Source organism: Corynebacterium sp. Marseille-Q2823, assembly GCF_903645345.1.
Classification (GTDB): domain Bacteria; phylum Actinomycetota; class Actinomycetes; order Mycobacteriales; family Mycobacteriaceae; genus Corynebacterium; species Corynebacterium hiratae.
In genome coordinates this window covers 1-230,686 of sequence record NZ_CAHJXS010000002.1, presented here as the reverse complement: position 1 = coordinate 230,686, position 230,686 = coordinate 1, and the positions used below count along the sequence as shown (strand labels likewise).

204 protein-coding genes, 9 tRNA genes, 3 rRNA genes and 3 pseudogenes (1 of these 219 cut by a window edge) are annotated in these 230,686 nt (G+C 59.8%); 142 read left to right on the top strand and 77 right to left on the bottom strand.

What is annotated here, in order from left to right:
• Window positions 1-428, top strand: the 3' portion of a protein-coding gene (gene recX, locus HWX44_RS03025; protein ID WP_046649358.1) for a recombination regulator RecX. Its footprint begins 166 nt before the window's first position; only the last 428 of its 594 coding nucleotides appear in the window; the start codon falls outside the window, past its left edge; its stop codon occupies window positions 426-428.
• 6 nt (window positions 429-434) lie between these two features.
• Here the strand turns inward: recX and HWX44_RS03020 are convergent, their stop codons facing one another.
• The 4 genes from HWX44_RS03020 to gluA form a co-directional block, all read right to left on the bottom strand.
• Window positions 435-1,373: an amino acid ABC transporter permease gene (locus HWX44_RS03020; RefSeq protein ID WP_046649359.1), complete on the bottom strand. Its 939-nt coding sequence runs from the start codon at window positions 1,371-1,373 to the stop codon at window positions 435-437.
• The gene (gene gluC, locus HWX44_RS03015; protein ID WP_175973110.1) at window positions 1,373-2,059 is read right to left on the bottom strand and encodes a glutamate ABC transporter permease GluC; all 687 of its coding nucleotides are present in this window, start codon (window positions 2,057-2,059) and stop codon (window positions 1,373-1,375) included. Before gluC ends, HWX44_RS03020 begins: the two co-directional genes overlap by 1 nt.
• Before the next feature lie 75 nt (window positions 2,060-2,134).
• Window positions 2,135-3,019, bottom strand: a complete 885-nt coding sequence (locus HWX44_RS03010; RefSeq protein ID WP_175973108.1) for a glutamate ABC transporter substrate-binding protein — start codon at window positions 3,017-3,019, stop codon at window positions 2,135-2,137.
• A 69-nt stretch (window positions 3,020-3,088) separates the two neighbouring features.
• Entirely contained in the window at window positions 3,089-3,817 is a 729-nt protein-coding gene (gluA, locus tag HWX44_RS03005) for a glutamate ABC transporter ATP-binding protein GluA (protein ID WP_175973260.1), read from the bottom strand.
• 138 nt (window positions 3,818-3,955) lie between these two features.
• Here gluA and miaB point away from each other — a divergent pair, with 138 nt between their 5' ends.
• The 3 genes and pseudogenes from miaB (at window position 3,956) to HWX44_RS02990 (ending at window position 7,289) form a co-directional block, all read left to right on the top strand.
• Window positions 3,956-5,518, top strand: coding sequence for a tRNA (N6-isopentenyl adenosine(37)-C2)-methylthiotransferase MiaB (miaB, locus tag HWX44_RS03000; protein WP_175973106.1), 1,563 nt, complete (start codon window positions 3,956-3,958; stop codon window positions 5,516-5,518).
• 20 nt (window positions 5,519-5,538) lie between these two features.
• Window positions 5,539-6,171 (top strand): Rv2732c family membrane protein, encoded by a 633-nt coding sequence (locus HWX44_RS02995; protein WP_175973104.1) that lies wholly within the window; start codon window positions 5,539-5,541, stop codon window positions 6,169-6,171.
• A gap of 28 nt (window positions 6,172-6,199) precedes the next feature.
• Window positions 6,200-7,289, top strand: a pseudogene (locus HWX44_RS02990) (alkene reductase).
• Here HWX44_RS02990 and HWX44_RS02985 read toward each other — a convergent pair.
• Window positions 7,262-8,347, bottom strand: coding sequence for a GNAT family N-acetyltransferase (locus tag HWX44_RS02985; RefSeq protein WP_071409754.1), 1,086 nt, complete (start codon window positions 8,345-8,347; stop codon window positions 7,262-7,264). The pseudogene HWX44_RS02990 and the gene HWX44_RS02985 sit on opposite strands and share 28 nt — an antisense overlap.
• Before the next feature lie 13 nt (window positions 8,348-8,360).
• Complete coding sequence (locus HWX44_RS02980; RefSeq protein WP_175973103.1) at window positions 8,361-9,677, bottom strand: DUF349 domain-containing protein; 1,317 nt, start codon at window positions 9,675-9,677, stop codon at window positions 8,361-8,363.
• Window positions 9,678-9,808: 131 nt separating this feature from the next.
• Between HWX44_RS02980 and HWX44_RS02975 the strand changes: the two genes are divergently transcribed.
• Genes HWX44_RS02975 through dapF form a run of 3 tightly spaced genes read left to right on the top strand, consistent with a single transcriptional unit; the run spans window position 9,809 to window position 12,215 of the window.
• Complete coding sequence (locus HWX44_RS02975; RefSeq protein ID WP_046648247.1) at window positions 9,809-10,441, top strand: hypothetical protein; 633 nt, start codon at window positions 9,809-9,811, stop codon at window positions 10,439-10,441.
• The gene (gene miaA, locus HWX44_RS02970) at window positions 10,441-11,367 is read left to right on the top strand and encodes a tRNA (adenosine(37)-N6)-dimethylallyltransferase MiaA (RefSeq protein ID WP_070700488.1); all 927 of its coding nucleotides are present in this window, start codon (window positions 10,441-10,443) and stop codon (window positions 11,365-11,367) included. Before HWX44_RS02975 ends, miaA begins: the two co-directional genes overlap by 1 nt.
• An 11-nt stretch (window positions 11,368-11,378) precedes the next feature.
• Window positions 11,379-12,215: a diaminopimelate epimerase gene (dapF, locus tag HWX44_RS02965; protein WP_046648245.1), complete on the top strand. Its 837-nt coding sequence runs from the start codon at window positions 11,379-11,381 to the stop codon at window positions 12,213-12,215.
• Window positions 12,216-12,232: 17 nt separating this feature from the next.
• Here dapF and HWX44_RS02960 read toward each other — a convergent pair whose 3' ends face one another.
• Together HWX44_RS02960 and HWX44_RS02955 are read right to left on the bottom strand one after the other, a co-directional pair.
• Window positions 12,233-12,766: a hypothetical protein gene (locus tag HWX44_RS02960; protein ID WP_046648243.1), complete on the bottom strand. Its 534-nt coding sequence runs from the start codon at window positions 12,764-12,766 to the stop codon at window positions 12,233-12,235.
• A 21-nt stretch (window positions 12,767-12,787) separates the two neighbouring features.
• Entirely contained in the window at window positions 12,788-13,570 is a 783-nt protein-coding gene (locus HWX44_RS02955) for a hypothetical protein (protein ID WP_046648241.1), read from the bottom strand.
• A 122-nt stretch (window positions 13,571-13,692) separates the two neighbouring features.
• On the opposite strand from HWX44_RS02955, the gene hflX reads away from it, so the two are divergent.
• Together hflX and HWX44_RS02945 are read left to right on the top strand one after the other, a co-directional pair.
• Window positions 13,693-15,171, top strand: a complete 1,479-nt coding sequence (gene hflX / locus HWX44_RS02950; RefSeq protein WP_175973100.1) for a GTPase HflX — start codon at window positions 13,693-13,695, stop codon at window positions 15,169-15,171.
• 34 nt (window positions 15,172-15,205) lie between these two features.
• Complete coding sequence (locus HWX44_RS02945; protein ID WP_012715094.1) at window positions 15,206-16,486, top strand: uracil-xanthine permease family protein; 1,281 nt, start codon at window positions 15,206-15,208, stop codon at window positions 16,484-16,486.
• A 364-nt stretch (window positions 16,487-16,850) separates the two neighbouring features.
• Here HWX44_RS02945 and HWX44_RS02940 read toward each other — a convergent pair whose 3' ends face one another.
• The 3 genes from HWX44_RS02940 to pfkB are packed head-to-tail and all read right to left on the bottom strand — an operon-like array spanning window position 16,851 to window position 20,267.
• A complete protein-coding gene (locus HWX44_RS02940) occupies window positions 16,851-17,120 on the bottom strand; it encodes an HPr family phosphocarrier protein (protein WP_010190265.1) in 270 nt (89 codons plus the stop codon).
• A 58-nt stretch (window positions 17,121-17,178) separates the two neighbouring features.
• Window positions 17,179-19,272: a PTS fructose transporter subunit IIABC gene (locus HWX44_RS02935; RefSeq protein ID WP_070513098.1), complete on the bottom strand. Its 2,094-nt coding sequence runs from the start codon at window positions 19,270-19,272 to the stop codon at window positions 17,179-17,181.
• Window positions 19,273-19,295: 23 nt separating this feature from the next.
• A complete protein-coding gene (gene pfkB, locus HWX44_RS02930; RefSeq protein ID WP_175973099.1) occupies window positions 19,296-20,267 on the bottom strand; it encodes a 1-phosphofructokinase in 972 nt (323 codons plus the stop codon).
• Between the two features lie 236 nt (window positions 20,268-20,503).
• On the opposite strand from pfkB, the gene ptsP reads away from it, so the two are divergent.
• Window positions 20,504-22,201, top strand: coding sequence for a phosphoenolpyruvate--protein phosphotransferase (gene ptsP, locus HWX44_RS02925; RefSeq protein ID WP_175973097.1), 1,698 nt, complete (start codon window positions 20,504-20,506; stop codon window positions 22,199-22,201).
• A gap of 102 nt (window positions 22,202-22,303) precedes the next feature.
• On the opposite strand, the gene HWX44_RS02920 is transcribed toward ptsP, so the two are convergent.
• Window positions 22,304-23,086: a DeoR/GlpR family DNA-binding transcription regulator gene (locus HWX44_RS02920; RefSeq protein ID WP_175973095.1), complete on the bottom strand. Its 783-nt coding sequence runs from the start codon at window positions 23,084-23,086 to the stop codon at window positions 22,304-22,306.
• 372 nt (window positions 23,087-23,458) lie between these two features.
• Window positions 23,459-24,181 carry a transcriptional repressor LexA gene (gene lexA, locus HWX44_RS02915; protein WP_175973092.1) on the bottom strand — a complete coding sequence of 241 codons (723 nt, stop codon included), beginning with the start codon at window positions 24,179-24,181 and terminating at the stop codon, window positions 23,459-23,461.
• Between the two features lie 777 nt (window positions 24,182-24,958).
• On the opposite strand from lexA, the gene nrdR reads away from it, so the two are divergent.
• A complete protein-coding gene (gene nrdR, locus HWX44_RS02910; protein ID WP_046648225.1) occupies window positions 24,959-25,417 on the top strand; it encodes a transcriptional regulator NrdR in 459 nt (152 codons plus the stop codon).
• Window positions 25,418-25,421: 4 nt separating this feature from the next.
• Here the strand turns inward: nrdR and hrpA are convergent, their stop codons facing one another.
• Complete coding sequence (hrpA, locus tag HWX44_RS02905) at window positions 25,422-29,297, bottom strand: ATP-dependent RNA helicase HrpA (protein WP_175973090.1); 3,876 nt, start codon at window positions 29,295-29,297, stop codon at window positions 25,422-25,424.
• A 110-nt stretch (window positions 29,298-29,407) separates the two neighbouring features.
• Here hrpA and HWX44_RS02900 point away from each other — a divergent pair, with 110 nt between their 5' ends.
• Window positions 29,408-30,490: a hypothetical protein gene (locus HWX44_RS02900; RefSeq protein WP_049157529.1), complete on the top strand. Its 1,083-nt coding sequence runs from the start codon at window positions 29,408-29,410 to the stop codon at window positions 30,488-30,490.
• A 164-nt stretch (window positions 30,491-30,654) separates the two neighbouring features.
• On the opposite strand, the gene HWX44_RS02895 is transcribed toward HWX44_RS02900, so the two are convergent.
• Window positions 30,655-31,614: a hydrogen peroxide-inducible genes activator gene (locus tag HWX44_RS02895; RefSeq protein ID WP_046648224.1), complete on the bottom strand. Its 960-nt coding sequence runs from the start codon at window positions 31,612-31,614 to the stop codon at window positions 30,655-30,657.
• Window positions 31,615-31,787: 173 nt separating this feature from the next.
• Between HWX44_RS02895 and HWX44_RS02890 the strand changes: the two genes are divergently transcribed.
• Window positions 31,788-32,381, top strand: coding sequence for a peroxiredoxin (locus HWX44_RS02890; protein WP_046648222.1), 594 nt, complete (start codon window positions 31,788-31,790; stop codon window positions 32,379-32,381).
• A gap of 44 nt (window positions 32,382-32,425) precedes the next feature.
• Complete coding sequence (locus tag HWX44_RS02885) at window positions 32,426-32,959, top strand: carboxymuconolactone decarboxylase family protein (protein ID WP_046648220.1); 534 nt, start codon at window positions 32,426-32,428, stop codon at window positions 32,957-32,959.
• A 137-nt stretch (window positions 32,960-33,096) separates the two neighbouring features.
• Here the strand turns inward: HWX44_RS02885 and HWX44_RS02880 are convergent, their stop codons facing one another.
• From HWX44_RS02880 to HWX44_RS02860, 5 genes are all read right to left on the bottom strand, one after another.
• A complete protein-coding gene (locus HWX44_RS02880; protein WP_046648218.1) occupies window positions 33,097-33,807 on the bottom strand; it encodes a VIT1/CCC1 transporter family protein in 711 nt (236 codons plus the stop codon).
• Between the two features lie 144 nt (window positions 33,808-33,951).
• Window positions 33,952-34,329 carry a hypothetical protein gene (locus HWX44_RS02875; RefSeq protein WP_046648216.1) on the bottom strand — a complete coding sequence of 126 codons (378 nt, stop codon included), beginning with the start codon at window positions 34,327-34,329 and terminating at the stop codon, window positions 33,952-33,954.
• 28 nt (window positions 34,330-34,357) lie between these two features.
• On the bottom strand, window positions 34,358-35,482 hold the full coding sequence (locus tag HWX44_RS02870; RefSeq protein ID WP_175973088.1) for a PTS sugar transporter subunit IIC: 1,125 nt from the start codon (window positions 35,480-35,482) through the stop codon (window positions 34,358-34,360).
• An 82-nt stretch (window positions 35,483-35,564) separates the two neighbouring features.
• Window positions 35,565-38,138 carry a DEAD/DEAH box helicase gene (locus HWX44_RS02865; protein ID WP_175973087.1) on the bottom strand — a complete coding sequence of 858 codons (2,574 nt, stop codon included), beginning with the start codon at window positions 38,136-38,138 and terminating at the stop codon, window positions 35,565-35,567.
• A 99-nt stretch (window positions 38,139-38,237) separates the two neighbouring features.
• A complete protein-coding gene (locus tag HWX44_RS02860; protein WP_070513116.1) occupies window positions 38,238-39,257 on the bottom strand; it encodes a PAC2 family protein in 1,020 nt (339 codons plus the stop codon).
• 335 nt (window positions 39,258-39,592) lie between these two features.
• Here HWX44_RS02860 and HWX44_RS02855 point away from each other — a divergent pair, with 335 nt between their 5' ends.
• Entirely contained in the window at window positions 39,593-40,741 is a 1,149-nt protein-coding gene (locus HWX44_RS02855; RefSeq protein ID WP_046648207.1) for a DUF4192 domain-containing protein, read from the top strand.
• On the opposite strand, the gene galE is transcribed toward HWX44_RS02855, so the two are convergent.
• The 6 genes from galE to HWX44_RS02825 all read right to left on the bottom strand — a co-directional run bounded on the left by galE (window position 40,698) and on the right by HWX44_RS02825 (window position 46,433).
• A complete protein-coding gene (gene galE, locus HWX44_RS02850; protein WP_046648205.1) occupies window positions 40,698-41,681 on the bottom strand; it encodes a UDP-glucose 4-epimerase GalE in 984 nt (327 codons plus the stop codon). The genes HWX44_RS02855 and galE overlap by 44 nt on opposite strands.
• A 4-nt stretch (window positions 41,682-41,685) precedes the next feature.
• Complete coding sequence (locus HWX44_RS02845) at window positions 41,686-42,366, bottom strand: metal-dependent transcriptional regulator (RefSeq protein ID WP_102234163.1); 681 nt, start codon at window positions 42,364-42,366, stop codon at window positions 41,686-41,688.
• Window positions 42,367-42,653: 287 nt separating this feature from the next.
• Entirely contained in the window at window positions 42,654-43,649 is a 996-nt protein-coding gene (locus tag HWX44_RS02840; protein WP_046648202.1) for a sigma-70 family RNA polymerase sigma factor, read from the bottom strand.
• Window positions 43,650-43,788: 139 nt separating this feature from the next.
• Entirely contained in the window at window positions 43,789-44,265 is a 477-nt protein-coding gene (gene dtd, locus HWX44_RS02835; protein WP_070753998.1) for a D-aminoacyl-tRNA deacylase, read from the bottom strand.
• A gap of 86 nt (window positions 44,266-44,351) precedes the next feature.
• Window positions 44,352-45,893, bottom strand: coding sequence for a DUF7782 domain-containing protein (locus tag HWX44_RS02830; protein ID WP_175973258.1), 1,542 nt, complete (start codon window positions 45,891-45,893; stop codon window positions 44,352-44,354).
• A gap of 78 nt (window positions 45,894-45,971) precedes the next feature.
• Window positions 45,972-46,433, bottom strand: coding sequence for a DUF3099 domain-containing protein (locus HWX44_RS02825; protein ID WP_102234161.1), 462 nt, complete (start codon window positions 46,431-46,433; stop codon window positions 45,972-45,974).
• A 48-nt stretch (window positions 46,434-46,481) separates the two neighbouring features.
• Here HWX44_RS02825 and HWX44_RS02820 point away from each other — a divergent pair, with 48 nt between their 5' ends.
• The 7 genes from HWX44_RS02820 to dhaM all read left to right on the top strand — a co-directional run bounded on the left by HWX44_RS02820 (window position 46,482) and on the right by dhaM (window position 53,382).
• On the top strand, window positions 46,482-46,733 hold the full coding sequence (locus HWX44_RS02820) for a DUF3039 domain-containing protein (RefSeq protein WP_046648196.1): 252 nt from the start codon (window positions 46,482-46,484) through the stop codon (window positions 46,731-46,733).
• A 102-nt stretch (window positions 46,734-46,835) separates the two neighbouring features.
• On the top strand, window positions 46,836-48,626 hold the full coding sequence (locus HWX44_RS02815; RefSeq protein WP_049157510.1) for a DEAD/DEAH box helicase: 1,791 nt from the start codon (window positions 46,836-46,838) through the stop codon (window positions 48,624-48,626).
• Between the two features lie 162 nt (window positions 48,627-48,788).
• Window positions 48,789-49,235: a DUF2871 domain-containing protein gene (locus tag HWX44_RS02810; protein WP_046648191.1), complete on the top strand. Its 447-nt coding sequence runs from the start codon at window positions 48,789-48,791 to the stop codon at window positions 49,233-49,235.
• A 2-nt stretch (window positions 49,236-49,237) separates the two neighbouring features.
• Window positions 49,238-50,866, top strand: a complete 1,629-nt coding sequence (locus tag HWX44_RS02805; RefSeq protein ID WP_175973085.1) for an MFS transporter — start codon at window positions 49,238-49,240, stop codon at window positions 50,864-50,866.
• Between the two features lie 124 nt (window positions 50,867-50,990).
• Window positions 50,991-51,992 carry a dihydroxyacetone kinase subunit DhaK gene (gene dhaK, locus HWX44_RS02800; protein ID WP_175973256.1) on the top strand — a complete coding sequence of 334 codons (1,002 nt, stop codon included), beginning with the start codon at window positions 50,991-50,993 and terminating at the stop codon, window positions 51,990-51,992.
• A gap of 10 nt (window positions 51,993-52,002) precedes the next feature.
• Window positions 52,003-52,668 carry a dihydroxyacetone kinase subunit DhaL gene (dhaL, locus tag HWX44_RS02795; protein WP_070513139.1) on the top strand — a complete coding sequence of 222 codons (666 nt, stop codon included), beginning with the start codon at window positions 52,003-52,005 and terminating at the stop codon, window positions 52,666-52,668.
• A 3-nt stretch (window positions 52,669-52,671) separates the two neighbouring features.
• Complete coding sequence (gene dhaM, locus HWX44_RS02790; protein ID WP_070679684.1) at window positions 52,672-53,382, top strand: dihydroxyacetone kinase phosphoryl donor subunit DhaM; 711 nt, start codon at window positions 52,672-52,674, stop codon at window positions 53,380-53,382.
• A gap of 146 nt (window positions 53,383-53,528) precedes the next feature.
• Here the strand turns inward: dhaM and HWX44_RS02785 are convergent, their stop codons facing one another.
• The 3 genes from HWX44_RS02785 to ppgK all read right to left on the bottom strand — a co-directional run bounded on the left by HWX44_RS02785 (window position 53,529) and on the right by ppgK (window position 56,447).
• On the bottom strand, window positions 53,529-53,855 hold the full coding sequence (locus HWX44_RS02785; protein WP_070821292.1) for a hypothetical protein: 327 nt from the start codon (window positions 53,853-53,855) through the stop codon (window positions 53,529-53,531).
• A 107-nt stretch (window positions 53,856-53,962) separates the two neighbouring features.
• A complete protein-coding gene (locus HWX44_RS02780) occupies window positions 53,963-55,447 on the bottom strand; it encodes an RNA polymerase sigma factor (RefSeq protein ID WP_175973083.1) in 1,485 nt (494 codons plus the stop codon).
• 202 nt (window positions 55,448-55,649) lie between these two features.
• Entirely contained in the window at window positions 55,650-56,447 is a 798-nt protein-coding gene (ppgK, locus tag HWX44_RS02775) for a polyphosphate--glucose phosphotransferase (protein WP_046648180.1), read from the bottom strand.
• 321 nt (window positions 56,448-56,768) lie between these two features.
• Between ppgK and HWX44_RS02770 the strand changes: the two genes are divergently transcribed.
• Complete coding sequence (locus HWX44_RS02770) at window positions 56,769-57,059, top strand: DUF4193 domain-containing protein (RefSeq protein ID WP_046648179.1); 291 nt, start codon at window positions 56,769-56,771, stop codon at window positions 57,057-57,059.
• Between the two features lie 44 nt (window positions 57,060-57,103).
• Here HWX44_RS02770 and HWX44_RS02765 read toward each other — a convergent pair whose 3' ends face one another.
• Window positions 57,104-57,640 (bottom strand): DUF3093 domain-containing protein, encoded by a 537-nt coding sequence (locus tag HWX44_RS02765; RefSeq protein ID WP_046648178.1) that lies wholly within the window; start codon window positions 57,638-57,640, stop codon window positions 57,104-57,106.
• A gap of 124 nt (window positions 57,641-57,764) precedes the next feature.
• Between HWX44_RS02765 and dut the strand changes: the two genes are divergently transcribed.
• The 5 genes from dut to dxs all read left to right on the top strand — a co-directional run bounded on the left by dut (window position 57,765) and on the right by dxs (window position 63,425).
• Window positions 57,765-58,241 carry a dUTP diphosphatase gene (gene dut, locus HWX44_RS02760; protein ID WP_175973081.1) on the top strand — a complete coding sequence of 159 codons (477 nt, stop codon included), beginning with the start codon at window positions 57,765-57,767 and terminating at the stop codon, window positions 58,239-58,241.
• A gap of 39 nt (window positions 58,242-58,280) precedes the next feature.
• Entirely contained in the window at window positions 58,281-59,198 is a 918-nt protein-coding gene (locus HWX44_RS02755) for a DUF3710 domain-containing protein (RefSeq protein WP_175973079.1), read from the top strand.
• Window positions 59,199-59,381: 183 nt separating this feature from the next.
• Window positions 59,382-60,080, top strand: coding sequence for a DUF3159 domain-containing protein (locus tag HWX44_RS02750; RefSeq protein ID WP_175973254.1), 699 nt, complete (start codon window positions 59,382-59,384; stop codon window positions 60,078-60,080).
• Window positions 60,067-61,383, top strand: a complete 1,317-nt coding sequence (locus HWX44_RS02745; RefSeq protein WP_175973077.1) for a class I SAM-dependent RNA methyltransferase — start codon at window positions 60,067-60,069, stop codon at window positions 61,381-61,383. The genes HWX44_RS02750 and HWX44_RS02745 overlap by 14 nt, the downstream gene beginning before the upstream one ends.
• Window positions 61,384-61,496: 113 nt before the next feature.
• A complete protein-coding gene (gene dxs, locus HWX44_RS02740) occupies window positions 61,497-63,425 on the top strand; it encodes a 1-deoxy-D-xylulose-5-phosphate synthase (protein WP_070516982.1) in 1,929 nt (642 codons plus the stop codon).
• Here the strand turns inward: dxs and HWX44_RS02735 are convergent.
• Together HWX44_RS02735 and HWX44_RS02730 are read right to left on the bottom strand one after the other, a co-directional pair.
• Window positions 63,406-64,653, bottom strand: a complete 1,248-nt coding sequence (locus tag HWX44_RS02735; protein WP_046648172.1) for an HRDC domain-containing protein — start codon at window positions 64,651-64,653, stop codon at window positions 63,406-63,408. The two genes, dxs and HWX44_RS02735, sit on opposite strands and share 20 nt — an antisense overlap.
• Window position 64,654: 1 nt before the next feature.
• Window positions 64,655-65,320, bottom strand: coding sequence for a DUF3000 domain-containing protein (locus HWX44_RS02730; RefSeq protein ID WP_175973075.1), 666 nt, complete (start codon window positions 65,318-65,320; stop codon window positions 64,655-64,657).
• Between the two features lie 125 nt (window positions 65,321-65,445).
• On the opposite strand from HWX44_RS02730, the gene hemQ reads away from it, so the two are divergent.
• Window positions 65,446-66,147, top strand: coding sequence for a hydrogen peroxide-dependent heme synthase (gene hemQ / locus HWX44_RS02725; RefSeq protein ID WP_046648171.1), 702 nt, complete (start codon window positions 65,446-65,448; stop codon window positions 66,145-66,147).
• Window positions 66,148-66,181: 34 nt separating this feature from the next.
• On the opposite strand, the gene msrB is transcribed toward hemQ, so the two are convergent.
• From msrB to HWX44_RS02700, 5 genes are all read right to left on the bottom strand, one after another.
• Window positions 66,182-66,595, bottom strand: a complete 414-nt coding sequence (gene msrB / locus HWX44_RS02720; protein ID WP_070547092.1) for a peptide-methionine (R)-S-oxide reductase MsrB — start codon at window positions 66,593-66,595, stop codon at window positions 66,182-66,184.
• Window positions 66,592-67,788 (bottom strand): glycosyltransferase family 87 protein, encoded by a 1,197-nt coding sequence (locus tag HWX44_RS02715; RefSeq protein ID WP_175973073.1) that lies wholly within the window; start codon window positions 67,786-67,788, stop codon window positions 66,592-66,594. The genes msrB and HWX44_RS02715 overlap by 4 nt, the downstream gene beginning before the upstream one ends.
• Window positions 67,789-67,799: 11 nt before the next feature.
• Window positions 67,800-68,450, bottom strand: a complete 651-nt coding sequence (locus HWX44_RS02710; RefSeq protein WP_144012932.1) for a dihydrofolate reductase family protein — start codon at window positions 68,448-68,450, stop codon at window positions 67,800-67,802.
• 57 nt (window positions 68,451-68,507) lie between these two features.
• A complete protein-coding gene (locus HWX44_RS02705) occupies window positions 68,508-69,395 on the bottom strand; it encodes a TDT family transporter (protein ID WP_102234151.1) in 888 nt (295 codons plus the stop codon).
• Between the two features lie 268 nt (window positions 69,396-69,663).
• A tRNA-Val gene (locus HWX44_RS02700) sits at window positions 69,664-69,738 on the bottom strand.
• A 287-nt stretch (window positions 69,739-70,025) separates the two neighbouring features.
• Here HWX44_RS02700 and HWX44_RS02695 point away from each other — a divergent pair.
• The 16 genes from HWX44_RS02695 (at window position 70,026) to HWX44_RS02620 (ending at window position 81,917) form a co-directional block, all read left to right on the top strand.
• Window positions 70,026-70,101: transfer RNA gene (locus HWX44_RS02695), tRNA-Gly, on the top strand.
• Window positions 70,102-70,162: 61 nt separating this feature from the next.
• Window positions 70,163-70,234: transfer RNA gene (locus tag HWX44_RS02690), tRNA-Val, on the top strand.
• A gap of 38 nt (window positions 70,235-70,272) precedes the next feature.
• A tRNA-Gly gene (locus tag HWX44_RS02685) sits at window positions 70,273-70,348 on the top strand.
• Window positions 70,349-70,379: 31 nt separating this feature from the next.
• A tRNA-Cys gene (locus tag HWX44_RS02680) sits at window positions 70,380-70,450 on the top strand.
• A gap of 31 nt (window positions 70,451-70,481) precedes the next feature.
• Window positions 70,482-70,553, top strand: a tRNA-Val gene (locus tag HWX44_RS02675).
• 44 nt (window positions 70,554-70,597) lie between these two features.
• Window positions 70,598-70,670 (top strand) — tRNA-Gly (locus HWX44_RS02670).
• A gap of 410 nt (window positions 70,671-71,080) precedes the next feature.
• Window positions 71,081-73,063 carry a vWA domain-containing protein gene (locus HWX44_RS02665; protein WP_254868090.1) on the top strand — a complete coding sequence of 661 codons (1,983 nt, stop codon included), beginning with the start codon at window positions 71,081-71,083 and terminating at the stop codon, window positions 73,061-73,063.
• A gap of 195 nt (window positions 73,064-73,258) precedes the next feature.
• Window positions 73,259-73,861 (top strand): copper resistance CopC family protein, encoded by a 603-nt coding sequence (locus tag HWX44_RS02660; protein WP_070821301.1) that lies wholly within the window; start codon window positions 73,259-73,261, stop codon window positions 73,859-73,861.
• Between the two features lie 77 nt (window positions 73,862-73,938).
• Window positions 73,939-74,625, top strand: a complete 687-nt coding sequence (locus HWX44_RS02655; protein ID WP_175973069.1) for a copper chaperone PCu(A)C — start codon at window positions 73,939-73,941, stop codon at window positions 74,623-74,625.
• A 66-nt stretch (window positions 74,626-74,691) separates the two neighbouring features.
• Complete coding sequence (locus tag HWX44_RS02650; RefSeq protein WP_175973067.1) at window positions 74,692-75,975, top strand: Dyp-type peroxidase; 1,284 nt, start codon at window positions 74,692-74,694, stop codon at window positions 75,973-75,975.
• Window positions 75,976-76,068: 93 nt separating this feature from the next.
• Window positions 76,069-78,132, top strand: a complete 2,064-nt coding sequence (gene thrS / locus HWX44_RS02645; RefSeq protein WP_070547078.1) for a threonine--tRNA ligase — start codon at window positions 76,069-76,071, stop codon at window positions 78,130-78,132.
• A 45-nt stretch (window positions 78,133-78,177) separates the two neighbouring features.
• Complete coding sequence (locus tag HWX44_RS02640) at window positions 78,178-78,756, top strand: HIT family protein (RefSeq protein ID WP_070547076.1); 579 nt, start codon at window positions 78,178-78,180, stop codon at window positions 78,754-78,756.
• Window positions 78,749-79,375 (top strand): phosphatidylinositol phosphate synthase, encoded by a 627-nt coding sequence (pgsA, locus tag HWX44_RS02635; protein WP_046648162.1) that lies wholly within the window; start codon window positions 78,749-78,751, stop codon window positions 79,373-79,375. Before HWX44_RS02640 ends, pgsA begins: the two co-directional genes overlap by 8 nt.
• Before the next feature lie 63 nt (window positions 79,376-79,438).
• Window positions 79,439-80,341, top strand: coding sequence for a phosphatidylinositol mannoside acyltransferase (locus HWX44_RS02630; RefSeq protein ID WP_102234144.1), 903 nt, complete (start codon window positions 79,439-79,441; stop codon window positions 80,339-80,341).
• Between the two features lie 16 nt (window positions 80,342-80,357).
• Window positions 80,358-81,458: a glycosyltransferase family 4 protein gene (locus HWX44_RS02625; RefSeq protein WP_102234143.1), complete on the top strand. Its 1,101-nt coding sequence runs from the start codon at window positions 80,358-80,360 to the stop codon at window positions 81,456-81,458.
• On the top strand, window positions 81,459-81,917 hold the full coding sequence (locus HWX44_RS02620; RefSeq protein ID WP_071409732.1) for a hypothetical protein: 459 nt from the start codon (window positions 81,459-81,461) through the stop codon (window positions 81,915-81,917).
• Here the strand turns inward: HWX44_RS02620 and HWX44_RS02615 are convergent.
• Window positions 81,902-83,011 carry a DUF2029 domain-containing protein gene (locus HWX44_RS02615; RefSeq protein WP_254868089.1) on the bottom strand — a complete coding sequence of 370 codons (1,110 nt, stop codon included), beginning with the start codon at window positions 83,009-83,011 and terminating at the stop codon, window positions 81,902-81,904. The genes HWX44_RS02620 and HWX44_RS02615 overlap by 16 nt on opposite strands.
• A 130-nt stretch (window positions 83,012-83,141) precedes the next feature.
• Window positions 83,142-83,624: a DUF3817 domain-containing protein gene (locus HWX44_RS02610; protein WP_102234141.1), complete on the bottom strand. Its 483-nt coding sequence runs from the start codon at window positions 83,622-83,624 to the stop codon at window positions 83,142-83,144.
• 118 nt (window positions 83,625-83,742) lie between these two features.
• Here HWX44_RS02610 and HWX44_RS02605 point away from each other — a divergent pair, with 118 nt between their 5' ends.
• Entirely contained in the window at window positions 83,743-84,606 is an 864-nt protein-coding gene (locus HWX44_RS02605; protein ID WP_102234140.1) for an acyl-CoA thioesterase, read from the top strand.
• Window positions 84,607-84,734: 128 nt separating this feature from the next.
• On the top strand, window positions 84,735-85,490 hold the full coding sequence (locus HWX44_RS02600) for a YebC/PmpR family DNA-binding transcriptional regulator (RefSeq protein ID WP_102234139.1): 756 nt from the start codon (window positions 84,735-84,737) through the stop codon (window positions 85,488-85,490).
• Between the two features lie 5 nt (window positions 85,491-85,495).
• On the opposite strand, the gene HWX44_RS02595 is transcribed toward HWX44_RS02600, so the two are convergent.
• The gene (locus HWX44_RS02595; protein WP_102234138.1) at window positions 85,496-86,191 is read right to left on the bottom strand and encodes a nitroreductase; all 696 of its coding nucleotides are present in this window, start codon (window positions 86,189-86,191) and stop codon (window positions 85,496-85,498) included.
• A 140-nt stretch (window positions 86,192-86,331) separates the two neighbouring features.
• Here HWX44_RS02595 and ruvC point away from each other — a divergent pair, with 140 nt between their 5' ends.
• The 11 genes from ruvC (at window position 86,332) to HWX44_RS02540 (ending at window position 99,770) form a co-directional block, all read left to right on the top strand.
• Window positions 86,332-86,943, top strand: coding sequence for a crossover junction endodeoxyribonuclease RuvC (ruvC, locus tag HWX44_RS02590; protein WP_175973063.1), 612 nt, complete (start codon window positions 86,332-86,334; stop codon window positions 86,941-86,943).
• Between the two features lie 39 nt (window positions 86,944-86,982).
• On the top strand, window positions 86,983-87,591 hold the full coding sequence (gene ruvA / locus HWX44_RS02585; RefSeq protein ID WP_046648151.1) for a Holliday junction branch migration protein RuvA: 609 nt from the start codon (window positions 86,983-86,985) through the stop codon (window positions 87,589-87,591).
• 15 nt (window positions 87,592-87,606) lie between these two features.
• Window positions 87,607-88,692: a Holliday junction branch migration DNA helicase RuvB gene (gene ruvB / locus HWX44_RS02580; protein ID WP_046648150.1), complete on the top strand. Its 1,086-nt coding sequence runs from the start codon at window positions 87,607-87,609 to the stop codon at window positions 88,690-88,692.
• Between the two features lie 51 nt (window positions 88,693-88,743).
• Window positions 88,744-89,076: a preprotein translocase subunit YajC gene (yajC, locus tag HWX44_RS02575; RefSeq protein WP_046648149.1), complete on the top strand. Its 333-nt coding sequence runs from the start codon at window positions 88,744-88,746 to the stop codon at window positions 89,074-89,076.
• A 246-nt stretch (window positions 89,077-89,322) separates the two neighbouring features.
• Window positions 89,323-91,119: a protein translocase subunit SecD gene (gene secD / locus HWX44_RS02570; RefSeq protein WP_175973252.1), complete on the top strand. Its 1,797-nt coding sequence runs from the start codon at window positions 89,323-89,325 to the stop codon at window positions 91,117-91,119.
• A 2-nt stretch (window positions 91,120-91,121) separates the two neighbouring features.
• The gene (gene secF, locus HWX44_RS02565; protein ID WP_175973062.1) at window positions 91,122-92,285 is read left to right on the top strand and encodes a protein translocase subunit SecF; all 1,164 of its coding nucleotides are present in this window, start codon (window positions 91,122-91,124) and stop codon (window positions 92,283-92,285) included.
• 3 nt (window positions 92,286-92,288) lie between these two features.
• The gene (locus tag HWX44_RS02560) at window positions 92,289-93,899 is read left to right on the top strand and encodes an ABC transporter substrate-binding protein (RefSeq protein WP_080975073.1); all 1,611 of its coding nucleotides are present in this window, start codon (window positions 92,289-92,291) and stop codon (window positions 93,897-93,899) included.
• Window positions 93,896-94,450: an adenine phosphoribosyltransferase gene (locus HWX44_RS02555; protein WP_046648146.1), complete on the top strand. Its 555-nt coding sequence runs from the start codon at window positions 93,896-93,898 to the stop codon at window positions 94,448-94,450. The genes HWX44_RS02560 and HWX44_RS02555 overlap by 4 nt, the downstream gene beginning before the upstream one ends.
• A gap of 34 nt (window positions 94,451-94,484) precedes the next feature.
• The gene (locus tag HWX44_RS02550; protein WP_049154885.1) at window positions 94,485-96,782 is read left to right on the top strand and encodes a RelA/SpoT family protein; all 2,298 of its coding nucleotides are present in this window, start codon (window positions 94,485-94,487) and stop codon (window positions 96,780-96,782) included.
• A gap of 193 nt (window positions 96,783-96,975) precedes the next feature.
• Window positions 96,976-99,111 (top strand): bifunctional metallophosphatase/5'-nucleotidase, encoded by a 2,136-nt coding sequence (locus HWX44_RS02545; RefSeq protein WP_175973060.1) that lies wholly within the window; start codon window positions 96,976-96,978, stop codon window positions 99,109-99,111.
• A gap of 44 nt (window positions 99,112-99,155) precedes the next feature.
• Entirely contained in the window at window positions 99,156-99,770 is a 615-nt protein-coding gene (locus tag HWX44_RS02540) for a DUF421 domain-containing protein (RefSeq protein ID WP_444843280.1), read from the top strand.
• Between the two features lie 299 nt (window positions 99,771-100,069).
• On the opposite strand, the gene HWX44_RS02535 is transcribed toward HWX44_RS02540, so the two are convergent.
• The 3 genes from HWX44_RS02535 to HWX44_RS02525 all read right to left on the bottom strand — a co-directional run bounded on the left by HWX44_RS02535 (window position 100,070) and on the right by HWX44_RS02525 (window position 101,920).
• On the bottom strand, window positions 100,070-100,321 hold the full coding sequence (locus tag HWX44_RS02535) for a hypothetical protein (RefSeq protein ID WP_046648585.1): 252 nt from the start codon (window positions 100,319-100,321) through the stop codon (window positions 100,070-100,072).
• A gap of 45 nt (window positions 100,322-100,366) precedes the next feature.
• On the bottom strand, window positions 100,367-100,771 hold the full coding sequence (locus tag HWX44_RS02530; protein ID WP_144012917.1) for a hypothetical protein: 405 nt from the start codon (window positions 100,769-100,771) through the stop codon (window positions 100,367-100,369).
• Between the two features lie 288 nt (window positions 100,772-101,059).
• Window positions 101,060-101,920, bottom strand: coding sequence for a peptidylprolyl isomerase (locus tag HWX44_RS02525; RefSeq protein ID WP_144012916.1), 861 nt, complete (start codon window positions 101,918-101,920; stop codon window positions 101,060-101,062).
• A gap of 106 nt (window positions 101,921-102,026) precedes the next feature.
• On the opposite strand from HWX44_RS02525, the gene tpx reads away from it, so the two are divergent.
• Genes tpx through hisS form a run of 3 tightly spaced genes read left to right on the top strand, consistent with a single transcriptional unit; the run spans window position 102,027 to window position 104,451 of the window.
• Window positions 102,027-102,524 carry a thiol peroxidase gene (gene tpx, locus HWX44_RS02520; RefSeq protein ID WP_175973058.1) on the top strand — a complete coding sequence of 166 codons (498 nt, stop codon included), beginning with the start codon at window positions 102,027-102,029 and terminating at the stop codon, window positions 102,522-102,524.
• On the top strand, window positions 102,524-103,168 hold the full coding sequence (locus HWX44_RS02515; RefSeq protein WP_175973056.1) for an MBL fold metallo-hydrolase: 645 nt from the start codon (window positions 102,524-102,526) through the stop codon (window positions 103,166-103,168). Before tpx ends, HWX44_RS02515 begins: the two co-directional genes overlap by 1 nt.
• A gap of 5 nt (window positions 103,169-103,173) precedes the next feature.
• Entirely contained in the window at window positions 103,174-104,451 is a 1,278-nt protein-coding gene (gene hisS / locus HWX44_RS02510; protein ID WP_175973054.1) for a histidine--tRNA ligase, read from the top strand.
• Here the strand turns inward: hisS and HWX44_RS02505 are convergent.
• The 6 genes from HWX44_RS02505 to ypfJ all read right to left on the bottom strand — a co-directional run bounded on the left by HWX44_RS02505 (window position 104,448) and on the right by ypfJ (window position 111,441).
• Window positions 104,448-105,857 carry an L-serine ammonia-lyase gene (locus HWX44_RS02505; RefSeq protein ID WP_175973052.1) on the bottom strand — a complete coding sequence of 470 codons (1,410 nt, stop codon included), beginning with the start codon at window positions 105,855-105,857 and terminating at the stop codon, window positions 104,448-104,450. The genes hisS and HWX44_RS02505 overlap by 4 nt on opposite strands.
• 72 nt (window positions 105,858-105,929) lie before the next feature.
• Entirely contained in the window at window positions 105,930-106,607 is a 678-nt protein-coding gene (locus tag HWX44_RS02500; RefSeq protein ID WP_070516932.1) for an FMN reductase, read from the bottom strand.
• Entirely contained in the window at window positions 106,608-107,714 is a 1,107-nt protein-coding gene (locus HWX44_RS02495; RefSeq protein WP_175973050.1) for an LLM class flavin-dependent oxidoreductase, read from the bottom strand.
• Between the two features lie 45 nt (window positions 107,715-107,759).
• A complete protein-coding gene (locus HWX44_RS02490) occupies window positions 107,760-108,482 on the bottom strand; it encodes a CBS domain-containing protein (protein WP_070545636.1) in 723 nt (240 codons plus the stop codon).
• A gap of 138 nt (window positions 108,483-108,620) precedes the next feature.
• A complete protein-coding gene (locus HWX44_RS02485) occupies window positions 108,621-110,210 on the bottom strand; it encodes an inorganic phosphate transporter (RefSeq protein WP_198525934.1) in 1,590 nt (529 codons plus the stop codon).
• A gap of 337 nt (window positions 110,211-110,547) precedes the next feature.
• On the bottom strand, window positions 110,548-111,441 hold the full coding sequence (ypfJ, locus tag HWX44_RS02480) for a KPN_02809 family neutral zinc metallopeptidase (RefSeq protein WP_049154573.1): 894 nt from the start codon (window positions 111,439-111,441) through the stop codon (window positions 110,548-110,550).
• Window positions 111,442-111,674: 233 nt separating this feature from the next.
• Here ypfJ and aspS point away from each other — a divergent pair, with 233 nt between their 5' ends.
• From aspS to nusB, 15 genes are all read left to right on the top strand, one after another.
• On the top strand, window positions 111,675-113,495 hold the full coding sequence (gene aspS / locus HWX44_RS02475; protein WP_049154574.1) for an aspartate--tRNA ligase: 1,821 nt from the start codon (window positions 111,675-111,677) through the stop codon (window positions 113,493-113,495).
• Window positions 113,496-113,559: 64 nt separating this feature from the next.
• Window positions 113,560-114,777, top strand: a complete 1,218-nt coding sequence (locus tag HWX44_RS02470; protein ID WP_175973248.1) for a phosphotransferase family protein — start codon at window positions 113,560-113,562, stop codon at window positions 114,775-114,777.
• Window positions 114,777-116,132, top strand: a complete 1,356-nt coding sequence (locus tag HWX44_RS02465; protein ID WP_175973048.1) for a replication-associated recombination protein A — start codon at window positions 114,777-114,779, stop codon at window positions 116,130-116,132. Before HWX44_RS02470 ends, HWX44_RS02465 begins: the two co-directional genes overlap by 1 nt.
• 67 nt (window positions 116,133-116,199) lie before the next feature.
• Window positions 116,200-118,887 carry an alanine--tRNA ligase gene (alaS, locus tag HWX44_RS02460; RefSeq protein WP_175973046.1) on the top strand — a complete coding sequence of 896 codons (2,688 nt, stop codon included), beginning with the start codon at window positions 116,200-116,202 and terminating at the stop codon, window positions 118,885-118,887.
• A 58-nt stretch (window positions 118,888-118,945) separates the two neighbouring features.
• A complete protein-coding gene (gene ruvX, locus HWX44_RS02455) occupies window positions 118,946-119,494 on the top strand; it encodes a Holliday junction resolvase RuvX (protein WP_175973044.1) in 549 nt (182 codons plus the stop codon).
• A gap of 22 nt (window positions 119,495-119,516) precedes the next feature.
• Window positions 119,517-120,692, top strand: a complete 1,176-nt coding sequence (gene mltG / locus HWX44_RS02450; RefSeq protein ID WP_070513327.1) for an endolytic transglycosylase MltG — start codon at window positions 119,517-119,519, stop codon at window positions 120,690-120,692.
• A gap of 4 nt (window positions 120,693-120,696) precedes the next feature.
• Window positions 120,697-121,503, top strand: coding sequence for a shikimate dehydrogenase (locus tag HWX44_RS02445; protein WP_175973042.1), 807 nt, complete (start codon window positions 120,697-120,699; stop codon window positions 121,501-121,503).
• A 45-nt stretch (window positions 121,504-121,548) separates the two neighbouring features.
• On the top strand, window positions 121,549-121,941 hold the full coding sequence (locus HWX44_RS02440) for a prepilin peptidase (protein ID WP_070513254.1): 393 nt from the start codon (window positions 121,549-121,551) through the stop codon (window positions 121,939-121,941).
• 51 nt (window positions 121,942-121,992) lie between these two features.
• Window positions 121,993-123,204: a chorismate synthase gene (gene aroC / locus HWX44_RS02435; protein ID WP_070513255.1), complete on the top strand. Its 1,212-nt coding sequence runs from the start codon at window positions 121,993-121,995 to the stop codon at window positions 123,202-123,204.
• A complete protein-coding gene (locus HWX44_RS02430; protein ID WP_049154582.1) occupies window positions 123,201-123,710 on the top strand; it encodes a shikimate kinase in 510 nt (169 codons plus the stop codon). The genes aroC and HWX44_RS02430 overlap by 4 nt, the downstream gene beginning before the upstream one ends.
• 77 nt (window positions 123,711-123,787) lie before the next feature.
• Window positions 123,788-124,858, top strand: coding sequence for a 3-dehydroquinate synthase (gene aroB, locus HWX44_RS02425; RefSeq protein WP_175973040.1), 1,071 nt, complete (start codon window positions 123,788-123,790; stop codon window positions 124,856-124,858).
• 39 nt (window positions 124,859-124,897) lie between these two features.
• On the top strand, window positions 124,898-125,323 hold the full coding sequence (gene aroQ, locus HWX44_RS02420) for a type II 3-dehydroquinate dehydratase (protein ID WP_070516954.1): 426 nt from the start codon (window positions 124,898-124,900) through the stop codon (window positions 125,321-125,323).
• Between the two features lie 43 nt (window positions 125,324-125,366).
• A complete protein-coding gene (locus HWX44_RS02415) occupies window positions 125,367-126,458 on the top strand; it encodes a M24 family metallopeptidase (protein WP_070516956.1) in 1,092 nt (363 codons plus the stop codon).
• A gap of 94 nt (window positions 126,459-126,552) precedes the next feature.
• Window positions 126,553-127,116 carry an elongation factor P gene (efp, locus tag HWX44_RS02410; protein WP_046648551.1) on the top strand — a complete coding sequence of 188 codons (564 nt, stop codon included), beginning with the start codon at window positions 126,553-126,555 and terminating at the stop codon, window positions 127,114-127,116.
• A 1-nt stretch (window position 127,117) separates the two neighbouring features.
• Window positions 127,118-127,648 carry a transcription antitermination factor NusB gene (gene nusB / locus HWX44_RS02405; RefSeq protein ID WP_049154585.1) on the top strand — a complete coding sequence of 177 codons (531 nt, stop codon included), beginning with the start codon at window positions 127,118-127,120 and terminating at the stop codon, window positions 127,646-127,648.
• A 230-nt stretch (window positions 127,649-127,878) separates the two neighbouring features.
• Here nusB and HWX44_RS02400 read toward each other — a convergent pair whose 3' ends face one another.
• The 6 genes from HWX44_RS02400 to HWX44_RS02375 form a co-directional block, all read right to left on the bottom strand.
• Window positions 127,879-128,643 (bottom strand): amino acid ABC transporter ATP-binding protein, encoded by a 765-nt coding sequence (locus tag HWX44_RS02400; protein WP_303049243.1) that lies wholly within the window; start codon window positions 128,641-128,643, stop codon window positions 127,879-127,881.
• On the bottom strand, window positions 128,643-129,596 hold the full coding sequence (locus HWX44_RS02395) for an amino acid ABC transporter permease (RefSeq protein WP_046648548.1): 954 nt from the start codon (window positions 129,594-129,596) through the stop codon (window positions 128,643-128,645). Before HWX44_RS02395 ends, HWX44_RS02400 begins: the two co-directional genes overlap by 1 nt.
• Complete coding sequence (locus HWX44_RS02390; protein ID WP_049154587.1) at window positions 129,589-130,473, bottom strand: ABC transporter substrate-binding protein; 885 nt, start codon at window positions 130,471-130,473, stop codon at window positions 129,589-129,591. The genes HWX44_RS02395 and HWX44_RS02390 overlap by 8 nt, the downstream gene beginning before the upstream one ends.
• Window positions 130,474-130,476: 3 nt before the next feature.
• Entirely contained in the window at window positions 130,477-131,292 is an 816-nt protein-coding gene (locus HWX44_RS02385) for a DUF368 domain-containing protein (protein ID WP_175973038.1), read from the bottom strand.
• A gap of 136 nt (window positions 131,293-131,428) precedes the next feature.
• A complete protein-coding gene (locus HWX44_RS02380) occupies window positions 131,429-131,704 on the bottom strand; it encodes a hypothetical protein (protein WP_046648545.1) in 276 nt (91 codons plus the stop codon).
• 67 nt (window positions 131,705-131,771) lie between these two features.
• Window positions 131,772-131,845: transfer RNA gene (locus HWX44_RS02375), tRNA-Leu, on the bottom strand.
• A 91-nt stretch (window positions 131,846-131,936) separates the two neighbouring features.
• Here HWX44_RS02375 and polA point away from each other — a divergent pair.
• Complete coding sequence (gene polA / locus HWX44_RS02370; RefSeq protein WP_070545655.1) at window positions 131,937-134,588, top strand: DNA polymerase I; 2,652 nt, start codon at window positions 131,937-131,939, stop codon at window positions 134,586-134,588.
• Between the two features lie 16 nt (window positions 134,589-134,604).
• On the opposite strand, the gene HWX44_RS02365 is transcribed toward polA, so the two are convergent.
• Both HWX44_RS02365 and HWX44_RS02360 read right to left on the bottom strand, forming a co-directional pair.
• A complete protein-coding gene (locus HWX44_RS02365; protein WP_175973036.1) occupies window positions 134,605-135,075 on the bottom strand; it encodes an RDD family protein in 471 nt (156 codons plus the stop codon).
• 60 nt (window positions 135,076-135,135) lie between these two features.
• Window positions 135,136-135,876 carry a class I SAM-dependent methyltransferase gene (locus HWX44_RS02360; protein ID WP_175973034.1) on the bottom strand — a complete coding sequence of 247 codons (741 nt, stop codon included), beginning with the start codon at window positions 135,874-135,876 and terminating at the stop codon, window positions 135,136-135,138.
• Between the two features lie 241 nt (window positions 135,877-136,117).
• Between HWX44_RS02360 and rpsA the strand changes: the two genes are divergently transcribed.
• A complete protein-coding gene (gene rpsA, locus HWX44_RS02355) occupies window positions 136,118-137,578 on the top strand; it encodes a 30S ribosomal protein S1 (protein WP_010190105.1) in 1,461 nt (486 codons plus the stop codon).
• Between the two features lie 73 nt (window positions 137,579-137,651).
• Window positions 137,652-138,266 (top strand): dephospho-CoA kinase, encoded by a 615-nt coding sequence (gene coaE, locus HWX44_RS02350; protein WP_049154593.1) that lies wholly within the window; start codon window positions 137,652-137,654, stop codon window positions 138,264-138,266.
• 14 nt (window positions 138,267-138,280) lie between these two features.
• Here the strand turns inward: coaE and HWX44_RS02345 are convergent, their stop codons facing one another.
• Window positions 138,281-139,645 carry a DUF4185 domain-containing protein gene (locus HWX44_RS02345; RefSeq protein ID WP_254868088.1) on the bottom strand — a complete coding sequence of 455 codons (1,365 nt, stop codon included), beginning with the start codon at window positions 139,643-139,645 and terminating at the stop codon, window positions 138,281-138,283.
• A gap of 24 nt (window positions 139,646-139,669) precedes the next feature.
• Here HWX44_RS02345 and HWX44_RS02340 point away from each other — a divergent pair, with 24 nt between their 5' ends.
• From HWX44_RS02340 to HWX44_RS02325, 4 genes are all read left to right on the top strand, one after another.
• On the top strand, window positions 139,670-140,032 hold the full coding sequence (locus tag HWX44_RS02340) for a DUF4259 domain-containing protein (protein ID WP_102234422.1): 363 nt from the start codon (window positions 139,670-139,672) through the stop codon (window positions 140,030-140,032).
• A 47-nt stretch (window positions 140,033-140,079) separates the two neighbouring features.
• Window positions 140,080-142,173, top strand: coding sequence for an excinuclease ABC subunit UvrB (uvrB, locus tag HWX44_RS02335; RefSeq protein WP_175973032.1), 2,094 nt, complete (start codon window positions 140,080-140,082; stop codon window positions 142,171-142,173).
• A gap of 110 nt (window positions 142,174-142,283) precedes the next feature.
• Window positions 142,284-142,730, top strand: coding sequence for a universal stress protein (locus HWX44_RS02330; protein ID WP_175973030.1), 447 nt, complete (start codon window positions 142,284-142,286; stop codon window positions 142,728-142,730).
• 140 nt (window positions 142,731-142,870) lie between these two features.
• Window positions 142,871-143,311: a universal stress protein gene (locus HWX44_RS02325; RefSeq protein ID WP_010190091.1), complete on the top strand. Its 441-nt coding sequence runs from the start codon at window positions 142,871-142,873 to the stop codon at window positions 143,309-143,311.
• A gap of 91 nt (window positions 143,312-143,402) precedes the next feature.
• Here the strand turns inward: HWX44_RS02325 and HWX44_RS02320 are convergent, their stop codons facing one another.
• The 4 genes from HWX44_RS02320 to HWX44_RS02305 all read right to left on the bottom strand — a co-directional run bounded on the left by HWX44_RS02320 (window position 143,403) and on the right by HWX44_RS02305 (window position 148,468).
• Window positions 143,403-144,419 carry an App1 family protein gene (locus tag HWX44_RS02320; RefSeq protein WP_175973028.1) on the bottom strand — a complete coding sequence of 339 codons (1,017 nt, stop codon included), beginning with the start codon at window positions 144,417-144,419 and terminating at the stop codon, window positions 143,403-143,405.
• 10 nt (window positions 144,420-144,429) lie between these two features.
• Window positions 144,430-146,670 (bottom strand): UvrD-helicase domain-containing protein, encoded by a 2,241-nt coding sequence (locus HWX44_RS02315; RefSeq protein WP_175973026.1) that lies wholly within the window; start codon window positions 146,668-146,670, stop codon window positions 144,430-144,432.
• Window positions 146,671-146,846: 176 nt separating this feature from the next.
• Entirely contained in the window at window positions 146,847-147,770 is a 924-nt protein-coding gene (locus HWX44_RS02310) for a DoxX family protein (RefSeq protein ID WP_046648534.1), read from the bottom strand.
• 95 nt (window positions 147,771-147,865) lie between these two features.
• On the bottom strand, window positions 147,866-148,468 hold the full coding sequence (locus tag HWX44_RS02305; RefSeq protein WP_046648533.1) for an MBL fold metallo-hydrolase: 603 nt from the start codon (window positions 148,466-148,468) through the stop codon (window positions 147,866-147,868).
• Between the two features lie 76 nt (window positions 148,469-148,544).
• Here HWX44_RS02305 and uvrA point away from each other — a divergent pair, with 76 nt between their 5' ends.
• From uvrA to HWX44_RS02160, 29 genes are all read left to right on the top strand, one after another.
• Window positions 148,545-151,382, top strand: coding sequence for an excinuclease ABC subunit UvrA (gene uvrA, locus HWX44_RS02300; RefSeq protein WP_175973024.1), 2,838 nt, complete (start codon window positions 148,545-148,547; stop codon window positions 151,380-151,382).
• The gene (locus tag HWX44_RS02295) at window positions 151,382-152,308 is read left to right on the top strand and encodes an S-adenosylmethionine synthetase (RefSeq protein ID WP_232745328.1); all 927 of its coding nucleotides are present in this window, start codon (window positions 151,382-151,384) and stop codon (window positions 152,306-152,308) included. Before uvrA ends, HWX44_RS02295 begins: the two co-directional genes overlap by 1 nt.
• Before the next feature lie 253 nt (window positions 152,309-152,561).
• On the top strand, window positions 152,562-153,083 hold the full coding sequence (gene infC / locus HWX44_RS02290) for a translation initiation factor IF-3 (RefSeq protein WP_080975058.1): 522 nt from the start codon (window positions 152,562-152,564) through the stop codon (window positions 153,081-153,083).
• A 36-nt stretch (window positions 153,084-153,119) separates the two neighbouring features.
• Complete coding sequence (rpmI, locus tag HWX44_RS02285; protein WP_010190075.1) at window positions 153,120-153,314, top strand: 50S ribosomal protein L35; 195 nt, start codon at window positions 153,120-153,122, stop codon at window positions 153,312-153,314.
• Between the two features lie 56 nt (window positions 153,315-153,370).
• Complete coding sequence (rplT, locus tag HWX44_RS02280; RefSeq protein ID WP_005323264.1) at window positions 153,371-153,754, top strand: 50S ribosomal protein L20; 384 nt, start codon at window positions 153,371-153,373, stop codon at window positions 153,752-153,754.
• A gap of 206 nt (window positions 153,755-153,960) precedes the next feature.
• Window positions 153,961-154,437: a TM2 domain-containing protein gene (locus HWX44_RS02275; protein WP_053089068.1), complete on the top strand. Its 477-nt coding sequence runs from the start codon at window positions 153,961-153,963 to the stop codon at window positions 154,435-154,437.
• 113 nt (window positions 154,438-154,550) lie between these two features.
• Complete coding sequence (locus HWX44_RS02270) at window positions 154,551-155,351, top strand: TrmH family RNA methyltransferase (protein WP_046648591.1); 801 nt, start codon at window positions 154,551-154,553, stop codon at window positions 155,349-155,351.
• 97 nt (window positions 155,352-155,448) lie between these two features.
• On the top strand, window positions 155,449-156,495 hold the full coding sequence (pheS, locus tag HWX44_RS02265; RefSeq protein WP_175973021.1) for a phenylalanine--tRNA ligase subunit alpha: 1,047 nt from the start codon (window positions 155,449-155,451) through the stop codon (window positions 156,493-156,495).
• 28 nt (window positions 156,496-156,523) lie between these two features.
• Window positions 156,524-159,037, top strand: a complete 2,514-nt coding sequence (gene pheT / locus HWX44_RS02260) for a phenylalanine--tRNA ligase subunit beta (RefSeq protein WP_175973020.1) — start codon at window positions 156,524-156,526, stop codon at window positions 159,035-159,037.
• 214 nt (window positions 159,038-159,251) lie between these two features.
• Window positions 159,252-159,704 carry a hypothetical protein gene (locus tag HWX44_RS02255; protein WP_102234428.1) on the top strand — a complete coding sequence of 151 codons (453 nt, stop codon included), beginning with the start codon at window positions 159,252-159,254 and terminating at the stop codon, window positions 159,702-159,704.
• A gap of 101 nt (window positions 159,705-159,805) precedes the next feature.
• The gene (gene argC, locus HWX44_RS02250; RefSeq protein ID WP_175973018.1) at window positions 159,806-160,849 is read left to right on the top strand and encodes an N-acetyl-gamma-glutamyl-phosphate reductase; all 1,044 of its coding nucleotides are present in this window, start codon (window positions 159,806-159,808) and stop codon (window positions 160,847-160,849) included.
• Window positions 160,850-160,925: 76 nt separating this feature from the next.
• Window positions 160,926-162,083 (top strand): bifunctional glutamate N-acetyltransferase/amino-acid acetyltransferase ArgJ, encoded by a 1,158-nt coding sequence (gene argJ / locus HWX44_RS02245; RefSeq protein WP_175973016.1) that lies wholly within the window; start codon window positions 160,926-160,928, stop codon window positions 162,081-162,083.
• Window positions 162,084-162,102: 19 nt separating this feature from the next.
• Window positions 162,103-163,038, top strand: coding sequence for an acetylglutamate kinase (gene argB, locus HWX44_RS02240; RefSeq protein WP_046648524.1), 936 nt, complete (start codon window positions 162,103-162,105; stop codon window positions 163,036-163,038).
• Complete coding sequence (locus HWX44_RS02235; protein WP_102234431.1) at window positions 163,035-164,213, top strand: acetylornithine transaminase; 1,179 nt, start codon at window positions 163,035-163,037, stop codon at window positions 164,211-164,213. The genes argB and HWX44_RS02235 overlap by 4 nt, the downstream gene beginning before the upstream one ends.
• Window positions 164,210-165,127 carry an ornithine carbamoyltransferase gene (argF, locus tag HWX44_RS02230; RefSeq protein WP_046648522.1) on the top strand — a complete coding sequence of 306 codons (918 nt, stop codon included), beginning with the start codon at window positions 164,210-164,212 and terminating at the stop codon, window positions 165,125-165,127. Before HWX44_RS02235 ends, argF begins: the two co-directional genes overlap by 4 nt.
• Before the next feature lie 4 nt (window positions 165,128-165,131).
• Entirely contained in the window at window positions 165,132-165,617 is a 486-nt protein-coding gene (locus HWX44_RS02225) for an arginine repressor (protein WP_046648521.1), read from the top strand.
• Window positions 165,618-165,693: 76 nt separating this feature from the next.
• Complete coding sequence (locus HWX44_RS02220; RefSeq protein ID WP_046648520.1) at window positions 165,694-166,908, top strand: argininosuccinate synthase; 1,215 nt, start codon at window positions 165,694-165,696, stop codon at window positions 166,906-166,908.
• A gap of 32 nt (window positions 166,909-166,940) precedes the next feature.
• Window positions 166,941-168,365 (top strand): argininosuccinate lyase, encoded by a 1,425-nt coding sequence (gene argH, locus HWX44_RS02215; protein ID WP_102234433.1) that lies wholly within the window; start codon window positions 166,941-166,943, stop codon window positions 168,363-168,365.
• A gap of 213 nt (window positions 168,366-168,578) precedes the next feature.
• Window positions 168,579-170,132 (top strand): amino acid permease, encoded by a 1,554-nt coding sequence (locus HWX44_RS02210; protein ID WP_071409707.1) that lies wholly within the window; start codon window positions 168,579-168,581, stop codon window positions 170,130-170,132.
• 14 nt (window positions 170,133-170,146) lie between these two features.
• Entirely contained in the window at window positions 170,147-171,184 is a 1,038-nt protein-coding gene (locus HWX44_RS02205; protein ID WP_049154619.1) for an ornithine cyclodeaminase, read from the top strand.
• A 90-nt stretch (window positions 171,185-171,274) separates the two neighbouring features.
• The gene (locus tag HWX44_RS02200; RefSeq protein WP_049154613.1) at window positions 171,275-172,399 is read left to right on the top strand and encodes a hypothetical protein; all 1,125 of its coding nucleotides are present in this window, start codon (window positions 171,275-171,277) and stop codon (window positions 172,397-172,399) included.
• Window positions 172,400-172,435: 36 nt separating this feature from the next.
• Window positions 172,436-174,001: a vWA domain-containing protein gene (locus HWX44_RS02195; RefSeq protein ID WP_049154614.1), complete on the top strand. Its 1,566-nt coding sequence runs from the start codon at window positions 172,436-172,438 to the stop codon at window positions 173,999-174,001.
• A gap of 35 nt (window positions 174,002-174,036) precedes the next feature.
• Window positions 174,037-174,630 (top strand): hypothetical protein, encoded by a 594-nt coding sequence (locus HWX44_RS02190; RefSeq protein WP_046648514.1) that lies wholly within the window; start codon window positions 174,037-174,039, stop codon window positions 174,628-174,630.
• Window positions 174,631-174,641: 11 nt separating this feature from the next.
• Entirely contained in the window at window positions 174,642-174,821 is a 180-nt protein-coding gene (locus HWX44_RS02185) for a Trm112 family protein (protein WP_049154615.1), read from the top strand.
• A 37-nt stretch (window positions 174,822-174,858) separates the two neighbouring features.
• A complete protein-coding gene (gene tyrS, locus HWX44_RS02180; RefSeq protein ID WP_175973013.1) occupies window positions 174,859-176,118 on the top strand; it encodes a tyrosine--tRNA ligase in 1,260 nt (419 codons plus the stop codon).
• Window positions 176,119-176,731: 613 nt separating this feature from the next.
• Window positions 176,732-178,250 (top strand): 16S ribosomal RNA (locus HWX44_RS02175).
• A 442-nt stretch (window positions 178,251-178,692) separates the two neighbouring features.
• Window positions 178,693-181,764 (top strand): 23S ribosomal RNA (locus tag HWX44_RS02170).
• Window positions 181,765-181,886: 122 nt separating this feature from the next.
• Window positions 181,887-182,004: ribosomal RNA gene (gene rrf / locus HWX44_RS02165) — 5S ribosomal RNA — on the top strand.
• The 16S, 23S and 5S rRNA genes sit together here, the layout of an rRNA operon.
• 398 nt (window positions 182,005-182,402) lie before the next feature.
• Entirely contained in the window at window positions 182,403-183,497 is a 1,095-nt protein-coding gene (locus HWX44_RS02160) for a hypothetical protein (protein ID WP_141761661.1), read from the top strand.
• A gap of 522 nt (window positions 183,498-184,019) precedes the next feature.
• Here the strand turns inward: HWX44_RS02160 and HWX44_RS02155 are convergent.
• Window positions 184,020-185,212 (bottom strand): IS3 family transposase gene (locus tag HWX44_RS02155; RefSeq protein ID WP_175973011.1). Its coding sequence is split into 2 segments (ribosomal slippage): window positions 184,020-184,933 and window positions 184,933-185,212, totalling 1,194 coding nucleotides; the frame shifts between segments, so codons are not numbered across the junction.
• A gap of 107 nt (window positions 185,213-185,319) precedes the next feature.
• Here HWX44_RS02155 and HWX44_RS02150 point away from each other — a divergent pair.
• The 19 genes and pseudogenes from HWX44_RS02150 (at window position 185,320) to der (ending at window position 203,783) form a co-directional block, all read left to right on the top strand.
• Window positions 185,320-186,536, top strand: a protein-coding gene (locus HWX44_RS02150) for an IS3 family transposase (protein WP_175973009.1) whose coding sequence is annotated in 2 segments (ribosomal slippage) — window positions 185,320-185,581 and window positions 185,581-186,536 — 1,218 coding nt in all. Because the reading frame shifts where the segments join, the coding sequence is not laid out codon by codon here.
• 137 nt (window positions 186,537-186,673) lie between these two features.
• Window positions 186,674-187,420 carry a hypothetical protein gene (locus HWX44_RS02145; RefSeq protein ID WP_232745247.1) on the top strand — a complete coding sequence of 249 codons (747 nt, stop codon included), beginning with the start codon at window positions 186,674-186,676 and terminating at the stop codon, window positions 187,418-187,420.
• Between the two features lie 129 nt (window positions 187,421-187,549).
• Entirely contained in the window at window positions 187,550-188,500 is a 951-nt protein-coding gene (locus HWX44_RS02140) for a tetratricopeptide repeat protein (protein WP_175973008.1), read from the top strand.
• Window positions 188,500-189,483: an HAD-IIA family hydrolase gene (locus HWX44_RS02135; RefSeq protein WP_046649226.1), complete on the top strand. Its 984-nt coding sequence runs from the start codon at window positions 188,500-188,502 to the stop codon at window positions 189,481-189,483. Before HWX44_RS02140 ends, HWX44_RS02135 begins: the two co-directional genes overlap by 1 nt.
• Complete coding sequence (locus HWX44_RS02130) at window positions 189,474-189,635, top strand: hypothetical protein (RefSeq protein ID WP_168163151.1); 162 nt, start codon at window positions 189,474-189,476, stop codon at window positions 189,633-189,635. Before HWX44_RS02135 ends, HWX44_RS02130 begins: the two co-directional genes overlap by 10 nt.
• A gap of 40 nt (window positions 189,636-189,675) precedes the next feature.
• Complete coding sequence (locus HWX44_RS02125) at window positions 189,676-190,485, top strand: TlyA family RNA methyltransferase (RefSeq protein WP_175973006.1); 810 nt, start codon at window positions 189,676-189,678, stop codon at window positions 190,483-190,485.
• 26 nt (window positions 190,486-190,511) lie between these two features.
• Window positions 190,512-191,393, top strand: coding sequence for an NAD kinase (locus tag HWX44_RS02120; protein WP_046649256.1), 882 nt, complete (start codon window positions 190,512-190,514; stop codon window positions 191,391-191,393).
• A 39-nt stretch (window positions 191,394-191,432) separates the two neighbouring features.
• Window positions 191,433-193,066: pseudogene (gene recN, locus HWX44_RS02115) on the top strand (DNA repair protein RecN).
• 26 nt (window positions 193,067-193,092) lie between these two features.
• Window positions 193,093-194,277: a putative cytokinetic ring protein SteA gene (gene steA, locus HWX44_RS02110; protein WP_070510794.1), complete on the top strand. Its 1,185-nt coding sequence runs from the start codon at window positions 193,093-193,095 to the stop codon at window positions 194,275-194,277.
• Window positions 194,277-195,236, top strand: a complete 960-nt coding sequence (locus HWX44_RS02105; protein ID WP_070510792.1) for a copper transporter — start codon at window positions 194,277-194,279, stop codon at window positions 195,234-195,236. Before steA ends, HWX44_RS02105 begins: the two co-directional genes overlap by 1 nt.
• Complete coding sequence (locus HWX44_RS02100) at window positions 195,237-195,875, top strand: NUDIX domain-containing protein (RefSeq protein ID WP_070510790.1); 639 nt, start codon at window positions 195,237-195,239, stop codon at window positions 195,873-195,875.
• Window positions 195,876-195,916: 41 nt separating this feature from the next.
• Complete coding sequence (xerD, locus tag HWX44_RS02095) at window positions 195,917-196,795, top strand: site-specific tyrosine recombinase XerD (protein ID WP_175973244.1); 879 nt, start codon at window positions 195,917-195,919, stop codon at window positions 196,793-196,795.
• A gap of 45 nt (window positions 196,796-196,840) precedes the next feature.
• A complete protein-coding gene (locus tag HWX44_RS02090; protein WP_175973004.1) occupies window positions 196,841-197,953 on the top strand; it encodes a hypothetical protein in 1,113 nt (370 codons plus the stop codon).
• A gap of 185 nt (window positions 197,954-198,138) precedes the next feature.
• Entirely contained in the window at window positions 198,139-199,011 is an 873-nt protein-coding gene (locus HWX44_RS02085) for a ParA family protein (RefSeq protein WP_046649257.1), read from the top strand.
• Window positions 199,012-199,020: 9 nt separating this feature from the next.
• Entirely contained in the window at window positions 199,021-199,818 is a 798-nt protein-coding gene (locus HWX44_RS02080; RefSeq protein WP_046649234.1) for a segregation and condensation protein A, read from the top strand.
• Between the two features lie 16 nt (window positions 199,819-199,834).
• Window positions 199,835-200,449 carry an SMC-Scp complex subunit ScpB gene (gene scpB, locus HWX44_RS02075; RefSeq protein WP_049154960.1) on the top strand — a complete coding sequence of 205 codons (615 nt, stop codon included), beginning with the start codon at window positions 199,835-199,837 and terminating at the stop codon, window positions 200,447-200,449.
• Between the two features lie 85 nt (window positions 200,450-200,534).
• Window positions 200,535-201,452: a pseudouridine synthase gene (locus tag HWX44_RS02070; protein ID WP_175973002.1), complete on the top strand. Its 918-nt coding sequence runs from the start codon at window positions 200,535-200,537 to the stop codon at window positions 201,450-201,452.
• Window positions 201,452-202,162, top strand: a complete 711-nt coding sequence (cmk, locus tag HWX44_RS02065; RefSeq protein ID WP_049154964.1) for a (d)CMP kinase — start codon at window positions 201,452-201,454, stop codon at window positions 202,160-202,162. Before HWX44_RS02070 ends, cmk begins: the two co-directional genes overlap by 1 nt.
• The gene (gene der / locus HWX44_RS02060) at window positions 202,155-203,783 is read left to right on the top strand and encodes a ribosome biogenesis GTPase Der (protein WP_049154965.1); all 1,629 of its coding nucleotides are present in this window, start codon (window positions 202,155-202,157) and stop codon (window positions 203,781-203,783) included. Before cmk ends, der begins: the two co-directional genes overlap by 8 nt.
• Window positions 203,784-203,811: 28 nt before the next feature.
• On the opposite strand, the gene HWX44_RS02055 is transcribed toward der, so the two are convergent.
• The 5 genes from HWX44_RS02055 to HWX44_RS02035 all read right to left on the bottom strand — a co-directional run bounded on the left by HWX44_RS02055 (window position 203,812) and on the right by HWX44_RS02035 (window position 208,207).
• Window positions 203,812-204,420 carry a response regulator transcription factor gene (locus HWX44_RS02055; protein WP_175973000.1) on the bottom strand — a complete coding sequence of 203 codons (609 nt, stop codon included), beginning with the start codon at window positions 204,418-204,420 and terminating at the stop codon, window positions 203,812-203,814.
• A 2-nt stretch (window positions 204,421-204,422) separates the two neighbouring features.
• Window positions 204,423-205,529, bottom strand: a complete 1,107-nt coding sequence (locus HWX44_RS02050; RefSeq protein WP_070754488.1) for a sensor histidine kinase — start codon at window positions 205,527-205,529, stop codon at window positions 204,423-204,425.
• Window positions 205,529-206,326, bottom strand: a complete 798-nt coding sequence (locus tag HWX44_RS02045; protein ID WP_070516231.1) for an ABC transporter permease — start codon at window positions 206,324-206,326, stop codon at window positions 205,529-205,531. The genes HWX44_RS02050 and HWX44_RS02045 overlap by 1 nt, the downstream gene beginning before the upstream one ends.
• A gap of 12 nt (window positions 206,327-206,338) precedes the next feature.
• The gene (locus HWX44_RS02040; RefSeq protein WP_175972998.1) at window positions 206,339-207,277 is read right to left on the bottom strand and encodes an ABC transporter ATP-binding protein; all 939 of its coding nucleotides are present in this window, start codon (window positions 207,275-207,277) and stop codon (window positions 206,339-206,341) included.
• Window positions 207,278-207,364: 87 nt separating this feature from the next.
• Window positions 207,365-208,207 (bottom strand): class I SAM-dependent methyltransferase, encoded by an 843-nt coding sequence (locus tag HWX44_RS02035; RefSeq protein ID WP_070510777.1) that lies wholly within the window; start codon window positions 208,205-208,207, stop codon window positions 207,365-207,367.
• Between the two features lie 316 nt (window positions 208,208-208,523).
• On the opposite strand from HWX44_RS02035, the gene HWX44_RS02030 reads away from it, so the two are divergent.
• A complete protein-coding gene (locus tag HWX44_RS02030) occupies window positions 208,524-209,306 on the top strand; it encodes an alpha/beta hydrolase family esterase (RefSeq protein WP_141756284.1) in 783 nt (260 codons plus the stop codon).
• A 10-nt stretch (window positions 209,307-209,316) separates the two neighbouring features.
• Here the strand turns inward: HWX44_RS02030 and HWX44_RS02025 are convergent, their stop codons facing one another.
• Window positions 209,317-210,435 carry a site-specific DNA-methyltransferase gene (locus HWX44_RS02025; RefSeq protein WP_232751623.1) on the bottom strand — a complete coding sequence of 373 codons (1,119 nt, stop codon included), beginning with the start codon at window positions 210,433-210,435 and terminating at the stop codon, window positions 209,317-209,319.
• A 663-nt stretch (window positions 210,436-211,098) separates the two neighbouring features.
• On the opposite strand from HWX44_RS02025, the gene HWX44_RS02020 reads away from it, so the two are divergent.
• From HWX44_RS02020 to HWX44_RS02010, 3 genes are all read left to right on the top strand, one after another.
• Window positions 211,099-211,305 carry an antitoxin gene (locus tag HWX44_RS02020; protein ID WP_070510775.1) on the top strand — a complete coding sequence of 69 codons (207 nt, stop codon included), beginning with the start codon at window positions 211,099-211,101 and terminating at the stop codon, window positions 211,303-211,305.
• Between the two features lie 268 nt (window positions 211,306-211,573).
• Window positions 211,574-212,965, top strand: a complete 1,392-nt coding sequence (locus HWX44_RS02015; protein ID WP_254868087.1) for a WHG domain-containing protein — start codon at window positions 211,574-211,576, stop codon at window positions 212,963-212,965.
• A gap of 367 nt (window positions 212,966-213,332) precedes the next feature.
• Window positions 213,333-214,835 (top strand): collagen-like protein, encoded by a 1,503-nt coding sequence (locus HWX44_RS02010; protein ID WP_175972994.1) that lies wholly within the window; start codon window positions 213,333-213,335, stop codon window positions 214,833-214,835.
• 78 nt (window positions 214,836-214,913) lie between these two features.
• Here the strand turns inward: HWX44_RS02010 and HWX44_RS02005 are convergent, their stop codons facing one another.
• Window positions 214,914-216,521, bottom strand: coding sequence for a cation:proton antiporter family protein (locus tag HWX44_RS02005; RefSeq protein ID WP_158395532.1), 1,608 nt, complete (start codon window positions 216,519-216,521; stop codon window positions 214,914-214,916).
• A 344-nt stretch (window positions 216,522-216,865) separates the two neighbouring features.
• Between HWX44_RS02005 and HWX44_RS02000 the strand changes: the two are divergent.
• Window positions 216,866-218,076 (top strand): annotated as a pseudogene (locus HWX44_RS02000) (IS1249 family transposase).
• A gap of 146 nt (window positions 218,077-218,222) precedes the next feature.
• Here HWX44_RS02000 and HWX44_RS01995 read toward each other — a convergent pair.
• From HWX44_RS01995 to HWX44_RS01985, 3 genes are all read right to left on the bottom strand, one after another.
• Window positions 218,223-218,296: transfer RNA gene (locus HWX44_RS01995), tRNA-Pro, on the bottom strand.
• An 88-nt stretch (window positions 218,297-218,384) separates the two neighbouring features.
• Entirely contained in the window at window positions 218,385-218,783 is a 399-nt protein-coding gene (locus HWX44_RS01990) for a YchJ family protein (protein WP_070681404.1), read from the bottom strand.
• A gap of 7 nt (window positions 218,784-218,790) precedes the next feature.
• Window positions 218,791-219,969, bottom strand: coding sequence for a bifunctional alpha/beta hydrolase/OsmC family protein (locus HWX44_RS01985; RefSeq protein WP_049154981.1), 1,179 nt, complete (start codon window positions 219,967-219,969; stop codon window positions 218,791-218,793).
• Window positions 219,970-220,065: 96 nt separating this feature from the next.
• Between HWX44_RS01985 and secA2 the strand changes: the two genes are divergently transcribed.
• From secA2 to HWX44_RS01960, 5 genes are all read left to right on the top strand, one after another.
• Window positions 220,066-222,357, top strand: coding sequence for an accessory Sec system translocase SecA2 (gene secA2 / locus HWX44_RS01980; RefSeq protein WP_175973243.1), 2,292 nt, complete (start codon window positions 220,066-220,068; stop codon window positions 222,355-222,357).
• An 86-nt stretch (window positions 222,358-222,443) separates the two neighbouring features.
• Window positions 222,444-222,875 (top strand): oxoglutarate dehydrogenase inhibitor Odhl, encoded by a 432-nt coding sequence (odhI, locus tag HWX44_RS01975; RefSeq protein WP_010186533.1) that lies wholly within the window; start codon window positions 222,444-222,446, stop codon window positions 222,873-222,875.
• Window positions 222,876-222,993: 118 nt separating this feature from the next.
• A complete protein-coding gene (gene ftsR, locus HWX44_RS01970) occupies window positions 222,994-223,740 on the top strand; it encodes a transcriptional regulator FtsR (RefSeq protein WP_046649387.1) in 747 nt (248 codons plus the stop codon).
• A gap of 61 nt (window positions 223,741-223,801) precedes the next feature.
• A complete protein-coding gene (locus HWX44_RS01965; protein WP_175972992.1) occupies window positions 223,802-224,398 on the top strand; it encodes a bifunctional nuclease domain-containing protein in 597 nt (198 codons plus the stop codon).
• A gap of 315 nt (window positions 224,399-224,713) precedes the next feature.
• Entirely contained in the window at window positions 224,714-225,274 is a 561-nt protein-coding gene (locus HWX44_RS01960; RefSeq protein ID WP_175973241.1) for a MerR family transcriptional regulator, read from the top strand.
• A gap of 127 nt (window positions 225,275-225,401) precedes the next feature.
• On the opposite strand, the gene HWX44_RS01955 is transcribed toward HWX44_RS01960, so the two are convergent.
• From HWX44_RS01955 to HWX44_RS01945, 3 genes are read right to left on the bottom strand one after another with little or no spacing between them, the layout of a single operon-like run.
• Window positions 225,402-226,238 (bottom strand): vWA domain-containing protein, encoded by an 837-nt coding sequence (locus tag HWX44_RS01955; protein WP_175972991.1) that lies wholly within the window; start codon window positions 226,236-226,238, stop codon window positions 225,402-225,404.
• A 56-nt stretch (window positions 226,239-226,294) separates the two neighbouring features.
• Window positions 226,295-227,149, bottom strand: coding sequence for a 3-methyladenine DNA glycosylase (locus HWX44_RS01950; protein WP_070702565.1), 855 nt, complete (start codon window positions 227,147-227,149; stop codon window positions 226,295-226,297).
• The gene (locus HWX44_RS01945; RefSeq protein WP_175972990.1) at window positions 227,146-228,459 is read right to left on the bottom strand and encodes a DEAD/DEAH box helicase; all 1,314 of its coding nucleotides are present in this window, start codon (window positions 228,457-228,459) and stop codon (window positions 227,146-227,148) included. Before HWX44_RS01945 ends, HWX44_RS01950 begins: the two co-directional genes overlap by 4 nt.
• A 125-nt stretch (window positions 228,460-228,584) precedes the next feature.
• Between HWX44_RS01945 and HWX44_RS01940 the strand changes: the two genes are divergently transcribed.
• Window positions 228,585-229,379: a hypothetical protein gene (locus HWX44_RS01940; protein ID WP_254868086.1), complete on the top strand. Its 795-nt coding sequence runs from the start codon at window positions 228,585-228,587 to the stop codon at window positions 229,377-229,379.
• 186 nt (window positions 229,380-229,565) lie between these two features.
• Here the strand turns inward: HWX44_RS01940 and HWX44_RS01935 are convergent, their stop codons facing one another.
• On the bottom strand, window positions 229,566-230,684 hold the full coding sequence (locus HWX44_RS01935; protein WP_254868085.1) for an HNH endonuclease signature motif containing protein: 1,119 nt from the start codon (window positions 230,682-230,684) through the stop codon (window positions 229,566-229,568).
• Window positions 230,685-230,686 lie beyond the last annotated feature (2 nt).

Genomic DNA, 230,686 nt, shown 5'->3' with positions numbered 1-230,686 from the left:
AGGAACTGCGTGACCGGCTTGTCGCGGCGGACTTTGAGCCCGATGTGGTCGAGGACGTGGTCGATGACCTTGCAGGGGTGGGGCTCGTTGATGATGAAACCTTCGCCAAGGAGTGGGTGCGGCAGCGCCACGCGCGGCGCGGTAAGTCGGCCCGTGCCCTCAATGTGGAACTCAAGGAGAAGGGTGTTGAGGCCGCCGATCGCGCAGCGGCCCTAGAGCAGATTACCGAGGAATCTGAGGAGGCCGTAGCGCGCCGCGTAGCGGAGAAAAAGGCGCGAACCTTGAAGAGTGTTCCCGCCGACCGCCATGAGAGGGACAAGTTCCTGCGTCGCATTGTAGGAACACTCGCGCGGCGCGGCTATCGCCAGGAGCTGGTGATGCGTATTTCCATCGAAGTGCTGGATGCGCGCATCGCCGAGCTCTCCTAGCTGTTTCTATTCGTCCGGGTTGCGGATTTCTGTATAGCTTTCTGAGTGCCAATCAACGTTGACCTGGTCTTTGGTGTCCAAGCCTTGGTCTGGTTGCTCCGGAACTTTAGCGATGATGTTCCGGCGCGCACGGCCCGCTCGAAGCTGACGTTCGATGCGTTCGGCCAGGAGGCCCAGCCCCCAGTTGATGAGGATCATGATGATCGCAACGACGATGAGCGAGGCCAGGTAATTCTTGTTGTAGGACGCCGATTGGATACCGGAGCGCACCACCTCGACATAGCCAATCTGGTAGCCCAAGGCAGAGTCCTTGAGCGCAATAACCATCTGGGCGATGAGGGCCGGAAGCATTGCGGCTACGGCCTGCGGGAGCAGAATGGTACGCATCGTTTGCCCATGCGAAAGACCCAGCGCTCGAGCGGCTTCAGTTTGCCCCTTGGGCAGCGACTTGATTCCGGAGCGCAGAATCTCTGCGACGACAGAGCCGTTGTAGAGGGTCAACGCGAAGACCACGGCGCTAAACGCCAGCTGCTTCGACGGAACTACGTTATAGATGGCGAAAAGCTGGTAGGCAAAAATCATGAGCAGCAGGACGGGGATGGCGCGGAAGAATTCCACGACCACACCACATACGCCGCGTACGATGACGTTCTCGCTCAATCGGCCTAGGCCGAAGATGACGCCGAACACGATGGCCAAGATGATGGATGCTACAGCGGAAAGGATCGTTCCGCGCAGGCCAGGGAGCAGGTACGTGGTCCACGTTTGGCTGTTAAGAAAAGGGGTCCATAACGCGGAGTCGAGTTGCCCGCGCTCACCCAATGTAGACAGCACCCAATACAGTGCAGCTAGCGAGAGAACGACGGTGATGACGGTATAGATGAGATTGCGCCGCTTGCCCTTGGGGCCGGGGGCGTCGTAAAGCACGGTTGCGCGTACAGCCATTATTTCTTCACCGCCACAGTTTCGGAGAGTTTGCCTAGGCCTAAGCCCATGGGCAAGGTCAGGATGATGAAGCCCAGCGCGAAGATAAAGAAGATGACAAAGAGCTGGCTCGCATGCATCTCAATGGTGGATTTCATCAGTAGGGAAGCTTCCGCCACACCGATTACGGAGGCGATCGTGGTGTTCTTCGTCAACGCGATGAGCGTGTTTCCCAGGGGGACGATTGCCGCACGTACTGCCTGAGGGAAGACGATCGTGCTAAAGGTCTGTGAGAAGCTCAAGCCCAGCGAGCGGGCTGCCTCGGCTTGGCCGAAGTCCACTGTGTTGATTCCCGAGCGCAAGGATTCCGCAACAAATGCCGAGGTGTACAAGATGAACCCGACGATGGCGAGGCGGAAGTTGTTATCCACTAGGAAGGTCGAAGAGTCCCGGCTAGCAAGCGTGAGCCCTAGGTTCTGGTACAGGCCAAAGGAACAAAACAGAATAATGAGAGTCAAGGGGGTATTGCGCACCGTCGTGATGTACGTCGTGGCAATCCACCGCAGGATTCTCACGGGGGAGACACGCATGGCAGTGAGGATGGTGCCGAGGATCATTGCGCCGATGGCAGACCAGAACGTCAGCTGGATGGTAAGCCAAAAGGCTGGCCATAGTTCGGGGCCTAGTGCGGCCCACATGGATTCCATAGAAATCTCCTACTAACGGGCCTGCGCCGAGGCGGTATGTCCTCGGCGCAGGCTAGGTGGGGGCTAATCGAGCGTTTAGGAGTTGAGGAAGGAGAGGTCACCGACGGTGGCCTCGTCGATGCCCTCGCCCTTGTCCAGGTTCTTGGCTACGAGCTGGTCGAATTCGCCGGAGGAATGCAGCTCTTCCAGGGCCTTGTTGACAGCGTCTGTCGCCTCTTGATCATCCTTCTTCAGACCCGCGCCGTAGTACTCATCGGTGAAGGGCTTGCCGTCCTTCTCCAACTCGACGACCTGGAACTTTCCGGGATTCTGGGCGGCGTAGCCGTTAAGGATCGTGGCGTCGGTAGTCATGGCGTCTACGTTGCCCTGACTCAGTGCCTCCACACAGGAGGAGTAAGTGTCGTACTCCTGCAGCTGCACGCTGGGCAGAGCCTCCTTCACCTTCTGCGCTGGGGTGGAGCCGGTGACAGAGCACAGGATCTTGCCGTCGAGGCCCTCGAGCCCAGTGATCTCCTTGTTATCAGCCTGGGTAAGAAGCGCTTGGTGGGTGATGAGGTATGGACCAGCGAAATTAACCTTTTCCGCGCGGGACGCGTTGATGGAGTACGTTGCGGTGATGAGGTCAACCTCGCCGTTTTCGATCAGAGTTTCACGCTGCGCGGACGGAGTCTCGCGCCACTCGATCTCCGGCTCCTCCCACCCCTTATCCTTGGCAATGTGGTTGACCACGTAGGTGGCAATGTCAACGTCGAGGCCGGTCATAGAACCATCGCCCTCGCGCAGGCCCAGACCCGGCTGGTCGAACTTGGTGCCTAGAGTGACAGAGCCAGACTCGATAGCGCCGAGAAGACCCTCGCCTCCGCTAGCGGAGTCGGACGAATCACCACACGCAACGAGCAGAGCGCTGGATGCGGCGATGACGGCGGCGGTGGCAGTAATGCGGTTGAAGGTGCGGGACATGAGATTCTCCTTGATGAGGTGAGTTGAAAATGAATGAAGGTAGAGAAAATAAGGTGAGCTGGTAGCTGTTTAGTGCTGCAGGATCTTGCCCAAGAAGTCCTTTGCTCGTTCTGATTGTGGGTTGGTGAAGAAGGATTCCGGGTCGGTGTCCTCGACGATGGACCCGTCAGCCATGAAGAGGATGCGGTCGGCCGCGCGCCTAGCAAAGCCCATCTCGTGGGTCACCACGACCATGGTCATGCCTTCCTTGGCTAGGTCTGTCATGACATCAAGCACCTCGTTGACCATCTCAGGGTCGAGAGCTGAGGTAGGTTCGTCGAAGAGCATCACCTTCGGCCGCATAGCCAGGGCACGCGCAATGGCGACACGCTGTTGCTGGCCGCCGGAGAGCTGTGCAGGGTACTTTTCTGACTGATTGGCAATTCCAACGCGGTCAAGCAGTTGCATTGCACGCTCTTCGGCCTCGGACCTCTTCATCTTGCGGACCTTGATAGGCCCCAGTGTGACGTTGTCCTTGATGGTCTTGTGCGGAAAGAGGTTGAATTGCTGGAACACCATGCCCACATCCGCACGCAGCTTGGCTAGCTCGCGTCCCTCTTCGGGAAGAGGAGTGCCGTCGATCGCGATAGAACCCTCGTCGATGGTTTCAAGCCGGTTGATGGTGCGGCACAGGGTGGACTTGCCGGAGCCGGACGGACCGAGAACAACGACGACATCGCCGCGGCCAATCTCCACGTTGATATCGCGGAGCGCGTGATAGTCACCGAAGTACTTATTGACTCCGTCCATCTTGATCATCGGGCCGGAATGGTCGGTCACATCACACCTCCTCATTTAGGGTGAGCTGAATCATATGTAGAAGAATAGGCGGGCGGTTAGGGGAGACGGGGAGGTTTGTGTAACAAATCCATAACTCTTATATGCGGTCGCGGCATTATGAGTAGTGGGGTGGGCCAGTTAGAATGTCCCCACGTGAGCTCCCCCGTAACTAATAACCAGCCCCGCACCTATGAGGTGCGGACCTTTGGCTGCCAGATGAACGTTCATGATTCCGAGCGCATTTCCGGCCTGCTCGAGGAGGCCGGCTACTCGGCTGTGCCTCAAGGCGACGAACCCGACCTCATCGTTTTCAACACCTGCGCCGTGCGCGAGAACGCCGACAAGCGCCTGTACGGCACCCTGGGTGCGCTGAAGAAGACGAAGGAAAACCATCCCGGCATGCAGATCGCGGTTGGCGGATGCTTGGCGCAGAAGGATAAGGACACCGTCTTGGACCACGCGCCGTGGGTAGACGCGGTTTTCGGAACCCATAACATGGCGGCCCTCCCGGCATTGCTTGAGCGTGCACGTCACAACAATGAAGCGCAGGTGGAGATCGTCGATGCCCTCGAGGCCTTCCCTTCCGTACTTCCGGCAAAGCGCGAATCCGCCTATGCCGGGTGGGTCTCGGTCTCCGTAGGCTGTAATAACACCTGTACTTTCTGCATCGTCCCTTCGCTGCGTGGTAAAGAGGAAGACCGCCGCCCCGGAGATATCATCGCAGAAGTTCAGGCCTTGGTGGATCAAGGCGTGTCCGAAGTAACTCTGTTAGGGCAGAACGTCAACGCCTATGGCGTCAACTTCGCAGACCCAGACCTGCCGCGTGATCGCTTCGCCTTTTCCAAGCTGCTGCGCGAGGTAGGCAAGATTGAGGGCCTCGAGCGCTTGCGTTTTACCTCGCCGCACCCGGCCGAGTTCACCTCCGACGTTATTGATGCCATGGCGGAGACGTCGGCTGTGTGCCCGCAGCTGCATATGCCGCTGCAGTCTGGATCTGACAAGGTCCTCAAGGACATGCGCCGTTCCTATCGCACGAAAAAGTTCTTGGGGATTCTCGACGAAGTTCGTGAGAAGATGCCCCACGCGGCAATTACCACCGACATCATCGTGGGCTTCCCGGGAGAAACCGAGGAGGACTTTGAGGCCACGATGGACGTGGTTCGCCGCGCCCGATTCGCCTCCGCTTTCACTTTCCAGTACTCGCCGCGCCCCGGCACCCCGGCCGCAGAGATGGATAACCAAATCCCCAAGGAAGTTGTGCAGGAGCGCTTCGAGCGCCTTGTCGCCCTCCAGGATTCCATTCAGGCAGAGGAAAACGCCAAGCTTGTCGGCACTGATGTAGAGCTGTTGGTGCAGGCGGAAGGCGGCCGCAAGGCCGCCGAGACCCACCGCCTCACCGGACGCGCGCGTGATGGTCGCCTTGTTCACTTCGCACCAGTCGATGCCGCGGGCAAGGACATCTCTGCGGAGATTCGCCCCGGTGATGTTGTGCACGCCACCGTGACGGATGCAGGCTCCTTTTTCCTGGTGGCTGATTCCGGAATCAGCGAGCACCGTCGCACGAAGGCCGGCGATATGTCGGCGTCGGGGCAGACGCCCACGACGGCACCGATTGGTGTGGGGCTGGGGTTGCCGGGCGTCGGCAAGCCCATTGCTCCTGCCGATTCATGCGGCTGCTAAAAGGGGGTAGGCTCCGTTTTATGAGTGATGACTTGAAGTCCGTTCACGACGCCGTCGCTGCTGAGAAGCGCGCAGCGCAGACTCTCGAATTGGGAAAGCACAAATATGCGCTCATCGTGTCTGTCCTGGCGTGGGCTGCTTACTTGGTTTTGCCCTATGCCGGTGATGCCCGCGGCTGGGAAGCTCTCTTCGTCGGTGGAACGGCCGAGGGCGTGCGTATCTCCCTCATGGAAACCGTCAGCGCATGGCTAGCGCTGGGTGGAGTGGGGATCTTAACCACCGCCACGATTATCACTCGCCGGACCAAGCTGGCCCTCGTAGCGTGGATGATGACGACGATTTCTTTCTTCGCTAATCTGTGGGGATTTTGGTACCGGGACAGCGCCGCGGATGGCGCGGCCATCGGTATGTACGTGGGCGTCTTCTCGACGTTGGTGGCCTTTCTTGTGTACTGCCAGGTAGCACTGCGCCGCAGCCCCGAGCAGTTGGCCGCCGCGGAACGCGTGCGTGAGGTCGCCGGTCATCTCGATCACGTGGGAGTCCTGCAGACCGAAGCCGCTACCGAGCTGCCGGCAGAACAGAATCCGCTGCTTATCGACGACCGCCGCTCCCGCGCGGCCTCCCGCCATCGGCGCCAGCAGGGCGAGGAATAAGCGTTACGAGATTCGTGTTGTGGAGTGCATGACTACACTCTTCGACTCACTTGAATTGGGACGACTAACCCTGCCAAACCGCGTGACCATGGCAGCGTTGACCCGCTCACGGGCAGGTCGCGATGGCGTCCCCACGCCCCTGCATGAGACGTACTATTCACAGCGTGCCTCCATGGGTCTTATCGTGACGGAGGGCGTATTTCCCACGGTGACAAGCCGCGCTTTCCCTGGCCGGCCCGGTATCGAAACTTCGGAACAGATTTCCGGCTGGCGGCGTGTGGCCGATTCCGTACACGAAGCCGGGGGACGCATTTTTCATGCAGGTGATGAACGGCGGGCGCCTGTCTCATGACAGCCTCCTCGAGGGGGCAGAACCGGTGGCACCTTCTGCGCTGGCGCCAGGCACTGCGGTACGGGATTTCGAATCCCGCAAGGAGTGCCCGGTGCCCCGCGCCCTCGACATCGAGGAGCTACCGCGCATTGTCGATGAGTTCCGCCAAGCTGCCCGCAATGCCATCGATGCGGGGATGGATGGCGTGGAGCTTCATGGTGCGAACGGTTATCTGCTGCACCGGTTCCTTTCTCCGAGCTCGAATCACCGAGAGGATGCCTACGGCGGAACCCCGGAGAAGCGCTACCGCCTGGTAGTAGAGATCCTGCGTGCCGTGGCGAAGGAGATCGGAGCCGACCGCGTAGCGCTGCGCCTGTCCCCGCAGCACAATATTCAGGGCATTGAGGAAACCGACGCTGCGGATGTGCGTGCCACCTATGGTAGGTTGCTGCGCGCTGTCGCAGACCTTGGTTTGGCCTACGTCTCCTTCCTGCATGCAGCGCCTACGGGTGAGCTCATTACTGAGCTGAGCGCCGAAGCGCGTGCTAACGGGCGTACCCGTGTCATCCTGAATTCGGGGTTTGGACAGGTGACCCAGCGCGCGGAAGCCGAGGAACTAGTACACCACGGTGATGCCGTGGCCGTGGGCCGGTTGGCCATCTCCAACCCAGATCTCGTTCGCCGCTGGCAGGAAGAGCTTCCTGTCACTGCGCCGGATGAGACCACGTTCTATACGGGTGGAGCGCACGGCTACACCGACTATCCGTTCTCCACGGTCAACTCGTAGGCGCTGCTCGCCGAGATGACGTGCGCGCCGAGGCGCTTGTAGAGCGCATTCATCGCCGGATCCGCCTGGGCAACTGAGCAGTAAGCCCGGCGGACGTCGGGCCAGTGGTGCGCCACCGCATACTGGGCATGCTGCTTGGCACGTGTAGCCAGGCCACGGCGGCGCTGTTCGCGGTCTGTCACGGTAAGAGTCCACTCGCATACCTCAGGGTCCGCATCGCCGTGGCGGGAGAGCTCGGTGAGTGCGACGACGCGTCCCTGTTCAACAATGCCGACGAGGAGCGTATGCGCTTTGCGCGAGCGCAGCCGTGCGTGCGCTTCATTCAGGCGCTGTCGTGTCCACACGATGGGCTCGACGCTTAAGTCACCGTAGACCGCGTCGGTGGAGGCTAGGGTGAGCAGGCGCAGGACATCATCAAGCAGCTCTTCCGGGATGTCGTAGTCGGGCCACACCTGCGCTCCAACCACCGGAGGAGTGGGGGCTATTTCGACGAACATTTGGCGCTCGGCATGCTTGCGACGAAACCCGAGCTCAAGGTAGGCCTGCGACATTGGGTCATAGGTATGGTCCGCGTCTGGCGGGTACAGTATGCCAACCTGGGCAGTCGTGCGGCCCAGCTGGCGGGTAATCCGGAGTGCCTCGCGGGCGAGGGCTCGCGTCACGTCGAGAGCCTCTGGCTCTAGATCCTCCCCAGGCAAGGGCAGGAGATCCGCGGCGAGGACGCATTCGATATCGGCGTTCTCTGTTTCCTCCAAGAGTGGAAGAGAGATGTGGATGAAGCCATCGAAATCGACTTCGGGGCTGGGCTCTGCCGCTGAGATAACGGGTAGACCTAGTTCACCAGCCGGCCCCAAGGCGGAGTCAGTCAACCCGAAGAGATAGGTGCGAGACTCTGTGGAGCCTTGCAGGCGCTGAAGCACACGGCGCGGGGAACCGCTGGCAGCGGGATCGCCGCTGGCCTCTTGGGCGGCTAGGTTGGCGTCGAAAACGAAGCTACGCAGGCAATCCGCCGGCTCAGCTGAGGCCGAACCCGGCGGCGCGACAATCTGAACGAACACTCAGACTAGGGTGCTACTTGTCGTTGACAGCAGCCGCTGCGGCATCGGCGAATTCCTGCCACTGTTTGGCCTGGGCACGCAGATCTTCCGCCTTCTTGGTGTTGCCCTTGGCCTCGGCAGCTTCTGCCTGCGCGGTGAAATCATCGACCTTGGACTGGAACTGGGCCACGCGGGCCTGGGCCTCTGGGTCCGTCCGGCGCCATTGTGAATCCTCGGCGTCACTCACGCGCTTTTCCAGCGCCGAGATCTTGGCCTCGTACTCGCGCACCTGGTTGCGCGGAACGAAACCGATCTCCTCCCACTTTTCCTGCAGCTCCCGCAGCTTGGCTTTCGCCGAGTCGATCGACTTGGTGGGATCAATCAGGGAGTCATATTCCGCAATGAGCGCATCCTTGGCGGCGGCGTTCTCTGCGAACTGCTTGTCCCGCTCGTCATTAACGGCGTTGCGGGCGTTGAAGAAGTGATCCTGGGCGGCGCGGAAACGGGCCCAGAGCTTGTCGTCGATCTCACGAGGGGCACGGCCCGCAGCCTTCCACTCCGTCATGAGATCACGGTACGTGCGCGCCGTTTCGCCCCAGTTGGTGGAGTCCTTAATGGCTTCTGCGCGCTCTACCAGCTCTTCCTTCTTGGCGCGGGCGGCCGCGCGGTTGCGATCCAGTTCGGCGAAGTGGGAGCCGCGGCGGCGGTTGAAGGAGTCACGGGCGCGAGAGTAGCGCTTCCACAGGGCATCATCCGTCTGGCGGTCGATGCCACGGATCTGCTTCCATTCCTCCAAGATGGCGCGGATACGGTCGCCGGCGGCCTTCCACTCCGTCGAGTTGGCGGCGATGTCCTCGGCCTCGGCAGCGAGCTTTTCCTTTTTGGCAATGGCTTCTTCGCGGCGACGAGCCTTGTCAGCCTGTGCTTGCTCACCGGCTTCCACGGAGTGTTCGATGATAGTGGCTAGGCGCTTGTCCAGTGCCGCGATATCACCAATTACTGCCTGTGTAGGTAGGGACTCTCGCAGTTCCGCAGCAGTCGCCTTGATCGACGCAGCATCGCCCGGATGGGCTGTGAGGCGGGATTCTAGCAGTTCGATCTCGGTGGACAGATCGTCATAGCGTGCACCAAAGTGCGCCAAGCCCTCTTCCGGGGTGCCGGCCTGCCACTCGCCGATTTTGCGTTCGCCTTCGGGGGCTTTGACGAATACCGATCCATCAGCATCAACGCGGCCCCACTGGGCCGGATCGTTTTTTGCGGGCTGCACGGGACGTGCTGCCGGGGCAGAGGAAGACGGGCCGGGACGAGCGCCCTTGCGAGGCATGGCTCCAGGGGAAGGAATAGCGGACATGCTAAGAAACCACCTTCGGTATTATCGCGCCGCGCGACACGGCTGCCAGAACTTATGTGACACAACACTACCGTTTCCGCCGCGCAGCCGCGTGTTAACCCCGAAAAACTAACCTTATAGGATGGGAGTTGATGCAAAATCTCATGGTTATGCCAGCCTCACCGGCCTTGGCGGAAGAACTGTCACCGAGCGATGACGCTTCGCGCGCGCTCCTTAGCGCCGCCTGCGAGCTCGCACGTGATGCCGCACGCGTCAACGGTAGGGCACCGCTTAAGGTCGACATCGTGGGATCGCGCGATGCGCGCTGGCGTACCGAGCGCACGGGAAGTTTGAGAGCGTGGGGCGCACCCCAGGTCGACGTCGGCGGCGGAAACTACCTGCCCGAAATCATGGCCCGCTACGTACTCACTAGCGCGCTCGGGGCAGAAAGCAGTCACCACGCCTTCACGGTGGAAGACTCCCGCGCCTCCCTAGGGGAAGTGCGTTCCGGACGGTTCACAATAGTGTGCGTTGATGGCTCTGCAGGCTTGACAGAGCGCGCGCCGCTCGCCCTCGTCGAGGGTGCGCGGGACACTCACCTGTGGTGCGAGAGCGTGCTGGCCGGCGCGGAGGAAGACTGTGACGAAGAGCTGCTCCATTCGACGGGAGTGCTCGAAACGGCACTGTGGGCGCAGCTAGCAGGCGTGCACCCGCATCATGCAGAACTCCGGGCTGCAGATTCGACGTTGGGCGTGGGCCGCTATGTGGCGGGGTGGCAGTGCTAATGCCAGAGACTCTCAGTAGCGGCCCAACCCCGATTGCCGTCGTAGGGCCGACGGCCTCCGGAAAATCAGCACTCGGAGTCGCCTTGGCGCACGAGCTTGACGGGGAAGTAGTCAACGTCGATTCGATGCAGCTTTACCGGGGCATGGACATCGGCACGGCCAAGCTGACGATGGAGGAGCGCGAAGGTATCCCGCACCACCAGCTCGATGTGTGGGACGTGACGGAAACGGCGTCAGTAGCCCGCTACCAGTCCTCCGCCATCGCGGATATAGACAGCATTCGTGGCCGTGGCAAAACCCCGATCCTCGTCGGTGGATCCATGCTCTACGTCCAATCGCTCGTGGACAACTGGCAATTCCCACCCACTGATGCGCAGGTGCGCGCTCGCTGGGAAGCCCGGCGTCAAGAGATCGGCACCGATGCCTTGCACGCAGAACTTGCCAGCGTGGACCCGGCAGCCGCAGCCATCATCGAAGACAAGGACCCACGCCGTACCGTGCGCGCGCTGGAGGTCATTGAGCTCACGGGCAAGCCGTTCAAGGCCAGCCAGCCGCCGAAGAACGCACCGCCCCGGTGGGGTACAAGAATCCTTGGGCTGCGCACGGACTCCAGTTGGCTGAATCCGCGAATCGAGCTGCGCAGTCGCCTCATGTTCGACAAGGGGTTGGTCGAAGAGGTCGAGAACCTTCAGGCGCACGGCCTGAAGGCTGACTCGACGGCGGGGCGGGCCATCGGTTATGCCCAAGTCCTCCAAGCCCAGTGTGGAGAGCTCACCTGGGAAGAAGCGGTGGAGCGTACCATCACTGGAACCCGTCGTTATGTGCGTCGCCAGCGTGCCTGGTTTAACCGTGATAAGCGCATCCACTGGCTGGATGCCGCGGCTGATACGACAACGCAGGCTTTGCGTGTCCTCGAAGAGAGTTAGACTCTACTCCTATGAAGTTTGCTAAAGGCCACGGAACGGAAAACGACTTCGTCATTGTGGAAGGAACCGAGTCGCTACCGCCGGAAAAGGTAGTGGCACTGTGTGATCGCCGCGCAGGGATCGGCGCCGACGGCGTCTTGCGCGTCATACGTGCAGGTGACTTGCTCGCCTCTGGAGAAATCGATGAGCTCGCGCCGGGTATTAACACCGATGACTGGTTCATGGACTACCGCAACGCGGACGGTTCGGTGGCGGAAATGTGCGGCAATGGTACCCGCGTTTTCGCGCATTGGGTGCGCTCCCGTGGGCTGGTGAACACCGATACTTTCACCGTCGGCACGCGCGCTGGGGCCAAGCAGGTCACCGTCCACTCCTTCAACGAGACTGAAGCCGAAGTCAGCGTGGAGATGGGACCTGCACAGGTGCTCGGTGTCTCCACCGCTTCGATGGCGGGGGAGAGCTTCGCCGGGCTCGGGGTAGATATGGGAAACCCTCACCTAGCGGCCGTTATCCCGGGACTGACCGCGGAGGATTTGGCGGCGAAGCGCCTTGAGCAGCCCGTCTTCGATACTGACTTCTTCCCGGCAGGCGTCAACGTGGAGCTGGTTACTCCGCTGCACGATGGCGTGATTCACATGCGCGTCTTCGAGCGCGGCTCAGGGGAGACACGTTCGTGCGGTACCGGAACGGTGGCCGCAGCGTGCGCCGCGCTTGCCGACGCCTCCCACACCACCGGCCGCGTCCGCGTCGTCGTCCCCGGCGGCGAGGTCCAGGTAGAAATCACTGAGGACGGATCTACGCTGACGGGGCCTTCGCGCATCGTAGCCACAGGCGAAACCTCACTATAGGGTTTTCGGGACGGCGTTTAGCGTCCGTCCCCCTTTTTGTAGTTGGTCCCTAGCGCCAAGGCGGCGCGGCGGGCAGCGAGCCACGACTCCTTGAGCTCGGCGGCCCGATCATCGGCCACCTTGAGCAAGGATTCGAGTTCGCTGGTGCCAGTATCTGGCGAGTTAACCCGCGCATCGAGGCGGCGCAAGAAACGCTGCGCGCCATGCATTTTATAGTGGAACGCTTCGATAGTGGGGTTCGTGCAGTCGACGTCGGCAAGCGCTGGGCGGTGGAGCGTGCGGTCCGCCAATGCTTCAGCGTCGTCGCTCGTAGCAAATGTGGCGTAGTCCTCGAGGACGCCCGTGATGTCTTCCACCGTGAGCGCAATGGAAGCCCGCAGCGCCGCATGTTCCGAGGCATCGGGGCGGGCGCCGACAAACAGCCATAGCGCCCCGCAGATAAAGATAGCGAGAATAACTCCCGGCAGCTTCAGCGTCAGAACCAGTACCGTAGCGGTAACCCCGGCAAGGAGCAGGGCAAAACCCTGACGCTGAGATGCGGAAAAACTCATGCTTACGACTCTACGGTATGCCTAGTGGCCGCCGCAGCCTCCAGAGCCGCAGGCGCAGCCGCCGTCGCTGCCACAGCCGCCGGTGGGTAGCGCGATAGAGGCGGTCAGCATCGCCGAACCCGCAAGCACGGAATCCTTCGGCGGCAGCTCGCCAAAGCTCTCCGGCAGACACAGATCGAAGGGGAAGGTGCCATCCATGACGAGGTGCATGAAGCGCTCACCGGTGAGCTGGTTGTGGCGCCACTCGGACTCCATAACCCGAGCGGAAAAAGTGCAGCCCGGGGTAGGGGATTCGGCGCCGGAACCGGCCGCAACAACTGCCGCACCGGTGGATTCAAACGTGGCTGGGTAGGTGCCCTTCTCGGCTTCGTAGGCATCTGCGTTGTCGAACGCGGTGACATCGAGACCCATCGCAGTAAGCTCTACCTGCTGCCACTGCTGGGTGTCCTCATCAGCCAAGAGCGGGCCCTGCGCCAAGTTCGCCGTCGCTTGCGCGAGAACGTTTCCGAAAGGATCGATGATGTCCAGGTAAGCCAAGACATCGTTGATCATAGAGACGTGGGCGAAGCCTTGGGTGACGCCCTCAAACCCAATGAAGGTGGCGAAAGGTTCGACGGCAAGGATATTGAGTTGCGCCCCGGAAGGATCCGAGAACTGAATGAGTTGTCCTCCGCGAACCTCCCCCGTGACTGCCAGCTGGTTGGTCGAAATGGCTGCTTCGACGGCGTCCTGCCAGCGCTCGTAGTTGAGGCCAATGGCCTGCATCTCTGGGTGAGTGGTCTCTTTGACGGTCATGCGGCCCATTGTATCTGGCGCCGCGATGACTCAAAAATGTTGTCGGTGAGCCTTGCCGCCGGGATCGGCACAAGGTCGTGTGCAACGGAGATTCCCTGTTAAGAGGCGTGACGTGCAAGAATAGAAAGCATATGACAAAAGAAACCCATGATGATCTCCTCGCGCAGGCTTTTGGTGAGCCCGCGCCCACCTCACCGGAGCCGACTACCGGTGATCTCGACCTAGCTGAGCGCAACGCCTTCCGCCGAGTAACCCGCGAGACCACCATTCGCGCAGAAGACACCACCGACGGCTACGAAGTGGAGTACCGCAAGCTGCGCCTTGAACAAGTAGTCCTCGTAGGAGTGTGGACTGAAGGCACCGTGGCCGAGGTTGAGGCCACGATGTCGGAGCTCGCGGCGCTCACGGAAACCGCGGGAGCCGAAGTAGTAGAAGCCCTGTATCAAAAGCGCGATAAGCCGGACCCGGGTACCTATATCGGCTCCGGCAAAGTGAACGAGCTCAAGGATATCGTGGCTGCCACTGGCGCGGATACCGTGGTGTGCGACGGCGAGCTAACCCCCGGCCAGCTCTCTGCCTTGGAACGCGCTCTCAACACCAAAGTTATCGACCGCACCATGCTCATCTTGGATATTTTTGCGCAGCACGCCAAGTCCAAGGAAGGCAAAGCCCAAGTCTCGCTCGCGCAGTTGGAATACCTCTATACGCATACCCGTGGTTGGGGCGGCAACCTCTCGCGCCAGGCGGGCGGCCGTGCTGGTTCCAACGGCGGCGTCGGTCTGCGCGGCCCCGGTGAAACCAAGATTGAGACGGACCGTCGGCGTATCCGCACGCAGATGGCGCTGCTGCGGAAGGAGCTTAAGGCGATGAAGACGGCGCGTGAGATTAAGCGCTCGCGCCGTGCGTCATCGACGATCCCGCAGATTGCGATCGCCGGCTACACCAACGCTGGTAAGTCTTCGCTCATCAACGCAATGACGGGCGCTGGCGTGCTGGTGGAGGATGCGCTGTTCGCTACCTTGGACCCCACCACCCGGCGCGCCGAGCTTGCTGATGGCCGCCAGGTCGTGTTCACCGATACCGTTGGTTTCGTCCGCCACCTTCCCACACAGTTGGTGGAGGCCTTCAAGTCCACCTTGGAGGAGGTCCTCGCAGCAGACTTGATGCTGCACGTCGTGGACGGCTCAGATCCTTTCCCGCTGAAGCAAATTGAGGCGGTTAATGCGGTCATCTATGACATCGTGAAGGAAACCGGCGAGGAGGCCCCGCCGGAGATCATCGTCATCAACAAGATAGACCAGGCCGATCCGCTGGTGCTGGCGGAGCTTCGCCACGCCCTCGACCGTGACAACGTGGTGTATGTCTCCGCCAAGACGGGGGAGGGCATCGAGGAGCTCACCACGCGCGTGGAGCTCTTCCTCAATTCTCAGGACGAGCATGTGCAGTTGCTCATTCCGTTTACTCGCGGGGACGTGGTCGATCGCATCCATACTCAGGGTACGGTGCGCGGCGAGGAGTACACGGGGGAGGGCACGCTTGTCGACGTCCGCCTGCCCGCCTCCATCGCCGCCGAACTCAGCGAATTTCGCGTGATTGGTGAGGACGCTTAGGTTTCGGTGCTCCCGTGAGCCATAATTATGGTTCGTGAGTAATTTTGGCTGGGCCGTCCACGGGGACGGAAAAACGATTAAGCCGGGCGCGGTTGTCGCACCCGAAGAACGATTGAGCTGGGGCCGCACTATCGGCATCGGCATGCAGCACGTGGTGGCCATGTTCGGCGCGACCCTGCTGGTGCCCACCCTGACCGGATTCCCGGTCAATACCACGCTGCTGTTTTCAGGCTTGGGAACAATCCTATTCCTCCTGATTACCCGCAACCGCCTGCCTTCCTACCTGGGCTCCTCCTTCGCGTTCATTGCACCGCTGAGCGCCTCCCAGCAGTATGGCATTGGCGCGCAGGCAGGTTCTGTCTTAGTAACTGGCCTGGTCTTGGTAGCCATTGGTTTCGCGGTGAAGGCAGCGGGCCGCAAGGTTCTTGACGCCGTCATGCCGCCGGCCGTAACCGGCGCCATTGTGGCACTGATCGGCCTTAACTTGGCACCCAATGCTGCCAGCAATTATTCGAGCCAGCCTCTAGTTGCCACGGTGACGCTGGCGGTCATCATCCTGGCCACCGTGGCCGGTCGCGGCATGGTTTCGCGTCTGTCGATTCTTATCGGTGTCGTCGTCGGCTGGGCTTTCGCGGCGGCCACGGGCAACCTGGGCGAGGGGGCCGTGGAGTCCATCCGCGAAGCAGCCTGGATTGGCTTCCCGCAGTTCCATGCGCCGGAGTTTCACGTCTCCGCCATCGCGGCAGCACTTCCAGTGCTGGTGGTGCTGATTGCGGAAAACGTCGGTCACGTTAAGGCAGTCTCTGAGATGACCAAGCGCGATCTCGATGATCTGGCCGGCGACGCCCTCATCGCCGACGGCCTCGCTACCTCCTTGGCTGGTGGTTTCGGCGGCTCCGGCACCACAACCTACGCGGAGAATATCGGCGTTATGGCCGCGACCCGCGTCTACTCCACGGCCGCCTACTGGGTCGCTGCTATCACCGCCATAGCTCTGGCCTTCATCCCGAAGTTCGGCGCGCTCATCTTCACCATTCCCACCGGCGTGCTGGGCGGCGCTTGCATCGTCCTCTACGGCCTCATCGGCATGCTCGGCGTGCGCATCTGGATGGACAACAAGGTCAACTTCAACAACCCGGTTAACCTCACGGCGGCGGCGGTGGCGCTCATCGCGGGTATTGGCAACCTCACTCTCGACGTCTTCGGCGTGACGCTGGAAGGTATTGCCTGGGGCTCTGTCGGCATCATCGTGCTCTACCCGGTGATGAAGAAGCTCTACGGCACCATTGGTGAGGGCCGCGGCGCGAAGTACTAGAGGCGCTTACGCCGACTAGCGAGGATAAGGGACCGGAGTAAAGGCACCATCTGGACGCGTATTTACGCAAACCCCAGGTGATTGCGTGCAGAAATCTGTATAAGGTGCGTTTGCTTCGGTCCCTCTGCGGCATGAAGACGCGCATACACATGGTTCCATTCAAACGGTTTGGGTCAGAAGGTTCTCCTGAGGTCAAATGAACCTTCTAGGCACCTCTATATGGTTTCCTTGCCCCCAACAGAACCGTTTGAGTAGAGCCTGATGACTAGAACCTTGTGCTAGACAACCAAGCAACAGAAAGCTCCCGCTACCCTCAGTACAAGAGGGAAGCGGGAGCTCTGCCGTTCTATAAACGGAAAGTGCTTTAGGAAGCGTCGAGGTCCTGCTCGATGAGACCGGCGATCTTCTCCACAGCGGCCTCGTTCTCGGAGGTCACGGTGACTTCGTCGCCCTGCTCGGCGCCGAGAGCCATGATCATGAGGGAAGAAGCGGCATCGGTCTCATCCTCGTCCTCATCGCCAACGAGGGTGAGGAAGATGTCCTCATCGAACTCAGCGGCGGCGTCAGCGATGATGGAGGCCGGACGTGCGTGCAGTCCGACGGAGGAGCCAACCTTGACGGTCTTAGAAGCCATGATGATAATCCTTTCGAATTACGGTATTTCGTGCTTACAAGTGTACGCGGCTTAAGCGCTAGGCGGCAGCCTTGGCTTTGTCTGCCTTCGCAGCAGCTTCTTCAGCAGCCTTGTTCGGCCAGAATTGCTTCATCGCGATGACTGCAATGGCGGAGACGATGACGCCGGCAAGGATAGCCACAAAGTAGGCCCACGCAGGTTCGATAGCGAAGATAACGAAGATTCCGCCGTGCGGGGCGCGAGACATGACGTCCAGGGACATCGACAGCGCACCAGTTACTGCGCCACCGAGCATCATCGAAGGGATGACGCGCAGCGGGTCGGCAGCAGCGAACGGGATAGCGCCCTCGGAAACGAAGGACAGACCCAGCAGCCAGGCCGACTTGCCGTTCTCCTGCTCCGCGGGCGTGAACAGGTTCTTGCGTACGAAGGTAGCGATGGACAGCGCAATCGGCGGAACCATGCCGGAGGCCATAACGGCGGCCATGATTTTCATGGAAGCCTCATCACCCGTGGACAGGCCAGCAGTAGCGAAGAGGTAAGCAGCCTTGTTGACTGGGCCACCCAGGTCGGAGCACATCATGAGACCGAGGATGATGCCCAGAAGCACTGCTGAGGAGCCAGACATGGAGGCCAGCCAGTTCTGCAGACCGTTCATGATGGCGGCCAGCGGGGCACCGAGAAGCAGATACATGAGCAGGCCAGTAATCATCGTGGCGAGCAGCGGGATGATGACCACAGGCATGAGGGAGCCGATCCAGCGCGGGACCTTCCACTTGCCAATCCACATCGCAACGAAGCCAGCGATGAGACCGGTGACCAGACCACCGATGAAGCCGGCGCCCAAGGTAACAGCAATAGCACCGCCGGCGAAGCCCGGCGCGATGCCCGGGCGGCCTGCCAGTGCGAAGGCGATGTAGCCGGAGAGCGCTGCGACGATGAATCCCATCGATGCTTGACCAATCGCGAAGAGCACGGCGCCGATGTATAGGGCGAATCCTGCCTTCTGGAAGGTCATCATTTCGCCATCAACCATGACGTCATGGCCCGGCAGGTTGGTCAGGGAGTAATCAGTAGTGATGGCCTGCCATCCGTTGGCCATGTCGTAACCGCCGAAGAGGAAGCCCAAGGCCAAGAGGAGGCCGCCGGCGGCGACGAAGGGCACCATGTAGGACACGCCGGTCATGATGGCCTGCTGAATGCGCTTGCCCCAGCCCAGTCCTTCGCCTTCTTCCGCGGAACTAGAGGAGGCTGCGCCTGCCGTGCCTGCCACCTTGTGCGCATTGGGATTCTTCGACGCGGCGATGGCCTCATCGAGCATCACGCCCGGTTCGTTGATGGCGCGCTTAACGCCCGATTCGATGACGGGCTTGCCGGCGAAGCGCTCCCGGTCGCGAACGCCGACGTCGGTGGCGAAAATGACGGCGTCGGCAGCCGCGATGGTGTCTGCCGAAACAGCGGTGTTGTTGGAGGAACCCTGGGTCTCTACGGTGAGCTCGACATCGTCGCGCTCCTCGGCGGTCTGGGTGAGGGCGTCGGCCGCCATGTATGTGTGGGCAATGCCGGTCGGGCACGCGGTGACGGCGACGATGCGGGTCTTCTTTGAATCTGCAGCCTTGCTCGAAGCAGGAGCCGTAGCCGCTGCACTCGCACCTGCAGGGGATGCTGATTCGTTAGCCGCAGCCTTCTTCGGCTTTTCGGCGTTAACCACGTCGAGTACCAGGGAGACGATTTCCTCCTTGGTCTGCGCGGTGCGCAGAGCCTCCAGGAAGTCCTTCTTCACCAGCGCGCGGGCAAGCTTGGAGAGGATCTTCAGGTGTGCTTTACCGCCACCTTCCGGGGCAGCAATGAGGAATACCAGGTGGGCGTCACCATCGGGGCCGGAAAAGTCCACGCCGCGCGAGAGGCGGGCGAAGGCCAAGGTGGGTTCAGACACTGCGGCGGAGCGGCAGTGCGGGATGGCAACCCCGCCGGGAACACCGGTGCCGGCCTTGGCTTCACGCTCGATGGCGGGGCCGGCCAGCTCTTCGATGGAGGTGGCGCGGCCGGTGTCATGGACAAGCGTGGCCAGGTTGGTAATGACTGATTCGATGCTGCCACCGAAGTCGGCGTCGAGCGCCACAAGGTCGGTGGTGATGAGTTCTGATGACATCGGGTAAGTACTCCTCAGTACTGCTAAAGGTCGGTGACGGCCTGAACCGTCGTGTGTTCAATATCGAGTTCTTCAGGGGTTGGTATTTGGGTTCCTGGGAGCGCTGCGGCAGCCGAGCCGTAGGCCACGGCCTGGCGCAACGCTTCGGGGTAGGAGGCACCGCTGCGGCGGGCGAGGATATAGCCGGAGAGCGAAGAATCACCGGCACCCACGGTGGAGCGCAGGGTAATGGGCGGGGGAGTAGCGGCCCACGCTTCATCGGCGGTGACCAGGACTGCGCCAGCGCCACCTAGGGTGACGAGAACCTCGGGAATGCCGCGCTTGACGACGACCCTCGCGGCCTCGACCACACCGCTGAAATCACCGTTCTCTGCGGCAGCTTCGAGGGCCTGGCCATCAACGTTGGCTAGCTGGCCAAGCTCAAGGCCATTGGGCTTGATGAGATCGGGGCTGGCTACCTCGAGGTTCTCCCCGAGAGCCACCATAGGGGCATCGGAGGTGTCGACGGCTACACGGATGTTGGGGTTCGCCTCGCGAGCGACAGTGATGAGCTGCGTGTACCAGTCGGTGGGAACCCCCTTGGGCAGGGAGCCTGCCATGACGATCCACTCGGCGTTGGCGCAGTGTTCAGCAACGGCCTGTGCCACGTCTTGCTGAACTGACTCATCGAGCGTGGGGCCGGGACCGTTGAGTTTGGTCGTCCGGCCGTCTGGCTCGGTCAGAGTGGTATTGGTGCGCACCGCGCCGGCCGTGTGTACTGCATGTACGGGGATGGACGCGTCATCAGCAAGGGCCAAGAAAGGATCAGCGGGGGCGGCGGGGAGCAGCGCCAAGCTGTCGACGTTGGCGAGCGTTACGGCATGCGTAACGTTGACGCCTTTACCGCCAGCAACGCTGGAGACAGACTCGGCGCGGTGGACAGCACCGGGTTCGAGCGCCTCGTTCAGGCGCACTGTGGCGTCGATGCTCGGGTTGGGGGTCAAAGTAAGGATCATCGTGGACAATGTCCCCTTTCGCGGAGTGCGTATATTGGGGCAAAAGCGCCGCGGCGGCTCGAACAAGAACTTCGGTGCAGATTGCCCGTGGTCAGCGTGAAACTAATGTTGCTTAATGTTGATTATTGCCCGTATGTGTCCGAATGTCAACGGAATCACTGTGGTTTTCGTTGCATTTTTGACCGACTTGTGATGATCTGGATAGAGAAAACATCGTCTCCGTAAGGATATGTGTCATGGAAAACGCATCCCCATCCACCATTAAAGGCACCGGCGTCGTCGCCGGCGTTGCATACGCTGAGGCGGTGTGGGTCCGCCCACGCCCAGAACTGCCCACGGCGGGAGAAGCCGTGCCGGAGGAGCAGCGTGATGCTGAGTACGATCGCTTCCTCGAAGCGGCGGACATTGTTGCCAGCCGCCTTGAGCAGCGGGCAGCTGGGGCCGAAGGCCAGGCTGCTGAGGTTCTCGGTGCTACCGCCGGAATGGTGAAGGACCGAGGCTGGCACAAGGCTGTACGCAAGGGTATTCGTAGCGGCAAGAACGCTGAGTATGCGGTCGTTGGAGCAACGGACAGGTTCGTCACCATGTTTGAGGCCGCCGGCGGCGTGATGGCAGAGCGCACAACCGACCTTAAGGATGTGCGCGATCGCGTGATTGCACAGCTACGCGGTGAACAGGAACCGGGCCTGCCCATGGTCGAAGGCGAGGCGGTACTGCTGGCGGATGACCTCGCTCCAGCGGATACCGCTACCTTGGACATTGCGCATATCAAGGCACTGGTCACCGAGCTCGGCGGGCCGACGAGCCATACTGCAATCATCGCCCGCCAGCTGGACCTTCCGTGCATCGTCGCAGTTGGCGCTGATCTCCGCTCGATTGAAGCGGGAACCCAGATCTTCGTAGACGGTTCGATGGGCACCGTGGCGCTGGGCGCGGATCGCGCTACCTCCCTCAAGGCGGTAGAAGAATACCGCGAGAAGGCAGCGCGGGTGGCCGAGTGGCGTGGCCCTGCCCAGACCAAGGACGGTCATCGCGTGCAGCTGTTGGCCAACGTGGCCGACGGGAACGCGGCTCGCATCGCCTCGGATTCGCAGGCAGAGGGGATCGGCCTGTACCGCACGGAGCTTTCCTTCCTCTCTGCCAGCGAAGAACCGACAGTGGAGGAGCAGGCACGCATCTACGGCAAGGTATTCAACGCTTTCCCCGAATCCAAGGTCGTCGTTCGAACGCTCGACGCCGGATCGGATAAGCCGATTTCCTACGCCACGTTGGACTCTGAGGAGAACCCAGCCTTGGGTGTGCGCGGCCTGCGCATCGCCCGAAACAACGAGGCGCTTCTCACCCGTCAGCTCGACGCCATCGCACAGGCCGCCGAAAAGCGTGCTGATGGTGCTACCACTTGGGTCATGGCGCCCATGGTGGCCACGGCAGTAGAGGCGAAGTGGTTTGCCGAACTATGCCGTGAGCGTGGGCTCATCGCCGGCGCGATGATTGAGGTGCCTGCAGCGGCCCTGATGGCCGATACCATCATGCCGCACCTCGACTTTGTGTCCATCGGTACCAATGACTTGACTCAGTACACGATGGCCGCGGACCGCCTGTCACCGCAGCTGGCCTACCTGACCGATCCGTGGCAGCCGGCCGTGCTGCGTTTGATCCAGCACACGTGCGTGGTGGGTCGCGATAACAATGTGCCGGTTGGTGTCTGTGGTGAGGCCGCCGCCGATCCCATGCTCGCTTGCGTGCTGACTGGCCTTGGCGTCACCTCACTGTCCGCGGCGTCGACCGCAGTTGCGGGCGTTGGTGCACAACTGGCTGAGCTCACACTTGAGCAGTGCCAGAAGATGGCGGAGGCGGCTATCAACGCCGAAAGCCCAGCGGATGCGCGATCCGCAGTGATTGCGCTGCTGGAGGAATACCAGACTGCCTCGTAGCTCTAGCTTGGTTTAGGCTGCTGCTGAAACAGGGAGGTGTGGTTCCCCGAGAGGCCCCTCGGGGAACCACACCTCCCTTACGCGGTCTTGGGGTGAAACCGCCTACTTCTCCGAAGCGATAATCACGTCGATACCGTGCTCGCGCAGGGTTTCGACGTAGGCGGCTGGAGCAGCGGCGTCCGTAATGACGACATCAATCTCATCGAGCGAGGCAAAGCTGACCAGATAGTCGTTGCCGAGCTTCGACGAGTCACACAAGACGACGACGCGATGCGCGTTGGTAACAAAGGCCGACTTGATAGCTGCTTCCTGTGAGTCCGCCGTGGATAGCCCATGGTCGATGGTCAGGGCGTTAGTGCCGATGAAAGCAACATCTGCGCGCATCAGCGCCATGGTGCGAAGGGCGGTATCGCCGACGACGGCCTGGGTGATCGCGCGCACCGTGCCGCCTAGGAGCTGCACCTCGGAAACACCATTGCTGGCCAACGAGAGGGCGATCGGTAGGCTATTCGACACAATACTGAACTGGCCAGCAGAATAGCGCTGTCCGATGAGGTCAGCGAGGGCGTTGGTGGTAGTTCCAGCGTCGATGAAGATACTGCCTCCGTCGGGAAGCTGCTCTAGTGCGGCGCGGGCGATAGCCATTTTCGCGCCCGTGGCGGAACGCTGACGAGTGTCGAGTGTAAATTCTGCAGTCTGAAATGATTGGGAAGCAACTGCACCGCCATGAACGCGGTGGACAACTCCTTCCCGGTCCAAGACCGCGAGGTCTCGGCGAATCGTCTCAGCGGTAACATCGAAGCGTTCGGAAAGCTCAGTGACATTGACTCGGCCTTCGACGGCGGTCAATGACGCAATTTGTCGGCGACGCTCTTCTGCGTACATAGTTCCTCCCAGTGAAGTTTGCCTGTGGTAGTCGCTGCGCCCGGCGGTGATAATAAGTGGGGCCGGGGCATGTGAGCGAAGAGAGCAACGAATGTTGCGGCGATGCTTCTATTGTCCCACTGAATGCGAACAAAACGGAACCAAACAAATAAAAGCTCACATTGCTGGCGGCAAACGTGCGAGAAAAACAATGTTTATACTGCATGTTTGCAAATGTGTGATGTCGGACGCTTAAACGGCGCGATTCGGACATGTACACACACAAGGGGGTAAAAAGAAAAAATCCCTCCGTCCAGTTCGCCCGCACCGAGTGGAAATAAGCGGTGGCGTGGGCAACCGGTTGGGGGAGGGATAGCTGTGGCTTAGGGGTGCCTAAAGCTTGCGGAACACCGATACAACCTTGCCCATGATTTCGGCCTCATCGCCCTTGATGGGAGCGTAGGCGTCGTTGTGGGGGAGGAGCCACACTCCAGAAGAATCGCGGTGGAACTCCTTTACAGTTGCTTCTTCGCCTTCGAGGAGTGCAGCGACGAATTCGCCTTCTTCGGCGACGGACTGGGAGCGGATAATAACCCAATCGCCATTGAGGATTCCGGCGTCCTGCATAGAGTCGCCGATGACCTGCAGCATGTAAAGCTCGCCGCTTCCCAGGATCTCACCTGGCATGGGGAAGTAGCCGTCGATGTTTTCTTCGGCGGTGATAGGAGAGCCCGCGGCGATGCGGCCGACTACTGGGATGTAGTTCGGCGTTGCTGCATCCTCGGGGACGTCGGGAGTGGACTGCCCTGCTGCGGTGTTGGCCTGCCCGGCTTTGCGGCCTGGCTTCTTTGGATCGTCGGCGCCGGGGAAGTGGCGCACATCAACGGCGCGCGGCTTGTTTGGATCGCGGCGAAGAAAGCCCTTCTCCTCTAGTTGCTTCAACTGGTAGGCCACGGAAGACGTGGACTGTAGGCCTGTTGCATCGCCGATTTCACGAATGCTTGGCGGGTACCCGCGCAGCATGACAGCGTCATGGATGACTTCCAAGATGCGGCGCTGACGGGCGGAAAGTGAGTCGAGGGTAGGTTGGTCGCTTCGCTTCGGCTTGCGGGGCATTCTTACTCCTAGGGCTATCGGTGTGCGCAAAACAGCGCGTCGGGTTGAGGCGTGCAGGACGCTGGTGGGCATCGCGGTGACGTCTCGTTGGTTGCTCATCGTGGCGTGCGCCGTATTGGTGTTTCCGTTTCCTTTTTAGCACGTAAAGAAAAAATGTTCGACTAACGCCGCCTGAATATGGACAAACTTTCGAGCGCCTGCTATAAATCGAACATACAGACCAAATCGAACGGTTGGTCGATGGAAGTGTTCGACGATGTCGAACCTCGCTCTTACACTTCAGGCATCACCACAATGAAGAAGAAGTCCTGGAAAGGAACTGTCATGGCCATTGCACTTAATACCAGCTCTGCTCTGCATGGAGTAACTCCCGAGAAGTCCGGAAAGGGTCCTGTGCTCGTCCCGCCCGCGGCCGTGTGGGAACCTGAGCGGTGTCACTCGTTCGCGTTAACGCGTGAAAGTGGTATGTCGCGTGTTCGAACGCTCGAGCCGAGAGATAGAACACAGGGGCGCACAGATCGAATAGGGGATTCCTCAGTTCCATACCAGCGTGCTGCGTCCCTACCTCGCCGTAGCGGCTCGAACGTAGGTAACTATGTTCTTGGAGCAGTCTTCGGTGCAGCGGTATTTATCGGCACCGTGTGGGGTGGTCTTAGTATTGATGGTGAGGCCCCTAGCGCTAGCGGTGCATCAGCCACAGCGGTTGTTTCTTCGCGCTAGACTTCCCGAGGGGCCGGAAGGCGTCTGCGCAGCGGTCGAGAGGAAGGATACGGCACAGTGTATTGCCCGTTCTGTCACAACGAACAGTCACGAGTCATTGACTCTCGCGTGATCGACAGTGGAACGTCAATCCGCCGACGTCGCGAATGTGCGGCATGCCGAGGCCGGTTTACCACCATCGAGAAGGCTGTCTTGTCGGTGGTCAAACGTAATGGCTTGGCCGAGCCTTTCAGCCGGGACAAGCTAATCCGCGGCGTGAAGCGCGCGTGCCAGGGGCGGGATGTTAGCGATGATGCCTTGAAAAAGCTTGCGCAAGAGGTCGAGGAAACCGTGCGCAGTCACGGATCGTCACAAGTCAACGCCAACGATATCGGCCTCGCTATCTTGGAACCCCTGCGTGACCTCGATGAGGTGGCCTATCTTCGCTTCGCCTCGGTATACAAGTCTTTTGAGAGCGCCGACGACTTTGAATCCGAAATTCGCCTCATGCGCCGGCGCGACCGCGACAGCTTCTAACGTTTTAGCGCAGCTTGTCCGCGGCTTTTTGGATTCTCCGCACGGACACCGCATGCGCGGTACCCAGGCGTTGTGCGAAGAGCGATACGCGCAACTCCTCGATCATCCAGTAGATGTCCTTGACCTCACGGGTCTTCTCGCGGCCGGCGGGCAGCGTGCGCAAACGATTGTTTAGATATGCCTTCGCTTCGTCGACATCGGCTTGGCGGTCGGCATCCCGATCCGGGTCTAGATTCATGTCCTCGAGCCTGATGCGCGCGGCTTGGATATAACGCGGCAGGTGGCGAAGGTGCTGCATGCCGTGCATAGTGATCGCATTCGGGGGCAACAAGAACTTCAGCTGACCGCGAATATCATCGATTGCCGGCCCCTCCCACTGATTGAGCTCAGCGTTGAGGTTCGAATACTCTGCCAAGCCTGGGGCGATCGCGACCACCGCCTGGCGGACGCGGCCTGGCACCTCCGGTTTAACCGCGTTGAGAAGAGTGGTGAATTCACCAGGACTTCGTACCGGCCCGCCCTTCTCCATCATGATGTCGCGTACTGCGGCGACCCGAGCATCGTTGACGAGACCTTCGGCCCCGCCGTGCGGGTAGGCGTCGACAGCAACCCGCTGCTGCAGGGGCAGGCCCTTGACCATATGCTGCGTGTTTACGGAAATCTCTCGGAGTAGCAGCGTCAGGGTGGTGGTGATCATGGAGGCGTCGGCAGCCGCCTTGGTTGGATGCACCTTCAGCGCCACGCCCTCCTTCGTAGCGACAAGTGCAGGATAAGCGGTGACCTCATGCCCATCAACCACCGTGGTCACTTCCTCATCGATAGCGCCCAGCGTGTCTTCCGACCATTCCTTGACGGAAGCGGATTCGGCGGCGCGGCCGACGCGCGACACGGAGGACGAGATATGCCCGGCTTGGCGTTGCACGAGCGCCTTCAAATCGCGATCGGAATCGATGATCTTGCCCCGCTTGTCCACTGCGGCATAGTTCATGCGCAAATGGGGCGGGAGCTGATCAGGGCGGAAGTCAGCCGCGTTGATGCCCTGGCCGCCCATGTCCCGTAACACAGCTGCGAGCTGGTCGATGAGCGCTCCTTCATAGGGAAGGAGCTTGGGCAAGGCCCGCTCAGCGAACTCGGGGGCCGGAACCACAGTACGGCGCAGCGCTTTCGGTAGCGAGCGGATCAGCTCAGTGACAAGCTCTAGACGCAGGCCCGGCACGAGCCAGTCGAATCCCTCAGTATCCAATCCGGCCAGCAGTGGAACGGGAACCCTGAGCGTGACGCCGTCAAGCGGGTCACCTGGCTCGAACTTATAGGACAGGTCGTAATCGATGCTTCCCTTCAACCACCGATCCGGGAAGGCGTCCTCAGTGACATCGTGGTCATCCTCGAGGAGTGCTTCTGGGTCGAAGTCCAGAGAATGCTTGTTTTTCTGTTTCTTCCACCACGAGTCGAAGTGTCGGGCAGTGGTCACAGATTCCGGGATGCGCTGATCGTAGAAGTCGAAAAGCGTGTCCTCGTCTACAACGAGACCGCGGCGCCGTGCTTTTTCTTCGTATTCGGAAGCCTCGGCAAGCTTGCGCTTGTTGTCGTGGAAGAAGTTATGGTGGGTGGTCCAGTCGCCGTCGACAAGCGCATTGCGGATGAACATGTCACGTGCCGCAACGGGATCGACGCGATGGTAGGGAACGGTTCGATCGGCCACCACGGTGACTCCGTAGAGGGTCGAGCGCTGGGTGACTACCGCGGAGCCCCGCTTGCGCGACCACGTCGGGTCCGAATAGTTGTGCTTGAGCAGGTTCTTGGCCAGCTTTTCTACCCAAGCGGGGTCGATGGCCGCTACGTCGCGGGCCCACAAACGTGAGGTCTCCACCAGCTCAGCCGCCATGAGAAATTCTGGCGGTTTCTTTGCTAGTGCTGAACCGGGGAAGATGAGGAAGCGGGTATTTCGTGCGCCAATGAACTCCTTAGAGTTTCCATCGCGTGCGCCGATATTGGACAGCAAGCCAGACAGCAGGGACATGTGGATGTCATCCGCTCGGCGCTCGGTGCTCTCCTGGGCCGTCCAACCGAGCTGCTTAGCGACATCCCTGAGTTGTCGAACCAGATCAAACCACTCGCGGATGCGCATGTAATGCAAGAAGTCTGCCTTCATCCGCTTGCGGAAAGCATTGCCGCTCATCTCATCGCGAGCTTCTTGGACAAAGTCCCACAGGTTGAGCATCGCCATAAAGTCTGAGGACTTGTCCTTAAAGCGAGCATGGGCCTGGTCGGCTTGGGCCTGTTTGTCGATGGGGCGCTCGCGCACATCCTGGATTGTCATCGCGGCAACGATGACCATGACGTCGTGCAGGCATCCGGAGGTGTTGGCTTCAACGAGCATGCGAGCCATGCGCGGATCTACCGGGATGCGGGCAAGATCCCGCCCAATGCGTGTCAGCACCGGTAGCCCGTCTTTCTCCTTGCCCTCGAGTGCGCCCAGCTCGTGGAGGAGGAGCAGGCCGTCACGCACGGCTTTGGGCTCTGGGGCCTGGACGAAGGGGAAATCAGCGATGTCGCCGAGGCGCAGCGAAATCATTTGGAGAATAACGCTGGCTAGGTTAGTGCGCAGAATCTCAGGGTCGGTAAACTCCGGCCGGGAGAGGAAATCCTGCTCGCTATACAGACGGATAGCAATGCCATCGGCCACGCGACCACACCGGCCTGAGCGCTGGTTAGCGCTGGCTTGGGAAATCGGCTCGATGGGCAATCGCTGCACCTTAGTGCGGGTGGAGTAGCGCGAGATACGTGCGGTTCCGGTATCCACGACATAGCGAATGCCCGGCACCGTCAGGGAGGTTTCGGCGATGTTGGTGGAGAGCACGATGCGGCGCCCCTTGTGTGAGCGGAAAACGCGATGCTGCTCCTGGTTGGACAGGCGCCCAAAGAGCGGAGTGACTTCCACGTTGCGCCAATGACGCCCCTCAATCGCTTCCATTGCATCGCGGATATCGCGCTCGCCTGGGAAGAAGCACAGGATATCTCCTTCGCCTTCCGCCATGAGCTCCTCGATGGCTTCACACAGGGCGTCCAGTGGATCGAGGTCAATGGTCTTTCCCCCTGACTCGACTTCGAGGGGACGGTAGCGGATTTCTACCGGGTAGGTGCGCCCGGACACTTCGATGATCGGCGCGGGCTTCCCTTCAGCGTCAGCGAAGTGTTCGGCGAAACGCTCCGGATCGATCGTCGCGGAGGTGATAATGACCTTGAGATCCGGACGCTTGGGAAGCAGCCTCTTGAGATAGCCGAGGAGAAAATCGATATTGAGGGACCGCTCGTGGGCCTCATCAATAATGATCGTGTCGTAGGCGTTGAGGAAGCGGTCGCGTTGCATTTCCGCCAGCAGGATGCCGTCGGTCATGAGCTTCACGGCTGTGGTCGAGGAGACACGGTCATCGAACCTGATGGCGTAGCCAACGGAGTCCCCGATTGATTGGCCGAGTTCCTCCGCAATGCGCTCGGCGACGGTCCGTGCTGCGAGTCGTCGCGGCTGGGTATGGCCGATGAGACCCCGGCGTCCACGGCCGAGCTCTAGACAAATTTTGGGAATTTGAGTGGTCTTGCCCGAACCAGTCTCGCCGGCAATGATGACCACCTGATTATTCTCGATGGCCTCGGCGATATCGTCCCGCCGTCCGGTAACGGGAAGCTGCTCGGGGTAGGAAATCGACGGCACGTTTACGTCGATGGCGCTCACTTTTTCCTGGGCAGATGCAATATCAGCCCCGATAGCTGCAAGCGCTTTGGGGGAGCGAGCCTTGCGGAGGCGGCGGCGGAAAGCACGCTCATCACTCAAGGAAACTGTCGTGAGGGCGTTGTAGAGGTCTTCGCGAGTAGCAGTCATAGTCGACCTAGAAGTCTACTCGGAAGTGCTTTTCGCTCACAGGTCGAGGTGGAGAAATTGGTACTCTTGTGGTGACTGTGTGAAAAGAGATTACAGAAGGGCAGAAGTGTATGACCAATCCTTTTGATCCGAAACCGGATGACAACGGCTCCCACGGCGGGTTCGGCAACAATCCGGGAAACAACGCCAATAACTCCTCGGGAAACAATGGCGGCCTGCCGCGGTATGAACCCACCACGCACCCAGAGGATCAGGCTGGCTTCGGCCAGTCCGGCAGTTATGGCAATTACGGTGGCGAGTCCTACGGCGCTCAGCCCTATGGTGGCAATTCCTATGGCGCCTACAACGCCGGTCAGCCGGGATACGCCGGGGCAAGCTACGGAGGCGATTCCGGATATGAGGGCCCTGGTCCGGGCGCCGGCCCTGCCTACACGGGCCCAGTCAGCGCCCTAGAGGCGATCAAATGGGGCTTCAAGGCTGCGCTGGGTAATGCGATGCTGTGGGTGCTGGGTGCTGTCGTGGTGTTCTTTATTCAGGTTATTCCACAAATTGGCATCAGCGTTGGCGAGCAGAACGCCGATGGTACGGGCGCGAGCGTCATGGTGAGCTTCTTCTCCTTTGCCGTGTCTATACTCTCCATCGTTATCTCTTTGATTGTGTACCGCTTGGCCTATCGCGAGATCGATAAGCCAAGCCCCACGTGGGGCACTCTTTTCCAAGGTGTTCGCTGGGTGTCGCCGCTTGTGGTGAACCTGGTCCTGGGTATTCTTGGCGCTATAGCCCTCGTTATTGTTGTCGTCATTGTGTTTGCTGTGGGCTTCGGCGGGGCCTCTGCAATGGATATGCAGAACGTCGAGAACCTCGGAGACGGGGAGATTCTCGCGCTCGTCGGTTCCATCTTCGGTATTCTCGCCGTGCTCATGCTGATCGGGCTATTCATCCAGCCCTTCTTTACCCTCATGCCCTGGTTGGCAGCGGATACCTCCTCAATCGGTGAGGCGTTCTCGCAGGGGCTCAAGCTAGGCAAACAGAATTACAGCCACATCCTGCTGTTCATCGTTCTTACGGCTCTCATGTTTGCCGCGTCCTTCATCACGTTGGGCTTGGCGCTGGTAGTCATCGCACCGGCTATGCAGCTGGCAACCGCGCACCTGTGCCGCCAGTGTCAAGGGCGTTATGCCCCCGCAGCCTAAACACTAAAGGCCACACGTAGCGCATTTAACGCGCGCCGCCGCCCTGACTGTCCTCTTCGGATAGCCCTTTCACAGAGGAGGGCCTAGACAAGGAGGCCGGTCAGTGGCGGCTTTGGCGTTTTGAGTGTCGCGCTGGGGCACGCGTGTTGATCAGAGGGAGCTGACTAGGGAGACGAAAAGAGGTCCCGAGAGCGCTCGACGGCGTCCTCAAATGCGCTGGTGACCAGTGTCCCGAAAGTGCGGTATTCATCGGCGCGGGCGGCAGAGGAGCGAAAAACGAGCCCCACCTGGCGCTCTGCTGTTACCGAAGGGGCAAAGCGAGCAACGGCAAGCTGCGGGTTCTGGCATTCCGTAACGAGTGCGGATTCAGGTACGAGTGTGGCGCCGAGGTTTCCCATGACAAGCTGCAAAATAGTGGTCAATGACGAGGCGCGCGTGACGGCGTTGGTGGCCTCGGAGGGGTTCACTTTCGCGCGGCGGCACAGGTCGAGGACTTGGTCGCGGAGGCAGTGGCCGTCATCAAGCAAGAGCAAATCGAGATGCTCGAGCTCCGACAGCGTGAGGTCATCGCGCCCTGCGAGTGGATGCGCCGCTGGAGTTACTGCGGTGAAGGCCTCGGTGTAGAGAGGGATCTCCACCATGCCGGGAGCCTCAGTGGGTAGTGCAGCAACGGCTAAGTCAAGGTTTCCTTCGCGCAGCTTACTCAGAAGATGCTGGGTTTGCTCCTCGACGAAGCGGGGCTCCAAATCGGGGTAAGCATCATCGATGGATCGCAACAGACCCGGCAAGATATAGGGCGCGATGGTCGGGATGATGCCGATGGTGAGGGGACCGGTGAGTGTGCCGTTGGCGCCGCGGGCTTGGCTCAGGAAGGCATCGGAGGCTTCGAGGGCCGCCTTTGCATAGGGCAGGAGCATCTCGCCGGTGGACGTCACGATGACCTTGCGGGTGGAGCGTTCAATGAGCTGCACTCCCAGTCCTTGCTCGAGCGCGACGAGGGCTTGGGAGAGCGAAGGCTGGGAGATATCGAGCTTGGCGGCCGCGGAGCCAAAGTGCTTGTTCTCTGCGATCGTGACGAAGGTGCGCAACTGGGCGAGGGTCGGACGATACTCCTTATTGTTCATGCCTATAACTGTAACACTTCTAATTCGTCGGTCCTATTGACGCGCGAAGCCTTCCGTGGCATACTTGGCAGGTGAGCGACCGCGTACCTGCTAAAAGGCAGATTGACGTGTGGTCGTAGAGATTTGCATCACAGTTATGCATTGTTGTGACACTATAAGGAGTTGAGCCTTTAATGCCTATCCTGACCGTTGGCGAGAAGTTCCCAGAGTTCGAGTTGACCGCACTGAAGGGCGGTGACCTCCACGACGTTAACGCTAACCAGCCGGAGGACTACTTCGAGCAGGTATCTCTGGACAAGTACCAGGGAATGTGGAAGGTCGTGTTCTTCTACCCGAAGGACTTCACCTTCGTGTGCCCGACCGAAATCGCCGCCTTCGGCAAGCTGAATGAGGAGTTCTTGGACCGCGATACCCAGGTGCTTGGCGGCTCCACCGATAACGAGTTCGCACACTTCAACTGGCGTGCAACCCACCCGGAGCTGAAGGAAGTTCCGTTCCCGATGTTCTCTGACATCCGCCACGACCTGATCCGTGCCCTTGGTGTGGAGAACGCCGACGGTGTTGCTGACCGCGCAACCTTCATCATCGACCCGGACGGTGTCATTCAGTTCGTGTCCGTGACCCCGGATGCTGTCGGCCGCAACGTTGATGAGGTTCTGCGCGTGCTGGACGCGCTGCAGTCCGAAGAGGTCTGCGCCTGCAACTGGGAGGCTAACGACCCGACGAAGAACATCGACAAGCTCGAGGTTGTTCAGTCCGCTCTGTAAACCAGCAGTAAGCACAACCGCCCAACCTTAAAGGAGTTACATCAGTGTCTATCGAAAACCTGAAGTCCGCGCTTCCGGCATATGCTAAGGATCAGAAGCTCAACATTGGTTCCCTTACACGCACCACCGAGCTGAATGAGGAGCAGCTGTGGGGTAGCTTGGTCGCTGCTGCCGCTGCGACCCGCAATGATCTGGTGCTGTCGGAGATTCTCGAGGAAGCCCGCGAGCACCTCAGTGAGGAAGCAATTGACGCAGCTCTTGGCTCCGCCACGGTGATGGCTATGAACAACGTGGCCTACCGTGCAAAGAGCTGGTTGGGCGATGATTTTGCCCAGGTCAAGTTTGGTCTGCGCATGAATATCATTGCTAAGCCCGGCGTGGAAAAGGCCACGTTTGAGCTGTGGAGCACCGTTGTCTCCGCCATCAACGGCTGCGAGCACTGCCTGTCCGCACACGCTAATACTCTCCTCGAGGAAGGCGTGACCAAGGAGCAGATCTGGGAAGGCATCAAGGTAGCTGGCGTCATCGAGGCCGTGGCCCAGGCGCTGCAGGCCGAAGCTGTACGCTCCGCTGAGTAAAGCCAGCTAGCACTTTCCTAGCTAAACGTAGAGTCCCACTGCCCGCATTTGGCGGGAGGTGGGACTTTCTGTTTTGGGGCCCGTCGGGGAGGGGCGTCGGTGTGCAGAGGGCGCGTGGGACAGTTCTCTTCCTGCCTTTAGCCGACGACCCCGCCGAAAGCGACGCCGATGCCATAAGTGACGGCCAGGCCCAGTGCACCACCGATGACGAGGCGGAGCACGGAACGCCCAGTGTTCGTGTCGGCGAGGCGGGCGGAGACGTAGCCTGTGATGGCAAGAGCGACCAAGGTAACGATGGCGACTGTTGCTGCAGCCATGCTCATGGGGGCGAGGAAGATCGACAACAGGGGGAGTGCGGCGCCGGCGAGGAAAGATATGGCCGACCAGAACGCCGCGTGCCATGGATTTGTCAGGTCTTCGCCGTCGATGCCCATTTCAAGCCGGAGGTGTGCTTCGAGAAGTCTATCCTCGGCAGCGATCTCACGGGCGGCAGTGTCCGCGGTTTCGGTGTGCATGCCGTAGCTGGCGAGCATGGAAACGAGCTCGGCATGCTCTTGTTCGGGGATTTCCGCCAGCTCGCGGGTCTCCTTGTCGATCATCATCCGCTCGGAGTCACGCTGAGCGGACACCGAGACGTATTCTCCGAGCGCCATGGAAGCGGCGCCAGACACGGTGGCTGCCAAGCCTGCGGTGAGGATGGTGCTTGCCGACGCCCCCGAACCCACCACGCCGAGTAGAAGCGCGGCGACAGAGACGATACCGTCGTTGGCGCCAAGAACGCCTGCCCGCAAAGAGTTGAGGCGCGCGTTGTGTGAAGATCCGTGGGGTTCGTTGCCATGGTGGGGCATTGCCAGCTCCTCGATGTCCAGAGTGTCCGCGTCGTGCTCTAGTGCTCTCGCAATTGTCTAGAGAACTTCTTACTCTCCAGTATTGTTGCTGGTCAACGCCCTGTAAAGCGTGTGTAGGCTTAGCTGAATGCAGGGAGCGAAGGCTTAGACAATAGTGCCAGTCCATTCGCCACAGGCGGCGCCATCCACGGACAGCCCCATGGTGAAAACCTGGTCGGTGAGTTCAAAATGAGCCGTTGGCACGGTGACAACGAGCTCCTCGGGGGTGTACGTGTAGTGATAATCGACGGGCCGGTGGGCATCCCTGGTGTCCTCACCAAAAGACGCGATTTCCATGGAGACGAGCTGGTCTCGCTCGAAGTGGATGATGAGTTGAAGATCGAGGGTGTGCAGCTTAAACACGACGTCACGGTGGTGAGGAAGGCCTCCGAGAAGCCAGTGGACCGTGACGGCGTCATCCTGCGTTTCAAAGTGAACGCCCGCGAGGCGAATACTGGTGGCTGGGGAGTCTGGGGTATTCATAGCGCCACCCACTGTACTCCCCACGTGGCTATGTGAAATCGAGAGAAAAGTATTCAGATTTGGTGAGATGCAGGACCTTCTCGAAGAGCCAGCAAAAGAGCAGCGCAAGGGCGAGCGGCAGGACGAGGTAGACAAAGGTGATAATCATTACGTTGCCAGCGCTCCAGCCCCAGCCTTCGTAGTTGAGGGCGGCCAAGGGGCCCATCAGGCCGGAGATGCCGAAACCGGCGGAAATCGGGGTACCGGAAATCCCTAGGGCGCCGCCGACGCCGCCCAGGACGGCCGCGGAACAAATTACCGGGAGGAAGGTCACTGGCTTGGAAAGCATATTGGCCATCTGCACCTTGGGGGAACCGAGGACGTGCAGGATGGAGGTGGCGAAGCCGTTAACGCGCCAACCAGCAACCAGGAGGGTAAATCCGGCGGCCACGGCGCCCAGGTTGGCGGTACCGGAGGCAACGCCGTCAATGAAGATGGCAGTCGCAATGCCAACGGTGGAGACTGGGGAGACAATCATGATGGCGAAGAGGATAGCGAGGATCACGCCCATGAGGACCGGCTGCAAGGTGGTTGCGCCGTTGACCAAGTTGCCCAACCACAGGGTGAAGACCTTAACAACGGGGAAAGTGACTACCCACCCAATCGTGCCCGCGACCAGAGTCACAATGGTGGAGAGCAGTAAGATTGAGTAGTTCTTGAGCTTATCGCCGATAAAAAGAAGCAGTCCCACCGCGATGGCTGCGGTAAGCCCTGAGTTGATCACAAGGCCAGTGCCTTTGAGGAAGAAGCCACCCTCGGGATTCACTGTGGCCACGCCGGAGCCGCAGAACGAGGCAATACCCACCGCGGCGGTTTGGATGGGAGTCATCTTGAATTCGATGCCGATGAGGACGCCGATCATGACGGGCAAAAGGCTAGCGGCCAAACCGGTGAGGGCCATGACGGTGGCGGCGCCAGACCAGAAGGGCAGCAGAGCCTTGGCCAGTTCGCCCAGTAGGGCTTGCGGAACCAGTGACACCACGACGGCGATGGAGATGCCGTTGAGGACCTTCATGGTGAAGGAACCGGGTGTGAGGCGCTCGGCCGCGGGGGCAGCGCTGGCGTGCGGGATAGGGGAAAGCTTGCGTTCGTCTATCTGCTGTGGCGTGCTCATCCTCCAATCATACGCATAATATGCGATGGGTAGAAAATATTAATGCAGAAAAGGGGGTATTAATATTCCCTGCTTATGCGCCCTAGTACTCCACGCTCAGCTCAGATAGCCGTACTTCCCCGGCTTCATCGGAGGCATCGAGATCTACGGTGCCAACGAGCTGATAGGAGTTATCGCCCTCTGGGTCCTTAAGAATCTGACGCACGGTCCACGACCGCGAGCCGCCAACGCCACGAGCGCCCGAGCCCGTGTCGCCCTTGTCCAAGACAAAGTATTCCTGCCCCCTAGCCGCTGGCCCAGTGTCGATGTCATCGTAGTCATCGAAGTAGTCATCGAGGGCACGGCCAAAGTCAGGAATCTCCTCCAAGTAGTCCAACAGGTCGGCCAAGCGCTCTTCCTTCTCCAACGCAAAGAGCTGTGCAAGGCGGAAGAAGTAATTGCGCACCATGATGCTGAAAGCCCGCTGATTAGCGGTCAAGGCGGTGGGATCCTCGACTCCGAAGGCCAACTCGCGGTCCAAATCCTCCTGGGAAATGGGGGAGTCCTCGCCAGCCATCTCAGCCCACTCGTCGACAAGCGAAGAATCGACTTGGCGGATAAGCTCTCCGAGCCAGACGATGATGTCCTCGAGTTCCTCTGTGAGGAATTCCGCGGGGATGGACTGCTTGAGAGTACGCCACGCATCGGTGAGGTAGCGCAAAATGACGCCTTCCGAGCGGGCGAGACCGTAGCTAGCGACGAGATCGGAAAAAGTCATGGCGCTCTCCAGCATGTCGCGCACCACAGACTTGGGCCGCAGCTCGAATTCCTTAGCCCACGGATTGGTCTGGCAGAAGGTTTCATAGGACTGTTCGAGGAGCTCTTCCAGAGGCTTTGGCCACGTGATGTCTTCCACGATGGCCATGCGCTCGGTATAGTCCACGCCCTCAGCCTTGAGCGCCGCGATTTCCTCACCGCGCCGCTGCTTCTGTTGGGCAATGAGCACCTGGCGTGGATCATCCAGCACTGCTTCGAAGACAGAGATGACATCGAGGGCATAGGTCTCGGACTCGGGATCCAGCAAGGTGAGCGCCGCCAGCGCGAAGGGCCCTAAAGGCTGGTTGAGGGCGAAATCGCGCGGCATCTCGCGCACCACGTGGTAGGGGCGGCCGTAGATGTCGAGTCCCTTCGTAGACTTTTGCACCACGCCCGAATTAAGGAGGCCACGGAACAGACTCAACGCTGTGAGGATGTCCTCGTTCTGGCGGGCACGCGTGTTATGGCTCGTGCGGAGCAGGTGCTTAAGGTGCTCGTAGCCGTTGCCGTGGCGGGCGAGCACGTTGAGCAACATGGAATTGGACACTCGGAACTGGGAGGTCAGTTGCTCCGGTTCGGCGTCGATAAGCCGTGCGTACGTCTGTTCCGACCATGACACTTCACCATCGCGCGCAGATTTCTTCTTCAGCTTCTTGAGGCGCGCCGGGTCATCGCCGACGCGCCGCCGCGCCTTGGCGTTCTCAATCTCATACTCCGGCGCCTGCACGACGACGGTGCCTTCCGTGTCATAACCCGCGCGGCCTGCGCGACCAGCAATCTGGTGAAACTCGCGAGACTTCAGAATGCGCTGGCGGGTCCCGTCGTACTTGGCCAAACCCGTCATCAGCACTGTGCGGATGGGGACGTTGATGCCCACCCCCAGGGTATCCGTGCCACAGATGACTTTGAGCAGGCCCTGTTGGGCTAAGCGCTCAACCAAGCGCCGGTACTTCGGCAGCATGCCCGCGTGATGGACGCCGATGCCCTTGCGCAGCAGCTTCGACAGATCCTTGCCAAACGTCGTGGTGAAGCGGAAGCCCGCGAGCTCCGCGGCAATGGCCTCCTTCTCCTCTGCGGTGATGATCTTCGACAGCGAAGTGAGCGCCTGCGCACGCTCTGAGGCTTCGCGTTGGGAGAAGTGGACGACATAGACAGGGGCTTTGCCATCGGCGAGCAATTCTTCGATTGTTTCGTGGACCGCGGAAAAGACATAAGAGAAGTCGAGGGGCACTGGGCGAGTTGTTCCCGCTACCAGAGTCGTCGTGCGGCCGGTACGCTCCGTCAAATCCTTCTCCAGCCAGGCGGTATCACCCAGGGTGGCGGACATGAGCAGGAACTGGGCCTTCGGTAGCTCCAGGAGCGGTACCTGCCAGGCCCAGCCGCGATCGGGTTCGGAGTAGTAGTGGAACTCGTCCATGATCACTTGATCGATGGCGGCTTCCGCGCCATCGCGTAGCGCAATATTGGCCACGATCTCAGCGGTGGCGGCGATAATCGGGGCGGAGCCATTGACCGTGGCATCGCCGGTCATCATGCCGACGTTTTCGGGGCCGAAAATCTCGCAGAGAGCGAAGAACTTTTCGCTCACCAAGGCCTTGATGGGAGCGGTGTAGAAGCTGCGCTGGCCGCGTGCTAAAGCAATGAAGTGGGCGGCGTTGGCCACCATGGACTTACCAGAACCGGTGGGGGTGGCCAAGATGACGTTATCCCCGGCGAGAACACCAAGGGAGGCCTCTTCCTGCGCCGGGTAGAGCGAGATACCGCGGCCAGAAGTCCAGGACAAAAATGTGTCCCAGATGGCCTCATCAACCATCGACTCGGGGACTTCGGCGAGATCGGGCAACATCTGAGAAAGGTTCACCCGTCCCACCTTAGGCGAAAAGCTCTATTAACCAGAGCGTCGGCCCTGCGCCCCAACTTCACTGCCCTGCCTCTAATTGTGCGGCTGAGCAAGACATGCTTAGACGTCGTCATCCATGTCTAAGCCAGGGCCTTCATCGCGGCCGTAGTTGTCTTCGCGGTCATCGATATCTTCGGACAGAATGTCCGAGCTGTCATCGAGGCCAGCAAGAAAGGCCTCAAAGTCCGCACCGATCTCCTCGCCAGTGGGCATGTGCTCCTCACCTGGCATGATGGCCTGCGGGTGGCGGGAGCGGTAGCGCTCCATGTAGGCATCGTACTGCTCTTCTAGCTGACGTACGACGCCAGCGATCTCCTCAGAATCGGTAACCTGCTCCTCCAACTGCTGGTTGATGCGAGCAACGTCCGCTTCCAGGCTGCCCAGCGGAATGTTGAGGTCAACCGCCGAGGCGACCGAATCCAGCAGCCGTAGCGTGGCGGCCGGGTAAGGAGACGCCGCAAGGTAGTGCGGAACATGAGCGGTGTATCCAGCAACGCGGCGGCCCTTCTTATCCAAGGCTCGCTCAATATACAGGGCGGCGGCGCCCGGGACCATCATGGTGGATTCCATGCGCACCATGGAGTTAAGGAGCTCCGGCTCATTGCCGTGCGCCGTGACCACGGTGGGGCGGGTGTGCGGCACCGGCATAGGGGCCGAGTACAGCATGATGGTGTTCTTGATATCGAACTTTTCCACCAAGTTCACCACCGCGTCCGTAAATGCCTCCCAGCGCAAGTCCGGTTCCGGTCCAGAAAGCAGCAGGAAAGGTGTGCCGGAGTTATCCCGGAGCACCTTGATGCCCAGATCGGTGTTCTCAATTTCTACCGTGCGGTCGTGGTCAATGGTGACGGCGGGGCGGCGAGAGCGGTAGTCAATAAGCTCGTCATTATTAAACGAAGCCAGCTGGCGGTTCTCCAACGCGGCTTTGAGGTGATCAGCACTGGCTTCGACGGCCTGGCCCGCATCGGCATAGCCATTCATGGCCACGATCATCGTAGGGCCATTGCCTGGGGCGGAATCGTCCTTGACCACTGGTGCGGGATACTCCAGCTCATACATGCGGCCCTGTTCTTCCTGCATGATTGTGACTCCTCCTTCTATCCGTGCGCTTCTTTAGAAGCGTACGGACCTAATCAGCGTTCTGTGCCTTGCAACGCTGTAGGGCTACTACCTATTCCCAGCTGCGATTGTGCGTTCCTTGCCAAGCCGAGCTGGGATTGATCATGGGCACTGGTGATGATCGTTCAAGCATGCCACATGGCCATCCGTTGTGCCAGCATGTCGAGTTGGTGGGTGTGAATAACTTGGCTCTTTCCCTCGGATTGCAGACCAGTCCGGACTAGTTATCCACAGATTCTCCGTGTGTGGCGTGATCCCCCTAGCGTCCTGTGGCAGCCCTGGTTCAGGGTACAAGTATGAGCACATTCTCAACGCACACAGATAACACCCCACCGATTACGACACCTGGTCATCTCCTTGCTAACATCCCCGGACTCCTTGGCTTCTATCCCACCGAATCGGTGGTATTCATGGCCATTGACACCACCCCGCGCGGCCCGGCCATGGGTCCGCTCGCCCGCGTCGATATCCCCGATGCCGCCGGAGCCCTGCCAGACATCGCGGCGATGCTGGCAGAGAATGCCCGCGAAGGCGTCTTCGCCTTCCTCATTTCGCAGCGCCCGCTTACTGAATTACGGGAGGTGACCCACTGGCTCTACGGCCTGGATCGTTCCTGTGACGGGTTGGAGATTGACGCGGCCTGGTACGCCAAGGAAATCACCAAACATGAGCCCTACGTTCTGTTGCACGGAACCGTCAACGCAGATGGGAGCGGGCCGATGAAAAAGTGGGTAGAAGGCACTATACCGGCGCTTACCGACGCCTCCTCGATGCGCTCCTGCGTCAATCACAATGTTGTTCCAGAGCTCAATAGGGAAGAATTCTTTGCCATTTTCGCGCCGGGAAACCCACACCTCGATTCTGCCGAAGCCGAAGCCCTGAGCCGGCAAGCACGCGATACCGCGACTCAGTTTCGCGCCCAGGTGGCCGCGGCGAAAGGGAAGAAGCGCAAGGAACTCCTTGAGCACTTTGTGGATGATGCTCAGTGGGCGCTTCACCAGGTGGCGTCTGTGGAGGAAGCCGAAGAAGATGTAGAGCTGTTGGCATCATGCGCCGTGTGGCTGTCGACGACGTGGACGCGCGACCTCGTGGTGGGCATCTGCGCGGAGGCTGGCGAAACCGGTGCGTACCTTCTCCTAGCAGCAGCGCGCACATTCGGCGAAGAATTACGGGCGAATGCTCTGACCCTGTTTGCCCTGGCACACATGGAACAGGAGTGGGACATCCTGGCTGGACCGGCACTGCAGCTCGTCACGGAAGAGTTCCCCAGCCATCGCCTAGGCTCGCTGTTGTGCCAGGCCTATCGCCACGGGCTGCATGAAAAGATACGTGCTTCGATCCACGCAGGGGCGCGTAAGGCCTTCGACAACGCGGTAGGGGATACGGCTGGGGAGGGCAGCACTAACGCCGCGCGGAATGAGCCCGCTCGCCGAGCTGCCGGGTAAAGTTCCACGCATCCGTCACGATGGTGGTCAAGTCGGTGCGGCTCGGATCCCATCCGAGCTCGGACTTAATCTTGTCCGAGGAGGCCACGAGGGTTGCGGGATCTCCTGCGCGGCGGGGCGCCAGCTCAGCGGGGATGGGGTGTCCGGTGACTTCGCGGCAGGCCTCAATGACCTGCTTGACAGAGTAACCGTCTCCGGAGCCGAGGTTATAGATGCGGTGTGTACCCGCAGCGTTGCTTTCAAGCGCGAGCACATGAGCGTCGGCCAGGTCACGGATGTGGATGTAATCGCGGACGGCGGTGCCGTCGGCAGTGTCGTAGTCATCGCCGAAAATGAAGATCTTGTCGCGATGGCCAAGTGCTACCTGCAATACAAGCGGAATGAGGTGGGTTTCCACCTCGCGGTTCTCGCCAATGCTGCCGTAGGCACCGGCGACGTTAAAGTAGCGCAACGACGTCGCCCCCAAGCCGTAGGCCTGGGCATATGAGGTGATCATGTAGTCGATTGCGAGCTTGGATGCGCCATAAGGATTCGTCGGCTTCGTAGGCATCGTCTCTGTGATCGGAACCTGTGCAGGCTCGCCGTACGTTGCCGCGGTCGAAGAAAACACAAGGTTGGTGACGCCGAATTCGCGCATGGCGTTGAGCAACTGCAGCGTCGTGACGACATTGTGCTGCCAATAGTCAGCCGGAGCCTCAACGGATTCGCCAACGAGGGAGCGAGCGGCAAAATGCACAACGCCGTCGAAGCCTCCTTCAGACAACACTTCACGAGCAACATCGGCCACGTCACCCTCGACAAGGCGGGCCTGCTCTGGGATAGCTTCGCGGTTGCCGGTGGAAAAATTGTCGATGATGGTAACGTCGTGACCCTTCTCCACGAGGACGGCCGCGCACACGCTGCCAACATAGCCGGCACCGCCAGTGACAAGTAGTTTCATCGCCCTAGTTCTCCTTGACTCGGATAGCGTGCGCGAGGTCGTCGACAAGCTCGACGGTGTGGCCCGACTCCGTGGTCAGCGTAATCGTTCCGCTGTCATTGACCACGGTAACCTTCGAACCAACCTGAATACCGCACGAGTAAAGCTCGTGGAAAGTCGAGTTATCCGCCTGCAAAACCTCGTTGATCTGGACGATGGTGGCTGCAGTCTTTTGCCCGGTGGGAAGATCGATGGCGCGAGTCCCCAGGTCAAGTTCCGCGGGGGTCATGCCAAGCTGCGCCAAACCTGGGATGGGGTTGCCGAAGGGGGAGCGGGAAGAATCCTCAAGAACGGCTATGACTCGCTTCTCTACCTCTTCGCTCATGACGTGCTCCCAACGGCAGGCCTCATCATGAACCTTGTGAATATCGAGGCCTAGGACGTCCGTGAGCAACCGCTCAGCGAGGCGGTGCTTGCGCATGACATTGGTGGCCAGTTCGCGGCCCTGCTGGGTGAGGTCGAGGCTGCGGTCCGTGCGCACGTGGAGCAGGCCATCGCGCTCCATGCGAGCCACAGTCTGGGACACAGTCGGCCCAGATTGCTCTAGGCGCTCTGCAATGCGAGCACGCAGTGGGGTAATTCCTTCCTCTTCGAGCTCATAAATGGTTCGCAGATACATTTCCGTGGTGTCAACTAGATCCCTCACGTGGGCTTACCTTTCTGCGTTGTCGGCGGTCCGTAGCCACATAGGTTTAGGCGCGGTAATAGGAGTGTATTAAGAGAATATCTTAAACAATAGCGTATTTTTTCAGGGCTTAGCGCACGCAGCGCTGCACGCTGCGCGGGGTGAATAGGAAGATATGGACAAAGAGATTCACGGCCCTCGAGAAATGACGAAAGCCACCGAGCATCGACCTCCCCGAGTCCAGCCAACAATTTAGGTGGGCAGGAGGGATGAACCTCGATGGCTAGCGCCAAGCTATGAAACAGAACTTAAAGCGCGTATTCGCGGAGACGATCGGCGCGGTTGCCCTCCCGCAGCTTGGCCATGACCTCGCGCTCAATCTGGCGAACACGCTCGCGGGAGAGACCGAACTTGCGTCCAATCTGATCGAGGGTGCGCGGAACACCGTCGTCCAAGCCATAGCGCAGGCGGATGACATCCTGCTCACGCTCCTCGAGGGAGCCGATGACGGAGCGGATATCAGAGTGGCGCATGGATGCCACCACGGCGGTTTCCGCATCGGTTGCCTCGGCATCCTCAATGAAGTCACCCAACGGTGCTTCTTCATCGGTGCCCACAGGCATATCCAGGGAGACGGGATCGCGAGACTGGCGCAGCAGCATTTCGATCTTGGACTCTTCGATGCCGGATTCCTCGGCCAGCTCCTCATTCGTAGCCTCGCGGCCCAAGGACTGATACATCTCGCGCTTGATGCGGGAAAGCTTATTGACCTGCTCTACCAGGTGCACCGGGAGGCGGATGGTGCGGGACTGGTCAGCCATGCCGCGGGTAATGGCCTGGCGGATCCACCACGTGGCGTACGTGGAGAACTTGAAGCCCTTGGCATAGTCAAACTTCTCCATTGCGCGAATCAGGCCCAGGTTTCCTTCCTGGATGAGGTCCAGCAGCGGCATGCCGCGGCCGGTATAACGCTTAGCCAGGGAGACCACGAGGCGCAGGTTAGCCTCGAGGAGGTGGGAGCGTGCCTTCTTGCCTTCGCGGGCGAGAATCTTGAGGTCGCGCTTCTCGGCGCGGGTCAGCTTTTCGGCATTGGCGAGCTTGTACTCGGCGTACAGGCCCACCTCGATTGCCTGTGCAAGCTCAACCTCGTCTTCGGCGCTCAGCAGCGCAGTCTTGCCGATTCCGTTGAGGTAAACGCGGACCAAGTCCGCGGAGGGATTGTCATTAGTCTGGTTACGGCGTGAGCCGCGGTCAACTTCCTGTCCGTCCTCGTCCTGGACGCTAGCAGCGGATGATGTGGCCATCTCATGCCTCCTAAGTTGCGGCTTGGTTCATCTCCTACAACGGACCTTCGGCGCAGATAGTTCCCACGGTTTGAAAAAAGTTCACGCATCCCGGTCTGCGAGGTGGGTTTTAGGCCATTTTGGGGGAGGCGCGCCGAGGCTACACCTCAACGAGCACGGTAAACGGCCCCTCATTGACGGAGGAGACCTGCATCATGGCTCCGAAGCGACCTTCCTCCACGGTGATCCCGCGCTTCCGCAGGCGAGCGACAACCCCTTGGATCACCGGTTCCGCCGCGTCCCCGGGTGCGGCATCTGACCACGATGGCCGGCGGCCCTTCGCCGTTCGCCCGTAGAGAGTGAACTGGCTTACCACTAGCACTGGAGCTCCACTGTCAACCACGCTGGTTTCGCCCTCGAGAATGCGCAGCTCGGCGATCTTGCGCGCCATCGTGTCCATCCGCTCCTCCAAGGATGGCCCGTCGGCAGGACCAGCTTCGGCGCCTGCCGTGACATCGTCACGAGATACACCAATGAGCGCTAGGATGCCGCCGGTGTCGGGACAGCTGATGGAACCGACAACGTCGCCTTCTACCGTGACGGAAGCTTCAGAAACGCGGGTGAGAACAGCACGCATGGACGGGGATACACAACCTTTCTTGTGGAGAAGTTTTCAGTACGCAATGAGGCTCCTGGGGATACAGCTAACGCGAACTACTTGGTCTACTCGGTGTTGCTAAAAGCTAGCAGCTCCGTGGGGATCAGCAGACCATGGCGGATGAGATCCACGATGGCAGGAAGCGCAGCACTCACCAGTGCGGTCTCATCAAAGCCTTGTGCGGCGGCGTAAAGCTCGATGGTTTCGCCGATGCTCAACCCATGCGGATTAAGCCCGGCGACGATAGCCGCGAGGTGCTCGTCGACATCATGCTGCCAGCGCGGACCGTCGGTCCGGCTCAATCGGAGCGCTGCGCGCTCAAAGCCCATGCCAAGCTCAGCATCTGGCAGGGCCACGTCCTCCCGAGCAACACTGGGGCGCAGCTGAACGTGCTTGGTCTCCAGTTCTCCCGGCACCAAAGCGCGCAGCCATTCGACGCGCGCAAAATACTCTTCTACTTCTGGTCCGAGTGGATCAATGAGCGGCTGTGACATTGTCTCCGCCAGAATGTCCGAGGGCTCGTCGTCCCCAATACGCTGGATGGCTACGAAACCAAACCCAATGCCGGTGACCTCATGGTCGCGGAAGTGCTCGAGCCAACGGCGCGAACGCTCCCTTCCCTCAGGGCTACGAACATCCACGGACTCATCGCTTAACCAGGTGGACACATACAGGGCAGGATCTGCCACGTCGCGTTGAATGATCCATGCGGCTACACCGGTGTCCGGTAACCACGAGGCAACCCGCTGTTGCCAGGACTCCTCGCCTTGATGAACCCACGCGGCGAGCACGTGCGCGGTTCCTCCAGGGGTGAGGTGTTCCACGGCTTGGGACACCACGAGCTCACTAGCACCATCGAGGTTGAGTCCGGAATCTCGGTACACATGGCCGACCTCAGGAAGGCCCACCACGAATGGAGGATTGGCCACGATGCGGTCGAAGCGCTCGTGTTGTACCGGCTCGAACCACGAACCCTGGCGCAGTTCGACCCGTTCCTTTGCGTCCGCTGCAGCAACGGTAGCGCGGGCGAGCTCGAGGGCTCGCTCATGGACATCAGTAGCGACGATGCGCTCTGCAGAATCCAGCTGCCCCAGGACCTGCACGCCAGAGCCTGTGCCCAGATCCAGCACCGATGACACCGGAGTAGTGGGAGTCGAATGAAGTAGGGAAAGGCTGGCAGAGCCGACACCCAAGACGTGCTCGGGACCAGGAACGTGGTCCACGAGGGAAGCATCAACATCGGAAAACACCACGCGATTCTTGCCCACGATGACGTGCGGCCGAATGTCGTATGCCACGTAGACAGTGCCGTGATCGTCGGTAAGCGCGACACCGCTGTCAAGCAATTGGGTGGCTAGGCGGGCACCGAGGACGTCGGAAAGCAGCGTGGCCGGCACGTGCTCGTGCAACACAAAGATGCGGATGAGGCGGTCGAGACGGGAGTCGCCGCTAGCACCCAGCGCCACGGCCTCGGGCTCCCCGCGATGTAGGGCTTCGGTGTACTCCGGCCCTAAGTGTCCCGCGATGCCGTCCGCGGTGAATCCCGCGTCAGCAAAGACACGGGCGAGGTCGGCCGCGACATCCGCGACGGGGTGCTCTGGGTTCATCGCCGGGCCAAAAGGAGAAGGCTGTTGTGTGCTCACAAAAGTGTCCTTACATTGCTTCGGGAGGTAAACGGTAAACATCTAGTCTTCGTGGTCGATGGTGTTTTGCTTCGCCGAATCGTCGTGTGATGACGGCGCGCCGGGAAGCGCTCCATGGGACCGGCTTGTCAGTTGCTCGCGCTGGGCCTGCGCCATTTGCCGGGCCATAGCGGGCTTATAAACAGCCTTCTCGCGCTTGTCTTTCTTTTGACCCCGACCATTGCCAATGACCACAGCGATCCAGGGCAGTGGGAAGGTGACGGCCACGACGAGGGCAGCGGGGATCCACCACTGCCAAACATAAACCATGGCCCCGGCTATCAGGAGGGATGGAACGCGCAAAAACTGCAGTATGGAGTAGATGATCTCGCGGCGATGCCGGTCTTGACCGGGGGCGAGCTTGGCAGTCGTGATGAGGTGCGTCTCGCGGCCGAATCGGCGCCCGCGCCGCTGCCCCGAACGTGGGGTATGGCGGGGGTTATCGCGCGAGTTCGAAGGGGTCATGCCTACTAGCGTAGCTGCAGGACTCGCCAACTTCGATACCGATGCGGCATGATAGGGGGCGTGAGTACGACGACTAAGACTATTGAACGCCCTGATGTCCGCGAGGATACGTCGACCAACGACGACACCCCGAAGTTCTTCCACTACGTGAAGAAGAACCAGATCCTCGATTCCGCGGTCAACGGCAAGTACGTCGTTGCCCTGTGTGGAGAGACCTTCCCGGTGACCAAGCAAGCGAAGCCCGGCTCACCCGTGTGCCCAGACTGCGAGCGCATATATAAGAGCTTGCGCCGCCGTTAAGTCTGACGTCGACGCTCATCCTGCGTCGGCGTAAACCGAAGCGTACGAAAAACTTCACAAGAGCGGGATGTTGGGATAACTAGAGGGGGAAAGTCGCTGACCGTGTCTACTCAGACTCCAGCACAGAGATTTGCCAATAACGGTTCGCTGCGCGTATGGCAACGCGCGGCTTTGGATAAGTTCCTAGCCACCAAGCCGAAGGATTTCATGGCGGTGGCAACGCCAGGCGCAGGTAAGACCACCTTCGCCCTGCGGGTAGCCACAGAGCTCATGGCGGACCGCACCGTAGAGCGCGTCATCGTGGTGGTGCCCACCGAGCACCTCAAAGTGCAGTGGTCGGAATCCGCCTCCCGCGTAGGGCTAGCGCTTGACCCCAAGTTCACAAACTCCTCGGGAGTCAACCCCGCGATGGACGGTGTCGTGGTGACCTATGCGCAGGTGGGCATGCACCCGTACAAGCACCGCGCGGTTGCCTCAGCGCGGCGCACCCTGGTGATCCTTGATGAGATTCACCACGCCGGAGATGCCAAGAGCTGGGGCGATGGCGTGCGGGAAGCCTATGATGATGCGGAGCACCGCCTCGCACTGACTGGTACGCCCTTCCGCTCCGATGACTCGCAGATCCCCTTCGTGCGCTATGAGGAGGACGGGGAAGGCCACCTCGTATCCCGCTCTGATCACACGTATGGCTATGGCGATGCGCTTGCCGACGGTGTCGTGCGCCCCGTGGTCTTCCTCAGCTACTCCGGCGAATCCCGCTGGCGCGACAGCGCCGGTGAGGAACATGCGGCCCGTCTCGGCGATATTCTCAATCCGGAGCAGACCGCCCGCGCCTGGCGCACGGCCCTCGACCCGAAGGGCGAGTGGATCCCCACCGTCTTGCAGGCGGCGCACACGCGGCTGATGCAGATGCGCCGCAACATGCCGGATGCCGGCGGTCTGGTACTTGCTACCGACACGACAACCGCGCGCGCCTACGCCAAGATCCTCAAGCAGATCTCCAATACTCCCGTCTCCGTCATCCTCTCCGATGATCCAGGCTCCTCCGCGCGCATTGCGGAGTTCTCTGAATCCACCGACGAGTGGATGGTGGCCGTGCGCATGGTGTCGGAGGGCGTCGACGTTCCCCGCCTCGCCGTGGGCGTGTACGCCACCTCTGCCTCGACCCCGCTGTTTTTCGCTCAGGCCATCGGGCGTTTCGTGCGCTCCCGCATGCCCGGCGAGACGGCCTCCGTCTTCCTGCCCTCCGTGCCGGTGCTCTTGGGCCTTGCCGAGAACATGGAAAAGCAGCGCGACCACGTCCTGGGAGGGGAGAAGAACCCCGACAAGGAAGGCTGGGACGACGAGCTTCTGGAGGACGCTAACCAGAAGAAGACCGAGCCCGATATGCTCGAGCCTTCCTACGAGTCCCTCGGAGCGGAGGCAGAGTTTTCCGGGCTGCTTTATAACGGCTCGCAGTTCACGACGGGCAATATCACGGACGAAGAGGAAGACTTCCTTGGAATTCCCGGGCTTCTCGACGCCGACCAGGTCAAGGACCTCCTGCGCAAAAAGCAGTCCGAAGAGTTGGACCGCCGCGAGGCAGAAGAGAAGGCGCGCCGGGCTGCGGAAGCAGCGGAGGAACAACGCCGCAAGCTCTACGGCACCCCACATGCACCCAAGCGTGGGGCAGAGGCGTCGTCAAGCAGTGCTGGTTCCCAGCCAGGCGTGGTGGATGAGATTTCCGCGCTGCGCAAAGAGCTCAACACGGTGGTGTCTATCACCGCCCAACGCACCGGGCGCCCGCATGGTGCCATCCACACAGAAGCCCGCAAGGCCTGCGGTGGCCCGCCGACTGCGTTGTGCGACGCCGAGCAGCTGCGGGAGCGCATCGATTACCTGCGCAAGTGGTAGCCGGCGCGGCCGCGCTATCAACTAGTTGGTTGATGAGAAACTCAACCGGCTACGCGATGGAAACGCTGTGAGCGCGAAGCAGGATGGATAGCAGATGGTCTAAAGGCCAATCACCATCCTCGACGCAATCGCCACAGCAGCGTGGCTAGGAAGGAACACACAATGCAGTCCCTCTATAGAGCAGCCATCTTCTACCTTGTCATGGGGTTGAGCGCCGGCGTGTTCTACCGCGAGTTCACGCGCGCGAACGATTTCCCGGAGGGACAGTTCACCCAGCTAGGAGTGGCCCACACCCACCTCTTGGCGCTGGGGTTCATGATGTTCCTCATCTTCCTTGTGGTGGACAAGGTCTTCGCCGTGTCCCGCAACAAGAAGCTTTTTAACTCCTTTTTCTGGTTCTACAACATTGGCGTTGTGCTTACCGTTGGAATGCTCATCTGGCACGGTAGCTTAACTGTGCTGGGGGAGGAATCGACCGCGATGATCGCCGGAATCGCCGGCCTCGGACACATCTTCATTACGGTGGGTCTGGCACTCTTCCTCGTCGCACTTGGCCGCGCATTGAACGAGCCCGCTAACCCTGCCGCCGCAACTTCTGTGAGCGCCTAGCTATGCCCGCGGCTACAACAGAATCCAGCACGGTGGCACCAACCCGCCGTGACTGGATAAGCCTTGCGGTTTTATCGGTAGGGCTGGGTGTCATTGTTCTTGATGGCACTATCGTCGGCGTGGCATTGCCCGCCATCATCACGGACCTCAACCTGGATATTACCCAGGCACAGTGGGTCAACAGCCTCTACGCGGTGGTGCTTGCCGCACTGCTACTGTCCACAGGAAAAATCGCGGATAGTTGGGGCCGCAAACGAGCTTTCCTTCTCGGCCTCGCCGTATTCGTAGCAGGCAGCGTGTGGGCTGGTTTCTCCGAAACAGCGGGAATTCTCATCTCGGCACGTGCCGTGCAGGCAGTGGGCGCGGCTTTTATCATGCCCTCCACCCTGTCCACCGTGAACGCCGTATTCCGCGGGAAGTATCGTGCGGCCGCATTCGGCGTCTGGGGCGCCGTCATCTCAGGCGCTGCTGCCGTAGGCCCTCTAGCCGGCGGCGCGCTTACTCAGTGGGTGTCCTGGCACTGGATCTTTCTGCTCAACGTCCCCATCGGCCTTATCGTGGCCGGTGGAGCTGTCCTTACCGTCCGGGAAACCCGCAGCCCAGAGACTCGCCCTGGAGTCGACGTCGACGGCGCACAGTTGAGCGCGATTGCCTTTGGGGCCCTTGTTTTCGCTGTCATCGAGGGGCCCAGCCTTGGCTGGTGGACACCGCAATCCGAATTAACAGTGTTCGGGTGGACGTGGCCTACCACCGCGCCGGTATCCGCTGTGCCGGTGGCGCTGCTCATCGCCGCGGTCGGATTCACTTTGTTTATCCGTTGGGAGAAGCACCGCGAGAGAGTGCAGCGTTCCGCATTGCTGGATCTAGGACTCTTTTCCTACTCTACGTTTTCGTGGGGAAATACCACCGCCGGTGCGGTAGCCATCGGGGAGTTCGCCATCATCTTCGTCTTGCCGATATACCTCATTAATGCGTTGGGCTTAAGCGTAATGTCTGCCGGCCTTGTGCTCGCGGCGATGGCCGTCGGAGCCTTCATTTCAGGTGCAGCTGCACGCCACGTCGCTGGGCGCTTCGGCGCCCCTGGCACCGTACTCATCGGCCTGAGCCTCGAGGTCGTCGGTGCTCTCATACTCGCGTTAATTCTCGGTCCCGACACCAGCGGATGGCTCATCGCGCTGCCGCTTGTGATCTATGGAGTGGGCCTAGGATTCGCTTCTGCGCAGTTAACCGGAACCGTCTTGCGTGACATCCCCGTGGAAAACTCAGGCCAAGCTTCCGCGACACAGAGCACAGTTCGTCAAATTGGTTCTTCCCTGGGAACCGCGATTTCCGGTTCGGTCTTTTCCGTCTCGCTAGCGCTGTCTCTGCCGAAGGCGCTTAATACCATTGGCTTCGATGGTCCGGCTGCGGAAGGAATAGCGGAAGCAGCGCGTCAATCGGCTGGGTCGAGTATCGCTGGGCTGCGTGCGCAGGGTGCCGCCAGTCCCTTCGGAGAGGAGACTGCCGTGTTGGTCCGAGCACTCAGCGACGGTATGAGTGATGCAGCGCGTTGGTCATTGCTGACCGCAGTTGCGTTCTTAGGGCTCGGTTTTATTGGTGCGTTGCAGGTCCGCAAAGCAGCGCAGGGCTAAGCAAGGGGGCGTAGCCCACGGTGTTGGCGCAACGGTTTCAGCGAAACATCCAGCAGCGAAGGGTAGGCTCGGCAGCATTGTGAGAAGAGTGCTCTAGGCCAAAGACAACCTAAGGAGATGGATGATGAAAAAGCTCGTCAACTCGCCGGACAACGTAGTAGCCGAATCAGTAGAAGGCTTCGCGTTAGCCCACGGTGACATTGTGACTCGCAACACGGAACCGCTGTTTGTTGCCCGCGCACAGAAGAAAGAACACGGCAAGGTGGCTATTGTCTCCGGTGGTGGTTCTGGGCACGAGCCTTTGCACGCGGGTTTCGTTGGTTACGGCATGCTGGACGCGGCGGTGCCGGGCGCCATGTTTACGTCGCCTACACCGGATGCAATCCAAGCAGCCACCGAAGCGGTAAGTGCTGGGGCGGGCGTTCTTTACATCGTCAAGAACTATACCGGCGATGTTCTCAACTTTGATACGGCAGCCGAGCTGGCTGACTTCGATGATATTGAGGTCAGCCAGGTCATCGTCGACGATGATGTCGCGGTGGAGGATTCTACGTTTACCGCCGGACGCCGCGGCGTGGCAGGAACCTTGTTGGTAGAGAAGCTGGCAGGTGCCGCAGCCGAGCGCGGCGATGATCTTGCTGCGGTGACAGCGGTGGCTAAGAAGGTAGTGGAGAATACCGCGACCATGGGCGCGGCACTGAGCGCCTGCACGGTGCCGCACGTGGGCAAGCCCTCCTTCGACCTTGGGGAAGACGAAGTCGAACTCGGCGTGGGTATCCATGGCGAGCCGGGCCGCAAGGAAATTCCACTGGTTTCTGCCGATGACGTTACTGATCACCTACTCGACCCCGTCTTGGCAGATCTTAAGCTGAGCGAGGGGGAGCGCACCATCGTCGTCGTCAATGGCATGGGCGCCTCCCCGGCCTCTGAGCTGTACGTGGTCTACCGCCGCGTGGCCCAGCGTCTCCAGCAGGCTGGCATCGCCATTGAGCGCTCCCTCGTGGGTAACTTCGTCACCAGCCTGGACATGGCTGGGTGCTCTGTTACCGTCATGCGAGCGGACGACGAGGACCTCGCGCTTTTCGACGCTCCCTGCCACACCTCCGCACTACGCCAAGGAATGTAACAATCTAACTATGACGAATTCTGAAACTCTTTCAAGCGCGTGGGCACAGGAATGGATGAAAAGCTGTGCCGAAGCCGCGCGTGAACACCGTGAGGAGCTCATCGAGCTCGACCGTGCCATCGGCGATAGCGACCATGGAGAAAACGTCGACCGTGGTTTCCGCGCCGTCGTCGACAAGGTTGCTGCGGATATCTCTTCGGATGACTCAACGGTCGCTGATGTACTCAAACTAACCGCGAAGACTCTCATGTCCACCGTCGGCGGAGCCTCCGGCCCATTGTTGGGCACCGCCTTCTTGCGTGCGGCGAAGGCCGCCGGCACCGGTGACATTGATGCTTCTACGACGGCTGCGCTTATTGAGGCCGCCCTCGAGGGAATCATGACCCGCGGCAAAGCAACGGAAGGGGAGAAGACCATGGTCGATGCTTGGGCGCCAGCGGCGCGCGCTGCCCGCGACGCCGCCGATGCCGCACAGAGCCCCGCCGAGGTCTTGCGCGCGGCTGCCGACGCGGCCGCAGCCGGCGCGGACGCTACTATCCCGATGGTTGCGACTAAGGGACGCGCTTCCTACCTGGGCGAGCGTTCTGCCGGGCACAAGGATCCGGGTGCCGCCTCCTCGGCGCTTTTCCTCGCTGCGGCTGCTGACGCCGCCGACACTACTGGGAAGGGGGCGTAGAGCATGGCACAGCCGCGCGTTGGACTCGTTCTCGTTTCGCATTCCGCGAAGCTCGCAGAAGGATTGGCTGAGCTCGCCGCCCAGATGGCCGCTGATGTCACCATCCTTCCTGCAGGTGGCTTGGAAGACGGCAGTATCGGAACGTCCTATGACTTCATCGAAGGCGCTATCAGCCACGCCATAGGTCAAGGTCTCAGCGTTGTTGTGCTCACGGACTTGGGCTCGGCAACGATGACCGTCGAATCGGTTCTGGAGTTTCTGGACGAAGAGCAAGCACTGTTCGTTGATGCCCCACTGGTCGAGGCCACTATCGCTGCGGCAACCGCCGCCCAGCAAGGCGATGATCTGGGGGCAGTTGCTGACGCCGCTAGACGAGCTATCGAGGCTTTCACTCCTCAGCAGCCTGCTGATCCCGGGACTGTGCGCGAGCAAGACCAAGAGGAAGATCCACATCGATACTCGCTGACTGTGACCATTGCCGATGAAGCAGGACTACATGCTCGTCCCGCGTCCAAGATCGCTGAAATGGCGGCTGAAGCAGAGGGCGATATCGTCCTTACCTATAACGGTGAGGCAGTAGAGGCAGACTCCGCGATGATGCTGATGTCGCTCGGTGCTTGCCAGGGCGCATCGGTGACCATTAGCGGAGATATCTCCGATAAGGAAGTCATCGACCGGATTGCCACGGCCATCGAGCTGGGGCTCGACGGTTAGAAGCGTGCGGGCACTGTCCCCCGTACGGAAGGACGCTCCCACTGCCTTCGAATAGGGTAAAAGGCAGCGTCCTAGTTGAGTTCTCTTGAAAGCGGGGAATCCATGAACCAGCCCGATTACGTACAGGCTTATCCGAATACTTCCCCTTACTCCTCTGCGGGGTCGTACACGTCTCCGATAGAACACCCTTCCACGCCGAATCCCCTCGCGCCGTGGGTACTGGGGCTGGCGGTGCTTCCGCCACTCGTCATCATCGTGCTGACGCTCTTGTGGGGTGCAGTGGGATTCTTGTCGTCGATGCTGACGATCTTTACCGGTTGGTGCGCGGTGGGGCTGGGGATCGTGGCGCTCATCCTCGGATCAGGGCGAAGCCCGGAGCATAGGCGAACCGGCATCACAGTGTCCGGGATGATCATCGGATTCTGTTGGAGTTGTATCGCACCGTTCGTTCCCATGGCCATGATGGTGGTCATGGGACTCAATCCCTAGAGCCGCTAGGAACCCCAGAGCCCTGGAACATACAGAAAGAAAAGTGGCGGCGAGGAAATCTTTCCTCGCCGCCATTGTCGTGTCCGCGGGCTTAGTCGAGATAGTCTCGCAGCACCTGGGAGCGCGAAGGGTGGCGCAGCTTGGACATGGTCTTGGACTCGATCTGGCGAATACGTTCGCGGGTGACACCATAGACTTGGCCGATTTCGTCTAAAGTGCGCGGCATGCCATCGGTGAGGCCGAAGCGCAGGCGAACCACGCCGGCCTCACGTTCAGACAGGGTCGTGAGCACGTCCTGCAGCTGGTCTTGCAGCAAGGTGAAGGAGACCGCGTCGACAGCAATGACAGCCTCGGAGTCCTCGATGAAGTCACCCAGCTGGGAGTCACCCTCATCACCGATGGTCTGGTCCAAGGAGATGGGTTCACGAGCGTACTGCTGGATTTCCAGCACCTTTTCCTCGGTGATGTCCATTTCCTTCGCCAGCTCCAGCGGCGTGGGCTCGCGGCCCAAATCCTGCAGCAGCTCTCGCTGGATGCGGCCCAGCTTGTTGATGACCTCGACCATGTGCACAGGAATGCGGATGGTGCGTGCTTGGTCTGCCATCGCGCGGGTAATAGCCTGACGGATCCACCAGGTGGCATACGTGGAGAACTTGTAGCCCTTGGTGTAGTCAAACTTCTCAACAGCACGGATGAGACCCAAGTTGCCCTCCTGGATGAGATCCAAGAAGGCCATGCCGCGGCCGGTGTAGCGCTTGGCCAAGGACACCACGAGACGCAGGTTTGCCTCGAGAAGGTGGTTCTTCGCCTTGCGGCCATCACGAGCGATGGCACGCATGTCACGCTTTTCCATGGGGGAAAGCTTGGCGGCCTTGTCGCCTTCGGCACGGGCCTTTTCCATCTCATCCATGCGGTACTGAGCGTAGAGGCCAGCCTCGATTCGCTTGGCGAGGGAGACCTCTTGCTCGGCATTGAGCAGGGCGACCTTACCGATTTGCTTCAGGTAGGCGCGGACAGAGTCTGCCGACGCGGTCAGCTCCGCATCCTTGCGGGCTTGGCGCAGGGCTGCGGACTCATCCTCGTCCCAGACCGAGGAACCATCGTCCTCGTCCTCATCAGCGTCGTCGCCCTCGAGGTCATCATCGTCGTCGCCGAACTCGTCTTCATCATCCATCTCGGCGTTGTCCGGATCGAAATCGATATCGGCATCGTCAGTGGTGTCGGCGTCCAACTCGTCGGTCTGATCCTCGGCGAGATCCTCGGAAGACTCGGCAGCTTCAGGCGACGTTGCCTTCGTGGCTGCTGATTTACGCACAGTCTTCTTGGCCGTCTTCTTTGTGGCCTTTTGTGCAGACTTGCGGGTGGTCTTCTTTGTTGCCTTCTTGGCCGTCTTTTTAGCCGTTTTCTTGGCTGTCTTCTTGGCTGTCTTCTTGGCGGTCTTTTTCGCGGTTTTCTTGGCCGTTTTCTTAGCGGTCTTTTTTGCCGTCTTTTTGGCGGTCTTCTGTGCAGGTGCAGATGCCTCGGAGGTGCTCTCGCCCGCGCCGAGTACCTGGTCTGAAGAATCAGTGGCTGCCACGTACGCCCTTTCGACTTGCTCTCTGAGTGGAAACTATGGGGACGCGCAAGTTAGTCGCGACTAGTCCCCGATGCTAGCCCGCCTCCGAGATGAGCAGGGGAGGCGCGCCGCTGGATATTGGATAATCGACAGCCCAGTATAGATCATTTCTTGCACTAGGCGGTGACTGGGGTCAACTCGGAAATGCTGGCCCCCGGTTGCCTTATGGGCGAATACCTTCTTGTGCTGCCATGGCTGCGCCTACTATACCGGCGCGATTACGAAGCTGAGCTGCAACGACCGGCGTTTCAATGCGGAGGTGCTCTCCCCACTTGTCAAACTTGCGGGAAATTCCTCCGCCGATGACGAAGGCTGAAGGGTTAAACAGGGCCTCATACTCGTGGAGCACTCGGTTGACGCGCTTCGCCCACTGCTTGGTTTTGAGCCCCTCGCGGTCCTTGACGGCTGAAGAAGCTTGGTGCTCCGCCTCCTTCTCGCCAACGATGAGGTGCCCAATCTCCGTATTGGGGAAAAGCTGGCCATCTAGCAGGAAAGCGGAACCAATACCAGTGCCCAAAGTGAGGAAGATGACGGGGCCGGAGCGCGCAATCTCGTCGCCATAAGCCACCTCGGCGAGGCCGGCCGCGTCAGCGTCGTTAAGCACGGTAAAAGGAACGTCGAGGTATGAACTCAACAATTCCTGTGCATCCGTGCCGATCCAGGATTTATCAATGTTTGCCGCGCTGCGGATTACCTGGTCTTTTACCACCGCTGGCATGGTAATGCCGACGGGACCGTCCCAGTTCTTCTCTTCGATGATCTGGGCAATCACCTTGGCGACGGCGTCCGGCGTTGCGGGCTGGGGAGTAGCAATCTTGAGGCGGTCACCAACGAACTCTCCCGTTGCGAGGTCGACCTCGGCACCCTTGATGCCAGAGCCTCCAACATCGATGCCGAAGGCGTGGCCTTCGTGCTGCGGGCTCGGTTTCGTGTCCTGGTGCTGTGATTCATGGGCGGTCATACCGACAGTCTATGTGCACTCGCGCGATGATGCGGCACGATCTCAGCGATGAAAAGGGTAGCGTCGGTAATGCCCTGCGGTGTCCGGTGCGTGACGTGCTCCTTGAGCTGGAGGTAGGTGCACATTGTGACGAAATCTTCGCGGCTCGCTAAAGGGCTGGAATTAGCAGGTCACAGGGGTGAAGGAGGCGTAATAGGGGGTAGGATAGTGCAGGGTTTGGTGCCCCCACGGCGGGGCGAGTGTGACACAGAGGCCAGTCTGGTTTAGGATGCCGTCGATAAATACACATACCTATCGATCTGACTCACAGGGGCAAGCATTATGGCCACGGATTATGACGCACCGCGTCGCCGCGCTGAAGACGACCTCGAGGCCGATTCCCTCGAGGGCCTGAAGGCGGCTGAAAACGACAACAATGGCATGGATGACGATGGAGAAATCGTCGAGGCCTTCGAACCGCCGTCAGTGGACCTGACCGGTGAAGAGCTCAACGTCACCGTCGTTCCGCGCAAAGAAAACGAGTTCACCTGCTCTGTATGTTTCTTGGTGCAGTCCAACAAGCGCCTTGACCATGAAGAGGACGGCGAGCCAGTCTGCATGGACTGCGCCTAACAGGCCAGTTTCACCGAGGCGTGGCTGAGGCCTTAATTCAAGCCTTAATTGCTGCGCCTTGTAGCTGCTGCGGCCTGCTCGGGGACAAAGGCTGCGAGGAGTTTTTCGGGGTTGGTGGATCCGATGAGCCAGTAGGGCGTTGGATCTTCGGGGTCATCGAGGACGAGCATGACGTGTTCGGGTACCCAGCCGTGTGTGACGAGGAAGGCAGCCGGATCGAGCTGTGGACCGAGCGCGTTGCGGCGTGCAGTGGCCGGCACCGCGGTACTGCGGGCGACAACATCGTTCGGCAGCTGCGCGTCCTTGACGGTGAGCCACCGTGTGCCGTCGGCATCCTGTTCCACCTGCACCACCGTGTTGGACCATGTCAGTAGGACCCACGCGGCGATGGCACTGAGCAGGATGGCGGGGACGATGACCCACATGATTCCACGGTTGAGGCTGACTGTGGCGGTGGAGATCGCTACAACAAAGGCCGCCATCAGCCACCAGTACCACGGCACCCATTGGCGCTCACGGTAGAGGATCACTGGGGAAGCGGCTGGTGCCGAGGGAGAAGCAGACGAAGAACTCGAAGTCATGACCTTCGAGTCTAGCCGTCGGGGAAGGGGAGAGCCCAACACGCAGAGTAGGCGCGGCTGCCAGGCCGACGCGGCTTCCGGCCCTGACGGTTGGGGATGGAGGGGACAAGGTAGGCTGGGCCGCGTGAATGAGCAACACCCTCTCGTAGATCCAGTTAGTCCCTTCGGCGACATTCAGGTCAAGCGCCTTGATAAGGAGCTTCCGATGCCGCATCGCGCTCACGGCGGCGATGCGGGCGCGGATCTCTACGCTGCTCACGACGTTATTTTGCGGCCCGGCGAGCGCGCTCTTGTCGGTACGGGCATTGCCCTTGCCCTGCCGATGGGCACGGTAGGCTTGGTCCACCCGCGCTCGGGCCTGGCGGCCAAGCACGGCATTTCCGTCGTGAATACCCCCGGCACCATTGACGCCGAGTATCGCGGTGAGATTAAAGTATGCCTCATTAATCACGACCCAGAGGAGACCTTTGAGGTCACGCGGGGAATGCGTATCGCGCAGTTGATTGTCCAACGCGTGGAGCTGGTGGGCTTCCAGGAAGTCGAGGAACTTGATGACACCGCTCGTGGCGACGGCGGGTATGGATCAACCGGCGTTAACTAAGTTCAACAAAGCAGACACGGAATGAGGAAGGCGTAAACAATGGCGATGTGGCCTTTTGGAAAAAAGAAGAAGAACTCTGCCGTCCACCAGGATGAGGCGGCTGCCGAGGCCGTGGCCGAGGACACCACCACAGTGAACCCGGCAGCGGAGAACGCAAATGACGGCGCCGCCGAGGCTGACCCCGAGCCAACCGCTGGTCTTGTCCGTGAGGATGAAGATGATGCTCAGGCTTCTCTAGCCGTGAAGGCGGTGGCTCACGATGCCATCAACGGCGACATGGGTCCTTACGATGGCGATAATGTCGACATCGCTGAGTTTAACTTTGAGGACTTCTCCGTAGGCCTGTTGGATCTGGGCTCACTGCGCATCCCGCTGCCGAAGGGCTCACAGGTCCAAGTGGAGATGGGTCAGGAAGGCCCGCGCATGCTCCACATTCTCACCCCACACGGCCGTATGACCCCAGTGGCCTTTGCCGCGCCGCGCACGCCGGGGCAGTGGGCGGAGTCTGCGGAGGACATCATCAAAGGCTTGGAAGCCGATGGTTTCGCTGCCCACCCGGAGGATGGCCCGTGGGGTTCTGAGATCGTTGGCAGCAGCGAGAAAGGCGGCATACGCATCATTGGTGTAGAGGGGCCGCGGTGGATGTACCGCCTGACCCTGGCCGCACCTGCCGGCAAGGAAGTGGAATTGGCGCAGCTAGGGCGCGAAGTCGTTGCCCGCACCTTTGTCTACCGCGGTGAGGATCCCATCCTGGCTGGCAGCTCCCTGCCTGTCACGCTTCCGCAGCAGCTGGCTGAGCAAGTTCAGCAGGCGCTGAAGGAGCGCCAGCAGCAGGCCGCGCAGGCAGACAGCGCGGATAGTGCAGCGGCAGCGGACACGGCCACGGATACAGAGAAGACCGCGGAGTCCCAGGCCCGCGAGCAGTTGCGCGACCTCGAAGACAACGAGAACAAGTAGCGCACTTCAGCCTGCCGGTCCAGACCCCTCCGGCACTACCGAAAAGGACCCCTTAAGCACGTGACCAGCCCTACTCCCGAAGAGCGCGAGCCTTACCGCACCCCGGCGTCTGCGCATGACCACGATAGCGCCGAGCGCGCTACTGAACCTGCCCCTGAGCCATCCTCGAATCCTGGCGCCGACATGGCGGCGGAACAAGAGACGGTGTCGACAGAAGCTGATCCGGAGCCGTCGTTGCTCGACCAGATGGGTGGGCTGACCGGGCTCGTGTCTGCGACCCTGCCCGTGCTGGTTCTCATTCCGGTCAACAACGTCTGGGGGTTGGGGCCGGCGCTTGTTGCGGCACTGGGCGTGGCGCTGGCTATCAGCCTGTGGCGCCTGGCCCGCAAGGAAACCCTGCAACCAGCCTTTTCTGGTCTGCTGGGCGTGGCCATCTGCGCCGGAATCGCGTGGTTTACCGGGGATGCCAAAGGCTATTTCCTCTACGGAATTTGGATGTCGCTCGTGCTGTTCATCGTCGCGGTCGTTTCCATTATTCTGCGCTGGCCGCTTGTCGGCGTGGTATGGAAAGGCCTCAACGGTGAGGACATGGGGTGGCGCACTGTGCCACGAGCACGACGCTCCTATGCCTATGCCACCGCCGGGTGGGCGACGGTGTTCATCGCCCGTTTTGCGGTGCAACGCGCGCTCTACGATGCCGATGCCACCACAACGCTTGGTATCGTCCGCATTCTCATGGGTTGGCCGTTAACGGGTATTGTCACCCTCCTCACTATCTGGATGGTGCGCCGCGCGAATGCCGCCGTGGAGGAAGCACAGGGCGGCGACACTACGTCGCAGGGCGGCGACAACTCTAAGGAGAAGATCCATGACCGCGACTGATCACAACTCTGCGAAAGATCAGAGCGCCGCTGCTGGAAGCCTGAGCAAAGGGCAGTCATTCGACACCACCATCGAACGTATGGGGCACGGCGGTGTCGGAATCGGGGCGGCCCCCGACGGACGCGTGTGCTTCGTCTCGGGTGCCTTCCCCGGCGACCATGTCACGGTGACTGCGACCAAGGTGAAGAAGTCCTTTGTGGAAGCCGCGCTGAGTTCCGTCGTACAACCTGGGCCCTACCGTGTCGAGTCTGTGTGCCCGGCCGCGCAGCGTGGCGCCGGCTGTTGTGACTTCGCTGAGCTCGATCCCGCGGCGGAGCCAGACATCAAGGTCGCAGTCTTGCTCGATCAGCTGCGCCGCGTGGCTCACATCGAGGATGCTCCCGACGTCGAGACCATCGATGTGGCACCGCATCGCGGGTGGCGTACGCGGGTGCGGTTGGGCGTCGACAAGCAGGGCCGTGCTGGTCTGCGCAAGCGTGGCTCCACGGAGCTCGTCACCGACGTTGCGTGCAGCCAGCTGATTCCGGGGCTCGTCGACGGCCTAGTGGGGCCTGATGCCCGTACCTTTAATCCAGGTGCAGAGGTAATCGCGGTCATGGATAGCGACGGCAATAGGCACGTCGTGGAAACCCGGAAGGCGCCGCGGGGGCGGCGAATCGAGACCATTCGAGAGGTCATCGAGGCGCCAACTGAGAATGTGGTGCAGCGTGCTGACGGCCACGAGTTCCGCTTCCCGCCCACCGCTTTTTGGCAGGCGCACGTCGGAGCACCGGACGTTTACACCAGCCTTGCACGCGAGTGGCTCGGCGCAGAAGGCCACGGGAACGGCGGTGAACCTGAGGCAGCGGACGAGCCCGCTGTACATGCAGTGGCCTGGGATCTGTATGGCGGCGTTGGGCTGTTCGTTCCCGCGCTCGCAGATGTCACCACACCCCAGGGCGGGCACACGGCCGTGTATTCCGTCGATTATTCGCCCGCAGCAGCGGCGCCGCAGCCGGGGCTCGCAGGCATTGACGTGCACTTCCGCACCGCCAAGGTGGAGCAGGTGGCCAGCCAGCTTCCGCAGCCGGCGTCGGTGATTTTGGATCCGCCGCGTACCGGTGCTGGCAACGACGTGGTGGCCGCTGTCGCCGCGGCAAAGCCGCAACGCATCCTGCATATCGGTTGCGATCCCGCTACGTTCGCCCGGGACTTGGCTGCTTGGTCGGAGCATGGTTACCGCGCGAAGCGCCTCGCCATGGTGAATGCTTTCCCCGGAACGCATCACTTTGAAACCCTGGCACTCCTGGTTCCACTGGCCTAGGGCGCACAGGGGGCGCCGCGGGAGTGGTCGGGCAATGATTGACGCGTCACGCGTGTCAACGGGTACGGTGGTAAAGAAGAAAACGATCGATGAAGGGGTTTAAGGCAAGCTCTATGGGCATTCTGGATTCCATTCAATCACCAGGCGATCTTAAAGCCCTGAGCAAGACGCAACTGGTTGAGCTCGCGGCGGAAATCCGTCAGCGCCTTATTGAGAAGGTGTCCGCTACAGGCGGCCACCTAGGCCCTAACCTGGGCGTCGTGGAGCTCACGGTGGCGATCCATCGCGTCTTCGATTCCCCGCGCGATCCCATCGTCTTCGACACGTCACACCAGTCCTACGTGCACAAAATGCTCACGGGCCGCGCCTCCCAATTCGATACTCTGCGTCAGAAGGGCGGTTTGTCCGGCTACACGGATCGCGCAGAGTCAGAACACGATTGGACCGAATCCTCGCACGCCTCGGCAGCGCTATCCACGGTGGACGGGCTCTCCAAGGCTTTCAAGATTCGGGGTGAATCCCACCGCAATGCCGTGGCGGTCGTGGGCGATGGCGCCCTTACCGGCGGCATGTGCTGGGAAGCCCTCAACAACATTTCTGCCGACAAGGACCGCAACGTTGTCATCATCGTTAATGACAATGGGCGTTCCTATTCGCCGACGATCGGTGGCCTCTCAGAGAATCTGGGGCGCATTCGTGCGCAGCACGGATACGACGAGTTCATGGCGCTGGGCAAGAAGCGCCTCAAGTCCATGGGTTGGGTAGGCGAGCGCACCTTTGATGCATTGCACGCGGTCAAGGAGGGTGTGAAGTCGACCGTCATGCCCACGGAGATGTTCCCGGAGCTGGGCATCAAGTACATTGGCCCGATTAACGGCCACGACATTGAGGCAGTTGTGCGGGCGCTGAGCTACGCCCGCGACTATGACGGTCCCATCATCGTGCACACGGTCACCGAGAAGGGGCATGGCTTTGCTCCTGCGGTCAACGAGCCGAAGGACCAGATGCACTCCACCGGCGCCATCGACCCGGTCACCGGTGTATCTAAGGGACAGAAGCAACCGGGGTGGACCGCGGCGTTCTCGGAAGAATTGATCAAGGCGGGCCACGCCCGCGAGGACATCGTTGCCATTACTGCCGCCATGGCTGGGCCGACGGGGCTAACCCCCTTCCAAGAGGAGTTCCCGGAGCGCTTTTTTGATGTCGGCATCGCTGAGCAGCATGCCATGGCTTCTGCATCCGGTCTGGCGCTGGCCGGGATGCACCCGGTGGTGGCGGTGTACTCTACGTTCCTCAACCGTGCGGTGGACCAAGTCATCATGGACATTGCGCTGCTCAAGCTGCCAGTGACCATTGTCCTCGACCGCGCCGGTGTCACGGGCTCTGATGGCGCTTCACACAACGGTGTGTGGGATATGGCGCTCATGAGCATCGTCCCCGGCATGCGCATCGCCGCCCCGCGCGATGGTGCCCGCCTGCGGGAACTCTTTAACGAAGCCATCGCAATCGAGGATGGCCCGACCGTGGTGCGCTTCCCCAAGGGCAACCTCCTTGATGACCGCGACGAACTCAAGCGGCTCGATGACGGGGTAGACATCCTGAGCTATTCCGATGCTGCTGCCGCTACGGAGGAGGCTACTGATGTGCTTATCGTCGCCATCGGTGCCATGAGCGCGCGTTCCCTGGGTGCAGCTGAGCTGCTCGAAGCCCAAGGCTTCAACGTGACCGTCGTGGACCCGCGCTGGCCGGTACCGGTACCGCAATCCATCATCGCGTTGGCGGCCGATCACGATCTCGTGGTGACGGTGGAGGATGGCATCCTGCGGGGCGGTGTGGGGTCCATGGTGGCCGAGGCCCTCGACGCCGCCGATGTGGACACTCCAGTACACAGGCTCGGCGTACCCGGCTGCTTCCCCAAGCATGCCAGCCGTGGAGAAATCCTCGAGGACTTTGGCTTGACCCCGGAAGGCATTGCGAACTCAGTGCGTGAGTGGGTAGCTGCACGCGATGCTGAGGAGTCTGCTAAGAGCGCGGGGGAGTAGGGCGCATCCGGGCTAACCCGCGCTGCAGGAGCGGCGTGGCCAGCTCGACTTGCCAGTCGCGCGCGCCCTGGGAGCGCAGGAAATCGGGGATATCGGCATCTTCCGCGATCTCCCCCGCGACGCCGCCTTCTGGCCCGAACGCTGCCCACACCGCTGTACGTATCAGACTGGGTTTGAGGATCAGCTCGTAGCTCATGCGCAGTTCGTCACCGAGGTCCTCGAAGTCATGGCGGATCTCGCAGTAGAGCTGCCACAGCTCGGGAAAATCCCGGTTAAATACTGATTTGGAGGGCACCGGGCGGGGGCTGCGCAGTGGCTTTGGCCACTCCTGGCGCGGGCTGTCCAGCGCAGTCGTGACGGCATCGAGCCAGCGCAACGTAGCCCCACCGCGGCGGCGGGGGAACCCTTTAATCTGATTGATGTCGTGCGGGGTGCGAGGCACGCGGCGCGCTATGTCCACGAGCACGCGGTGCGGCAGCACCCGGTTGGGGGCGATGTCCTGGGAACGTGCGATGGATTCACGGCGTTGCCACAACTCGCGAGCCACGGCGAGCTGTTCGCGTGTGCGTAGCGAAGACACACCTTTCAGCTCCCGCCATGTTCGAGGCTCAGGGCCGGTAATCCCGGCGTGCTCGTCGACGATCCGGTCGAATTCTTCAAAGGCCCAGTCGAGTTTGTCTTCTTCCGCAAGGATGTCGCGCAACGTCACAGCAAGCTCGTTGAGCAGCTCCACGTCGAGCGCCGCGTAGTTGCGCCATGTCCGGGGAATGGGGGTTTGGGACCAATCGGAATCCCCGTAACCTTTTTCCAGTTCGACGTCGAACAGCTCCAGCACCATCGCCCCCAGGTTGGGATGTGCAAAACCGGCGAAGCGGGCGGCGAGTTCGGTATCGAACAGCGTTCCGGGGTGTAGCCCCAGCCAGGCCAGACAGGGAAGATCAGAAGGGGCGGCGTGGACTACCCAGTCCTGGCCGTTGAGCACCGGCGCTAGCGCGGAACTCAGTTCATGCCGACGATTCTCCGGGGCAAACAAAAGCGTGCCTGCGCCTTCCCGGCGAATTTGCACTAGAAAGGCGCGGTCATCGAAGCGGTAGGCCGACGCGCGTTCGGTATCAATGGCGAAGGGTCCAGTCCCCGCGGCCAGGCGCGCGGCACCCGCCTGGAACTCACGGGGAGAAAGCAGGACTTTTGGCGTGCCGTCGACGGGGACCTGGCGCAGTTCGCTCATGTTAGCGCCCGAGCTCGGTGACGCCCTCGGGCGGCAGGCCTGCGACGAGAGAAAGCACCTGTGCAAAAGCCTCGACGTGTGGGGCAAGATCCAGGTCGGCTGCAGTCCAGGACGCGCGCATTTCCAACTGATAGGCGCGCGGAGGGCCTCCGATCTCGCCGAAGCGCACCGAAGCAGTCGAGGTGACAGTACCTCCGAGGTTGGTGTGTGTTGCCTCGCGCACGTCGAGGGATTCGGTGAGCCACTCCCAGGCGACGTCGGGAAGCAGCGGGTCCCCGGCTACGGCATCCTCCAAGTCTGCCTGGATGTAGGCCACCAGGCGCATCGCACCTTCCCAGGCTTCCTCAGCGCCTGGGTCGTGCAACAGGATAAGGCGGCCGAAGGCATCACCCTCAGAGTCGGTGGGGATAGCTTCCTCCTGCTCGTGACGCTCAACCTCCAGGCCAATGGCATGGCTGAACGGGGCCAGTCGCTGCGGGGGTCGGATGGTGCCCAAGGTGATTTCTGGGCGCAGCTGCGCAGCGTGGAGGGACTCGACGGCCTCCGTGAAGGCAGCCGGAGTGCTCGGTTCTGCGGGGCGCGATTCGGCGGGAGAGGCGGCGGCGCGATCGTGCAGGTTGGTCGGTGCCCCTGCAAGGTTGCGCGAAGAAACGTCGGAATTGCTCACGGGGATCAAGGTATAAGCTCCGCCCGTGTGGCGGTGGAAGGCGCGCCGAAAGGCTAGTGGCGCGCGAGGGCGTCTCCAACTTATGATGGATAAGAAACTTTGTCGGTTGAAAAAAGGAGAGAGGCATGTCGAAGGTCAACTTCGCCGAGCTCAACAAGGTCCAGCGCTACTCGCAGCACGCGGTGTTCCAGGTCATCCCGGGGGCGCTGGGCACTGAGCGCGAGGAGATCGTAGCGCAGGCGCAGAAGTTCTTCTCTGAGCTCGAGGAAGCAGGCGTGGTTACCGTGCGCGGTATCTACGATCTGTCCGGAATGCGGGAGAGCGCTGACTTCATGATCTGGTGGCACGCTGAGGAATTCGCCGACATCCAGAAGGCCTTCGCGGACTTCCGCCGCGAGACCGTCCTGGGCCAGGTCTCCGAGGTGACCTGGGTGGGCAATGCACTGCACCGCCCGGCGGAGTTCAACAAGTCCCACCTGCCGTCCTTCATCATGGGCGAGGAGCCCGGTGAGTGGATTTCCGTCTACCCCTTCGTGCGCTCTTACGACTGGTACACCATGGACGAGGAAAAGCGCCGCCGCATCCTCATGGAGCACGGCATGCAGGCGCGTGATTATCCGGACGTGCGCGCGAACACCGTGCCGGCCTTCGCGCTGGGTGACTACGAGTGGATCCTGGCCTTTGAGGCCCCGGAGCTGCACCGCATCGTGGATCTGATGTACCTCATGCGCTACACCGAGGCGCGCCACCACGTGCGCGAGGAGATTCCCTTCCACACCGGTCGCCGCGTGAAGGATGTGGCTGAGCTCATCGCGATTTTGCCTTAAAGGGTCGTTATAGCGCCGGAAGCCGGTTGAGGGTTTAGTCCTCGACCGGCTTTTCTTCTAGGTTGAGGCAGATGGAATTGATGCAGTAGCGCAGGTCCGTCGGCGTATCGTATCCCTCGCCTTCGAAGACGTGGCCTAGGTGGGACTCGCAGTTGGCGCACAGCACTTCAATGCGGCGCATGCCCAGTGAATTGTCCTCGCGCTCAATGACGGCGTTGCCAGCCAAAGGGGAGAAGAAGGACGGCCATCCGCAGTGCGATTCAAACTTTTCCGTGGAGCGGAAGAGCTCGGCGCCGCAGGCTCGGCAGGAGTACACGCCTTCGGTGGTGGTGTTGGTGTATTCGCCGACGTGCGGTGCCTCGGTGCCGGCCTCGCGCAGGACGTGGTACTCCTCAGGGCTCAGGCGCTGGCGCCATTCGGTATCGGCAATGAGCTTGAAATCAGTCATGCGGGAATCTTATCGCTCGACTGAGCTTGCCGGCTAGCCCCTCGTTCCGCGCTCCACCAGCCGGCCACGGAGGCAGCGGTCACGACGATGAGCAGGCCCCACCCGATGGTGGCGATGAAGACGCTCATCCAGTGTGCGGCGGTGGGCATGCTTGTCGACGTCCACTCGAGCGGCGCCAAGAATAAAAATGCGGCCAACCATGCTCCCCACGTGTGGAAGACCGAGCGTCCGAGCATCACCGTAAACAGCATGGGGATAAGCCACATGGAGTAGTACTGCTGACCCAGGGAGGAAAGGAAGAAGATGCCGACCATGATGGCACCACTTGTGCTCAGTGCCCAGAAGGTGGGCTCGCTGTCGCGCCAGCGCAGCAGGCCGAGGATCGCCACTGCGGCTAGCGCCGCGAAAAGGATCCAGATGGGGTAGTAGATGATGCCGGGGAGATCGAAGTAAGCGCGCACGCCCGGCCACGAGGCGTTGGCATAATCGCGCGTGGTGGACAGGTAAGGAAGAAGGTTGGCGCGGAAGCCCTCCACGCCGGGGACGAACGGCCAGGCTGCAAGGTTGGCTACCAGCGGTACAGCTACACCCAGACCTAAGGTGAGCCAGCGTTTGCGCACCAAGGCGAGGAAGAGCAGCGGGGCAAACTGTGGCTTGACCAGAATTGCCAGACCGATGCACAGCCCGGCGGCCCATCCGTGCTTGTCCAACAAGACCAGAAACGCCACCATCGCGAGCAGCAACAAGCCATTGATGTTGGTAAAGACCAACGTGTTGATGACTGATTCGGTAGCGAAGGCAGCGGCGATGCTCACCGGTAACAGCGGGCCCCGCAGGCTGTGACCTACGAAGCGGGTCAGCAGAGCCAAGGCAGCGACGATGGCAGCGGCGTTGGCCAGAATGAAGGCGATGCGCGCGTGTTCCTCAGACACGAGTCCTAAGGGAGACAGCAGGACGGTGGCCCCTGGGTTATACAGGTAGAGCGGTTCCACGAAGGAATAGTTCTGTTCATAAACCGGGTTGCCTTCCCACAACCTCCGGATCGCGCGGTAGACGGTGCCGAAGTCATCAGTCACCGAGCCGTTAACAGCGAGCACGAACACGCGGTGAAGGACTAAGACGATGGCGGCGGGCCACGCGGCGGCCGTCCACAGTCGCGCGGAAGCTGGGAATGAGGGAGCCGGAGAAGTCACGGCAGCAAAGTTTACGGGGTTTGTGCGCGCCGGTAGCGCAGAAACACCGTGCTGTCGACGGTGTCGACGTTCTCCAGCTCGAGCTTGAGCGCGGGGGAGGTGGCCTCGCCGTCGACGACGGGCTTTTCGACGGAAGGGGAAAGGTGCGGATCGAGCGTCAGATAAAGCTGGTCGACGAGGCCTTCTGCGATAAAGGCGGAATAAACGGATGGGCCACCTTCGCAACTGATGCGGCGCGCGCCTAGAGCGTGAAGAGCTGAAACAGCCTCGCTCATGGTTCCGGTACCTGTGCTGATGACTTCGGCGCCGGCGTCGGCCAAGCGCTGTGCCTCGGGCGAAGACGCGCGCTCTGCCGGGGTAAGCACGATGGGGCCTGCTGCAATGAAATCCTCGAAACCGGCAAAATCGAGGGAGTGGCTAAGCACGGCGAGGCGCGTGCTTGTCGACGGCCCATATTCCTCCGCCTTCACCGTGGCTGAGCCGACGACGGCAATATCGGACCACTCGCGTAAAGCCGCCAAGAGCTCGGCGTCAGTGTCGTTACCCATGGGACCGGAAGTGCCATCGATGGTGGCGGAGCCGTGGAGCGTACTCACCGCAATCAAGCGGATTCCTTCTCGGTCTGGCCCCAGTAGGCGTTCTATCAGCGCAGTGTCACTCATGGCGCCCCACGGTACCGCAAAGGGTGGCTACTGCCTGGGGAAGTGGATCTCATGCCATTAGGCGCGCTGGAGCCGCCATGTGCCGAAGCGCAGCGCGCAGGCTCCCCAATGGAGCAATAAGAGCACCAAGAGAACGAAGGACAACCGGTGCCAGCCTTCATTCCATGAACCTAGGCACAGTGTTCCGACCGGGAAGGTCGAGCCCCACCAGCCGGGGCTGTAGGGAGTCCACTCGAAGACCGCTCGGTAGAAGCAGTACATTGCGAATGCGACGCAGGGTGCTCCAATGATGAACATGATGATGCCGTAGAGGTGGGCGTCAAAAAGCAGTGTCGAGGCTGCCGTTGACTGTCCAACCACGCCGAGCGGGATCCACGCTGTACCTGCAGCTGCCCCGCGCGGCCTTTCTCGGCGTTGTACAAGGGACCAGTAACAGTAGGCGAATAGTGGAATTGCGGTGATGAACGTGAGGAAGAAGCATAGCTCGCCGGCAAAGTGGTAGAACTGCCCGTGGTTCATAGCCAACTGACCTGCGGAGGTCGCCGCCACCATGGGAGAAACAAGTGCCAGGCCCCAAGGAAAAGCGGGCTTGTCGTAGAGGTGCGGCTGCTTGAACAACCCCCATAGCTGCCACAAACAGACCACCACCGATAGCGGTGCACCAATCCACCAACTTGCCAACTGGAAGGCATTGCTTCCAGTCAACGCGGTCCATGCCGAGCCGCACGCCAGCAGCCCCATCGTGTACATGCCCCACGCCGCCATGTTCTGGTGCCGGGGAGGCTCATTCTTCGTCCCCGCGGTAAAAATCACCAGCAGCACCGCTGCGATAAAAGCGAAGACGAACTGCGCTACGCCTAAACCATGCAACCCCGACAAAGTCGATGCAATCGAGGTACCCATCAAGGCACCGGCCCAGGCCGGGCCACACTTTGGCAACCGCACAAAATCACCCTATTCCTGCACTTGTTGCTATCGAACCCTTATGGAGCAATCGGATAAGTGTGCGAGGGGGACAGGTTCAATGTCATGCAGTCTTGTGTAACCGTGCCGTGTCCCCAACGCGTTGAGGTTTTCGTCTAGCCCTTGTGGCCAAGATGAGGCACAATGAGAAAACGCCCCGCGAGAAACCATGAATGTAGATTTATAATCCATATAGTATCCACGCGAAGGCTTGTACCTCATGCCGGAGGTCTCTGACCTGCAGTTATGATGGTGGTTCTAGCTGGGATTGAACCAGCGACCTTTCCGGTGTGAACGGAACGCTCTCCCACTGAGCTATAGAACCTCGGTGCAGCACTTAAGGTACACCGCGCGTGTGGTAACCCCCTAATCGTCCAGCTCAAACGCGCTTTAAACTGTCTGTGTGGGTGTTAGTGTCGTGGTGGGGTCGGTCCAGGGCTTCCTGTTGCCATCGCTGCCGCTCGCTGTAACCGCAGTCTCAATCACACTGATGTAATCCGCAGGCTTTGGGGAGTCTGGGGATTAGTGCCGTGGGCTGCGGATTTGGAAACTACGGCGGCGCACGATAAAGTTTCTTCTCGCACCACGGCATACCGGCCGGGAACGTGCAATGCGGATGTAGCGCAGTTGGTAGCGCATCACCTTGCCAAGGTGAGGGTCGCGAGTTCGAGTCTCGTCATCCGCTCCAAGACCTTCTTGACGCCAAACTTTTTGGCATAAGTGAGTGGAGGGTCTTGATAAATACATATGCGCGATTAGCTCAGTGGGAGAGCGCTTCCCTGACACGGAAGAGGTCACTGGTTCAATCCCAGTATCGCGCACAAGGACTTTGTCCTAGAAACCGGGCCTGGTTTCGAATGCGGATGTAGCGCAGTTGGTAGCGCATCACCTTGCCAAGGTGAGGGTCGCGAGTTCGAGTCTCGTCATCCGCTCCAGCACATGTAGTGTGTGAGGCGGTATCGCCACGGTGGAATGGCCGAGTGGTGAGGCAACGGTCTGCAAAACCGTGCACACGGGTTCGATTCCCGTTTCCACCTCAAATGCTGGCGCCCAAACAGGGCGCTGCGAGCGCGTTTAGCTCAGCGGGAGAGCGCTTCCCTGACACGGAAGAGGTCACTGGTTCAATCCCAGTATCGCGCACAAGGAGTTCCTTGCGGGCTCCGTGGCAAGCTCCGGCTTGCCACGCGGATGTAGCGCAGTTGGTAGCGCATCACCTTGCCAAGGTGAGGGTCGCGAGTTCGAGTCTCGTCATCCGCTCCGGCGAAAGTGTCCCTCCATGACGGAGGGGCACTTTTTCAATTTCTTCGCCCTTGCGTTTGGGGGTAAGGTTTTGCCTGGGTTCGGGGTCATTCACGGTAGATAGTGGCACAAAATCGCAGATTTTTGAGGCCTTGTTTACCGTGAGCGCTCAGGTTGGATAAGTTTGCCCGGGAGGTTGCCTGGGAGATGTCCAGGTTTGAGGTGGGGGCGTGTTGGAAGGGGACTTTTCCCCGTCGGTGGCCGAGCTTTTCGCCAGCCATTTATGATGTTTCTCACAGACTTGTCATCTCAAAGAAATGGACATCATGAGAGCATTCGCCCCGTTTTTGCCTTCCAGGCAGAGCGCAGTACGCACCTTTTTCGCCGTTTTCGCCGTTGCGCTTCTCGCATTTCTTAGCGCGATAGCCGTGCCAGCGTTTGCACAGAATCCCACGGGCGTCACGCGCAGTGAAGAGCCTGGGTCCGCTCCCACGGCTGACTCCGAGTCTGCACCGAGTGGAGATTCAGCAGAGGCACAGAGCGGTGCGACGATGCTTGTGCTCGACTCTTCGGGCTCTATGAATGTCCAGGATGCTGGCGGGCAGACCCGCCTTGATGCCGCGAAGGACGCAACGAAGAACTTCGTCTCCGAACTCGGCGGCACCATCCCGTTGGGACTCGTCACGTATGGTGGCACGGTCGACGAAGCCCCTGAGAATCAGGAAGCCGGATGCCGTGATATCCACGTGGTGAGTGGGCCTAAGGAGGACGTGGGGGATTCTTTCACTGGGCCAATCGATGACCTTCAAGCTAAGGGGTATACCCCGATTGGTGATTCCCTGAAGAAGGCCGCCGAGGAGTTGGGCGGTCAGCACGGAACGATCGTCCTTGTATCGGATGGGATTGATACCTGTGCGCCGCCGCCAGTATGTGAAGTAGCCAAAGAGCTTCACGAGCAGGGCGTTGATCTCGTCATCAACACCATTGGCTTCAATGTTGACGAGGAAGCCCGCAAGGAGCTTTCCTGCATTGCAGATGCCGCAGGCGGCGAGTATCTCGATGCCGGGGATGCAGATTCCCTGGCAGCGATGATTAAGAAGGCCGCCGGACGCGCTGCGGACATCTACCAATCCGATGTCAAACAGATTGAAGGCAGCGAAGATATCAGTCAACCAACGCCGCTTCCACGCTGGGAGTCTGGCGAGGACTTCATCTTCCGTGCTGAGTTGGATGCCCCGCCGAACGGCGGCGAAGACTCCCGCAAGGATTTTCACGCTGAGTCGTGGTCCATTCCCGTCAAACCAGGGGAGCGCTATGTGGCGACGATATACAAGACCCTCGAAGGTTCAGTAGGAACACCGAACGACCTGTATTTGAAGACATTTTTCGGCGATGGTACAGAACCGCCAACCGGTACGCATGGTGGCGACGAAGGCGCAGATGATTGCACAGCTGACTGGGACAGTGCGGACACCGGCTCTGTATCTGAGGCCTTGCCAAACACTAGCGCGTATACCTACGAAATCGGTTCCAAGAATTGCCAGGGCGACTTAGTCTTGACGGCGATGCGCGCAGGCCAGTACAAGGCCGATGAACCATTAGACGTGGAGATCCTGCTTCACCGTGTTGACCCAGTATCCAACATCGACGAGCTTGTAAGTGGTCTTAGCAGCGAGCTGGACGGCGAACTCCATGCCAACGCCAACGGTGCCGACCAGATGGCTCCCGGAAACTGGTTTGACAGTGCTGCGGAGCTTCACAGCGGCCAGACCATCGAAACTGACATTGTTCAGGGCGAAGCGCACGTTTACAAGGTCCCCATGCAGGAAGGTCAGCAGCTGGCTGCCGCAATCAAAGCTGGAGAGGTTTCGGACAAGCGGGCTCTCCAGTACTCAGGCCTTGACGTGACTATCCTCAATCCGGTCCGAGAGAAAGCTGGGGAGCATGAATTTTTGATCTGGCCTGGTGAGGGGGATGAGGGATCGGCTTCGGCAGCAAGTCCTATCGCTTTCACCAACCGCTTCAGCTCCGATGCGGCATCCTCTTATGGCAACGCGAACTGGTTGGAGGGTGACTACTACATCGTGGTGACGCTGGATGCAGGTAAGGGGAATGACCTAGGGGAGAGCGAAGGAAATCTCACTGACAAGCGTGCCACCATGAAGTATTACCTCACGTCCAAGGTATTGGGGGATCCAATTCAAGGGCCCATCTATGAGCCTGTCAAGGACGAGACTGAGGCACCGAAGAGTGATAGTGACGAAGGAAATGTGGACCAAGCAGCAAGCGCCGACGAGGATAAAGGCTTGGGTCTTGGCACCCTAGGTTTTCTCTTGGCCGCAGCCTTGGGCATCATTGCGCTTGCCGTCATCATCTTGGTGGTCATCCTTCTTCGTGGCCGCAGCCGCTAGCGCTACCTGCGGGAACTGCGGCAGAATCCACGCTTGAGTAGGCATAGGGAACTTTTCTGTCGCGTGCAACGACTACTTGATAACCCCACGCACTCCACGTGGGGTTAAGGATTGGCTAGGAGATCCCTCCCAGCGATAGGATGAGGGAACCTTCAATCAAAAGTTTCATCACGCCATCAAGGAGTCATCCAAGAAATGCAGTTGCGTCAGGTCACCACAGTAGTCGCCGCTGGGGCCGTGAGCCTCGTGATTGGGCTGTCCGCGCCACTAGCCGCGGCACATGACTCAGTCATTGGCGGCAACGTGGTGGGTGACGCACCGCTGGAAGAATTCCCCCGTGAAATCACGCTGGAGTTCTCTGGCATTCCTCGGGATGACTTCAACACTTTCGCCGTGAGCGACACAACCTCCGGCGACGTGCTCTTTGATGCCACACCCACCATTGACGGCCGCAACCTCACCATTGAGGTTCCCCAAGACATCGAACCTGGTGACGGCGAATACCAAGTAGGTTTTCGCATTACCTCCTCCGATGGTCACTCCACACTCGGCTCGGTGCCGTTCAGCGTAGCTTCCGGTGCTGCCGGAGGGGAGGCAGGCAATGGGTCGTCTGGAGCCTCTGGCCAAAGTGACGCGGATGCTGCCGCGGAAGACGGCGGTGCAGAGGACTCCCCGGACCCCTTGAGCTCCCTGCCCGCAGCTGCCAAATGGATCATTGGTGTCGGGGCAGTTCTCGTCGTCGGTGCGGCAGTCTTCGCCTTCGGGGCGAAAACACGTCGCTCCGATGGCGCAGGCTAGGCCACACAGGGCCTCGATGACGCGCGAGCCAATCCACTTCATCCCCTTCAGGTAATTACTCCAGAAAGGCATGTTCCATGCTGAAATCCCGTTCTTTCTTCCGTACCTCCGTAGTTGCTATCGCGGCTGTCAGCCTCACCTTGGCTGGTTGCTCGCCGAGCGAGGAGGACTCGACAGCTACCGCGACGAGCACCGCGGCCAGCGCTGACAGCAGCGCAGAGAAGGGTGCGGAAACCAGCACGTCGGCTTCTTCCTCCGCTGAGTCTGACGTAACTTTCGAGGATGCTGTCGTGCGTGCCATGGAGAAGGACTCCGATATGACCGCTATCTTCGGCACTCTCCACAACAACACGGACAAGGACATCAACGTAGTTGGCTTCAGCTCTTCGGTGAAGGCGAAGCACTACGAGATCCATGAGGTTGTCGATGGCGTCATGCAGGAGAAGGAAGGCGGCTTCGATATCCCCGCCGGCGAATCCCTCGAGTTCGCGCCGGGTGGCTTCCACTTCATGCTGATGGGAGTGACCGAGCCCGTCATGGCCGGTGAGACCGCAACCCTGACGCTGGAGCTTGCCGACGGCTCCACGATCGAGCTCGGCGATATCCCGGTGCGCACCATTGGTGCCGGCGATGAAGACTACGGCGACATGGGCCACATGAACCACGGCGATATGGACCACGGATCCATGGATCATGGTGAGCACATGGACCACTCGGAATCCGCAGACATGTCTGACATGAAGAAGGAAGAGCACGCGCACTAGAAACCAGCGTGTTCCGGGCCAAGGTAGGCAAGAAATCGGTTCTCACGAGATAGGGAGATATCAAAGATGAGCGGGTTCGAGGAACCTGTCAGTCGGCGTGGACTGCTCGCCGGAAGCGCTGTGGCGGCAAGCGCGGTAGCGCTTGCAAGCTGTGCGAAAGGGGATGAACCTGGACAGGCATCTGCTGATGCCTCCGCGGATGCCTCTCGCGCAGCGCAGGCTGGGGACGCCGGAAGCACCGGCCCGGAAAGCCACGAGGAGACCATGGGCGGCGATATCGTCGCCTTCGATGGCAAGCACCAAGCCGGCATCCAAACTCCGGTCCAGGCGCACGTGGAGCTGGTGGGCTTTAACCTGAAAAAGGGGACCACCGCTCGCGGCGCGGCCGCGCTCATGCGCCTGTGGACGGAAGATGCCCGTCGCCTCTGCACCGGTGGGAACCCGTTGGGCAGCCTCGAACCCGAATTGTCTACCACGCCAGCAAACCTCACCGTCACGTGCGGTTGGGGAGAGGGATTTTTCGACACGGTGGACGTCGCCAAGCCCAGCTGGCTGCGCGATATCCAGGCTTTTGACCATGATGACCTCCGCCCGGAATGGGGCCAGACGGATATCGTCCTGCAGATCTGCAGCGATGATCCTTTCACTGCCGCCTTCGTGTTGCGGCATATGACCCGCGCGGGCAAAGATTACGCCGACGTTGCGTGGATTCAGCAGGGATTCAGCCATGCCTATGGTTCGGCACCGAAGGGAGCAACTCCACGCAATCTCTTCGGGCAGAAAGACGGCACGGTCAACCCCCGCAGCGATGAAGATTTCAACGAGCAGGTGTGGATCGAAGATGGCCCCTTCGCCGGCGGCAGCGCCATGGTGGTACGCCGCATCCACATGAACCTGGACACATGGGAGCAGCTTGATCGCGCAGCACGTGAGAACTCGACTGGGCGCACTCTCGATACCGGAGCTCCTATAGGTGCTAAGGACGAGTTCGACCCGGTGGATTTGGACGCCCGCAACGAGTTTGGGCTCAAAGCCATTGATGAGAACTCTCATGTCGCCAGAGCGCATCCGCCGGCGGAGCATCCAGAGCAAAAACTGTTGCGTCGCCCGTATAACTACAACCTGCCGCCGACTCCGGAGACCACCCAGCGCGGTGAGCTCAGCAACGCCGGGTTGATCTTTATTTGCTACCAGAAGGACCCTACGACCCAGTTCGAGCCTATTCAGGCGCGCCTTGACGAAGCTGATCGGCTCAACGAGTGGATCACCCACATTGGTTCGGCCGTGTACTTCATGCCAGCCGGAACTGAAGGCGAAACCTTCTGGGGCGAGTCGCTCATACGCAGTTAAGAGGGGTAGACTAAGCCGCTGTAACTTTCTCGATGAGTGCTGCTCGGCCAGGTATGTCGAGTGGCGCGTGAGCGCAAAGGAGCGCACCAAGTCATGGCGGAAATGATTCCAGCAGTCCCGGTGAACTACGACCCGATCACGGTCCCGGCCGGGACTGCCGTGGGAGCAGCGATGCGCGAGCATGAGCTGCCCAACAAGGGCCCCGAAGCAGTTGTCGTCGTCCGCGGCGCCGACGGCACCCTCTACGACCTTTCCCACACCCCGGACACGGACGCCGAGTTCACCCCGGTTGCTGCCTGCGAGGAAGATGGCCGCGCCGTTATCCGCCACTCCTGCGGACACGTCATGGCCCAGGCAGTACAGGCGGAATTCCCCGGCACCAAGCTGGGCATTGGCCCGGCCATCGAGAATGGCTTCTACTTCGACTTCCAGACCGCTGAGCCCTTCACCCCAGAGGACCTCAAGGCCATTGAGAAGCGTATGAAGAAGATCATCAAGGGCGGCCAGCGCTTCGAGCGCCACGTCTATGCCACCACCGAGGAGGCTGAGGCGGCATTGGCCAACGAGCCCTTCAAACTGGAGCTGGTCCAGGACAAGGGCAACGTGGACCCAGATTCCGATGAGGCCGCCGAGGTGGGTGCCGGAGATCTGACCCACTATGACAACGTCAACCCGCGCACCGGCGAGGTGGAGTGGTTTGATCTCTGCCGCGGCCCGCACGTGCCGACCACCAAGTACATCCCGGCATTCACCCTGACGCGTTCCTCTGCTGCCTACTGGCGCGGTGACCAGTCCAAGGCTGGTTTGCAGCGCATTTATGGCACCGCCTTCGAATCCAAGGAGGCCTTGGAGTCCTACAAGACCATGGTGGAAGAGGCCGAAAAGCGTGACCACCGCCGCCTGGGTGCTGAGCTGGACCTATTCTCCTTCCCGGATGAGATTGGTTCCGGTTTCCCGGTATTCCACCCCAATGGCGCTACCGTGCGCATGGAGATGGAGGAGCACTCCCGCCGTCGCCACATCGCGGACGGCTACTCCTTCGTGTCCACCCCGCACCTGACCAAGGGAGACCTGTTCAAGAAGTCCGGTCACCTGGATTTCTACGCGGATGGCATGTTCCCGCCGATGCAGCTCGACGGTGAGTGGGACGAGGATGGCAACTGCACCAAGCAGCCGCAGGACTACTACGCCAAGCCGATGAACTGCCCAATGCACAACCTCATCTTCGCCTCCCGCGGCCGTTCCTACCGCGAGTTGCCGCTGCGCCTCTTTGAGTTCGGAACGGTCTACCGATACGAGAAATCTGGCGTTATCCACGGCCTGACCCGCGCTCGCGGCTTTACCCAGGATGACTCGCATATTTACTGCACCCCGGAGCAGCTCGAAGAAGAGTTGACCAAGGTTCTGGAGTTCATCATTTCCTTGCTCAAGGACTACGGCCTGGATGACTTCTACCTTGAGCTGTCCACCAAGGACCCGAACAAGTACGTTGGCTCGGATGAGATCTGGGAGCGCTCGACGAAGATCCTGCAGTCGGTGGCGGAGAAGTCCGGCCTTGAGCTGGTCCCGGACCCGGCAGGCGCGGCCTTCTACGGCCCGAAGATTTCCGTTCAGGCTCGCGATGCCATCGGCCGTACCTGGCAGATGTCCACCGTGCAGCTGGACTTCAACCTGCCTGAGCGCTTCGAGCTCGAGTACACGGCGTCGGATGGCTCCAAGCAGCGCCCGATCATGATTCACCGTGCGCTCTTCGGCTCCATCGAGCGTTTCTTTGGCGTGCTCCTAGAGCACTACGCGGGTGCATTCCCGGCGTGGCTGGCTCCGCACCAGGTGGTGGGCATTCCAGTCGCTGATACCTTTGCCCCGCACCTTGAGGAAGTTTGTGCACAGCTGCGTGCACGCGGCCTGCGCGCTGACGTGGATACCTCCGATGACCGCATGCAGAAGAAGATCCGTAACCACACCACCGGCAAGGTGCCATTCATGCTTCTGGCCGGTGAGCGTGACGTCGAAGCGGGTGCGGTCTCCTTCCGCTTCCTCGACGGCACCCAGGTCAACGGTGTGCCGGTCGAGGCGGCAATCAACGTCATCGAGGCGTGGGTTCGTGAGCGCAATAACGAACAACCGACCAAGGACAGCATCGCCGAGCGCGTCTAGATGCATATGCATCTAGGCAGAGGCTAGAAAGGGAGAACATACAGAGTGGGAGAGTACGTCGATACCGGCCTGGGAACGCCCGACCGCTTAGAGCGCCTGTGGGCGCCGTACCGCATGAGCTACATCAAGCGTGAGGGCGGCGCCGGCGACGTGCCGAAGAAAGCCCACAATCCGTTCGTGGAGATTCCGCAGATGTCGGACGAGGACGGGCTCATCGTGGCCCGCGGCGAGCTTGTCTACTGTGTGCTCAACCTCTATCCCTATAACGCTGGGCACATGATGGTCATTCCGTACCGTCAAGAATCTGAGCTGGAAAACCTTACCGAGGAGGAATCCCGTGAGCTCTTCCAGTTTGCCCAAGCAGCTATCCGGGTTCTCAAGAAGGTCTCCGGCCCCGATGCCGTCAACGCTGGATTCAATCTGGGGCGCGCCTCCGGTGGATCGGTGGGGCAGCACCTGCACATGCACATTGTTCCGCGCTGGAGCGGGGACTCTAATTTCATGACTATCGTGGACGGCGTCAAAGTGCTGCCGCAGCTCCTGAAGGACACCCGTTCCCTTCTTGCTCAGGGATGGGCGGAGCTCGCCGCCGAAGGAATCATCTCAGGAGAAGCGCATGCTTAGTGTTCATGGGCGCAAGCCCGCCGCCGTGGTTGTGGTACCGGTGGCCAAGCTCTTCCTCAAAATGGGCCTGACTCCCAATATCGTCACCATCGTGGGGACGATTGTCACCATTGCTATCTCGGTCATCCTCATCCCGCTCGACCACCTTTTCGCCGCAGCGCTACTCTCGGGGCTTTTCGCAGCCTTCGACATGCTCGACGGCACCATGGCACGCCTGACTACGGGCGGTTCCAACTTCGGAGCTACTCTCGACGCCTCCTGTGACCGCATTACCGACGGCGCATTGTTCGCCGCGATTGCCTTTTGGATGGTGTACGTCGACAATGCTCACCCGCTAAACTTCGCCGCCTGCATGGTGGTGCTCGTGAGCTCCCAGGTAATTTCCTATGTCAAGGCGCGCGGTGAGGCCTCCGGCTTTAAGATGGTCGGCGGACTCGTCGAGCGCCCCGAGCGCCTGATTCTGGGCCTCGGCGGCGTGGGTCTGGAGGGACTGGGGGTTCCTTATGCCCTAGAAGTCTCGCTCTGGCTCCTAGCTGTCGGTTCTGTCTTCACCATTTACCAGCGCATGCGCCAAGCGGCGCGCCAGGACACTAAAGCGCGTTTCAAGAAGGATCTTTAGCCTAAGTAATCGCTCCGCTCAGCCGGCACCCGACCCCGGCCCGCACAGAAAGGCTTCTTAACCGTGGCTCTAGTGGATCGTGAACGCCTGACGGCCGCCGCGTACATCGCGTGTTGGAAAGTTGTACGTTTTCTCCCACAGCCGCTGGCTGCCTGGCTGTTTGAGCGCGGCGCGGATCTGGCCAGCGACAATGGCAAGGGCATGGAGCAGCTGCGCCGCAACCTCAGCCGCGTGGTGGGCGCCGAAAACGTGACGCGCGAGCTGGTGCGTGACTCGATGCGTTCCTACATGCGCTACTGGCTCGAGGCCTTTCGCCTGCCTGCCATCCACTCGGACCCCGAGTTGCAGGAACGCCTATTGGTAGGGCTGCGCGGCAAGGAGCACGCGGACGCCTCCGTGGCATCGGGCCGCGGGGTGATCTTCGCCCTTCCGCACTCCGGCAATTGGGACATGGCGGGTGTCTTCTGCGTGGGTCATTATGGCAGATTCACCACCGTGGCCGAGCGCCTAAAACCCGAGGCGCTTTTCGACGCTTTTGTGGACTACCGCGAGAGCCTTGGCTTTACCGTCCTGCCGCTGACCGGCGGAAGTTCCTCGCCTTTTCCGCGTTTGAAAGACACCCTGGAGCGCGGTGGCGTGGTGTGTTTATTGTCCGAGCGTGACCTCACACGCACTGGTGTGCCGGTAGACTTCATGGGCGAAGAAGCCAACGTTGCGGCAGGCCCCGCCCAACTCGCCATCGAGACGGGAGCGGCCCTCCACGTGGTGCACTCGTGGTTCGATGGTAAGGAATGGGGCTTGTCCGTCAGCCCCGAGGTGGAAGTTACCACTCTTCACGAGACCTGCCAGCGGCTCGCAGAAGGCTTCGCAGAAAACATCCGAGCGCATCCAGAGGATTGGCACATGCTGCAGCCGCATTGGAACGCCGACGTAGAACGTCGGCGGGCGGCGCGCGCGAAGAAATAGAAAGACAGAACACATCATGCGGATCGGTATCATCTGCCCCTATTCCTTCGACGAACCTGGCGGCGTTCAGGCCCACATCCTTGACTTGGCTACTGTTTTTATTGAACAGGGCCATTATGTGGAGGTGCTGGGGCCGGCGTCGGCAAGCACGCAGGTCCCCAGCTTCGTGCGCAAGGGAGGCTGGGCGGTGCCGATCACCTATAACGGATCTGTGGCCCGCCTGTCCATCGGCCCGCACGTGCGCCGCAACATCAAGCGCTTCATCCGCGAGGGCAACTTCGATATCCTCCACATTCACGAACCGAACTCCCCAAGCTATTCCATGGCAGCCTTGGCACTGGCGCGCGGGCCGATCGTGGCGACGTACCATGCATCCGCCTCCAGTTCTCTCGCGCTGACCCTAGCTAAGCCTTTCCTGCGCCCATATCTGGAAAAGGTCCGGGGCGGGATCGCGGTCTCGGAGATGGCGCGGCGCTGGCAGGTGGAGCAGCTTGGCGGTGACCCCGTGCTTATCCCCAATGGCGTGGATACCTCCGTGTATGCCCGCGAGCGGGAGCGGGCTGAGCGTGAGCGACGCGATTCGGAGATTGAAATTGTGTTTTTGGGACGCCTCGATGAACCGCGCAAGGGGTTGGACATTCTTCTCGAGGCCCTGACGCTCCTCCCAGAGCCCGTCCGCGTGACGGTCATGGGAGGAGGGCATCCGCGAAGCGCCCCAGGGGTTGAATTCGTGGGCCGGGTTAGCGATGCTGAGAAAGCAGCCATCCTCGGGCGCGCCGATATCTATGTGGCTCCCAATACGGGCGGCGAAAGTTTCGGCATCGTCCTCGTTGAGGCGATGGCCGCCGGCTGCGCGGTCGTGGCTTCAGATTTGGAGGCCTTCGCCGCGGTGTGCAACGTCGATTCGGATACACCCGCCGGTGCTTTGTTCCGTAACGGTGATGCCACGGATCTAGCCCGCGTGCTGCACGATGTGGTGAGCGATTCCGGCAAGCGGCACGCCTTGACCGCAGCGGGAATGGAGAGGGCTCGCGAATACGATTGGGACCATGTGGCCGCAGCCGTAATGCGCGTCTATGAAACGGTAGCGGACGGAACAAAGGTGCGTGTGTCTTAAATGCCGATCGAAGTTGTCATCATCCTTGCTCTGGCGATTGTGCTCGGAATGTGGGCCCTGTACACAGCACAGCGGCTCAACTCCCTCCACATCCGCACCGATGCGGCGTTAGCGCAGTTGGAGTCCACGCTCGACCGCCGTGCGGCGGTCGTGAGCGCGCTGGCGCCGGAGCTCGAGGGCATTGCGGCGCGGGCGGAGTCTACCGACCTAGCACAGGGGAATTTCGATGAGCGTGCCACCCGGGAGCGGGAGTTGTCCGCAGCCATCCAGCAGCGCTTTGAATCACGTCCGGCCTTGCTTGCCGACGCGGAAGGGCGCATTCACCTAGCTCACCGCTTCTACAACGAAGCAGTCAGCGATACTCGTGCGCTGCGGTTGCGCCCCGCTGTCAAGCTGCTGCGCTTGGGGGGAACAGCGAAGCTGCCTGAGTTTTTCGAACTAAGTCAGATCGACATGTGAGCTGCTCGCGCTGCGCGATACTCGAGGCGGTGCCAGTAGAGAGCCAGAACAGCCATGACGAGGATGAGCTGGTTGCGCAGTACGAGGGCACGCACCGGGTTGGGGTCCTCACCGACATAGAACCAGATGTAGTCATAGCCATAGGGGTAGATGACGGTTCCCAAAGCCGCTGTTCCCACGGCGAGGACGGCCATGATGGTGCGGACCCCTTTGATATCGGCGGCCCTCTGCCGTTGCCCGGCGGGTGACTTGGGGACGGGGGAGCGAAGCGCCACCGCTAGTATCGGCCCGAGCCATACGATGTACTGCGGGGAGAAGACTTTATTCGTTGCGATGAGAAGCAGAATCGCCGCGATGAAAAAGACCACGGTGGAATGTGGGCTCCAGAACCCCCGTAGAAAGTGCACGAATGCTACGCCCACGATCCACACGAGGGCCGCGCCCGTCGCGATGGTGCTGATAGCGAGTGCCGTGTCGACGCCGGGACCGGAGATCTCATAGCTCTTCGAGGCCGCGTATCCCATCGCCCACACATTAGGATGGCGATGCGCCTGGTACACGAACCACGTAGCGGCTAGAGACTCAATCTGGAGGCCGCGCTCACCTTGATACGTCAACGGGGATAGAACCCTATCCACGCTGGTCATCGCTGCTACACCGAGGCACAGGGCAAGAAGGCTTCCAAAGAACGCGGCGAGCCGCCGCCAGGTATCGCGGGAGCTTGCTCTCCCGACGAGCCCCGCAGCGAGGACCCCCGGCCACAGCTTCGCGGCGGTGGCCCACGCCAACAAAGCTGAGGCGAGCCGCGGGCGGGTAGCCAGAAGCACGCCCGCACCGGCAACCAGCAAGGCAGGATAGAGATCGAGCCGCCACGCGAAAACGTGGCCTGCCGCCGTGCCAAAGAACACCCAAAACCATCCGGCGCTATATGCCCCGGGGTTGGAACGGTGATGGCGTAGGAGAAGGGCGAGGAAGGCGCCGTCGGCAAGCAGCACCATTGCCGTAAAGCCGATGGCATAGGCCTCGAAGTCGTCGCCGGTAATCCACGCAAGGAGAATGCTGGGCCAGGTGCCCACCTGGGGATATTCCGTCATGTCACGGGGGTTATCCCCGTATACGCCCGCGAGGTAGTACCGGACATCCCCGAGCGGACCCGTTTCGTTGACGAGTAGGTAAATAAGGAAAAGGCGTGCCAGCACCCATCCAGCCCAGATAGTCGGGACTTTAGCGATTATTTTCAATGGCGGATTCGACGTCGACGGGTGGGCCCAAAAAGAGAAGGATGCTAAACACTACGGCAACGACGAGCAGCGCGATGAGCGCGGTGCGGACGGGGTGGCGCACGGCCTGGGCTAAGAGCTTGTCGAAGAAACTCTGCGGCTCCGCGTCATCGCTAAACCGCCACGGACCAGCAACGAGCCCGCGCCGCGAAACCCACAGCGCAAAAGGCAATGCTGCGAAGGGAATCACGGTGACAACCAGGCCCAGGATCCCGACGCCCATTGGCCACCGGTTGTTGATCCACACCAGGGCCGTCATGAGCAAAAAGCACAGGAAGCCGAAGCCGTGGATACCTCCCGCAAGTGGGGTGAGTGCTGCGGTGGTGCCCGAGTACTTGAGGATCATCGAGAGGATCAGCAATCCCCACGTGACCATTTCCAGGTAAGCGGCTACGCGGTGCACGCTGTGCGGCGTGGTTGAAGTCATGCGGAATATAGTACGCAACCTCCGGGGGTGGATCAGCACGTGAGTAGGATAGTCGGGGTTAGTGTGGCGGGCGCCATATCGCGGCGAACGCTACAACGCACAAGGAAGGGAGTAAGACATGGCAACGGTGGCCCAGGCGGTCGACCTCGAGCGAATCGGCGACGACGAGTTCCGCGGCCCTGTGGTTCCATCGCTCATTACGCGCACCTTTGGCGGGCAAACCATGGCGCAGGCGCTCCGCGCGGCGCAGCTCACCGTTGACGACAAGTTTGCCCACTCCATGCATTGCTACTTCGTGGGGCCGGGCGATTCTGGCGCTCCCACCACCATTCGGGTCGAGCGGATTAGGGATGGCCGCTCTTTTGCGCACCGACACGTGCGGGTCTTTCAAAACGAACGCTTGATCTTCATGCTCAGCGCTGGTTTCCAAGCACCAGGGGACAGTGGCCCTGAGCACCAAGCAGACATGCCGCAGGTGCCGCCACCGGAGAGCATTACAGAATCTCCGTACTCCACCCGAATTATCTTGAAGGAATGGGAAGACTGGGACGTGCGGCTTGTCCCAGATGCGGACCGCGACGCGATTGCCGCGGAAACCACCGGTGCCGGGTTTAGGAATATTTGGTTCCGTAACACTGGTGACTTTCTTACCACTGCCGACCAGTCCCTCCACCAGGCGGCGCTGCTGTATATGTCGGACATGACGCTGATTCGTACAGCATTGCTTCCGCACCAGGGTGAGAGGATTCAGCTAGCCAGCCTGGACCATTCTCTGTGGTTCTTGCGGCCAGTTCGAGTGGATGAGTGGATGTTGTATTCGCAGTCCAGTCCGTCAGCACAAACGGGGACGGGGCTCGCAGAGGGCAAGATTTTCAATCAGCGCGGCGAGTTACTGGCCGTGGCGATGCAGGAGGGCCTGACGCGTATCCTGCACCCGGACGCCGAAGGCTCAAGTGCCAACGGGAATTGGCAAAACGTCTAGCCCCCGGAGTTAGCATCACGGCGTGCGAGCAGCGCGCGCGGACCCCTGTTCCTGTGGATACAGGACAAGGCCGTATAATTGCAGCAGTTTCTACAAGCTTTTTATATAGCCACATCGAAAGGGATGACATGGCAGGCCACTCTAAATGGGCAACAACGAAGCACAAGAAGGCGGCGAACGATGCCAAGCGTGGCAAGGAATTTGCCAAGTTGATTAAGAATATCGAGGTGGCTGCCCGCACCGGCGGCGGTGACCCGGCGGCGAATCCCACCCTCGATGACATGATTAAGAAGGCCAAAAAGGCCTCTGTTCCTAACGACAACATTGAGCGCGCCCGTAAGCGCGGCTCCGGCGAAGAAGCCGGCGGTGCCGATTGGGAAACCGTAATGTACGAGGGCTATGGACCGAACGGTGTTGCCATGCTCATCGAGTGTCTGACGGATAACCGCAACCGTGCAGCCACCGATGTTCGTACCGCGATGTCCAAGAACGGCGGCAATCTCGGCGAGTCCGGCTCCGTCGCGTACATGTTCGCCCGCACCGGCTTGGTGTTGGTGGAAAAGGGCGAGCTTAGTGAGGACGACGTCCTGCTCGCCGTGTTGGAAGCCGGCGCTGAAGAGGTCAACGACAACGGCGAGAAGTTTGAGATTACCTGTGCACCGGGTGATATCCCCGCCGTGCGCGAGGCGCTCGTGGCTGCCGATATCGAGGTCGATGACACCGATACCGACTTCCGCGCCTCGGTCGAGGTGCCGCTGCAGGCAGATGATGCCCGCAAGATCTTCCGCCTCATCGACGCTCTTGAGGATTCGGACGATGTCCAGAACGTTTACACCAACATGGACTTGAGCGAAGAGGTCCTCGCCCAGCTGGACGAGGACTAACGCGGCTAGTCGAGCTTGAGGCCTTCCATGCCATGAGCAGTTACCGTCTCTGACAGCGGGGCACGGCCCGGGGATGTGTTGAACACAGGGCTGGACTCGTCTGCAATGCCGAAGGTCAGGGCGGTGACAAGCTTGTGCTCCTCGTCCACTCCGAGGAATTCACGGACGGTTGGGGCGAGGAGCGAAATCATGCCTTGCGGGACGCCGTGGTACCCGTGAGCCTCGAGCGAGAGTAAGAAATTCTCTGCATAGGTACCTTGATCAAAGGCAGCGCGGATACGATCGCCCATTGGGGGAATGAAGAGCAGAGCCGTGTGTGGGGCGCCGAAGAAGCGAAGGTTCTCACGGACAAATTCTGTGCGCGCTTCCTTATCCTCGCGCGCAATACCGAGGAGCCCGTACATCTTGGCTGCTAACGCCTGCGAGCGCTGCGGGTGAACGCCTTGACCGTAGTCAATCGTGAAATCCGGATTGATTCCACTCTTATCGAACTCAGCAATGAGAGCCGCGCTCAAGTCCTGCAATGCCGTACCGCCAACCAAGTGCACATTCCAGGGTTGGGTATTGGAGTTGGAGGGGGCGGATTGGGCGTCGATCAGCACTTGCTCTATGACTTCTGCGGGGATGGGGTCCGGAAGGAACGCGCGCGCGGAATGGCGGGAACGGATGAACTCAGAAAAGCCATTAGGATGTTGAGACATGCGCGCCACTCTACGCCCCACGATCTGAGGGAGCGTATTCGGCTCGGGGGACTGCCTGCACTAGAACACATGTGTGTACACTGTTCCTAGATAAACAAGTGGTTGTATAGGGTGAGAATAAAAAGGGCGAGGAGGCAGCCGTGAACTTGGAGGGGTTGCGCGTCATGGGGATTGATCCCGGTCTGACGCGTTGTGGCCTGTCTGTTGTCCAAGCCGGACGTGGGCGCGCGGTCATTCCCATCGCCGTGGGCGTCGTCCGTACGCCCAGTGACAAGGAGCTGGGAGAGCGCCTTAAGCGGCTGTCAGTTGCGGTCCGGGAATGGATGGATGACTATAAGCCGGATGTCGTGGCGCTCGAGCGAGTATTCGAACGCGGTGAGGTATCTACGGTGATGCAGACCGCGCACGCAGTCGGCGTCTTGGTGCTTGCAGCCGCAGAGCGCGACATCCCAGTACACATGTACACCCCTTCGGAGGTGAAGAAGGCGGTGTCGGGCAACGGGCGCGCTGATAAGAAGCAGATGACCGCCATGATCACCCGAATTCTGGGGCTCAGCGAGTCGCCTAAGCCAGCGGACGCTGCGGATGCCTTGGCCCTTGCTGTCTGCCACTGCTGGCGTGCGCCGGCCCTGGCATGGATGAGCGGGGGTGATCCGAGTGCTGGCGTGGGGGCTGGGGCACGAACGAGCGGTGTGCGCGGCACCTCACCACGCACCGCGTCCGTTTCTCGGGCAGCGAAGACGACCTCTTAAGCTATGTGGTACATCCACTCGAACCAAGGAACCTGATTAATGATTGCATCTTTGCGCGGAACTGTCCTCGACATCCAGCTTGATCATGCCGTGCTCGAATGCGCCGGCGTGGGATACAAGGTGCTGGCCACCCCAGCCACACTGGGCACGCTCCAGCGTGGTGAGGAAGCCCGAGTCATGACCACGCTCGTGGTGAAAGAAGATTCGATGACGCTGTACGGGTTCACCAGCCAGGATGACCGCGACATGTTTCACGTCCTCCAGACGGTCTCTGGGCTGGGGCCCAAACTGGCTCTAGCCGCGTTGTCCGTGATGAGCGCAGGTGATTTGGCCCAAGCAATTGCGGGGGAGGAGGCTGCACGGCTGCAGAAAATCCCGGGGGTAGGAAAGCGCGTGGCGCAACGCTTGATCCTAGAACTCAAGGAGAAGGTGCAGGCGTTTGCACCCACGGACGGTGCTGATCCTGCGGCCTCCGCCCCTGCGGCCGCCGGCCCCGTGGTGGAGGATGTCGTTGAGGCGCTTATTGGGTTGGGCTTTACAGACAAGATGGCTCGACCGGTGGTGGAATCGGTAGTGGCTGAGCAGCCCGATGCGGCGACGCCGGTGGTGCTGCGAGCAGCCCTCAACCAACTCGGGGCCAAAAAATAGGGGAGAGTGGACGACATGTCAGATGTAGAACGCACTGAGTTTAAGCTGCCGGAGGGGATGGATTTAACCTCGCCTCCGCAGCGTAACCAGGATGTGGACGCCACAGAGCAACAAGGCGAGCACGATATTGAGCGCTCACTGCGCCCGAAATCCCTCGATGAATTCATCGGCCAGCCCAAGGTGCGCGAACAGCTATCGCTCGTGCTCAATGGCGCGAAAAACCGTGGTGTCACCCCGGATCACGTGTTGCTCTCCGGCCCGCCTGGGCTGGGCAAGACCACGATGGCGATGATTATCGCTCAAGAACTGGGAAGTTCCCTGCGCATGACGTCCGGCCCCGCACTGGAGCGGGCCGGAGACTTGGCCGCGATGCTGTCGAATCTCATGGAAGGTGACGTGCTCTTCATCGACGAAATTCACCGCATCGCCCGTCCCGCGGAAGAAATGCTCTACATGGCAATGGAGGATTTCCGCATCGATGTCATCGTGGGCAAAGGCCCTGGGGCGACCTCCATCCCGCTGGAAATCCCACCTTTTACTCTGGTGGGAGCGACGACGCGCGCGGGCATGCTGACTGGTCCGTTGCGTGACCGCTTCGGTTTCACCGCGCAGATGGAGTATTACGATACCGAGGACCTCACCCGAGTGATTACCCGAGCAGCGCGAATCTTGGAGGTTGATATCGACCAGGATGCCGCGGTGGAGATCGGCTCCCGATCGCGCGGGACGCCGCGTATTGCTAACCGGCTGTTGCGTCGTGTGCGCGACTATGCCGAGGTCAACGGAGATGGGCACATTAATGTGGCAGCTGCCCAGGCAGCGCTTCGGGTCTTCGACGTTGATGAACGTGGGCTGGACCGTCTTGACCGCGCGGTGCTCGAGGCCCTCATTAAGGGACACGGCGGTGGACCCGTGGGGGTTAATACGTTGGCTATTGCGGTGGGCGAGGAACCGTCAACCGTCGAGGAGGTCTGCGAACCCTATCTCGTGCGCGCCGGAATGATCTCCCGCACCGGGCGTGGCCGTGTTGCCACGGCAGCGGCCTGGCAGCACCTGGGCCTTGAGGCGCCCGAAGGAACTGTCGGCGGGACACTCTTCTAATCGTCCCGGCAATTGGCCGGGAGGCGGGCAGGTCTGGCACACTGGCCTTTTATGAACGGAACCCAACTTATTCTTCTCCTTGTTCTCGCCGTCCTCGTCATTTTGCCGAGCTTCATGTCCATGCGCGCGCAGCGCAAGCGCCAAGCGCAGATGAAGGAGCTCCAGTCCTCGTTGCGCCCAGGCTTAGACGTGATTACGGCCGGTGGCCTGCACGGAACCGTGGTGGAGGCCCGCGGTGAACAGGTTGATTTGCGAGTCAAGGACGGCACGGTGATGACCTTCGACACCATGGCCATCGTGCGCTCCGCGGAGCCGATTGCTTCCCAGAACGAAGCAGCGGCTGAGCCGGAGGAGGGTGAGGACGAACGCTTTCCGAAGCTCTAAAACAAGTTGCACTCGTCACACTGCGGGTGCCTCACCTTAAACCTGTTAAGGATTATGCCGGTCCATGACGTACGATGATGGACTGTGCTTTAGTCATGGTGGCGCCGCGACACTCAGCACGTGCGTGGCAGTGGCTGCCATGACCCATGATTTTTAGCCCTGTTCCTCACAACACAGGAGATCTTTGTGTCCGCTTCGAAACGTGGTGGCGTTAGCAGCCGTCAACGGCAATGGCCCAGACGAGCAATGGCGCTCTTTGTGCTCATCGTCATTGTGGTTTACGCCCTTATCTTCCTAACCGGCGATAAATCGCCGACTCCCAAGCTCGGCATTGATTTGCAGGGCGGTACGCGAGTAACCCTCGTTCCGCAGGGCGAAGACCCCACCCAGGATCAGCTGCAGCAGGCACGCAACATCCTGGAGCAGCGTGTCAACGGTATGGGCGTCTCCGGCTCTGAGGTCGTTATCAGCGGCTCTAGCCTGGTCATTACGGTGCCGGGCGAAGACGCTTCCCAGGCGCAGGCTGTAGGCCAAACCTCGCAGCTGCTGTTCCGCCCAGTGGGTGAGCAGCCGATGCCGGACTTGGACAAGCTTGAAAAGACCATGACGGATATGGCGAACCGCTGGGTCAAGTACGGCGTCGTGGCACCGGAGCAGGCGAATGACGCACTGGCCTCTATCCACGACGCGCTCAACCAGAACGCTGATGCTGCCCAGGGTGAGGACAAGAAGGAAGAAAACAAGGACGCGAAGAAGTCCCCGGCCCCGACCGTGAGCGAAAAGCCGCTTCCGGAACCGGCAAACTCTCTGGAAGAAACTGAACGTCGCGACCAGGTTAACGAGGTTCTCCTCAAGGACCGCCAGTCCGAGGACCCCACCGTTCAAACCGCGGCCCTGGGCCTGATGCGGTGCGATGCTGATTCCGATCCGCTGGCCGGCACCGACGATCCGGCAAAGCCGCTCGTGGCGTGTGACTACTCGAATCAGCAGCCCTATATCCTGATGCCGGCTCCGCTGCTGGACGGCATTGAGGATCCACACGGTACCCGCCTGACCGGTAACGAAATCGATACCCAATCCCCAATTCAGGGCGGTCTCAACGGCCAAACCGGCCAGATGGAAATCAGCTTCGCGTTCAAGACTGGCGACGGCCCCAACGGCTCTCAGACGTGGTCTACCCTGACCCAGGAGTACCTGCAGAAGCAGGTGGCCATCACTCTTGACTCCGCCGTTATTTCCGCACCGGTTATCCAAGGTGCGACTCCGGTGGGTTCCGCCACGTCCATCACGGGTGATTTCACGCAGGAAGAAGCCCAGAACTTGGCCAACAACCTGCGCTACGGTGCGCTCCCGTTGTCCTTTACGGGCGCTAACGGCGAGCCGGGCGGAACGGTGGAAACCGTGCCTCCGTCACTGGGTAAGGCGGCTCTTGAGGCAGCGCTTATTGCGGGTATCGTCGGCCTGATCTTGGTCTCCCTGTACTCCATGTACTACTTCCGCGCACTGTCCGCTGTGGCCTTGCTGGTGCTCATCGCCACCTGTGTCCTGCTCTATGGTGCTCTGGTTCTGCTGGGCCGCTGGATTGGCTACTCGCTGGACCTGTCCGGTATGGCGGGCTTGGTCATCGGTATCGGCGCCACGGCTGACTCGTTCGTGGTCTACTACGAGCGTATGAAGGATGAGCTCTTGGGCGGCCGCACATTCCGCTCCGCCACCCGCACGGGTTGGGAACGCTCCCGTGCAACGATCGTCACGGGTAAGGCCGTTACCCTGATCGGTTCCGTCGTGGTCTACTTCCTGTCCATCGGTGCGGTCAAGGGATTTGCCTTCACCATGGGACTGACCACGATCTTCGACCTCGTCGTATCCTTCCTGATCATGGCACCGCTCATGCAGCTCCTCGGCAGCCGCCCGGCCTTCGCTAAACCTTCGATGAATGGCCTTGGTGGCATCTACAACCTTGTGGAGGAGCGCCGCGAACGCGGCTTTTATGCCAAACCGGCCAAGAAACCCGTTGCCACTGCTGCGGATGAGGAGAAGTAAACATGGCTGTCGAAACCACTAACCGCAAGATTTCCCGCTTCGACCGTCTCTACGTGGACGGGAGCGGATTCGACTTCGTGGGCCGGGCTAAAACCTGGTACACCATCGCCGGCGTGCTGCTCATCGCGTCCATTTTGGCCATTGCGCTCCGCGGCTTTAATTTGTCCCTCGACTTTGAGGGCGGTACCAAGCTCAACATGCCGGCGGGGGACCTCACCACCGAGCAGGTAGAGGAAACCTTCAAGGATGCCACCGGTGTCACACCGGAGCTGGTGCAGATTGTGGGCGCCGGTTCCTCGGAGACATTGGAAATCACCTCCGAGCGCCTGTCCCAGGATCAGGTGAATCGGGCACGCCAGGCCATCTTCGAAGAGTTCCACGTCAAGGAGGAAAACGGCAAGCCCAGCCCGGACGCGATCGGTTCCTCGACGGTATCGGAATCGTGGGGTGCCTCGATTACCAAGCGAATGGTCATCGCCATGGCGGTCTTCCTGGTGCTCGCCACTATCTACGTGGCGGTTCGCCTGCAGCGTGATATGGCCTTTGCCGCTATCCTCGCCCTTATCTTTGACGGTGTTTTCATCTCTGGTATCTACGCCCTCTTTGGAATTGAGGTTTCACCGGCGGTCATTATCGGCCTGCTGACTGTGCTTACTTTCTCCCTCTACGACTCCGTCATTGTCTTTGACAAGGTAGATGAAAATACGAGTGGGCTGGAGGGCCAGCGTAAGAAGACCTATGCCGATCTCACCAACCTGGCCATCAACCAGACCGTGATGCGTTCTATCTCTACCTCGGTCATTTCCGCGCTGCCGATTATCGCCTTGTTCGTCGTCGCTGTGTGGTTGATGGGTATCGGTACCCTGCGCGATCTGGCTCTGGTCCAGTTCATCGGCGTTATCGAAGGCGTCTTTTCTTCCATCTTCCTCGCAACGACGCTGCTGGTGACATTGTCGAACCAGCGCAAGAGCGTCAAGAAGCATAACGCTGAGGTCGCCGCTTATCGGGCGGAAGGCGGGGACGCAGACGACGCCGACGATGATTCACCGAAGCCTGCGCGCACTGTGGTATCCCCGGCAGCAGTTTCCCCATCCACGGCCTCCGAGCCCGCAACGAAGCCGCGCGGCGAGGAGTCCGGTGGCGCGTCCTGGCGTCCTGGGCGCTAAATCGTGCGCGCCTCATCAGTTGCGGCACTGCTCGCTGTTGCTCTTACCGTTTCCGCGTGTGGAGCGAAGGAGGACAGGGCAGGCAAGGATGTCCCGCCGCCGCGCTTCGCAGTACTGAGCGACGCCCGCATCGCCACCAGCAATGCGGCTTCTGACTGGGGCGAAGCTGCGGGCGCCGCGCAGCTTGCCAGCCGCGTGTTCCCTGCGTTGTACGTGCCAGGCCCGGCTGGGCAGATGGTTCCGAACTCGGATCTGGCAGATGCTGAGTACGTTCCGGCCGAGAGCGAGGGCGTCGGCGCTCGTGTGGACTTCACGCTCACGGAGCAGGCACGCTTTGCCGACGGAGAACCTGTCACATGTGATGACTACCTTTTGGCGTATATCGCCGGGCAGTTGAGCGAGACCTTTGGCTCCCACCTCCCGTTGGCGGAAGACATAGCCGAGATGGAGTGTGCACCGCATAGTAAGAAGTTCACCGTCTGGTTTAACCCAGATGCTGGTTCGCGCTGGCGCTACCTGTTTGGGCCGGGCACGGTGGTGCCCGCCCACGCGTTAGCTAAGCGAGCAGAGCTCAGCATGGAGGAGCTCAACGCGGCGCTTCACGCCTACGACGTGACGACCTTGCAGCCTGTGGCGGAGGCGTGGCGCGAGGGGTTTTCTACCGAACCAGGCCGTTTCGATCCCGAGCTACAGATTTCCTTTGGTCCTTACAGCATTGATCGCGTCGAGGACGACGGCGCCATCGTACTCACCGCCAACGACAACTACTACGGCGACAAGCCGTCGCTGAAGGAGATCGTCATGCTGCCGAACACGGCGGATGCGGCTGCATTTGTGGCCTCGGACGAGTTGCGCGTGGCCGAGTCACCTACCGCGGCACCGTCGTGGCTGAATCGGGACGCAGAAGGAAAACCGGTCGACGTTAACTCCGTTGCGGGAGGCATGACCGATACTTTGGTTTTCTCCGAAGCCGGCACCTTCGCGCAGCCGTGGGCACGCGCCGCTTTCGCTGCCTGCGTCGATGCACAACGCATGGCAGAAGTTTCCGCAAAGGAATCCGGCGTGGAGGTACCCGCCGTCTCCGTGCGGACAGTGAGCACCAGTGATTCGGTGGCATCACAAATGGCGTCGCTCACCACAGTCCCTGTAGACACCGCCACTGCTTCCGGCCTCGCTGGCTATACGGTCGGCGTCGGATACCTGGCACCTAACCCGCGCTATAAAGCGATGGTGGAGGAGCTACGCGCAGCCTGCGAACCAGCCGGGATTACGGTGGAGGATCGTTCGGGGGATCGTGTATCCCGTGCCCAATTGGACGCCGACCCCTCGACGGGGTTGCCGGAGATCGACGTCTACCTTGGAGCCGTCGACCCGATGCGGGAGTATTCCGCGCCCGCTGCCAGTGTGAAGAACGCTGCGGCTTTACGCACACTGGAACAAGAGCTTTGGGAGGAGCTGCCGTCTATTCCCATTGCCGCGCAGCCCCGAACCTTCATCGTTGATCGCGCTGTGACTGGCGTGGTGCCCTACACTGGCCCTGCGGGTATCGGGTGGAATCTCGACCGCTGGGGCTATACCCGAAATGAAGCAACCGAAACAAAGGAAGAGTCGTGAGCGAGATTTACGTCGCAGCAGCACAAGCCCTGAAAGACAAGGTGCGCCTTGTCCCGGATTTCCCGGAGGAAGGAATCCTTTTCGAGGACCTGACTCCGGTGTTGGCCGATGCTGAATCCTTCGCCGCCGTTGTCGATGGCTTGGCTGAGGCGTGCAAGGAGCTCGGTGCTGACATGATCGGCGGCCTCGATGCGCGCGGATTCCTGCTGGGTTCAGCCGTAGCGTACAAGTTGGGGGTAGGTATTCTGGCCATTCGCAAGAAAGGCAAGCTGCCGCCACCGGTGCTGACCCAGGAGTACGAGCTGGAATACGGTACCGCCGCGCTGGAAATCCCTAACAGCGGCATCGACATCAAGGGCAAGCGCATTGTGCTTGTCGACGACGTCCTCGCCACCGGCGGCACTCTCCACGGCGCCACCTTGCTCCTGGAGTCCGCAGGAGCAGAGGTCGTGGGCAATGTTGTGGTTTTGGAGGTTCAGGGACTGGAGGGCCGCGAGCGCCTGGAAGGTTCTCCGCTGATTGTGCTCAACCAGATGGGGACAAAGGACTAAGGTTGTATGCCTAAGCTACTTCGCGGAGGCAGACATGACGACTGAAAAGCAGGACAAGACTGCATGGCGGCCAGGCGGCGTCCGCGGCATGTCCGCCCGCCTGGCTCGTTCGCTGACGGGCGGCAGAGTAAAGATCAATCCGGCGCTCGACCCGCTGATGTCCATTCACCGGGAATTTCATCCGAAGGCCGACGCGGAACTACTCAATAACGCCTACACCACGGCACAGCGTCTGCACGAAGGCGTTTTCCGCAAGTCCGGTGAGCCATACATCACGCACCCGCTGGCGGTAGCCACCATCGCCGCGGAGATAGGTATGGACACCACGACCGTCGCAGCAGCGTTGCTGCATGACACGGTGGAGGATACCGACTACTCGCTCGAGGATCTGACTCGTGATTTTGGTCCTGAGGTGGCCCGACTCGTCGATGGTGTTACGAAGCTCGACAAGGTTGCACTCGGCGCCGCTGCGGAAGCGGAAACGATCCGCAAGATGATTGTGGCAATGGCTACTGATCCGCGCGTGTTGGTTATCAAGGTGTGCGACCGTCTCCACAACATGCGCACGATGCGCTTCCTCCCGCCGGAAAAGCAGGCTAAGAAGGCACGCCAGACTCTCGACGTCATCGCGCCGCTGGCTCACCGCCTCGGAATGGCCAGCGTCAAATGGGAGCTTGAGGATTTGGCCTTTGCCATCCTGTACCCGAAGAAGTATGACGAAATCGTACGCATGGTGGCCGACCGTGCGCCCTCGCGCGATCGAGCGCTCAAAGAGATCAAGGCTCAGGTTAGCCAGGCGCTGAAGGCCAACGGCATCGAGGCTGAGGTGATGGGCCGCCCGAAGCATTACTGGTCGATTTACCAGAAGATGATCGTGCGCGGCCGTGACTTTGCGGAAATCTTCGATCTTGTGGGCATCCGTATTCTTGTCGATGACATCAACTCCTGCTACGCAGCCATCGGCGTGGTGCACTCGCTGTACCAGGCTCTTCCAGGGCGCTTTAAGGATTACATTTCTTCGCCGCGCTTCGGCGTGTACCAGTCCTTGCACACCACCGTGATTGCGGCCGGTGGCTCCACTCTTGAAGTGCAAGTGCGCACGCACGAGATGCACTACAACGCTGAGTTCGGCGTGGCGGCGCATTGGCGCTACAAGGAAACTAAGGGCAAGAATTCCGGCCACCAGGAAGAAGTCGACCAGATGGCGTGGATGCGCCAGCTGCTGGATTGGCAAAAGGAAGCAGCAGATCCCAACGAGTTCCTCGACTCCTTGCGCTATGACCTGACCGCCAAGCAGATCTTTGCGTTTACCCCGAAGGGCGACGTGGTTAACCTGCCTGCCGGTTCCACCCCCGTTGACTTTGCCTACGCTGTGCACACCGAGGTGGGGCACAGGTGTATCGGCGCCAAGGTCAATGGCAAACTCGTGGCCCTAGAGTCTGAACTCAAGTCCGGCGACAAGGTGGAAATTTTCACTTCGAAGGATCCGAACGCAGGACCGTCGCGGGATTGGCAGGAGTTCTTGGTGTCGCCCCGGGCGAAGACGAAGGTGCGGCAGTGGTTTGCCAAAGAGCGCCGTGAGGAGCATCTTGAAGCCGGGCGCGATGCCCTGGCCGCTGAGGTTCAGCGCGGTGGTTTGCCCATGCACCGCTTGTTCACCGCCAGCTCGATGAAGCAGGTGGCCGAGCAGCTGCACTATCCCGACGTGGATGCGTTGTACACCGCTATCGGCGCGGGCCACGTATCGGCGCAGCACGTTGCTAATCAGCTCATGGCTCTCTTTGGGGATCAAGATGACGCTGTCGATGCCTTGGCTTCGCGCACCCCGCTGAGTGAGCTGGAGAACTCCCGCGCGCAGCATACGAAGGATTCCGCATCCGGCACCGGCATTCTGGTGGAGGGAAGCCCAGACGTCATGGCCAAGTTGGCGAAGTGCTGCCAGCCCGTGCCAGGAGACGCCATCTTTGGCTTCGTTACCCGCGGCGGTGGGGTGTCTGTGCACCGTGCTGACTGCACCAACGCTGAAAAGCTGAAGTCCGAGCCGGAGCGCATGATGCAGGTGGAGTGGGCCGGTGGGCCGAAGTCTTCCGGCGCTTTCTCTGCGACACTGCAACTTGAGGCCATCGACCGCCAGGGCCTGCTCTTTGAGCTGACTCGTATCTTCAGCGAGCAGAGCCTCAACGTTTTGTCGATGACGTCCAACCGCGGCGATGACCACATTGCGACCGTGCGCTTTACCTTCTCGGTGTCCGATACCAAGCAGCTGGGGCAGCTCATGACGACGCTGCGCAACACCGAGGGAGTCTTCGACGTTTACCGCGTCACCGCCTAGGCGAACTGAGGCCCACGGCTAAACCACCACCCCTCAACCGGGGGTGTGTGGTTGAACACTGGGTTGCGCAGGGATGAAAACGGGGAAGACACTAGGTGAACCTGCAGGTGGCAGCGTTAGCGAGCCCTGCGCCACCGTGATGGATGCGTTATAAACGCGTGGACAAGATTCCTCTCATCTTCAGGAGTACCACGTGAATTTCCGCCGCTTTGGCCAGCTGTTGGCCGCCACCACAGTCACCGCCGTTGCCGTCTCCGGCGCACCTGCCTTCGCCGCTGAGGCCGACCAGGTGACCTTCTCCGTCACCAACTTCACCGATTTCCACGGCCACCTTGAGCTGGCCGAAAACTTTGATAAAGAAACCGAGGAACTGGTTGGTTACTCCGAGATGGGTGCTGCTCGCATGGCTGCGCTCATTAAGGCCGTCAACAAGGACCAGGAGTACGCCTTGACCTCCTCCGGTGATAACGTTGGCGGTTCCGCTTTCGTGTCTGCGATTTCTGGGGACAAGTACACCAACGAGGCCCTCAATGCTATGAATCTCGATGTCACGGCCGTGGGCAACCACGAGTTCGACAAGGGCACCGATGACCTGATGGGCCGTATCAAGGACCAGTCCAACTTCCCGATTCTGGGCGCCAACGTCACCAAAGATGGCAAGCCCCTGCTCGATGCTTCCTTCGTCAAGGAGGTAGACGGCGTGAAGGTGGGCTTCGTTGGTACCGTCACCGAGAACACCAAGTACAAGGTGTCCGCCGCCTCCATCCCAGGTGTCGAGTTCTCCGACCCGGTCGAGGCTACCAATAAGGAAGCCAGCCGCCTGAAGGAATCCGGCGAGGCCGAGGTTGTAGTGGCGCTCATGCATGAGGATGCTCAGCAGTTCGCGCAGGGCTTCAACAAGGATGTGGATATCCTCTTTGGCGGTGATACTCACGTCAAGACCCAGGGCGAGGTTGCTCGTGAGGGCGCACTGCCGCTGTACTGGGCACAGGGCTACGAGTACGGCAAGGTGCTTAACGACGCCGACATCACCTACGACAAGGCCGAGAAGAAGATCACCAAGATTGATCTCAAGCAGTACGACGTGGCCGACGCAGATGTCTTCGCTCAGCTGCAGGGCCTCGAAGACGACCCCGAGGTAGCTAAGGTTGTCGAGGAAGCAAAGAAGGTAGCGGAGATTGAGGGTGCTAAGACTGCTGGTACCACTGAGAAGGCCATGTACCGCGGTTCTGATGAGGGCAAGGACACCGGATCCAACCGCGGTGTGGAGTCCACCCTTAACAACTTCATTGCGGACGGCCAGCGCTACGCTCTGGCCAAGCCGGCGGGCAAGGACATCGAAATTGGCGTCATGAACGCGGGCGGTGTGCGCGCCGACCTCAAGGAAGGTGACGTTACATACCAGGACATCTTTGCTGTTCAGCCTTTCGGAAACTCCGTGATTACCGCTGAGGTCAGCGGAGCTGACTTCATCACCGCACTGGAAAACCAGTGGAAGCCTGGCCAGTCCCGCCCACGTCTGGCTCTAGGCCTGTCCAACAACGTCACCGTTGTCTACGACCAGAAGGCTGAGCAAGGCAAGCGCGTTAAGTCCGTCACCATTAACGGTGAACCGATTGACCCGAACAAGAATTACAGCATTGCTCTGTCCTCCTTCCTCGCATCCAGCGATACGGAAGCAGGCGGCGATGGCTTCTTCGAGCCCGGTTCCATCAAGAACCGCAATGACGTTGGCCACATGGACACCCAGGCGATGATTGACTACATTGCGTCCGGAGAGTCCAAGGTCCGCACCGGCCAGGGTCAGATCGGTGCTCACATTGAGGGGGACCTGAAGCCGGGCAGCGAGATTACCATTGACCTGTCTTCCCTGAACTACTCCAACGCTGAGGAGCCGCAGGCTAAGAAGGTCACCGTTGCACTGGGTGACGCTAAGGCTGAGGAAGACATTGATAACGCAGCACAGCCGGGTGATGAGCAGTTTGGCGAGCGTGGCCGCGCAACCGTCAAGCTCACCATCCCGGAGGGCCTAGAGGGCGAGCAGAAGCTGTCCATCACCACGGATGCTGGTACTAAGGCTGTCCTGCCTATCACCCTTGAGGGCGCGGGTAACGACGAGGACCCGAAGGACCCAGAGAACCCGAAGGATCCGAAGGATAACGGCTCCAACAAGGATGTAGCGTCCTCCGTCGGCCTGGGCGTGGGGATCACCGTGGCCATTGCTGCTGCCATTGCCGCTGTGATTGGCGCTATTAACCTGCCGGCAGGCGCGCTACCGGCTCCGGTACAGCAGATGATTGAGCAGCTGCGCAAGCAGTTCAACATCTAGTCAGTCTCGTTCTTAAAGCCCGCACTGAGGTGCGGGCTTTTCTCATGCGGAAGGTATGGTGGGAAGCTGTGGATACACTGAGGTTATTTGGACGCGAGGCTATGTATCAGCTCGGCATCGAGCCTCACCGCATCCCAGTGGTGATGATCGCCACGCTGGGCATCTATTTGGCCTTCATGCTCTTGGTCAAACTCTTCGGCAGCCGCGTGTTGACATCCATCACTGCCTCAGATGCTGTCATCATCATTATGTTTGGCGCGGTCTCGGGACGTGTCATCGTAGGCAACCCGCCCACGCTTGCCGCCGGCATCATCGGACTGTTTACGCTCATGTTGTTGGAGGCCGCTTTCGGCACCTTCAGACAGCTGGTGAGGTGGTCGAGGTTTATTGACAGAAAACCGGTCCTTTTGGTGTACAAGGGGGAACTGCACGAGGACAACATGCATTTTGCGCACATCACCGAGAGGGATATCAATTCCGCTGTGCGTAAGGCGGGGCTCGGACGGCGTAGCGATGTACAGCTTATGATTCTGGAACCGACTGGTCAGATTTCGGTCATCCGACGTGGCCAGCTTGTCGACGCTTCAGTGTTTAAGGATATCCTCGGCGCCGAGCGCATCGAAGAAGTCGAAGAAGACTCGCAAAAGGATAGCGAATAGATTCTCGCCAGCTGTTAGACCTGCTAACCACTGTGAGGGGTGGAGTCCTGAAGGACGTGCCGAGACGCCTTTCTCCATTCCACACGAGAGCGCGAGCCTCATGGGGTGGGGACCAGACTGCCCTACGTGACGAAAACATAGCCCGCCCGGGGCGGGAGGGAAAACTTTGGCAACTAAGGCAGCACGTCCAGGGCAGCAGTGTCTAGGGCAGTAACGGTCAAACGGGGGATGGCCAGCCCGCAAAACAAAAAATCTCCTCCGGCGCGTTGAACGCGGGAGGAGACTTACGTGCTTGTGGCTTAGTTGCCAGCGAGCTTGTCGCCGAGACGCAATGCGTCATCCATGGCGCCGATGATGGAGGTGATAACCTTGATCCACTCGCGGATCTCCTTCGGGCTGACGTTGCCCTCATCGTCGGAGGAGAGAGCGAAGAAAGCAGCGGAGGAGCTATCGTTCTCGACCGGAGCAGCGGAAGCAACAGCGGTGCCGGAGAAGGTGATGGTTGCAGCGGTAGCAACGGCAACGAGGGACTTACGGGAGAAGAACTTCATGGTGGAGTGTCCTAATCTTTGGAGAGGGTGGAAAGAGAAACCGAATTACTTCGCGTTAGGAGCGAAGTTCTTCTGGTAGAAGGCGAAGACGGTGCCCAGAGCGCCGATGATGGCGGTGAAGACTGCGATCCAGTCGCGGATCTCAGACGGCTTCATGTCGGTGATGGAGGAACCCTCAGAGTCGTTGGAGGAGGAAGAAGAGGACTCCTCTTCCTTCTCCTTGTCGTTCTCGGACTCGGAGTTGTCGGTCTCCTTGTTGTTGTCCGTGGTGGACTCGGAGTTGTCGGTCTCCTTGTTGTTGTCCGTGGTGGTCTCGGAGTCTGCGGACTCGTTGGTTACGACTGCGGTGTCCTCAGCGGTGTCCTCAGCGGAAGCAACGGACACGCCGGACAGGGAAACGGTTGCAGCGGTAGCGGCAGCAACAAGGGCCTTACGGGAGAAGAACTTCATTCTCGTTCCTTAAGATCTCGGGAATTTCAAAGACCTCACAGATGCTACTGAGACATTGTGCGATTTGCAAGAGATTTGGCAATTAGTTGGTGAGTCTGTGTATCTGCTGGCCGCCGTATGTGAGCTGGGGATATTAAACAGAGGTGCCTGTGGTGGGTGAGTGGTTTGCCAAATGAACTGCTCAAGGCTAAGAAATTCTTAGTACCGGGCGGGGTGGGGCGGAGTGGTAAAGAAATAGCCCCGCTCGCTGAACGCGAGTGGGGCTAGTCACCGTAAAGGGGGTAAAACTTATCCCTCGATGGTTGCCTTGGTGATGCGCACCTCTTCGGCAGGCTCTCCGTCAGACTGTCCATCCTTGACGCCCTTAGCAGCGATAGCGTCGATGGTCTTCTGACCCTTCTCCGTCAAATCACCAAAGTAGGTGTAGGAGGGAGGAAGCGTCGAGTCCTTGTAGTTAATGAAGAACTGCGAACCGTTGGTATCTTCGCCGGCGTTGGCCATCGCGATGGAGCCCTTCGGGTACAGGGCAGGCTGTGCCTTGGCGGCATCGTCAGACTCATCGGTGGGGTACTCGTTGGCAAACTGGAAGCCCGGTCCACCGGAACCCTTGCCGGTCGGGTCACCGCACTGCAGGACGGAGAGGGTGCCCTCAGTCATGCGGTGGCACACGGTGTCGTCATAGTACTTCGCCGAAATCATGTCCGTGATTGCGTTGACGGTACACGGAGCCAGGGAGCGGTCGAGGGTCATCTCGATGTCGCCCTGCTTGGTGGCGAAGTTGACGGTCACCTCACCCTTGGCTGGAATGTCCTTGCCGTTAGGCGTAGGCACCTCACGGGAGGCGTCACCTGCTTCTGGGTATGCACACGTTACGGTGTCACCCAGCGGTGTGGCACGCTTGCCGGTCAAAGGCTCGGCGGTGGGGGCTTCGGTTGTGGTCTCCGCGGCCGAGCTCTCCTCGGCCTGAATCTCCTCTTCCTCCGATGAGCGGGTAGCCAAGAACCAGATTCCGCCGACGAGGGCAATAATGACGACGGCTGCCATCACAACAACGCCAAGTGGGCGGCTCCTCTGTTTACGGTCGCGGGACTTCAGCTCGCGATCGAGCTGGTTGAGCGCATCATCCAAGCGCTGGCTGTTAGTAGACACCTACGTTTCCTCCACTGTGGTGGTTCACAACTTTCGACTCGCCTATCCTAACCGCACCGTCCTACATCATGGCGCGACGCCCCGCGCGTCAGTACGCTTGGGTGCCATGGCTACAACGAATTTTCAGAATGAACCCGTCGAAACCAACGCCGAGCTGCCCAAGGTTGGTGAGGCCCTGCCGGACTTCACCCTCGTCGGCACCGATCTGGCAGAGCTGACCAAGGCAGACTTCGCTGGCAAGCGCCTGGTCGTTTCATGCTTCCCTTCCGTAGACACTGGTGTGTGCGCGGCGCAGCTGCGCAAGTTCAACGAGGAGGCGGCTGGACTGGAGAACACTGTTGTTCTTTCCGTCTCCCGCGACCTGCCGTTCGCACAGGAGCGTTTCTGTGCGGCCGAGGGCATTGAGAATGTCGTCAGCGCCTCTGATTTCCGCTCTGATTTCGCGGATAAGCTGGGCCTCGTGCTGGAGGGCTCCCCACTCAAGGGCCTGTTCGCCCGCGCTGTCATCGTCACCGACGAGGACCACAAGGTGATCTACACCGAGCTGGTTCCGGAGGTCACGACTGAGCCGGACTACGACGCAGCTTTGGCATCGCTCAAGTAATGAGCGCTCCCGAAATCTACGGTTTCGCCGCCGGGCCTTATAAAACCAACACTTATGTGGTGGCTAACGGATCCCGGGCGTTCATCGTGGACCCAGGGATGCACACGCGCGAGAAGCTTGAGCAGCTCGCGCGTGAGAAGTCCTTGGAGTTTGAGGCCGTCGTGCTCACTCACGGTCACATTGACCACACACGAGATGCTGCCGAGTTCGATCTACCGGTCTACATCCACCCGGATGACGCGTTCATGCTCGTGGACGGCTCCGGTGTGTCTCCCGAATCGCAGATGCTCTTTGCTGCCGCCTCCATGAAGCAGGTAGCGGACCGCCGCGACTTGATCGGTGGAGAAACGCTGAGTCTTGTCGGCCTTGAATTTGATGTGCTCCATGCACCGGGCCATTCCCCGGGATGCGTCATTCTCGTGGCCGAGGGGGTTGCCCTGACGGGCGACGTGCTGTTCAAGGGCTCCATCGGGCGCACCGACTTGCCGCACTCCGACCACGCTGCGATGCAGCGTTCCTTGCGCAGCCCGGTGTGGGGCCTCGATGACTCCCTTGCTATCTTGCCGGGACACGGCCCGACCACGACGATGCGCCGTGAACGTGCGACTAATCCGTTTCTGCGCGCAGCGGGGGATGTACTCTAAAGGGCGTGAGTGATAAGAAGCAGTTCAAAGCCCTGTCCGCGCCCAAAGGTGTGCCGGACTACGTCCCGCCGCAATCGGCCATCTTTGCCAAGGTGCGCGAGACCTTCGTGCATCAGACACACCTGTCCGGCTTCCAACACATCGAACTCCCAATCTTCGAGGACACCTCGTTGTTCGCCCGCGGAGTGGGGGAGTCCACGGACGTCGTGTCCAAGGAAATGTACACCTTTGCCGATCGTGGCGATCGTTCCGTGACACTGCGCCCAGAAGGCACCGCTGGTGTCATGCGCGCGGTCATTGAACACAACCTCGACCGCGGCCAACTGCCGGTCAAGCTGAACTACTATGGTCCTTTCTTCCGCTACGAGCGCCCGCAGGCTGGCCGCTATCGCCAGCTGCAGCAGGTCGGCGTCGAGGCTATCGGAGTAGACGATCCGGCGCTGGATGCTGAAATTATTGCGCTGGCGGATCGCTCCTACCGCAGCTTGGGGCTAAGCCAGTTCCGCCTTGAGCTCACGAGCTTGGGAGACCATGAGTGTCGCCCCGCTTATCGTGAGAAGCTGCAGGAGTTCCTGTTCAAGCTCGATTTGGATGAGGAAACCAAGGCCCGCGCGGAGCTGAACCCGCTGCGCGTGCTCGATGACAAGCGCCCGGAAGTCCAGGAGCAGCTTGTCGACGCCCCCCTGATGCTCGACCACCTCAATGCCGAGTGCCGCGAGCACTTTGAGACGGTCACTGGCCTGCTCGATGACATGGGCGTGCCCTACACCATCAACCCGCGCATGGTCCGCGGTCTCGATTACTACACGAAGACCTGTTTCGAATTCGTCCACGATGGCCTCGGCGCGCAGTCCGGCATTGGCGGCGGCGGCCGCTACGACGGGCTCATGGCTCAGCTCGGCGGACAGGAGTTGTCCGGTATCGGCTACGGCCTCGGAGTGGACCGCACGGTTTTGGCCCTGGAAGCCGAGGGCGTGGAGCTCGACGGCGTCGAAGAGCGCGTGGCCGTTTATGGCGTTGCTTTGGGCGCTGCGGCAAAGAAGAAGATGGTCAGCATCATTGATGACCTCCGCAAGGCCGGTATTTCCGCGGACATGTCCTTCGGTGACCGCGGCCTCAAGGGAGCGATGAAGGGCGCTGATCGCGCCAACGCCCGCTTCGCACTCGTCCTCGGTGACCAGGAGCTAGAGTCTGGCACCGTGGCGCTCAAGGATCTGCGCGCGCACGAGCAGCACGACGTCCCCGTGGGGGACGTCGTCAAGCAGCTTCGTCAGCTGGTTTAGCACTCCACCTGGGAGACGGTGAAGCCCATCGTCTTCGCTAGACCACCGAGCGAGGTCTCCTTGTACTTGGAGAGCATGTCGCGCCCCGTTTCGGCCATCGTGCGTACCGCGTTATCGAGGGTAACGTGGTGCGTTCCCTCTCCCATGCGGGCCAGGCGTGCGGCGTTGATGGACTTGACGGCACCGATGGCGTTGCGCTCGATGCAGGGAATCTGCACGAGGCCGCCGACCGGGTCGCAGGTCAAGCCGAGGTTGTGCTCAAGCGCGATCTCGGCAGCATTCTCTACCTGCTCCGGAGTCCCCCCAAGCAGTTCGGCCATGCCGGCCGCCGCCATAGAGGAGGCGGAGCCTACCTCACCCTGGCAGCCCACCTCGGCGCCGGAAATGGAGGCATTGGACTTGATAATGATGCCCACGGCACCCGCAGTGAGCAGGTAGCGGCGAGCATCGGCGCGCGTAAAGTCCGCCATGAAGTCGCGGGCATAATGGAGTACCGCCGGTATGATGCCACAGGCGCCATTCGTCGGCGCAGTAATGACGCGGCCGCCGGCGGCGTTCTGCTCGTTGACGGCGAGCGCGTAGAGGTTTACCCATTCCATCGCGGAAAAGCCACAGGACTCGTCGTCCTGCTTGGCCAACAACTGCTGGTACATCTGCGGCGCGCGGCGGTTGACGCGGAGACCACCAGGCAAGATTCCCTTGGTGGAAATTCCCTCGGTCACGCATTCGCGCATGATGTCCCAGACGAGATCGAGGTGCTGGTAGACGTAGTCGAGACCGCCCTCGTCGCGGTGAAGCACAGCCTCGTTCGCCGCAACGATCTCCCAAATCGCCATGTCATTGGCAGCGCACAGGTGAAGCAGGTGCTCACCAGATTGGAATTCATAAGGAACGGTGTCCTCGGCGGTAGCCGCAGCGACACCGGCCGGAACGCCAGTGTCGGTTTCGAGCTGGGCGTTGTACTCCTCGCGGGACAGAATGAAGCCGCCGCCGACGGAGAAATACTCCGCGTTCTCGGCGAGGATGGAGCTGTCTTCGTCCCAAGCAGTAAAAATAAGGCAGTTCGGGTGCTCGGGCACCGGCTCGTTGTTGAATTCGATGCTGTATTCCACCTCGCCTGCCGGGCCGCTGATGCTGCCCTCGGTAGGGATGAAGGCATCGGCGCGTGGCTCAGCATCGAGCGGAACGGAGAGCGGATCCCAACCGGCGAGGCCTAGAATGACGGCCCGGTCCGTAGCGTGTCCACGGCCGGTAGCGGACAAGGAGCCACGCAGTTCGATGTGGACCTTTGCTGGGTGTTGCTCAAGGGTCTCGAGGAAGGCCTTAGCAGCACGCATGGGGCCCACGGTGTGGGAGGAGGAGGGACCGATGCCGATCGAGAAGATGTCGGTCACGCTAATTGTCATGGGGGTTAAACCTCCTTAGAAGCGTTAAATAAGTTACGCCTTACGATAGTACCGAGCGCCCCCAGTCGTTGCTTAGCCCGGTTGGCCGTCGTGGCGGGACAGGAGTTCGCGGAAGCCCCCTGATTCCGAATCCGGTGCCTGCCCAGCAGAACCCTGGTGTGTGTCCTGCGGTTCGCCGAGAGGGCCGGCAAGGCCAGCTACGCGGTCGAGCGGGCGCACCATGAGGTCCGCCAACTCCCCAGCGGCGCGCTCGATGCGCTTTTCATTGCGCGCGCCCTCAGCGGTGCCAAAGTCCTCCGTGGCCTGGAAGATGCCGGTGGGGACCACCGTGGCATGCAGGTAATTGAGTAGTGGGCGCAGGGCATAATCCAACACCAAGGCGTGACGGCTGGAGCCGCCCGTGGCCGCGATGAGGGTTGGAAGCCCCTCCAGGGAATGTGGCTCCAAGGTGTCGAAGAACATCTTGAACAGACCCGAGTAACTGCCCTGGAACACGGGACTGACCGCGATGAGGCCGTCGGCATCCAGCACCGCGGACTGTGCCGCGGTGAGACGGGGCGTGGGCGAAACCCAGTTGGTCATGGCCTCAGCTAGCTCGCTCGCGAGGTCCCGGAGCTCGACGACGGTGATGTCGGTGCCTTCGCCCCGCGCGGTGACGTGGGCGGAGGTGGCGGCCGAGAGGGCGTCGGCAAGCGCGCGCGTCGAGGACGGCGATGACAACCCAGCCGTAATGACGACGAGTGACCGCATCTACTTCTCCTCTCCAGGGTTGACCAACGCGTGTGGTTCATAACTACCGAGCGTGGCGTGCGTTGGCGGGTCAGAAGGTACATGATCTGGGCGGCGCTCCTCAAAGCGCCGGCGCAGCTCAGGGACGACCTGCGTACCCAGAATCTCAATCTGCGCTAGCACCACCTCTTGCGGAAGGCCGGCATGATCGATAAGGAAGAGCTGGCGCTGATAGTCGCCCACCCAGTCGGCGAACTGCAGGGTTCGTTCTACGACCTGCTCCACCGTGCCTACCGTCAGTGGGGTTTGTGCGGTGAATTCTTCTAAGGAAGGGCCTTGGCCGTAGACCGGGGCGTTGTCGAAGTAGGGGCGGAAGAAATCCTTCGCCTCCTGCTCGGTAGACCCGATGAAGACATGCCCGCCGAGGCCCACGATGGCCTGATCCCCGCGACCATGACCGTAGGATTCGTAGCGGTTGCGGTAGAGGCTCACCATCTTCGCGGTGTGTTCCTTGTTCCAGAAGATGTTGTTGTGGAAGAAACCATCGCCGTAATAGGCCGCCTGTTCGGCAATCTGTGGGGAACGGATAGAGCCGTGCCAGACGAAGGGCGGGATACCGTCGAGCGGCGCCGGTGTGGCGGTGAATCCCTGTAGCGGGGTGCGGAATTTTCCTTGCCAGGTCTCGACCGGTTCGCGCCACAGGCGGCGCAACAGGTGGTAGTTCTCCACCGCCAGAGGGATACCTTCGCGGATATCTTTGCCAAACCACGGGTAAACCGGACCGGTGTTACCGCGGCCCAACATGAGATCGATGCGCCCGTCAGCCAGGTGCTGGAGAAAAGCGTAGTCCTCTGCAAGCCGGACGGGGTCGTTGGTGGTGATCAGCGTGGTGGCAGTGGAGAGGTGCAGGTTCTTCGTCTGCGCCGCGATGTAGGCCAGATGGGTGGTGGGTGCGGACGGGACGAAGGGTGGGTTGTGGTGCTCGCCGGTGGCGAAGACGTCGAGGCCCACCTCCTCTGCCTTGAGGGCGATTTCTGTCATAGCGCGGATGCGCTCGGCCTCGGTGGGGGTGCGACCGGTGGTGGGATCTTGCGTGACATCACCGATGCTAAAGACTCCAAATTGCATGCCATACTCCTCTCTGTGACATGTCAACAAAGTTTAGCCGGGTAATTATTCCCACTCAAGGGCGTCGACCAAGACTGCAAGATCCGCTGGCGTTGCGATGGCGAGCGGGCGCTGCGAAGGCTTGCCCTGCTCGGTAAGGAGAACCGCACTAGGATGCGTGCCGTCCGCCGCGGGTTCGGTGAGGGCATCGATGACCTCTTGCGCACTGGCGTTGCGGGGAAGGAACTCGGCCCTGTCCTTCTTCTCTGCAAACTCTAGAACGGCGCTAATCGACGCCGCGTTGACCACACCATCGTCTCCCAAATCTGCTGCGACCCAGCGGGCGATGACATTGGTCGTGAGGAGGGCTTGGTAAGCGCCGGAATCATAAATCGGGATCTGCGAATAGCCGGTCCTATTAATGAGCCGGAGAGCCTCCATGATCGGGGTATCGGGGCCAAGTGTGGTGACCTCACGGTTGGCGAGTAAGGACTGTGCCGTGGGCGGATCTGTAAGAAGCCGCTGGAGGTTCTCTAGCTGCGCCAGCACCTGTGGGTGCGGGGTAGCGATGGGCTCGCCGTCGAAATAGCGGCCGTGGGCGATGGCGTTGCGCAGATTACCTAAGTCCTTGAGCTGCTCTGCCTGGCGCTTGCTGAGCAGGTGTTTGTCGTGTGCGCGGTCGACAATCCACCAGAAGGAGTCGGAGTTCTTGGCCCCGACGGCCTGGCGGAGAAACTGCTCAATGTCGTTGAATGCGGAAAAGAATCTGGCCAGGGAGTTATCGCTCATGCCGTCCCAGTGTACGGGTGCTCTCAAACCCCAGTGGTCGCTGGTGGACAGAGAAAACAAAGAAGCCGCGAGTATCCCGAGGCGGCAGGAGACTCGCGGCGACTGGGTACGATGCCCTGTGCGCGTGTTGTGTTGAGACTAGAACACGACGCGCAGGATGGAGACCGTCACAGCTGCGATGGCAGCGGCGGCTGGGAGAGTGATGACCCATGCGAGGGCGATGGGCTTCATCAGGTTCCAGTTAGCAGCGCGGTTGACGATGCCGACGCCAAGGACAGCACCGATGAGGATGTGCGTCGAGGAAACCGGGAGGCCTAGGAGGGAGGCTGCCATGACAACGGCAGCGGCAGCCAGCTCAGCGGCGAAACCGGAGGAGGGGTGCATCTGGGTCAGGCCGGAACCGACGGTCTGGATAACGAAGCGGCCGATGAACCACAGGCCAGAAACGAGGGCAATGCCCATAGCCACCATGACCGGCAGCGGGACGGTGACTTCGTCAGAAATCCGGTTGGTCTGCAGGACATCGAAGACGGCGGCGAAGGGGCCGATGGCGTTGGCGATGTCGTTCGAGCCGTGCGAGAACGCGAAGGCGGAGGCGGTGAAGACCTGCATCCAAGAGAAGAGGAGGAAGGTGGAGCGGGACAGGGACTTCTTCTTCAGAGAGCGGGCGAAGATGAAGACGGCCATCCAGACCACGGCACCTACCATGCCCATGACAAGGAGGTTCTCAAGTGTGGAGAAGTCAACGCCGGTGTTCTTGAGGCCCTTGAAGAGCATCATCGCGGAGATGATAACAGCGCCCAATGCTGCCAGCAGCGGGACCCAGTTCTCTAGTGCGCGGTGCGCGTTGACGTCCTCGAGATCCTTGTTGAGGTTGTGCAAATCTCGGTAGTAGTCGGACTCGAGCGCCTCTGGATCGTAATCATCTTCCGCGGTGAGGGCGGCATCACGGGCCATGGCGTTGGTGTAGGAAATCTGCTGCAGCTCGTTCATGCGCTCGAAGCGGGTCTTGTGCTCCTTGCGCAGCTCAGCGCGGCGAACCTTGATGTCGCGCAGACGCTCGTCTGCGGCGTCGTTGTAGACGAGGATGGAAGCCTTAATCCACCTAAACAGCAGGTAAGCGGCAACACCGCCAAGAACTGGTGAAAGTACCCAGGAGAAAGCAATGGTGCCAATGCCGCCCCACTGCACCATGTCCATTCCGCCCTTGCCGGTGACGAAGCCGACGGTCAGCGCGGCGCCGACGATACCGCCGACGATGGAGTGGGTCGTAGAAACCGGCCAGCCCATGCGGGTAGCGACGAGCAGCCAGATGGCAGCGCCGAGCAGCGACGCCATCATGATGTAGACGAACTCCATGGGGTCGAGCCCGTCAATGGCGTCGAGGTCCACAATGCCGGAGCGGACGGTGTCGGTAACCTCGCCGCCGGCGAGGATCGCGCCGGATACCTCAAAAACCGCCGCAACAGCGAGGGCCTGCTTCATAGAGAGGGTTCCCGCACCCACGGAGGTACCGAAAGAGTTGGCGACGTCATTGCCACCAATGTTGAAGGCCATGAATACGGCGAAGATGATCGCGGTAACAAGGACGATCTTGTTAGCGCCCTCAGCAACCTCTCCGTTGCCCCAAATGATGAAGAGGACAAGAGTAACAGCGGTGATGGCGCCGAAGAACAAGTGCCAAATCCAGTCCTTGTTCTTACCATTCATCGTTTCGAGATCAGGCATCGTCGGCGTGGCGGTGCTCAAAACGTCGTTCCTTTCATGAAGAGAACGCTGCGTGATGAGGAAGCGCGGGCTGCCGCGGGCAAGGTAAAAGCGTCAATAATGATGGGGATTAACGTACCTGCTGCGGTGCAGGTGATGACATCACGCACAGTTCTTTTATGTTTTTAAAGACAGAGCGGATCCCACCACGAACCGGCGGGAACTTGATCAGGGTAAAGCATCAAGATTGCCGGCAGGTAAACACCTCATGTATTTGGATTTAATCTGCACATTTTGTGGCACATTTGGGGGTGGTGTGGCCTTTCGGTGGACACACCAACATTTTTGACGCTCGGTATTAAGACTTATATACGCCTCGACCCAAAGTGTCGCACTGCTCCATCTTTCCGCTGTTATATCCGGCGAGGAAGGATTGTGCTCGGTCCTCAGAGGAGCCGTGTGTCCAGGTATCGGGGCGTACCTCGCCGCCAGAGCGGCGCTGGATGTTGTCGTCGCCCACGGCGCGGGCAGTGTTGACGGCGTCGGTGACCTGCTGTTCGGTGATCGTTTCGAGCAAAGCATCCTCACCCTTGTCGGCGTAGTGTGCCCACAGTCCGGCATAGCAATCCGCTTGCAGCTCAATCTTCACTGCGTTGGAGTCCTCGCCGGGTTCGTTGTAATTGGACAAGCTGAGTGTGCCCTCTAGCTTCTGAATGTGGTGGCCAAATTCGTGGGCGACGATATACATCTGTGCCAGAGGTGCATTATCCCCACCGAAGTTGCGGAGCTGATCGAAGAACGCGGTGTCGAAATAGGCGGACTCATCGGCCGGGCAGTAGAACGGCCCGGTGGCGCCGGAGGCTTGGCCACAGCCGGACATAGTGGTGTTGTTAAAGATGACGCGGCCGGGTTCGACGTACTCGATGCCTGCCTGATCCGGCAGCTGCTGGGCCCAGACCTTGTCGACGGACTGGGCGGCGAACATGACGCGGCAGTCGTCGTACTTATTGCCGTCCTCGGCAGTTTGGCAGTGTGCGAAGGCATCCTCTCCGCTTTCCTCTGGGCCGACCTGGGTTTGGTCGGGCTGAGGGCTGCTTTCGGTGATGTCACCAAGATCGCCGCCAAGCAAGAGATAGAGGCCAATGAGGAGGAGGGAGCCAATGCCGCCGCCGGTAGCGATCATGCCGCCGCGGCCCCCGCCGCCGGAGCTTGCTCGCTTGCCATCAAAGTTGGCGCCAGATTTGAAAGTCATGGTCCAGATTTTGCCATATGCGGGCGGTGATGTGCGTGTGATGAGGGGAGCTGCGTCAAGCGGGGGTACCAGTGCTCGACGTTCGGCGGCGCTCGGTGTTTACCCCAGCGCTGAGCAAGTCTGGTGCGGGCGGTAGACTTGGGCCGTTCAAGTTCTTGCATCCCTCGGCGCGTGCTGTCTACGCGTGGCGTGTGTGGGTGCGAGCGTCAACGATGAGAAGGGATTGAACGAGAGTGCTGCGTACACATTTGGCAGGCGAACTGCGCAAAGAGATGGCGGGGGAGACCGTCACCCTGACGGGTTGGGTGGCGCGCCGTCGCGACCACGGCGGTGTTATCTTCATTGACCTGCGTGATCGCTCCGGCGTTGCCCAGGTGGTTTTCCGTGAATCCGAGGTGGCTGAGCGCGCCCACGATCTGCGCTCCGAGTACTGCGTTAAGGTCACCGGCGTGGTGGAGCCCCGTCCAGAGGGTTCCGCTAACGCGAACCTGGCTTCCGGTGAGATTGAGGTCAACGTTACGGATCTGGAAGTGCTCAACAAGTCTGCAGCGCTGCCATTCCAGATCGATGATCCTTCTTCCTCCGGTGAGGTCGGCGAAGAGACTCGTCTGAAGTACCGCTACCTCGATCTGCGTCGGGAGCGCCAGCACGAGGCTCTGCGCCTGCGCTCGGCAGCTAACCGCGCCGCTCGCCAGGTCCTGGATAGCCATGATTTCACTGAAATCGAAACCCCGACCCTGACCCGTTCCACCCCGGAGGGCGCTCGTGACTTCCTCGTGCCCGCCCGCCTCAAGCCGGGCAGCTGGTACGCACTCCCGCAGTCGCCGCAGCTGTTTAAGCAGCTGCTCATGGTGGCCGGCATGGAGCGTTACTACCAAATCGCTCGCTGCTACCGCGATGAGGACTTCCGCGCGGACCGTCAGCCGGAGTTTACACAGCTCGACGTCGAGATGTCCTTCGTTGATCAGGACGATGTGATCGCTCTCGCGGAAGAAATCATCTCCGCCCTGTGGAAGCTCATCGGCTACGAGATCAAGACACCGATTCCGCGCATGACCTACGCAGACGCTATGAAGTACTACGGTTCCGATAAGCCGGACCTGCGCTTCGACATCAAGATCGTGGAATGCACCGAGTTCTTCAAGGACACCACTTTCCGCGTGTTCCAGAACGAGTACGTTGGCGCCGTCGTCATGGAAGGCGGAGCTTCCCAGCCGCGCCGTCAGTTCGATGCGTGGCAGGAATGGGCAAAGCAGCGCGGTGCGAAGGGCCTGGCTTACATCACCATCGCTGAGGACGGCACCTTGGGCGGCCCAGTGGCCAAGAACATTACTGATGCCGAGCGCGAGGGCATTGCTGAGCACGTCGGCGCCAAGCCGGGTGACGCCATCTTCTTCGCGGCTGGTGACACCAAGTCTTCTCGCGCTCTTCTGGGTGCAGCACGCGGCGAGATTGCAAAGAAGCTGGATCTCATCAAGGACGGCGACTGGGCCTTCACCTGGGTTGTGGACGCACCACTGTTCGAGCCTGCCGCTGATGCCACCGCCTCCGGCGACGTGGCTCTGGGCCACTCCAAGTGGACTGCGGTACACCACGCCTTCACTTCGCCGAAGCCGGAGTATCTGGACAACTTCGACGAGAACCCGGGTGAGGCGCTGGCCTACGCCTACGACATCGTCTGCAACGGCAACGAGATCGGCGGCGGATCTATCCGTATCCACGACCAGGACGTGCAGAAGCGTGTCTTCGACGTTATGGGCATCGGTGAGGAAGAAGCACAGGAAAAGTTCGGCTTCCTGCTCGACGCTTTCCAGTTTGGTGCCCCGCCGCACGGTGGTATCGCGTTCGGTTGGGACCGCATTGTCTCCCTGCTGGGCGGTTTCGACTCCATTCGTGACGTCATCGCCTTCCCGAAGTCCGGTGGCGGCGTGGATCCATTGACCGATGCTCCGGGCACCATTCCTGCCGAGCAGCGCAAGGAGACCGGCGTGGATTTCAAGCCGGAGAAGGCAGCCAAGGCCGCTCAGGGCGACAAGGCAGGGAAGGAGTCCTAGGTCGCTCAACTCGGTGATGTAGTTGGGCCTTCGATATGTGGAAGCAGGCAAGCAAGTGAATCCGATGGGACACGAGTCCAAGAAAAAATCTGTGGCGGATGCCGTGGTGGCGGAAGCCTCACAGATGCTCTCGCGCCGCTTTGGCGGGGAGCCTGAGCTTAGTGACGTCGAGCAACTCACTGGTTCGGGCAACGCCGTGGTGCTTCGTGCCCGCACGTCACCGAGTGCCTTTTTCCCGCATCGTTCGGTGGTCATCAAGTACAACCCAGTCACCGGGCACACCATTGATGACGCCGCCCTTCTGCGTGAGGTGGTGGCCTATCAGTTCACCACAGCGTTGTCCGAAGAGGTTCGCCCAGGCCCAGTACTGCTCGCACACGACGTCGAGAAGCGCATCTTGGTGCTGTCTGACGCCGGCGATGGCGACACCCTGGCGGACACTCTTGCCCGCAGCAATGACGAAGAACGCGGAGAGCTGCTCAGGTCCCTGGGCGGCGCGCTGGGCAAAATGCACGCGGGCACGGCTGGGCGCGAAGAGGATTACGAGGCTCTGCTGAACCGGCAGTTGCGCCGGCATCCCGAATACGCCGAGCACCAAGCCCTGCGGGATGAGTCTCTGAAAAGCTCCATCCTGATCGGTGCGGACATCCTCAGCGAAGCAGGACTGGAGCCACCAGAGCACGTCCGCGAACTAGCCCGCACCGCCATGCAGAGCTTTAGTTCTGGCCGCAACCGCGCTTTTACGCCCTTCGATCTGTCCCCAGACAACATCATCGTGGGGACAACACTGACCTTCCTGGATTATGAGTGGGCCGGTTTTCGCAACGTGGGCTTTGATGTAGCCTGCGTTGTCGCCGGCTTCCCACAGTTCCTCTTCAGCCGCCCGATTACGGATTCTGAGGCGGACGTCTTCATCCAAGCCTGGCAGCGCCGGGTCGTCGACGTGTGGCCGCAGCTGGCGGATGAGAAAACACTGCATGAGCTGATAGTCGCTTGTCTCATTGGTTGGGCTTTGTCGAGCGTGACCACCATGTATGCCGGTGGGATTGAAGGGGTAGTAGCACTGGCGGAGGGTAACGCCGAGATTTATCGTGACCCGCGTCGCTCGCTGCTGCGCCGCTCCGATCACGGCCCGTTCAGCGAGGATGAGCTCTTGATTCGGCGCGACCTTTACGAAACTTTCGAAGCGCTCTCACGCTTTGCCGCGCAGTGCAAGCACGATGGGTGCTCGACTGTCGCCACTTTCGGTCGCGCTGTGGCCTCCCGCCTCCGGGAGTCCTGATGGCGCAGGAGTCACTCTTCGGCGACGACCAATCAGCGCCAAGCCTGCCGGGTGGCCCCGATATTTTTGCGACTCATTCGGGGGCACCGCTGGCCGCACGCATGCGGCCGCAAAGCCTCGACGAAGTAGTGGGGCAAAAGCACCTTCTGGAACCCGGGACTCCGTTGCGCCGCCTCGTCGAGGGTTCCGGCGAGGCCTCCGTCATCCTGTACGGCCCGCCAGGCACCGGAAAAACGACCCTGGCTTCGCTGATCGCGTCCTCTCTGGGGGATAACTTCATCGGCCTGTCCGCCCTCGACTCCGGCGTCAAGCAGGTACGGGAAGTCATCACGCATGCTCGCCGCGAGCTGATTGAGGGCCGCCGCACAGTGCTCTTTATCGATGAGGTGCACCGCTTTTCCAAAACCCAGCAGGACGCATTGCTGGCTGCGGTGGAAAACCGGACGGTGCTGCTCGTGGCAGCCACCACCGAAAATCCTTCCTTTTCCGTGGTGGCGCCGCTGCTCTCGCGTTCGCTGTTGCTGCACTTGGAGCCGCTTGACGACGCCTCCCTGCGCACTCTCGCCGAGCGAGCGCTGACGAGCGAGCGCGGCTTAGCCGGGCGAATCACCGCAACGGAAGACGCTCTGGACCAACTGGTGCTGCTCGCCGGAGGAGATGCGCGTCGCACGCTGACCTACCTCGAGGCTGCGGCTGAGGCGGTACCAGATGGTGGCGAGCTCACTGTCGACATTCTCAAAGACAACGTCAATCGCGCGGTGGTGCGCTATGACCGTGACGGCGACCAGCACTATGACGTAGTTTCCGCGTTCATCAAGTCCATCCGCGGTTCCGACGTCGATGCTGCGTTGCACTACCTCGCCCGGATGATTGAGGCTGGCGAGGATCCACGCTTCATCGCGCGCCGGCTCATCGTGCACGCCTCAGAGGACATTGGGATGGCCGACCCCACCGCGCTACCCACCGCCGTGGCCGCCGCGGAGGCCGCTGCGCTGATCGGCCTGCCCGAGGCACGCATCCCGCTGGCGCAGGCCACGATCCACCTGGCTACTGCGCCGAAGTCGAATTCCGTTATTAATGCCATCAATTCTGCTCAGGCCGATGTCCGGGCTGGTAAGAGCGGACACGTCCCGCCGCACTTGCGCGACGGGCACTACGAGGGTGCTAAGCGCCTAGGTAACGCCGTCGGCTACCAGTACCCGCATGATGATCCACGCGGTGTTCTAGCCCAGCAGTATCTGCCGGAGACGCTGGCCGATGCCGAGTATTATCAGCCCACCGACCACGGAGCGGAAAAGCGTGTGCGCGAGTACTTGGGAAGGTTGCGGGACATCATCCGGGGGCGGCGTCGCTAAGCACAGCACCGGACGGGTAAAGTTGAGCGCTGACTAGAAACCTCTCAACAGTGAAGGACTTTTGCTCGTGAAGACTCATGAGATCCGGGAACGCTTTACCCAGCACTTCGTCAAGGCCGGCCACGAGGCCGTCCCCAGCGCGTCGCTGATCCTGGATGACCCGAACCTGCTCTTCGTCAACGCCGGCATGGTTCCCTTCAAGCCCTACTTCTTGGGCCAGCAGAACCCGCCTTTTGCTAACGGTACGGCGACCTCCATCCAGAAGTGCGTGCGTACCTTGGATATCGAGGAAGTAGGCATCACCACCCGCCACAACACCTTCTTCCAGATGGCAGGCAATTTCTCCTTTGGCCAGTACTTCAAAGAGGGTGCTATCACCCACGCCTGGAACCTGCTGACGAACTCGGTAGAGGATGGCGGCTTGGGGCTAGATCCCGAGCGTTTGTGGGTCACGGTCTACCTCGATGACGATGAGGCAGCCGATATCTGGCACAACAAGATCGGTGTTCCCCGCGAGCGCATTCAGCGCCTCGGCATGGAGGATAATTACTGGTCCATGGGTATCCCCGGACCGTGTGGTCCGTGTTCTGAGATTTACTATGACCGTGGTCCGGAATATGGGCAGGACGGTGGCCCCGTCGCGGACGATAACCGCTACATGGAGATCTGGAACCTAGTCTTCATGCAGAACGAGCGCGGCGAAGGCATCGGCAAGGGCAACTTTGAGATTCTCGGCCCGTTGCCTAAGAAGAACATCGATACCGGCATGGGCATCGAGCGCGTTGCCTGCATCCTGCAGGGCGTGGACAACGTCTACGAGACGGATCTGCTGCGCCCGGTCATTGACGTTGCCGAGGAACTCACCGGGGCGAAATACACGCCCGATGCACCGAAGGAAGACTTGATCCGCTTCCGCGTGGTGGCAGACCACTCGCGCACCGGCATGATGCTCATCCTGGATGGCGTTACCCCCGGTAACGAGGGCCGTGGCTATATCCTGCGCCGACTGCTGCGCCGCATCATCCGCTCCGCCAAGCTGCTGGGTGCGAAGGGCGAGACCATGGAACGCTTCATGAACACCATCATGGACACCATGACTCCGTCCTACCCGGAGATTGCGGAGAACCGTGAGCGCATCCTGCGCGTCGCCGTGGCGGAGGAGAAGGCCTTCCTCAAGACCCTGGAGTCGGGCACCAAGCTTTTCGACGAAGCTGTCGACGAGCTAAAGAACACCTCCCGCGCGGCCACCCCGAAGGTGCTGTCCGGTGAGAAGGCTTTTGAACTGCACGATACCTATGGTTTCCCCATCGACTTGACGTTGGAGATGGCCCAAGAAGCTGGCCTTAGCGTGGACATGGAGGGCTTTGATGCCGCCATGGGCGAGCAGCGCCGCCGTGCCAAAGCTGATAACCAGGCTAAGAAGCATGGTCACGCCGACTTGTCGCTCTACCGCGAGTGGGTGGATAACCATCCGACTCTGTTTACGGGCTACGAGACCTTGGAATCCGAGGCCAAGGTACTCGGCCTCGTCCGCGATGGCGAGAAGGTCTCTGAAGTCCAAGCAGGCGACACCGTCGAGGTAATTCTGGACCAGTCGCCGCTCTACGCCGAAGCCGGTGGCCAGACCGCCGACCGAGGCCGGATCATTGCCGGTGAAACCCTCCTTGAGGTCAATGACGTGCAGAAGATCGGTAAGAAGCTGTGGGTCCACAAAGCTACGGTGACCGCTGGTGGCCTTGAACTGGGCACTGGCGTAACAGCCGAGGTAGACCAGCAGTGGCGCCACGGTGCCGTGCAGGCGCACTCCGCCACGCACCTCATTCACGCCGCGCTGCGCCAGGTGCTGGGGCCGACCGCTGTCCAGGCTGGCTCCTTGAACCGACCGGGTTACTTGCGCTTTGACTTTAACTACACCGACCAGCTCACCCAGGAGCAGCTCGATGAGATCGCTTTGGTGACTAACCAGGCGGTAGACCAGCACTTCCCGGTCAATACCATCGAGACTTCCTTGGACAAGGCCAAGGAGATGGGCGCGATGGCCCTGTTCGGTGAGAACTATGGTTCCGAGGTCCGCGTCGTGGAGATGGGAGGGCCCTTCTCCATCGAGCTGTGCGGCGGTACGCACGTGAAGAACACCGCAGAGATCGGTCCAGTGTCTGTCCTTGGTGAATCCTCCGTGGGTTCCGGTGCGCGCCGCATCGAGGCCTATTCGGGCTTGGATGCCTTCCGTTACTACTCCAAGGAAGCAGCCCTGGTGGAAGGTGTGTCTCGCGAGCTGAAGGTCCAGACTGAGGACCTGCCGGAACGCATCGCACAGCTGACGGAGAAGCTCAAGGCCGCAGAGAAGCAGATTGCGGAGCTGCACAAGGCCCAGCTCATGTCCCAGACTGCGGACATGATCTCTACGGCGAAGACCGTCAACGATTTCACCATCGTGGCCGTCAAGCTCCCTAAGGGTGTGAACGGCGGTGACCTGCGCACGCTGGCTTCCGACATTAAGAACCGCCTCGGTGATGTCGCTGGTGTGGTCGTCTTGGCATCGGAGAATGAGGGCGGCAAGCTGCCATTCATCGTGGGTGCCACCAGTGCAGCAATTGAGCGCGGTGTCAAGGCTGGTGACTTGGTTAAGCTGGTTTCCGGCTACGTTGACGGCAAGGGCGGCGGTAAGCCCGATTTGGCTCAAGGCTCCGGCGCAAACGCCGAAGGCCTGCAAGCTGCCTTCGACGCCGTCCGTGATGAGCTCGAAACCCACTAATGGATGCGCACGAGTAGGTGTGCAGCAGTAGCTGACTCTCAGGACCAGGAGGAACACCATGGCCGTAGAGCCCGATAAGCCAGGAGCAGACGATCCCGGACTAGGGCGCCGGTTGGGTCTCGACGTCGGAACCGTCCGCATCGGCGTGGCGGTTTCCGATCGGGATGCCCGCCTGGCTATGCCGGTCGAGACCGTCCGCCGCGAAACCGGCTTTAAGGACCGCGACAAGGGTGACATCGACCGACTGCTTGAGCTTATTCACGAGTATGACGTCGTCGAGGTGGCAGTCGGTTTGCCGCGTGATCTCAAGGGCAACGGCTCATCAAGTGTTAAACATGCCAAAGAAATCGCGTTTCGTATCCGCCGCCGCTTGACAAAAGATGACACGATAAACACACCTCCGCCTGTCCGCATGGTGGATGAGCGCCTCACCACAGTGGTGGCATCATCTGCACTGCGAGCCTCTGGCGTGTCAGAGAGACGCGGCCGTTCGGTTATCGACCAAGCGGCCGCGGTGGAAATTTTGCAATCCTGGCTGGATGCGCGCCATTTCGCGTTGAACGGCCACAGCCCTTCAAACCTAGGAGACGAAGTACGTGAGCCGTAAACCTTCACGCATCGGACGCTCGATGGAACCCCAGTACGTCAAGCGCCGCCAGCGCGGCATGGCCGTGCTTATTGCCAGCCTTGTCCTCATCATCGGCGGCCTCGGCTACATCGGTTTCCGCCTGTTGGGAGGGGGCAATACCTTGGACTATGAGGGACAAGGCAATGGTGTAACACAGCTCGTTCAGGTCCCGGAAGGCTCATCCATGGGAGAACTGGCACCTGAGCTAGCAGAAAAGAATGTGGTGAAGACGCCTGAGGCTTTCTCTTCGGCGGCCAATTCCAATCCGCGCGCGAGCCAAATCAAGCCCGGGTTTTACCGTCTCCAAGAGGAGATGAGCGCCAAATCCGCCGTGGAGGCACTGCTTGATGACGCCAACATGGTGGACTTGCTCGACGTGCACGGCGGAGCGACGTTGCTGGACGTCAACGTACTGGGGGGCGATGTCCGGTTTGGTATTTACTCCCTGATCTCGCAGGTCTCCTGTAAGGAGGGTGGTTGCGTATCCGCCGAGGAACTAGAGAAGATCGCGGCCACGGTAGACCCAGCCGAACTGGGTGCGCCGGACTGGGCTGTGGAGGAAGTCCGTGCCCGCGGCGAGGATCCCAAGCGTATTGAGGGTCTTATCGCCCCGGGACAGTACGTGCTTGACCCGAACATGGATGCCCAGGAGATCCTGACCGATCTCATCACTCGTTCGACGAAGAAGTACAACGACACCAACATTGTCGACCGCGCCCAGGCCATTGGCCTGAAACCCTATGAGCTTCTGACCGCAGCATCCCTGGTGGAGCGTGAGTCGCCGGCCGGTGAATTCGACAAGGTTGCGCGCGTCATCCTCAACCGCCTCGACGAGCCGATGCGCTTGGAGTTGGACTCCACTGTGAACTACGGGCTCGAGGACGTCGAGCTGGCCACCACCGATGAGGACCGTAACCGCGAGACCCCGTGGAATACCTATGCGAAGGATGGTCTTCCGGATTCCCCGATCGCCTCGCCGTCGGAGGAGGCCATCCAGGCTATGGAGAACCCGGCAGAGGGCAATTGGCTCTTCTTCGTCACGGTTGATGACAAGGGCACGACGGTCTTTACCGACAACTATGATGAGCACCTCGCCAACGTCGATGATGCGGTGCGCTCTGGCATCCTGGACAGCCAGCGCGAAGGCGCCGGCGAGCCACCAGCAGAGGAGCAGTAATAGGATGCCGCGCGCCGCAGTTTTAGGCAGCCCCATCGAGCATTCGTTATCCCCGGTCCTCCATAAGGCCGGCTATGATGCGCTGAATCTGAAGGACTGGGATTACACCAGGTTCGAGGTGACCGACTTGGCTGCCTTCCTCGCCGAGGTAGGGGAAGAGTACCGAGGTTTCTCGGTGACCATGCCATTGAAGTTCGACGCCTTGGCTTGCGCAGACATCGTGAGCGAGCGCGCCAAGCTCATCGGCTCTGCGAATACCTTGGTGCGCACCGCGGAGGGGTGGCGCGCGGACAACACGGATACGGAAGGCGTGCTGGGCGCACTCGATGAGCTGCTGGGCCCCTCTCAGCCCGCGACGGCTTTGCTCATCGGTGCAGGCGGTACCGCGCGGCCGGTCCTGGGGGGACTAGCCCAGCGTGGTGTCACCGATGTCACCGTGCTCAATCGCTCCGACCGCCTCGACGAGCTACGCCCGCTGGGCGACGCTCTTGGCCTCTCCCTCCACTCGGCATCTTTTGGCGAGGATCTCGCGGGGTTAGCGCGTTCGGTGGACCTCATCGTCTCCACTGTTCCCTCCGCCGTAGTGGAAGAGCATCTGACCCAGTTGGCCAAGGCTCCGGTGTTCGACGTTATCTACGATCCCTGGCCCACCCCGTTAACTGTGTATGCGGCTGCTGATGGCTATCCGACCGTCGGCGGGCACATCATGCTGGCCAACCAGGCTTATTCGCAGTTTGAACAATTTACTGGGCACACCGCGCCGCGGGCGGAGATGCTGGCTGCCCTCAACGCTGCGCTCAAGCTGCCTTAATCAACAGCATGCGCGGCAGCACCCCGCACGGTAGGCTGCGCAGTCATGGGGGATGTGCTTTTCCTGGCGTGGGGGTGCGCCTTAATCGTTTATGACCTGCGTTTCAAACGCCTGCCCAACTATCTGACCCTGCCTGCCGCCGTGCTGTCGCTGTGGTGGTTCGACCCAGCCGGGCTGCTATGGCCGGGGCTTTATATTCTGGTTGCATTGCTGAGCCGTGCCGGAAGCGTGGGCGGGGGTGATCTCAAGCTGGCGTTGCCACTGGGCATGGTGACCGCCCATGCGGCGGGAGTACCAGGGGTAGCGTTCGCGATGGTAGGGGCGTCGCTGAGCACGCTGCTCTGGGGATTCATAACGCAGGATCGGAAACCCGCGCACGGCCCCGGCATGATCATTGCCGCAGCACTCGTCGTTCTCTTTAGCCCCGACACGGTGTGATAGGCGGCCCAGTGCCCCCGAAAGAACCCCTAGCGTGTGATAATAGTCCGCATGCTTCGTTGGACTACCGCAGGTGAATCTCACGGCCAGGCACTCGTTGCACTCATCGAGCACATGCCCGCCGGGGTTCCCGTTTCCCAAGACGACATCGCTCTCCAGCTCTCTCGCCGCCGCCTCGGCTATGGCCGCGGTGCCCGAATGAAGTTCGAGGCCGATGAACTCACCTTGCTCAGTGGCATTCGCCACGGCCTGACCCTGGGCAGTCCGATTGCCATCATGATCGGCAACACGGAGTGGCCGAAGTGGACCACCATCATGTCCCCGGACGCGCTCGATCTCGATGACCCGGAGACCGCTAAGGCGATGGCTTCCGGCCGCGGCGCCCCGCTCACTCGTCCTCGCCCGGGGCATGCCGATTTCGCCGGCATGGTGAAGTTTGATCACGCGGAGGCCCGTCCCATTTTGGAGCGCTCCTCTGCACGCGAGACCGCTGCTCGTGTGGCCGCGGCCACGGTCGCGCGCAACTTCCTCCGCGAAACCCTGGGAGTCGAGGTGCTGTCCCACGTCATTTCCATCGGTGCCTCAGAACCGTATGAGGGCCCGCATCCTAGCTTCGCGGACCTTGAGGCTATCGACGCTTCACCGGTACGCGCCTGCGATAAGGCGGCGGAAGAGTCCATGATCGCAGAAATCGAAACCGCGAAAAAGCAGGGAGACACTCTGGGCGGCATTGTCGAGGTGATCGTGGAAGGCCTGCCGATTGGCTTGGGCTCGCACACCTCGGGTGAAGACCGCCTCGACGCACAGCTCGCCGCCGCCTTGATGGGGATTCAGGCGATCAAGGGCGTCGAGGTCGGCGATGGCTTCGCTGAGGCCCGCCGCCGCGGGAGCGAAGCGCACGATGAAATGGTCCGCACCGACAATGGCGTGGATCGTGAGACTAACCGCGCTGGTGGTCTGGAAGGCGGCATGACCAACGGCCAGACGCTGCGCGTCCGCGCGGCGATGAAGCCGATTTCCACGGTCCCGCGTGCGCTCAAGACGGTCGACATGGCCACAGGTGGGGCGGCTACCGCTATTCACCAACGTTCCGACGTCTGCGCGGTACCGGCTGCCGGTGTCGTGGCAGAGGCGATGGTGGCGCTCGTTCTCGCGCGTGCGGTGCTGGAGAAATTCGGCGGCGATAGCCTCGCCGAAACCAAGCGCAACATCGCTGCCTACCAGGACTACGTGGCAGGCCGACTGGAGTGGGGTGACGCATGAACTCCCCACACGTCGTCCTTGTAGGACCTCCCGGTGCCGGCAAAACCACGATTGGTCGCCGCCTGTCGCGGGCACTGAACTGCGACGTTGTTGATACCGATAGCCTCATTGAGGCGCGCTATGGAAAGAAGTGCGGCGAGATTTTCTCCGAGCTGGGTGAGCCGGAATTCCGCGAAGTGGAAGCCGAGGTTGTGCGCGAGGCGCTGGCTACCACCGGGGTGGTGAGCCTAGGTGGCGGTGCCGTGCTGACAGAATCGACGCGGGACTTGCTCGATAGCCTGACCGTCGTCTACCTCGACATCACACCCGAAGAAGGCGTCACCCGCACGATGGGGGGTACCAACCGCCCGATTCTCGAGTCGGCGGATCCTCTCGCGCGTTATTCCCAACTCTTGGAGGAGCGACGGCCGCTCTACACCAAGGTTGCGGATTTAAAGGTACGCACAGGCGTGCGCTCCCCGCAGCAGGTGGTGGGCGATATTTTGAGCTTCCTTGAGACTCTCTAAGACACTGGCTTATTGTCACTCCACCCCCGCGACGACTAATGAAGACGACTACTAGCGCTGCTGAAGGAGCCGCTCCCATGCACACCATTCCGGTTAACGGACCATCCCCCTACGAGGTCACGATTGGTAGTGGTCTCAGTGCTGCGATGATTGAGCGCGCCGCCAGTATTGGTGCGGCGAAGGTGGCGATTATCCACCAGCCGCCGCTGTCCCAAGCTGCCCGCAAACTCGCTGAGCAAGCCAGCGCACAGGGCCTCGAGGCCACCCCGGTCGAGGTTCCCGATGCCGAGGCTGCCAAGCAGCTTGATGTGTTGGCACGTCTGTGGGATGTGTTCGGTGACGCTGGGTTTAGCCGCCGCGATGCAGTCATCGGCCTCGGTGGCGGTGCCGTCACAGATTTGGCGGGTTTTGCTGCGGCAACGTGGATGCGCGGCATCCCGGTTATTCAGGCTCCGACGACGCTGCTGGCGATGGTTGATGCTGCCGTGGGCGGGAAGACAGGTATCAACACAGCCGCAGGAAAGAACCTCGTTGGGGCGTTCCACGAGCCGGATTCAGTCTTCGTCGACCTGGATCACCTGCGCACGCTGCCCGAAGACGAGATCATCGCTGGCTCCGCAGAAATCATCAAGACTGGTTTCATCCACGATCCACGCATCATCGAGCACTATCTAGCGGACCCCGCCGCTTGCCTCAAACCGGAAGGCCTGCTTCCTGAACTCATCGAGCGGTCCATTGCCGTCAAGGCGCACGTGGTGGGCCAGGACTTGAAGGAGTCCGGTCTGCGCGAAACCCTTAATTACGGCCATACCTTCGGCCACGCCGTGGAACGCCGCGAAAATTACTCGTGGCGCCACGGCCGTGCTGTGGCGGTGGGCATGATGTTTATTGCGCACCTGTCCCACGCTCGGGGGCTTATCGACGCCAGCCTCGTTGCCACCCACCGAGACATCCTCACCCGGATCGGGCTGCCCACCACCTATGAGCAGGGCCACTTCGAGGAGTTGCTCGACGGCATGCGGCACGACAAGAAGAACCGCGAGGGTCGCATCCGCTTCGTCGCGCTCACTGGTATTGGGCAAACAACCCGCCTAGAAGACGCAACAGAAGAGGAGTTGCGCGCAGCTTACACGCAACTGGCCTCGTAGAGTTTCAGCTGACCCCCTAAAGCTTAAGGAGCGCACACCATGACCATCCTCGTTCTCAACGGTCCCAACCTGAACCGTTTGGGGAAGCGCCAGCCGGAGATTTACGGCAGCGAAAGCCTAGCGGATATCGAAAGCCAAGTGCGCGCCGCGGCGGGGGAGGAAGAGATCGTCTTCTTCCAGTCCAACCATGAGGGTGAACTCATCGAGCAAGTGCATCGAGCCGCCGACGAAGGCTGGCCCGTGATCATCAACCCAGGCGGCTTTACCCACACGTCGGTGGCGCTACGAGATGCCTTGGCGGAGGTAGCCGATGGCGCCGGTTTCGTCGAGGTTCACCTCTCCAACGTGCATGCACGCGAGGCTTTCCGCCAACACTCTTACCTCAGTCCACTCGCGCGCGGTGTTATCGCAGGGCTGGGCTCGTATGGCTACGTCGCGGCACTGGGGTACCTACTGGCAAATTAGCTATCATGGAGTATCGCTTGAAAATGAATGGAGTGGTTCTCTCATGGCATTAGCCGATACTCGTTATAGCAACCGTCGCCGTAAGCTTATGACCGAGCTGTCCGGCCAGCGTATTGACGCCATTATTGTTACCCACTTGACGCACGTGCGCTACCTGACAGGTTTTTCCGGCTCGAATGGCGGTTTGTTGCTCCGCAAAGATCTCTCCGCACTCATGGCAACTGATGGTCGCTACACAACCCAGATTGCACAGGAAGTCCCGGATATCGAAGCCAGCCTTGGCCGCGATGTGGGCCCGCACCTGTTGGAGAAGGCATCCGATGATCTGCGGGTTGGCTACGAGGCGGACTATGTCACTGTCGCACAGCTCGAGCGTCTGGAGAAGGCAAAGCCCGAAGGCGTAACGCTGGTACCCGTCACCGGGGTGATTGAGAAGATTCGCCTGGTCAAGGACAACATTGAACTCCAGAAACTGGAAGAAATTGCCGCTTTGGCAAACCAGGCGCTCACCGAGCTCATCGAGGCTGGTGAGGTAGCTGCTGGCCGCACGGAGCGACAGGTCGCTGCTGACCTGGAATACCGCATGCGCATGCTCGGTTCGGAGCGCGTGAGCTTTGACACCATCGTGGCCTCCGGCGAAAACTCCGCTAAGCCGCACCATGGTGCAGATGACCGTGAGCTGCGCAAGGGTGACTTGGTCACGATTGATTTCGGCGCTCACCTGCGCGGTTTTAACTCCGACTGCACACGCACCTTTGTCATCGGTGAGGTCACTGACTTTGCCCGTGAAATCTACGACATCGTCCTGCGAGCCCAGGAAGCAGGCGTCGAGGCTGCGGTGCCGGGCGCGAAGCTTGTCGACGTCGACGCGGCCTGCCGCGATATCATTACCGAGGCCGGCTATGGCGAGTACTTCGTCCACTCCACCGGCCACGGCATCGGGCTTGACGTGCACGAAGGCCCCTCCGCAGCAAAGACCGGGAAGGGCGAGTTGGCTGAAGGTATGACGCTGACCATCGAGCCAGGCATCTACGTTCCGGGCAAGGGCGGTGTTCGTATCGAGGACAGCCTCTTCATTACCTCCGGTGCGCCGAAGATCATTACGCCCTACCCGAAGGAACTTCAGGTGCTGTAGCCAGCACCCCTTCGCTCCGCTGGTGCCGTGCGTACGGTATGCTTAGACACTGTTTTCATAGTTTCGACTACAAGTAATTTGGGAGAGTCATTTCATGGCAGATACCACTGATTTCAAGAACGGTCTCGTTCTGAAGATCGACAACAAGCTGCAGCAGATTGTCGAGTTTCAGCATGTGAAGCCGGGCAAGGGCCCAGCTTTCGTGCGTACCAAGCTCAAGGACGTGGTCTCTGGCAAGGTAACGGACAAGACTTTCAACGCTGGCGTGAAGGTGGAGACCGCTAACGTCGACCGCCGCGACATGACCTACCTGTACAACGATGGCCAGAACTACGTGGTCATGGATGATAAGACCTACGAGCAGTACGAGCTGCCATTTGACAAGTTCGGCGACGCCGGCAAGTTCCTTTTGGAAAACATGCGCGTCCAGGTCTCCTTCCACGACGGTGAGGCTCTGTTCGGTGAGCTGCCGATCTCCGTTGACCTGAAGGTGGAGCACACTGAGCCGGGCCTGCAGGGTGACCGCTCCAGCGGCGGCACTAAGCCGGCGACGCTCGAGACCGGTGCTGAGATCCAAGTTCCGTTGTTCATTGAGACCGGTAACACCCTCAAGATCGATACCCGTACTGGCGAGTACCTGTCTCGCGTTAACAACTAAGATGACCCAGCCAGAGCCTAATTATAAGCGTCACACGGCGCGCTACCGTGCGCGCCGCCGAGCCGCAGATATCCTCTTCGAGGCAGAGTCGCGCGATGTTGATCCGGTAGCAATCGTGGAGGACCGCGTCGAGCTTGCCCGCGATCCGGAAAATGGTGTGGCGCCGATCGCTGAGTACACCCGCGAGATCGTCAGCGGCGCAGCTGAAGAGTTGGACGCTATCGATGACGCCATCGCCCGCTACCTTTCCAGCGAATGGTCCCTCGAGCGCATCCCTGCTGTTGACCGCGCGATCATGCGCGTAGCGGTATGGGAAATCCTCTTCAACGCGGATGTTCCCAACGCGACTGCGCTCGTCGAAGGCGTAGAGCTTGCCTCGGAGTACTCCAATGACAAGGCCGCGCCCTACATCCACGCGGTGCTGGATGACGTCATCCAAGCCCAGTCCGCGGATAGCCCGATGGCCTCGGCCTCTGCCGAGGACTCTGAGGAGCCCGCTGAGACTGCGGAAGACGAAGGCGTCTCCGAGTAGAGCCTACGTCTTTCCCTAAAGCCCTAAACTCCGGCCAGCTATCCTTTTCGGACTGGTCGGGGTTTCGCTTTTTAGCTGGCTTTCGCCACGTTGGAACGGTTCTTGAGCAAAATAAACTGCCCTAGTTGCCAAAACCATTGCTCTCGCCGCGATGGCGGCGCATAACTTTGGCAACTAGGGCAGTTGCGGCGGTGGTGCCGCGCGTGCGTCGGTGGTTGCAGTGCAGCGCGCTAGAGCAGCGAAGAGAGGAAATCCTTCGTGCGCTGGTGCTGCGGGTTGTCCAAGACCTGCTCCGGGGTGCCGGTTTCGACGACGCTGCCGCCATCCATGAAGACAATGGTGTCGGCGACCTCTCGGGCAAAGCCCATCTCGTGGGTAACAACGAGCATGGTCATGCCATCGGCGGCAAGCTCCTTCATGACGCGGAGAACCTCACCGACGAGCTCGGGGTCGAGGGCGGAGGTGGGCTCGTCGAAGAGCATCAGCTTCGGGTCCATGGCAACCGCACGGGCAATGGCGACACGCTGCTGCTGACCACCAGACAGTTGCACCGGGTAGGCCTCCGCCTTGTGCGCGAGGCCAACCTTTTCCAGCAGCTCCATGGCCTTCTTCTTGGCTTGCTCTGGGTTCTGCTTCTTTACTTGGACCGGTGCCTCGATGATGTTTTCCAGCACGGTGCGGTGGCTAAACAGGTTGAACTGTTGGAAGACCATGCCGATATCCTGGCGCTGGGCGGCGGCTTCCTTCTCGGAGATCTCATAGAGCACGCCGTTGCGCTCGCGGAAACCGATGAGCTCGCCGTCAATGTAGAGGCGGCCTGCCGTGACCTTCTCCAAGTGATTGCAGCAGCGCAGGAAGGTGGACTTGCCGGAACCGGAGGGACCCAAGAGACAGGTGACCTCGCCGGGCATGACGGTGAGGTCGATTCCTTTAAGAACCTCGAGCTGGCCGAAGGATTTGTGCACATTCTGCGCGGAGATCATGGGGGTGGTCATTAGTTCTTTACCTCCGGGATGACAGAGACGTTGCGGGGGATAGTTCCTTCGGCATCCGCTAGCGCCGCCAGCTGGCGGCCGGTGAGCTCGCGGGTGGCGCCGCGCTCAAAGCGGCGCTCCAGGAAGTACTGGCCCACCATGAGCAGAGAGGTGATGGCCAGGTACCACGTCGCGGCCACCATCAGAAGTGGAATGGGCTCGAAGAGCGCAGCGGAGATATCCGTAGCGCGGCCAAAGATTTCGGCGGTGTAGGGAATGGCAACCACAAGGGAGGAAGTCTTGAGCAGAGAAATGAACTCATTGCCGGTCGGCGGGATGATGATGCGCATAGCCTGCGGCAGCACCGTGCGGCGCATGGTCATCCACCAGCCCATTCCCAGGGCCTTGCTGGCTTCCTTCTGGCCTTCCGGAACGGAGGAGATACCGGAGCGGACGATCTCCGCCATGTATGCGGCTTCGTTGAGGCCCAAGCCCAAGACGGAAAGAAGGAATGCGTTATTGAGAACCTCGGTGAGGGAAATCTCCGCGAATCCTAGGTTGATGGATTGGTAGAGGGCTGAAAGTAGACCCCAGAAAACGAGCTGTACGTAGATTGGCGTGCCACGGAAGAGCCACAGGAAGACCCACGACACGCCTCCCAGCACAGGGTTGGGGGACATGCGCATCACCGCGAGGGCAGCGCCGCCCACGACGCCGATGATCATCGCCAGAATCGTAATGGCAATGGTGTGCAGTGCAGCGGTGGCAATCCGAGTATCGAAAAGATACTGGAAATACGTTCCCCATCCGAAGGCCTCGTTGCGTGCCGAGGAGATGATGAACCACACTGCAAGCAGCGCGAGGAGGGTAGCGAAGACCCAGCGCCAAGGGTGGCGCAGTGGGCGGGCTTCGATCTTTTCTGGGGTAGTCGAAGCCGACGACTCCGACGCTGCCGGGAGAGAGGAGTTAGTCATTGATCGGCCTTTCATTAATCATTGCGTGTTCGACGAGGCCCTCGTCGACGCCCCACTTATTGAGTATCTCTGCATAGGCTCCGGTGTCGATGAGGTGTTGGAGTGCCGCGGCCACGGCGGGTCCGAGGTCAGAATCCTTGGGCACGGCGAAGCCGTAGGGTGCCGCGTCGAACATTTCGCCGACCATGGACATACGTCCATCTGAGCGGTTAACAGCCCAGGCAGAAACGGGGGAGTCCGCTGAGAGAGCATCAGCGCGCCCCATCAGGACCGCTAGGGCGGCATTATCGCTCGTGTCATAGGGAAGAATGGTCAGGTCGCCGTCGCAGGCTTCCTGCTTGGGGCGCAGATCGTCGGTCTCCGATACCGTGGTGCGCTGCACCGCGACGGTGAGGCCACAGGGGTTGGATGGGTCCACGTCATTGGGGCCATCGGTGAGTTTCGCCCACTGAATGCCGGCATAAAGAATATCGACGAAATCGAAGTTCTCGCGCCGCTCATCGGTATCGGTGAATCCGGAACCGCCCAGATCGATTTGTCCGGCTTGGACCGCCGGCAGAATCATAGAGAAGTCTTGCTCCACCGGCTGAAATTCAAGCCCCAATACTTGGGCGACGGCATTGGCCAAGTCCATCTCTAGGCCGATGATCGAGCCGTCGGAATCCTTGAATTCGAAAGGCGCAAAAGGCGGGTTCGTGCCTACTGTAAGGACGCCATCGGCATCCTCGTACATCGCGGCAATCTCGGGAACTTCGTCCACGTTGGGCGCAGACCAGCCTTCCGGCAGCGCCGGCTCCACGTTGGTAACACAGCCGGAGAGGGTTGCGGATGCTAGCAACCCGGCAGCGCCCACGATGATGGCCGTTTTCTTTCTCATGCTTTAACTCTCTTGGTAGCTAGCGGCTTTGCGCCGGTCCACAACGATGAAAATGGCCACGATAATGCCACCAATCGCGAACATAAGCAGGATCAGTGGTGTGGAGGCGTCTTGGTCAGCGCCCCACGGCCACAACGCACGCAGGGAGCCGAGCATGAAACCAGCCATGGCTGCAAGGGTGACATCGCGGTGATTATCCAGCAGGTAGTTCAATACCTTGACGAAAGCTGCGAGGCCACACACCGCGCCGAGTGCGAAGACACCCACGACGACCATGTTGCGGTCTGAGACCGCACCGATAATCGGCGCGTAGAGGCCCATGGTCAGCAAAATGAGGGAGCCTGACACACCGGGAAGAACGAGCGCGCACACAGCCACCATGGCCGCTAGGAAAACCACGAGCAGGTTGGGGTCTTCCACTGGGGTGGAGGTGAAGCCGGTGACGAAGAAGATTGCGACAGCGGCGATGAGAAGCGCGGCCAAGGAGGCGGGCGAAAAACGCGACATCATGCTCAGCGGCACGATGATAGACACGGCGACCATGCCGAGGAAGAGCGCGCTGGATAGCGAAACCTGGCCCTCCACAAAGTTATGGAGGATCGTGGAGAAGCCGAAAACGGCGACGAACATGCCGACGGCAACGGAGACGAGGAAGCCCCATTCGACCTTCTTGAAACGGCCGGAGATGAGATCATTGGCGTTATGCAAAGCGCGCTCATAGATGCCGACGATGAGCGCAACGGTGCCGCCGGAGATTCCGGGGACTAACTCGGCCATGCCAATAAGGGCGCCGCGAATGGCGTTGAAAAGATAATGCATAAACCGAAAGTAACCTTGACTGTCTACCCGGTGGGATTGCCGTGCCGGGAAGAGCGGGTGAGCAGATGACTTTTTATTCTCTCACCTCAACGCAGGCTTATGCAAACTATTCAATCAGTAGAAGGATATACGCCTTTTACATCGGCAGGCGCTTGGATACTTCGCCGTAGATCGATCCCAGGATGGCGAAGACAGTGAGGCCGACGAGGCCGTCGAGAAGCACTGCGTAGAAATTATTCAGCTGAGGATCGTTGGAGGAAGCCGTGGACTTGCGCAGTTCTTGATAGTAAGAAGATCCTTCAACCTTGGTGGATATCTGCTTGTCCGCGCTAGATTCGGCAGCAGTAGCAGCGGCGGTGCCGCCTACGGTGAGGGCAATGGCGGTGCTCACAGCGATGATAGTGCGACGCATGGCGACGGGTTCCTTTCCGTTGAAAACGCTAACACCCCACAACAAGCTCTGTTGTGGGGTGGAATTGTGCCCCTGGTGAGACTCGAACTCACACTACACGGGTTTTGAATCCGTTGCCTCTGCCAATTGGGCTACAGGGGCGCACAAGCAACGATACTAGCGCAGCGGACCAATTCGAACCTAATTGCCTGCCTGTGGCCCTCGACGGTGTCATTGAGCGCAACACGTTAGGATGGGCCGGGTGACTACTTCTCAGCCTCGACTCCTGCTCATTGATGGCCACTCCATGGCCTTTCGCGCATTTTATGCACTGCCCGCAGAGAACTTCTCCACCTCGGGCGGTCAGCACACTAATGCGGTGTATGGCTTTCTTTCCATGTTGGCGAACATTCTGACTGAGGAAAAGCCGGACTTTGTCGCGGTGGCCTTCGATGTGGGGCGAAAGACCTTCCGCACGGAGATGTTCCCGGAGTATAAGGCGCAGCGTGAAGCCGCCCCCGAAGAGTTCCGCGGCCAGGTCGAGCTCATCCGTGAGGTTTTGGAGACGCTTGGAATCACTACGCTGTCGCGCGATAACTTCGAAGCTGACGACATCGTGGCTACGTTGTCCACTCAGGCCGGCGCGGATTATGAGACCTTCCTGGTCACTGGTGACCGCGACTATTTGCAGCTTGTCGACGACTCCACGACCGTCCTCTATCCCATGCGCGGAGTCTCCAAGCTGCACCGCTTTACCCCGGAGGCAGTAGAAGAGAAGTATGGCCTCAGCCCCGAGCAATACCCAGATTTCGCAGCCCTGCGCGGGGACCCCTCCGATAACCTGCCGTCTGTCCCGAAGGTGGGGGAGAAGACCGCCACGAAGTGGATCACGCAGTACGGCTCTTTGGATGGCCTCATCGAGCACGCCGAGGAGATAAAGGGCGTGGCGGGGCAAAACTTCCGCGATCGCATCGAACAGGTCAAGCTCAACCGACAGCTCACGCAAATGGTGACGGATATGGACCTCGAGGTCGGCCCGGCGGACCTCGGCTTTAAGGGTGCCGTGGCTAGCGAGGTGGCAGCTCGCTTTGATGAATTGGAATTCGGCACGAATCTGCGCGAGCGGGTTCTCAACGCCGTACCGCATGACGCAGCAGCTGAAGCCGCGGCGGCTGAGGAGGCACCAGACGTATCGGTGACCGTGGTAGACACTCCGCTGGCTGAGTGGCTCGAAGACAAAGAACACGTAGCGGTCTTCGTGCAAGGCGACGGAACACCGGGCGCGGGTGATGCCGCCGCACTAGCACTCGTCGATTCCTCCTTCGAGGGACTCCAGATTGAATTGGCGGACCTGGACGCGGCCGATGACGCCGCACTGGCTGCCTGGTTGGAATCGGATGCGCCGAAGTACCTCCACGAGGCAAAGGCGGCATGGCATATGTTGTCCGGCCGGGGAATCGAGCTGCAAGGAATTGCCCACGACACCGCTCTCGCCGCCTATCTCTTGCGGCCGGGCCAGCGCACCTACGCCTTGACGGATGTGTACCAGCGCCATCTGCAGAAGTCCCTCGGGGCTGCCACGGAGCAGCTCTCCCTCTTGGATGACAATCAGCTTGTGGAACAGGCCGGCGCCATCATGGAGCTGGCGGCAGAATTGACGAGTCAACTCCAGGAGATTGATTCCTTCGAGCTGTATACCGACCTCGAGCTGCCTCTGGTGAGCATCCTGGCGCGTATGGAAGCCGCCGGCATCGCGGTGGACCGAGACGTCCTGGAGACGCAGCGCGATGCCTTCATCGAGCAGGTTAACGAGCAAGAGCGCGCTGCCCGCGAGCTCGCTGGTGACGATTCCCTCAATCTGAACTCCCCGAAGCAGCTGCAGGCAGTGCTTTTTGAGACCTTCGATATGCCAAAGACGAAGAAGACCAAGACCGGCTATTCCACCGCGGCCAAGGAAATCGAGCAGCTCGCTGCTACCCACCCGCACCCCTTCTTGGACCACCTGCTGGCGCACCGCGAGTATCAGAAGATGAAAACGACGCTGGAGGGGCTCATCAAGACCATCCAGCCGGATGGCCGCATCCACACCACGTTCAACCAGACTGTGACCTCAACGGGCCGGTTGTCCTCCACGGAGCCGAACCTGCAAAACATTCCGGTGCGCACGGAGGCGGGGCGCCAGATTCGCTCGGCCTTTGTGGTGGGGGAAGGCTATGAAACCCTGATTACGGCGGACTACTCGCAGATCGAGATGCGCGTTATGGCGCACCTGTCTGCTGATCCGGGCCTTATCGAGGCCTACCGTGAGGGCGAGGATCTGCACAACTACGTCGGCTCCAAGGTCTTTGACGTTCCGGTGGATGAGGTCACGCCGGAGCTGCGCCGCCGCGTCAAAGCCATGTCCTATGGCCTTGTGTATGGTCTTTCCGCTTATGGTCTGTCGCAGCAGCTAGGTATCCCGGCACGTGAAGCCAAGGAGATCATGGAGAGCTATTTCGAACGCTTCGGTGGCGTGAAGCGCTATCTCGATGAGGTTGTCGTGCAGGCCCGCAAGGATGGCTACACCTCCACGGTCTTCGGGCGCCGCCGCTATCTACCGGAGCTCAACTCCGATAACCGTGTGGCGCGCGAAAACGCCGAGCGTGCGGCCCTCAATGCGCCCATCCAGGGCACAGCGGCAGACATCATCAAGGTCGCCATGATCCGCGTGGACAAGGCTTTGGAAGGCATGGCTTCGCGCGTGCTCCTCCAAGTTCACGACGAACTCGTCGTGGAGGTGGCGACAGGTGAAACCGAGGAAGTCCAGCGCATCCTCGAACACGAGATGGACAAGGCTATCGAGTTGACCGTGCCCCTCGAAGTCTCCGTGGGCGTGGGCAAGAACTGGGATGCCGCAGCGCACTAGGGAGCGCTTTAGGGATTTAAGTCAAGCCCACCGCGCGCTCGTCCTCGGTGGGCGTGCGGCGCTCCACCAAGCACCCGGCGAGGAGATCGAAGGGAGTTTGTCCCAGCAGTAGGACGCTCAATCCGAGGATGGCCAAAATGGTTGCCTCAACATAGGGGAGTCCTGTCAGTGCAACAAGGGTGAGGAGTAGCCAGCTGTTGCGAATTGCAGCGCTGGCGATGCCGGGACGCTCGGCGATGACCTCCAGCTTCAGCGACCACTTGCCCAGGGAGGTTTGCTTGGTCGCCTCTGCCCACACCCGGTAGACGTAGAAGACGAGGGCGAGGGCGACGATGTCATATATGGCGCCCGCCCTGCCTGTGAGTGCGGCATCGGTGCTGAGGTTGATGAGCCACTTGAGCACCACGATGACGGCGGCGGCGAGGAAAGCGTCGATCCACCACGCCACCGTGCGGCGCAGAAAAATCCCGAGGCGTTCTTGAAGCATGACTGCCAGCTTAGTTCGCTGCGACCGGCAGACTCGGCAACAGGGTGGGCGGTATCCGGCTTAGCGCGCGTCGCAGACGAAGATGGCGGTACCGGGGAAAATGGCTCCCCTTTCAGGAGACCACTGGCCCCAAGTGATGTCGAGGCCCTCTGGCCACTCGGGCTCGATGAGGTTGTGAATTTCAAATGAACCGCGCACCTGGAGCGCTCGCACCCAATCACCCATCGTGCGGTGAAACTCGGCATAGGTGAGCTCGTCGTTGGCATCCTGCTCGAGGTAGGCGCGCTCGAAATAGGACAGCGCTGCGGTGAGGACCTGGGGATCGTCGGGGAAGACCCAGCGCATCGGGTGTGGCACAGAAAAGACGAAGCGGCCACGTGGGCGCAGGACCCGGTGGACCTCGCGCAGAGCTAGGTCTAGGTCGGCCACGAAGGGCAAGGCGCCGAAGGCGGAGAAGACGACGTCGAAGGCTTCATCGCGATAGGGAAGTGCCAGGGCATCAGCTTGGACTAGCGGTAGCTCGGGTGCGGCATGGGAGAGCATTCCCGACGAGAGATCGAAGCCCGTCGCAAAGCGCGCGCGTCCTTGTAGCCACCGCGTGCAAGGCGCGGAGCCGCAGCCGAGCTCGAGGACGGTAGCGGAGGAGACGTCGCCAAGCAGCTGCGCATCAGCCTCATGCAGCATTTCCGGACACCAGTAGAAAGAGGATAGATACTCGGGATGATCTGCGTGGTAGGAGTCGGCGTCATCATCCCAGAAATTACGATTGGCTGCGGATGCAGAAAACGATGCTGAAGACATTCTTCCTTTCCCAATTCTTTTTCCATGTCGTATTTGCCGTTTTAGCTGCGAGGATGTAGGGTTGTACGGGCGTGTCTATGACTCGGGACGCGCTGGGCTACTGTAGGAGAGCTTGGCACGGCTGCGAGTCGGGATTGGAATCCATCTTAAGCCTTGCGTATTTACGCTGCTTAATGACGCTTTTCAAGAGACGCGTAACTGTCCAATTACGATCTCCTACGTTTATTCGGAGCATAACTACATGCCAACTTCTAACACCCCTCAGGTTGCGATCAACGACATCGGAACCGCAGAGGACTTCCTCGCAGCTGTCGACGCCACCATCAAGTACTTCAACGATGGTGACATCGTCGAGGGCACCGTGGTCAAGGTTGACCACGACGAGGTCCTGCTCGACATCGGTTACAAGACCGAAGGCGTCATCCCGTCCCGCGAGCTCTCCATCAAGCACGACGTCAACCCGGATGAGGTTGTCGAGGTCGGCGACGAGATCGACGCTCTTGTTCTCACCAAGGAGGACAAGGAAGGCCGTCTGATCCTGTCCAAGAAGCGCGCACAGTACGAGCGCGCTTGGGGCGCCGTCGAAGAGCTGCACGCCAAGGAGGAGCCGGTTACCGGTACCGTCATCGAGGTTGTCAAGGGTGGTCTCATCCTGGACATCGGCCTCCGTGGCTTCCTCCCGGCTTCCCTCGTTGAGATGCGCCGCGTTCGCGACCTGGAGCCGTACATCGGCCAGGAGCTCGAGGCCAAGATCATCGAGCTGGACAAGCAGCGCAACAACGTTGTCCTGTCCCGCCGCGCATACCTCGAGCAGACCCAGTCCGAGGTCCGCTCCGAGTTCCTGCACCAGCTGCAGAAGGGCCAGGTCCGCAAGGGCGTTGTCTCCTCCATCGTCAACTTCGGCGCCTTCGTCGATCTCGGCGGTGTCGACGGCCTGGTTCACGTTTCCGAGCTGTCCTGGAAGCACATCGACCACCCGTCCGAGGTTGTCACCGTGGGCGACGAGGTCACCGTCGAGGTCCTCGACGTCGACCTGGACCGCGAGCGCGTGTCCCTGTCCCTGAAGGCAACCCAGGAGGATCCGTGGCGCGTCTTCGCCCGCACTCACGCTGTGGGCCAGATCGTCCCGGGCAAGGTCACCAAGCTCGTTCCGTTCGGCGCCTTCGTTCGCGTCGAGGAGGGCATCGAGGGCCTCGTCCACATCTCCGAGCTGGCTCAGCGCCACGTGGAGGTTCCGGACCAGGTTGTCAACGTTGGCCAGGAAGTCATGGTCAAGGTCATCGACATCGACCTCGAGCGTCGCCGCATCTCCCTGTCCGTTAAGCAGGCAGACGAGGACTACACCGACGAGTTCGATCCGTCCAAGTACGGCATGGCTGACTCCTACGACGAGCAGGGCAACTACGTGTTCCCGGAGGGCTTCGACCCGGAGACCAACGAGTGGCTCGAGGGCTACGACGAGCAGCGCCAGGCTTGGGAGGCTCGCTACGCCGAGTCCGAGCGTCGCTTCAACCTGCACACCGCTCAGATCGAGCGCAACCGTGCTGCAGCCGCTGAGGCCGCCGAGTCCGCTGCCAACTCCAACTACTCTTCCGAGTCTCAGGATGCAGCTCCGGCATCCGATTCTCAGGCAGAGGTTGGCGGCTCCCTCGCATCCGACGAGCAGCTCGCTGCTCTTCGCGACAAGCTCGCTGGCAACTAAGGACATTGCTTCTTAGGAAAGGCCGTCTTTTCCCGCTGGGGGAGAGGCGGCCTTTCGCGTATCCTAAGCCGGTATGAAACTGATTGGACTTACCGGCGGAATCGGCAGCGGAAAATCCACCGTAGCGCAGCTCCTCGTGCAGGAAGGCTGGGTACTGGTCGATGCAGACCGCATCGCCCGTGACATCGTTGAGCCAGGCCAGCCGGCACTCACTGAGCTGGCGGAGGCCTTTGGGCAGGACATTCTGCTCCCCGATGGGAGCCTTGATCGCGGTCTCTTGGCCTCCCGCGCTTTTGCCAGCGCCGAGAAAACCGCTGTTCTCAACTCCATTACCCACCCGCGTATCCAGGAAGAAACCCAGGCACGCTTCGAGGCAGCGCGCCAAGGCGGTGCCGAGTTCGTGGTTTATGACATGCCGCTCCTCGTCGATAAAGGGCTCCACGGAGACATGGACGCCACCATCGTCGTCGACGTCGACGCAGAGGAGCGAGTACGCCGACTAGTCGAGTACCGCGGCCTGGAGGAAACCGATGCACGCCGCCGCATAGCCGCGCAGCTCCCCGACGATGTGCGCCGTGCCGCCGCCGACTTCGTCATTGATAACAACGGCCCCCGCGAAGCGCTCGATGGGCAGGTCGCGGGGGTCGTCGAGAAGCTGCGTGCACTCCTAGGCTCACCCGATAGCTAAGAATCTCTTTCTAACTATCGCGTTGCTACGACGTCTGAGACGGCGATGTGGTCATTGTTTTCCATGTCTTCACCCACAAAATCGAGGTCCGTGCGCATAAGCATGGTGTTGTAGTCGCGCCACGACGTTAGCGTGTAATACAGGTGCTGATCATCCTGGTTTGGCAGCACGAAGGGCGCGTAGGTGTCGTTGAGAGGTTCGCCGCTGACGACCTTTGTGGTCTCGGCGCTGACTAGCATGCGGCGTGGCGACCACGGTCCCTCCGGACTATCCGCAGTGCGCATGACGATGCCTTCACCTTCCACCCCGTACATGGTGACGAACTTGCCCAAGTACTGGTTGTAGGCGACGGAGAGCTCTGAGACCTTACCGTCAAGCACTTCGCTAGCTTGTGCGGGGTCCTTTACCCAGGAGCCATCAGAGTAGTAGCTGAAGGCACGTTCGTTGGGGAATTCCGACTTTGGTGCGCGCGATAGGTAAGCGGGGCCGCGGCGGCCGTTGCCCGTGGTGAAGCGGTAGACATAGTCCCCGTGCTCGATGTAGGCCGATTGCTGTAGTTTCTCAAAACCGGCGCGATAGTTGGCCCCGCCAGGGATGGGCGCGTTCGCACCGTGGCTAGCGTTGGTGCGTGTGGCCTCCGGAACCGCGCGCCACGTGACTCCGCCATCGGTGGACTTCACCGTCGCGGCATAGTTGGTGGACCAGCCTGTGTTCGGGTCGTGCCACGAGCGCACGGACATGTAGTCAACGTAATGCACGCCGTCAACAACGATGCCCGCGGTGGGGATCGTGGTGCGCTCACCGTTGGTATCGGCATCCCCAACCTTTTGTGAAGGAATGAACTCCTTTGCCCGGCCATTGTCGGACCAGCCGCCAGTAGTCAGTGCCTCCTCGAGACGCAGGCCGTCGCCATAATCGTGGTCCGTCGTGCGCAACAGGAGGTTAGAACGCCAACCATCGCCCTCGCCGACGCAGTCCATGGAGTCACCGAAGACGTAGTAGGAATGACCTGTGTCATCAGAGTAGGCGATGCCCAGATCGGTCCCGGAGATGCCAAACTTTTGATCCGTGCGGTTGGGTGAACCGGCACCGGTGATCAGCTGCTTGATCTGGGTGGGCCCGCCAGTGATTTCGCGCTGGTTATAGTTGCTGCGCTGCTTCAGCTCCCGCCTTCGGAGAGCGCGAGCGCATCGAGCCCACCGAGAGAGATCACGCTGACGAGCCTTGGAGGAAAGACCAGACTTCGGTAGAGTGGCGCGGCGAGGCCGAGGGTGTCTGGGATACGGCGAGGCCCGGCACGTCAGTGCTGCAGCGAACTCCAGATCAGCGCCAGCAGGAACTTTGAGGGGAAATTTACCTGCTGCTCTCATCCCGTTCATGTAAGCGGTTTATTCTCCCCCTTCATGGGAACCTGGGACGTTGGGCCTTTTGATAATCATGCCGCGTGCGAAGTGCTCGCGGATATTCGTGACGGTTCCTTCGACCTCGATGCATTCAAAAAGAGCTGTGTGGATTCGCCCATTGATATCGACGACGCCGAGATTGTCATCGCCTTGGGAGCGCTGGCCACGGCGCCGGCCGACAAGCTGCCCCCGGGGATCAGCACTGACGCTGTCAAGGCGCTGCGCACACCGCAGACCCGGGCGTGGTTGCGCAAGCGGATCAACACGGCGATGGAGCCGGACAAATCCGCAATCTATGCGCTCTGGGAGACCACCGGTGAGCTCGAGCTGTGGCTGCGCACCACGCGTGCGGCACTGCCCTAAGTCGCGGTCCTAGCAGGTTTCGGTCGCGCCGCGTTAGACTGGTCGCCATGGCTTTTGCTGCTGAACACCCTATCCTGCCGGTCTCTGAGCACCGCCCCGTCGGCGAAGTTGAGCGCCGCTCGGCCGAGTTTCGTGTTGAGTCCGAGTACCAGCCCGCCGGTGACCAACCTGCGGCTATCGCGGAACTCAACGAACGCCTCAACCGCGGAGAGCGCGACGTGGTTCTCATGGGTGCCACGGGCACTGGTAAGTCAGCGACCGCTGCGTGGCTTATTGAACAGCAGCAGCGCCCGACACTGGTGATGGCGCCGAATAAAACGCTGGCCGCACAGCTGGCGAATGAGCTGCGTCAACTTCTGCCACACAACGCGGTGGAGTATTTCGTCTCTTATTACGACTACTACCAACCGGAGGCCTATATCGCGCAGACGGACACCTATATTGAGAAGGATTCCTCTATCAACGAGGACGTGGAGCGCCTGCGCCACTCGGCAACGTCGGCGCTTCTCTCGCGTCGTGATGTCGTCGTCGTCTCCTCTGTGTCCTGCATCTATGGCCTGGGCACGCCGCAGTCCTATCTTGATCGCTCGGTTGTGCTCGAGGAAGGGGAGGAGATTGACCGCGATCGCTTCCTGCGTCTGCTCGTCGATATTCAGTATGAGCGCAATGATGTGGGCTTTACGCGCGGAACCTTCCGCGTCAAGGGCGATACCGTGGATATCATCCCGGCCTACGAAGAGCGTGCGGTACGCATCGAGTTTTTTGGTGATGACGTGGACGAGCTCTATTACATCCACCCGCTTACGGGTGATGTGCTCGAGCGGGTCGATGAGGTGCGGATCTTTCCCGCAACGCACTATGTAGCGGGTCCAGAGCGCATGGCTCGTGCCATCGAGGACATCAAGGCGGAACTCGCGGAGCGACTCGCGGAGCTTGAGAACCGCGGCAAGTTGCTCGAAGCGCAGCGCCTGCGCATGCGTACCGAATACGACCTCGAGATGATTGAGCAGGTGGGCTTTTGCTCCGGCATTGAGAACTACTCGCGCCACGTTGATGGCCGCCCCGCCGGTTCCGCGCCGGCGACGCTCTTGGATTATTTCCCAGAGGACTTCCTCACCATCATCGATGAGTCTCACGTGACCGTCCCGCAGATCGGCGGCATGTTTGAGGGCGATATGGCGCGCAAGCGCAACCTCGTGGAGTTTGGCTTCCGTCTTCCTTCTGCCGTAGACAACCGGCCGTTGACCTTCGATGAGTTTGAGGAGCGCGTCGGCCAAACCGTCTACATGTCGGCCACACCGGGCGATTTCGAAATGACGGCCTCCGGCGGCGAGTTCGTGGAACAGGTCATTCGCCCCACCGGCCTCGTAGACCCGAAGGTGACGGTCAAACCCACCAAGGGCCAGATTGATGATCTCATCGATGAGGTCCGCGCCCGCACCGCGAAGCAGGAGCGCGTCCTGGTCACAACCTTGACCAAACGTATGGCGGAGGACCTCACTGACTATCTGCTCGAACACGGCATCAAGGTGCGCTACCTCCACTCGGATATCGACACCCTGCAACGCGTGGAGCTGCTGCGGCAGCTGCGCTTGGGTGAGTTCGACGTTCTTGTGGGTATCAACCTGCTGCGTGAGGGCCTTGATCTTCCTGAGGTGTCACTCGTTGCCATCTTGGATGCTGACAAGGAAGGCTTCCTGCGCTCCACTACCTCGCTCATTCAGACGATTGGCCGCGCCGCCCGAAACGTCTCCGGTGAGGTCATTATGTATGCGGACAAGATTACGGACTCGATGCAGGAAGCCATCGAGGAGACCGAGCGCCGCCGTGAGAAACAGATTGCCTATAACAAGGAGCACGGCATCGACCCGCAGCCCCTGCGTAAGAAAACCGCCGACATTTTGGATCAGGTCTATGAAAACGCCGACGAGCAAGGGGAGGGCGCGGATCCCACGGCAATCGTCGACAAGCCAGATGTGTCCTCCATGGCGGCCGACGAGGTGCAGGCGCTTATCGACGACCTGACGACCCAAATGCGTGAGGCCGCCCGAGAACTCAAATTCGAGTTGGCGGGGCGTCTGCGCGATGAGATCGCTGATCTGAAAAAGGAGCAACGCGGTCTTAAGGAGGCCGGGATCTAATGGCGCGCCCAGTGCTGAAATTTGCCAACTCAATGTGCGGGTAAAATCCGTCTCTGCGTAGAAGACCGTGTCATACTGTTAAGGATTAATCGCTACTTATAAGGAGAATCATGCTGAGCTACAACGTCATCGCCGTCGGAACCGATGGCTCTCAGACTTCCATGCGCGCTGTCCGTTCTGCCGCATCCATGGCGCGCGCCTATGACGCGACGCTGATTATCGTGTCCGCTTTCTACAACCACTCTGGTTCGATGCTTGGCGCCCCCAACTCAGAGGACGCCCGAGTACCGGTGGTGAGCGAAGAGATGTCGGAAAGCTTCCTCAACAATGCCGCGGAGATCGCGCACGGCGAGGGCGCGAAGCGCATTGAAATCATTGCTAAGTCCGGTGACCCTGTGAATTCACTCCTCGAGGTGGGCAAGGATTACGGCGTCGATATGTTCGTCGTGGGCAACAAGGGAATTCACTCAGTGCGCGGTCGCGTGTTTGGTTCCGTAGCGACAGAGCTCACGCGCAAGGCCCACACTGACGTCGTGGTGGTCAACACCACTGACTAGGGCAGTGCAACGCGTGCGTACTCTCGTGCGCGCTGATCGACGTGAATGCGCCAGCGTTGTTAGACTAGCTGGTGCGCAAAAGCTTTAAAATTTTGTCAAGCGGTGGCCTCACGGTTGGGGCCCAGCGAAGAAAGGTCATCATGAGCGATTACAACAAGATCGTGGTCGGCACCGACGGTTCCAAGTCCTCCCTGCTCGCAGTGGAGCGTGCCGCCAAAATCGCCGCAGCCTTCGATGCCACCCTCATCATCGGTTGCGCCTACTACGAGAACCAGGAGCAGGCTTCCAAGACCCTGCGCCAGGATTCCGTAACGATTCTCGGTGATGAGAAGGCCCAGGCCAACCTCGCCTCCGGCAAGGAGCACGCAGAGAAGTTCGGCGTGACAAAGGTGGAGACCGCTGTGCGCCCGGGCACTCCGGTCCAGGCCCTGATGTCCATCGTCAACGACAACAAGGCAGACCTGCTCATCGTTGGTAACCGTGGAATCAACTCCCTGACCGGTCGCCTGCTTGGTTCGGTACCGGCGGATGTTGCACGTCAGTCTGATTGCGACGTCATGATCGTCCACACTGTGAACTAGGACGCTCGTCGTCACGGCGCGCACGCTCCAGAGAAGTCCCTAGCATCGAGGAAGCCTCTGGGCCTGCGTGCCGTTTTGTTTCTAACGAGCTTTAGTCGCTCAATCGCAGCTCGCGGTAGGCGCGCGCAAGAGCATTGCCATCGGTCCCCTGAATGAGTGGGATATTGAAGGACGTCTGCTCGTTGACCTTCACCAAAGGGGCGAGCGAACCGTGGGACAGCAGCTGTTCCTGCGGGCTGAGGTTGCGGATCGCCACGGCCGCTACGTGGTTGGGGTGCTCCGCTGCCGCGTCGGCATAGGTAAGCGGATCGTGCTGACCGTCGTCGCCGATGAGCAGCCAGCGGAGCTTCGGGAAAGCAATGAAGAGGTTGCGGAGCTGCACGCGCTTGTGCTCCTGACCATTGCGGAAGAGGCCGGTGGGGGTAGGCCCCCAGTCTGTCAGCAGCAGGGGACCACGCGGGAAGCCCTTCTCCGCCATGAAGTTAACCAAGGTGTCGTAGGTGTTCCATGCGCCGGTGGAGAGGTAGATGAAGGGGATCTCGGGGTGCTGTTGCGCGATTTCCCGGTAGAACCGTGCCATACCTTCGACGGGGGTGCGGGTATTGGTGCGTTTAACCCACGAGTTCCATGCTGCAATCATTGCGCGCGGGAGCCAGGTCACCATGATGGTGTCATCTATATCGCTGACCACGCCGAACGTGGTGTCCTTGTCCACGATAAGCACTTCTGAGGTCACCGCATCCGCGCCCTTGGCACGGATGGTGACCTCGTGCCAACCGGGTTCGAGCCCGTGGTCATGGACTAGCACGTCGACATAGCCGTTGTCGTTCGTGGTGCCCGCTACCGTTTTCCCGCCAACCGTAACTTCAACCTCGTGGTGCGTGACCTGAATGGTGAAGAACTGGCGGTAGCCACGCTGCGCCCAGGTATCTGTCTCTTCAGCCGTTGGGTCATGCATGAGGACGCGGCCTAGAACATGGACGAATTCTTCATTGCCGTAGCCGGCATAGCCAGTGATGCTGGGCTGCCACCCTTTGCGTGCCGAGCGCTTGATCGAGAGGGAATTCGCAGTGAATTCGACTTTGCGGGCGATATCGGAAAGTGCCATGCGCTCCAGACTATCCGAAAACCTCCGCATAACGGCCGGTGATGGTCAAGGACTGCGTCGCACGCGTGAGCGCCACGTAGAGGTTGTGTAGACCCTGAGGGGAGGCCGCCACGATGTCATCTGGGTTGACCACCGTGACGTGGTCAAACTCGAGGCCTTTGATGTCTTCGGCATTGGCAGCCGTGATAACGGCGCGTAGGCGCCCGTCGTCATCCTGGTATGTTGTCGGATCCGCATCGGTGGCGTCCTCGCGCCAGACGACGTCCACACCATCCCGCACCGCGATGCTCGGAGTGGCCTCAGGGTTGATCTCTTCCAACAGCCGATTGGCTAATTCCGTGACCGGGCGCGGGGTGCGGTAGTTGACCGTCAACCCGTGCAGTCGAAAGCGCTCTCCGACAAAAGGCTCGAGCGTCTCGCCCCAGTCATCCACACCGGCGGGCGCTCCAGTCTGGGAGGTATCGCCGACGACCGTCATCCACCGGGAAGGGCTGCGTCGGAAAATCATGCGCCACTCCATCGGGGTCAGCTCCTGGGCTTCATCGACGATGACGTGGCCGTAAGCCCACGTGTAGTCCTCGCGGGCACGTTGAGCGGTGGTGCGAGAATCCCGAACCTCGTGACGGCGAGCGAGGTGCTCGGCATCGATGACATCGTGAGCGGAGAGGATTTCGGCTTCGAACATGTCATCATCGTTGTCGGTGGAATCAGAGGAACTCAGGATATCGAGGGCATCTTCTGCCTCCGCGACCTGTTCGCGCCATTCTTTCTCCTCGGCGGCGCGCTCTGCTTCGGGGTCGGGCATGCCGATGAGGACTGCGAGCTCGTCGAGAAGCGCGGCGTCGGAGGTCGCCCAGGCCCTACCGTCGTCGCGGTAGAGGGCACCGCGGGTTTCGTCATCATAAGCGTTGGCCGCCGTATCGATTCGCTCGGTACTACTCAGGAGATTGGCGAGTACCTCGGTAGGCGTGAGGTGGGGCCAGAACTCGTCGAGGAGTTTTGTGACCTGCGGTTCTTCGGCGAGATCATCGTGGAGTTGATCCACGTCCGCACGGGAGAGCAGGTTGGCACCTCCCAGCGGGTCAGAACCGATGCGTTCGGCCATCTGCTGGGCCAGAGACTCGATGAGGTGTTCCGCAAACGCGGCTTGGGCATCGTTGTGCGGCTTGCGTGAGCGCCGCGCGCGGGTACGCGCCGCCTTGACCATAGCTGGGGTGACGGTGAGCTCGAGCTGATCGATCTCCAGTGTTTGCGGCTGCTCCGGTAGGCGCTGATAATCCTTGACCGCGTTGCCGAGGATCTCCACCATGGCAGCGGAGCCCTTGATCTCGCGGGCGAGCAAGGACTCTGAGTGCGTGGCCTCGATGCCGGGGAAGAGGGAAGAAATGGTGGAGAGCACAACGCCGGTCTCACCGAGTTCCGGGAGCACTCGGGAAATGTATTCCAGGAAAGTGGAATTGGGGCCGACGATGAGTACGCCTGTGGCGGCTAGTTGTTCGCGGTAGGTGTAGAGCAGGTAGGCCACGCGGTGCAGCGCAACAGCGGTCTTGCCGGTTCCTGGTCCGCCTTCAACCACCATGACACTGCGCGTGTTGTCACGGATGATTTCATCCTGCTCGCGCTGAATGGTTTCCACGATGGAGGGCATGTGCCCAGTGCGGGCGCGCTGCATCACGTGGTGGAGGGCGGACTCGCTTGCGACATCGCTGCTGTCAGCAGAGGACTCTCCCTCCAAGACCTCGTCGCTGATTCCAATAACCGTGCGCCCAGTGGTCCGGATATGCCGACGGACATGGACGCCTTCAGGGTGCGCTGTAGTGGCGAGGTAGAAGGGGCGCGCCATCGGCGCACGCCAATCCAGAAGGAGTGTCCGGTAGTTCTCCTCCCTGGCGTCGAGTCCCATGCGGCCGATGTAGCGCCGGTCCAGGCCTTCCGGGGTGGGGTTATCACCGGGTGCATCGATGTCGATGCGCCCAAAAACTAAGCCGAGTTGGGCGACGTTGAGGCGATCCAATTTAGCCTGCAGGCCGTGGTACTCGGTCTCTCGCCGAACGAGTGCATCGGCGTCCGGGGTATGTGGATCGACGGCAGCTTGCACTTCGTTCAAGCGCTCGTTGGCCGCTTGAACCTCGTTGTCCAGACGCTCGAAGAGGCCATCGACATATGCTTGCTCGCTAGCTATTTCCGCGCTCTGCTCGTTCGCGTGGGCGCCGGGTTTCCCGGTATGAGTCGCGGGTGAAGATTCAGACACAAGGCTCCTTGGGTGCGTATGAAGGCTTCTCGTGGACAGACGGGAAGTAAGGGAGATGGGGAAGGGTGGACAGGAAAAAGAACAACGGCCCAGCATACTAGCTGAGCCGTTGTTCTCTCCACCGCGGCGATTGCCGCGGTGTGTTGCGGAGTTATCCGCAGCGAAGGACGGAGAGCTTAGAAGCGGTCACCGAACTTCTTGAAAGCCTTATCCAGCTTCTTGGAGGCTTCCTTCTGCAGCTTCTCGGCGCGCTTGCGAGCCTTCTTCTGGGCACGCTTGCCATCGAGCGAATCCGCCTTGGCCAGTGCCTCGTCAGCGCGGTCCTGTGCCTTGCCGGCTGCCTTGACCAGACCCTTGCGGGCGGTTTCGGTGTTGTCACGTGCAGCGTCGAGCCAATCGTCCTTGTTCTCCTCAAAGAACTCGCGTGCCGTCTCAGCGGTGTCCTCGACGAAGGAACGCGCGGAGTCGATGAAGTCACGGCCGGCAGACTCCCAGTCATCGCGGTTGTCCTCGACGTAGTCCTTGGCGGTCTCAAACCAGTCATTGGCCTTGGCCGTGACATCGGAAGAAATCTCGTTTGCGCGATTGGAGAAGTCCTCCGCAAATTTCTGCTGTTCGGACTTGCCCGGCAGCGCCTGCTGAATCTTCTTGTTTGCACGCTCAGAGGCCTTAGCAGCGCGCCACCGCACGGAAGGCTTTCCTTCGGTGTCTTGCGTAACGATGGCGAGGGCACCAAGCAGAGCGGTGTTGGTGATGAAGCTGTTGCGCTGTGCTTCCTTGTCCTTCTTGGAATCCGCGGTCCAGAAAGCATTGCCGACCAGGTTGGGGACGTGCGTCAGCGCGAGCACTGCAGCCGAGGTGCGCGGAGCCTTGCCCAGCGCGAGGCTCGTGCCCGCAGCGGTCTTCGCGCCGCCGAGCGCGCGGGTAACCAGCTCTGGGTCATTGGGGATGTAACCCGCGTATTCGCGGGGCAGCACCTTGCGCAGGCGCTTGAGCACGGACTCGGTGTCCGCGACGTGCTCCGAGGTGTTGCGGAGCGTATCCACACCATCCCAGACAAACACGGAGGCCAGCATAGGACGGGCAAATTTACGAATCATAACGTGCTCCATTCAATAGATCTGTAAAGACGTTCGCCACACCATAGTACGCGCGTTAAACAACTGCTGCTGTGAGCGCAGCAGTTAACACGTAGTTACCAGCGTCGCTCCCACCACTCGTCCATGTGCGGGCGTTCCGCGCCGAGCGTGGTGGGGGCCCCGTGCCCGGGGCGGACAATTGCGTCGTCCGGATAGACATCAAAGAGCCGCTGCGTGACATCTTTGTAGAGGCGCACAAAGTCACCTTCCGAGGTGGTCTTGCCCACGCCGCCGGGGAAGAGGGAATCACCGACGAAGAGGTTGGTAACGCCATCAATCTCCGCTGCAATTGCTGCTCCGCCCGGGGTGTGTCCGCGCAGGATAATGACGGGCAGATCGTAACCGGCGAAAGGAAGCGTATCGCCATGCTCCAGTTCCACGTCGACGGGCGCGGGCAAAGCAGGGGCGTCCAAGAAAGAGGAATAGTGAACGGCACCGGTTTCATTCAAGACTTCCTTGAGTGCGCGTACGTGATCCCAGTGGCGGTGCGTGGTCAGCACCGCGGAGATCTTTACTCCGTGGTCGGCGGCTAAAGCGAGCAGCGCGGGGGCGTCAGCGGAGGCGTCGATAAGCAGCGCCTCGTCACCCGCGCACAGCAGGTAGCAATTGTTGTCCATCTCGGACACGGAAATTTTATGAAGCTCAAGCGCGTTGTTCATAAGTCCAACCATACGGGTACATTCTGAATGAGAACTCTCTGAACACACATTCTTTTGTGTAGGAAGGCAACAACTAGTGGCTGATCGTTTGGTCGTACGTGGTGCGCGTGAGCACAACCTCAAGGGCGTGGACATCGATATCCCGCGCGATAACCTGGTGGTGTTTACCGGCCTATCGGGCTCAGGCAAGTCCTCACTCGCCTTTGACACCATCTTCGCCGAGGGCCAGCGGCGCTACGTGGAGTCTTTGAGCTCCTATGCACGCATGTTCCTTGGCCAAATGGATAAGCCGGACGTCGAATTCATCGACGGTCTATCCCCAGCGGTGTCCATTGACCAAAAGTCCACCAACCACAACCCGCGCTCGACGGTGGGAACCATCACCGAAATCTACGACTACCTGCGTTTGCTTTTCTCCCGCGCGGGCACTGCGCACTGTCCTGAGTGTGATGCTGTCATTGAGCGCCAAACCCCGCAACAGATTGTTGATGAAGTCTTAAGCCACGAGGAAAAGCTGAAATTCCAGGTCCTCGCACCGGTCGTTCGCCGACGTAAGGGCGAGTTCGTTGACCTCTTTGCTGACCTCGCGGCCCAGGGTTACTCCCGTGTTCGGGTAGATGGGGAGCTTTACCAGCTCAGTGACCCGCCGAAGCTGAAGAAGCAGATCAAGCACGACATCGATGTCGTCGTGGACCGCCTGCAGGTGAAAGCTTCCCAAAAGCAGCGGCTGACGGATTCTGTCGAGACGGCGCTGCGCTTGGCAGACGGACTCGTCACCCTGGATTTCGTAGACCGCGAAGAGCTCACGCACACTTACTCGGAAAAGGCTGCCTGCCCTAACGGCCACACGCTGACCATTGAGGAATACGAGCCCCGCGCGTTCTCGTTCAACGCGCCTTTCGGTTCCTGCCCGGTGTGTGATGGCTTGGGCACGCGCCTTGAGGTGGATGTGGATCTGTTGATCCCGGACCCGGATGCCCCAGCCGTTGAGGCCATCCAACCATGGACGTCGAGCCCCAATGCGCGGTACTTTGTCAAGCTGGTCGAAGGCCTGGCGAAAGCCCTGGACTTTGATCCGCGCACCCCGGTTTCCGAGCTCACCGAGGAGCAGCGCCACGCCTTGATCTATGGCACAGATGTGGAAGTCAGTGTGCGCTACAAGAACCGCTATGGCCGCCAGCGCAACTGGTCAGCGCCGTTCGAGGGAGCTATCGGCTTTTTGGAGCGCAAGCTCGATCAGGCGGATTCCGAGTCGCAGAAGGACCGTCTTCTTCAGTACACCCGCCGTGTGCCGTGTAACGCTTGTGGCGGTACCCGCCTGAAGCCGGAAATCTTGGCGGTGCGTTTGGCCTCTACCGCGCATGGCGAGCAGTCCATCGCTGGCTTGACGGCACTGTCCATCGAGGAGGCGGCGGAGTTCCTCGACTCTCTCGTGTTGGGCCACCGCGAGGAGATCATTGCTGGTGCTGTGCTCAAGGAGATCCAGGCCCGCCTGCGCTTCCTTCTCGACGTCGGCCTGAACTACCTCACCCTTGACCGCGGCGCCTCCACGTTGTCTGGCGGCGAAGCACAGCGTATTCGCCTCGCCACCCAGATTGGCTCCGGCCTGGCGGGAGTCCTCTACGTGCTGGATGAGCCCTCCATTGGTCTGCACCAGCGCGATAACCAGCGCCTCATCGCCACGTTGAAGCGCCTGCGCGATATCGGAAACACCTTGATTGTGGTGGAACATGATGAGGACACCATCCGGGAGGCGGACTGGCTTGTCGACGTTGGACCGCGCGCCGGCGAATTCGGAGGAACGGTGGTCTATCAGGGCGAGCCCGCCGGCATCGAATCTGTGGAGGAGTCCCTGACGGGGCAGTATCTGTCAGGAAAGAAGAAGCTTGCGGTCCCGGATACGCGCCGTGAGATTGACCCTGAGCGCATGCTCAAGGTGGTCGGCGCGCGCGAGAATAATCTCAAGGGCATTGACGTGGAGATTCCGCTGGGCGTCCTCGTCTGCGTCACTGGTGTGTCTGGCTCCGGTAAGTCCACCGTGGTCAACCAAATCCTGGCCAAGACCTTGGCCAACAAACTCAACCGAGCCCGTCAAGTACCCGGTCGCGCCAAGCGCGTGGAGGGCGTGGAACACCTGGACAAGCTGGTGCAGGTCGATCAGAGCCCCATCGGGCGCACCCCGCGCTCGAATCCGGCAACCTACACAGGGGTCTTCGACAAAATCCGCAACCTCTTCGCTGAAACCCAGGAGGCCAAGGTTCGCGGCTACAAGCCGGGCCGGTTCTCCTTCAACGTCAAGGGCGGACGCTGTGAGGCGTGCCAGGGTGACGGCACCATCAAGATCGAGATGAACTTCCTGCCCGATGTTTACGTGCCGTGCGAGGTCTGCGACGGTGCCCGTTATAACCGCGAGACCCTGGAGGTCCTCTATAAGGGAAAGAACATTGCCGAGGTTCTCGACATGCCGATCTCGGAGGCAGCCGAGTTCTTCGAACCCATCACGTCGATCCACCGCTACCTCAACACCTTGGTGGAGGTGGGCCTGGGATATGTCCGCTTGGGTCAGGCCGCCACGACGCTTTCCGGTGGTGAGGCGCAGCGCGTGAAGCTGGCCTCCGAACTCCAAAAGCGCACGAATGGGCGCACGGTCTACATCTTGGATGAGCCGACGACCGGACTGCATTTCGAGGACATCCGAAAGCTCATGCTCGTCATTCAAGGCCTGGTTGATAAGGGCAACTCGGTGATCATCATCGAGCACAACCTCGACGTCATTAAGGCCGCCGATTGGATCGTGGACATGGGCCCGGAAGGCGGCTCGGGCGGCGGCACCGTCGTGGCCCAAGGCACGCCAGAAGACGTGGCGCAGGTGGAAGGCTCCTATACGGGAGGGTTCCTCAAGGAGCTGGTGTGATGTTGGGCCACAGAAGTACCCGCACGGCAGCACTAGCCATCAGCATTGCTGCGACAGCCACCATGACGGGGTGTTCCGGCCCAGCGGAAGACACATCGCCGCCGGCTCCCGAAGAATCACCAGGCGTGGAAGCACCCGCCAGCTATGACGTGCGCGCCGAATTACGCGATGTCGTCTCTGAAGTTGAGAAGGAGTTCAATGTTCGCGCCGGCGTGGCGGTGGCGGATAGGGAAGGGACTGTCAACGCCGGATTACGCGGTGAAGAGCCTGCGTGGTCGACGGTGAAGGTTCCTATCGCGATTGCCGCGCTGCGCGACGGCGCTAGCCCGGAGCTCGTCGACCTTGCGATTAAGGAATCCGACAATGATGCTGCCTACGCGTTGTGGTCCCACGTGCGATGGACTGAGGGCGATGCTGGGAGCGCAGTAACGGCGCTCTTGGAAGAGTATGGTTCGACCGGCGAGTTCGAGGAACCTTTTGGCTACTCCACGTGGCTGCTGGAAGACCAGGCAGAGTTTGGCGCACACTTACCGTGTATTCCGGAAGCAGAACAGGTCTATGACGCAATGGATGACATTGTGGAGTGGCAAGACAACGGATTGGACAAGCTCCCGAACACCCGCGCCAAGGGCGGGTGGGGACTATCCGAGTACGACGACGGTTATACCCACCGCCAAATTGGTGTGCGGGAAACCACCCCATCGGGCTCGAGTAAAGAGTCCACGGTGGGATTGGCCATTGAAGTCACCATGCCGGGTGAGTATGCCGAAGAAGCAATTCCTGCGCTCAACGTTCTTGCTGCTGGAGTGGACCGAGTCGTAACTGAGGCCTTGGAGGCTGGCGCGCTTAAACCGGTGGAGGCCTGCGCACCGCCCACGGCAACGCAGACTGCAGGAACGACATCGGCACGCCGATTTGGTTCCTGAAAAATCAGGTGTTAAAGTAGTGCGCACTACCGCCCGTAGCGCCTCCTCCAGGAGGTACTTGGGCCGCAAGCGGAGTTTCTCCCACCCGAAGCCGCGCCGGACACTAGTTCCGCCGCAGGATAAAGGTTAAGAGTAGGCGCCATACGTTGGCGCGTGCTTGAAAAGAAACTCCCGGATGCCTTTGGCACCGGGATTTATTCGTTTGTGGTCACGGTAGGCACACTACTAGCCCCCACAATCGAGGAGAACCACAATCAGCGCTGAAGCTCGCATTAATGAGCGCATCCGAGTACCCGAGGTCCGTCTTGTTGGCCCCGGTGGTGAACAGGTGGGCATTGTCCGTACAGACGATGCTCGCAAGCTTGCGTACGAAGCCGATCTTGACCTGGTCGAGGTTGCCCCGAACGCTAAGCCGCCCGTAGCCAAGATCATGGATTACGGCAAGTTTAAGTACGAACAGGCTCAGAAGGCCCGCGAGTCCCGTAAGAACCAGCAGCAAACCGTGGTGAAGGAGCAGAAGCTCCGTCCGAAGATTGATGATCACGATTACGAGACCAAAAAGGGCAACGTGGTGCGCTTCCTGGAGAAGGGCTCCAAGGTCAAGGTGACCATCATGTTCCGTGGCCGCGAGCAATCGCGTCCGGAGCTGGGTTTCCGCCTGCTGGAGCGTTTGGCTGACGATGTCGCAGAGGTCGGCGTCGTGGAGTCGCGCCCCAAGCAGGATGGTCGCAATATGACCATGGTCCTTGGGCCCGTCCGCAAAGGCAAGAAGTAGACCACGCTCCACTTAGGATTTAAGGATTTAATTCTCATGAAGCAGAAGACTCACAAGGGCACCGCCAAGCGCATCAAGGTGACCGGCTCCGGCAAGCTGCGTCGCGAGCAGGCTAACCGCCGCCACCTCCTGGAAGGCAAGCCTTCCAAGCGCACCCGTCGCCTGAAGGGCACCGAGGACGTCGCCAAGGCAGACACCAAGCGCGTCAAACGCCTTCTCGGCCGCGCATAGTCAGCGCCGAAACTCCCATCCCCACACACTCACAATCAAGATAAGGAAGTATTACTGTGGCACGAGTAAAGCGCTCAGTTAACGCCAAGAAGAAGCGTCGCGCGATCCTGAAGTCCGCTAAGGGCTACCGCGGCCAGCGCTCCCGCCTCTACCGTAAGGCCAAGGAGCAGTGGCTGCACTCCATGACTTACGCTTACCGCGACCGTCGCGCCCGTAAGTCTGAATTCCGCAAGTTGTGGATCCAGCGCATCAATGCTGCCGCTCGTATGAACGACATCACCTACAACCGCCTCATCCACGGCCTGCGCCTGGCTGAGATCGAGGTCGACCGCAAGATTCTCGCTGAACTTGCCGTCAACGACTTCGAGGCTTTCTCCGCACTGTGCGAGGCCGCCAAGGCCGCACTGCCGGAGGACGTTAACGCACCGAAGGCTGCGTAAGCGTCGAGCGTAGAAACGTCACGAACCCACCGCCCTCTTATGGAGGACCGGTGGGTTTCTTGTTGTGGGGAGTAGCACCCGCTAGGTCGGCGGGCGTACTGCTCCTCTTTGTGGTTTGTGTTACATTGCTCGTTGTTGTGTAAATCAAGGTAGCCGTTGGCTTCTGGGCCTGCCCTAGGGGCACATGGTGCGAAGGAGAGATAGTTATGACCAACCCGAATAGCGCGTATCAGCCCAATGGCGATGCTTATGGTGGTGGCTCTTATGGCGGACAGTCGCAGCAGTCGAACCCCTTCGGATCATCCAGTGATCAGTACGGTTACAGCTCGGCTCCGTATGGCGGTTCGCAGCAGTCCCAGAATCTGCCCGCACAGCAGGATGCATACCAGTCAAACTATGGCCAGCAGCCACACCCGGGCGGCGAGCAGAAGTCATGGTTGGTAGCGCTGCTCCTGTGCTTCTTCTTGGGCGAATTGGGGGTTCATAACTTCTATATTGGTCGCACGCAGCGCGGCATGTGGCAGTTGGGCCTTGCAATCGTAGGATTCGTTACCTCTTTTATCCTCATTGGCTTTATCCTCATCGGTGCCTTAGTGATCTGGAAGTGGGTCGAGCTCGTATTCATCGCCGGTGGTTTATCTGGCTTTGATAAGGACGCCGACGGAGTTCCGCTAAAGAAATAAAGCCCACCCGTATCCGCGGAGATGACGTGGAGACCAACCGTCCCGCTACCCACTCAAACTTGCTGGGGGAGCGGGACTTTTCAATGTCTGGTTCGGTGGGTACCGTCAAATGCATGAATCTGGATTTTTCCTCTGCCTTTACTGAACGCACGCCGCGCGTGGTTAATGCCGCCAAATTGCACCGGGCGGCCAGCCGCCGAAAGGCGGAGCGTTTCATCATTGAGGGCGAAAACGCCGTGGACGCGGCCGTGTCCACCGGTGCCGCTACGGATGTTTTCGTGACGGAGAAGGCCGCCGAGCGCTTTGCACACATTGTTCAAGCCTGCGGCTACATGGACGTGTATGTGCATCCCATTACGGATAAGGCGGCAAAGCACCTGTCTGACACCGCCACGAGCACCGGGCTCTTTGCCGTGTGCCGCCCAGTGTTGTGGACCGCCGGGAAGATTTTGGCCGGCAAGCCGAAGCTGGTGTCGGTTCCTGTCTTGACGGCGGAGCCGGGCAACGCGGGAACACTGATCAGGACCTCGGATGCCATGGGCGCCGATGGCGTCATCTTTGCCGGGGAAACCGTGGATCCCTTGGGCTGTAAGGTAGCGCGCGCGTCGGCCGGATCACTTTTCCATGTGCCCGTAGCCCGAGACCCCAACATCAAGGATGTACTGGGCAAGCTGCGCTCCTCTGGTCTGCAAGTGTTGGCCACCGCAGCCGACGGCGAGGTGGACCTCGCCGATGCGGACCTGTCCCAGCCCACCGCGTGGCTCTTTGGCAACGAGGCGCACGGCCTGGGTGATTTACAGGATGAGGCGGACATGCGTGTGCGTATCCCGATTCTTGGCCGCGCGGAATCTCTGAACCTTGCTACGGCCGCCAGCATTTGCCTCTATGAGTCTGCGAAGCAGCAGAGCAGCTAGCGCCTCCGATGTGCCAGGGTTGGTGGCCACAGAAGTCAGGCGGCACGGTAAGATAGCTCGCGTTAGTTTTTGTGCGAGAAGAAGGTAATCAAGGCACGTGTCCGATACACCTCAGATCGAATTGACCGAAGAGGCCCTCGAGGCCGCCGCGCAGAAGGCCATCGCCGCCTTCGAAGCTGCAACCAGCCTCGACGAGCTCACCTCCGCCCGTCGCGAGCACCTTGGTGATAGCGGCTATATCCCGCAGGCCCGCCAATCGCTCGGACAGCTGCCGAAGGACCAGCGCAAGGATGCTGGACGCGCAGTGAACATGGCCCGCGGCAAGGTGGAAAAGCGCTTTGCCCAGATTCGTGAAGTGCTGGAGCAGGAGGCCCGCGCCGCGCAGCTGAAGGCGGAGAAGGTCGATGTCACCGTCCCTACCACCCGCGCGCAGACCGGTGCCCTGCACCCCATCACAGCGCTGTCGGAGCGCATCGCGGACATCTTTGTGGGCATGGGATGGGAAATCGCGGAGGGCCCTGAGGTAGAAGCAGAGTACTTTAATTTCGACGCTCTGAACTTCAAGCCCGACCACCCAGCCCGCACCTTGCAGGACACGTTCCACGTGGGCAAGGAAGGCTCCAAGCAGGTTCTGCGTACCCATACATCCCCGGTGCAGGTGCGCACGATGCTTGACCGCGATGTCCCGCTCTACATTGCGTGCCCGGGCCGTGTTTTCCGTACCGATGAGCTCGATGCCACCCACACTCCTGTCTTCCACCAGGTGGAAGGCCTTGCCGTGGATAAGGGGCTGACGATGGCCCACCTGCGCGGCACCTTGGAGCTCTTGGCCAAGGTGCTCTTCGGCCCGGAGACTACCACCCGCATGCGCGTGAACTACTTCCCGTTTACCGAGCCCTCCGCCGAGGTTGATGTCTGGTTCCCCAACAAGAAGGGCGGCGCCGGCTGGATCGAGTGGGGCGGCTGCGGCATGGTCAACCCCAACGTCCTGCGTGCGGTGGGCATTGACCCCGAGGAATACACCGGTTTCGCTTTCGGCATGGGCCTCGAGCGCACCCTGCAGTTCCGCAATGGTCTGACCGATATGCGCGACATGGTCGAAGGCGATGTCCGCTTCACCCTGCCATTTGGCGTGCAGGCATAGGAACCCAGAGAAAGGATAGAAAGAAAAAATGCTTATTTCCCAAGACTGGGTTACCCGAATCCTGGGCACCGCTAATTCCGGCTGGACCGTGTCCTCTGAGGAACTGGACTCTGGATTTGTCCGCGTAGGTTTTGAAACCGAGGGCTACGAGGCCCTTCCGGAAACCACGGGCCCGCTGGTTATCGGTCAGGTTGTAGAGATCGAAGAGCTCACCCAGTTCAAGAAACCAATTCGCTATTGCCAGGTCAACGTTGGCCAGGCCAATGGCACGGGGGAGCTGCAGGGCATTATCTGCGGCGCCCGCAACTTCCGCCTCAACGACTACGTCGTGGTCTCCCTTCCGGGTGCTGAGCTGCCGGGAGGATTCAAGATTGCCGCCCGCGAGACCTACGACCATATCTCCAACGGAATGATGTGCTCCGCAGCTGAGCTGGGCTTCGGCCCCAAGGCAGACGGCATCATCGTGCTAGGGGAGGAGGTTGCCGACAAGATTGGTGAGGATGCCCGCCCCCTTATTGGGCTGTCCGATACCGTCTTCGACGTCAACATCACCCCGGATCGTGGCTATGCCTTGTCTGCGCGTGGCCTGACGCGTGAAATTGCCTCCGCATTTGATCTCACTTTCCCCGACGTGGCGCAGGAACCGAGCGTGGCTGGCATCGACACCTCCGTCGTGCCGGCTCCGGAGGGCACGCTTATCGACGTTGACCTGAGGGAGGAAACCAAGGCGCAGCGATTTGGTCTGCGCAAGGTGACCGGTATTGACCCGGCAGCGCGTACCCCGTTCTGGATGGAGCGCGAGCTCATGCTCTCCGGTCAGCGCGCCGTCAACGTGGCTACCGACGTCACGAACTACGTCATGCTGCTTCTGGGCGCGCCGATGCACGCCTTTGACGCCGACGTGATCAAGGGCAACCTCGTTGTGCGCAATGCCAACGAGGGCGAGAAGTTCGAGACCCTCGACCATGTCAAGCGGGAGCTTTCGGAGGGCGACGTGGTCATCTGTGATGACAACGGTATCCAATCCTTGGCGGGCGTCATGGGTGGCACCACCTCCGAGATTTCTGACGAGACGACTGATGTCTACTTCGAGTCGGCCATTTGGGATCCGATCACCGTGGCCCGCACATCCCGCCGCCACAAGCTCTCCTCGGAGGCTTCTCGCCGTTTCGAGCGCGGAGTAGATCCGGCCATCGTTGAGGTAGCGCTGGACGTGGCGTGCGTGCTGCTTCAGCAGATTGCTGGCGGCACGATCGAGGCTGGGCGGACGCTCGTGGGAGACGTCGCCAAGCGCGAGCCCATCTCCCTGCGTGCGGCGAAGCCGAGTGAGTATGCCGGTATCGAATACTCTCAGGAGACCGTGGTGAAGCGCCTTACGGAGGTCGGCTGCGAGGTGTCTGGTGAGGAGGAGCTCTCCGTCATCCCCGCCTCCTGGCGCACGGACATCGAAATGGACGTTGATCTCATCGAGGAGATCCTGCGTCTGGAAGGGCTTGAAGACATTCCGACCATCCTGCCCACTCCGGTGGGCGGCCGCGGCCTAACTCCGGCGCAGAAGCGTCGGCGTGCGATCGGACATGGGTTGGCTTACGCGGGCTACGCCGAGGTCCTCCCGTCGCCGTTCATCGCGAACGACACCTTTGATACCTGGGGCTTGGACAAGGAGGATGCGCGCCGCCAGACCGTGGCCGTGCAGAATCCGCTCGAGTCAGACAAGGCGATCCTGTCCACGACGTTGCTGCCCAATCTCCTTGAGGCTATCGCCCGCAACGTTGCCCGTGGCCGCAGTGATCTGGCTTTGTTCGGCCTCCAGCAGGTGGCCTTCAAGCGCGCTGACTCTTCTCCCATGCCGTCGGTGGAGTCGCGCCCAGAGGAGTCAATGGTCGCCGATCTCCTTGGGTCTTTGCCGCTCCAGCCGTTGCACGTAGCCACGGTGGCCACCGGAAGCATTGAACACGAAGGGCCGTGGGGAGCGGGCCGCGCCTACAGCTACGCGGATGCTATTGAGTCTGCGCGCCAGGTTGCTCGTTCCGCTGGCGTGGACATCGCAGTGAAGGCAGCTGAGCAGCTGCCGTGGCACCCGGGCCGCTGTGCTGCAATCGTTCTCGCAAGCGATGAGGAGACGGTCGTCGGCTATGCGGGTGAGCTGCACCCGCAGGTCCTTGAGGCCTTGGAGCTGCCAGCACGCACGTGTGCGATGGAGCTCGATGTGTCAGCCCTGCCGCTGGATGAGAAGTTCCCCGCCCCCGTGCTGTCTTCCTTCCCGGCTTTGCACCAGGACATTGCTTTGGTGGTGGACGAGGAAACCCCGGCGGAGACGGTTCGCCGTGTGGTCGAGGAGGGTGCTGGTGATCTCCTCGAGTCCGTGGAGCTTTTCGATGTCTTCCGTGGCGAGCAGCTCGGCGAAGGAAAGAAGTCCCTAGCCTTCCAGCTTCTCTTCCGTGCTGGTGACCGCACTCTGACTGATGAAGAGGCCAACGAGCATCGCCTCGCCGCTGCGGAGTTGGCCAAGCAGCGCCTTGGCGCACAGATGCGCGCCTAAGACTCTGTTGCTTCGCTAGTGCTTTAAGCCCGGTTAGCCCTGTGGGAGGTTAGCCGGGCTTTTGTTTAGCCGGGTTTGCGCGCGTTGGGGCAGGTGCTGACGTGGGGAGAGATCCCCTAGCGCTGGAAGGGGTGTGCTCTGCCTCATAACCTCAAGGATGCAGCAAAGGTGCTGAGTTTCCAGACCAAGCCACACCGAAAGGATTGTTCACACCATGCGTCTTATTTCTCGTCTCACAGCCACCGCCGCCGTTGTCGGCGCGCTGACCATTGCCCCACATGCCTCCGCTGATTTGTCCCAGGGGTTCTCCAACGCCGATGGCACCGTCAACTGTGAAGCTTCGAACATCGAAGGAACCTACGTCGCGTGCCTGTCCGAAGGGGCACGGGCCACTAGCCCGCGGTGCAACCCGCCGGGCCAATTGGCTCCGCGATTCATCTACCATGCAGGTCGCTCCAAGGCCGACTGCTTCAACCAGGGGTTGACAACCACGAGTTTCAAGCGCCTGCAGCCAGGCCAGGTTCACCAGTTCAATGAGGTTGTAGCCATCGCGGATGCCCAGGGCGGTATCCACTTCGTCGGCCCGCATGGCTACCTAGGCTATGCAGGAAAGACCGCCGTATCGGGTGCGGAGGGACTGGGGAACGTCTCGTCCCGCGTCATGTAAACCTTCCTGAACCCTACTTTTCCTCACCTGTGCGCCGAGCTCTTCGGCGCATTTTTTCTGAATAACATACGGCGGAATGCATTATTTGCTAAAGTGGCCGCATGACTATTTCAGTAGCAATCGCCGGAGCTACGGGTTATGCCGGTGGCGAAATCCTTCGCCTCTTGCTGTCGCACCCAGCGTACCTTTCGGGCGAGCTGCGCATCGGCGCGCTCACCGGGCATTCCACCGCAGGTCAGCGAGTATCTGAGCTCATGCCGCACCTGCCGCAAGTGGCGGACCGCGTCATCGAGGACACCACGCCGGAGATTCTTGCTGGCCATGACATCGTGTTCCTCGGTTTGCCGCACGGGCACTCCGCGGAGATCGGCCGCCAGCTGGGGGAGTCCGTCACGGTGATTGACTGCGCAGCTGACTTCCGCTTGCGTAGCAAGGAAGACTGGGACGCGTTTTATGGTGGTGAGTACGCCGGTGCTTGGCCTTATGGAATCCCGGAGGTTCCCGGCAATCGTGAGGAGCTTAAAGGTAGCAACCGCGTTGCCGTACCGGGGTGCTTTCCCACCACGATTACCCTGGGTGCGCTGCCGGCCGTAGCGCAGGATCTGATTGAGCCAGATCTGTCGGTGATAGCAATCACCGGGGTGTCCGGGGCAGGCAAGAAGGCCTCCGTGGCACAGCTAGGTGCGGAAACTATGGGCAACCTCAAAGCCTATAAGCCAGGCGGGACACACCGGCATACCCCGGAGGTCCTGCAAAACCTACAGCCTTTTACGCAGCAACCGGTGTCTGTGAGTTTCACTCCGGTGCTGGCGCCGCTGCCTCGTGGCATTCTGGCGACGATTACGGCGCCGTTGAAGGGGGGCGTCGACAAGCGCACAGTCGCCGAGGCCTTCCGTGACTTTTATGCTGATGAACCATTCTGCCTCGTCCTGCCTGAGGGCCAACAGCCAGAAACGCAAAACGTGGTGGGCAGCAACATGGTCCATATCCAAGCACACGTGGATGAGCGCGCCCGCCGTCTCGTGATTACCGCGGCTCTGGACAACCTGTGCAAGGGTACCGCCGGCGCTGCTGTCCAGTGCATGAACCTGACTTTGGGATGGGAAGAAACCCTGGGCCTTCCACAGGCAGCAGTTGCCCCTTAAGGGGCACCCCTACTTTCCCAAGCGCTCCGCACCGCCTTCCTCAACTCACTTCCACACGAACTAGGAGAAACTCGACATGATTACCGCCCCTGCAGGATTCCTGGCTGGCGCCACGACAGCCGGAATCAAGCCCTCCGGAAAACCCGACATGGCCCTCGTGGTTAACCAGGGTCCTAATTTCGACGCCGCTGCGGTCTTCACGCGCAACCGCGTGGTGGCCGCACCCGTGAAGCTTTCCCGCGAAGCAGTGGCCGACGGCACTGTTCAGGCCGTCATTTATAACTCCGGCAACGCGAATGCCTGCAACGGCGAACAAGGAGACAAGGATGCCGCGGCGATTGTGGAAGCCACCGCTGAGCACACGGGTATCCCTGCCGCCAACATCGCGGCGTGCTCGACGGGACTTATTGGAGAGCTCCTTCCCATGGATAAGGCATTGGCTGGCGTCGAAGTGGTTGCCGGAGACCTTGGCGCGGATGCAGCTCACGGCAAGTCCGCGGCGGAGGCCATCATGACCACCGATACCGTAGCTAAAGAAGCACTCATTGAGGCCGAGGGCTGGAGCATGGGTGCGATGGGCAAGGGCGTGGGCATGATGGCGCCGTCACTGGCCACCATGCTGGTGTGCATCACCACCGACGCTGTTGCCTCCTCTGAGGCCTTGCACTCGGCGCTGCAGGCAGCGAGCGATCAAACTTTCAATACGCTCGATGTGGACGGCTCTACATCGACGAATGACACGGTCATCATCATGGCTTCCGGCGCTTCCGGGGTGGAGCCTAGCCAGGAGGAGCTGGACGCTGCGGTTCTCGCGGTGTGCGCCGATATCGCGGATCAGCTCCAAGCAGACGCCGAGGGCGTGACCAAGCGCGTGAAGATCATCGTGGAAGGCACCGCTACCGATGAGCAGGCGCTCAACGCCGCGCGCACTTTGGGCCGCGACAACCTGTTCAAGTGCGCCATGTTCGGATCGGACCCCAACTGGGGCCGCGTGCTCGCCGCTGTCGGAATGGCGGATGCCGAGATGGATCCGGACAACATCTCCGTGTTTTTCAATGACCAAGCAGTGTGCGTCGGTTCCACTGGCGCGCCCGGCGCGCGCGACGTTGATCTTTCCGGGGCTGATATTGATGTGCGCGTGGACTTGGGCACCGGGGGAACCGGCACAGCTTTCGTCCGCACCACCGACCTGTCTCATGACTACGTGGAGATTAACTCCGCGTACAGCTCTTAAGAACGCGCGAGGAGGAACAATGCTTCAGGGACTAAGTAATGCTGACCGCGCCACTGTGCTCGCGGAGGCCTTGCCATGGCTGCAGCACTACCGCGACAAGATTGTGGTCGTGAAATATGGCGGCAACGCGATGGTGGATGATTCCCTTAAGGCCGCCTTCGCTGCCGATATGGTTTTTCTGCGCACCGTGGGCGCCAAGCCCGTCGTGGTCCATGGCGGTGGGCCGCAGATCAACGACATGCTGGGCAAGCTGGGGATTGAAGGCGAATTCAAGGGCGGTTTCCGTGTGACCACTCCGGAGATCATGGACGTGGTTCGCATGGTCCTCTTCGGTCAGGTGGGGCGTGGCTTGGTCAACCTCATTAATTCACATGGCCCGTATGCCGTGGGTACCTCGGGTGAGGACGCTGGGTTGTTTAAGGCGCGCAAGCGGCTCGTCCAGGTCGATGGTGAGCCGACTGATATCGGCATGGTGGGAGAGATCGTCAGCGTCGATCCCACCGCCGTCATGGACATTATTGAGGCCGGGCGCATCCCGGTTGTGTCTACTATCGCGCCCGGTGATGAAGGCGAGGTGTACAACATCAACGCAGATATCGCGGCCGGGGCCTTGGCGCGAGCGTTGGGCGCCGAGCGCTTGGTGATTCTCACAAATGTGGAGGGCCTGTACACCGATTGGCCGAACCGCGACTCCTTGGTGTCGAAGATCGAGATTGACAAGCTCAGCGCGCTCCTCCCAGGCCTGGATTCCGGAATGATCCCGAAGATGGAGTCCTGCCTCATGGCCGTGGAAGGCGGAGTCAACGCCGCGCACGTTATCGACGGGCGCATCGCCCACGCCGTGTTGCTGGAGCTGCTGACTATGGGAGGCATCGGCACGATGGTGCTGCCCAATGACTATAACCGCGAGGACTACCCGGAGGGAACGGTCTTCAGGAAGGACGATAACAAGTGACCGCGCAGACCAAGTTGACAGAGCGTTGGGGTCAGGTGCTCAGCAACACCTATGGAACCCCACCCGTTGCCATCGTGTCCGGTAAGGGGGCCACGGTGACCGATGAAGACGGTAAAGACTACATCGACATGCTCGCCGGTATCGCGGTGAACTCGCTGGGCTACGCCCACCCAGCGATCGTCGAAGCGGTGAGCGCCCAGGTGGCCACCGTAGGCCACGTGTCCAATCTTTTTGCCAGCGAGCCTGTGGTCGAAGCCGCCGGGAAACTCCTGGACAAGGTGGGAGATAGCGAGGCTCGCGTCTTCTTCTCTAACTCCGGCGCGGAAGCGAATGAGGCGGCCTTTAAACTGGCTCGTCTGACCGGCCGTCGCCGCGTCCTTGCAGCGCACCACGGTTTCCATGGCCGGACAATGGGTTCTTTGGCCATGACTGGGCAGCCCAGCAAACGCAAAGCCTTTGAACCTTTCCCGGGCGGAGTGGAGTTTTATACCTATGGCGACATCGACTATCTGACCGCTTTGGTGGAGCAAGATCCGGAGGACACCGCCGCCATTATCTTGGAGCCCATCCAGGGGGAGACGGGTGTCATCCCGGCACCTGAAGGTTTCCTGACGGCGGTGCGTGAGCTCTGCACCAAGCACGGCATCCTCATGGTCGTGGATGAGGTGCAAACGGGTGTGGGGCGTACCGGTGACTTCTTCGCCTTCCAGCATGAAGGCATCCTCCCGGATGTCATCACCATGGCGAAGGGGCTGGGTGCTGGCATGCCTATCGGTGCCACCATTGCGCGTGGTCAGGCCGCAGACCTTTTCACTCCGGGCTCCCACGGCACGACGTTTGGCGGCAATCCTGTCTCGTGTGCGGCGGCGTCAACGGTGCTGGAGCTTGTCGACGTCCCCTTCCTCGCCGAAGTCACCCGCAAGGGCGAGTGGTTGCGGCAGGAGATTGGTAAATCCCCTGCGGTGCAGTCGGTGAGGGGCCGAGGGCTTATGCTAGGTGTTGTATTAAATAAGTCGGTGGCCAAGGAAGTCGTGGCTGCAGGTTTGCAGCATGGACTAATCCTCAACGCCCCAAGTAGCGAGGTCGTACGCTTGACCCCGCCGCTGGTGATCACCGATGAAGAACTCACCCAGGCGGTGGAACGCCTGCATAAGGTACTGGAGGAAGTTGCATGAGTGTGCGCCATTTCTTGGCCGATGATGACCTCACGCCGCAGGAGCAAGCCGAGGTTCTCGACCTGGCTCTAAGGCTCAAGAAGGATCCCTTCTCCGAGCGCCCGTTAGAGGGGCCGAAGTCGGTGGCGGTGCTCTTTGACAAGACGTCGACGCGCACGCGTTTCTCCTTTGAGGCGGGAATTGCTCACCTGGGCGGCCACGCCATCGTGACGGAAACTAAGTCGACGCAGATGGGCAAAGGGGAGACCTACCAGGACACCGCAGCGGTGCTCTCCCGTTTCGTTGAGGCGATCGTGTGGCGCACATATGCGCATCAAAACCTTCTGGACATGGCGGAGACTGCGACGGTACCAATTGTCAACGCCTTGTCCGATGACCTCCATCCCTGCCAGATCTTGGCGGACTTGGTGACCTGCCGTGAGAACTTCGGGGACCTTACTAGACTGAAGGCCGTCTACCTAGGGGATGGCAACAACAACATGGCAAATTCCTACATGCTGGGGTTTGCTACCGCTGGCATGGAGATGACCATTGTTGCCCCGGAGGGTTTCCAGCCGCAGGCGGAGTTTGTTGAGCGTGCCCGAAAGCGCGGTACGGTGACGGTGACCGATTCCCTTGACGGCGTGGACGGCGCTGATGTTGTCATTACAGACACGTGGGTGTCCATGGGCCAGGAGGATGACGGCAAGGACCGCCGCACACCGTTCTTGCCCTATCAGGTGACCGCGGATGTGATGTCCCGCGCTAAGGACGAGGCAATCTTCCTACACTGTTTGCCGGCCTACCGCGGCAACGAAGTAACTGCTGAGGTAATTGATGGGCCCCAGTCGCGCGTTTTCGACGAGGCAGAAAACCGCCTCCATGCGCAGAAGGCGCTGCTGGTCTGGCTCCTTGCGGCTCAAAAGGAGAACTAAACGAATGACTACGACCCCAACTACACGCAACGCCCGCCAAGCCAAGATCTTGGAGATCTTGGATCGCACCCGGGTCACCAGCCAAGTTCAGCTCTCAGAGCTCCTGCTCGATGAGGGGATTGATATCACGCAGGCTACGTTGTCGCGTGATCTCGATGAGCTGGGAGCCAAGAAGGTCAAGCGCGATGGCGGGCGGTCCTTCTACGTGGTGGGCGGTGAGTTGGAGCAATTCGAAGATCAGCTCAACGGCCCGCGAGAGAAGCTCCGGCGCATGCTTGATGAACTGGTGGTGTCCCATGACTTCTCTGGCAACATCGCCATGCTGCGCACCCCGGCGGGCGCTGCGCAGTACTTGGCCTCCTTCATCGACCGCGTGGGACTTCCAGACGTGGTCGGCTGTATCGCGGGCGATGACACGATCTTCGTCCTCGCGCGCGAAGGGTTGACCGGCCGCGAGCTTGGTGAGAAACTCACCAACCGCAGCATTTAACATTTATACGTAAGTCTGTATAATATAAATAAGTTCGATTTTTTAGCACCTGTTTGTCTTAAAGGAGCAAATTACTATGACTGCACGCGTTGTGCTTGCCTACTCTGGCGGTCTCGATACCTCTGTCGCCATTCCTTACCTGGCCAAGATGACCGGCGGCGAAGTCATCGCCGTCTCTCTTGACCTCGGCCAGGGTGGCGAGGACATGGAGTCCGTGCGCCAGCGCGCCCTCGACTGCGGTGCGGTCGAGTCCATCGTCGTTGATGCCAAGGATGAGTTCGCAGAGGAGTACTGCCTGCCCACCATCAAGGCAAACGGCATGTACATGAAGCAGTACCCGCTGGTATCGGCCATCTCCCGCCCGCTCATTGTCAAGCACCTCGTTGAGGCTGCTCAGACTCACGGCGGCACCCACGTCTCCCACGGTTGCACCGGCAAGGGTAACGATCAGGTGCGCTTTGAGGTCTCTTTCCGTGCGTTGGATCCGGCTCTGGAGATCATCGCCCCGGCGCGTGACTACGCCTGGACCCGAGATAAGGCTATCGCCTTCGCCGAGGAAATTAACCTTCCCATCGAGCAGTCCGCAGCATCCCCGTTCTCCATTGACCAGAACGTCTGGGGCCGCGCGGTAGAGACCGGCTTCCTAGAGGACCTGTGGAACCCGCCGACAAAGGACCTGTACGCCTACACCGAGCAGCCGGACCTGGGCAATGCCCCGGACGAGGTGACCATCACTTTTGACAAAGGTGTTCCCACCGCTATTGACGGCAAGCCGGTGACCGTCCTCCAGGCTATCGAGGAGCTTAACCGCCGCGCTGGTGCCCAGGGCATTGGCCGCCTCGACATGGTGGAGGACCGCTTGGTAGGCATCAAGTCTCGCGAGGTCTACGAGGCCCCTGGTGCCATGGTGCTCATCAAGGCTCACGAGGCGCTGGAAGACGTCACCGTGGAACGCGAGCTGGCCCGTTACAAGCGCCTCACGGACGCTCGCTGGTCCGAGGAGGTCTACGATGGCCTCTGGTTCTCGCCGCTGAAGCGCTCCCTGGATGCTTTCACCGAGTCCACCCAGGAGAACGTCACCGGCGATATCCGCATGGTTCTGCATGCCGGTACCGCCACCGTCAACGGCCGTCGCTCTGGCCAGTCGCTGTACTCCTTCGACCTGGCTACCTACGACACCGGTGATACCTTCGATCAAACCGCGGCCAAGGGCTTTGTCCAGCTTCACGGTCTGTCGACGCAGATCTCCAACCAGCGTGACCGCGACGGCGGTTTCCCCACCGGTAAGTAAACCAGCACAGCCAAGGTCAAGGTAAGGAATCGATGCATAAGACTAACGAGGGTGCGCTGTGGGGTGGCCGCTTTTCGGGCGGCCCCTCCGAGGCGATGTTTGCCCTGTCCGTATCCACCCACTTCGACTGGGTCCTCGCCCCCTATGACGTGCTGGCCTCCAAGGCTCACGCCAAGGTCCTGCACAAGGCCGGATTGCTATCCGACGCTGACTTGGACACCATGCTTAACGGCCTGAGTGAACTAGGGGAGAAGGTCGCTTCTGGTGAATTCACCCCGCTTCCGACGGACGAGGATGTCCACGGTGCGATGGAGCGCGGTCTCATCGACATTGTAGGCCCCGAGGTTGGCGGCCGCCTGCGCGCTGGACGCTCCCGCAATGACCAGGTGGCAACGCTGTTCCGGATGTGGATTCGCGATGCCATTCGCGATATCGCACTTCAGGTCACGGATTTGGTGGAGGCTCTGGCTAGCCAGGCCGAGGCCCACCCGGATGCCGTTATGCCGGGCAAGACCCACTCCCAGGCGGCGCAGCCGGTGCTGTTGGCACACGAGCTGCTCGCTCATGCCCAGCCGCTGCTGCGCGATATCGAGCGCCTGCAAGATCTGGATAAGCGCTTGGCGGTGTCCCCTTATGGTTCTGGTGCGCTTGCGGGCTCCTCGCTGCACCTGGATCCGGAGGCGATTGCCGAGGAGCTGGGCTTCGATTCTTCCGCGGAGAACTCGCTGGATGGTACGGCGGCGCGTGACTTCGCCTCCGAGACGGCCTTCGTGCTCACCCAGATCGCGGTGGACATGTCCCGGCTGTCGGAAGAGATCATCTACTGGTGCACCCCGGAGTACGGCTACGTCACCCTGGATGATGCCTGGTCGACTGGTTCCTCGATCATGCCGCAGAAGAAGAACCCGGACGTTCCGGAGCTGACCCGCGGTAAGACCGGCCGGCTCATCGGTAACCTCACCGGCCTGTTGGCAACGCTCAAGGCGCAGCCTTTGGCCTATAACCGAGACCTGCAGGAGGATAAGGAGCCCATCGTGGACTCGGTGGCGCAGCTGAACCTCTTGCTGCCTGCCATGACTGGGCTGGTGGAAACCCTTACCTTCCATGAAGACCGCATGCGTGAGCTGGCCCCGCGTGGCTTTACTTTGGCCACCGACCTGGCCGAATGGATGGTGCGCCAGGGTGTGCCGTTCCGTGAGGCGCATGAGGCTTCCGGTGCCTGCGTGCAGATCGCGGAGTCTCGCGGTGTGGATCTGGTGGATCTCACGGACGAGGAACTGGCGGGCGTCGACAAGCGCCTGCTTCCGGAAGTTCGTGAGGTGCTGACCATTGATGGGGCAGTGGCATCCCGCTCCACCAAGGGTGGCACCGCTGGCGTTCGCGTGGTGGAGCAGCGCGAAAAGGTTAGGGAGCGCGCTGGCGCCGCGCGGGAGTGGGCCAAAACTTCCCTGCGCTAGTCCGCACAGAGAATGAATAACCGCATGGTCTTTTCAGGCCATGCGGTTCTTTTGTGTGGGGGTAGAAATCAAATCTATTACTACTGGGCATCGATGTGCTGGGTCGCACTGTGGGGGTGCCGAAGTGACGGAAGTCTCATTAGGTTGTTATAACGTTTTCTTAGGGAATGTGAAGAAAGGCACGTTCGCAACTTTGAAAGGACTACCTTCCTAATGGCTGATACACTTCGCCCGCCCAACACGGAGTCTCACGAGAAGGAGAAAGCGGTCTATGCTTCGGAAGACCACGGACTTCAGAAGGGGATGGGCAATCGCCAGCTCCAGATGATTGCCATCGGCTCTGCGATCGGTACCGGTTTGTTGCTCGGTACCGGCAGCCGTTTGCAAACCGCTGGACCATTTCTCGCAGTTTTGTATTTGGTCTGCGGTTTCTTCGGTTACATTATCTTGCGCTCGCTCGGCGAACTCATCGTCTACCGCCCAAGTTCGGGTTCTTTCGTGTCCTATGCGCGTGAGTTTTACGGCGAAAAGACTGCCTTCGTTACCGGATGGCTCTACTGGGGCAACTGGGCTGCGACCCTGGTGGCCGACGGCACAGCCGTGGCCATCTACATCAAGTGGTTTGGTCAGTACACCTCCTGGCTCGACGCTGTCCCGCAATGGTTACTTGCTCTCGGCGTAGTGTGCAGCATCCTGTTGTTCAACATGTTGTCGGTGAAGATCTTCGGTGAACTGGAGTATTGGTTCTCCATGATCAAGATCATCGCGCTGTTGGTTTTCATGGTTGTGGCTATCGGCGTGGTGATTATGGGGCACCCGAATGGTGACCCCACGGGCTTTAGCCTGATTTCCGATGCCGGTGGCTGGCTTCCCAATGGCCTGCTTCCCGCCGTCATCGTCATCCAGGGTGTGGTCTTCGCCTACGCCGGTATCGAGCTGGTGGGCACCACCTCCGGTGAGACCAAGGACGTGGAGAAGCACATCCCACGCGCGGTCAACAGCGTCCTGTTCCGCATCGTGGTCTTCTACTTCGGTAGTGTGCTGCTGCTGACTCTGGTGCTGCCGTACACCAGCTACGTTGCGGAAGTATCGCCGTTCGTGACCTTCTTCGAATCCCTCGGCGCTGGTTATGCCGCACCGATCTTCCAGCTGGTCGTCATCACCGCGGCAATCTCCTCGCTAAACGCCGGACTGTATTCGACGGGCCGCATCATGTACAACATGTCTACTGCCGGCTCCGGGCCGAAGTTCGGCGCGCGTATGTCCAAGTCCGGTGTGCCCTATGGTGGCATCGTGATGGCCGCCTTCGTCGGCCTTGCCGGTGTGTTCCTCAACTATGTTGTGCCTGAAATGGCCTTCGAAATCGTGCTGAACTTGGCGGCGCTGGGCACACTGGCGTCGTGGGCTGCAGTGGCCTTGTCACACATCAAGTTCGTGCAGCTGGCCAAGAAGGGGCGCTATACCCGCCCGAACTACCGCTCGCCATTCGGCCAAGCTGGTGACTGGTCCGTTCTCGCTTTCATCGGCGTGGTCATCATCCTCATGGCTTTCGATTACCCCATCGGAACCTTCGCTTTGGCCTCAACGCTACTTCTCATCCCAGTGTTTGCGGCAATGTGGTTTGCCTGGCGTGAGCGGATCTACGCGATTGCGGCGGAGAGGAAGGCCAAGCACCTGCCGACCTCGCGCTTCCCGGCCGCACCGCAAACGGACCTTCACCCCAGGAACCGAAACGCACAGAACAGCAAGAACCAAGACAAGAACTAAGAATGGAGACTTTGATGAAGCCTGTAGTTAAGTTTGTTGATGTAGAGAATATGGCGCGCTGGATTCAGCGCGAAGGCGTCGAGAACATCATCACCGGGATGGTGGACTACCTTGAAGCCGACTACCGCGAATGGGAGCGCTTCGACAAGGTTGCGCGCGTTGCCTCCCACACCCCCTTTGGTGTTATCGAGCTCATGCCGACCTCCAATGGCAAGGAGTACTCCTTCAAATACGTTAACGGTCACCCGTCCAACCCCGCCCGCGGCTTTCAAACGGTTACTGCCTTCGGCGTGTTGGCAGACGTCGACAATGGATACCCCACCTTCGAAGCTGAAATGACGCTTCTTACTGCACTACGCACGGCCGCGACCTCCGCCATGGTGGCCAAGTACCTAGCCCGCAAGGATTCTAAGCGCATGGCCATGGTGGGTGCCGGCTCCCAGTCCGAGTTCCAGGCCCTTGCCTTCCGCGGAGTGATGGGAATCGATGACATTGCCATCTACGATATTGACCCTGAGGCCGTAGAGAAATTCCGACGCAATCTGGAACCGCTGGGCTTCAACATTACGGCCGTTTCGAGCGTTGACGAGGTCGTTGTGGGCGCGGATATCATTACCACCTGCACTGCGGACAAGGCTCAAAACCAGATTCTGGCCGAGCGCCACGTTGCACCGGGCGTGCACCTCAATGCCGTCGGTGGTGATTGCCCGGGCAAGACCGAGCTCGAAAGCTCCATCCTGGATAAATCCAAGGTCTTTGTTGAATTCCCAGAGCAGACACGCATCGAAGGAGAGATTCAGCAGAAGCCGGAGGACTTCCCGGTTGTCGAGTTCTATCAGGTACTCACCGGCCAGGCCACCGGGCGCGATAATGATGAGCAGATTACGCTCTTCGATGATGTCGGATTTGCCATCAATGATTTTTCTGCACTGCGCTACCTGCGTGATTCCGTCAAGGGTACAGATTTGGAATCCGAAATCGACATCATCGCGAACCCCGACGACCCGAAGGACCTTTTCTCGTTGGTCGCGAACGTACCTTCTCTTCTTTAACCAGAGCGCACGGAAAGGGGGGAGCCTGTTTCTCCCCTTACCCCGCCGCGAATCCAGCGGTGAGAAGAAAATCACTTTATGATTTAGAACATGAGCAGCTCATCATCGAAGAAGCGCACCAAGTCCTTCGTGATCGCCGCGGTTTTCCTTGCGCTCGCTGTGGTATCCGTCGTGATAGGTCGCGGAGGTAGTTCCCTTCCGAGCTTTGGCTTTTCCACAACTACGCACCACGTTAAGGGCGCCATTAGCCCGGAGCTGGAGGCTGTTTTTAAGGACCCGGCCACAACGAAGGCGATGGAAAAGCACAATATCGAACTCGAGCTCGATATCCTGCCGGCACGGAACTTCGTTGAAGGAAGCAGTAGCTTGGACAAAGATTATGACTTTGTGCTCGCGGATCCTAACGGCGCTACATGGACCTCCGATGTGCGCGATGCCCATCCGGAACTAGCCGGAAGGGATGACCTATCCCCGATGTTTTTTGGTAAGCCGCTGTTGGTGCTGGTACATAGCGAGCTTGTCGAGGACATGAGGGACCACGGCTTGGTTGCGGGATACGACAACCAGGCGGCTTTGGACATGGAGACGCTGGTGGAGATGTCCCAGAAAGACACTCGCTGGCGGGACATCAGTCCGTCCTTCGGCTCGCCGCGCGTGGTGGATGTGGCCGTGCCACAGGTGGACCAGTCCTTTGCCGCACTGCGCTATGCCCGGGTCGTACACACCGCGGCCGCGAACTATGCGGAAAAGGACCTGGGCAGCGATAACAAGGAGAAGATCAACGCGCAGGCGGATGACATCATGCGCCGCCTCGTTGCTGATCAGGGGTATGGCGAAACCACTGATCAGGGCATCCTCGATGCTTTCCTCCGTGTGGATAAGGGCGAAATGCCTATGGTATTGACCACCGCGGAGCAGTACGTGTACCTAGAACGTGCGGGCAAGGACCTATCCGGCTATACGCTGTTGGCGTTGAAACCGGCGACGAAACTAAGCAGCATCGTTCTTCCACTCACTGAGGAGGGCGCATTGTTCGTCACAGCAATGAATGACGCAATCCCAGCAGTCGCGGAGAACCTTGGCTTGGGCTCGGAGAATTCGGACTTCATTGCCGATATTGAGCCTTCAGATAACTACCAGATCCCGGTGGATGGTGGCGATACCACCCCACTGCGGTGGGCGGATTATGAAGAGATTTTGCGAGTGGTTGGCTAAGGCCCCGCAAGGAAAGCATCAGGAAGGTACAAGGGAATGTTTCGGTCTTTAAAAGTCCTGCTCGTCATGCTGAGCGCCATGGCGCTGACGGCTTGTTCGGCAGGTGACTTGTTCGATGATGTGGATATGCCGGGTTCCGGCTCGTCCTTCAGCGGTGGCCTCAACATTGTGGCGGCCACGGAGCTTAAGCCTCTGGAGCCGGTGCTTGACGACGCCTCCCAGGACCTCGGCTTCGATATCACCATGACCACCGAGGATGGGACGCTGGCGAATTCCCGCAGCCTGAAACAAGGCGGTTTCGACGGATCCTATGATGCCACGTGGTTTGCCACCAATCGTTATGCGCGCATCATTGGTGCCGATGAGAAGCTGCGCAAAGAACACAGTGTGGCGCGATCCCCCGTGGTACTCGGTGTGCAGCCTTCCGTGGCTAAGGAAAAGGGCTGGACCACGAAGCAACCAACGTGGCAGGAGATTGCTGACTCGGGGATTACCTTCGGTATGACCGATCCTTCGACCTCAAACTCGGGCTTCTCCGCGCTATCGGCTGCGACCACTGCTTTCGCGGACACCGGGCGCGCGCTTACGGAGAAGGATATCCGCCAGGCCACGGGCAAGGTCCAGAAACTCTTCAGTAACCAGACTTTAACGTCGGGATCGTCGGGTTGGCTGGCTGATAGGTTCCGCGAGCATCCGGAGCAGGCCGACGCCATCCTTAACTATGAATCAGTGCTGTACCAGCTCAAGGATGAGGGCGTCGATCTTGAGGTGGTCATCCCCTCCGACGGCGTGATTTCGGCGGACTACCCTTTGTCGGCTCTCGCCAGCTCCCCGGACCAGGAGGCTGAAGGTAAGGTGCAGGCACTTGCCGAATGGTTTGCTGAACACCCAGAGAAGCTGAGGAGCTACCACCTGCGTGTGGACGATTCTGACATGCCCGGGACCATCTTCGAGCTGCCGTACCCGGCCAATGAACAAACCGTAAGCGCACTGGAGGATGCCTTTGCTCACGAGCTGCGTAACCCTGGCAACACGGCGCTGGTCTTGGATACCTCGGGCTCCATGGAGGGCGAGCGCATTGATTTGCTCAAGAATAGTCTGCGCCCGCTGATCGACGGCTCAGCTGACGGCTCTCCAGACGGCGAAGGCCAGGTAGCCTTCCGTAACCGTGAGCAGATCAAGCTCATCCCATATTCTTCTGAGCCGCAGCAGCCGACTCGCGCGCGAGTCGATTTGCAGAACCCGGCAACCACAAAAGAGCTTGCTGATCGCGTAGATCGACTCGTGGCGGATGGCGATACGGCGACGTTCGAGGCTGTGCTCAATGCCTTCAACGAGGTAGACACCAGCAGCGGCGAGATTGGGACCGTGGTGCTCATGACTGATGGCGAAGTGACGCGTGGGCGTACTTTTGCACAATTTAAGGAAGCCTATGAGCAGCTTCCCCCAGAGAAAAAGGAGATCCCGGTCTTTGTCATCTTGTATGGTGAAGCCAACATTCAAGAGATGGAGGAGCTTGCTCAGCTCACGGGCGGCAAGACATTCGATGCGCTCAACGGTGACCTCGCCGCGGCCTTCGAGGAAATCCGCGCTTACCAGTAAAAATCTCCACCTATCCCCAGGAGGACCTACACCTTATGAACACACTGAACTCGCGGAAGATCGTCGTCGGCGTTGCGGTAACGGCGCTCGTTATCGTCCTTCACGTGTTGACTGGTGGCGGTTTAGGTTTCTTGTGGCCACTGGTCGCGGTCTGCACAGGTGCGGCTGCGGGATTCGTGACGCCGCCAAAGCAGGAGAAAGCTATTGAGGCCCCCACCTCGGGTGCAGGTCAACTGATTAGCTCATTGGAGGGCGTCCGATACAACCTGAAGCAGTCCAAAGTGCCCGGACCTGTTAAGAAAGCGTGGGACTCGTTCGATGACTCGGCCGTGTGGGTCCTAGACAATTGGCACCGCCTCGACGATGCCCCACACCAGCAAGCCCTCGTGCGGGACATGATTGAAGAACACTCTAAGGAGCTGGTGAATTCTTACCTCGACGTCACGGACTTGAAGAATCCAGTGGCTGTCGAGGAAATGAGCGAATCGCTGGGGATCCTAGGCCGAGAGATGGGCGAGATTCGAGACGCCATTGCCCAAAACTCAGTACGCAACCTGCGCAACCATTCCATGGCTCTCAAACTCGAATACGGCGGGACCCTTCCATCCATCGAATCCAAGGAGGTGTAGGGTTAGCGGTTATGAGTCTCGATTCGAAGCTGCTCGACATCTTGGTATGTCCGCAGGATAAAGGTCCGCTGAACTATCTGGCCGAAGAACAGGTTTTGGTCAACGAACGCCTCGGCGTGGCCTATCCCATTGAGAACGACATTCCCGTCATGCTGGTAGACCACGCAGTACCGTGGCCACCCCAGAACTAATTCTCACAGCACCGAATCGACTTTCCAAGGAGCATTCATGAACATCATCGATGAGCTGCAGTGGCGCGGCCTCATTAACCAGTCCACCGACCTTGACGCACTGCGCGAGGCTTGCGAAGAGCCCATTACCTTGTACTGCGGTTTTGATCCAACCGGTGACTCCCTCCATGCTGGTCACCTCGTTCCGATGATTATGCTGCGCCGCTTCCAAAAAGCTGGCCACCACCCGATTGCTTTGGCCGGTGGCGCGACGGGCCAAATCGGTGACCCACGCGACGTAGGGGAGCGCACCATGCTGTCGCAGGAGACCATCAACGAGAACATGGTGGCTATCAAGAAACAGCTACGCCAGTTTGTTGACTTTGAGGGCGAGAACGCAGCCACCATGGTCAACAATGCTGACTGGACCTCGCAGATGACCGTCATTGATTTCCTGCGTGATGTCGGCAAGAACTTCTCGCTGAATACCATGTTGGACCGTGATACCGTCAAGCGCCGCTTGGAGTCCGACGGTATTTCCTACACCGAGTTCTCCTACATGCTCCTCCAGTCCAATGACTACGTTCACCTCAACGAGGAGTACGACTGCGTCCTGCAGATTGGCGGTGGCGATCAGTGGGGCAACATCGTGTCTGGCGTCGACCTCAATCGCCGCGTTAAGGGCGTCAAGGTTCACGGACTCACCGTCCCGTTGGTGACGGATGCCCAGGGGCAAAAGTTTGGCAAGTCTACCGGCGGCGGAAAGCTCTGGCTCGATCCGGAAAAGACGTCGCCTTACTCGTGGTACCAGTACTTCCTCAATGCCGGTGACTCCGTGGTTATTGACTACCTCCGGTGGTTTAGCTTCCTGTCGAAGGAAGAGATCGCTGAATACGAGGAGAAGGTTGCTAATGAACCTTTCCGTCGCGAGGCACAACGCCGTCTCGCCCAGGAGATGACCACGCTGGTCCACGGCGCGGAAGCCACCAAGGCTGTCGAACTTGCTGCTCAAGCGCTGTTCGGTAAAGCAGAGCTTGCTGACCTTGATGAGCAAACGCTGGCGGGTGCGCTTTCTGAAACCACCGTGGCCGAGGTGGCTGCCGGTGAACCGCGCTCCATCGTTGATCTGTTGGTTGCTTCTGGTCTGGCAGCTTCTAAGGGTGCGGCTCGTCGCACCATCAAGGAAGGTGGCGCCTATGTCAATAACCAGCGTATTGAAGCCGATGACTGGGAGCCGGCGGACGAAGACTTGCTTCACGGTAAGTGGCTGGTGCTTCGTCGCGGTAAGAAGAACTTTGCCGGTGCCAAGCTGAACTAATTAGAGCTCTCGACTTCGCTAGATGACTGCATGCGAATCCCGTCGCCTTGTGCGGCGGGATTCGTCGTTTTCTGGGACAGTGCATCTACACCGGCGCCGAAGGTTAAGGAAAGTGCTGTTAACCTGGCGATTTGTTGAAGCTTGGGGCTGTGCGTATATTTATCGAAGTCGCCGCGAGACGCTGGTGACACGGAGATTAACTCCTAGTTGACAAGGGGCAAACTTGTTAGCTAGAGTATGAACTCCAGCCGCTCAGAGCAGAGGATAGATGAATTCGATGTGACGGGTGTGCGGATGATGTTTGAGAACTCAATAGTGTGCCAATGTACTTTTTGTGTTGGTTGATTTTTATTGTTCTGGCCGTGATGCGTTGTATGTGTGTTGCGGTTGGTGTATGCCGGATGGCGCTTTTCCTTTAAGCGGCGTCATTGTAAATAATATTAAGTTGTTTGGGCATATTGATTTAAATCTTCTAACTAGGCCAGCTCCCTTTTTTGCCCCGTCGGGTTGGGGGTTGGTTGGATTTTTTCTTTATGTAATTTTTGGATAGCCAGTCCGTGCTGTGCACGGTTTGGTTTGTCTGTTTGTTAGGTTTGGGCTTTTCACGGCCTTTTTTGTGGAGAGTTTGATCCTGGCTCAGGACGAACGCTGGCGGCGTGCTTAACACATGCAAGTCGAACGGAAAGGCCTCTTGCTTGCAAGGGGTACTCGAGTGGCGAACGGGTGAGTAACACGTGGGTGATCTGCCTTGCACTCTGGGATAAGCTTGGGAAACTGGGTCTAATACCGGATATGAACCGTCTTTAGTGTGGTGGTTGGAAAGTTTTTTCGGTGCAAGATGAGCTCGCGGCCTATCAGCTTGTTGGTGGGGTAATGGCCTACCAAGGCGTCGACGGGTAGCCGGCCTGATAGGGTGTACGGCCACATTGGGACTGAGATACGGCCCAGACTCCTACGGGAGGCAGCAGTGGGGAATATTGCACAATGGGCGGAAGCCTGATGCAGCGACGCCGCGTGGGGGATGACGGCCTTCGGGTTGTAAACTCCTTTCGACAGGGACGAAGCGTAAGTGACGGTACCTGTATAAGAAGCACCGGCTAACTACGTGCCAGCAGCCGCGGTAATACGTAGGGTGCGAGCGTTGTCCGGAATTACTGGGCGTAAAGAGCTCGTAGGTGGTTTGTCGCGTCGTCTGTGAAATTCCGGGGCTTAACTTCGGGCGTGCAGGCGATACGGGCATAACTTGAGTGCTGTAGGGGAGACTGGAATTCCTGGTGTAGCGGTGAAATGCGCAGATATCAGGAGGAACACCGATGGCGAAGGCAGGTCTCTGGGCAGTTACTGACGCTGAGGAGCGAAAGCATGGGTAGCAAACAGGATTAGATACCCTGGTAGTCCATGCCGTAAACGGTGGGCGCTAGGTGTAGGGGGCTTCCACGTCTTCTGTGCCGTAGCTAACGCATTAAGCGCCCCGCCTGGGGAGTACGGCCGCAAGGCTAAAACTCAAAGGAATTGACGGGGGCCCGCACAAGCGGCGGAGCATGTGGATTAATTCGATGCAACGCGAAGAACCTTACCTGGGCTTGACATACACTAGATTGCTGCAGAGATGTAGTGTCCCTTGTGGCTGGTGTACAGGTGGTGCATGGTTGTCGTCAGCTCGTGTCGTGAGATGTTGGGTTAAGTCCCGCAACGAGCGCAACCCTTGTCTTATGTTGCCAGCATTTGGTTGGGGACTCATGAGAGACTGCCGGGGTTAACTCGGAGGAAGGTGGGGATGACGTCAAATCATCATGCCCCTTATGTCCAGGGCTTCACACATGCTACAATGGTCGGTACAACGCGCAGCGACACTGTGAGGTGGAGCGAATCGCTGAAAGCCGGCCTTAGTTCGGATTGGGGTCTGCAACTCGACCCCATGAAGTCGGAGTCGCTAGTAATCGCAGATCAGCAACGCTGCGGTGAATACGTTCCCGGGCCTTGTACACACCGCCCGTCACGTCATGAAAGTTGGTAACACCCGAAGCCAGTGGTCTAAACTTGTTAGGGAGCTGTCGAAGGTGGGATCGGCGATTGGGACGAAGTCGTAACAAGGTACCCGTACCGGAAGGTGCGGGTGGATCACCTCCTTTCTAAGGAGCATATTTTTTGGCACCAATTGGTGTCTTTTAGCCGCACTTTTGTTGTGTGGCTGGTGGTTGAGTGAACAAACGTTTTACTGCCACCGTAAGTTAATCGGGTGGAGATACATCTTAACTGGGATGATTGATTAACCAACGTGGCGCTTGTTAAGTGTCTGTTTTGAAAAGTGCTTGGTGCATTGTTGGGTGTCTGGGGCATTGTTCCCTGGTTGTAACCCACACGAGTTTCAGCAGTCAGGTTGGATGACTTCTTGGTTGTTTAAGTTGTGTGGGGTGTTGTGTGAGAACTGTATAGTGGACGCGAGCATTAAACCGCATGCTTGGTTGCCATGATGTCTTTTTGGGTGTTGTGGTGTCAGGTTGTGTGGTTTGTGTGATTTCTTTGTTCTTTTGTGTTTTGTGTGTTCACACCAGCACTTTTTGTGTTGGTTGTGTGTTCGTTATTTAGGGCGCATGGTGGATGCCTTGGCATGCTGAGCCGATGAAGGACGTGTAAGGCTGCGTTAAGCCTCGGGGAGTTGTCAATAAAGCGTTGATCCGAGGATGTCCGAATGGGGAAACCTGGCACCTGTTATGGGGTGTTACCCTTCAGTGAATTCATAGCTGTTGTGGGGGTTTACGCGGGGAAGTGAAACATCTCAGTACCCGTAGGAGAAGAAAATAAAATATGATTCTGCTAGTAGTGGCGAACGAACGTGGATGAGGCTAAACCGTGTGCATGTGATACTTGGTAGGGGTTGTGTGTGCGGTGTTGTGGGCCCCAGCGTGCGGTGACTACCATCATCGTGCTTGTGTGTTGTTGTTAGGTGAAGTGGTGTGGAAACGCCGACCGTAGAGGGTGATAGTCCCGTAGTTGAAGGCTTCAATGTGCAAGTTGTTGGGTTGCCCGAGTAGCAGCGGGCTCGTGGAATCTGCTGTGAATCTGCCGGGACCACCCGGTAAGCCTAAATACTCAGTGTGACCGATAGTGTATTAGTACCGTGAGGGAATGGTGAAAAGTACCCCGGGAGGGGAGTGAAATAGTTCCTGAAACCATGTGCTTACAATCCGTCAGAGCACTTTTTATTGTGTGATGGCGTGCCTTTTGAAGAATGAGCCTGCGAGTCAGCGGCATGTCGCGAGGTTAACCCGTGTGGGGTAGCCGTAGGGAAACCGAATCCTAATGGGGTGTTTTAGTGGCATGTCCTGGACCCGAAGCGGGGTGATCTACCCATGGCCAGTGTGAAGCAGTAGTAAGATGCTGTGGAGGCGCGAACCCACGTAGGTTGAAAACTGCGGGGATGAGTTGTGGGTAGGGGTGAAAGGCCAATCAAACTCCGTGATAGCTGGTTCTCCCCGAAATGCATTTAGGTGCAGCGTCGCATTAGCTTGGTGGAGGTAGAGCTACTGGTTGGTTGAGCGGGACTACAATCTTAGCAATGTCAGCCAAACTCCGAATGCCATCAATTGTGTTGTGCGGCAGTGAGACTGTGGGGGATAAGCTTCATAGTCGAGAGGGAAACAGCCCAGATCGCCGGTTAAGGCCCCTAAGGGTGTGCTAAGTGGAAAAGGATGTGGGATCGCGAAGACAGCCAGGAGGTTGGCTTAGAAGCAGCCATCCTTGAAAGAGTGCGTAATAGCTCACTGGTCGAGTGGTCCTGCGCCGACAATGTAGTGGGGCTCAAGCACACCGCCGAAGCCGCGGCAAACTTTTTGTTTGGGTAGGGGAGCGTCGTGCATGTGTTGAAGCGTTACCGTAAGGAGGCGTGGAGTGTGTGCGAGTGAGAATGCAGGCATGAGTAACGAATTGGAAGGTGAGAATCCTTCCCGCCGGATGACTAAGGGTTCCTGGGTCAAGTTCGTCTTCCCAGGGTGAGTCGGGACCTAAGGCGAGGCCGACAGGCGTAGTCGATGGACAACCAGTTGATATTCTGGTACCCGTATATCCGCGCCCATGATAAAGCACTGATACTAACCACCGCGGATACGAATTGTGCACTCTTTGAGTGTGTGGTTTGTTGATGTCGTGGGGCCTGATGTGTGGTTCAAGTGATGGGGTGACACAGTGTAGTAGCCATGCCGCTTAGTGGATTGTTGGTGTAAGCGTGTGAGGTGGTGTGTAGGCAAATCCGCACACCGTGTAAGCCTGAGGCGTGATGCGTAGCCCTTGTTGGGGTGAAGTTGGTGATCTAGTACTGTCGAGAAAAGCCTCTAGCGATGTGGATGTATGGCCCGTACCCTAAACCGACACAGGTGGTCAGGTTGAAAATACTAAGGCGTTCGGGTGAACTGTGGTTAAGGAACTCGGCAAAATGCCCCCGTAACTTCGGGAGAAGGGGAACCACACGACTTAAACACTCCTTGCGAGTGTGGTGGGTTGTGGGGTCGCAGAGAATAGAGGGAAGCGACTGTTTATCAAAAACACAGGTCCATGCGAAGACGTTAAGTTGATGTATATGGACTGACGCCTGCCCGGTGCTGGAAGGTTAAGAGGACCGGTTAGTCACCTTTGGTGGCGAAGCTGAGAATTTAAGCCCCAGTAAACGGCGGTGGTAACTATAACCATCCTAAGGTAGCGAAATTCCTTGTCGGGTAAGTTCCGACCTGCACGAATGGCGTAACGACTTCTCTGCTGTCTCAACCACAGGCCCGGTGAAATTGCACTACGAGTAAAGATGCTCGTTACGCGCGGCAGGACGAAAAGACCCCGGGACCTTCACTATAGCTTGGTATTGGTGTTCGGTTCGGTTTGTGTAGGATAGGTGGGAGACTATGAAGCGGCCACGCTAGTGGTTGTGGAGTCGTTGTTGAAATACCACTCTGATCGGATTGGATGTCTAACCTTGGCCCATGATCTGGGTTGGGGACAGTGCCTGGTGGGTAGTTTAACTGGGGCGGTTGCCTCCCAAAATGTAACGGAGGCGCCCAAAGGTTCCCTCAGCCTGGTTGGCAATCAGGTGGTGAGTGTAAGTGCACAAGGGAGCTTGACTGTGAGACAGACATGTCGAACAGGGACGAAAGTCGGGACTCGTGATCCGGCACCTACTTGTGGATGTGGTGTCGCTCCACGGATAAAAGGTACCCCGGGGATTACAGGCGTATGTTCCCCAAGAGTCCATATATACGGGGTGGTTTGGCACCTCGATGTCGGCTCGTCGCATCCTGGGGCTGGAGTAGGTCCCAAGGGTTGGGCTGTTCGCCCATTAAAGCGGCACGCGAGCTGGGTTCAGAACGTCGTGAGACAGTTCGGTCTCTATCCGCCGCGCGCGTTGAAACTTGAAGAAGGCTGTCCCTAGTACGAGAGGACCGGGACGGACGTACCTCTAGTGTGCCAGTTGTTCCGCCAGGAGCATCGCTGGTTGGCTACGTACGGAAGGGATAACCGCTGAAAGCATCTAAGCGGGAAGCCTGTTTTAAGATGAGGTTTCACTTGAGGTCCCCCAAAGACGATGGGGTTGATAGGCCAGACCTGGAAGCACTGTAAAGTGTGGAGGCTACTGGTACTAATAGACCAAAACAAACACACACACACTTGAACTTTTCAGTGTGTAAACAACAAACACAACAGTTAATTAATCACACTGTCGCTTGCGTCCACTACACAGTATCTGACACAACACCAGCAATCCAGGTTTGCTCCGTGTGTTTGTCGGTGGCCTATAGCAGCAGGGAAACGCCCGGTCCCATTCCGAACCCGGAAGCTAAGCCTGCTAACGCTGATGGTACTGCAACCGGGAGGTTGTGGGAGAGTAAGAAACCGCCGACACCAAACAACAAACCATAACTCAATACACAACAAAGAGAGACCGTTGAAGCATTACTACCGCTTCAACGGTCTCTTTCTTCGTTTTCAAGGTCCGCCCCCAACGACACTGGGGGAGCGACCTCAAATCTCCTTGAGTACCACACCTAGGTCCATAACGCTTTGGCACTATCTTTTCGTCACTTTCGGTGCTTTCTCCTCGCGCTGATACTTTCGAGGAACGTATTTCAGCTACACTAATCAAAATGGTTGAATTAGCGTTCGGCGTTGCTTTTTGCGGGTCTACCCCGGGCTACGAGATTCGGTGGACGGATTCGTCGCTCAGTTTTCTAATGTCACGAGCATTGAGTGGTCATTCGTAGAAGTCCAGTTGGAGGTGTCTTGAGGTGCTCTTAAGGAAAATGCTCTCTCCTGCAACTGTAATCAGAGTGAATGTTCTTGTGGATGCATACGTGACTTCATTTCTTGCAGCTTCTGTAGGTTACCTGACAGTAGAATCTGGTCTTGATGGTCAAGGTGCTTTGCATGCGGTGGGCACGGGCATTGTTATTGGGACAATTCTGTCGTTGCCGCTTGCACGTCTCGGAGATGTCGTGGGCGAAGCTAGGGTTCTCGGCTGTGTGCAGATTTTTCAGGTGGTCGCATATGTTGTTCTTGGAATAATCCCTGGTCAAATCCCATTGATGGGTGCTTTGGTTGGAATCTTTTTGCTTGGAAGGTTTGTTTCGCCTCTGAGAGGTGCTCTTCCTCCACGCTACCTGCAAAAAGAGGAGCTAGTTAGTTTCAAAATTGCATTACGAACAGCTACGTTGACTGTCGTTCTACTTGGGACAGCCACCGTATCATGCGTTCTGCTTTTTGATGTCTCGATTCGAACCTTAGCTTCGTTGCTTGGGAGTTTTGGATATTTTATTTGTATCGCCGCGACGCACGTATTGAAGCAAAATCAAGGGGTCGACGTTGTACGCCGAGCTTCATTTCCCGTCAGATTTTCATTGGCAACAGATGTATGGATTTCTTGTCTAAAAGTCTTTGTTACATTCGCAATTATCACAACCGGTTCCGTTCTAGTGCCGTACATACTGGCGTCCAAGGGAAGTAAGCTTAGTTGGTTGCTATTGTGCTCTGTATTTATAGAAATTGCGATCAATTATGTTATCCAGAAGAACTCTCGCTTCAAGAAAGGAGGTAGGGCTTCAAATTTCGCCTTACTCTTGCTGGCAGTTGCTTTGGGGGTGTTCGGCGGGATTCTCTTAGTTAGCAGTGCTGTGCTCTTACAATCAATGATTGTCTTTTCATTAGCCTTGATGGCGGTATTCTGCTTAATTCATACCGCCCGGACGCTCGCAACTATTATGGCTTGGCAGTTTCAGTATGACAAAGGGGATGATAAAGATCGGACATTTGTAGTAGCTATATTTTCGATGGCGTCAGCTTTTGGTATCGGGTTTGCAAATTTAATAGGTGCAAAAATTTACGAAGTAGTAGGTGTGTAAATTTATAGTGAAGGATATCTTCGAAAGCCCGAGAATTAACAGTAGGAATAGACGTGTGCGCTGGTGCCTCTGACATGAATCTTGGATGCAGTGCGCACGAGCGCGACTTCGACGTACCCATGCGCGAGCCTTAGTAGTCCGTCTGGTCGAGTGAATTAGTCTATTGGCAGTGTCGGTGGCCGTCTATTGGAATGGTTTATTTGCGACCAGCGTTTTAGAACACGTGAATGAATGCGGCGGCTAAGGGGGGCAGGTCTTTCAAATCAGCTTGTACTCCTCCTCGATCTGGAATCATTGGTGACCTTCATGAGTGCACTTCTAAGTCTGCGTTCATAGCCCTGAGGACAAGCAATCACACGGGTTCCTGAACCCCATAACCTCGTCATTTAAGGGACTACATGCCTGACGTTTTAAGTCTTTAGCGCTCCCGTAAATCGTCGGCCACCAGCACTGTATTGAGGTTACCCTCGTTTAGTGGACACCCGGGCCCGACCCCCGGAAAGTGGACACGTCGGGGGTTAGCTATGCTGCTTTGGTCAGTGTAGCTGATGTGAGTGCTTCGAAGGTATCGGGGGCTACAAGATTGCACCAGGAGTGTCGCCGGCGTGTGTTGTAGCGCATGCACCATCGGAAGACTTCCTGGCGGCAGGCGATCGGATTGTCAAAGACTTTCCGATCACGCAGGACTTCACGCTTTAAGGTGGCGTTAAAAGATTCTGCCAGGGCGTTATCCGCACTCGTTCCTACCGCTCCCATGGACTGGCGCACACCCAACGACGAGCAATAGCTTCTAAAGGTTTGTGAGGTGTAAACACTGCCGTGATCGGAATGGAATACAGCCCCGTCAAGACTGCCACGCACACCGTGGGCGTGGGCTAGAGCATCGACGACCAGTGAGACGCGCATGTGGTCTGCGAGCGCATAACCTGCAAGTTTCCGCGAGTAAGTGTCAATAACTGTGGCCAAATACATGTTCTTGCCGCCCTTACAGGGCAGGTAGGTAATGTCGCCGACATAAACGCGGTTTGGCTCGTTGGCTGTGAATTTGCGGCCTACTAAGTCCGGCATGACGCGGTGGCCAGGCTTGCGCCTGGTAGTGACGCATCGGCGGCGCCTGGTAAAGCCTTTAAGTCCCATGGATTTCATGATGCGCGCAACCTTCTTGTGGTTTATCGGGCCAAAGCGCGTATCGGCTTTAAGGCTTGCAGCGATGCGTTTTGCCCCGTAAAGCCCGTGCTCATCATCGAAGATGGTCTTGATTTGTGCGCCAATAAGAGCATCGGAACACGTCTTTAACCTGCGTTTTTCGCGGGTATTGACCCATTTATAAAACGAGGAGCGATTGAGCTTTAACACGTGGCACATCCGCTTGACCGAGTATTCGGTTCGGTGGTCATAGACAAACTGGAAGCGGATCACCAGCGTGTCTCTTCGGCAAAATATTTCGCGGCCTTGCGCAGGATGTCGCGTTCTTCGCGCAGTTTTGCGTTTTCTTTTTCTAGCTGGCGGATCCGTTCGGAATCATTCGCCGCTTGGGCTTTATCATGCACAGCTTTAATGCGCGCACGCTTTCCGGTGCCGTACTTCTTGACCCAAGAATGAAGCGAGGCACGGTTGATTCCGAGCTCTGTTGATGCTGCGTTCAGCGAGAGGTCCTCATTGTTTTCATAGAGGGCCACAGCATCGCGTTTGAACTGTTCGGAGTACCTGGACATGGTGGTAGATTACCTTTCTTTCCAACCCAACCGGGCTGGAGATCAGGTGTCCACCAAAAAGGGGTCAGGTCCCCCTATTTGTACGGATCTTGTGTCCGTAGGAGAGGATGTTCATTGTGAGTCAACAGCGCAAGAAGTACACGCCTGAGTACCGGCGTGAGGCCGCGAACCTGGTAATCGAGTCAGAGCGACCGATCGTTCATGTGGCTAAGGAAATCGGTGTTTCCGCCGGGCTTTTAGGCCGGTGGGTCAAACTCGAGCGTGAACGCCGAGGAGCCTCAGATGGGATGAGCGAGGCTGATCTTCGTGCTGAGAATGCTCGTCTGCGCCGTGAGTTGGCTGAAGCAAAGATGGATAACGAGTTTTTGTCAAAAGCGACAGCCTTCTTCGCCGCGAAGCAACGCGAGCAGAAAAGTTCGAACTAATGCAGCAGGAGAAGGCAAACTACAGCATCAAACGCATGGCACGGCTATTAAAAGTGTCTCGGTCTGGATACTACAAATGGGCCCATGTGCAGCAGAAACGACTATCCGGAAAGGATGATCGGGCAGCATTTTACGATGATGTTGACCGAAAGATTCATCAGATTTGGAAAGACTCCGATGAGGTTTATGGTGCTCCGCGGATCACCGCAGAGCTCGCCGAGCGCTACCGCATTTCGCTTAACCGTAAGACTGTGGCGAAGCGGATGCGCATGATGGGCATTGAAGGGATTTCACCGCGTGCCTTTGTCCCAGTGACTACAATCCAAGCCAAGCGTAAGTCGAGTCTTCCTGACCTGGTCAAGCGCATGTTTGATACTGGTGAGCTCAACCGAGTGTGGATGTCGGATATTACCTACTTGCGCACCGGTGAAGGCTGGTTGTATTTGTGCGCGGTCCGCGATGGTCATTCCCGCAGAGTGCTGGGCTGGGCTATGGATAGCGTTCAAGACACACACCTGGTCGAACGGGCCCTGCGGATGGCGCATACACTGCGCGGTGATGTTCCTGATGGGCTGGTGTTTCACGCTGACCGTGGAACGCAATTTACCAGTGAGAAGCTCTGGGAGGTGTGCCGCAGACTGGGCATTGCTCAGTCTGTGGGGCGTACTGGTGTGTGCTTCGATAACGCGATGGCTGAGTCGTTCTGGTCGACGCTAAAGACTGAATTCTACGACCGTAAGCGATGGCCTACCCGTGATGCCGCACGCAAGGCCGTTGCCTACTGGATTGAAGTCGTCTACAACCGTCGGCGCCGGCACTCTGCACTCGGAATGGTCAGCCCCGTCGACTTCGAGAACCACGCCGGCGCAATCAACAGCAGAAAAGAAATAGCTGCCTAACCACTAGGTAGCTCCACTACGTGTCCACAATTTGCGGGCAACCCCAGTATTGATAGCGGGATGTCGTTTCCTTTTCGTGCTTTACAACTAGAATGTAGTCGGTATCAACTCTTGGCGGGATAGCGAAGGAGAACGCGATGAGGTTCCCGCAGACTTCGGCTTCTTTTACTCATTCTTATAACCCGGTCTTCCTGAAGGAACTGAAGGCTGTTCCCTACGGGAGAAAAAACGAGAACCCCTCTCCCTACAACCTTTGTCCGGTCTTTGAATCAGTAGAGCGTGTTCCGCAAGTGCGCGATATCCGTGGTGGTCTTGTGTTTTTCGGAGCGATGGTCTTGGCAGCAGGATTGATCTTCTTTGTGGGCTTACTTCTTAACAGCTTCAAGGTTCCGGGTCTCTTGGCGTTTCTTCTTGGCGCGTTGCTCCTTTATTTTTTGTTTCTCATCGCTAAGCATGCGTTGTTTGCGCGACGAATTAGTAGGGCCTGGAAGAATGGCTGGATCGATTTTTATCCGGTTCTCCTCGGCAGTCTTTTTCACGATGAAGAGAATGCCAAGCGTGGGAAGAAGGGGCATTTTTATGCCACGAAGGCCTTGGTCGTGGCGCCAAACGGCGAGTCCCGGATGCTCGAGGTGTCCGTGGAAGGGCTGAGGCTGGACCGAATGATTAAGGAAGGCGCTGTCATGGCGCGTGACCGCCAGGGGATCCGCCTTGATGCAATCCGCAATAACGGGTGGACATTCTGGGCAGTCGTTCGTGGTCGGCCGTTGGACGACGGAAGCGTGGAACATGGGCTGTCCGCTTCACAGGTGGCTGCGGGCTTGGATCGCGTTCGGCATGGTTGGCCATTGGATCGGCTTGATTCCTTGCCTGATGGCCCGTGAATTTTGACTATTAGCCATGGGTGTGGGCCATTTCACTCACCAGTCGGTGCATTGCCGGTTTCGGGCCGCTGACCTGTACACTGGTTCGGTACATACGGACGCGTCTACCGCAGAAAGTGCATGGATTTAATGTCTGAATCTAACTCCCGCGACCACGAGCGTGGCCGCGAAGGTTCCTCGGAAAGCAACCGGGGAAACAACCGCTCTGGTGGCCGGAAGTTTGAGAAGCGTGGCGGCGCATCGGGGCGTCGAGAAGAGCGTCGCGGCGATCGCCGCGATGACCGCCGTGGCGGTCGCGCTGGTGCTAAACCTCGTCGTGGGGATCGCCGCAACGATCGTCAGGGCCACGATCGTGATAAGCACAAGGCCTCGCATCCGCAGCGTTCGGGCTACCGTGAGGAGCGGATCAATCGCCGCATGACGGATCCGGATCTGCCATCTGATATTGATATCACTGACCTCGATCCTTCTGTGCTGCAGGACCTCTCCTCGCTATCGAAGGAAAACTCCGAAGCAGTGGCCAAGCATCTCATTATGGCGGCAACGTGGCTTGATGATGACCCGCAGCTGTCACTTCGCCACGCGCGCGCAGCAAAGGATCGTGCTGGACGCGTATCGGTTGCGCGTGAAATGAATGGAATCGCCGCCTACCGTGCTGGGGAGTGGAAGGAAGCTCTGGCGGAGTTGCGTGCTGCGCGCCGCATTTCCGGTGGCCCTGGATTGCTTGCCGTGATGGCGGATTGTGAACGCGGCCTTGGTCGCCCAGAGAAGGCCGTGGAATTGTGGCGCAGCGAAGAGGCGAAGGAGCTGGCACCGGAGGATGCCATCGAGTTGGCAATCGTGGCTGCAGGTGCACGCTTAGACATGGGTCAAGCAGATTCTGCTGTGGTCACGATTCAGCGCGCGCAGCCGAACAAGGACGCCACAGGCGTGTCTGCCTGCCGCCTTTCTTATGCTTACGCCAATGCCCTGCTGGAGGCCGGCCGTAAGGAGGAGGCACAGGAATGGTTCCAGCACGCGGTTGACATCGATGAAGGAGACTGGACCGACGCCGCGGAGCATCTGACCGAATGTAAATAATGAGTATTCTCAAGACCCACGATTCGCTGCTGCTAGATCTTGACGGAACCGTGTGGGAGGGAGGACAGGCCCTCCAGTGCGTCGTTGACGTTATTAACTCCTGTGGTGTTCCCGCGGTGTATGTGACGAACAATGCTTCCCGCAGCCCCCAGACCGTGGCTGGCATGCTCGGAGAAATTGGACTGAAAACGGATGCCAACCGAGTTGTTACCTCCGCGCAAGCCGCAGTCAAGATTGCCCGTGAGGACTTCCCGGCAGGAACCAAGGTTCTCGTTATCGGCGCTGACTCATTCCGCACTCTGGCCCGTGAGGCAGGGTTCGAAGTAGTCGACAGCGCCGATGATAAGCCTGCGGCAGTGTTGCAAGGCATGGATAAGTCGGTCGGTTGGGAACAGCTTTCCGAGGGGGCATTTGCTATCAATCAAGGTGCGAAATACTACGCCTCCAACCTCGATACGTCGCTGCCGACGGAGCGAGGAATGGCCGTGGGCAATGGCTCGCTCGTCGCGGCTGTTGTTTCGACCACGGGCGTTGAACCTATTACTGCAGGCAAACCGGAGCCCGCTATGTTTACGCAGGCGGCCAAGCTGGTGGGGTCGACCAAACCCCTTGCTGTCGGCGACCGTCTGGACACCGATATCGTCGGTGGTAATAACGCAGCGATGGATACGTTCCACGTGTTGACCGGTGTGTCTCGTGAGCTGGCGCTTATTGAAGCCATTCCGGAGGCACGTCCCAATTTCATCGGCGCGGGCTTCCACGAGCTCTCACTCTCGGAAGCACAGGCACGGCCAGGAGCCCAGGGCGGATTCCGGGCTCGGTATGACGGCTATGACATTGTCCTTCAAGGAGGCGATGAGAAGTCGACTTCGGTCGAGGCGCTGCGCACGGTTTTGGAAGTAGCCTGGGCGGGCGCTGAGCCTCCTCGCTATATTCAGCCGCGGAGCGAGGCCGCTGAAAGAGTAGTATCCACATGGCGGTAAAGCCCCATGACCCGCGGGCGGTGCTTGCCCCAGAAAAACTGGATGAGTCCATCGCCGCGATTCTTAACGAGCCATCGGAAACTCTTGAGCAGGAGCTGGTCCAGCTGGACCGTGCTCACACCGTGCTGCGGGATGCGCTTCAAGACAACTAGCGCTTTACACCAAGGAATGTAGGGGAAAGAGGACCTGTCTATGCCACCGCAACGTCGCCGTCTTGACGCGGAGTTGGTACGCCGAAAGATCGCGCGCTCACGTGAGCACGCTGTTGAGATGATCAAGGCCGGCCGCGTGACGGTTGGTGGTTTCAAGGCCACCAAACCCGCCACGGTGGTGGAACCAGAGGTATCCATCAAGGTGGAGGCCAGTGAGGGGGATGACTGGGCGTCGCGAGGCGCACACAAGCTCTTGGGCGCACTTGAAGCCTTTGACGTGGATCTGAAGGGCAAGCGCGTGTTGGACGCAGGAGCGTCGACCGGTGGGTTTACCGATGTCTGTTTACGCCGCGGTGCCGCAGAGGTGTTATCGGTTGACGTGGGCTACGGGCAGCTGTTGTGGCGCCTGCAAAACGACCAGCGCGTTACCGTGCTAGACCGCACGAATATTCGTAATCTGACCCTAGAGCAGACCGGTGGGCCGTGCGATGCCATGGTGGGTGACTTATCTTTTATCTCCTTGAAATTGGTGCTTCCGGCCATCGGGGAGTGCATGGTCGATGGCGCGTGGCTACTGCCCATGGTCAAGCCACAGTTTGAAGTAGGTAAGGACCGTATTGGCGCCGGCGGCGTGGTGCGGTCACCCGAGCTTCGCGCGGAAGTAACCAAGGACGTGGCGGTCTTCGCTCAGGAGCTCGGCCTAAGCGTAAAAGGTGTGGCTGCCTCCCCGCTACCGGGACCGAGCGGTAACGTCGAGTTTTTCCTCTGGCTGGTCAAGGACGGGATGTCCACCCCGGAGGATAGGCTGGACGTACTCATCGAAACGGCAATTAAGGAAGGACCTCAGTGAGCACTACCAGCGCCGCGGATGGCACCATGCGCCGTGAAATTCTTCTTGTCCCGCACGCCAGTCGCGAGGAAAACCTTGCCGCCACCCACCGGGCCGCGGAGCTGCTGCAGGAGGCAGGCATTAAGGTGCGCGTCTGTGCTGCGGATACTGTGCTTCCCGGGCTGCAGCACGTCCGGCATACACCAGCGGCAGCAGAGGGCTGCGAACTGGTGTTGGTGCTCGGAGGCGATGGCACGTTCTTGCGCGCTGCGGATATGGCCCGCGCCGTGGACGTTCCGGTGTTGGGCATCAACTTGGGGCACGTGGGCTTCCTCGCAGAATGGGAAGCGGAGTCCCTAGACCGTGCGCTCGTGCGCGTCATCGAGCAGTCCTATGACGTCGAAGACCGCCTGACCATCGACGTGAGCGTCTTCGATTCGGAAGGCGCGTTGCGTGAGCGCAGCTGGGCGCTGAATGAGGCGTCGATTGAAAACCTCAACAGGTCCGGAGTGCTTGATGCCATCCTTGAAGTGGATGGCCGCCCAGTATCCGCTTTTGGGTGCGACGGTGTACTTATTTCTACCCCTACGGGCTCCACGGCTTATGCCTTCTCCGCCGGCGGCCCTGTGCTGTGGCCTTCGCTCGATGCCATCCTGGTGGTGCCGAATAACGCGCACGCATTGTTTACCAAGCCGCTCGTGGTGTCTCCGGATTCACAGGTAGCGGTGGAATCGGCATCGGCAACGACTCCCGCCGTGGTGATCCTCGATGGTTTTCGGGAAATCTCCATGCCCCCAGGCTCACGCGTGGAAATCGTGCGCGGTGAACGGCCGGTGCGGTGGGTTCGCCTTGACCACCAGCCTTTCACTGACCGGCTTGTGTCCAAGCTGCGCCTTCCCGTGGAAGGCTGGCGCGGACCGCGGCATTAACCTGCTCTAGCGCGTAACCAGGAAGGAAGATAACTCTCCGTGCTCGTTGATATCAGCATTTCTGATCTCGGTGTAATTGAAAGCTCCACCGCGGAGCTTTCGCAGGGGCTCACCGTGCTCACTGGTGAAACCGGTGCTGGCAAGACCATGGTGGTGACCGGCTTGCGCCTGCTCGCGGGAGGGCGCGCTGATGCCTCGCGCGTGCGCGAAGGAGCCTCCAAAGCTGCCGTCGAAGGGCACTTTTCTTCTGACTCGAAGGCCGTGGCGGAACTAGTTGAGGAAGCCGGGGGTGAGCCCGATGAGAACGGCGAATACATCGCCTCCCGCACGGTGTCGGCGGCAGGACGCTCGCGGGCCTACCTGGGTGGGCGAGCGGTGCCAGCGGCGACGCTGGGGGAGTTCGCTTCCCATCTCATTACCGTCCACGGGCAAAATGATCAGCTGCGGCTGTTGTCTACTGATCAACAGCTGGCGGCCATTGACCGCTTCGACCCTGCAGTTGACGCGGTCCGCGAGGCATATACCCAGGCATTTAGCCGCTGGCGCGCGTTGGCCAAGGACTACCAGCGCCGTACAGAATCACGGCGTGAGATGGCACAGGAAGTCGACCGGCTCCAGTTCGCGATAACGGAGATTTCGGACCTTGACCCGGAACCGGGCGAGGACGCAGAGCTCGTGACCCTCATTAAGCGCCTGCAGGATGTTGATGCCCTGCGCGAGGGAGCAGCCACCGCGCTGAGCGCTCTCGACGGCGGGGAAGGTTTCGGTGATGAGGACACCGCCGTCAACCTCGTCGGCGCCGCTGAAACCGCGCTGGCTGGGGCCAGCGACGTCGAACTCGCGCGGCTCGGGGAGCGATTGAGCGAGGTCACCGCGCAATTGACCGATATTGCCGCTGAGCTCACCACGTATCTGGGAAATCTCCCCGCGGATCCCAACCTCCTCGAGGAATCCCTGCAGCGCCAACAGGAGCTCAAGCGCCTGACACGTAAGTATGCCGCAGACATCGATGGGGTGGCGGACGCGGCAAGGAAGCGACGTTGATCACTCCGAGGCTCGAAGCATTGAAGAGAGTAATGGCGGCGAAAAGACATGGTTGGCGAGAAGCTCTGCGTGCGCACCAGGCAGCGAAGCAGCTGGTCGAGGTCACGGAGGAGATTCACGGCTTGGCCATGCCTCATTCCACCTGACGGTCGCCGTGCACAAGGCGAAGTACTCCAAGACGGGCGCGGATGAAGTGGAATTCCAACTCAACGGAAAGCCCTTGGCCTCGGCCGCCTCCGGCGGTGAGCTCTCCCGTCATGCTGGCGATGGAAGTGGTACTCGCCAGCGGCGACGGCACCACCTTGGTCTTCGACGAAGTGGACGCCGGCGTGGGTGGTCGCGCGGCGGTGGAGATTGGGCGTCGGTTAGCGCGCCTGTCCATCACCAACCAGGTCATTTGCGTGACCCACCTGCCCCAAGTGGCTGCCTATGCGGATTCGCACCTGCACGTGTCCAAGGAGAAATTCACCTCAGGCGTGGCGGATTTGAGCGCCGAGGAACGCGTCGAGGAACTCGCCCGCATGCTCGCTGGTCTTGATGACACCGCGACTGGCCGCGCGCATGCCCAGGAGCTCTTCGACCGGGCTCAAGCAGAAGTAGAGAATTTCCGCGCGCCTTCCACACATTGAGCGCCTAACAGGGGAAACTGTCAGGCATGAGTCTGTTTTCCCGTAACACCGATCTGCCTGGAGAACACGGCGCGCTGCGTGATTGCACCCCGGGTGGCAAGGGCATGAAGAAGTTCAGCGCCGGTGACTTCGCAGTCATCAACGCCGCCAACATCTCCCGCCAAGAGGCCCAGACCCTCGTGGATATGAAACCAGCTGCTGTGATTAACGTGGCGGAGTTTTCTACCGGCTCCATTCCGAACTATGGCCCGCACATGCTTCTCGACGCCGACGTCACCCTTATCGAGGGCGTGGGCCAAGATTTCGTCAGCAACTTCAAGGACGGGAAGAAGGCGCGTCTTACCGAGGACGGGACGGTGTATGTGGGGGATACCCAGCTGTCTTCTGGAACGGTGGTTACCCGGGACCGCGCGGAGAAGAACTTCTCCTCCGCGCAACGCGAACTTATCGACCATATGGAAGCCTACTTTGGCAATTCCATCGAGTTCATCCACTCCGAAGGCCCGCTCCTCATCGATGGCCTTGGCGTTCCGGATGCTGGTTCCGTCATGGCGGGACGCAAGGTCCTCGTGGTGTCGCCCTCTGAGGAGCACCGCAAAAAGCTCACGCTGCTGCGCAACTTCATCCGCGAGTATGAACCCGTCATCATCGGTGTCGACTCTGCCGCAGATACGTTGGTTGAGCTGGGCTATCAGCCTAACTTCATCGTGGGAAATCCTTCGGAAGTGAGCTCTGAAACCCTGCGCAGTGGTGCCCAAGTTATTCTCCCAGCTGAGCCGGACGGCACTGCGGAAGGACTCGAGCGCATTCAGGATCTGGGAATCGGCGCGATGACATTCCCGGCTGCGACAGACTCAGCAACGGATCTTGCACTCCTGCTCGCGGACTACCACGAAGCGCAGATGATTGTGCAGGTTGGGGGCGCCCTCGATCTCGATGACATCTTTGCCAACGAGCCAACTGCCACGCCCGCAGCCCTGTTATGCCATATGAAGGCAGGTACGCGCCTCGTGGACGCGGACGCCGTCATCAACCTCTACGCCGCGCCGAATTCCGGCGCAATGGGATGGCTGTGGGCGCTGCTGGGCATCCTCGTGGCGCTGGCCGTGGTCATCCTCATCGTGGGCCTGGGTGGCGATGAATCATTCCTGCAGAACCTGATCGATACGTGGAACAACTTCGCGTTGAGCGTGCAGGGGTGGTTTAAATAATGGGTTCGCCTAAATCCCTGATTGTCACCGGCCTTGGCTTCGGTGCAGCCATTGGTGTTGCGTTGGGCACGTTGGTCATCGCACCGAACATGGACTCCACCCCGGGGCGCGGTGGGGAGTCCAACGACGAGGTCCGAGAAAAATACAGCAAGCTGGTGCTTGACCACAACATTGCGAAGGCCCAGCTGGATTCCGCTGATTCCGTGATGGGGGACCTCGGCCGTTACGTCGTCGACGGCACTCTAGTCCAGCGTCCGGTCATGGTACTCAGCATGCCCGACGCCAATGATGCCGATGTCACGGCTGTGAAGGATCTTCTCGGCTCCGCCGATTCCACCGACGCGGGAAGCATCAAGCTGACCGAAAAATTCCTGGCCCAGGAATCCGCAGACAAGCTGTTGTCCCTCGTCACCACCACGCTGCCGGCAGGGGCGAAGCTCGATAAGAAGAAGATCGATGCCGGTACTCATGCCGGCCAAGCGCTTGCTGCCGGGCTGATGATGGATGCTAAGACCACCCAACCGCTTGCCACCGTCGACGATCGGGCGACCTTGCTGCGTGCCTTGCGCGATGCCGGCTACATCGACTACAAGGATGGCACGATCCTGCCCGCTCAGGCGGTCGTAATCGTCGGCGGCGGCCTGACACCGGGAGAAGACGAAGACAGCGCTGGCAAGAAGTACGCTATCGACACCACCGTCAAGTTCCTGGAAGGTTTCGAGTCCGCGGACGCCGCCATGGTGTATGCCGGGCGTGTGCAGTCTGCAGGGGATGGCGGAGTGTTGGAAAAGCTCCGGGCGGCCAAGACTGGGATTAGCACCGTGGACTCCATCGACCACCCGGTCTCCCAGATGGCCAGCGTTTTGGCCGTCAAGGAGCAGCTCGATGGCGGCCGCGGCGTGTACGGTTCTGCAGCGAATGCCGAGGGCGCAGCACCGGCGCTGCCGAAGGATCTCTAAATGCCACACGAGTTTCGTACGGTGGGAAGCGAGCTGCTTGTCGACGCCCCCATCATCGCCGTCCGCCGTGATGACGTTGTGATGCCGGGAGATGTCGTGGCGCAGCGGGAGATCGTCGAGCACCTAGGTGCCGTGGCCGTTGTGGCTTTGGATGAGGACAACCGAGTCGCCATGGTGGAGCAGTACCGCCACAGTGTGAGCAAACGCCTGTGGGAGCTGCCAGCCGGTTTGCTCGACGTCAAAGGTGAAGATGAACTCAGTGGCGCACAACGCGAACTCCAAGAGGAGGCCGGACTGGCCGCCGAGGACTGGGGTGTGTTGACCGATCTGGTGACCTCCCCGGGCTTTTGTGAAGAAGCCGTACGGGTGTTCGTGGCGCGTGGGCTGCGGGACGTCGCCAAGTTCGAGGCCACAGGTGATGAAGAAGCTGACATGGGGTTTTCGTGGGTGCCGCTAGCGGAGGCCGTCGATCGTATCCTCGCCGGCGAGATTGTGAACTCTATTGCAGTGGCCGGAATTCTCGCCGCCTATGCCTGTGTGCGTGAAGGACGCACACCGCGGCCGGTTGATTCACCTTTCGAGTTGCGGCCGCAGTCGCTGGCTAGCCGGCGTACCGGACCGGATTTGAAGAAGCTGTGAGCAGCACGACTCCCGCTGCCGCCGCTGGGCAAGCGTGGCTGATGCACCTCATGGTGGAAAAAGGTGCCTCGAAGAACACGGTGAGTAATTACCGGCGTGACATCAATCGCTACGTGTCGTGGCTAGCGGAATCTGGGATCACGGATTTGCGCCAGGTTTCTCGCGCGCACGTGGAGAACTACCTCATGTACCTGCGTGAATCCCTCGCCCAGTCCTCGGCCAGTCGAGCGCTGATCGTCGCGCGTGGGCTGCATAAATTTGCGCTCGCGGAGGGGATGATTGAAGAAGACGTCGCGGCGGAGGTTTCGCCGCCCAAGCGGGCCCAAGCGCTACCGGAGACCCTCAGCGTGGAGGACGTCGAGACTTTGCTCAACGCCATTCCCACTGATGAATCCGCAACCCCCATAGACATCCGCGATCGCGCTTTGCTGGAGGTTCTCTACGGCACGGGCGCGCGCATCTCCGAAGTGATCTCCTTGAGCGTGGATGACGTAACGGCTGAGGGGCCGACGTCCGTGCGCGATATTCTGCTGCTGAGCGGCAAGGGCGATAAGCAACGCCTCGTTCCGTTGGGTTCGCACGCGGTAAGAGCGGTCGAGCATTATCTCGTGCGGGCACGGCCGGTCTTAGCAACTGGAGCCTCCCACGCGCTATTCCTCAACACCCGGGGCAAGGCCCTGTCACGGCAAAGCGCATGGGCCGCCATCAAGTCCGCTGCACAGCGCGCGCACTTGAGCGCCAACATCTCTCCGCACACCCTGCGTCACTCCTTTGCTACCCACTTGCTGGAGGGTGGTGCGGATGTGCGTACAGTTCAGGAACTGCTGGGTCATTCTTCCGTGACGACGACGCAGATTTACACGCACGTGACTGCGGATTCGCTTCGCGAGGTGTGGCATACTGCTCATCCACGCGCCTAAAGGCGCCTAGACTCAGTTCGATTTACATCAATGAAAAGGATTTCTATGACTTCATCTGCTCGCGCTTCCCGGACCTTTCGCGGGGCTGCGATTGCTCTCGCGCTCACCGTATTTCCACTTGCCGGTGTTGCGGCCAACCCGGTGAGCGCGAAGGGCGGGCTCACAGGGCTCGGCGCGGCAGTTGCCCATGCTCAGGATGCCACCATCCCCGTGCCGGCTGGACAAACCACGACGGTTTCCCTGCCGGTGCCTGTCGACGTCTCCGTGGCTGCCGATGGGTGGAATGTGAGCGCCTCAGGTGGCACTGCTACGGTGACGGCCCCGCCAGCAGGTGGACAGATTACCGTTCCAGTGACCTACCAGGGCGTGACCATGACCATCGTGCTCGTTGCTGACGCCGATGTCACCGCCGAGGAACTCAACGACGCTGCCGAAAGCGTCGATCCGGGGCGCCTTGGTGGTGGCCAGCCGGGGCCGGAGGACGCAGAGAACCAACAAGGTAACGACGCAGAGAACCAACAAGGTAACGAAGAACTGGGTGGAAACGGCGACGTCACAGACGATGCAAGCGATGGCGGAGCGGCGACCGGTGCGGATAGTTCCAGCACCGGCCACGCGCAACCGCACCGTACGGGCCGTGGCTGGGAAGGCGTGGATGATTCCCACACGTCCTATGTCAACCTAGAATCCACCATCGAAGGCCAGACCATTCACGCCAAGCTAGGTTTGAAACAAGCGCTGGACCTTTATAACCGCTTCAAGCATCTTGAGGATGAAGGCGTCACGCTGCGTTATCTCAACGCGGAAGGGGAGTTCATCGAGGGCGTGAAACGCGACATTGATAAGGGCTCGCGCACCATGACCCTGACCTACCCAGAGGGCATGGAACCCGACAACCCCTTCATCATGCAGTTCATCAACGAGGACACCCAGTCGGCAGAGCTGGTGGTGACACTCACAGACCCAACCCGAGAGAACACCACCGACGTGCCTCCAGAGCAGCAGCTTGACAGCGACAGCGCCACGACAGCTAGCGAAGAATCAGGCACTGATACGGGCCTTGGCGCCGGCGCGGTGATAGCGGGGATTGCGGCACTCGGCATCATCGCATTGGTCGCTGGGTTCGCACTCCGTCGGTTCCGTTCGAACCGGAAGTAAAAGCTCTCGTCGTCTAGCTTCCAGGCTTTATGTGGCGGCTTTTGCTGGCTATAATCGCGATGCGGGTGCTCAAGGGGGTACCCTATAATCACAAGGATGTAAGAGTGCGGCGCCGGTGAGTGCCGCAGGGCTAACGCGAAGATGGCCTAACTAGAGCCGTACAGGTCAAGGAAGCAGGTGTGACTGTGAGCGACGAGGGACTGTTTGAGGCCTCCGAAACACAGGTCGGGTTGACCGGCCGGCCACTGCGGGAGCTTCCGGAACCAGAGCCATTGGAAAAGCATGGTCCCGCCACGATTATCTCCATGTGCAACCAGAAAGGTGGCGTGGGGAAAACCACGTCCACGATCAATATGGGAGCATGCTTGGCGGAGTTGGGGCGTAAAGTCCTCCTCGTTGACTTGGACCCGCAGGGCGCTCTGTCCGCCGGATTGGGTCTGACTCATGACCAGATTCAGGACACCATCTATGACGTCATGCTCGATAGTGAGGTCTCGGTGCATTCTGCCATCGTTCACACCGGCGTGGCGGGGCTCGACCTGGTTCCGGCCAACATTGATCTTTCCGCCGCAGAGATTCAGATGGTCAACGAGGTGGGCCGCGAGCACACCTTGGCTCGAGCGCTGCGCCCGGTACGCAAGGACTATGACTTCATCATCATCGACTGCCAGCCTTCCCTGGGCCTGCTTACGGTCAATGCGCTGGCCTGTTCGCAAGGCGTCATTATCCCGATGGAATGCGAGTTCTTCTCCCTGCGCGGCCTCGCGCTGTTGACCGACACCGTGGAGAAGGTTGCTGACCGCATCAATTTCGACCTGGAGATCATGGGCATTCTGGTCACCATGTTTGACCGTCGCACCCGCCACGCCCGCGAAGTCATGGACCGGGTAGTCGAGTACTTCGGGGATAAGGTCTTTGACACGGTGATTACGCGGACCGTGCGTTTCCCAGAGACCTCGGTAGCCGGTGAACCGATTACCACCTGGGCACCGAGCTCGCAGGCTGCCAAGCAATACCGCGACCTAGCTAAAGAGGTCATTGAGCGGGCCAACGGCTAGCCGCCTATTATGACCCAACCGGAGATCACCGGCTTTCGCATCGCGCTGGGCAATTTTGAGGGTCCGTTCGATCTGCTGCTCCAGCTCATTCAAGCGAAAAAGTTAGATGTCACCGAGGTGGCGCTGTCTGAAGTCACCGATGAGTTCGTGGCCTATACCCGAGCGTTGGGGGAGACCGCGGACCTGGACGAGACGACGGAATTTCTGCTCATCGCCGCTACGCTTTTGGATTTGAAGGCGGCGCGTCTATTGCCGCGCGGCGAGGTCGATGACCTTGAGGACCTCGAGCTCCTGGAGACCCGAGATCTGCTTTTCGCGCGGTTGCTGCAGTATAAGGCTTATAAGCAGGTCGCTGACCAGTTTGCGCAGTGGCAGCGCGCCGCCCAGCGCCGCTATCCACGTGCGGTGGCGATGGAGGAGCGCTTCAGCGAGCTTCTTCCACCTGTCAAACTTGGACACACCCCAGCCACGTTCGCGGAACTCGCCGCCGGGGTATTCCGCCCCAAGCCTCCCGAGGAAGTCGCGACCGGTCACATCCACCAAGTCGCCGTCTCTGTGCCGGAACAGGCTGGAAAAATCCTTACCACGCTCAAGCTGTTAGGCACAGGGCAGTGGATGAGCTTTGATGCGTTAACGCGAGACTGCACCATTTCCATGGAAGTGGTGGGCCGCTTCTTGGCATTGCTGGAGCTGTACAAAGCCAAGGCTGTGGATGCGTCTCAACCCGAATCCTTAGGCCCGTTGGAATTGTCGTGGACAGGGCTCGACGTGGATCCGGCCGTTGTTGCGGCGGCGAACTGGGATTAAGGTACGCTACCGACTCATGGAGGACACGTCACCCGCAGCACACAGTGAGGCCCCAGTGCCGAGCGCACCGGCGGCTCTTCCGCTCATCCCGCAATTGCGCTCACGCCTCGAATCGATCCTTCTGGTCATCGATTCACCCGCCAGCGCGGAAGAGTTGGCCCGCGTAGTAGATGCGGAGGTCTCCGTTGTCAGAGATATTTTGCGGGCAGTGGAGCGTGAGCTCACCGAGCGTGGCTCTGGCATTGACCTGCGTGAGACACCAGAAGGATGGCGTTTTTATACCCGCAAAGAAAATGCGGACGCCGTCGAGCAGTTCGTGCTTGATGGGACCCAAACCAAGCTTTCGCGCGCCGCACTGGAAACCCTCGCGGTCATCGCCTACCGCCAGCCGGTCACCCGCGCCCAAGTCGCTGGTGTTCGCGGTGTCAACGTCGATGGCGTTGTCCGCACGCTGCTTCTGCGCGGGCTCATCCGAGAGATCGAAAGCCCCGAGCCCACAGTCGGCAACGCACACCAGTATGAAACCACTGAGCTTTTCCTGGAGCTTCTGGGAATCGACTCCCTCGAGCGTCTTCCAGACCTCGCGCCGCTGCTGCCAGACATCGAGCAGATCGATGAGGACTACTCATAAAGGCCCACCGTGCGGTAGGATTGCGGCCGGACAACGGCGCGATTCCGCGCGCCGCAAATTGAAGAACTATTGAGAGGACACATCCGTGACTCCACCCGCTCGCCGCGATGGCACACCGGACAAGAAAAAGCGAGACAGCGACATGATTGTCTCGAACGCTAAGCCGGCCCGCCATCAGCACGTAAAGAAGAAGGCCACCGCCGATTCCGTCGCCCGCGACTTGGGCGCGGACTGGCTGGCAGACGGTAAAGCTAAGAAGAATTCCCAGAACCAAGGCGAACGCCTCCAGAAGGTGCTGGCCAAAGCCGGCGTTGCCTCCCGCCGCCATGCAGAGATCCTCATCGATGAGGGCCGCGTTGAGGTCAACGGCCAGGTCATCATCACCCAAGGCACCCGAGTTAACCCCAACACGGACGTGATCCGCGTCGATGGCGCACGCATCAACGTCAACGAAGAAACTCAGTACTTCGTACTCAACAAGCCCCGCGGCATGCAGTCCACTATGTCGGATGACATGGGTCGTCCGTGCGTGGGCGATGTCGTAGCGGATCGGGTCGTGGCAGGCCAGCGCCTGTTTCACGTCGGGCGCCTCGATGCGGATACCGAGGGCCTTCTTTTGCTCACCAACGACGGTGAGCTGGCCAACCGCCTCATGCATCCTAAGTACGAGGTCACCAAGACCTACCTGGCCACCGTTTTGGGTGAGGCCGATAAGAGGCTGGTTCGCCAGCTGCGCGAGGGCGTTGAACTAGAAGACGGCCCGGCGAAGGCGGACTATGTGCAGATCGTGGACAAAAACCAGGGCTATTCGCTGGTGCGTCTTGAGCTGCACGAAGGCCGCAAGCACATCGTGCGCCGCATGCTGAAGGAGGCCGGCTTTCCGGTCCAGCGTCTTGTGCGCACCAAGCTCCACACCGTGCAGCTGGGCGATATGAAGCCCGGCTCCTTGCGCGCATTGAACTCCAACGAATTGACCAGCCTGTACAAGGCGGTGGGGATGTAATGATTTCAAACATGCCAAACCAGGGACTCGTTCTGGCCGTGGATGGCCCGTCGGGCACCGGGAAGTCCACGACCTGCCGCGCGTTGGCCAAGCGCCTCGACGCGAAGTATGTCGATACCGGCGCCATGTACCGCGTGGCTACCCTTGCCGTGCTGCGCGCGGGCGTGGACCCAGCGGATACCGACGCTGTCATCGCCGCAACCGCAAACCTGCCTCTGGAGGTCTCCGATGATCCGGATTCCACTCAGGTCATCTTTGCCGGCGAGGACGTCTCCCGCGTGATCCGCGAGGACGAGGTAACCCGCAACGTGTCGGCAGTATCTGCCATCCCGGAGGTACGCCAGAACCTCGTGGAGCTGCAGCGGAACCTTGCCGCGAAGGCACACCGTGCCATTGTGGAGGGTCGCGATATCGGCACCGTGGTGCTCGCTGACGCTCCCGCTAAGGCCTTCATGACGGCCAGCGCCGAGGTCCGCGCGCAGCGCCGCCACGATCAGAACCGTGCGGCGGGCATCGATTCGGATTTTGACACCGTGCTTGCCGACGTCGAGCGGCGCGACGCTGCGGACTCCTCCCGTGCCACCTCGCCGCTGCGCCCAGCCGAGGACGCCGTACTCGTGGATACCTCTGAGATGACCCCAGACGAGGTCCTCGATGCCCTCATCGCCGTCGTCGAAGAATCGGCCGCAAAGGAGGCCTCACATGACTAATGGACCGCAGAACCCAAACGTGAACCCCGAACAGCAGCCGGAAGAATTCGAGACGGAATTTCATTACCCGGTAGGCAAACTCGAGGAAGAGGTCGTGCGCGATCCGCACGGCGGGTGGGCGCAGAAGGATTTCGATTCTGAGGACTTCGACTATGAATTCGATGAGTCGGAATTCGACGACTCCGAGTTCGGCGAAGCCGATTTCGGCGAGGAAGAAGATATCGCTGAAGGTGAGAACCCGCTCAGCGAAGAAGAGTGGGAGGCGCTATCTCACGCCTTTGGCGTGGGCGAGGAGCACACGGAGGAAAACCTCTGCACAGTGGCCGTTGTCGGCCGCCCGAACGTGGGTAAGTCTTCCCTGGTGAACCGCTTCCTCGGGCGCCGCGAAGCGGTGGTGGAGGATCACCCGGGCGTAACGCGTGATCGCGTCTCCTACGTGGCGGACTGGAACGGCCAGCGCTTCTTCGTTCAGGACACCGGTGGCTGGGATCCGAACGTCAAGGGCATCCACGCCGCTATCGCGCGCCAGGCAGAACAGGCCATGGAGACTGCCGACGTTATCGTGTTTGTCGTGGACACCAAGGTGGGCATCACCGAAACCGATGCGGTCATGGCCCGAAAGCTGCAGCGCTCTGAGGTGCCCGTCATCCTCGTCTCCAACAAGTTTGACTCGGAGACGATGTACGCAGACATGGCCGAGTTCTACGCGCTGGGCTTGGGCGATCCGTGGCCGGTATCCGCCCAGCATGGCCGAGGCGGCGCCGACGTCTTGGATGAAATTCTGCGTTTGTTCCCGGAAGAGCCGCGCCATTCTTCGATTACCTCCGGGCCTCGCCGCGTGGCGCTGGTGGGCAAGCCGAATGTGGGCAAGTCCTCGCTTCTGAATAAGCTGACGGCGGAGGAGCGCTCCGTCGTGGACAATGCCGCCGGCACGACGGTCGACCCAGTTGACTCCTTGGTGCAGCTAGATCAGCGCCTGTGGAAGTTCATTGATACCGCGGGCCTGCGCAAGAAGGTTAAGAACGCGCAGGGCCATGAGTACTACGCTTCGCTGCGCACGCGCGGCGTGATTGATGCTGCCGAGGTATGCATCATGCTTATCGACGCCTCCCAGGAAGTCTCCGAGCAAGACCAGCGCGTCCTCAACATGATTCTGGAAGCCGGTAAGGCCCTGGTCATCGCCTTCAATAAGTGGGACCTTGTGGACGAGGATCGCCGCTACTACTTGGAGCGCGAAATCGATGAGAACCTGCGTCACCTGCCGTGGGTGACCCGCGTGAATATCTCTGCGGAGACTGGCCGCGCCCTGCAGAAGCTAGAGCCTGCCATGATTGAGGCTCTCGAGAGTTGGGACCAGCGCGTGTCTACTGGTCAGCTCAACAACTGGATGCGTGAGGCGATTGCTGCGAACCCGCCGCCGATGAACAACAACCGCCTCCCGCGCGTGCTGTTCGCTACCCAGGCCTCGACACAGCCGCCGACCATCGTGCTGTTTACCACTGGATTCTTGGATGCGGGCTACCGCCGTTACCTGGAGCGCAAATTCCGTGAGCGCTTCGGTTTCCATGGCTCGCCCGTGCGCATCGCGGTGCGCGTGCGCGAGCGCCGTCAACGCCGATAGCTAGTGTGGGCTGAGAGCACGCAAGCGTCTAGATCCAGCCGTTTGCCTCGGCGCGCCGCGCGGCCTCAAAGCGGTTACTTGCCTGTGTTTTCGTCATGATGGCCGAAACGTGGTTGCGCACCGTACCTCCACTGAGATGGAGGTGTGCTGCGATATCGGCGGAGCCGAGGCCGCGAACGAGTAGGCGGCACACCTCGATTTCTCGTTCACTTAGCGGGTTGTCGGGAGTGAAGAGTATGTCTTGAGCAAGCTGCGGATCGATGACACGCAGACCTGAGTGGACGCGGCGGATAGCATCGGCGAGTTCGTCGGGAGGGGTGTCTTTGACCAGAAAGCCATCGACGCCCGCGTTGAGGGCGCGTTTGACGTAACCGGGACGGCCAAACGTGGTGACGATAAGGCTACGGCAGTGAGTGGCGGCGATAGACTTTGCGGCGTCGATACCGTTCATGCTGGGCATCTCAATGTCGAGTAGAGCGACGTCTACCTGATGCTCAGCAACGAGTGCGGCGACCTCGGCTCCGGTGGAACACTCGGCAACGACGTCGATGTCGGGTTCGGTACTCAGCAAAGCGGTGAGAGCGCCCCGGACCAGGGATTGGTCTTCGGCGATGAGTACGCGGATGTGTTCGCTCATAACTATCGCACCTGTTGAATCAGCCGGTGGCCGTCCAAGGCGAGGAGGACCGTGGTCACACCTTCGGCACGCTGAGTAATGACCTCGCCACCGACAGCTTCTGCACGGTGGCGAAGGCCGGCGAGACCCGTGAGGCCGTCGGCAAGCGCCTGCGTGGCATCCTCCGTGAAGCCGTTGCCGTTGTCCGTGACCTGGAGGGAATCCTCAGTGAGAATCACCCAGCACTGCGTGGCACCCGAATGACGTACAACGTTGGTGGTGAGCTCGCGCAGTGCCCACGAGAACAGATCTTCATGAGCCCGTGGCTGGGTGAGAGTCTCTGGAAGGTGAGCTTGGATTCCGGCGGTTTCCAGAATGCGCCGCGCGGCTTGAATTTCGCCAGCAAAGGTGGGGTTCTTCATGCGAGTAACAGTGGAGCGGACCTCGGCAAGGGATAACCGAGACAGCGAACTAATCTCCTCGAGCTCGGCAGCGGCCTTGGTAGGGTCGCGGTCGATGAGCCGGCGGGCCACTTCGGCCTTGAGGTTGATAGCCGTGAGGGTATGGCCGAGGAGATCGTGAATATCTGAGGCAATGTCTTCTCGTTGCTGGGCCAGATCCAGGTCGTGGCGCAACGCTGTTTCGGTGTCTTCGCGCTGGGAGAGGGCACCGAGCGCCAAAATAAGGAGGGGCCACCCGAAGAGAATGATTGCGAGGTCAACGAAGCGCGGGCGATCGAACAACCAGACAGGGATACTAGCTAGGATTCCAGTGACCGTGATGATCACGGCTGCGATTTTGAGAGGCAAAGTGAAGGCTACCAAGGCCCCGAGGTAGGGCACGAAGACCACAATCCAGGCGCCGTGAGAAGGGACGGCGGCAAGCGCGATCAGCGCGAGAATAACCCACCGGATAGCTACTCGATGGTTATGGGACCACCCACGTGGATAGTCGTGCACCGTACCGAAAGAGACAAGGTAAGCAGCACAAAACACCGCGGTGATAATAACCGCCCAGGTTCGCTGGGCGGTGGAATAGCTGGGCTGGAGGAGGATCTGCAGCAGCACCGGTAGGAGAAAGATGAGCCAGACAGCGGCGAAAGCAGCGTCACGCGGTCTGAAGTTCCGCATCATGCTCGCTCCTTGTCGCGCTTGTGCAAAAGCAGGCATAGCCCGACGAACACCACCGTCCATACAGCGATATTAACGTATGCGTACCAGATCGGGTCCTCAATGAAGAGGCGTTCGCCATTGATCATCTGGGAGCCTTCAGAAAGAGGCCAACGGGCAAGCGCTTGCGCGCCATACATTGGGGTGAAGCGACCTACCTCCAACAGCGATTCCTTCAGCGGCATGAATACGTTCCCGGCAAACGCAAGTATGACGATGGTCGAGGTCGCTACGGAGACGGTGTTTTCCGAGGGAATGAGCATAGCGCAGGCCATGCCGTAGAAGCCGAAGGGAATGGCGCAGACAACAGTTATGAGAAAAGCTAGCGTCCACTGGTCCGGCTGCATGGACGCCTTTGTCAGCCCACCGGTAATGAAGACAGCGGCAATGGGCAGGATGGCACGAACCGAGATGTTGAGAAAGTTGGCAACGGCTAGCTGGGAAGACCGAAGGGGAGTCAACGCTAGTTGGCGGCCCCAACCCGCGCGATTCTCTGCGACCATAGATCCGGCTGCACCCACAGCGCCAGTGGCTCCTGCATAGAGCGCCATGCCGATCATGACCAGTGCGGCGACATTCCCACCGTTGAATTCGATGTCGCCGTACTCTTGCATCGCGCCAAAGAGGATATAGAAAATGATTGGCAGGCCGATGCTGAAAAAGAGCGTGGGCAGGTCTCGGCGCAGACGTTTAAGGTCGTGGGCCGCGTAGTTGAGGGTTGTCCCGAGCGTGGGAGTTACGGCATTGTTGATGCTCATCGTGGGGTCTCCTTATGGGGTAGTCGTGTCGGGGGAAGCGTTAGAGAGCTCCATAAAGGAGTCTTCGAGGCTATGGCCAGAAATTGTGATGTCCCGGGCCGTGGTTTCGGTGAGTAAGTAGCGAGCAAGTGCATCAGAGTCTCGGGTCGTGATGGACAGACCGGTGTCTGTGTGCTCTTGATACAGCACTCCTGGGAAAGACTCGGTCTCGAGGGTGTCCGGGATGCCGTTGGGGAAGCTGGCACGGATGGTACGGGTGGCGTTTGCATTGCGGATCTCCTCGGTAGATCCATCAGCTTGAATCTCGCCCCTGTTGAGCATGATGATGCGTTGGGCAAACGTATCGGCCTCTTCGAGATAGTGAGTGGTGAGAAGAATCGTTCGCCCAGCGCTTGCCTCCTCGTGCATGGCCTCCCAAAAATGACGGCGGGCGCCGGCGTCCATGCCTGCGGTTGGTTCGTCGAGAAGCAGCACTTCCGGATCTCCCAACAAGGCCAGCCCGAAGCGCAGACGTTGTTGCTCGCCGCCAGAGCACTTGCCCACCCGACGCGAGAGGATAGAGCCCAAGTTGGCGCGCTCGATGATCTCCTTATAGGGGCGGTGGACGGGAAACGCGGCACCGAGAAGCTCAAGGGTTTCCTTCACGGTTATCTCCGGTAATAAGCCGCCAGTTTGCATGACGGCACCGATACGCCCACTTTTAGAGGCATGAGATGGAGAGGCGCCAAGCACACTAATAGACCCTGAGGTTGGGGTGGTCAGTCCCAGGATGAGGTCAAGCAGCGTGGTCTTGCCGGCGCCATTGGTGCCTAAGAGGCCGACGATTTCACCTTGCTGAATGCTAAAAGAGACGTCGTGAAGCGCGCGCACAGGGTTGCGGGAGGAGGCGTTGAAGGTCTTGCTTACACCGGTGACGTCGATTGCTGGTGGGGTGGTACGTGTCGTGCTCATACCTTCACGCTATGGCGCGAAGGTTTTCGCAGCGTAGACAGGGTGTCACGAATCCGGGATGACAGTTGTCATGGTTGACGGAGGTGGCTACTCACTTGAGCGCGCCAGCACGAAAGCATCAGTTCGGTACGGAATACGCAGGACCTGGCCGGGCTTAAAACCCATGTGCTCATAGAGGTACCAATTGAGGTTGTAGGTCATGCGCTCGTGGATTTTTTCCCCATTGCGAAGCCAATACGAGCGAGTATGCATTAGCTCATGCAGGTCCTCAGGGGCGAGCTCGTGTTCCCACGTAAGGCGCAGCTCCTCACGCAGTGTCCACGGCGCGGTAAAGGATGGGTAAAAGCCGGGACGGTGGACATCACCGGAGTGCATGATGCGGGAAAGACGCAGGATCCACGGGTCTGCATTGACGTCAAGGGTGTTCCATACCAAAAGGACCTTGCCACCCGGCCGAAGGATTCGGTCGAATTCTGCACATGCCTGGTCGACGTCGACCCAATGCCAGGTTTGCGCGCAGGTGAGGGCATCAAGGGAGGAGCTGGCGAGCGCTGTGTTCTCGGCGGTGGCGCGCCAGCACGGCACTCCGAGCCGGCGCAGGACACGCGTCATGTCGGGGGATGGATCGCTGGCATAGACGACGGAATTGGTCAGGGATTCAGTGAGCTTGCCGGTTCCTGCACCAACATCGAGAACTGTGTGTGCAGAAGCGATGAGCTGCGACACTTCGCGTGGGTAACCAGGGCGCACGTCATGGTAGGTCTCCGCGCCTTCGCTAAAAGCTTGCGCGGAATGCCTGCGTCGTTGGGCAGTGCCGAAGCTGGGCGCCTCCTTCCCCGAAGCCCGACGGTAGCTGGGGTAGTGCTCGGGCAGAGGGTGAGCGGGAGAGGCGCTGGAGGAAACAGATGGTTCGGAAGGCGAAGAGCACATGATGCTTCCAAACTTACCGTGGCGCTGCGGGTTCGTAGATGTCGGTGCGATGTTTTAAGGTGGACGAGGATTTATTGGCGCGCAGAAGTGAGAGTGTTGAGGGGGAACAATGGGTAAAACGTCTACAGCATGGCCGCGCCCAGTGCACACGCTCGTCGGTCTAGCGGCCAGCGCTGTCTGCGCGCTAGCGTTGGCGTCGTGTGGAACATCCCAGGAAGCCCCGACATCCCCGACACCTGAATCAGCATGGACAAATGATCTCGGTATCCCGGTAGCGCCCATGCTCGTCGGCCCTGAGCCGGGGCACACAAAGAAGATGAAGTTAGCCTCTGGGCGCAGTTTCCTACTTCACGTGCCTGAGAATTACACCCCGGAGCGCGCGTGGCCGGTGCTGCTTTCTTTCCACGGGTATACGGATTCGCCTGAGAATATGGAGAAGTACAGCCAGTTTGATGCTGCTGATGCCATCGTGGCTTACCCTGCTGGGGAGAAGGCGGCGTGGGCCCCAGCACCTTACGCAGTGACGAGCGCGGAAGAAGACCTCGACTTTGTGCGCACAATAGTGGATAGCCTGCGGGCCACTTATGAGGTGGACGACAATGCCATTTTCGCGGCTGGATTGTCTAATGGCGGAGGGTTTGCGGCCTTCTTGGCGTGCCGGATGCCAGGGACTTTTCGTTCAGTAGCTACCGTGTCAGCTGCATACTACGAAGGAATCCATACGGATTGCTCTGATCGTCCGGTAGGCCGTTTGGACATTCACGGAACTAAGGATCCCGTGGTCAACTATGAAGGCGGTGTGCGTCATGGCACGGCTTATTCTTCCGTTGCAGAGGTGCTCGGGCAGCATCAGAAACGCAACAAGTGCCGCGGCGACGTCGAGTCGGTGCGCCTCACAAACGGTGCGACCAGAGAGACGTGGACTGGGTGCCAGGCTCCGCTTCAGCACATCCGCATTGAGGGGGGATCTCACGTGTGGCCGGGTGGTAACAACTCCACGAAAATTGAGGTGGGCGAAGGCTTCGCCACCGATGCGGTGCTAGATTTCTTCGGAATCCCTGGCAGGCCCGAAGGCACAGAAGAGCATAATGTGGCCTAGAGCCGGGCTATCACCTCAAGGTGAAATGCGCACAAGGAGTATCGAGGGAGCGAACCCGCGCTAGACAGATATCCGCGACCGTTTCAAAACCCGCGTGGCGCGCGGCACTAGACGGCTCGGTGGGGTGGGGTATTTGGACCAAGTGGAATGAGCGTTGACCGTTATCCTCGCGGTTGAGCTCAACGACGGCTTGGGCAGTGGTTCCTGAGCCTGCAAAGAAATCAAGGACTACCGCGTCCGTGCCGCCGGTGATGGACAGTAGATGCTTGATGAGGCGCACAGGTTTGGGGAAGTCGAAGACTCCCGTGACACCAAGTGCTTCTTCGGCGTCACGACGGCCTGTTCGGGTTACCCCAAAACGCTCTCCATCGAGAATGGAACGGGGACGCGCACCCTTCTTTTCGTAGTTCTTGGTGTAGACAAAGCCGCGTCGAAAGACCAGCTCCTCATAATGCTCAGCGACCTTGTCTTTACCCCAACGCCACCGCGCGACGCCCGACTTGCCCTCCGGCTGGTGCGGCCAATATTCGTGGCCATTGGGGCCAACGATGGGAAAGTCGAGGCTTGGTAAGTATCCCAAGGTCTTAGAATCCAACCGCACGAGTGAATAATTCCCTTTCTCATCGCTGTGGTTATAGCGGGTTGAAGTGTGCGCTTCCAAGTCCAGGTTGAATCCGGCATTTGAAGGTGACTTGGCATAGCAAAGGATGTACTCGTGCTCGAGAACCGCATATTTGGAATCATTCTTCCCGGTCCCGCCCTTCTTCCAAATGAATTGCCCGGCGAAGCAGTCCTCACCGAAAACCTCGTTGAGTAGTAGGCGCAGGTGAGCGCTTTCTGACTCACCGATGGACACGATGATGAAGCCGGTATCGGCGAGCACCTCACGAGCCAGGATCAAGCGTGGCAACATCATAGAAAGCCACTCGGCATGCCACTGTCCAAAGTGCTCTGAGCGCATCTCTCGGCGTTGACGGAAATTATCGCGGTAGACAAAATCCTTGCCGGTGTTATAGGGCGGATCAATGTAGATGATGTCCGCTCTCATCCCCTGTGCAATGAAATCCTTTAAGGCGTCGAGATTATCTGCCACCGTCACGCTGTTGGGGGCCGAATGAGGACCGCTCATCAGTGTTCTTGTTCGAGTGGCCTTCTTCGTGGCCTGCGCCGCAGCCTGTTCCTTACCCGGCCACACAAGGCCAAAAACTGATCCGCCTTGTGGGACTGAAGGAATGTGTAGCTCAGAGGAAGACAGCTCTTCAGAGTGCCGGGCAGCGGATTGGTGTGCGGAATGAGAATGAAAGGAAGGCATTGTGGTGCGCCGAGGTTTCGACTTCGATCTTTAAAGGTAAGTGAGCGGTCAATGACGTTGTGCAGTACGTGCCGCGCGACGCGGCAAGAATGAGCACATGTGAATTGTGTCCCAGAGTACAAGGGTTCACAAATGAGAGAGTGGCGGCACGCACCAAGTTGTTGAACGAAAAGGGGTAACCGGAGGGGGTAGACTTTAAGAGCGATTCTGAGAACTCTCAGTGTGTGAAAGTCTTCCTTTAACTCGTGCTCTAGATGTATAACGATTTATAACGTTTGTGGCGAAGAGCACGGCGAGTCGGTACGGTGGGGTGACGTGATGGCGCTCAGCTTGAATGTGCCGACCATGGTGCGCGTGCTTGTCGCTCGGGGAGTCGGCTAACGCCTCCCACTGTCGCTGGCATTGCGCAGTATCCGGCACACTCGGGCCGTGAGGGTCACCACTGTTAGGACAGCATTTACTTAAGGAAGGAACAAAGTAATGGGTATTTTTGACAAGGCAAAGGATGCTCTGAACTCCGATAAGGGCGAGCAGATTTCGGATAGCGCACTGGATAAGGGTGCAGATCTTGCTAAGGGCAAGCTGGGCGAGGATAAGGCGGATAAGATTGACTCCGCTCGCGACCAGCTCGATGAGCGCATTGGCAACCAGGGCGCTGAGGCTCCTCAGGGGGATGAGCAGAAGTAAAGCGATTGTCGCGCTTGGTTCCGAGCCACATCAAGGTTCCGGCATTGTGCGACACGTAGCCTGAACGCTCAGGGGTCCCGTCCGCATAGCGGGCGGGACTGTATAAGTTTTACAGCAACGTATACTTTGAATTTGGGGTGACGGGGTGGATTGTCTTACAGTGCGGGCGAAAGCTTAAGAAAACCTGTGCATATTCCTATCCTTTGTTTATGGGCCTAAAAGTGATTGTTTCCTAGGTAAGCTGAATTCTGTGATTACTTCAGTAGGTGTGGAACAAGGTAACCAACCCTCGCGCCAGCTCCTTATTGAGCAGGCCGGCCGTGTTATTGCCAAAGCGGGCATTGATGAGGTGCGCCTCCGGGAGGTGGCCGATCAAGTGGATGTTCCGCTAGCGGAAGCCCAAGAGCTCTTTGCCTCTGAAGCTGAGCTTGTAAAGGAAACCAAGCGCACCCTGAACGAGGCGCTTACCTCACTCGTTGATCTGCATCTCCAGCGTTTGCCTGAGAATGCGACGGCCGTGGATAAGCTTCGCGCCACGGCGCTGGCGTATTTCTCCTTCGCAGTGGAGGATCCTTCTGCCTTTGCGGCATTTTCTGCGGTTCACGCTACTCCTCGGGTCGGCGTCACCGCAGAGGACTTTGTTAATCCTGATGGGGATGTCGAAATATGTCCTATCATGCAGATTCTTTTTGAGTTGACCGAGGAGGCTATCAAGGAATCTGGCGGAGTGGATCCCGATGTTGATGGGACTTTGTTGTCGGCGCTGTCGATTTTTTCCCACCTACACGGCGTGACGCAACTGGCAGCTGAAGGAATCCTGCGTTACCTGTCGCCGGCAGCGAAAAAACAGACATTCGGCGCTGTTATGGACACCCTGAGCGTCGGCCTCTACCCATTCTTTAGGGGAGAGCGCGTCGAGCGCACTATTCCTTATGGCTTGGTGGGAGAGCAGCCGGAGGCGTTGGTAGCAAAGGCCAAGGATTACCCACGGGGAACCGAGGATCAACAGCGTACGGCGTTGCTGCGTGGTGCTATTGAGGAGGCACTTGACCACGGCGTTACCGGTCTTCATATCGGTGGTGCTGCGAAGCGGGCGGGCCTTAGTGTGCAGGAAGCTGAGCACCTGATTGAAAGCGATCAAGAGCTGGCCAGCTTCCTTGAGCGGTATTTGGACAAGGTCAACTATGAGTTCATTTTCCGGCAGGTAGCTGCGCTTCCGGAAGACGCTAAAGTAATGTCCAAGATTAAGGCCACCGGGTACGGCTACGTCTCGCATGCGTTGGCTGATCCGAAGGGCTTTGAAGCTCTCATCAAGATCGCGTCCGGGCCGATTGTTCCCATGTCCTTCGAGGACGACTTTTTGCCGAACGCGAACAAAGCGGTTGAGCTCCAACGTGACTTTAGCGAATTTGGACGGGCTTTTGGCTTCATTATGTCTCTCATGCGTGAGGCAATCGATGAAGTTGACGGGCCGCGCACCCCGTGGGTTCTTTTCACCTTGGTAATTTCCGTGTGGGCGGGCGCTCATGGTCTAGCCATGCTGAGTACCAAGGGTCCCTTGCGTGGATTTGATTCAGACTATATTTTCGAGATTCTCACTCACTACATGGACATTGAATTTGGTGGCATCATGCGCAGTCTTAGTGGCACGACTGACTAATGCAGCAACGTAACTGAGGATTGCCTCTTGGCGCGTCATCGTCGCCGTTTCTCTACCCGCTTTCTTAATGTGAAAGCGGGTAGTTCTTTCTATTGGCACCTGGGGAGGGCCGGGGTGTCGGCGGCTAAACTCGGCATCTATCCGCAAGTTATCCGTTGGTGATGGGGGTAAGATAATCGTATTGTCAACGATGTTGACGCTGTGAACTGCACTGATGCTGAACTGGGGGTTTCCAAACGGGGGTAACGAATAGTTACTCAAATGTAGAAAATATATTTCGACGGTTGTATGGTGACCACGTCCGAACCTTAAGCACTTAGCTCACTGTGTTAAGTGTGTGCTCATCGACTTGCAAGAAAGACTTCGCATGCGTTCCCTACACTCTCGCATCGTTGCCACCGCAGTGGCCGTAGCAACCTTTTCTTCCGTTATTGTCGCCCCGCAGACCTTCGCCGTTGAGGAGCCGAGCGATACGTCTTTTGTCCACGAACAGTCCGGCGCTGACACTGTCGACGTCAATGGCACCGCCTTCGACGAAGACGGCAACCTGATCGATTCAAACAACGCGGGCGACAACACCATTGAGGAGTTGGAGCGTGAATCCCGAGACAACGACTTTGGCTTCTACGGCGCGGAAAACGGCAAGCCAACGACACTCGATGAGCTGGAAACCGCCGAGGCATCGACGGCTGACGCGACTATCAAGGTCGTAGAGAAGAACGGCAAATTGGTGTGTGAGATCACCGATGCCCCAGGCAAAGAAGGCGAGATTCTCGAGCGCAAGCTGGACCTTGCAAGGGCTTTCTACGACGGTGGAAACAAGCTGCTCCAGACGGTGTGGGAAGTAATCCCAGTCGTCGGTGAACTTGTGCCTTCTGACTTCATCAAGAAGATTGGCGCAAGCTCGTGGGAGGGAATTGCCAAACTTGTTCGTGATGGTGAGGCAGACAAGGACGTCACCTGGGATCTCGCACGCGCGCAAGGCATGGCCATCGCCAAGATTGATAACGCTGATGCAGAGGTGGACTTAAAGAATCCAGATGCCGCCAAGAAGACCGTTTCTGGCCTCATCAAGTTTGCTGACGGTGCTTTTGGCACCGGTGTGGCCACCGTTCTGAAGATCTTCAATGCCGCTGTCACCATCGCAGGTCTTTTCCCAGGTGCCAGCGCGGCCAAGGATTTGAAATTGAGCGAGACCCAGCAAAAGGAGATCGAGTCTACGCTCTCAGGCATTTCGGCTTCCGCTTCTGCGCTCGCGGAGATTAACGCACCGGCAGGCCAGAAGTGTGCGGATATGCTCAATGGCAAGAAGGTAAGCAACGACAAGCCCGCTTCTCCTTCGACGTCTAAGACCACTGAGCCTTCAGAATCCCCCGCGTCTTCTGAGCCGTCTAGCTCAGTAACGCCGAGCCCTTCTGAGACCACCGAGCCCGAGGAATCGGAGTCTGAGACGCCTACGACGACCGAACCCTCGACTTCTACCACCGACGGTGCTGAGGCTCAGGACGGCAAAGACGGTAAGGACGGTGAACCAGGCCGCGATGGAAAAGACGGTAAGGATGGTATCGACGGCAAGGATGGCCGCGACGGTGCCAACGGTGCACCGGGCGCACCCGGCCGCGATGGCGTCGATGGCCAGGACGGGCGCGACGGTCTTAACGGTCTAAATGGCCGCGACGGCGCTGACGGGAAGGATGGCAAAGACGGTCAAGACGGAAAGGACGTCGATTCCTCCTCCATGGCTGGCTACACATTCCTCGCAGCTATCCTCGGTGGCGGTCTCGTCGTTTCTATTCTGGGCGCGATGGATTACCTCTACCTTTTGGGCTACCTGCCCAAGGAGGGGATCCCGTGGCGTGCTAACAGCTAAGCACCCATTGGACGCTGAGTCCGGACACAGGAGCCGGTCTCAGCAGGGAGCGGGCTGGATGCCGCGGAGGACGTTTTTCTAAAGCTCGCCCTCGTTGCGCAAGTGCCGTAGCTGATTCTCCGTAAAAGTTCGCTCCGCTAGGGATTCGCCGGCACCGTCCTGCAAGTGCACAACGACACTGAGCCCGAGCTCCTGCAGGTCCTCGACGTCTTCACGGTACATGGCCACCGAGCTGATGGTGCATTCTTCGGTATTGATGCGGGAAGCGTAGATTTCCTTGACGGCGTCTACGTTCGCGTGCTGGGCCGGCATGGCGAGCATAATCATATCGATCTGGTGGCTGTCCTTGACGCGCTCCCAGAAGTCGATATCTGTTGCATCGCCCTCCACGACGTTGTAGCCACTCTCTTGGAGATGGCGAACTCGTGCTGGATCGTGTTCCACTCCCAAAACCTTGGCGCCGTAGACGTCGACGAGCTCCTTGTAACAGGAAAGGCCGAGCCGTCCTACGCCGAGGACGAGCGCATGGGCGTCGCCAAGCTCGATGGGGCGATCCTCCGGGTGAATCTTGTGCGGTGGGCGGGCCGGCAGTCGCTTGGCTAGGTGTGTAGCTCGCGAGACGTTTTGTGGGTTGAGGATTGCCGAGATGACAAAGCTCAACGAAACAGCGAGCACGAGTGACAGCAGCCAGCGTTGGTTGAGCCAGCCGTCCTGTACTCCCACAGCGGCAATGATAAGGGCGAACTCAGAGTAGTTCGCCAGCAACAGGGAAGCAAGGACAGAAGTGCGGTTGCGCAGTCCCAACATCCACAGGATTGCCCAGTAAGCGAGGCCCTGGATGGGCAAAAGCAGCAGGAGCAACCCGGCGTCGACGATGTTGTGCCACGTTGGTAGGCCCAGGAAACCGATGTTGACGAAAAAGCCAACCAGCAGCAGTTCTTTGAGGGTAAACAGTGAATGGCTGAGCTGTTCTGCGCCAGGGGAGCGGGAGAGCACCACGCCCATGATGAGCGCGCCGAGGCTTCCGGAGAGGCCGACCCACTCGAAGAGAGCATAACCAGGCAGCAGCGCCATGACGATGCCAAAGAGCGCGCCCAGCTCACCGTGCCCGAGCTTGTACCAGCGGCGAGTAGTCAGCGCTAGCAGCGGGACGATGAGGACAAGCAACACGGCCGCTAAGCTTGGTGGCTCTCCCCGCAGGATGCTCATGAAGACGACAGCGATGATGTCCTGCATGATGAGGACGCCGATGCAGATATTGCCGTAGAGGGCTTGTTCATCGCCGCGGTCTTGCAAGATTTTGACGACCACGATGGTGCTGGAAAAACTCAGCACGAGGGCGACGTTGACCGCTATCGAAAAACTGGTCGGACCGAATGCGCCGAGTGCGCCGAGAGCCGTGATAAAACCCATGCCGAGGAGGGTCATCACGAGCACGTGCGCGGTGGCGGTAAGCCAGACAGCCTTGTCGGTCAAGGCCCTCAGATCGAGGCGCAACCCGATTGCAAAAAGCATCAGCGTAACACCGATGTCGGCGAAAAGATCTAACGCTTCAACGTGCTCGATACCCCCGGCATTGAGCGCGAAGCCAGCGACGAGAAACCCGATGAGAGGCGGCAATCGCACCGCCCACGCAACGAGGCCGCAGCCAAACACCACTGCGAGGTAGATCAATAACAATTCCATGGATTGTAATAGTGCCCTAACCCGAGCTTTGGCCAGAGTTTGAAACACTATCTACCCCATGAGGGTGAGAAACATGGAGTGGCCTTGCTTGGCGATACATGTCGTTCACGGTAAATAAGCGCTAAAAAATTGAATTATTCGACCTCTATTTACCGTGGGCGTAGTAACCCAGGCTTAAGGGACATTTCGTGTGGATAAACCGATACGGATTCCCGGGGCAGCCTGGGATAATACGGTGATCTTGATTTTGAATCGGTTCCAACGGCCCGATCTGTGAAATCAACACTGGATAGTCCTAGGTCTGTGATAGGAGGACTGCTGCTGGTGCGGTAAGGCCAATTCCTATGGCTAATAGGAATCGGCCGTCGTGTGACATGTGCGGCCACGGACTGGTTAAGAACGGCAAAACCGCGGCAGGAACCCAGCGCTGGTTGTGTCCTAAATGCAACGTTTCATCGATTAATACCCGCGCACACACCAGCGAGATTCGGCACTTCAAAATCTTTATTGACTGGATTCTTTCCGGCGAATCCGCAGACCATTTAGCCAAACGCCTTGGGGTAACAAGGCGGACTTTGACCCGGTGGTTCAAGCTGCTGTGGTTTATCACCGTGCCCACGTCTACTGACCCCTATCGTGTTTATGACCAGGTCTTTATCGACGGCACCTACTTCCACAAGAAATGCCTGCTGGTAGCCTGCACCGAAACACACGTCATCGCCTGGCACTGGTGCCTGCGTGAAAGCTCATACGAGTACCTGAAACTGCTCGACAAAATCGCGCACCCACTCATCGTCACCACCGACGGGGCAGGCGAGCACTCAAGGCACTGCGTATTAAATGGCCCGATGTGACCATCCAGCGTTGCTTAGTTCACGTCCAACGCAACACTTTTGCTGATATCAGCCGCAACCCGATTCACCCAGCGCATAAAGCAATCCGGAAACTGGGCTACATGCTTGTCCAAGTACGCAATCCCGACGATGCTGCGCGGTTTACAGCTGCAGTCCACCACACCCGCATTACCTTTGCTGATTGGCTTAAAGAGCGAACCTACCGCAGTGCTATACCAGCAGGCCAAGTACCGAAATGGGTCAGCCCCAACCAGAAATGGTGGTACACCCACCGCAACGCCCGCAGGGCTCTAAAACGGCTAGAAAAGCTCATCCACGCCGGACAATTATTTACCTTCCTTGACCCGCCTGAAGGTGTCACACAGGATTTAAAAGCCACCACGAACCTGCTGGAAGGTGGCATCAACAAACAGCTCAAAGACCTAGCAGGAAACCATCGTGGCATGTTCGATGAGCATCAGCGCATCACCATGGACTGGTGGCTCTACACCCACACCGAAGACCCGGTAGCGCCACTGGAGTTAGCCAAGCAACAAGACTTCGGACGCCAAGGAGAAAAAGCAGCACGCGCAGCCTGGGCAAAAGAAGAACTCAAACGGCGCGGCCACCCAGACGGGCGACCTGCCACATTCGACACCGGCATCGACAACGAATGGAACCCCAGCTTAGGCATAAGAAAAGGCTGGGCCGGACGCTCCTAAATCCACACGAAATGTCCCTTAGTGCGACACGCCGCAAATCCACACGAAATGTCCCTTAAGCCGTAACCCAAGGCTTAAGCCTTAACCTGTCGACTCGTTCCAGAAGAAAAGGCTGGTCAGAAGAAATCTGACCAGCCTAAATTTTGTCGGACTAACAGGATTTGAACCTGCGACCCCTACACCCCCAGTGTAGTGCGCTACCAAACTGCGCCATAGTCCGCTGCCGCACCATTAGGTGCAACTGCTACAGATTACACCAGCGGTATTCGCTTCGACAAATCCCAGTTCAACCTTTGTTTTAGCGGCAGCTAAAACTCTCCGGCGGAATAGACCCACTGCCCGTTTTGGCGGTGGAAAGAGGAGCGCTCTCGCTGCGAGCCCTTCGCGGCCCCCTTGTAAAAGGCTTCGAATTCAACGATGCCGGTCTGGTCCAAGGGGCCGCCGGCGACGGTGTCGATAATGTCGAGGCGGTAGAAGCGGATCCCAGTATCCGCTAGGTCGAGGCGCTCGGGGCGGGTTTCGGGGTCCCAGGTACGCAGCAAATAATCCTCGTCGCCGGCGACGAAAGCGCTGAAACGCGAGCGCATCAGGGTCTCCGCTGAGGGGGCGGGTGTGCCGGCATGGTAGCGCGAGCAGCACTCGCCGAAGCTTAGGCCGGTACCGCAGGGACAGCGGGCGGCAGGGTCAAGTGGGTTAAGAACAACCATGGGCGGCTTATTCTGCAGTGGTTGCCACGGTGGTGGCGATGTCCACAGCGAGGAGGGAATCGATGGTGGTGGAAGCGGCGGCGTCGGCAAGCGCGCGTTGTTGATCGGCGCTCAGAAAGCCAGGAAGCGTCACCGTACGTGTGAAACGAGATTCGGATTCTTGGTTAACCCTGACAGATACCGCTTCGAGCACCTTCGCGTCGATTTTCTGCGCCTTGCCTGCTTCTTTGATGGCCTGAGTGCTTGCCGTAGCCACTGCGGACATAAGAAGGCCTTCCGCGGTGAAACCTTGGCCTTTGCCGCCGTTCTTTTTCGTGCGGTCAGCGCTCACCGATCGGTCATTGTGGCGCACGACGACGCCCATCCTGGTTCCAACTGCCGGAATTGCAAGCGCGGAGTCCTCAGCAACTGGGGTGGGAATGTTCTCCGGAACAATAAACTGCTCCGCCCAAGCCCCGATGAGGTCGGCGGCACGGGCTGCCGCGCCCTGCTTAGTCACCAGGTGATCGGCCTTATCCAAGGCGACGAGGGACTTGGGATAGCGCGTGGTCCGGAAAATATTTTGCGCGTTATCAATGCCCACCGTTTGATCAATGGGGGAATGCAGCACCATGAGGGGCTTGCGCAGGCGCGGAAGATAGTCCTCCGGGTTGGTCTCAGCAAGGTCTTCGAGGAAGAGGCGCGAAATGGTCAGCGCCCGGCCGCCAAGGGTGACCTCGACTTCACCGTTGGCGTCGACCTCGCCGATCTTGTCGGCGTAGTGCAGCACGGAGTGTGCAGGATCGAAGGGGGCGCCGATGGTGGCCACAGCCTTGAGGGAGCGAATGTTGTTGGCCGCGGCCAGAGCGGCAGCCCCGCCCAGTGAATGGCCCATGAGTAGCTGTGGTGCGGAATAGTTGTGTGCTAGCCAGTCGGCAGCAGCCTGGATATCGGCAACGTTTTGGCTAAAGCAGGTGTCCGCGAAATTTCCTTCGGATTGGCCTAGGCCAGGAAAATCAAAGCGTAGGGTAGCGATGCCAAAGTTAGTCAGCTGCTTGCTCACACGAGCGGCGCCGGGGGTATGGCGCGAACCGGCAAAGCAGTGCGCGAAGATGGCGAAGGCTTGCGGAGGGGAGTCAGGGAAGTCGATGGTTCCGGCCATCGCGGTACCGGTGCTGGAGGGGAGCGACACGTTCACGGATTGCATGTCCGTAAGGATATAAGGGCGAACGCACGCTTGCGAACCGGGGTTGACTAGAGTCGATAGAAGACCTGTATGACGCACAAGGATGGAGGAGTGCTCATGGGCGCATTCGATTGGTTCTGGAAGGCAATGGGCGCGCAGTCCGAACGCAACAACAAGAAGTCGAAAGCCGTTGTGACGGCCGCAGATTCCGCGGTGGAGGATATCGCGAACCTGTCGGATGCTGACGTTGCCGCCACTGCGCGCGCTTGCGTGAAAGACGGGGGAATTGCAGATAAGTCTCGTTTCCTCGCGGCATTGGCCGTGGCGAGCGAACGCAAGCTTGGCATGCGCCCGTTTACTGTCCAGTCCCAGGCCGTGCTTCGTTTGCTGGAAGGTGACGTCATCCAGATGGCCACCGGTGAGGGAAAGACCTTGGTGGGTGCCATGGCTGCGACTGGTTTCGCGCTCACCGGCAAGCGCGTGCACCTGGTGACGGTTAATAATTATCTAGCGGCGCGTGACGCCGAATGGATGCGCCCACTCGTGGAGTTCTTTGGACTCACGGTGGCTTCCGTGACGGAGAAAATGGGGCCGGAAGAGCGGCGCGGGGCTTACCTTTCCGACATCATTTATGCGCCGGTTAATGAGCTCGGTTTCGATGTGCTACGGGATAACCAGATCACCTCCCGGGAGCAGACGGTGCAGGCGCGCGCGGACGTGGCGTTGGTGGATGAGGCGGACTCTGTGCTTGTCGACGAAGCCCTCGTCCCCCTCGTCCTCGCCGGAAATCGCCCCGGTGAGGAATCTACGGGCCACATCACCAACGTGGTCTCGCGCTTGCGCGAGGAGCAGGACTATGTCATCGCGGAGGACGGCCGCACGGTGGCGCTCACCGATGATGGTGCGGCGCGAGTCGAGCGGGAATTGGGTATTGACTCGCTGTATTCGGAAGAGAATATCGGCTCCGTACTGGTGAAGGTCAACCTGGCGCTACACGCGAAGGCGCTGCTCATCCGTGACATTCACTACATCATCACGGACGGAAAGCTGCAGCTTATCGACGCCTCCCGCGGCCGCGTGGCCGAGCTACAACGCTGGCCGGATGGACTCCAAGCAGCGGTGGAGGCCAAAGAAGGCCTGGAGGTATCAGAAGGTGGGCGCATCCTCGACACCATTACGCTGCAGGAGCTCATGCGTCGCTATCCCTTGGTCTGTGGCATGACGGGCACCGCGGTGGAGGCCACCGACCAGTTGCGACAGTTTTATGACCTGCACGTCTCGGTCATCGACCGCAACAAGGAACTGCAGCGCTTCGATGAAGCAGACCGCATCTACGCGTCTGTGGACGAAAAATCGCGCGCCATCGTCAACGAGATCGTTGCGATCAACAGCACGGGTCAGCCGGTCCTCGTTGGTACCCACGATGTCGCGGAGTCCGAGGACCTCGCTGCAGCTTTGCGTGAGCGCGGCATTACTGTCAACGTCCTCAACGCTAAGAACGACGAGGACGAAGCACGCATCGTCGCGGAGGCAGGCGACGTGGGGCGCGTGACCGTTTCAACGCAGATGGCGGGCCGCGGCACCGATATCAAGCTGGGCGGCGCGGACGAAGCTGACCGCGACGCGGTCGTCGAGAAGGGCGGTTTGGCAGTACTTGGCACCTCGCGGCACCGTTCCTCGCGGTTGGACAACCAGCTGCGCGGCCGTGCGGGCCGGCAGGGAGATCCGGGCATGTCACTCTTCTTCGTCTCCTTGGAGGACGACGTAGTTCAGCAGGGTGGGGAAGATGAGTCCCTGTCGGCGCGTCCAGATGCTGATGGCCTCATTGAATCCAAGCGTGTCCGAGACTTCATCGCACACTGTCAGCGGGTGACGGAAGGCCAGTTGCTGGAGATTCACGCGCAGACGTGGAAGTACAACCAGCTGCTGGCGGATCAGCGCATCATTATCGATGAGCGCCGTGCCAAGTTGCTCGATACAGACCAGGCCTGGCAGGAGCTCGCTGAGCGAGCACCCGATCGCGCCGCCGAGCTAAGCGACGTCCCCGTGGATGCCCGTGAGCGCGCTGCCCGCGAGATCATGCTCTACCACCTCGACTTGGCGTGGGCCGACCACTTGGAGCTGATGGATGACGTGCGTGAATCCATTCACTTGCGTGCCATTGCTCGCGAGACACCTATCGATGAATACCACCGCATCGCGGTACGCGAATTCAAGGATTTGGCGCAGCGCGCGGTTGATGATGCCGTCGATACTTTTAAGACCGTGCTTATTGATGCCGATGGTGCGCACCTAGAGGATCATGGACTGTCCCGCCCGAGTGCCACCTGGACTTATATGGTTTCCGATAATCCATTGTCTGGCGGGGGAAATTCCGTGCTCAAAGGCATAGGAAACATTTTCCGTTAATGTATTTGTGGAGAGGCGACTCGCGCGCGCAGCGGAGTCGCTAATATGGAATGAGTCAACATCGATCCGACCCTTCGGAGGTAAAAATGAGCGAGAATACCGGAACGCCGGAACCGCAGGCAGAGACTACTTCTGTCTTCCGCGCTGATCTTCTTAAGGAGATGGAAAACGGCACCGCGGCGGGTTCCGACGCCTCCGTTGCTGGTGCTGAGAACCTGGCTGAAGGCCAGGCCCTGCTCGTCGTGAAGCGAGGCCCGAATGCTGGCGCGCGCTTCTTGCTTGATCAGCCGACCACCACCGCCGGCCGTCACCCGGAAGCAGACATCTTCCTCGATGACGTCACCGTCTCCCGCCGCCACGCAGAATTCCGCGCCAAGGATGGCCAGTTCGAGGTCGTGGACGTCGGATCGCTCAATGGCACCTACGTCAATCGCGAGCCGCGCAATGCGCAGGTACTGGAAGTAGGCGACGAAATCCAGATTGGTAAGTTCCGCCTCGTCTTCATCGCCCCTAAATAGGGCAGTACCTGTCAGCAAGGACGAAGCGGGGGTACGAGGGGAGCAGCCGGTCTTGCTTCCTCACTGTGCCTGCCCTTTGTCAAAGTGAATCCGCGTAGAAAGCAGTAGTAGTCCCATCGTGAGCGCTCAGAAGTCCACCGCAGCTGCAGCAACAGCATCTTCGGCGGCCAAGAAGACCAAGCAAAAGCCCATGTCTATTGGCGTAACGCTGAAGCACGTGCAGAAGCAGTTCCCGGACGTGACGGTGTCGAAGATTCGCTTTTTGGAATCTGAGGGTCTGATTACTCCGGAACGCACCGCGAAGGGCTACCGTCGCTACTACCAGAAGGATCTTGACCGTCTGCGCTACATTCTGACCGCGCAGCGCGACCACTACACGCCGCTCAAGGTCATACGTGAGCAGCTGGAGGCGATGGATTCGGGGCAAGTCACCGCCATTGTCTCCTCCCAGGCTGAGGCACTGATCAGTGCCGAGCAGCTGCGAGCACCAGTGGTGACCAGGCTTACCGACGCCGACGTGGCCGACCAAGCCGGGACCACGCAAGAAAACATTGCGGAGCTGGTCTCGGTGGGGCTCATTAAGCCGGATCCGGCGGGATTCTTTGACACGGATGACGTGTCTATTGTGTCGGCGGCTGTCGCCTTAGAGTCCTTCGGCTTTGAGGCACGGCAATTGAAGTCGCTGCGCAATGCCGCCCGCCGGCAGGCAGACATGATTTCACAGGTGGCTTCACCGGTGGCGCATTCGAAGTCTGATACGGCCCCGCAGCAGGCCGAAGAGCTCTCGCAGCAGATGGCGGCGCTTGTTCTGTCCCTTCATGGAACGCTGGTCAAGACTGAGCTGCGGGACGAGTTCCGCCCTTAGCGGATTAGAGGGCTGCTCTGTTAATCGCCACGCGTGAGGAAAGTGTGGAAAAGTGGGTGCCATGACTGCAGAAGTATTGAAATTTTTAGGAATCCACCCCGTCGGCCCCGAGAATAGCCTGTGCGCCCTCTTTTACTGGGAAGAAGCAGACCGGCACGTACCTGTGTGGGTCTCGCCCATTGATGGAGCCCGCGTTCTCCAGGTGCTGGAGCGCCATTACAACGCGCGGCCTAGTACCTATGAACTCCTGATTGCCTTCGCCGACCAGCTTGATGGGATCGAGCATATTTGTGTCTCCGAGTACCACAAGGGCGCTTTCATGGTCGACGTGGTCGACGGAACAGGTGAGGAGCACGACGCCCGCATCTGTGACGCCCTCGTCCTTGCAGATCACTACGGGGTGCCCGTCCGCTTTGAGAAGGAAGTGCTCGAGGAGGTCGCTGTTTACATTAGCGATGAAGACCTTAAGGAGTACTACGGTCTCGAGCGCGAGGCTAAGTCCCCAGAGACCTTCCCGGAGAAGAGGTCGCGCGATTTTCAAGAGATGGCGGCCCGGCAGAAAGCTCAGGAAGACGATGACTTTGAGCAGCTGATGCGTGATTCCGGCATTTCCGAAGAAGATTTGCTTGGGGGCGACTCGCCGGAAGATGAAGACTAAGGCCCGCGCATCCAGCTGAGCTTCGTACGTAGAAGGGTAGCGGTCGGCTCGGCATACTTGCCAGCACAACAGACTAAACACAGCGGCACCGTTTCTGGGTGCCGCTTTTCTTGTCATCAGCGATTTTTTTAATGACACGCGTGTGACTAATGATGACAAAGTGACCAAAGAAGTCTAAAGTTCTACTAGAGGTTCACGAAGGGCGACCCTTGACGTGGTCGCTGACGTGGCCTTTAATAGAAAAATAGAACTCCCCTCAAACATCACTGGAGTAATTACGTGAGCAGTAAAAACAACCGCACCGAGTCCCGCGCCCTGCCGCTCGATGACGCCGCAACGAACGGCTACGTCCAGGAATCCCTCTTCGACGTCGGACCGGACGAGGAGTTGGGCTACCGCGTTCCCATCGCGTGTCAGGTAGCCGGCATTACCTACCGTCAGCTGGATTACTGGGCACGCACCGACCTGGTCAAGCCCTCTATCCGCACCGCGCGTGGTTCTGGCTCCCAGCGTCTGTACTCTTTTAAGGACGTATTGGTGCTCAAGATTGTCAAGCGCCTTCTGGACACCGGTATTTCTCTGCAGAACATCCGCCTCGCCGTGGAATCCCTGCGGGATCGCGGCGTTAATGACTTGGCGGAGCTCACGCTTGTCTCCGACGGCACCACGGTCTATGAGTGCCGGTCCAACGATGAAGTCATCGACCTCCTCGCCGGAGGCCAAGGCGTATTCGGTATCGCCGTACCTGGCATCCTTAAGGAGCTCTCCGGCACCATCACGTCCTTCCCGGCCGAGCGCGTCGTGGAGGAAGAAGAGACTGACATCGTTATTGGCCTCGACGAGCTCGCTGCTCGCCGTAAGCGCAGGAGCTCTTAAACTCGCGCCACTCGCCGCCGCGTCTTTCCTGCACTGCTGCTCACGTCAGTGCCCTGGGGAAAGATGCGGCGGCTTTCTGCGCTTTGGGAGCGCACGCCGCGGACTCGCTTTGCACGAGAGCCCGCGTCTAGCGTGCGCCGACTGCGGCCGAGATGGCCGTTGCATTGTCTTGGGCATCGGATGGATCTGCGACCGTGCTGTAGGAATCAGCCAGCTTTTCGAGTTCAGCATCCTTCTCGCCGTTACCCACGTGCACCACGCTCAAGCTCACTCCTTCGCCGCGGGCATTCTTTACGGCTTCGGCGAAGGCAGCATCATCCATATCTTGCTGCGTGCCGGTGGTCACGAGCACAACGCGTGTGTCCTTTCCGCTTTCAGCCACCTGGTCGATGGCGTTATCCAGCGCGGCTACCACAGCGCTGCGGGTTTGCGGAACGCCACCCGTGCCAAACATACCTACAGCATAGGCAACGTTATCGGCATCCCCATACGACACGTTTTGGCGGTAACCCACGGTTGCCGAGGCGGAAAGAGGAGAGGAGTAGTTCCAAAGGCCCACCTGGCTTCCCTCCGCGCCGGCCGCCGACGCCGCCTCAGCCACACCCTGGCTTACCGCGTCGAAATAGGGCGTGAGGTTCTCGGACGTATCCAAGAGGAACAAAGTATTCGCCGCAACCTGTGCCTCTGCGGCCTTTTCCTCCGAGCTGGGGGCGGCCGACGTCGATTCGGTGTCCTTCGCCGTTTCCGACGACGCAGGCGCGGCCGACGTTGTCGCCTCTGCAGTAGAGGTCTCCTCCGTCTTAGCTGTAGTTGATTCTGCCGCCACCGTTTCACCGGAATCGGAATCGTTTCCGCGGAAGAGGAAGAACCCTCCGATAACCAGCGCTAGCACCGCTAAAACGGCCACGATGATGACCCACGGTGCAAATGCGTAGTTATTCTTTCCATCCGAGTGCCGGGCCATCTCTTTCCTTCCGCGCTGGTTTCGCGGGGCGGCACAGCGCGCCCCGTCGGGTCACATCAATGGTTCCTCATTGTAGCGGGCAGTGCGGCGCGAATTTGGGAGACAAGCCGCGCGCGCAGGGGCTCGGCGGCGTCGGCAAGCGCGCGTTGGCGACGCACGTACTCGGACTTTCCTTCCGCCGTTTCGATGGGGACGACCCCAAAGCCCCACTCTCGGCAATCGTAGGGTGACGCTTCCATATCAAGTGTGCGTGCTGCCACGGCTAGCCGGAAGGTGTCGAGGAACAACTCACCCGGCACCAATGGCCCCAATTTCCACGCCCATTTATACAAATCCATAGTCGCATGGACGCAGCCAGCCTGGTCGTTCTCCGGTTGCCCCTCGCGAGTCAGCACCGTGAGGTTGAGCGGGCGCGCGGGCTCAGTGAAGAAGCGGAAGGCATCGTAATGCGTGCACTTGATGCGGTGCCTATCGACGACCTCATTCGTCCCTTCCGCCCCTAACCGCAGCGGCAAGTCATGGCGAGGAGAATCGGTGTGGTAGACCATGGCCCATTCGTGCAGGCCAAAGCAATCGAATTGGGTGGGGTTATGCGTGGTCTTTTCTAGCAGATTCAGGATGTAACGAACGGTGCTACCGCGGCGTGCGAGGAAGGCCTCAGTGTCCACCGTGACGCCCTCATCAGTGCGGTGGTAGTAGTTCCACTGAGCATGTGGGACCTCGCCGGCCAGAGTCACACCGACGCCTGGGTGCCAACGCCGCAGGTGCGACGGGCGGACGGGGTAGTACTCGAAAAGGAAGTCGTAGACAGGGTGATACGAGCCCGGGTGGCGGTAGCGTGCGAGATACTCGTTGGCCGCCTCCTCGTGCATGGTCATCCGGGTTTGCCAGGTTTTAGGCTGGAGAATCATCGCTGACCTGCGTTGCCCCGTCGGCGGCGCTGGTTACGGCTACCCGATCGTCGACGCGCAGACTGTCTTTCGGACTGACTCTGTGGCTTCTTCTTTGATGGTTGCTGGTGTGGTGGGCCGAGCGGTTCGCCGTTGGGCTTGCGAGCTCCCGTCATCTGGGCGAGCTCGGGGCTGCTGGCTGGGTTGGCGCGGTCACTGATGTCGAGGTCGGTGTGTGCAACGCCCGCCTTCGCGATGAGCTTTGCCACCTCATCGCGTTGCTCGTCGGTGACGAGTGTGACTACGGTGCCGGAGTCGCCTCCGCGTGCAGTACGGCCGGAGCGGTGCAGATAGGCCTTGTGCTCAGCTGGCGGATCGACGTGGACGACAAGGGAGACGTCGGCGATGTCGATACCGCGGGCAGCGATATCGGTGGCGACGAGTACCGGAACGCTGCCGTCTGCGAAGCCCTCGATGGCCTTGGTACGTGAGCCCTGGCCCTTATCGCCGTGCAAGGGCAGCGCGTTGATTCCGACGCGGCGCAGCTTTTTGGCCTGCCTGTCGACGCCATGCTTGGTTCGCATAAACATGATGGTCTTGCCCTTGCGTGCGCCGAGGCGAAGAACGACGTCATTGCGGGCCTCGCGGGTGCCGATGAAAATAAGGTGGTGTTCCATCGTGTCGACTGCTGCCTCGACGGGGGCGGTGGAGTGGGTGACGGGATCGTGCATGAACTGGTTGACCAGCTTGTTGACTTCGCCGTCGAGGGTGGCGGAGAAGAGCAAACGTTGACCATCGACCGGCGTGAGTTTGAGCAGCTTGCGTACCTGGGGGAGGAAACCCATGTCCGCCATCTGGTCCGCCTCGTCGAGGGCGGTGATAGTGACGTGGTCGAAGAAGAGCTTGCCCTGGTCGATGAGGTCCTGGGCGCGTCCCGGTGTGGCAACGAGCAGGTCAACCGGGCGGGCAAGCGAGCGAATGTGGTTGTTGATGTTGACACCCCCGACGACTGCCAGTACCCGCAGTCCCAATGCCGCCGCGGGTTCGTCTAAGCGCTGCTGGATCTGGGTTGCCAGCTCGCGCGTCGGTGCTAGGACCAGCCCGCGCGGGTGGGCCGGACGCGACACCCCGGACTCCGCCAATCGGGCCAGCATAGGGAGACCAAACGTAAAGGTCTTTCCCGAGCCTGTGGGGCCACGGCCGAGGACGTCCTTGCCAGCGAGGGCGTCGGGAATAGCGGCTTCTTGGATAGGGAAGGGGGTCGTGATGCCCTGTTTGTCTAAGATATGAACAACATCGCGGGGGAGGCCGAGTTCGGCGAAAGTAGTCATCGGGTAAAAAGTCTAGTGCTCGGGCCTGCCAGACCGAAAAGCATCACAGTTACCGGTGGGGATTAGGCCTCGCATCCTGCATTTTTAGGGTTTGTGTGACGTGGTTCTCTGTTAAATTGAGCGACATGACGAATCCATTCGACAACTCTCAATCTCAGTCTCCTCCCCGCGGGTTTGGCCAGAACCCGCACCACGTCCAACCTGGGCACAACCAAGCGCCTCCCGGTTTTAATGGGCAAGGCCAAGGGATGCCGCAACCGCCACAGAAGAAGCCCGGTTCGAAGAAAGTGTTGTGGATTGTTCTAGCAATAATCCTCGGTCTTATTCTGGTTACAGGGCTCGCTCTTGTGGCGGCGTTTTCTGCTTTTAAGGACTTTGCCGCTGGATTGGATGATGGGCCAGGAGAGGTCGCTGCCTCTGATGCTGGCTATTGGGAGCGCACGATTGACGTCGATGATGTTGACGCTATCCGAGAGTCCGAGGTGCCAGCGTCTGTTCCTACACCTCTGGCTGAGCTGACGTCCGAGTGCTACGAAGATACGTCCTATTTCGGCGAGTCAGCAGATCAGGGCTACGACGCGCAGTGGGTCCCGACCATTTCCTGCCTCTATGGGGCCGACGGTGAGTTGGTCGCTCAGTACACCGAGAATCAGGGAGCCATTCGCGACGCGGAGCGCGTGGGGTTGCAGGAGTCCGTTGTGGATTACACATCCGCTCGCGGTTCCCAGATCGCAATTTTCGGACAGGATGAGGAATTCGTTATGGTGGAAGTGCTCGAGGGTCGTAACGCGGTCATTGAGTACGTGATGGGTGGTTACGACTCGGACGAGGTGGTGACCAACTACGGCGACCTTGCCAGCTATCTGGTAAACGCGGGGATCCTCGACGAGACTCCGGGGCCACCGCCGGTCGACGCCTAGTTATACGCCTATGCTTGACGACGTCCCCGTCCCACGCTCACCATGAATCGCCGCTGTGCCCAATGGCCGGCCGTCGTTGTGCGGGATCGCCGATATCCCCGTCAGCATGTCTTGTCTGACGGGTTCTTCTATCGGGAGCACCTTTGTCGCAGGTTACCAGCGCTTTTTGTGTTTGGTGGCTGAGTGTTAGCTGCTGTCGGGTGGTGGGTCCGGTGGCTGGGCTGGCGCTGAGGCTGCTTTTTCGGCGGTGAGTCTGGCTAGTGCTTCTTGGTATTCCGGCATCGCGGTTATCGGGGCACCCCACGGTGGGATGAAGCTAACGCCGGTGTTGAGCCGGTACATGTAGCCGCGCCCGGTGGGTTTTAAAGGGTCATCGTCATTAATGCCGTTGTGGTAGGCGCACAAAAACGTCAGGTTCTTGATGTTGGTGTAGCCGCCTGCTTGCCAGGGGATGAGGTGATGGATTTGGCAGTAATCAGCTGGCTTATTACACCCTGGTCTAGAACACGTGTGGAATTCAGCGTGCAGGGTAAGGCGTTGCTTGAAGTTTGCCCCGCGCTCGAGCCGCCAGGTGTTGATGGGCCCTTCGATGGGGTGGACGATGGTGGCGTAGCCTATTTCGGCAAACTTGTGGGTTAAGAACTCGGCCCCTGTCATGCGCCCACCGTTGGTCAGGTTGAGCTCGATCTCGTCGCCGTCACCGTTAATGATCTGGTCCAACTCATTCAGTGTGACGATGACTTGGGTGCGCACAGCGGGCTTGGTGCCGGCTGTTTCTTGGTTGAAGAAGACGTCGTTGGCGGCTTGTAGGAGGTCGGTGTTGTTGGTGGATTCTAAGACTGCGCGCATGTTGGCAATCGTGGTGGCATCGTCAGTAATGGAGAGTGTGTTGGGTCCTTCGGATCTGTAGGTGATGCGCACGCCTGGTTTGGCGGTTCTTTTACGCTTGAGTTCTTTAAGCCGTGCGGTGGCAACGGTGGGAATGCGGTGTGCGGGAGTAGCGGCGAGTTTTGCGCGGAGGTTCCACGCATCCAAGGTCTTCTTTACTTTTGAAACGTAGGTTTCAATCAGTGTGAGGGTACCCAGGCTGTGGCGTTGGTTGAGTGCGGACGCGCGGGCTTTGCGTTGTTTGCCGGTGTAGCGGGTGGGGCCGAAGTACACCTGGTGCAGACCGGCAAGCTCTGTGGCGTCGGCTGGGTCGGCGCCGAGCGCGCGAAGCTCATCGGGTGTGCCCGGTATATGCTCCACCAGCGCAATCCCCGAGTTGCGGAGGCGGAGGTAGGTTTCAATATCCCCCATGGGCACGA

What these genes read in the sequence shown, in the direction of transcription:
- HWX44_RS02595 (WP_102234138.1), bottom strand. Translation starts at nt 86,191, where the DNA reads ATGTCTCAACATCCTAATGGCTTTTCTGAGTTCATCCGTTCCCGCCAT.
- HWX44_RS02975 (WP_046648247.1), top strand. Translation starts at nt 9,809, where the DNA reads ATGCAAAATCTCATGGTTATGCCAGCCTCACCGGCCTTGGCGGAAGAA.
- HWX44_RS02385 (WP_175973038.1), bottom strand. Translation starts at nt 131,292, where the DNA reads ATGCATTATCTTTTCAACGCCATTCGCGGCGCCCTTATTGGCATGGCC.
- HWX44_RS02785 (WP_070821292.1), bottom strand. Translation starts at nt 53,855, where the DNA reads ATGACCACCATCATGGCCATGGGAACGAACGGTGCGATACAACTCCAA.
- HWX44_RS02895 (WP_046648224.1), bottom strand. Translation starts at nt 31,614, where the DNA reads ATGAACAATAAGGAGTATCGTCCGACCCTCGCCCAGTTGCGCACCTTC.
- nusB (WP_049154585.1), top strand. Translation starts at nt 127,118, where the DNA reads ATGACCCAGCCAGAGCCTAATTATAAGCGTCACACGGCGCGCTACCGT.
- steA (WP_070510794.1), top strand. Translation starts at nt 193,093, where the DNA reads ATGAGTCTGTTTTCCCGTAACACCGATCTGCCTGGAGAACACGGCGCG.
- HWX44_RS02825 (WP_102234161.1), bottom strand. Translation starts at nt 46,433, where the DNA reads ATGACCCCTTCGAACTCGCGCGATAACCCCCGCCATACCCCACGTTCG.
- argJ (WP_175973016.1), top strand. Translation starts at nt 160,926, where the DNA reads ATGATTACCGCCCCTGCAGGATTCCTGGCTGGCGCCACGACAGCCGGA.
- HWX44_RS02530 (WP_144012917.1), bottom strand. Translation starts at nt 100,771, where the DNA reads ATGAAGTTCTTCTCCCGTAAGGCCCTTGTTGCTGCCGCTACCGCTGCA.
- ppgK (WP_046648180.1), bottom strand. Translation starts at nt 56,447, where the DNA reads ATGACCGCCCATGAATCACAGCACCAGGACACGAAACCGAGCCCGCAG.
- HWX44_RS02105 (WP_070510792.1), top strand. Translation starts at nt 194,277, where the DNA reads ATGGGTTCGCCTAAATCCCTGATTGTCACCGGCCTTGGCTTCGGTGCA.
- rpmI (WP_010190075.1), top strand. Translation starts at nt 153,120, where the DNA reads ATGAAGCAGAAGACTCACAAGGGCACCGCCAAGCGCATCAAGGTGACC.
- aroQ (WP_070516954.1), top strand. Translation starts at nt 124,898, where the DNA reads ATGACCATCCTCGTTCTCAACGGTCCCAACCTGAACCGTTTGGGGAAG.
- HWX44_RS02270 (WP_046648591.1), top strand. Translation starts at nt 154,551, where the DNA reads ATGAATCTGGATTTTTCCTCTGCCTTTACTGAACGCACGCCGCGCGTG.
- rpsA (WP_010190105.1), top strand. Translation starts at nt 136,118, where the DNA reads ATGCCAACTTCTAACACCCCTCAGGTTGCGATCAACGACATCGGAACC.
- HWX44_RS02020 (WP_070510775.1), top strand. Translation starts at nt 211,099, where the DNA reads ATGGGTATTTTTGACAAGGCAAAGGATGCTCTGAACTCCGATAAGGGC.
- HWX44_RS01985 (WP_049154981.1), bottom strand. Translation starts at nt 219,969, where the DNA reads ATGCAATCCGTGAACGTGTCGCTCCCCTCCAGCACCGGTACCGCGATG.
- HWX44_RS02345 (WP_254868088.1), bottom strand. Translation starts at nt 139,645, where the DNA reads ATGAACGGGATGAGAGCAGCAGGTAAATTTCCCCTCAAAGTTCCTGCT.
- HWX44_RS02035 (WP_070510777.1), bottom strand. Translation starts at nt 208,207, where the DNA reads ATGTGCTCTTCGCCTTCCGAACCATCTGTTTCCTCCAGCGCCTCTCCC.
- argH (WP_102234433.1), top strand. Translation starts at nt 166,941, where the DNA reads ATGCATAAGACTAACGAGGGTGCGCTGTGGGGTGGCCGCTTTTCGGGC.
- secD (WP_175973252.1), top strand. Translation starts at nt 89,323, where the DNA reads ATGGCGCTCTTTGTGCTCATCGTCATTGTGGTTTACGCCCTTATCTTC.
- gluA (WP_175973260.1), bottom strand. Translation starts at nt 3,817, where the DNA reads ATGATCAAGATGGACGGAGTCAATAAGTACTTCGGTGACTATCACGCG.
- HWX44_RS02275 (WP_053089068.1), top strand. Translation starts at nt 153,961, where the DNA reads ATGACCAACCCGAATAGCGCGTATCAGCCCAATGGCGATGCTTATGGT.
- msrB (WP_070547092.1), bottom strand. Translation starts at nt 66,595, where the DNA reads ATGACTGATTTCAAGCTCATTGCCGATACCGAATGGCGCCAGCGCCTG.
- ruvB (WP_046648150.1), top strand. Translation starts at nt 87,607, where the DNA reads ATGTCAGATGTAGAACGCACTGAGTTTAAGCTGCCGGAGGGGATGGAT.
- pfkB (WP_175973099.1), bottom strand. Translation starts at nt 20,267, where the DNA reads ATGATCCTTACTTTGACCCCCAACCCGAGCATCGACGCCACAGTGCGC.
- HWX44_RS02615 (WP_254868089.1), bottom strand. Translation starts at nt 83,011, where the DNA reads ATGACGGAATATCCCCAGGTGGGCACCTGGCCCAGCATTCTCCTTGCG.
- HWX44_RS01945 (WP_175972990.1), bottom strand. Translation starts at nt 228,459, where the DNA reads ATGACTACTTTCGCCGAACTCGGCCTCCCCCGCGATGTTGTTCATATC.
- dtd (WP_070753998.1), bottom strand. Translation starts at nt 44,265, where the DNA reads ATGCGTGCTGTTCTCACCCGCGTTTCTGAAGCTTCCGTCACGGTAGAA.
- HWX44_RS02210 (WP_071409707.1), top strand. Translation starts at nt 168,579, where the DNA reads ATGGCTGATACACTTCGCCCGCCCAACACGGAGTCTCACGAGAAGGAG.
- tpx (WP_175973058.1), top strand. Translation starts at nt 102,027, where the DNA reads ATGGCTACAACGAATTTTCAGAATGAACCCGTCGAAACCAACGCCGAG.
- HWX44_RS02650 (WP_175973067.1), top strand. Translation starts at nt 74,692, where the DNA reads ATGAGCGGGTTCGAGGAACCTGTCAGTCGGCGTGGACTGCTCGCCGGA.
- HWX44_RS02185 (WP_049154615.1), top strand. Translation starts at nt 174,642, where the DNA reads ATGAGTCTCGATTCGAAGCTGCTCGACATCTTGGTATGTCCGCAGGAT.
- HWX44_RS02390 (WP_049154587.1), bottom strand. Translation starts at nt 130,473, where the DNA reads ATGAGAAAGAAAACGGCCATCATCGTGGGCGCTGCCGGGTTGCTAGCA.
- miaB (WP_175973106.1), top strand. Translation starts at nt 3,956, where the DNA reads ATGAGTAGTGGGGTGGGCCAGTTAGAATGTCCCCACGTGAGCTCCCCC.
- HWX44_RS02415 (WP_070516956.1), top strand. Translation starts at nt 125,367, where the DNA reads ATGGCATTAGCCGATACTCGTTATAGCAACCGTCGCCGTAAGCTTATG.
- HWX44_RS02485 (WP_198525934.1), bottom strand. Translation starts at nt 110,210, where the DNA reads ATGCCTGATCTCGAAACGATGAATGGTAAGAACAAGGACTGGATTTGG.
- gluC (WP_175973110.1), bottom strand. Translation starts at nt 2,059, where the DNA reads ATGGAATCCATGTGGGCCGCACTAGGCCCCGAACTATGGCCAGCCTTT.
- odhI (WP_010186533.1), top strand. Translation starts at nt 222,444, where the DNA reads ATGAGCGAGAATACCGGAACGCCGGAACCGCAGGCAGAGACTACTTCT.
- der (WP_049154965.1), top strand. Translation starts at nt 202,155, where the DNA reads ATGACTAATGGACCGCAGAACCCAAACGTGAACCCCGAACAGCAGCCG.
- HWX44_RS02135 (WP_046649226.1), top strand. Translation starts at nt 188,500, where the DNA reads ATGAGTATTCTCAAGACCCACGATTCGCTGCTGCTAGATCTTGACGGA.
- HWX44_RS02765 (WP_046648178.1), bottom strand. Translation starts at nt 57,640, where the DNA reads ATGACTTCGAGTTCTTCGTCTGCTTCTCCCTCGGCACCAGCCGCTTCC.
- HWX44_RS02140 (WP_175973008.1), top strand. Translation starts at nt 187,550, where the DNA reads ATGTCTGAATCTAACTCCCGCGACCACGAGCGTGGCCGCGAAGGTTCC.
- tyrS (WP_175973013.1), top strand. Translation starts at nt 174,859, where the DNA reads ATGAACATCATCGATGAGCTGCAGTGGCGCGGCCTCATTAACCAGTCC.
- xerD (WP_175973244.1), top strand. Translation starts at nt 195,917, where the DNA reads ATGCACCTCATGGTGGAAAAAGGTGCCTCGAAGAACACGGTGAGTAAT.
- HWX44_RS02860 (WP_070513116.1), bottom strand. Translation starts at nt 39,257, where the DNA reads ATGCAGGAAGAACAGGGCCGCATGTATGAGCTGGAGTATCCCGCACCA.
- ptsP (WP_175973097.1), top strand. Translation starts at nt 20,504, where the DNA reads ATGGAAAACGCATCCCCATCCACCATTAAAGGCACCGGCGTCGTCGCC.
- polA (WP_070545655.1), top strand. Translation starts at nt 131,937, where the DNA reads ATGGGCCGGGTGACTACTTCTCAGCCTCGACTCCTGCTCATTGATGGC.
- HWX44_RS02660 (WP_070821301.1), top strand. Translation starts at nt 73,259, where the DNA reads ATGCAGTTGCGTCAGGTCACCACAGTAGTCGCCGCTGGGGCCGTGAGC.
- HWX44_RS02535 (WP_046648585.1), bottom strand. Translation starts at nt 100,321, where the DNA reads ATGAAGTTCTTCTCCCGTAAGTCCCTCGTTGCCGTTGCTACCGCTGCA.
- HWX44_RS02465 (WP_175973048.1), top strand. Translation starts at nt 114,777, where the DNA reads ATGGCGCAGGAGTCACTCTTCGGCGACGACCAATCAGCGCCAAGCCTG.
- pheT (WP_175973020.1), top strand. Translation starts at nt 156,524, where the DNA reads ATGCTTATTTCCCAAGACTGGGTTACCCGAATCCTGGGCACCGCTAAT.
- HWX44_RS02050 (WP_070754488.1), bottom strand. Translation starts at nt 205,529, where the DNA reads ATGCGGAACTTCAGACCGCGTGACGCTGCTTTCGCCGCTGTCTGGCTC.
- hflX (WP_175973100.1), top strand. Translation starts at nt 13,693, where the DNA reads ATGACAAAAGAAACCCATGATGATCTCCTCGCGCAGGCTTTTGGTGAG.
- HWX44_RS02130 (WP_168163151.1), top strand. Translation starts at nt 189,474, where the DNA reads ATGGCGGTAAAGCCCCATGACCCGCGGGCGGTGCTTGCCCCAGAAAAA.
- HWX44_RS02045 (WP_070516231.1), bottom strand. Translation starts at nt 206,326, where the DNA reads ATGAGCATCAACAATGCCGTAACTCCCACGCTCGGGACAACCCTCAAC.
- HWX44_RS03020 (WP_046649359.1), bottom strand. Translation starts at nt 1,373, where the DNA reads ATGGCTGTACGCGCAACCGTGCTTTACGACGCCCCCGGCCCCAAGGGC.
- HWX44_RS02365 (WP_175973036.1), bottom strand. Translation starts at nt 135,075, where the DNA reads ATGCTTCAAGAACGCCTCGGGATTTTTCTGCGCCGCACGGTGGCGTGG.
- HWX44_RS02195 (WP_049154614.1), top strand. Translation starts at nt 172,436, where the DNA reads ATGTTTCGGTCTTTAAAAGTCCTGCTCGTCATGCTGAGCGCCATGGCG.
- HWX44_RS02470 (WP_175973248.1), top strand. Translation starts at nt 113,560, where the DNA reads ATGGGACACGAGTCCAAGAAAAAATCTGTGGCGGATGCCGTGGTGGCG.
- HWX44_RS02540 (WP_444843280.1), top strand. Translation starts at nt 99,156, where the DNA reads ATGCGGAAGGTATGGTGGGAAGCTGTGGATACACTGAGGTTATTTGGA.
- HWX44_RS01965 (WP_175972992.1), top strand. Translation starts at nt 223,802, where the DNA reads ATGACTGCAGAAGTATTGAAATTTTTAGGAATCCACCCCGTCGGCCCC.
- HWX44_RS02090 (WP_175973004.1), top strand. Translation starts at nt 196,841, where the DNA reads ATGACTTCATCTGCTCGCGCTTCCCGGACCTTTCGCGGGGCTGCGATT.
- uvrB (WP_175973032.1), top strand. Translation starts at nt 140,080, where the DNA reads ATGGCTTTTGCTGCTGAACACCCTATCCTGCCGGTCTCTGAGCACCGC.
- argC (WP_175973018.1), top strand. Translation starts at nt 159,806, where the DNA reads ATGACTATTTCAGTAGCAATCGCCGGAGCTACGGGTTATGCCGGTGGC.
- scpB (WP_049154960.1), top strand. Translation starts at nt 199,835, where the DNA reads ATGGAGGACACGTCACCCGCAGCACACAGTGAGGCCCCAGTGCCGAGC.
- HWX44_RS02145 (WP_232745247.1), top strand. Translation starts at nt 186,674, where the DNA reads ATGAGGTTCCCGCAGACTTCGGCTTCTTTTACTCATTCTTATAACCCG.
- HWX44_RS02900 (WP_049157529.1), top strand. Translation starts at nt 29,408, where the DNA reads ATGACCAATCCTTTTGATCCGAAACCGGATGACAACGGCTCCCACGGC.
- HWX44_RS02295 (WP_232745328.1), top strand. Translation starts at nt 151,382, where the DNA reads ATGTTGGGCCACAGAAGTACCCGCACGGCAGCACTAGCCATCAGCATT.
- HWX44_RS02055 (WP_175973000.1), bottom strand. Translation starts at nt 204,420, where the DNA reads ATGAGCGAACACATCCGCGTACTCATCGCCGAAGACCAATCCCTGGTC.
- argB (WP_046648524.1), top strand. Translation starts at nt 162,103, where the DNA reads ATGCTTCAGGGACTAAGTAATGCTGACCGCGCCACTGTGCTCGCGGAG.
- HWX44_RS02440 (WP_070513254.1), top strand. Translation starts at nt 121,549, where the DNA reads ATGGGGGATGTGCTTTTCCTGGCGTGGGGGTGCGCCTTAATCGTTTAT.
- HWX44_RS02750 (WP_175973254.1), top strand. Translation starts at nt 59,382, where the DNA reads ATGGCGGCGGAACAAGAGACGGTGTCGACAGAAGCTGATCCGGAGCCG.
- HWX44_RS02855 (WP_046648207.1), top strand. Translation starts at nt 39,593, where the DNA reads ATGAGCACATTCTCAACGCACACAGATAACACCCCACCGATTACGACA.
- HWX44_RS02310 (WP_046648534.1), bottom strand. Translation starts at nt 147,770, where the DNA reads ATGATTCGTAAATTTGCCCGTCCTATGCTGGCCTCCGTGTTTGTCTGG.
- hemQ (WP_046648171.1), top strand. Translation starts at nt 65,446, where the DNA reads ATGTCGAAGGTCAACTTCGCCGAGCTCAACAAGGTCCAGCGCTACTCG.
- HWX44_RS02220 (WP_046648520.1), top strand. Translation starts at nt 165,694, where the DNA reads ATGACTGCACGCGTTGTGCTTGCCTACTCTGGCGGTCTCGATACCTCT.
- HWX44_RS02710 (WP_144012932.1), bottom strand. Translation starts at nt 68,450, where the DNA reads ATGAGTGACACTGCGCTGATAGAACGCCTACTGGGGCCAGACCGAGAA.
- HWX44_RS02745 (WP_175973077.1), top strand. Translation starts at nt 60,067, where the DNA reads ATGACCGCGACTGATCACAACTCTGCGAAAGATCAGAGCGCCGCTGCT.
- aroB (WP_175973040.1), top strand. Translation starts at nt 123,788, where the DNA reads ATGCACACCATTCCGGTTAACGGACCATCCCCCTACGAGGTCACGATT.
- HWX44_RS02255 (WP_102234428.1), top strand. Translation starts at nt 159,252, where the DNA reads ATGCGTCTTATTTCTCGTCTCACAGCCACCGCCGCCGTTGTCGGCGCG.
- HWX44_RS02495 (WP_175973050.1), bottom strand. Translation starts at nt 107,714, where the DNA reads ATGCAATTTGGAGTCTTTAGCATCGGTGATGTCACGCAAGATCCCACC.
- lexA (WP_175973092.1), bottom strand. Translation starts at nt 24,181, where the DNA reads ATGCCCCGCAAGCCGAAGCGAAGCGACCAACCTACCCTCGACTCACTT.
- HWX44_RS02400 (WP_303049243.1), bottom strand. Translation starts at nt 128,643, where the DNA reads ATGACCACCCCCATGATCTCCGCGCAGAATGTGCACAAATCCTTCGGC.
- HWX44_RS02810 (WP_046648191.1), top strand. Translation starts at nt 48,789, where the DNA reads ATGCAGTCCCTCTATAGAGCAGCCATCTTCTACCTTGTCATGGGGTTG.
- HWX44_RS02395 (WP_046648548.1), bottom strand. Translation starts at nt 129,596, where the DNA reads ATGACTAACTCCTCTCTCCCGGCAGCGTCGGAGTCGTCGGCTTCGACT.
- HWX44_RS02875 (WP_046648216.1), bottom strand. Translation starts at nt 34,329, where the DNA reads ATGAATACCCCAGACTCCCCAGCCACCAGTATTCGCCTCGCGGGCGTT.
- HWX44_RS02340 (WP_102234422.1), top strand. Translation starts at nt 139,670, where the DNA reads ATGGGAACCTGGGACGTTGGGCCTTTTGATAATCATGCCGCGTGCGAA.
- dhaM (WP_070679684.1), top strand. Translation starts at nt 52,672, where the DNA reads ATGGCACAGCCGCGCGTTGGACTCGTTCTCGTTTCGCATTCCGCGAAG.
- secA2 (WP_175973243.1), top strand. Translation starts at nt 220,066, where the DNA reads ATGGGCGCATTCGATTGGTTCTGGAAGGCAATGGGCGCGCAGTCCGAA.
- HWX44_RS02160 (WP_141761661.1), top strand. Translation starts at nt 182,403, where the DNA reads ATGCTCTCTCCTGCAACTGTAATCAGAGTGAATGTTCTTGTGGATGCA.
- dxs (WP_070516982.1), top strand. Translation starts at nt 61,497, where the DNA reads ATGGGCATTCTGGATTCCATTCAATCACCAGGCGATCTTAAAGCCCTG.
- HWX44_RS02620 (WP_071409732.1), top strand. Translation starts at nt 81,459, where the DNA reads ATGCCGATCGAAGTTGTCATCATCCTTGCTCTGGCGATTGTGCTCGGA.
- dapF (WP_046648245.1), top strand. Translation starts at nt 11,379, where the DNA reads ATGAAGTTTGCTAAAGGCCACGGAACGGAAAACGACTTCGTCATTGTG.
- efp (WP_046648551.1), top strand. Translation starts at nt 126,553, where the DNA reads ATGGCAGATACCACTGATTTCAAGAACGGTCTCGTTCTGAAGATCGAC.
- ypfJ (WP_049154573.1), bottom strand. Translation starts at nt 111,441, where the DNA reads ATGACTTTCAAATCTGGCGCCAACTTTGATGGCAAGCGAGCAAGCTCC.
- HWX44_RS02505 (WP_175973052.1), bottom strand. Translation starts at nt 105,857, where the DNA reads ATGACAATTAGCGTGACCGACATCTTCTCGATCGGCATCGGTCCCTCC.
- HWX44_RS02305 (WP_046648533.1), bottom strand. Translation starts at nt 148,468, where the DNA reads ATGAACAACGCGCTTGAGCTTCATAAAATTTCCGTGTCCGAGATGGAC.
- HWX44_RS01940 (WP_254868086.1), top strand. Translation starts at nt 228,585, where the DNA reads ATGACGAATCCATTCGACAACTCTCAATCTCAGTCTCCTCCCCGCGGG.
- aroC (WP_070513255.1), top strand. Translation starts at nt 121,993, where the DNA reads ATGCTTCGTTGGACTACCGCAGGTGAATCTCACGGCCAGGCACTCGTT.
- HWX44_RS02190 (WP_046648514.1), top strand. Translation starts at nt 174,037, where the DNA reads ATGAACACACTGAACTCGCGGAAGATCGTCGTCGGCGTTGCGGTAACG.
- secF (WP_175973062.1), top strand. Translation starts at nt 91,122, where the DNA reads ATGGCTGTCGAAACCACTAACCGCAAGATTTCCCGCTTCGACCGTCTC.
- HWX44_RS02030 (WP_141756284.1), top strand. Translation starts at nt 208,524, where the DNA reads ATGAAGTTAGCCTCTGGGCGCAGTTTCCTACTTCACGTGCCTGAGAAT.
- galE (WP_046648205.1), bottom strand. Translation starts at nt 41,681, where the DNA reads ATGAAACTACTTGTCACTGGCGGTGCCGGCTATGTTGGCAGCGTGTGC.
- HWX44_RS02100 (WP_070510790.1), top strand. Translation starts at nt 195,237, where the DNA reads ATGCCACACGAGTTTCGTACGGTGGGAAGCGAGCTGCTTGTCGACGCC.
- HWX44_RS02500 (WP_070516932.1), bottom strand. Translation starts at nt 106,607, where the DNA reads ATGCGGTCACTCGTCGTCATTACGGCTGGGTTGTCATCGCCGTCCTCG.
- HWX44_RS02955 (WP_046648241.1), bottom strand. Translation starts at nt 13,570, where the DNA reads ATGGGCCGCATGACCGTCAAAGAGACCACTCACCCAGAGATGCAGGCC.
- HWX44_RS02430 (WP_049154582.1), top strand. Translation starts at nt 123,201, where the DNA reads ATGAACTCCCCACACGTCGTCCTTGTAGGACCTCCCGGTGCCGGCAAA.
- HWX44_RS02655 (WP_175973069.1), top strand. Translation starts at nt 73,939, where the DNA reads ATGCTGAAATCCCGTTCTTTCTTCCGTACCTCCGTAGTTGCTATCGCG.
- HWX44_RS02980 (WP_175973103.1), bottom strand. Translation starts at nt 9,677, where the DNA reads ATGTCCGCTATTCCTTCCCCTGGAGCCATGCCTCGCAAGGGCGCTCGT.
- HWX44_RS02755 (WP_175973079.1), top strand. Translation starts at nt 58,281, where the DNA reads ATGGCGATGTGGCCTTTTGGAAAAAAGAAGAAGAACTCTGCCGTCCAC.
- HWX44_RS02080 (WP_046649234.1), top strand. Translation starts at nt 199,021, where the DNA reads ATGACCCAACCGGAGATCACCGGCTTTCGCATCGCGCTGGGCAATTTT.
- HWX44_RS02600 (WP_102234139.1), top strand. Translation starts at nt 84,735, where the DNA reads ATGGCAGGCCACTCTAAATGGGCAACAACGAAGCACAAGAAGGCGGCG.
- HWX44_RS02935 (WP_070513098.1), bottom strand. Translation starts at nt 19,272, where the DNA reads ATGTCATCAGAACTCATCACCACCGACCTTGTGGCGCTCGACGCCGAC.
- HWX44_RS02890 (WP_046648222.1), top strand. Translation starts at nt 31,788, where the DNA reads ATGCCTATCCTGACCGTTGGCGAGAAGTTCCCAGAGTTCGAGTTGACC.
- HWX44_RS03010 (WP_175973108.1), bottom strand. Translation starts at nt 3,019, where the DNA reads ATGTCCCGCACCTTCAACCGCATTACTGCCACCGCCGCCGTCATCGCC.
- cmk (WP_049154964.1), top strand. Translation starts at nt 201,452, where the DNA reads ATGATTTCAAACATGCCAAACCAGGGACTCGTTCTGGCCGTGGATGGC.
- HWX44_RS02735 (WP_046648172.1), bottom strand. Translation starts at nt 64,653, where the DNA reads ATGAGCGAACTGCGCCAGGTCCCCGTCGACGGCACGCCAAAAGTCCTG.
- HWX44_RS02040 (WP_175972998.1), bottom strand. Translation starts at nt 207,277, where the DNA reads ATGAGCACGACACGTACCACCCCACCAGCAATCGACGTCACCGGTGTA.
- thrS (WP_070547078.1), top strand. Translation starts at nt 76,069, where the DNA reads ATGGCGGAAATGATTCCAGCAGTCCCGGTGAACTACGACCCGATCACG.
- HWX44_RS02870 (WP_175973088.1), bottom strand. Translation starts at nt 35,482, where the DNA reads ATGAGCACGCCACAGCAGATAGACGAACGCAAGCTTTCCCCTATCCCG.
- HWX44_RS02610 (WP_102234141.1), bottom strand. Translation starts at nt 83,624, where the DNA reads ATGACTTCAACCACGCCGCACAGCGTGCACCGCGTAGCCGCTTACCTG.
- dhaK (WP_175973256.1), top strand. Translation starts at nt 50,991, where the DNA reads ATGAAAAAGCTCGTCAACTCGCCGGACAACGTAGTAGCCGAATCAGTA.
- hrpA (WP_175973090.1), bottom strand. Translation starts at nt 29,297, where the DNA reads ATGACTGCTACTCGCGAAGACCTCTACAACGCCCTCACGACAGTTTCC.
- HWX44_RS01950 (WP_070702565.1), bottom strand. Translation starts at nt 227,149, where the DNA reads ATGATTCTCCAGCCTAAAACCTGGCAAACCCGGATGACCATGCACGAG.
- HWX44_RS02940 (WP_010190265.1), bottom strand. Translation starts at nt 17,120, where the DNA reads ATGGCTTCTAAGACCGTCAAGGTTGGCTCCTCCGTCGGACTGCACGCA.
- miaA (WP_070700488.1), top strand. Translation starts at nt 10,441, where the DNA reads ATGCCAGAGACTCTCAGTAGCGGCCCAACCCCGATTGCCGTCGTAGGG.
- HWX44_RS02125 (WP_175973006.1), top strand. Translation starts at nt 189,676, where the DNA reads ATGCCACCGCAACGTCGCCGTCTTGACGCGGAGTTGGTACGCCGAAAG.
- HWX44_RS02205 (WP_049154619.1), top strand. Translation starts at nt 170,147, where the DNA reads ATGAAGCCTGTAGTTAAGTTTGTTGATGTAGAGAATATGGCGCGCTGG.
- ruvA (WP_046648151.1), top strand. Translation starts at nt 86,983, where the DNA reads ATGATTGCATCTTTGCGCGGAACTGTCCTCGACATCCAGCTTGATCAT.
- HWX44_RS02515 (WP_175973056.1), top strand. Translation starts at nt 102,524, where the DNA reads ATGAGCGCTCCCGAAATCTACGGTTTCGCCGCCGGGCCTTATAAAACC.
- HWX44_RS02770 (WP_046648179.1), top strand. Translation starts at nt 56,769, where the DNA reads ATGGCCACGGATTATGACGCACCGCGTCGCCGCGCTGAAGACGACCTC.
- pgsA (WP_046648162.1), top strand. Translation starts at nt 78,749, where the DNA reads ATGCTTAGTGTTCATGGGCGCAAGCCCGCCGCCGTGGTTGTGGTACCG.
- HWX44_RS01990 (WP_070681404.1), bottom strand. Translation starts at nt 218,783, where the DNA reads ATGGTTGTTCTTAACCCACTTGACCCTGCCGCCCGCTGTCCCTGCGGT.
- HWX44_RS02380 (WP_046648545.1), bottom strand. Translation starts at nt 131,704, where the DNA reads ATGCGTCGCACTATCATCGCTGTGAGCACCGCCATTGCCCTCACCGTA.
- HWX44_RS02625 (WP_102234143.1), top strand. Translation starts at nt 80,358, where the DNA reads ATGCGGATCGGTATCATCTGCCCCTATTCCTTCGACGAACCTGGCGGC.
- HWX44_RS02200 (WP_049154613.1), top strand. Translation starts at nt 171,275, where the DNA reads ATGAGCAGCTCATCATCGAAGAAGCGCACCAAGTCCTTCGTGATCGCC.
- HWX44_RS02320 (WP_175973028.1), bottom strand. Translation starts at nt 144,419, where the DNA reads ATGGCACTTTCCGATATCGCCCGCAAAGTCGAATTCACTGCGAATTCC.
- argF (WP_046648522.1), top strand. Translation starts at nt 164,210, where the DNA reads ATGAGTGTGCGCCATTTCTTGGCCGATGATGACCTCACGCCGCAGGAG.
- HWX44_RS02880 (WP_046648218.1), bottom strand. Translation starts at nt 33,807, where the DNA reads ATGCCCCACCATGGCAACGAACCCCACGGATCTTCACACAACGCGCGC.
- HWX44_RS02025 (WP_232751623.1), bottom strand. Translation starts at nt 210,435, where the DNA reads ATGAGCGGTCCTCATTCGGCCCCCAACAGCGTGACGGTGGCAGATAAT.
- mltG (WP_070513327.1), top strand. Translation starts at nt 119,517, where the DNA reads ATGGAACCCCAGTACGTCAAGCGCCGCCAGCGCGGCATGGCCGTGCTT.
- HWX44_RS02225 (WP_046648521.1), top strand. Translation starts at nt 165,132, where the DNA reads ATGACTACGACCCCAACTACACGCAACGCCCGCCAAGCCAAGATCTTG.
- dhaL (WP_070513139.1), top strand. Translation starts at nt 52,003, where the DNA reads ATGACGAATTCTGAAACTCTTTCAAGCGCGTGGGCACAGGAATGGATG.
- HWX44_RS02120 (WP_046649256.1), top strand. Translation starts at nt 190,512, where the DNA reads ATGCGCCGTGAAATTCTTCTTGTCCCGCACGCCAGTCGCGAGGAAAAC.
- HWX44_RS02605 (WP_102234140.1), top strand. Translation starts at nt 83,743, where the DNA reads ATGGCAACGGTGGCCCAGGCGGTCGACCTCGAGCGAATCGGCGACGAC.
- HWX44_RS02820 (WP_046648196.1), top strand. Translation starts at nt 46,482, where the DNA reads ATGATAGGGGGCGTGAGTACGACGACTAAGACTATTGAACGCCCTGAT.
- HWX44_RS02840 (WP_046648202.1), bottom strand. Translation starts at nt 43,649, where the DNA reads ATGGCCACATCATCCGCTGCTAGCGTCCAGGACGAGGACGGACAGGAA.
- coaE (WP_049154593.1), top strand. Translation starts at nt 137,652, where the DNA reads ATGAAACTGATTGGACTTACCGGCGGAATCGGCAGCGGAAAATCCACC.
- yajC (WP_046648149.1), top strand. Translation starts at nt 88,744, where the DNA reads ATGAACGGAACCCAACTTATTCTTCTCCTTGTTCTCGCCGTCCTCGTC.
- HWX44_RS02005 (WP_158395532.1), bottom strand. Translation starts at nt 216,521, where the DNA reads ATGGAATTGTTATTGATCTACCTCGCAGTGGTGTTTGGCTGCGGCCTC.
- HWX44_RS02445 (WP_175973042.1), top strand. Translation starts at nt 120,697, where the DNA reads ATGCCGCGCGCCGCAGTTTTAGGCAGCCCCATCGAGCATTCGTTATCC.
- HWX44_RS02330 (WP_175973030.1), top strand. Translation starts at nt 142,284, where the DNA reads ATGCTGAGCTACAACGTCATCGCCGTCGGAACCGATGGCTCTCAGACT.
- HWX44_RS02490 (WP_070545636.1), bottom strand. Translation starts at nt 108,482, where the DNA reads ATGAGCGATAACTCCCTGGCCAGATTCTTTTCCGCATTCAACGACATT.
- HWX44_RS02995 (WP_175973104.1), top strand. Translation starts at nt 5,539, where the DNA reads ATGAGTGATGACTTGAAGTCCGTTCACGACGCCGTCGCTGCTGAGAAG.
- HWX44_RS02960 (WP_046648243.1), bottom strand. Translation starts at nt 12,766, where the DNA reads ATGAGTTTTTCCGCATCTCAGCGTCAGGGTTTTGCCCTGCTCCTTGCC.
- HWX44_RS02360 (WP_175973034.1), bottom strand. Translation starts at nt 135,876, where the DNA reads ATGTCTTCAGCATCGTTTTCTGCATCCGCAGCCAATCGTAATTTCTGG.
- HWX44_RS02920 (WP_175973095.1), bottom strand. Translation starts at nt 23,086, where the DNA reads ATGTACGCAGAAGAGCGTCGCCGACAAATTGCGTCATTGACCGCCGTC.
- HWX44_RS02325 (WP_010190091.1), top strand. Translation starts at nt 142,871, where the DNA reads ATGAGCGATTACAACAAGATCGTGGTCGGCACCGACGGTTCCAAGTCC.
- HWX44_RS01955 (WP_175972991.1), bottom strand. Translation starts at nt 226,238, where the DNA reads ATGGCCCGGCACTCGGATGGAAAGAATAACTACGCATTTGCACCGTGG.
- HWX44_RS02550 (WP_049154885.1), top strand. Translation starts at nt 94,485, where the DNA reads ATGACGACTGAAAAGCAGGACAAGACTGCATGGCGGCCAGGCGGCGTC.
- HWX44_RS02010 (WP_175972994.1), top strand. Translation starts at nt 213,333, where the DNA reads ATGCGTTCCCTACACTCTCGCATCGTTGCCACCGCAGTGGCCGTAGCA.
- ruvX (WP_175973044.1), top strand. Translation starts at nt 118,946, where the DNA reads ATGGCCGTAGAGCCCGATAAGCCAGGAGCAGACGATCCCGGACTAGGG.
- HWX44_RS02830 (WP_175973258.1), bottom strand. Translation starts at nt 45,893, where the DNA reads ATGAACCCAGAGCACCCCGTCGCGGATGTCGCGGCCGACCTCGCCCGT.
- HWX44_RS02805 (WP_175973085.1), top strand. Translation starts at nt 49,238, where the DNA reads ATGCCCGCGGCTACAACAGAATCCAGCACGGTGGCACCAACCCGCCGT.